General features: G+C 72.9%; 179 protein-coding genes and 1 tRNA gene (1 of these 180 running past the window's edge). 83 read left to right on the top strand and 97 right to left on the bottom strand.

Features of this window, described 5'->3' with window-relative positions; translation table 11 throughout:
• Window positions 1–92: 92 nt before the first annotated feature.
• The 4 genes from ACGF5U_RS22875 to ACGF5U_RS22860 all read right to left on the bottom strand — a co-directional run bounded on the left by ACGF5U_RS22875 (window position 93) and on the right by ACGF5U_RS22860 (window position 2,016).
• Complete coding sequence (locus tag ACGF5U_RS22875; RefSeq protein WP_392711889.1) at window positions 93–266, bottom strand: CsbD family protein; 174 nt, start codon at window positions 264–266, stop codon at window positions 93–95.
• A gap of 148 nt (window positions 267–414) precedes the next feature.
• The gene (locus ACGF5U_RS22870; RefSeq protein WP_392711940.1) at window positions 415–774 is read right to left on the bottom strand and encodes a gas vesicle protein K; all 360 of its coding nucleotides are present in this window, start codon (window positions 772–774) and stop codon (window positions 415–417) included.
• Window positions 775–910: 136 nt separating this feature from the next.
• Window positions 911–1,159, bottom strand: coding sequence for a gas vesicle protein (locus ACGF5U_RS22865; protein WP_392711887.1), 249 nt, complete (start codon window positions 1,157–1,159; stop codon window positions 911–913).
• On the bottom strand, window positions 1,156–2,016 hold the full coding sequence (locus ACGF5U_RS22860; RefSeq protein WP_392711885.1) for a GvpL/GvpF family gas vesicle protein: 861 nt from the start codon (window positions 2,014–2,016) through the stop codon (window positions 1,156–1,158). The genes ACGF5U_RS22865 and ACGF5U_RS22860 overlap by 4 nt, the downstream gene beginning before the upstream one ends.
• A gap of 701 nt (window positions 2,017–2,717) precedes the next feature.
• On the opposite strand from ACGF5U_RS22860, the gene ACGF5U_RS22855 reads away from it, so the two are divergent.
• A complete protein-coding gene (locus ACGF5U_RS22855) occupies window positions 2,718–5,405 on the top strand; it encodes a SpoIIE family protein phosphatase (protein ID WP_392711938.1) in 2,688 nt (895 codons plus the stop codon).
• A 28-nt stretch (window positions 5,406–5,433) separates the two neighbouring features.
• Here ACGF5U_RS22855 and ACGF5U_RS22850 read toward each other — a convergent pair whose 3' ends face one another.
• Window positions 5,434–6,285, bottom strand: coding sequence for a DUF427 domain-containing protein (locus tag ACGF5U_RS22850; protein ID WP_392711883.1), 852 nt, complete (start codon window positions 6,283–6,285; stop codon window positions 5,434–5,436).
• A gap of 87 nt (window positions 6,286–6,372) precedes the next feature.
• On the bottom strand, window positions 6,373–7,110 hold the full coding sequence (locus ACGF5U_RS22845; protein WP_392711937.1) for a D-Ala-D-Ala carboxypeptidase family metallohydrolase: 738 nt from the start codon (window positions 7,108–7,110) through the stop codon (window positions 6,373–6,375).
• A gap of 260 nt (window positions 7,111–7,370) precedes the next feature.
• Between ACGF5U_RS22845 and ACGF5U_RS22840 the strand changes: the two genes are divergently transcribed.
• The 3 genes from ACGF5U_RS22840 to ACGF5U_RS22830 all read left to right on the top strand — a co-directional run bounded on the left by ACGF5U_RS22840 (window position 7,371) and on the right by ACGF5U_RS22830 (window position 10,664).
• A complete protein-coding gene (locus tag ACGF5U_RS22840) occupies window positions 7,371–8,243 on the top strand; it encodes an MEDS domain-containing protein (RefSeq protein WP_392711882.1) in 873 nt (290 codons plus the stop codon).
• Window positions 8,244–8,247: 4 nt separating this feature from the next.
• Window positions 8,248–8,673 (top strand): ATP-binding protein, encoded by a 426-nt coding sequence (locus ACGF5U_RS22835; protein ID WP_392711880.1) that lies wholly within the window; start codon window positions 8,248–8,250, stop codon window positions 8,671–8,673.
• A gap of 98 nt (window positions 8,674–8,771) precedes the next feature.
• The gene (locus ACGF5U_RS22830) at window positions 8,772–10,664 is read left to right on the top strand and encodes a transglycosylase domain-containing protein (RefSeq protein WP_392711878.1); all 1,893 of its coding nucleotides are present in this window, start codon (window positions 8,772–8,774) and stop codon (window positions 10,662–10,664) included.
• Window positions 10,665–10,730: 66 nt separating this feature from the next.
• Here ACGF5U_RS22830 and ACGF5U_RS22825 read toward each other — a convergent pair whose 3' ends face one another.
• From ACGF5U_RS22825 to ACGF5U_RS22770, 12 genes are all read right to left on the bottom strand, one after another.
• Window positions 10,731–11,402, bottom strand: coding sequence for a class F sortase (locus ACGF5U_RS22825; RefSeq protein WP_392711877.1), 672 nt, complete (start codon window positions 11,400–11,402; stop codon window positions 10,731–10,733).
• Entirely contained in the window at window positions 11,399–12,241 is an 843-nt protein-coding gene (locus ACGF5U_RS22820) for a hypothetical protein (RefSeq protein WP_392711875.1), read from the bottom strand. The genes ACGF5U_RS22825 and ACGF5U_RS22820 overlap by 4 nt, the downstream gene beginning before the upstream one ends.
• Window positions 12,242–12,402: 161 nt before the next feature.
• A complete protein-coding gene (locus tag ACGF5U_RS22815; protein WP_392711873.1) occupies window positions 12,403–12,819 on the bottom strand; it encodes a hypothetical protein in 417 nt (138 codons plus the stop codon).
• Between the two features lie 116 nt (window positions 12,820–12,935).
• On the bottom strand, window positions 12,936–14,237 hold the full coding sequence (locus ACGF5U_RS22810; protein WP_392711871.1) for a sugar ABC transporter permease: 1,302 nt from the start codon (window positions 14,235–14,237) through the stop codon (window positions 12,936–12,938).
• Entirely contained in the window at window positions 14,234–15,022 is a 789-nt protein-coding gene (locus ACGF5U_RS22805) for an ATP-binding cassette domain-containing protein (RefSeq protein WP_392711869.1), read from the bottom strand. The genes ACGF5U_RS22810 and ACGF5U_RS22805 overlap by 4 nt, the downstream gene beginning before the upstream one ends.
• Window positions 15,023–15,067: 45 nt before the next feature.
• Complete coding sequence (locus ACGF5U_RS22800; RefSeq protein ID WP_392711867.1) at window positions 15,068–16,192, bottom strand: sugar ABC transporter substrate-binding protein; 1,125 nt, start codon at window positions 16,190–16,192, stop codon at window positions 15,068–15,070.
• A 5-nt stretch (window positions 16,193–16,197) separates the two neighbouring features.
• Window positions 16,198–18,657, bottom strand: a complete 2,460-nt coding sequence (locus ACGF5U_RS22795; protein ID WP_392711865.1) for a SpoIIE family protein phosphatase — start codon at window positions 18,655–18,657, stop codon at window positions 16,198–16,200.
• Between the two features lie 296 nt (window positions 18,658–18,953).
• A complete protein-coding gene (locus tag ACGF5U_RS22790) occupies window positions 18,954–19,868 on the bottom strand; it encodes an AAA family ATPase (protein WP_392711863.1) in 915 nt (304 codons plus the stop codon).
• A 3-nt stretch (window positions 19,869–19,871) separates the two neighbouring features.
• On the bottom strand, window positions 19,872–21,080 hold the full coding sequence (locus tag ACGF5U_RS22785) for an RNA ligase (protein ID WP_392711861.1): 1,209 nt from the start codon (window positions 21,078–21,080) through the stop codon (window positions 19,872–19,874).
• A gap of 153 nt (window positions 21,081–21,233) precedes the next feature.
• Window positions 21,234–21,965, bottom strand: a complete 732-nt coding sequence (locus ACGF5U_RS22780) for a GNAT family N-acetyltransferase (protein ID WP_392711860.1) — start codon at window positions 21,963–21,965, stop codon at window positions 21,234–21,236.
• A 255-nt stretch (window positions 21,966–22,220) separates the two neighbouring features.
• Entirely contained in the window at window positions 22,221–22,685 is a 465-nt protein-coding gene (locus tag ACGF5U_RS22775) for a hypothetical protein (protein WP_392711859.1), read from the bottom strand.
• Between the two features lie 65 nt (window positions 22,686–22,750).
• The gene (locus ACGF5U_RS22770; RefSeq protein ID WP_392711857.1) at window positions 22,751–23,425 is read right to left on the bottom strand and encodes a hemerythrin domain-containing protein; all 675 of its coding nucleotides are present in this window, start codon (window positions 23,423–23,425) and stop codon (window positions 22,751–22,753) included.
• A gap of 250 nt (window positions 23,426–23,675) precedes the next feature.
• Here ACGF5U_RS22770 and ACGF5U_RS22765 point away from each other — a divergent pair, with 250 nt between their 5' ends.
• Window positions 23,676–25,370, top strand: a complete 1,695-nt coding sequence (locus tag ACGF5U_RS22765) for a cytochrome bc complex cytochrome b subunit (RefSeq protein ID WP_392711855.1) — start codon at window positions 23,676–23,678, stop codon at window positions 25,368–25,370.
• 8 nt (window positions 25,371–25,378) lie between these two features.
• On the opposite strand, the gene ACGF5U_RS22760 is transcribed toward ACGF5U_RS22765, so the two are convergent.
• Both ACGF5U_RS22760 and ctaD read right to left on the bottom strand, forming a co-directional pair.
• On the bottom strand, window positions 25,379–25,768 hold the full coding sequence (locus ACGF5U_RS22760) for a cytochrome c oxidase subunit 4 (protein WP_392711853.1): 390 nt from the start codon (window positions 25,766–25,768) through the stop codon (window positions 25,379–25,381).
• Window positions 25,765–27,492 (bottom strand): cytochrome c oxidase subunit I, encoded by a 1,728-nt coding sequence (ctaD, locus tag ACGF5U_RS22755; RefSeq protein WP_392711936.1) that lies wholly within the window; start codon window positions 27,490–27,492, stop codon window positions 25,765–25,767. The genes ACGF5U_RS22760 and ctaD overlap by 4 nt, the downstream gene beginning before the upstream one ends.
• Before the next feature lie 250 nt (window positions 27,493–27,742).
• Between ctaD and ACGF5U_RS22750 the strand changes: the two genes are divergently transcribed.
• Together ACGF5U_RS22750 and ACGF5U_RS22745 are read left to right on the top strand one after the other, a co-directional pair.
• Entirely contained in the window at window positions 27,743–28,885 is a 1,143-nt protein-coding gene (locus ACGF5U_RS22750; protein WP_392711851.1) for a site-2 protease family protein, read from the top strand.
• Window positions 28,886–29,065: 180 nt separating this feature from the next.
• Window positions 29,066–29,527, top strand: coding sequence for a hypothetical protein (locus tag ACGF5U_RS22745; RefSeq protein WP_392711849.1), 462 nt, complete (start codon window positions 29,066–29,068; stop codon window positions 29,525–29,527).
• A 135-nt stretch (window positions 29,528–29,662) separates the two neighbouring features.
• On the opposite strand, the gene ACGF5U_RS22740 is transcribed toward ACGF5U_RS22745, so the two are convergent.
• The 5 genes from ACGF5U_RS22740 to ACGF5U_RS22720 all read right to left on the bottom strand — a co-directional run bounded on the left by ACGF5U_RS22740 (window position 29,663) and on the right by ACGF5U_RS22720 (window position 35,172).
• A complete protein-coding gene (locus tag ACGF5U_RS22740; RefSeq protein ID WP_392711848.1) occupies window positions 29,663–30,889 on the bottom strand; it encodes an ABC transporter ATP-binding protein in 1,227 nt (408 codons plus the stop codon).
• Window positions 30,890–30,914: 25 nt separating this feature from the next.
• Complete coding sequence (locus tag ACGF5U_RS22735; RefSeq protein ID WP_392711846.1) at window positions 30,915–31,748, bottom strand: carbohydrate ABC transporter permease; 834 nt, start codon at window positions 31,746–31,748, stop codon at window positions 30,915–30,917.
• Window positions 31,748–32,629: a carbohydrate ABC transporter permease gene (locus ACGF5U_RS22730; RefSeq protein WP_392711935.1), complete on the bottom strand. Its 882-nt coding sequence runs from the start codon at window positions 32,627–32,629 to the stop codon at window positions 31,748–31,750. Before ACGF5U_RS22730 ends, ACGF5U_RS22735 begins: the two co-directional genes overlap by 1 nt.
• A 74-nt stretch (window positions 32,630–32,703) precedes the next feature.
• Window positions 32,704–33,993, bottom strand: coding sequence for an ABC transporter substrate-binding protein (locus tag ACGF5U_RS22725; protein WP_392711844.1), 1,290 nt, complete (start codon window positions 33,991–33,993; stop codon window positions 32,704–32,706).
• A gap of 402 nt (window positions 33,994–34,395) precedes the next feature.
• Window positions 34,396–35,172, bottom strand: a complete 777-nt coding sequence (locus ACGF5U_RS22720; RefSeq protein ID WP_392711842.1) for a DUF72 domain-containing protein — start codon at window positions 35,170–35,172, stop codon at window positions 34,396–34,398.
• 150 nt (window positions 35,173–35,322) lie between these two features.
• Here ACGF5U_RS22720 and ACGF5U_RS22715 point away from each other — a divergent pair, with 150 nt between their 5' ends.
• Together ACGF5U_RS22715 and ACGF5U_RS22710 are read left to right on the top strand one after the other, a co-directional pair.
• Window positions 35,323–36,411, top strand: coding sequence for an aminoglycoside N(3)-acetyltransferase (locus ACGF5U_RS22715; protein WP_392711840.1), 1,089 nt, complete (start codon window positions 35,323–35,325; stop codon window positions 36,409–36,411).
• Between the two features lie 140 nt (window positions 36,412–36,551).
• Window positions 36,552–37,787: a phosphodiester glycosidase family protein gene (locus ACGF5U_RS22710; protein ID WP_392711838.1), complete on the top strand. Its 1,236-nt coding sequence runs from the start codon at window positions 36,552–36,554 to the stop codon at window positions 37,785–37,787.
• Window positions 37,788–37,837: 50 nt separating this feature from the next.
• On the opposite strand, the gene ACGF5U_RS22705 is transcribed toward ACGF5U_RS22710, so the two are convergent.
• The 11 genes from ACGF5U_RS22705 to ACGF5U_RS22655 all read right to left on the bottom strand — a co-directional run bounded on the left by ACGF5U_RS22705 (window position 37,838) and on the right by ACGF5U_RS22655 (window position 48,502).
• Window positions 37,838–38,032 (bottom strand): hypothetical protein, encoded by a 195-nt coding sequence (locus tag ACGF5U_RS22705; RefSeq protein ID WP_392711836.1) that lies wholly within the window; start codon window positions 38,030–38,032, stop codon window positions 37,838–37,840.
• A gap of 144 nt (window positions 38,033–38,176) precedes the next feature.
• Window positions 38,177–38,866, bottom strand: a complete 690-nt coding sequence (locus ACGF5U_RS22700) for an ABC transporter ATP-binding protein (protein ID WP_392711834.1) — start codon at window positions 38,864–38,866, stop codon at window positions 38,177–38,179.
• Complete coding sequence (locus ACGF5U_RS22695; RefSeq protein WP_392711933.1) at window positions 38,859–39,767, bottom strand: ABC transporter ATP-binding protein; 909 nt, start codon at window positions 39,765–39,767, stop codon at window positions 38,859–38,861. The genes ACGF5U_RS22700 and ACGF5U_RS22695 overlap by 8 nt, the downstream gene beginning before the upstream one ends.
• Window positions 39,768–39,808: 41 nt before the next feature.
• Window positions 39,809–40,675, bottom strand: a complete 867-nt coding sequence (locus ACGF5U_RS22690) for an ABC transporter permease (RefSeq protein WP_392711832.1) — start codon at window positions 40,673–40,675, stop codon at window positions 39,809–39,811.
• Window positions 40,668–41,660: an ABC transporter permease gene (locus ACGF5U_RS22685; protein WP_392711830.1), complete on the bottom strand. Its 993-nt coding sequence runs from the start codon at window positions 41,658–41,660 to the stop codon at window positions 40,668–40,670. Before ACGF5U_RS22685 ends, ACGF5U_RS22690 begins: the two co-directional genes overlap by 8 nt.
• Window positions 41,657–43,273, bottom strand: coding sequence for an ABC transporter substrate-binding protein (locus ACGF5U_RS22680; protein ID WP_392711828.1), 1,617 nt, complete (start codon window positions 43,271–43,273; stop codon window positions 41,657–41,659). The genes ACGF5U_RS22685 and ACGF5U_RS22680 overlap by 4 nt, the downstream gene beginning before the upstream one ends.
• Before the next feature lie 87 nt (window positions 43,274–43,360).
• The gene (locus tag ACGF5U_RS22675) at window positions 43,361–44,452 is read right to left on the bottom strand and encodes an acyl-CoA dehydrogenase family protein (protein WP_392711827.1); all 1,092 of its coding nucleotides are present in this window, start codon (window positions 44,450–44,452) and stop codon (window positions 43,361–43,363) included.
• Window positions 44,449–45,603: an acyl-CoA dehydrogenase family protein gene (locus ACGF5U_RS22670; protein ID WP_392711931.1), complete on the bottom strand. Its 1,155-nt coding sequence runs from the start codon at window positions 45,601–45,603 to the stop codon at window positions 44,449–44,451. Before ACGF5U_RS22670 ends, ACGF5U_RS22675 begins: the two co-directional genes overlap by 4 nt.
• Window positions 45,604–45,662: 59 nt before the next feature.
• Complete coding sequence (locus ACGF5U_RS22665) at window positions 45,663–46,631, bottom strand: NADPH:quinone oxidoreductase family protein (RefSeq protein WP_392711826.1); 969 nt, start codon at window positions 46,629–46,631, stop codon at window positions 45,663–45,665.
• Between the two features lie 142 nt (window positions 46,632–46,773).
• Window positions 46,774–47,541: a PIG-L deacetylase family protein gene (locus tag ACGF5U_RS22660; RefSeq protein ID WP_392711825.1), complete on the bottom strand. Its 768-nt coding sequence runs from the start codon at window positions 47,539–47,541 to the stop codon at window positions 46,774–46,776.
• Window positions 47,542–47,581: 40 nt separating this feature from the next.
• Window positions 47,582–48,502 (bottom strand): MerR family transcriptional regulator, encoded by a 921-nt coding sequence (locus ACGF5U_RS22655; protein ID WP_392711929.1) that lies wholly within the window; start codon window positions 48,500–48,502, stop codon window positions 47,582–47,584.
• 112 nt (window positions 48,503–48,614) lie between these two features.
• Here ACGF5U_RS22655 and ACGF5U_RS22650 point away from each other — a divergent pair, with 112 nt between their 5' ends.
• Window positions 48,615–50,168, top strand: a complete 1,554-nt coding sequence (locus ACGF5U_RS22650; RefSeq protein WP_392711823.1) for an alpha/beta hydrolase — start codon at window positions 48,615–48,617, stop codon at window positions 50,166–50,168.
• 92 nt (window positions 50,169–50,260) lie between these two features.
• On the opposite strand, the gene ACGF5U_RS22645 is transcribed toward ACGF5U_RS22650, so the two are convergent.
• From ACGF5U_RS22645 to ACGF5U_RS22635, 3 genes are all read right to left on the bottom strand, one after another.
• The gene (locus ACGF5U_RS22645) at window positions 50,261–51,559 is read right to left on the bottom strand and encodes an alpha/beta fold hydrolase (RefSeq protein WP_392711822.1); all 1,299 of its coding nucleotides are present in this window, start codon (window positions 51,557–51,559) and stop codon (window positions 50,261–50,263) included.
• Window positions 51,560–51,773: 214 nt separating this feature from the next.
• Complete coding sequence (locus ACGF5U_RS22640; RefSeq protein ID WP_392711821.1) at window positions 51,774–52,892, bottom strand: glycoside hydrolase family 5 protein; 1,119 nt, start codon at window positions 52,890–52,892, stop codon at window positions 51,774–51,776.
• Between the two features lie 178 nt (window positions 52,893–53,070).
• Window positions 53,071–53,838, bottom strand: coding sequence for a hypothetical protein (locus tag ACGF5U_RS22635; protein WP_392711820.1), 768 nt, complete (start codon window positions 53,836–53,838; stop codon window positions 53,071–53,073).
• Between the two features lie 181 nt (window positions 53,839–54,019).
• Here ACGF5U_RS22635 and ACGF5U_RS22630 point away from each other — a divergent pair, with 181 nt between their 5' ends.
• Together ACGF5U_RS22630 and ACGF5U_RS22625 are read left to right on the top strand one after the other, a co-directional pair.
• On the top strand, window positions 54,020–55,000 hold the full coding sequence (locus ACGF5U_RS22630) for an acetylxylan esterase (protein WP_392711819.1): 981 nt from the start codon (window positions 54,020–54,022) through the stop codon (window positions 54,998–55,000).
• Between the two features lie 91 nt (window positions 55,001–55,091).
• On the top strand, window positions 55,092–55,427 hold the full coding sequence (locus ACGF5U_RS22625; protein ID WP_392711818.1) for a hypothetical protein: 336 nt from the start codon (window positions 55,092–55,094) through the stop codon (window positions 55,425–55,427).
• 80 nt (window positions 55,428–55,507) lie between these two features.
• Here ACGF5U_RS22625 and ACGF5U_RS22620 read toward each other — a convergent pair whose 3' ends face one another.
• The 3 genes from ACGF5U_RS22620 to ACGF5U_RS22610 form a co-directional block, all read right to left on the bottom strand.
• On the bottom strand, window positions 55,508–56,011 hold the full coding sequence (locus tag ACGF5U_RS22620) for a hypothetical protein (RefSeq protein ID WP_392711817.1): 504 nt from the start codon (window positions 56,009–56,011) through the stop codon (window positions 55,508–55,510).
• Window positions 56,012–56,236: 225 nt separating this feature from the next.
• The gene (locus ACGF5U_RS22615; protein WP_392711816.1) at window positions 56,237–56,776 is read right to left on the bottom strand and encodes an EF-hand domain-containing protein; all 540 of its coding nucleotides are present in this window, start codon (window positions 56,774–56,776) and stop codon (window positions 56,237–56,239) included.
• Between the two features lie 157 nt (window positions 56,777–56,933).
• Window positions 56,934–57,431, bottom strand: a complete 498-nt coding sequence (locus tag ACGF5U_RS22610; protein WP_392711815.1) for a flavodoxin domain-containing protein — start codon at window positions 57,429–57,431, stop codon at window positions 56,934–56,936.
• Window positions 57,432–57,624: 193 nt separating this feature from the next.
• Here ACGF5U_RS22610 and ACGF5U_RS22605 point away from each other — a divergent pair, with 193 nt between their 5' ends.
• From ACGF5U_RS22605 to ACGF5U_RS22590, 4 genes are all read left to right on the top strand, one after another.
• Window positions 57,625–58,374 (top strand): SDR family NAD(P)-dependent oxidoreductase, encoded by a 750-nt coding sequence (locus ACGF5U_RS22605; protein WP_392711814.1) that lies wholly within the window; start codon window positions 57,625–57,627, stop codon window positions 58,372–58,374.
• 308 nt (window positions 58,375–58,682) lie between these two features.
• Window positions 58,683–58,907: a hypothetical protein gene (locus ACGF5U_RS22600; RefSeq protein WP_392711813.1), complete on the top strand. Its 225-nt coding sequence runs from the start codon at window positions 58,683–58,685 to the stop codon at window positions 58,905–58,907.
• 9 nt (window positions 58,908–58,916) lie between these two features.
• Window positions 58,917–59,672, top strand: a complete 756-nt coding sequence (locus ACGF5U_RS22595; RefSeq protein ID WP_392711812.1) for a PQQ-binding-like beta-propeller repeat protein — start codon at window positions 58,917–58,919, stop codon at window positions 59,670–59,672.
• A gap of 39 nt (window positions 59,673–59,711) precedes the next feature.
• Window positions 59,712–62,150, top strand: coding sequence for a WD40/YVTN/BNR-like repeat-containing protein (locus ACGF5U_RS22590; protein ID WP_392711811.1), 2,439 nt, complete (start codon window positions 59,712–59,714; stop codon window positions 62,148–62,150).
• 116 nt (window positions 62,151–62,266) lie between these two features.
• Here the strand turns inward: ACGF5U_RS22590 and ACGF5U_RS22585 are convergent, their stop codons facing one another.
• The 6 genes from ACGF5U_RS22585 to ACGF5U_RS22560 form a co-directional block, all read right to left on the bottom strand.
• Window positions 62,267–63,484, bottom strand: coding sequence for a VWA-like domain-containing protein (locus ACGF5U_RS22585; RefSeq protein WP_392711810.1), 1,218 nt, complete (start codon window positions 63,482–63,484; stop codon window positions 62,267–62,269).
• A gap of 23 nt (window positions 63,485–63,507) precedes the next feature.
• Window positions 63,508–64,710, bottom strand: a complete 1,203-nt coding sequence (locus ACGF5U_RS22580) for a sigma 54-interacting transcriptional regulator (protein ID WP_392711809.1) — start codon at window positions 64,708–64,710, stop codon at window positions 63,508–63,510.
• Window positions 64,707–66,461 carry an ankyrin repeat domain-containing protein gene (locus ACGF5U_RS22575; RefSeq protein ID WP_392711808.1) on the bottom strand — a complete coding sequence of 585 codons (1,755 nt, stop codon included), beginning with the start codon at window positions 66,459–66,461 and terminating at the stop codon, window positions 64,707–64,709. The genes ACGF5U_RS22580 and ACGF5U_RS22575 overlap by 4 nt, the downstream gene beginning before the upstream one ends.
• Window positions 66,458–67,591 carry a gala protein gene (locus tag ACGF5U_RS22570; protein WP_392711807.1) on the bottom strand — a complete coding sequence of 378 codons (1,134 nt, stop codon included), beginning with the start codon at window positions 67,589–67,591 and terminating at the stop codon, window positions 66,458–66,460. The genes ACGF5U_RS22575 and ACGF5U_RS22570 overlap by 4 nt, the downstream gene beginning before the upstream one ends.
• Window positions 67,592–67,681: 90 nt before the next feature.
• A tRNA-Cys gene (locus ACGF5U_RS22565) sits at window positions 67,682–67,757 on the bottom strand.
• A 98-nt stretch (window positions 67,758–67,855) separates the two neighbouring features.
• Window positions 67,856–68,455, bottom strand: a complete 600-nt coding sequence (locus ACGF5U_RS22560; protein WP_392711806.1) for a Type-2Aa cytolytic delta-endotoxin — start codon at window positions 68,453–68,455, stop codon at window positions 67,856–67,858.
• 146 nt (window positions 68,456–68,601) lie between these two features.
• Between ACGF5U_RS22560 and ACGF5U_RS22555 the strand changes: the two genes are divergently transcribed.
• Window positions 68,602–69,732 carry a CapA family protein gene (locus ACGF5U_RS22555; protein WP_392711805.1) on the top strand — a complete coding sequence of 377 codons (1,131 nt, stop codon included), beginning with the start codon at window positions 68,602–68,604 and terminating at the stop codon, window positions 69,730–69,732.
• A gap of 208 nt (window positions 69,733–69,940) precedes the next feature.
• Window positions 69,941–70,426: a hypothetical protein gene (locus tag ACGF5U_RS22550; protein ID WP_392818882.1), complete on the top strand. Its 486-nt coding sequence runs from the start codon at window positions 69,941–69,943 to the stop codon at window positions 70,424–70,426.
• 97 nt (window positions 70,427–70,523) lie between these two features.
• Here ACGF5U_RS22550 and ACGF5U_RS22545 read toward each other — a convergent pair whose 3' ends face one another.
• On the bottom strand, window positions 70,524–72,161 hold the full coding sequence (locus tag ACGF5U_RS22545) for an MFS transporter (RefSeq protein ID WP_392711803.1): 1,638 nt from the start codon (window positions 72,159–72,161) through the stop codon (window positions 70,524–70,526).
• Window positions 72,162–72,427: 266 nt separating this feature from the next.
• Here ACGF5U_RS22545 and ACGF5U_RS22540 point away from each other — a divergent pair, with 266 nt between their 5' ends.
• Together ACGF5U_RS22540 and ACGF5U_RS22535 are read left to right on the top strand one after the other, a co-directional pair.
• Complete coding sequence (locus tag ACGF5U_RS22540) at window positions 72,428–72,829, top strand: phosphopantetheine-binding protein (protein ID WP_392711802.1); 402 nt, start codon at window positions 72,428–72,430, stop codon at window positions 72,827–72,829.
• Window positions 72,826–74,052 (top strand): beta-ketoacyl-[acyl-carrier-protein] synthase family protein, encoded by a 1,227-nt coding sequence (locus ACGF5U_RS22535; protein WP_392711801.1) that lies wholly within the window; start codon window positions 72,826–72,828, stop codon window positions 74,050–74,052. The genes ACGF5U_RS22540 and ACGF5U_RS22535 overlap by 4 nt, the downstream gene beginning before the upstream one ends.
• 118 nt (window positions 74,053–74,170) lie before the next feature.
• Here the strand turns inward: ACGF5U_RS22535 and ACGF5U_RS22530 are convergent, their stop codons facing one another.
• Window positions 74,171–74,776, bottom strand: a complete 606-nt coding sequence (locus ACGF5U_RS22530) for a TetR/AcrR family transcriptional regulator (protein WP_392711800.1) — start codon at window positions 74,774–74,776, stop codon at window positions 74,171–74,173.
• Window positions 74,777–74,895: 119 nt separating this feature from the next.
• Here ACGF5U_RS22530 and ACGF5U_RS22525 point away from each other — a divergent pair, with 119 nt between their 5' ends.
• From ACGF5U_RS22525 to ACGF5U_RS22500, 6 genes are all read left to right on the top strand, one after another.
• Entirely contained in the window at window positions 74,896–75,165 is a 270-nt protein-coding gene (locus ACGF5U_RS22525) for a hypothetical protein (protein ID WP_392711799.1), read from the top strand.
• Window positions 75,166–75,167: 2 nt separating this feature from the next.
• The gene (locus tag ACGF5U_RS22520; RefSeq protein ID WP_392711928.1) at window positions 75,168–75,695 is read left to right on the top strand and encodes a hypothetical protein; all 528 of its coding nucleotides are present in this window, start codon (window positions 75,168–75,170) and stop codon (window positions 75,693–75,695) included.
• Between the two features lie 335 nt (window positions 75,696–76,030).
• Window positions 76,031–78,358, top strand: a complete 2,328-nt coding sequence (locus ACGF5U_RS22515; RefSeq protein ID WP_392711798.1) for a nitrate- and nitrite sensing domain-containing protein — start codon at window positions 76,031–76,033, stop codon at window positions 78,356–78,358.
• The gene (locus ACGF5U_RS22510; RefSeq protein WP_392711797.1) at window positions 78,355–78,759 is read left to right on the top strand and encodes a roadblock/LC7 domain-containing protein; all 405 of its coding nucleotides are present in this window, start codon (window positions 78,355–78,357) and stop codon (window positions 78,757–78,759) included. The genes ACGF5U_RS22515 and ACGF5U_RS22510 overlap by 4 nt, the downstream gene beginning before the upstream one ends.
• A complete protein-coding gene (locus ACGF5U_RS22505) occupies window positions 78,759–79,124 on the top strand; it encodes a DUF742 domain-containing protein (RefSeq protein ID WP_392711796.1) in 366 nt (121 codons plus the stop codon). The genes ACGF5U_RS22510 and ACGF5U_RS22505 overlap by 1 nt, the downstream gene beginning before the upstream one ends.
• On the top strand, window positions 79,111–79,701 hold the full coding sequence (locus ACGF5U_RS22500) for an ATP/GTP-binding protein (protein ID WP_392711795.1): 591 nt from the start codon (window positions 79,111–79,113) through the stop codon (window positions 79,699–79,701). Before ACGF5U_RS22505 ends, ACGF5U_RS22500 begins: the two co-directional genes overlap by 14 nt.
• Window positions 79,702–79,732: 31 nt before the next feature.
• Here ACGF5U_RS22500 and ACGF5U_RS22495 read toward each other — a convergent pair whose 3' ends face one another.
• Window positions 79,733–80,428, bottom strand: a complete 696-nt coding sequence (locus tag ACGF5U_RS22495) for a type 1 glutamine amidotransferase domain-containing protein (protein ID WP_392711794.1) — start codon at window positions 80,426–80,428, stop codon at window positions 79,733–79,735.
• A gap of 150 nt (window positions 80,429–80,578) precedes the next feature.
• Between ACGF5U_RS22495 and ACGF5U_RS22490 the strand changes: the two genes are divergently transcribed.
• On the top strand, window positions 80,579–81,535 hold the full coding sequence (locus tag ACGF5U_RS22490) for a LysR family transcriptional regulator (protein ID WP_392711793.1): 957 nt from the start codon (window positions 80,579–80,581) through the stop codon (window positions 81,533–81,535).
• Window positions 81,536–81,545: 10 nt separating this feature from the next.
• On the opposite strand, the gene ACGF5U_RS22485 is transcribed toward ACGF5U_RS22490, so the two are convergent.
• The 3 genes from ACGF5U_RS22485 to ACGF5U_RS22475 all read right to left on the bottom strand — a co-directional run bounded on the left by ACGF5U_RS22485 (window position 81,546) and on the right by ACGF5U_RS22475 (window position 82,868).
• Window positions 81,546–81,947, bottom strand: coding sequence for a DUF2267 domain-containing protein (locus tag ACGF5U_RS22485; protein WP_392711792.1), 402 nt, complete (start codon window positions 81,945–81,947; stop codon window positions 81,546–81,548).
• 14 nt (window positions 81,948–81,961) lie between these two features.
• Entirely contained in the window at window positions 81,962–82,357 is a 396-nt protein-coding gene (locus ACGF5U_RS22480; RefSeq protein WP_392711791.1) for a DUF2267 domain-containing protein, read from the bottom strand.
• A gap of 73 nt (window positions 82,358–82,430) precedes the next feature.
• On the bottom strand, window positions 82,431–82,868 hold the full coding sequence (locus ACGF5U_RS22475) for an Hsp20/alpha crystallin family protein (RefSeq protein WP_392711790.1): 438 nt from the start codon (window positions 82,866–82,868) through the stop codon (window positions 82,431–82,433).
• A 173-nt stretch (window positions 82,869–83,041) separates the two neighbouring features.
• On the opposite strand from ACGF5U_RS22475, the gene ACGF5U_RS22470 reads away from it, so the two are divergent.
• The 3 genes from ACGF5U_RS22470 (at window position 83,042) to ACGF5U_RS22460 (ending at window position 88,446) form a co-directional block, all read left to right on the top strand.
• A complete protein-coding gene (locus ACGF5U_RS22470; RefSeq protein ID WP_392711789.1) occupies window positions 83,042–83,734 on the top strand; it encodes a type III effector protein in 693 nt (230 codons plus the stop codon).
• 249 nt (window positions 83,735–83,983) lie between these two features.
• Window positions 83,984–85,849 (top strand): molecular chaperone DnaK, encoded by a 1,866-nt coding sequence (gene dnaK / locus ACGF5U_RS22465; protein ID WP_392711788.1) that lies wholly within the window; start codon window positions 83,984–83,986, stop codon window positions 85,847–85,849.
• 473 nt (window positions 85,850–86,322) lie between these two features.
• Window positions 86,323–88,446 (top strand): SpoIIE family protein phosphatase, encoded by a 2,124-nt coding sequence (locus tag ACGF5U_RS22460; RefSeq protein WP_392711787.1) that lies wholly within the window; start codon window positions 86,323–86,325, stop codon window positions 88,444–88,446.
• A 103-nt stretch (window positions 88,447–88,549) separates the two neighbouring features.
• On the opposite strand, the gene ACGF5U_RS22455 is transcribed toward ACGF5U_RS22460, so the two are convergent.
• Window positions 88,550–89,275, bottom strand: coding sequence for a spermidine synthase (locus tag ACGF5U_RS22455; RefSeq protein ID WP_392711786.1), 726 nt, complete (start codon window positions 89,273–89,275; stop codon window positions 88,550–88,552).
• Between the two features lie 35 nt (window positions 89,276–89,310).
• Entirely contained in the window at window positions 89,311–90,996 is a 1,686-nt protein-coding gene (locus ACGF5U_RS22450) for a ribonuclease J (RefSeq protein WP_392711785.1), read from the bottom strand.
• Window positions 90,997–91,265: 269 nt separating this feature from the next.
• Between ACGF5U_RS22450 and ACGF5U_RS22445 the strand changes: the two genes are divergently transcribed.
• Entirely contained in the window at window positions 91,266–92,261 is a 996-nt protein-coding gene (locus ACGF5U_RS22445; RefSeq protein WP_392711784.1) for a GerMN domain-containing protein, read from the top strand.
• On the opposite strand, the gene ACGF5U_RS22440 is transcribed toward ACGF5U_RS22445, so the two are convergent.
• Window positions 92,245–92,574: a hypothetical protein gene (locus ACGF5U_RS22440; RefSeq protein WP_392711783.1), complete on the bottom strand. Its 330-nt coding sequence runs from the start codon at window positions 92,572–92,574 to the stop codon at window positions 92,245–92,247. The genes ACGF5U_RS22445 and ACGF5U_RS22440 overlap by 17 nt on opposite strands.
• A 226-nt stretch (window positions 92,575–92,800) precedes the next feature.
• Between ACGF5U_RS22440 and ACGF5U_RS22435 the strand changes: the two genes are divergently transcribed.
• Window positions 92,801–94,582 (top strand): S8 family serine peptidase, encoded by a 1,782-nt coding sequence (locus ACGF5U_RS22435; protein ID WP_392711926.1) that lies wholly within the window; start codon window positions 92,801–92,803, stop codon window positions 94,580–94,582.
• A 116-nt stretch (window positions 94,583–94,698) separates the two neighbouring features.
• Here the strand turns inward: ACGF5U_RS22435 and ACGF5U_RS22430 are convergent, their stop codons facing one another.
• The 3 genes from ACGF5U_RS22430 to ACGF5U_RS22420 form a co-directional block, all read right to left on the bottom strand.
• Window positions 94,699–95,046 carry a hypothetical protein gene (locus ACGF5U_RS22430; RefSeq protein ID WP_392711782.1) on the bottom strand — a complete coding sequence of 116 codons (348 nt, stop codon included), beginning with the start codon at window positions 95,044–95,046 and terminating at the stop codon, window positions 94,699–94,701.
• Window positions 95,047–95,454: 408 nt separating this feature from the next.
• Window positions 95,455–96,594, bottom strand: coding sequence for an RICIN domain-containing protein (locus ACGF5U_RS22425; RefSeq protein WP_392711781.1), 1,140 nt, complete (start codon window positions 96,592–96,594; stop codon window positions 95,455–95,457).
• A gap of 3 nt (window positions 96,595–96,597) precedes the next feature.
• The gene (locus ACGF5U_RS22420) at window positions 96,598–97,632 is read right to left on the bottom strand and encodes an alpha/beta hydrolase (protein ID WP_392711925.1); all 1,035 of its coding nucleotides are present in this window, start codon (window positions 97,630–97,632) and stop codon (window positions 96,598–96,600) included.
• A 293-nt stretch (window positions 97,633–97,925) separates the two neighbouring features.
• Here ACGF5U_RS22420 and ACGF5U_RS22415 point away from each other — a divergent pair, with 293 nt between their 5' ends.
• On the top strand, window positions 97,926–98,528 hold the full coding sequence (locus tag ACGF5U_RS22415; RefSeq protein WP_392711780.1) for a TetR/AcrR family transcriptional regulator: 603 nt from the start codon (window positions 97,926–97,928) through the stop codon (window positions 98,526–98,528).
• 14 nt (window positions 98,529–98,542) lie between these two features.
• Here the strand turns inward: ACGF5U_RS22415 and ACGF5U_RS22410 are convergent, their stop codons facing one another.
• The 6 genes from ACGF5U_RS22410 to rhaI all read right to left on the bottom strand — a co-directional run bounded on the left by ACGF5U_RS22410 (window position 98,543) and on the right by rhaI (window position 106,727).
• Entirely contained in the window at window positions 98,543–99,187 is a 645-nt protein-coding gene (locus tag ACGF5U_RS22410) for a lactate utilization protein C (protein WP_392711923.1), read from the bottom strand.
• A gap of 35 nt (window positions 99,188–99,222) precedes the next feature.
• Window positions 99,223–100,692, bottom strand: coding sequence for a LutB/LldF family L-lactate oxidation iron-sulfur protein (locus ACGF5U_RS22405; protein WP_392711779.1), 1,470 nt, complete (start codon window positions 100,690–100,692; stop codon window positions 99,223–99,225).
• Window positions 100,689–101,444: a (Fe-S)-binding protein gene (locus ACGF5U_RS22400; protein ID WP_392711778.1), complete on the bottom strand. Its 756-nt coding sequence runs from the start codon at window positions 101,442–101,444 to the stop codon at window positions 100,689–100,691. The genes ACGF5U_RS22405 and ACGF5U_RS22400 overlap by 4 nt, the downstream gene beginning before the upstream one ends.
• On the bottom strand, window positions 101,435–102,964 hold the full coding sequence (locus ACGF5U_RS22395; RefSeq protein ID WP_392711777.1) for a rhamnulokinase family protein: 1,530 nt from the start codon (window positions 102,962–102,964) through the stop codon (window positions 101,435–101,437). The genes ACGF5U_RS22400 and ACGF5U_RS22395 overlap by 10 nt, the downstream gene beginning before the upstream one ends.
• 296 nt (window positions 102,965–103,260) lie before the next feature.
• Window positions 103,261–105,480, bottom strand: coding sequence for a bifunctional aldolase/short-chain dehydrogenase (locus ACGF5U_RS22390; RefSeq protein WP_392818880.1), 2,220 nt, complete (start codon window positions 105,478–105,480; stop codon window positions 103,261–103,263).
• 38 nt (window positions 105,481–105,518) lie between these two features.
• Window positions 105,519–106,727 (bottom strand): L-rhamnose isomerase, encoded by a 1,209-nt coding sequence (rhaI, locus tag ACGF5U_RS22385; RefSeq protein ID WP_392711775.1) that lies wholly within the window; start codon window positions 106,725–106,727, stop codon window positions 105,519–105,521.
• A gap of 251 nt (window positions 106,728–106,978) precedes the next feature.
• On the opposite strand from rhaI, the gene ACGF5U_RS22380 reads away from it, so the two are divergent.
• From ACGF5U_RS22380 to ACGF5U_RS22365, 4 genes are all read left to right on the top strand, one after another.
• Window positions 106,979–107,299 carry an L-rhamnose mutarotase gene (locus ACGF5U_RS22380; RefSeq protein ID WP_392711774.1) on the top strand — a complete coding sequence of 107 codons (321 nt, stop codon included), beginning with the start codon at window positions 106,979–106,981 and terminating at the stop codon, window positions 107,297–107,299.
• A gap of 127 nt (window positions 107,300–107,426) precedes the next feature.
• Entirely contained in the window at window positions 107,427–107,618 is a 192-nt protein-coding gene (locus tag ACGF5U_RS22375; RefSeq protein WP_392711773.1) for a hypothetical protein, read from the top strand.
• A complete protein-coding gene (locus ACGF5U_RS22370) occupies window positions 107,618–108,679 on the top strand; it encodes a LacI family DNA-binding transcriptional regulator (protein WP_392711772.1) in 1,062 nt (353 codons plus the stop codon). The genes ACGF5U_RS22375 and ACGF5U_RS22370 overlap by 1 nt, the downstream gene beginning before the upstream one ends.
• A 277-nt stretch (window positions 108,680–108,956) precedes the next feature.
• Complete coding sequence (locus tag ACGF5U_RS22365; RefSeq protein WP_392711771.1) at window positions 108,957–110,603, top strand: cellulase family glycosylhydrolase; 1,647 nt, start codon at window positions 108,957–108,959, stop codon at window positions 110,601–110,603.
• Window positions 110,604–110,744: 141 nt separating this feature from the next.
• Here ACGF5U_RS22365 and ACGF5U_RS22360 read toward each other — a convergent pair whose 3' ends face one another.
• Together ACGF5U_RS22360 and ACGF5U_RS22355 are read right to left on the bottom strand one after the other, a co-directional pair.
• Window positions 110,745–111,779 carry a LacI family DNA-binding transcriptional regulator gene (locus ACGF5U_RS22360; RefSeq protein WP_392711770.1) on the bottom strand — a complete coding sequence of 345 codons (1,035 nt, stop codon included), beginning with the start codon at window positions 111,777–111,779 and terminating at the stop codon, window positions 110,745–110,747.
• Window positions 111,776–114,283, bottom strand: coding sequence for a glycoside hydrolase family 2 protein (locus ACGF5U_RS22355; protein ID WP_392711769.1), 2,508 nt, complete (start codon window positions 114,281–114,283; stop codon window positions 111,776–111,778). Before ACGF5U_RS22355 ends, ACGF5U_RS22360 begins: the two co-directional genes overlap by 4 nt.
• Window positions 114,284–114,566: 283 nt before the next feature.
• On the opposite strand from ACGF5U_RS22355, the gene ACGF5U_RS22350 reads away from it, so the two are divergent.
• The 4 genes from ACGF5U_RS22350 (at window position 114,567) to ACGF5U_RS22335 (ending at window position 119,048) form a co-directional block, all read left to right on the top strand.
• Window positions 114,567–115,886 (top strand): ABC transporter substrate-binding protein, encoded by a 1,320-nt coding sequence (locus ACGF5U_RS22350; protein WP_392711768.1) that lies wholly within the window; start codon window positions 114,567–114,569, stop codon window positions 115,884–115,886.
• A 359-nt stretch (window positions 115,887–116,245) separates the two neighbouring features.
• On the top strand, window positions 116,246–117,223 hold the full coding sequence (locus ACGF5U_RS22345) for a carbohydrate ABC transporter permease (RefSeq protein ID WP_392711767.1): 978 nt from the start codon (window positions 116,246–116,248) through the stop codon (window positions 117,221–117,223).
• Window positions 117,220–118,068 carry a carbohydrate ABC transporter permease gene (locus ACGF5U_RS22340; RefSeq protein ID WP_392711766.1) on the top strand — a complete coding sequence of 283 codons (849 nt, stop codon included), beginning with the start codon at window positions 117,220–117,222 and terminating at the stop codon, window positions 118,066–118,068. Before ACGF5U_RS22345 ends, ACGF5U_RS22340 begins: the two co-directional genes overlap by 4 nt.
• 260 nt (window positions 118,069–118,328) lie before the next feature.
• On the top strand, window positions 118,329–119,048 hold the full coding sequence (locus ACGF5U_RS22335; protein WP_392711765.1) for a TetR/AcrR family transcriptional regulator: 720 nt from the start codon (window positions 118,329–118,331) through the stop codon (window positions 119,046–119,048).
• A gap of 19 nt (window positions 119,049–119,067) precedes the next feature.
• Here the strand turns inward: ACGF5U_RS22335 and polX are convergent, their stop codons facing one another.
• Window positions 119,068–120,795, bottom strand: coding sequence for a DNA polymerase/3'-5' exonuclease PolX (gene polX, locus ACGF5U_RS22330; RefSeq protein ID WP_392711764.1), 1,728 nt, complete (start codon window positions 120,793–120,795; stop codon window positions 119,068–119,070).
• Between the two features lie 187 nt (window positions 120,796–120,982).
• Here polX and ACGF5U_RS22325 point away from each other — a divergent pair, with 187 nt between their 5' ends.
• The 4 genes from ACGF5U_RS22325 (at window position 120,983) to ACGF5U_RS22310 (ending at window position 124,338) form a co-directional block, all read left to right on the top strand.
• The gene (locus ACGF5U_RS22325) at window positions 120,983–121,975 is read left to right on the top strand and encodes a MerR family transcriptional regulator (protein WP_392711763.1); all 993 of its coding nucleotides are present in this window, start codon (window positions 120,983–120,985) and stop codon (window positions 121,973–121,975) included.
• Between the two features lie 290 nt (window positions 121,976–122,265).
• Window positions 122,266–122,892 carry a DUF6230 family protein gene (locus tag ACGF5U_RS22320; protein WP_392711762.1) on the top strand — a complete coding sequence of 209 codons (627 nt, stop codon included), beginning with the start codon at window positions 122,266–122,268 and terminating at the stop codon, window positions 122,890–122,892.
• Window position 122,893: 1 nt separating this feature from the next.
• On the top strand, window positions 122,894–123,562 hold the full coding sequence (locus tag ACGF5U_RS22315; RefSeq protein WP_392711761.1) for a DUF6114 domain-containing protein: 669 nt from the start codon (window positions 122,894–122,896) through the stop codon (window positions 123,560–123,562).
• A 101-nt stretch (window positions 123,563–123,663) separates the two neighbouring features.
• Window positions 123,664–124,338 carry a hypothetical protein gene (locus ACGF5U_RS22310; protein ID WP_392711760.1) on the top strand — a complete coding sequence of 225 codons (675 nt, stop codon included), beginning with the start codon at window positions 123,664–123,666 and terminating at the stop codon, window positions 124,336–124,338.
• Between the two features lie 117 nt (window positions 124,339–124,455).
• Here the strand turns inward: ACGF5U_RS22310 and ACGF5U_RS22305 are convergent, their stop codons facing one another.
• The 11 genes from ACGF5U_RS22305 to ACGF5U_RS22255 form a co-directional block, all read right to left on the bottom strand.
• Window positions 124,456–125,286: a matrixin family metalloprotease gene (locus ACGF5U_RS22305; RefSeq protein ID WP_392711759.1), complete on the bottom strand. Its 831-nt coding sequence runs from the start codon at window positions 125,284–125,286 to the stop codon at window positions 124,456–124,458.
• A complete protein-coding gene (locus tag ACGF5U_RS22300; protein WP_392711758.1) occupies window positions 125,283–125,534 on the bottom strand; it encodes a hypothetical protein in 252 nt (83 codons plus the stop codon). The genes ACGF5U_RS22305 and ACGF5U_RS22300 overlap by 4 nt, the downstream gene beginning before the upstream one ends.
• A 206-nt stretch (window positions 125,535–125,740) precedes the next feature.
• The gene (locus ACGF5U_RS22295) at window positions 125,741–126,016 is read right to left on the bottom strand and encodes a gas vesicle protein K (protein ID WP_392711757.1); all 276 of its coding nucleotides are present in this window, start codon (window positions 126,014–126,016) and stop codon (window positions 125,741–125,743) included.
• Window positions 126,013–126,207: a gas vesicle protein gene (locus ACGF5U_RS22290; RefSeq protein WP_392711756.1), complete on the bottom strand. Its 195-nt coding sequence runs from the start codon at window positions 126,205–126,207 to the stop codon at window positions 126,013–126,015. The genes ACGF5U_RS22295 and ACGF5U_RS22290 overlap by 4 nt, the downstream gene beginning before the upstream one ends.
• Window positions 126,204–127,058: a GvpL/GvpF family gas vesicle protein gene (locus ACGF5U_RS22285; RefSeq protein WP_392711755.1), complete on the bottom strand. Its 855-nt coding sequence runs from the start codon at window positions 127,056–127,058 to the stop codon at window positions 126,204–126,206. Before ACGF5U_RS22285 ends, ACGF5U_RS22290 begins: the two co-directional genes overlap by 4 nt.
• Window positions 127,055–127,369: a gas vesicle protein gene (locus tag ACGF5U_RS22280; protein WP_392711754.1), complete on the bottom strand. Its 315-nt coding sequence runs from the start codon at window positions 127,367–127,369 to the stop codon at window positions 127,055–127,057. Before ACGF5U_RS22280 ends, ACGF5U_RS22285 begins: the two co-directional genes overlap by 4 nt.
• Window positions 127,366–127,602 (bottom strand): gas vesicle protein GvpG, encoded by a 237-nt coding sequence (locus ACGF5U_RS22275; RefSeq protein ID WP_392711753.1) that lies wholly within the window; start codon window positions 127,600–127,602, stop codon window positions 127,366–127,368. The genes ACGF5U_RS22280 and ACGF5U_RS22275 overlap by 4 nt, the downstream gene beginning before the upstream one ends.
• An 18-nt stretch (window positions 127,603–127,620) precedes the next feature.
• On the bottom strand, window positions 127,621–128,340 hold the full coding sequence (locus ACGF5U_RS22270) for a GvpL/GvpF family gas vesicle protein (protein WP_392711752.1): 720 nt from the start codon (window positions 128,338–128,340) through the stop codon (window positions 127,621–127,623).
• Window positions 128,337–128,714: a gas vesicle protein GvpJ gene (gvpJ, locus tag ACGF5U_RS22265; protein WP_392711750.1), complete on the bottom strand. Its 378-nt coding sequence runs from the start codon at window positions 128,712–128,714 to the stop codon at window positions 128,337–128,339. Before gvpJ ends, ACGF5U_RS22270 begins: the two co-directional genes overlap by 4 nt.
• Before the next feature lie 26 nt (window positions 128,715–128,740).
• Entirely contained in the window at window positions 128,741–129,004 is a 264-nt protein-coding gene (locus ACGF5U_RS22260; RefSeq protein ID WP_392711748.1) for a gas vesicle protein, read from the bottom strand.
• A gap of 51 nt (window positions 129,005–129,055) precedes the next feature.
• Entirely contained in the window at window positions 129,056–129,334 is a 279-nt protein-coding gene (locus ACGF5U_RS22255; RefSeq protein WP_392711746.1) for a GlsB/YeaQ/YmgE family stress response membrane protein, read from the bottom strand.
• Window positions 129,335–129,598: 264 nt separating this feature from the next.
• Between ACGF5U_RS22255 and ACGF5U_RS22250 the strand changes: the two genes are divergently transcribed.
• Window positions 129,599–129,856, top strand: coding sequence for a WhiB family transcriptional regulator (locus ACGF5U_RS22250; RefSeq protein WP_392711745.1), 258 nt, complete (start codon window positions 129,599–129,601; stop codon window positions 129,854–129,856).
• Between the two features lie 248 nt (window positions 129,857–130,104).
• Here ACGF5U_RS22250 and ACGF5U_RS22245 read toward each other — a convergent pair whose 3' ends face one another.
• The gene (locus ACGF5U_RS22245; protein WP_392711743.1) at window positions 130,105–130,767 is read right to left on the bottom strand and encodes a DUF2165 domain-containing protein; all 663 of its coding nucleotides are present in this window, start codon (window positions 130,765–130,767) and stop codon (window positions 130,105–130,107) included.
• An 89-nt stretch (window positions 130,768–130,856) separates the two neighbouring features.
• Here ACGF5U_RS22245 and ACGF5U_RS22240 point away from each other — a divergent pair, with 89 nt between their 5' ends.
• Window positions 130,857–132,059 (top strand): phosphatidylserine/phosphatidylglycerophosphate/cardiolipin synthase family protein, encoded by a 1,203-nt coding sequence (locus tag ACGF5U_RS22240; protein WP_392711742.1) that lies wholly within the window; start codon window positions 130,857–130,859, stop codon window positions 132,057–132,059.
• A gap of 121 nt (window positions 132,060–132,180) precedes the next feature.
• Here ACGF5U_RS22240 and ACGF5U_RS22235 read toward each other — a convergent pair whose 3' ends face one another.
• Complete coding sequence (locus ACGF5U_RS22235; RefSeq protein WP_392711740.1) at window positions 132,181–133,164, bottom strand: GlxA family transcriptional regulator; 984 nt, start codon at window positions 133,162–133,164, stop codon at window positions 132,181–132,183.
• Window positions 133,165–133,303: 139 nt separating this feature from the next.
• Between ACGF5U_RS22235 and ACGF5U_RS22230 the strand changes: the two genes are divergently transcribed.
• Complete coding sequence (locus ACGF5U_RS22230; RefSeq protein ID WP_392711739.1) at window positions 133,304–133,957, top strand: hypothetical protein; 654 nt, start codon at window positions 133,304–133,306, stop codon at window positions 133,955–133,957.
• Here the strand turns inward: ACGF5U_RS22230 and ACGF5U_RS22225 are convergent, their stop codons facing one another.
• On the bottom strand, window positions 133,958–134,380 hold the full coding sequence (locus ACGF5U_RS22225; protein ID WP_392711738.1) for a hypothetical protein: 423 nt from the start codon (window positions 134,378–134,380) through the stop codon (window positions 133,958–133,960).
• Between the two features lie 307 nt (window positions 134,381–134,687).
• Here ACGF5U_RS22225 and ACGF5U_RS22220 point away from each other — a divergent pair, with 307 nt between their 5' ends.
• The 9 genes from ACGF5U_RS22220 to ACGF5U_RS22180 all read left to right on the top strand — a co-directional run bounded on the left by ACGF5U_RS22220 (window position 134,688) and on the right by ACGF5U_RS22180 (window position 141,888).
• Window positions 134,688–135,077, top strand: coding sequence for a DUF1622 domain-containing protein (locus ACGF5U_RS22220; protein WP_392711737.1), 390 nt, complete (start codon window positions 134,688–134,690; stop codon window positions 135,075–135,077).
• A complete protein-coding gene (locus ACGF5U_RS22215) occupies window positions 135,074–135,355 on the top strand; it encodes a hypothetical protein (protein ID WP_392711735.1) in 282 nt (93 codons plus the stop codon). Before ACGF5U_RS22220 ends, ACGF5U_RS22215 begins: the two co-directional genes overlap by 4 nt.
• Window positions 135,356–135,967: 612 nt before the next feature.
• The gene (locus tag ACGF5U_RS22210) at window positions 135,968–136,378 is read left to right on the top strand and encodes a four-helix bundle copper-binding protein (protein WP_392711733.1); all 411 of its coding nucleotides are present in this window, start codon (window positions 135,968–135,970) and stop codon (window positions 136,376–136,378) included.
• Between the two features lie 492 nt (window positions 136,379–136,870).
• Window positions 136,871–137,080 carry a DUF2180 family protein gene (locus tag ACGF5U_RS22205; RefSeq protein ID WP_392711732.1) on the top strand — a complete coding sequence of 70 codons (210 nt, stop codon included), beginning with the start codon at window positions 136,871–136,873 and terminating at the stop codon, window positions 137,078–137,080.
• Between the two features lie 210 nt (window positions 137,081–137,290).
• Window positions 137,291–137,677 (top strand): VOC family protein, encoded by a 387-nt coding sequence (locus ACGF5U_RS22200; RefSeq protein ID WP_392711730.1) that lies wholly within the window; start codon window positions 137,291–137,293, stop codon window positions 137,675–137,677.
• Window positions 137,678–137,894: 217 nt separating this feature from the next.
• Window positions 137,895–138,410, top strand: coding sequence for a gluconokinase (locus ACGF5U_RS22195; protein WP_392711729.1), 516 nt, complete (start codon window positions 137,895–137,897; stop codon window positions 138,408–138,410).
• A 13-nt stretch (window positions 138,411–138,423) separates the two neighbouring features.
• Complete coding sequence (locus ACGF5U_RS22190; protein WP_392711727.1) at window positions 138,424–138,747, top strand: hypothetical protein; 324 nt, start codon at window positions 138,424–138,426, stop codon at window positions 138,745–138,747.
• A gap of 177 nt (window positions 138,748–138,924) precedes the next feature.
• On the top strand, window positions 138,925–139,893 hold the full coding sequence (locus ACGF5U_RS22185; protein ID WP_392711726.1) for an arabinan endo-1,5-alpha-L-arabinosidase: 969 nt from the start codon (window positions 138,925–138,927) through the stop codon (window positions 139,891–139,893).
• A 462-nt stretch (window positions 139,894–140,355) separates the two neighbouring features.
• A complete protein-coding gene (locus ACGF5U_RS22180) occupies window positions 140,356–141,888 on the top strand; it encodes an alpha-N-arabinofuranosidase (RefSeq protein ID WP_392711725.1) in 1,533 nt (510 codons plus the stop codon).
• A gap of 387 nt (window positions 141,889–142,275) precedes the next feature.
• On the opposite strand, the gene ACGF5U_RS22175 is transcribed toward ACGF5U_RS22180, so the two are convergent.
• Window positions 142,276–142,728, bottom strand: coding sequence for a DUF4383 domain-containing protein (locus tag ACGF5U_RS22175; protein ID WP_392711723.1), 453 nt, complete (start codon window positions 142,726–142,728; stop codon window positions 142,276–142,278).
• A 656-nt stretch (window positions 142,729–143,384) separates the two neighbouring features.
• Here ACGF5U_RS22175 and ACGF5U_RS22170 point away from each other — a divergent pair.
• Genes ACGF5U_RS22170 through ACGF5U_RS22160 form a run of 3 tightly spaced genes read left to right on the top strand, consistent with a single transcriptional unit; the run spans window position 143,385 to window position 145,095 of the window.
• Window positions 143,385–144,023 (top strand): hypothetical protein, encoded by a 639-nt coding sequence (locus ACGF5U_RS22170; protein ID WP_392711722.1) that lies wholly within the window; start codon window positions 143,385–143,387, stop codon window positions 144,021–144,023.
• Window positions 144,020–144,433, top strand: coding sequence for a phage holin family protein (locus ACGF5U_RS22165; protein ID WP_392711721.1), 414 nt, complete (start codon window positions 144,020–144,022; stop codon window positions 144,431–144,433). The genes ACGF5U_RS22170 and ACGF5U_RS22165 overlap by 4 nt, the downstream gene beginning before the upstream one ends.
• Entirely contained in the window at window positions 144,409–145,095 is a 687-nt protein-coding gene (locus ACGF5U_RS22160; RefSeq protein WP_392711720.1) for a DUF3618 domain-containing protein, read from the top strand. The genes ACGF5U_RS22165 and ACGF5U_RS22160 overlap by 25 nt, the downstream gene beginning before the upstream one ends.
• Before the next feature lie 146 nt (window positions 145,096–145,241).
• Here ACGF5U_RS22160 and ACGF5U_RS22155 read toward each other — a convergent pair whose 3' ends face one another.
• Window positions 145,242–146,459 (bottom strand): erythromycin esterase family protein, encoded by a 1,218-nt coding sequence (locus tag ACGF5U_RS22155; RefSeq protein ID WP_392711719.1) that lies wholly within the window; start codon window positions 146,457–146,459, stop codon window positions 145,242–145,244.
• Between the two features lie 68 nt (window positions 146,460–146,527).
• Here ACGF5U_RS22155 and ACGF5U_RS22150 point away from each other — a divergent pair, with 68 nt between their 5' ends.
• Window positions 146,528–147,259: a TioE family transcriptional regulator gene (locus ACGF5U_RS22150; protein WP_392711717.1), complete on the top strand. Its 732-nt coding sequence runs from the start codon at window positions 146,528–146,530 to the stop codon at window positions 147,257–147,259.
• Between the two features lie 95 nt (window positions 147,260–147,354).
• Here ACGF5U_RS22150 and ACGF5U_RS22145 read toward each other — a convergent pair whose 3' ends face one another.
• A complete protein-coding gene (locus ACGF5U_RS22145; protein WP_392711714.1) occupies window positions 147,355–148,860 on the bottom strand; it encodes a PQQ-binding-like beta-propeller repeat protein in 1,506 nt (501 codons plus the stop codon).
• Window positions 148,861–149,010: 150 nt separating this feature from the next.
• On the opposite strand from ACGF5U_RS22145, the gene ACGF5U_RS22140 reads away from it, so the two are divergent.
• The 7 genes from ACGF5U_RS22140 to ACGF5U_RS22110 all read left to right on the top strand — a co-directional run bounded on the left by ACGF5U_RS22140 (window position 149,011) and on the right by ACGF5U_RS22110 (window position 156,040).
• Window positions 149,011–149,736 carry a DUF2470 domain-containing protein gene (locus tag ACGF5U_RS22140; RefSeq protein WP_392711712.1) on the top strand — a complete coding sequence of 242 codons (726 nt, stop codon included), beginning with the start codon at window positions 149,011–149,013 and terminating at the stop codon, window positions 149,734–149,736.
• A 109-nt stretch (window positions 149,737–149,845) separates the two neighbouring features.
• Window positions 149,846–150,568 carry a siderophore-interacting protein gene (locus tag ACGF5U_RS22135; protein ID WP_392711710.1) on the top strand — a complete coding sequence of 241 codons (723 nt, stop codon included), beginning with the start codon at window positions 149,846–149,848 and terminating at the stop codon, window positions 150,566–150,568.
• A 150-nt stretch (window positions 150,569–150,718) separates the two neighbouring features.
• Window positions 150,719–151,375: an isochorismatase family protein gene (locus ACGF5U_RS22130; protein ID WP_392711707.1), complete on the top strand. Its 657-nt coding sequence runs from the start codon at window positions 150,719–150,721 to the stop codon at window positions 151,373–151,375.
• Between the two features lie 177 nt (window positions 151,376–151,552).
• Window positions 151,553–152,590: an N-acetyl-gamma-glutamyl-phosphate reductase gene (gene argC / locus ACGF5U_RS22125; protein WP_392711706.1), complete on the top strand. Its 1,038-nt coding sequence runs from the start codon at window positions 151,553–151,555 to the stop codon at window positions 152,588–152,590.
• A complete protein-coding gene (argJ, locus tag ACGF5U_RS22120; RefSeq protein WP_392711704.1) occupies window positions 152,587–153,738 on the top strand; it encodes a bifunctional glutamate N-acetyltransferase/amino-acid acetyltransferase ArgJ in 1,152 nt (383 codons plus the stop codon). Before argC ends, argJ begins: the two co-directional genes overlap by 4 nt.
• Before the next feature lie 17 nt (window positions 153,739–153,755).
• A complete protein-coding gene (gene argB / locus ACGF5U_RS22115; RefSeq protein WP_392711702.1) occupies window positions 153,756–154,865 on the top strand; it encodes an acetylglutamate kinase in 1,110 nt (369 codons plus the stop codon).
• Complete coding sequence (locus tag ACGF5U_RS22110; protein WP_392711700.1) at window positions 154,862–156,040, top strand: acetylornithine transaminase; 1,179 nt, start codon at window positions 154,862–154,864, stop codon at window positions 156,038–156,040. Before argB ends, ACGF5U_RS22110 begins: the two co-directional genes overlap by 4 nt.
• 124 nt (window positions 156,041–156,164) lie before the next feature.
• Here ACGF5U_RS22110 and ACGF5U_RS22105 read toward each other — a convergent pair whose 3' ends face one another.
• The 6 genes from ACGF5U_RS22105 to ACGF5U_RS22080 all read right to left on the bottom strand — a co-directional run bounded on the left by ACGF5U_RS22105 (window position 156,165) and on the right by ACGF5U_RS22080 (window position 162,118).
• The gene (locus tag ACGF5U_RS22105) at window positions 156,165–156,683 is read right to left on the bottom strand and encodes a GNAT family N-acetyltransferase (RefSeq protein ID WP_392711921.1); all 519 of its coding nucleotides are present in this window, start codon (window positions 156,681–156,683) and stop codon (window positions 156,165–156,167) included.
• 331 nt (window positions 156,684–157,014) lie between these two features.
• Entirely contained in the window at window positions 157,015–157,245 is a 231-nt protein-coding gene (locus ACGF5U_RS22100; RefSeq protein WP_392711698.1) for a hypothetical protein, read from the bottom strand.
• Window positions 157,242–158,822: an amidohydrolase gene (locus ACGF5U_RS22095; protein ID WP_392711696.1), complete on the bottom strand. Its 1,581-nt coding sequence runs from the start codon at window positions 158,820–158,822 to the stop codon at window positions 157,242–157,244. Before ACGF5U_RS22095 ends, ACGF5U_RS22100 begins: the two co-directional genes overlap by 4 nt.
• Before the next feature lie 34 nt (window positions 158,823–158,856).
• Entirely contained in the window at window positions 158,857–159,834 is a 978-nt protein-coding gene (locus ACGF5U_RS22090) for an ABC transporter ATP-binding protein (RefSeq protein ID WP_392711919.1), read from the bottom strand.
• A gap of 86 nt (window positions 159,835–159,920) precedes the next feature.
• Window positions 159,921–161,048: a FecCD family ABC transporter permease gene (locus ACGF5U_RS22085; protein ID WP_392711695.1), complete on the bottom strand. Its 1,128-nt coding sequence runs from the start codon at window positions 161,046–161,048 to the stop codon at window positions 159,921–159,923.
• Window positions 161,045–162,118, bottom strand: a complete 1,074-nt coding sequence (locus tag ACGF5U_RS22080) for a FecCD family ABC transporter permease (RefSeq protein WP_392818878.1) — start codon at window positions 162,116–162,118, stop codon at window positions 161,045–161,047. Before ACGF5U_RS22080 ends, ACGF5U_RS22085 begins: the two co-directional genes overlap by 4 nt.
• Window positions 162,119–162,339: 221 nt before the next feature.
• Here ACGF5U_RS22080 and ACGF5U_RS22075 point away from each other — a divergent pair, with 221 nt between their 5' ends.
• The gene (locus ACGF5U_RS22075) at window positions 162,340–164,037 is read left to right on the top strand and encodes an ABC transporter ATP-binding protein (protein WP_392711691.1); all 1,698 of its coding nucleotides are present in this window, start codon (window positions 162,340–162,342) and stop codon (window positions 164,035–164,037) included.
• A gap of 80 nt (window positions 164,038–164,117) precedes the next feature.
• Window positions 164,118–165,908 carry an ABC transporter ATP-binding protein gene (locus ACGF5U_RS22070; protein WP_392711918.1) on the top strand — a complete coding sequence of 597 codons (1,791 nt, stop codon included), beginning with the start codon at window positions 164,118–164,120 and terminating at the stop codon, window positions 165,906–165,908.
• A gap of 72 nt (window positions 165,909–165,980) precedes the next feature.
• On the opposite strand, the gene ACGF5U_RS22065 is transcribed toward ACGF5U_RS22070, so the two are convergent.
• Window positions 165,981–168,599: a beta-propeller fold lactonase family protein gene (locus ACGF5U_RS22065; protein ID WP_392711689.1), complete on the bottom strand. Its 2,619-nt coding sequence runs from the start codon at window positions 168,597–168,599 to the stop codon at window positions 165,981–165,983.
• An 81-nt stretch (window positions 168,600–168,680) separates the two neighbouring features.
• Window positions 168,681–171,317 (bottom strand): hypothetical protein, encoded by a 2,637-nt coding sequence (locus tag ACGF5U_RS22060; RefSeq protein ID WP_392711687.1) that lies wholly within the window; start codon window positions 171,315–171,317, stop codon window positions 168,681–168,683.
• 181 nt (window positions 171,318–171,498) lie between these two features.
• On the opposite strand from ACGF5U_RS22060, the gene ACGF5U_RS22055 reads away from it, so the two are divergent.
• From ACGF5U_RS22055 to ACGF5U_RS21995, 13 genes are all read left to right on the top strand, one after another.
• Window positions 171,499–172,266, top strand: coding sequence for a hypothetical protein (locus ACGF5U_RS22055; RefSeq protein ID WP_392711686.1), 768 nt, complete (start codon window positions 171,499–171,501; stop codon window positions 172,264–172,266).
• A gap of 17 nt (window positions 172,267–172,283) precedes the next feature.
• Window positions 172,284–173,489 (top strand): hypothetical protein, encoded by a 1,206-nt coding sequence (locus ACGF5U_RS22050; protein ID WP_392711685.1) that lies wholly within the window; start codon window positions 172,284–172,286, stop codon window positions 173,487–173,489.
• 31 nt (window positions 173,490–173,520) lie between these two features.
• Complete coding sequence (locus ACGF5U_RS22045) at window positions 173,521–173,976, top strand: hypothetical protein (protein ID WP_392711684.1); 456 nt, start codon at window positions 173,521–173,523, stop codon at window positions 173,974–173,976.
• A gap of 64 nt (window positions 173,977–174,040) precedes the next feature.
• On the top strand, window positions 174,041–174,346 hold the full coding sequence (locus ACGF5U_RS22040; RefSeq protein WP_392711683.1) for a hypothetical protein: 306 nt from the start codon (window positions 174,041–174,043) through the stop codon (window positions 174,344–174,346).
• Between the two features lie 3 nt (window positions 174,347–174,349).
• On the top strand, window positions 174,350–177,322 hold the full coding sequence (locus tag ACGF5U_RS22035; RefSeq protein WP_392711681.1) for a hypothetical protein: 2,973 nt from the start codon (window positions 174,350–174,352) through the stop codon (window positions 177,320–177,322).
• Window positions 177,322–178,902, top strand: a complete 1,581-nt coding sequence (locus tag ACGF5U_RS22030) for a hypothetical protein (protein WP_392711680.1) — start codon at window positions 177,322–177,324, stop codon at window positions 178,900–178,902. The genes ACGF5U_RS22035 and ACGF5U_RS22030 overlap by 1 nt, the downstream gene beginning before the upstream one ends.
• A 1-nt stretch (window position 178,903) precedes the next feature.
• Window positions 178,904–179,398 (top strand): hypothetical protein, encoded by a 495-nt coding sequence (locus ACGF5U_RS22025; protein WP_392711678.1) that lies wholly within the window; start codon window positions 178,904–178,906, stop codon window positions 179,396–179,398.
• Entirely contained in the window at window positions 179,398–179,973 is a 576-nt protein-coding gene (locus ACGF5U_RS22020) for a hypothetical protein (RefSeq protein WP_392711677.1), read from the top strand. The genes ACGF5U_RS22025 and ACGF5U_RS22020 overlap by 1 nt, the downstream gene beginning before the upstream one ends.
• Complete coding sequence (locus ACGF5U_RS22015) at window positions 179,957–181,918, top strand: hypothetical protein (protein WP_392711676.1); 1,962 nt, start codon at window positions 179,957–179,959, stop codon at window positions 181,916–181,918. The genes ACGF5U_RS22020 and ACGF5U_RS22015 overlap by 17 nt, the downstream gene beginning before the upstream one ends.
• Complete coding sequence (locus ACGF5U_RS22010) at window positions 181,918–182,388, top strand: hypothetical protein (RefSeq protein ID WP_392711675.1); 471 nt, start codon at window positions 181,918–181,920, stop codon at window positions 182,386–182,388. Before ACGF5U_RS22015 ends, ACGF5U_RS22010 begins: the two co-directional genes overlap by 1 nt.
• A complete protein-coding gene (locus ACGF5U_RS22005) occupies window positions 182,381–183,784 on the top strand; it encodes a baseplate J/gp47 family protein (protein ID WP_392711674.1) in 1,404 nt (467 codons plus the stop codon). Before ACGF5U_RS22010 ends, ACGF5U_RS22005 begins: the two co-directional genes overlap by 8 nt.
• Complete coding sequence (locus ACGF5U_RS22000; RefSeq protein WP_392711672.1) at window positions 183,781–186,087, top strand: hypothetical protein; 2,307 nt, start codon at window positions 183,781–183,783, stop codon at window positions 186,085–186,087. Before ACGF5U_RS22005 ends, ACGF5U_RS22000 begins: the two co-directional genes overlap by 4 nt.
• Before the next feature lies 1 nt (window position 186,088).
• Complete coding sequence (locus tag ACGF5U_RS21995) at window positions 186,089–186,442, top strand: hypothetical protein (RefSeq protein ID WP_392711671.1); 354 nt, start codon at window positions 186,089–186,091, stop codon at window positions 186,440–186,442.
• Window positions 186,443–186,448: 6 nt separating this feature from the next.
• Here ACGF5U_RS21995 and ACGF5U_RS21990 read toward each other — a convergent pair whose 3' ends face one another.
• From ACGF5U_RS21990 to ACGF5U_RS21980, 3 genes are all read right to left on the bottom strand, one after another.
• Window positions 186,449–187,057: a hypothetical protein gene (locus ACGF5U_RS21990; protein ID WP_392711670.1), complete on the bottom strand. Its 609-nt coding sequence runs from the start codon at window positions 187,055–187,057 to the stop codon at window positions 186,449–186,451.
• 140 nt (window positions 187,058–187,197) lie between these two features.
• Window positions 187,198–187,407 carry an MbtH family protein gene (locus ACGF5U_RS21985; protein ID WP_392711669.1) on the bottom strand — a complete coding sequence of 70 codons (210 nt, stop codon included), beginning with the start codon at window positions 187,405–187,407 and terminating at the stop codon, window positions 187,198–187,200.
• Window positions 187,404–190,089, bottom strand: the 3' end of a protein-coding gene (locus ACGF5U_RS21980; RefSeq protein ID WP_392711667.1) for an amino acid adenylation domain-containing protein. 12,902 nt of this gene lie beyond the right edge of the window; 2,686 of the gene's 15,588 nt are visible here — the last part of the coding sequence; the start codon falls outside the window, past its right edge — the gene reads right to left on this strand; the stop codon is at window positions 187,404–187,406. Before ACGF5U_RS21980 ends, ACGF5U_RS21985 begins: the two co-directional genes overlap by 4 nt.

Raw genomic sequence — 190,089 nt, 5'->3', positions numbered from 1 at the left:
TTGAGGCGTCAGACACCTCGATCAACAGCCCGGGGGCTTCGCTCGTTGCGCTTCACGGACCGTCACCCGATCGGTGGCCACATCGAAGAAGCTCAGTGCTTGAGCGTGTCCTTGGCTTTCTGCCCTGCCTGCTTGGCGTCGCCCTTGACCTGCTCAGCCCGCCCCTTGATTTCCAGGCTCTCGTTTCCGACAGCCCTGCCGGTGACCTCCTTGGCCTTTCCCTTGGTCGTCTTTCCGACATTCTTGGCCTTCTTGCCGGCACCCATATGACACCTCCTGATCGGTCGACCGCACGGCGACAGTGTCCGCCATTCACGCGGGACCGCTCATATATTCTGCTTCCCCTCTCCGGGGGAAATACTCCGAAATATCGGCTCCGGAGACATCGCGCCGCCCGGTATCCCCGCGGCGGGGTCACGGAGGCGGCAGGAGCGTGCCGAGCGGGCCCAGATCGAGGTTGAGGTCCTCCAGCGTGAGGCCGTAGTGGTCGCACAGCTCGATCATCCGGTCATGGAGGATCATCAACGTGAGACCCAGCCTCTCCTCCTGCTCCTCGGTGAGGTCGCCCTGGTCCACCCGGTGCAGGGCCTGGCGTTCCATCAACTGCCGGAGCAGCTCGACGATGGTCAGGACGAGGGTGACCAGATCCCGCTCCACCGTCTCGGGATCGCTGTGGAGGCGCCGTGCGGCGCCCCGCTCGCGGCCTGCGAGGGGCGACAGCTCCTCGGGGCGCGCCGGCAGCAGGGCGAAGGCGCGTCGGGCGGCCTCGGCCACCTCGCGGCGGCGGTCGACGTCCGTACCGGCGCCGCCGGGCCCGGGAGGGTCGGGCCGATGCCCGTCGCCGGACCTGGGGGCGCCGGGCCTGGGGCTGTCGGGCCCCGGGGGGTCGGGCCCGGAGGTGTCGGGCCCGTCAGGCGGGCGGGTCACCGCGGTCTCCCTCCCGTTCGCCGGTCGCCCCCGGGATCACCGGGGTGAGCACCCATTGATCGTCCTGGGCGGCGACGATGACGGCACGCAGGGAGATCCTCACCAGGTCGATGTCCGCGATCGACAGAACGAGATCACCGGTCAGCACGACACCCCCGCTCAGCAGCCGGTCCAGGAGGTCGATCAGGGCCACCTGCCGTCCGGCGAGCGGGCTCTCCTCGCGTGCCGTCACGGCTGCCGCACCCCTTCCGGCACCTGGGGTCCGGCGAGTGCCGCGAACGAGTAGGGCGCCCACGGCCCGGTGATCTCCACCCGCACTCCCGGCAGGTCCTCCGCCGCGCGCAGCACCCGCTGCTGGAACTCGCCGGAGCTGCGGCCGGGCACCAGGTAGGAGTCGTTGGCGACGTTCTCCCCGGCGCCCACGGCCAGCTGCCCCTGCTGCGGCCGGTGCCGCGCGTGCTCCAGGGCGAGCTCACCGGCCTCCGCCTCGATCCGGCGTACGGCCTCGGCGGCGGCCGACCAGGCCGCGCCGCGTGCCCGGTGCTGCTGGCGACGGCGGCGCAGATAGGCCCGGCCGGGATCGGACTCGTCCGCCGGACCGTCGCGCGGCGATTCGGCGCGGGTACCGGTCCCGGTGCTGGTCCCGGTGCTGCTTCCGGCGGAGCCGTCGGCTACCTCGGCGTAGACCTTCACCCCCCACTCCACGGTGTCGGCGAGCCGGTCCAGCATCCTCGCGAAGGCCGCCTCCCCGATGCGCAGCGTGTCCCTGACGCGGTCGTCGTCCAGATAGACGGTCGCCAGCCGTAGCGGGAGAACCGTGGCGTGCGGCGTGAGGGACTCGACGACCGTGTGGTGGGCGCGGGCCACGGCCTCCAGCCAGTCCAGGTCCTCCAGGCGCACCTTCAGGGCCGCTTCGGAGAAGTCGGCCTCCGGTACGGAGCTGACCACCGCGGCCACCTCACCGGCGTGTACCAGCCTCACGGGCCCGCCGGCGGCCCCGCCGACCCCGCTGAGGCCCTGGAGGGTGCCGCGCTCCAGGGCGGCGGTCGGGCGCACCACGGCGTACGCGTAGCTCAGCTGTCCGTCCATGACGTCAACTCCGCCGCTCCTCGTCCTCGGCCGGTGCGACTGAGCAGCCCTTCCGGGAGGTTCCACGATGAGCGACCCCGCACGGGCGACCACCGGCACGTCCGGGTCGCACCGATCCGTGGGCGGCGTGTCGACGCGGCATCAGTGACCCCATGCCGTCTGGCCGACTTCGCGAACCGCACGCGAAACCACGGCCGTGGGGAGTGGGGACCCCATGGCATCGCCCATCGGCCGACGACCTCCCGGCCACGCCCGCGCCTGCCGCCGGGACCGCGAACGGGCGCCGGCACCCCCGGCCCCTCCCCGGTGACCTTCGAGCAACCGCACCACCCGCTCGACGGCGACGAGTTCGCCCCCTTATCCGACGGCACCGAGGACCGACCCGACACACGCCCCCTTCGGCGACAAGGCGGCACACGTCGCTCGCGCCGAGGCCACCGCCACGACGAGGGTGGGGGCCGGGCTCCTGACCGCCGCCGACGGACGGCGAGCGGTGGAGACGGCCTGGACCGCCACGTACGTGCCCTGACCTCGTGGACCACGACGCGGCCCGGGTGGTGGCGGCCACCGCTCCCGATGTCGCAGAGTGCTAGAAATGGCACGTGATCAGACATCCCGGTCGATTCTTGGTCTCGTTGTTCCGTCAGGACCGCGACCCCGGGGCCGCACCGCGATCCCCGGGAAGGAGTTCGCGCTCACCGCTGGTGCTGCGCAGCGTGGCCGGTCAGGTGTTCGTCCTCCAGCTGGTGGTGGTCGTCGTCCTGGTGGGTGTCGCCGTGCTGGCGCTGGTCTCGCAGGCCAGGAACCAGAGCACGCAGGAGGCCCGCCAGCGGTCCCTGGCCGTGGCCGAGACGTTCGTCAACTCCTCGCCGGCAGTGCGGGAGGCCCTGAAGGGCGACGACCCGACCGCGGTGCTGCAGCCGCGCGCCGAAGCGACCCGGAAGCTGTCGGGTGTCGACTACGTCGTCGTGTTCACCCCGGCCGGGATCCGGCTCACCCATCCGGATCCGGACCTGATCGGGAAGCATGTCTTCGGCACGTACGAGGAGGGGCTGGCCGGCGAGTCCCACACGTCGACGTTCGAGGGAAGCCTCGGCCCCGCCGTGGACTCGACGGTCCCCGTCATCGACACCGACGGCAGGGTCGTCGGGCTGGTGTCCGTCGGGATCACGGTCGAGAACGTCAACGAGGCGATGGAACGCCGGCTGCCCCTGCTGCTCGGCGCCGCCGCCGTGGTGATCGTGTTCGCGGCGGGCGGGTCGGCGCTGGTCAGCCGCCGCCTGCGGCGACAGACCCATGGCCTCGGCCCGGCCGAGATGACCCGGATGTACGAGCACCACGACGCCGTCCTGCACTGCGTCCGCGAGGGCGTGCTCATCGTCGGGGGCGACGGCCGGCTGCTGCTGGCCAACGACGAGGCACGGCGGCTGCTGGACCTTCCCCCGGACGCCGAGGGCCGCCACGTCGGCGAACTCGGTCTCGAACCGCGCACCGCGGAGCTGCTGGCCTCGGGCCGGGTCGCCACCGACGAGGTGCATCCGGCCGGGGACCGGCTGCTGGCGGTCAGCCACCGGCCCACGGACCAGGACGGCGGGCCGCCGGGGAGCGTGGCGACCCTGCGGGACACCACCGAGCTGCGGGAGCTCTCCGGTCGGGTGGCGGTGGCGCGGGAGCGGCTGCGGCTGCTGTACGACGCGGGCATGGGCATCGGTACGACGCTGGACGTGCGGCGGACCGCGCAGGAGCTGGCGGAGGTCGCGGTCCCGCGGTTCGCGGACTTCGTGACGGTCGACCTGGCCGACCAGGTGCTGCGGGGCGAGGAGCCGCCGGCGGGCGCGGAGGTGCGCCGTACGGCCATCGGCGGCATCCGTACGGATCATCCGCTCTATCCGGAGGGCGAGCTGATCCGGTACCGCGCGGCGACGCCGCAGGCCCGGTGCCTGGCGGGCGGCCGGGCGGTGCTCGACGCGGACCTGAACGCGTCCTCGGGGTGGCGGGAGCAGGACCCCGCCCGTGGGGAGCGGCTTCTCGACTACGGGATCCACTCGCTCGTCACGGTGCCGCTGCGGGCGCGGGGCGTCGTGCTGGGGCTGGTCGGGTTCTGGCGGTCGGAGCGGCCCGAACCGTTCGAGGAGGACGATCTGGCGCTCGCCGAGGAGATCGTCACGCGGGCCGCCGTCTGCGTCGACAACGCCCGCCGCTACACCCGCGAGCACGCCATGGCGGTGACGCTGCAGCGCAGCCTGCTGCCGAGCCGTCTGGCGGAGCAGGACGCGCTCGACGTCGCGTACCGCTATCTGCCGGCGCCGGGCGCGGGCGGCGACTGGTTCGACGTGATCGCCCTGCCGGGCGCCCGCGTGGCGCTGGTGGTGGGCGATGTCGTCGGCCACGGGGTGCACGCCGCCGCCACCATGGGCCGGCTGCGGACCGCGGTCCACAACTTCTCCACCCTCGACCTGCCGCCCGACGAACTCCTGGCGCACCTGGACCACCTGGTCGAGGGGATCGACCAGAGCCGGGGCGTCGACGGCGAGATGGGGATCACGGGTGCCACCTGCCTGTACGCCATCTACGACCCGGCATCGGGAACGTGCAGCATGGCGCGGGCCGGGCACCCCCTCCCGGCGCTCGTCCACCCCGACGGGCGGGTGGAGTTCCCCGACGTGCCCGCCGGTCCACCGCTCGGCCTGGGCGGTCTGCCGTTCGAGACGGCCGAGTTCCGGCTGCCCGAGGGCAGTGAACTGGTGCTCTACACCAACGGGCTCGTCCAGGACCGCGACCGCGGCATCGACGTGGGCCTCGACCTCCTGAGCCGCGCCCTCGCCCATCCCGGGCGCACTCCGGACGAGACCTGCGAGGCCGTCCTCGCGGCGCTGCGGCCCGCCCGCGCCGGCGACGACGTGGTCCTCCTCGTCGCCCGTACGCGGATGCTCGACCCCGGGCAGGTCGCCGTGTGGGACGTACCGCGCGACGCCTCGGCGGTCTCCCGCGTCCGCGCGGACGTCACGCGGCAACTGGCGCGGTGGGAGCTGGACGACGTCGCGTTCACCACCGAGCTGATCCTCAGCGAGCTGGTCACCAATGCCATCCGCTACGCCAGGGAACCCATCCGGGTGCGGCTGCTGCGCGACCAGAGCCTGATCTGCGAGGTCTCCGACGCCAGCAGTACCGCACCGCACCTGAGGTACGCCGCCACGACGGACGAGGGCGGCCGGGGCCTGTTCCTCGTCGCCCAGGTCGCCGAACGCTGGGGCACCCGGTACACGGCCGAGGGGAAGGTCATCTGGAGCGAGCAGCGGCTGCGCGACGGAGCGGCGTCGGCGTCCGCCACGGCTCTGGGCGACGCGCTGATGGACCAGCTCGCCGGAGGCGACGACTCGGAATGGTGACCTCGGCCGACCGTTCCGGGGTGCGGGGTCAGGAGGCCGCGGGGGGTCGTGGCGCGTGTCCCAGGGCGCTGAAGTCGGTGACCGGGCGCTCCAGCCGGGCGCCGTCGACGGTCAGGTCGACGAACTCGTTGAAGAACGCCACCCGGCCCGTGATGTCGCGCACCGCGGGGAGGGGGTCGGGGTAGCTCCAGGCCACGTTCGGCGGGACCTGCCCGGTCCCCGTCCACGACCAGTACTCCGACGCCACGCCCTTGTACGGGCAGCGCGTGCTCTGCGCGGTCGGGGTGAGCAGGGCGAACCGGACGTCCTCGCGGGGGATGTAGTAGCGCACCGGCAGGCCGGTCTCGAACAGGAGCACGGGCGCGCGGGTGTCGGCGACGGTCGTGCCCTCGATCTCGACCCGGACGTGCCGGCTGCTGGGCAGGGCGTCGACGCGTTTGTGCGGGTCGCGCGGGTGGACGAAGACCTCGGTCTCCTCCTCGTACCAGTGGTCGAGGACGTCGCGCCCGAACCAGGCGAAGACGAGGTACCCGGCGAGGTCGGCGCCGGGGAGGGACCACGCCGCGTCCGGGATGACCTCGCCGCCCACCACGAGGTCGTAGGAGGCCGTGGCGCCCGGGTGGCGCCCGGCGGCCGGGGGGCGCGCCGCCGGGCGGAGCAGATCGGTGCGGACGTCGTCCTCGGGGAAGGCGTACAGGGGCACCGGTCGGCCGGGTTCCCAGACGAGGCGGGCGCGTCGGCTGTCCACGACGGTGGTGCCCGCCTTGGTCGCGCGCACCCATCGTTCGCCGGGCTCCCACAGGACGGCGTCGGCTGGCGGGGCCGGGCGGCGGGCGACCCGTACCGGCTCGCTGTTCCGGTGCTCGGATGACGTACCCACTGTCCGGCCTCCGTGGCTGGTCTCACCGGGCGCGGAGCTCTTCCGCCCCTCACGTCGATCCTGCGCGCCCGCCGCGCGCGGCGCACGTCAGATGCCGCAGCTTGACGCGGACCAGAAGCGGCTCGCTCGGTGATCGAGGTGGGTGTGGTCGCCGTGGCCGGGGTAGCCGGGGCCGAGGATCCCGTTGAAGCCGTGGTTGCGGGCCTGCTGGGCGAGTCGGCACAGGGAGTGGGGTCCGGCGCCGAGGTCGGCCGCGTCGCCGTAGAGGTGGCGGCTGCTGGAGGAGCCGCCGACCGCGCTGTTGCAGGCGTAGGAGCGGAAGCCGCTGGTGACCGTGATGGGCTGGTCGCCGAGCGCGTGCCGCATGGCCTCCAGCTTCCACATCGTGCGCAGGGCGTTCGCCTTGGCGGTGGACGCGCTGACGGCGCCGCCGGACCAGTCGGAGTTGCAGCGGTTGAGTTCGGCGTAGCTGAAGTGGACGGGCGTGCAGTCGTCGTCCTGGAGGGCGTACAGCTTGCTGTACGTGGCGGAGCCGGCGACGCCGTCGGCGGCGAGTCCGTAGGCGGACTGGAAGCGTTTGAGCGCCGCGGTGGTCGCGGGCCCGAACTGGCCGTCGATGTCGAGCACCGCGCCGTAGCCGGGGTAGCCGGCGATCCGGATCTGCAGCTGGGTGACGTCGGAGCCCGAGCTGCCCTGGGAGAGGGTGCGGCTCCAGGTGTAGCAGCCGTCGGCCTGGGCGGAGCCGGCGGTGGCCACGACCCCACCCACCGAGGCAGTCATGATCATGACAATAGTGAGCAGGAGTCTCGCGGCACGTCTCATCAGGGGACCTCCCGGGGTCGGTGGCGTACGCCCCGAGCCTGGCGGTACACCGTGATCGCGTCAACAGGGCCTGCGGCGAATACCGTTGACGTCGGGGACGCCACCGACGCCGCACCGGCGGACGACAGAGGGGGAACGGGCGTGCGGGATGACCCGCATGGGCGACATGCTGAAACGATCATTCGCCCATCGGCGTCGCGACGGCCCGGGACGCTCGCTACGGTGGGGGAACGAGACGGTTACCCGGGGGTGGCGAAGTGGGCGTGCGCGTCAGTGAGGAGCACCATCCCGGCACGCTGCCCGTGCAGCACATGGGCTCCGGGCACCACGCCTTCCTGTGCTACGACGGCGACACCCCCGGCTGGGACGTGCTGGCCGCCTTCGTCTGGGCCGGTCTGGCGCGTGGCGAGAAGGTCATCGTCTTCGGGCCGCCGCGACTCACCGAGGCACAGGTCAGAGCACGGCTGCAGCAGGCGCCCGGCCCGCTGGTCGCGTCCGGGTACGAGAGTGCGCAACTGGAGCTGAGCAGCATGCGGGAACTGATCCTGCCGGCGCGGCAGTTCACCGCCGACCGGCAGTGGCGGCGCATCGCCGAGGAGACCGAGGACGCCCGCGCCGAGGGCTACACCGGACTGCGCACGTACATCGACATGGGCTGGGTCGCCGACATCGGCGCCGACTTCGACACGATGATGGACCGGGAGCGCCGGGCCGGTCATCTGTTCGACGACGGCTTCTACAGCGAGATCTGCGCGTACGACCGGCGGCGGTTCCCCGAACCGGTCCTCGACGCGATGTGCCGCGCCCACCCCCAGAACCTGCTGCCGGCGCTCGGCGAACTGCGGTGCCGGCGCGACGGAGGCACGCTGGCCGTCATCGGCGAGGCCGACCTCGCGACGTTCGAGCACTTCGCGGCGGCCCTCGCGGACCTGTGCTGCCCGCCGGGCCCGGACGGGCCCGTGACCGTCGATCTGCTGCGCGTGGGGTTCCTGGGCGCCGAGTGCGCCGCGGAGCTCGTCCGCGTGCTCGGCCGGGCGCCCGCTCGCCGACCCGTACGGGTCCACTGCTCCGCGGGGCACGCACTGCTGCTGCGGCGCCTCGGCGCGGACCCGGCCGCCCTCGACGTGACGAGGTAGACCGATGACCCTGGACTCGGCCGGGGAGGCGCCCGGCATCGGTGAGACCGTGCTTCTGCGCCGCGGCTTCGGCGGCGCGGACATCCCCGAACTGCGTGTCCTGGTGGACAGCTGCGCGGCGCTGGCGGGGCTGGCGGAACCGCGGCGCGGGGAGTTCGTCGTGGCCGTGGACGCCGTGGCGGGCAACGCCGTCCGGCACGCGGGCGGACGGGGCCTGCTGGTCCTGGCCAGGACACCGAAGGAGCTGGAGTGCCGGGTCAGCGACCGGGGCCCGGGCTTCACGGAGGATGTCATCCCCCCGCTGGCTCCCGGCATCGACGGTGCCTGCCCCGGTCGTGGCCTGTGGCTGACCCGGCTGGTCACCGACCGGCTCTCGGTCGCGCCGGGCGCGGTCGGCGCGACCGTGACGTTCGCGATGCGGCTGGAGTGACGCACGGGGCCCGGCCCGCCCCCTGAACAGGTGGGAGCCGCCCCTCGTAGGAGAGGAGGCACCGGCTTCACCGTACGGAAAGGGGGCCATCATCCGTGATGCGCCACATCGATTACCCGCGGCGCGGTCGCCGGGGGCCTCTCCGGTTCCTGCCGTCATGGCGCCAGGCACTGGGCGCCGTCCTGCTCTGCTGTGCCGGGTTCGGGGGGTTCGTCGGCTACGTCTACTCGACGGTGCGCATCGCGGACGCGAACGCCACCGCACGGGCCGAGGCCACCGTCTACTACTGGGCCGACGGCACGCAGATGGTCAGTGTCGGGGCGGTCAACCGGCAGAACGTCCCGCTGTCCGACATCCCGCTCTCGCTCCAGAACGCGGTGATCGCCACCGAGAACGCCACGTTCTACACCGACCCCGGCTTCTCCGTGCGCGGGCTCGCGCGGGCGGTGGTGAACATGGCGCGGGGCGGCGAGGTCCAGGGCGGCTCCACCATCACCCAGCAGTACGTGAAGAACACGTATCTGACGCAGGAGCAGACCCTGAGCCGCAAACTCGACGAGCTCTGCCTCGCGGTCAAGCTGTCCAGGAACCTGTCCAAGCAGGAGATCCTCCAGGGCTACCTCAACACCAGCTGGTTCGGCCGCGACGCCTACGGGGTGCAGGCCGCCGCCGTGGCCTACTACGGCATGGACGCCAAGGAACTCGATCCGGCGCGCGGTGCCCTGCTCGCGGCGCTGCTGAAGGGCGGGGAGCTGTACGACCCCTCGCTCAGCGAGGCGCATCACCGCCGCGCGGAGGCGCGGTGGCGGTACGTCCTGGACCGGCAGGTGGAGCTCGGCTACATGACACGGGAGGAGCGGGCGCGGTACACCGTGTTCCCCGAGCCGCGCCCCCGTTCGGTGTCCACCAGCATGGCCGGGCAGACGGGTTACCTGGTGGACGCGGCGAACAAGTACATCCGGCAGAGGACGGGCCTCACCACCGAGGACCTGGGCCGCGGCGGCTACCGGATCCGCACCACCTTCGACCGGGGCGAGGTGGAGCGGCTGCGTGAGGCGGTGGAGCGGGTCACGGCCGGTTCCCTCGATCCCGCGCGGCGGATCGACGACCGGGACGTGCAGGTCGGGGCCGCGTCGGTGCGGCCCGGTGACGGGGCGGTCGTCGCGCTCTACGGCGGCGCCGACGCGACCCGGCACTTCACCAGCAACGCCGACACTGCCGGGGTGCCGGTGGGCTCGGCCTTCAAGCCGTTCGTCCTGGCGGCCGCCCTCCAGTACGGTGTCCGCCCGGACGGCGCCCCCTCCCCCGGTCGGTTCGCCCTGCGCAGGGCCCTGGTCCGGGACGGCGACGGCGTCTACAGCCGGCTCGGCGAGAACGTCGGCCTGGACAAGGTGCGCGATCTCGCCGTGAGCGCCGGGCTGCTACCGCTGAGCATGGCGCCGCTGGAGCCGTCGTTCCCGGTCGGCACGTCCACGCCGAGCGCCATACGGATGGCCGCCGCGTACGCCACCTTCGCCGACGACGGCCGGCGGACCGACCCGTACTCGGTCACCGCGGTCACCCACCTCGGCACCCCGGTGCGGGGCCTGGAACGGCCGCGCGGACGCCAGGTCATGGACCGGGACGTGGCCCGTGAGATGTCCCGGGTGCTGCGGGACGTCGCCGTGGACGCGGTGGACCCGGACACCCTCGGCGCTCTGGGCCTGATCGCCGCGGGCCGCACCGGTGACGACGAGCGGGTGCCGGCGGCCTGGTTCGTCGGCTACACCGAGGAACTGTCCACGGCCGTGACGCTGTTCCGCAGCGAACCCGGCGAGGACGGGCTGCTGCCCATCACGGGAGTGGGCGGATCGGGGCCGGAGCGGGCCGGCTCCCTGCCCGTACGGGTGTGGTCGGCGTATATGACGGCGAACCGGACCGGGACGGGGGCCGGGACCGGGACGGGGGCCGGAGCGCTGGCGGGCGCCGGGGCCCGCGGCGACATCGCGTAGGCGGCACGCCCGCGCACGAGAGGCCGGCGCCCATATCGGGGCGCCGGCCTCTCACCGTGTCGCGGACTACCGGGTGCCGGTGAGGCTCGCGAACACCACCACGTTGTCCGAGTAGTACCGCTCCGCCTCGTCGTACCGACCGCCGCAGGTGATCAGACGCAGACCGGCGTGGTCGATGTTCTTGTAGACCTCGACGGTGGGAAAGCGGTTCTTGGCGTACTGGGCGACACGGTCGACGGTGAACTCGGCGGTCCTGCCGTCCTCGCGGGCGACCTCGATCTTCGCGCCGGGCTTCAGCGAGGAGAGCCGGTGGAACACCGAGGGCCTGCCGTTCCAGGTGACGTGACCGGCGATGACGGCCGGCCCCTTGGCCCCGGGCGTCGGGCCGGGGACGTACCAGCCGGCCTTGGCGGGGTCACGGGGCGTCTCCATGGTGCCGTCCTTCTGCTGCCCCAGCTCCTCCAGACCGGAGGAGACGTCTATGGACGGGATCGACACCCGCAGCGGGGCGGCCTTGGCCGGCTGCTCCGCCGCTTCGCCGGGGGCCGTCGATGCGGTGGCGTCCCCGGCCTGTCCCCCTGGCTGGTCGCCGCCGCTCTGGGCGGGCTGCCGTACGGCGGGCGCCGACCCGGGCGCCGCCCCGGGTGCCGGTTCCGCTCCCGCGCACCCGGTGAGCAGCAGCAGCGCCGCCGTCGCGCAGGCGGCGGACAGCTTGCCGTACCGGTGGCCGCCCGTCACGCGGCGCTCCGGTCGGTCGGCCCGCCGACGCCGTCCGGCAGCGGCCCGGCCGTGGCGGCGGCCGTGCGCCGGCGCCCGAGGGCGAGCGCGCCCGCCACCGCGGCGACGGCGAACCCGCCCGTGCCGATGAGCAGGCCCCGCGTGTGATCGGTCCCGGCGGATCCGCCGCCGGTCTCCACGCCGCCGACGGGGAGGGAGCCGACCGCCGCGCCCTCCACCAGGCCGCAGACGGCCGGGGCGGTGGCCTCCTGCGGCAGCTTCGGGTCGAGGTCGCTCTTGCCGGCGCCGAAGTCGTACGTGCCGTCGCCGTTCCGGTCGATGCCGTGCTGCACGACGTGCAGGTCCTTGATGTGGTCCGCGACGTCCTGGGAGACGGTGATCGTACGCTCGTAGGAGACCCTGCCCTCCGCGTCCGCGACCGGCATCCGGTCGACGGCGAGTCCGCTGTCGGGGGACGTGTCGCCCTCGGTGGTGAGCGAGATGTTGATCTCGCCGTAGACGGGCAGTCCTTCGCTGGTGGTGACGATCCCGTCGCCGTCCTTGTCGGAGCTCGCGTCCGGGCAGCGGAAGTCGTGGCCGTCGGTGGAGCCGTGGATGTGCTGCGCGTGCGGCTGTCCCGGGACGAGCCCCTCGGACTCGATCTTCACGGTCAGCCGTGTGCCGTCGAGGCTGAGCATCACCGTGCCGTTGCCGCCGGAGTCGTTCAGCGGATCGAGATCGATCTGGTAGGCGGTGGCCGTCCCCTCGGCGGCGGCGGGGGAAGCGGCCGCCGCCGCGAGGGTGAGCGCGGCGGGCAGGGCGACGAGTGCGACGAGGCGCGTGGTGCGCTGGGCTATCACGATCGTTTGTTCCCTTCCGGCGGCCTCCCGAGGAGGGCCGCCGCGGTACGTGCGGACCGGTGCACCGCCGTACGGACCGGTGCACCGCTGTGCCGCCGTCGGCGCGGCCTCAGGCGTGCCGTGCCGACGGCGCGGGGGTGTGGGTCGTGCCGCGCCGCGGGTCAGGCGGAGCCGTTGCCGGCCATGGGCGCCTGGGCGTGCGGGTGGACCTGGGCCTGCGCGGCCTGGGCGCGTTGCGCGGGGTGCGGCGAGATGGAGGCGACGGCGGCCGTCTCGCCGATGTGCCCCGCGTGCGAGCGGGCCCGATCCGGGGCGGGCGTGCCGATGGCGGCCGCCGCCGGGCCGGAGCCACCGGCCGGCTTGCCGCGCGCGTCGGGCCCGTTCGCCACGGACGACCAGGTCCGGAGCCGGTGGCTGGCCGCCTCGTCGAGGGTCACGGGCGCGCCGCGCTGCTCGGCGAGCCGGCCGGCCTCCCGGCCGAGGGCGGCCACGTCGTCCCAGCGCAGGGTCAGGACGACGGCGAGTTCCGCACCGCCGTCCGGGAGTCCGCGCATCCTGGGTTCTTCGCGATCGGTCATGTCCGCTCCTGTCATGGACGCAGAGGGTGTCGCCGCACCTGGCCGGGCGCAGGTAGCCGCTAGTACGCATCTCGCGGGCGTCGTGTTCAGGACAGGCCCCGCGGAGCGTCGCGGCGTCACACCCGGCCGTGGGCCTTCTGGGCGCGCCGTGACAGCGAGTCGATGACCACGGCGACGAGGAGCACACCGCCCGTGATCATGAACTGGACGGCTCCCCGGATGCCGAGGAGGGCGACGCCGGAGGCGATCGACTGGATGACGAGGACGCCGAGCAGCGCGGACCAGACCCTGCCGCGTCCGCCGAACAGGCTGGTGCCGCCGATGACCGCCGCGGCGATGGCGTTCATCAGGAGGTTTCCGCCTCCCGACGACTGGCTGGCCGAGGTGACACGGGAGGCCAGGAAGAGGCCGCCCAGGGCGGCCATCGTGCCCGACATCATGAACACCGAGATACGGACCCGGTCGACGGCGAGGCCGGCGCGGCGGGCGGCCTCCACCCGGCCGCCCAGGGCGAAGACCATCCTGCCGTAGGCGGTGCGCCGCAGGACGTAGTCGAGGGCGACGAGCACGGCGATGAAGATCAGCAGCGCGAGCGGCAGCCCCTGGAAGCGGTTGAGCACATACGCGGCGGCGAAGACCACGACGGCCAGGGCGACCGTACGGACGGCGATCTCGCGTGGCGTGCGGAAGGGTACTCCCGCCGCCGCGCGGCGCCTCGCGTCCCGGAAGGACACCGTGAAGTAGCCGATGACGCCGAGCGCCGCCACCCCGTAGGCGACGGCGACGTAGTGGAAGTAGTAGCCGGTCAGCATGGCCACCAGGCCCTGGTCATCCAGGTTGACGGTGCCGGTCGATCCGAGGATGTACAGCATCAGGCCGTTCCAGCCCAGCAGCCCGGCGAGGGTGACCACGAACGCGGGCACGCCCACCTTCGCGAAGACGACGCCGTGGAAGAACCCGATCGCCGTTCCCATGGCCAGCGCCAGCAGGAGGGCGGGGGTCTCGGCCATGCCGTGCTGGACGTTCAGCACGGCGAACGCGGCCGCGGCCAGTCCGCTGACCGAGCCGACCGAGAGGTCGATCTCTCCCAGGAGGAGGACGAAGACGACTCCGACGGCGATCAGCCCCGTGCCCACGATGTCGACGCTCAGATTGGACAGGTTGCGGGGCGAGAGGAACTTCTCGTCCAGGGCGGCGAAGATCAGCCAGATCGACGCCAGGCTGATCAGGACGGGGAGCGAGCCGAGTTCACCCCCGCGCAGCCGGTCCCCGAGCGCCCGCGTCCAGCGCCCGCCCCGGCGCGGCCGGGCGGGCGGGGGCCGCTGTGCGGACCCGGACTGCCGCGCGGACCCGGACTGCCGCGCGGGACGGGGCTGCGGCGCGGGCGGGCGGGTGCCGGGCCTGGGTGCGTCGTTCACAGGTCGTCCTCCCACTCGCGGGTGGAGCGACGTGTCACCGCGTTGTCCGTGGCTCCGGTGATGGAGGAGATGATCTGTTCATGGGACGTGGTGGTCACGTCGAAGAAGCCGTTGTTCCGGCCGAGGCGCAGTACGGCGACCGAGTCGGCGACAGCCTTGACGTCCCCCATGTTGTGGCTGACGAGCAGGACTCCGAGCCCCTGCTCGCGCAGCCGGTCCACCAGGTTGAGTACCTGCGCCGACTGTTCGATGCCGAGCGCGGCGGTGGGCTCGTCCAGCAGCACGAGCCTCGGCTCGCCGATGAGCGAGCGGGAGACGGCGACCGTCTGCCGCTGGCCGCCGGACAGCGAGGCGACGGGCAGGCGCACGCTCGGCATGCGGATGGAGAACGTGTCCAGCAGTCCGAGGGTCCGCCGCTCCATCTCCACCTCGTCCAGGACGCCGAACCGGTGGATCTCCCGGCCGAGGAAGACGTTGCCGACGACATCGAGGTTGTCGCACAGCGCCAGGTCCTGGTAGACGGTCGCGATGCCCAGGTCCTGGGCGTCGTGCGGGCGCGTGATGTGGACCGGCCGGCCGTCCCACTCGACGGTGCCGTGATCGGCGGGGTCCACTCCGGCGATCACCTTCACCAGGGTGGACTTGCCCGCGCCGTTGTCGCCGACCAGGGCGACGACCTCGCCCGCGTGGATCTCCAGCTCGATGTCCGCGAGCGCCTGCACCGCGCCGAAGCGTTTGCGGATCCCGCGCAGCGCGAGCAGGGGTGGTGCTGACAGGTGGACCATCTGCTCCTCCTTCGCCTCGGGATCGACGCCGGGGGCGGCTCCCGCCTATCGGTGTGTCTGTGCGTCGGACGGTTCGGTGAGTCCCTCCTTCTCGCAGGCGGAGGCGAACTTCGGCGTACAGATCTGGTCGACGGTGTACAGGCCGTCCTTGACGACGGTGTCCCTGATGTTGTCGACGGTGACGGATACGGGGGTGAGCAGTACGGCCCGGACGCCGTCGGTCCCGGCGCCGGTCACCTCGCTCGTCGCGAGGGAGTCCGCCGTCTCTCCCCTGGCCAGGGCGACCGCCATCTCCGCCGTGGCGTCCGCCTCCAGCGCGAACGGCTTGTAGACGGTCATGTACTGCTCGCCCGCCACGATCCGCTGGATGGCGGCGAGTTCGGCGTCCTGCCCGGTGACCGGCGGCAGCGGCCTGATCTTGGCGGACTTGAGGGCGGAGATGATGCCCGAGGCGAGGCCGTCGTTGGCGGAGTAGACGCCGTCGATACGGTCGGCGCCCAGGGAGGCGATGGCTCCGGACATGTTGATGTGGGCGTTGAGCGGCCTCCACTCGGCCGTGTCGTACGCCTTCTCGATCCTCACCTTGCCCTGGAGGACCGACAGGGCGCCCTTCTTGAACCAGGCCGAGTTGGAGTCGGTCGGTGCGCCGTTCATCATGACGATCCGGCCGCCGTCCGCCTTGTCGCCGAGGGCCCGGAGCAGCGCCTCGCCCTGGAGCCTGCCGACCCGTTCGCCGTCGAACGAGACGTACCCGGCGATCGGTCCCTCCACGAGCCGGTCGTAGGCGATGACGTCGATGCCGGCGTCCCGTGCCTTCTCGACCGACGAGCGCAGGGACGTGGAGTCGACGGCGCCGAGGATCATCACTCCGACGCCCTGCACGATCATCGCGTCGATCTGCCGCTGCTGGACGGCCACATCGTGCTGCGCGCTCGCCGACTCCACGACGCACTCGGGACAGAGTTCACCGATCCGCTGTTCGAGGAGGGGCCGGTCGTACTTCTCCCAGCGGTCGGTGGCGCCGGGGAGCAGCACACCGATCCGCGTGCTGTCGCGCGGTACGTTCCGGCCCGCGTCCGCCACCTGGCTCGCCTTCCCGCAGGCGGCGAGGCCGGAGGCCAGGAGGAGCCCGGCCATCAGGGCGGCGGTCCTGCGCGGTCGCGTACGCACCTCGTTCACCTCCCGTCCCGTGTCGCGGCGGCCTCGGGCGCCGTCCGCCGTACCGTGATCTCGGACCACACCTGTTTGCCGCCGCTGAGCGGCACCGAGCCCCAGGACGACGACATCGCCTCGACCAGCAGGAGGCCGCGTCCGCCGGTGGCCTCCCAGTCCGTGGTCGTGGCCTTGACGGGGGTACGGGGCGAGGCGTCGTTCACGGCGATGCGCAGCCGGTCCCCGGCGAGCGTCAGATCGAGCCGCACCTCCCCCTGGGTGTGGGCGATGGCGTTGGTGACCAGCTCCGACACGACCAGCAGGGCGATGTCGACCTCGTCCCGCACTGTCCAGGAGCGCAGGGTCCGAGCGGTGAACCGGCGTGCGTGCAGGACGGCGTCGGGCAGCCGCCACACCGCCCACCGGGCGCGGATCGGGCGGACCCGCATGCCGTCGTAGCGCAGCAGGAGGACCGCCACGTCGTCGTCGCGGCGGCGCGTGGTCGCGACGAGCTCGTCGGCGACCTGCCCGGGATCGGCGGGGTCGGCGACGGCGAGGATCCGGCACACGGCACGCACCCCCTCCTCCAGGCGGAGGGACACCGATTCGACCAGCCCGTCCGTGAGCAGCAGCAGGAGCGTGCCGGGGGCGAGGCCGAGTTCGGTCATCGGGAACTCGGCCTCCGCGAGGACTCCCAGCGGCGGGCCGCCCTCGATCACCGTCTCCTCGGTGGTGCCGTCGGGCAGGCGCAGCAGCGGTGGCAGGTGGCCCGCCCGCACCACCCAGGCGATGCCCTCCTCCATGTCGAGGTCGACATAGCAGCAGGTGGCGAACAGGTCGGTCTCCATCCCGACGAGCAGCCGGTTGGCGTGGGCCACGACGACGTCCGGCGGGTGGCCCTCGACGGCGTACGCCCGGATGGCCGTACGCATCTGGCCCATGATCGTGGCGGCTCCGGCGCTGTGTCCCTGGACGTCGCCGATGACGAGTGCCACATGGCCGTCGGCGAGCGGGATGACGTCGTACCAGTCGCCGCCCACTTCGAGGCCGACCGTCGCGGGCAGGTAGCGGGCGACGGCGACCCCGCCCGGCAGTGCGGGCAGTTTGCGCGGCAGGAGGCTGCGCTGCAGCATCGTGGCGAGTTCGTGCCCGGCGTCGAGGGCGTGCGCGCGGGTCAGGGCCTGGCCCACCATGCCGGCGGTAGCGGTCAGCAGGGACCGTTCCTCGGCTCCGAACCGGTGTTCGCCGTCCCACCCCACCAGGCACACCCCGACCGTGCGGCCTTCGGCCGGCAGGGGAAGGACGGCGAGCCCTCCGGGGCCGATGCCGGCGAGGCCGGGTTCGAGGGCGGCACCCGGGGGCCAGAGGCTCACATGGCCCTCCCGTAGCGCGCCCTCAAGGGTCGGCAGGGTGTGGCACGAGGCGTCGGGCCACTCCGACCGCCACTCGGAGCGCCAGGACTCGGGCCAGGCGGCCGGCTCCGGCGGGTCGAGGAGGGTGACCACGAGACGGTCCCCCTCCAGCTCGGCGACCGCCACCCGGTCCGCGCCCAGCGGTGCCCGCAGGGAGTCGACGACCACTCTGCTCACATCGCGGATGGTCGTCGCGCCGGCCAGCGCGGCGGACAGCCGCTGCACCAGGGAGACGTCGTCCACGCTCGGGCGCAGATAGGAGGCGTCGCCGACGACGCCCAGCACCCGGGTCGGCCTGCCGTCGGCGTCGGCCTGGACGCGGCAGCGGAGCCCCAGCCAGCGCAGTTCGCCGCCCGGACGGCGCACCCGGAACGCCAGCTGCTGGTCGGCGGCCGCCTGCCCCGGCTCCACGACCGCCATCAGGGCGGGGATGTCGTCCGGCACGGCACGCTCCAGCAGGGTGGCCACGTTGCCGTCGAACTCCTCGGGGGGCACGCCGAGCAGGTCGAGTACCTGGGCGTCCACCTCCATACGTCCGGTCCTGAGCGTCAGGACGAGCGCGCCGCCGCGCAGCGGCAGCAGGGTCGGCCCCGCCCGTGGGCCCGTCTCGGTCCGTACGCTGACGCGGGCGGCGGCCGCTTCCAGTCCCGCGGCCGCCTGGTCGGCGTACAGCTCCAGCAGGGCGCGCTGGTCCTCGTCGAAGCCACCGCCCGTCCTGCGCACGACGAGGAGGCAGCCGAGCAGTCTGGCCTCGGCGCCCAGCGGGAGCGCCCCCACGGCGATCGCGGACGCCAGGGCGTCGCCGTCACCGTCCCCGGTCAGGCCGGGCACGTCGTTCGCGTCGGTCCCGCCCGTTCCGTCGCCGGGCGGCGCGCCCGCGCCCATGCCGTAGGGGGCGAGCTCGTCGGCGGTCAGCCACAGGGGCCGGCCGGCCCGGCAGGCGTCGGCGACGGGTGAGCGGCCGGTGAGCGGGTACGCGGGCGGCGGCTTGTACGGTCCGTCGGCGTTCTGGACCGTCTCGGCGAGCCGGAGCTCGCTGCCGTTCTCGGTCAGCACATAGACAGCGGCCATCCCGACCCCGCCGGAAGCAAAGATCTGCCCGGTCAAAGCCCGCACCGCCTCCGTACGCGGGAAGCCGCCAGCGTGTGCCGCTGTTCACCGTCCACTCCATGCTGCTACGTGTCGGGCGGTGCCAGCCAGTCAGGAGCCGCCCCCGCACCCGGCCGGGACGACCGGGCCCCGGCGCCGCTCACCGCACGGGACCGGCCGGTCACGCTCGGCGGCCGGGGGACGCGGGTGAGAGCACGTCGCGGCCGGCCGACCGGCCGGCCCGGGTTCCGGTGCCGCCGCCGGCCGGCGTGGCGGGGTCAGAAGGCGCCGTAGTCGACCTGCCAGGTGGGCAGGCCCATCCGGCGCCACACGGCGACGACGCGGTCGCGGTCGTCCAGGGAGACCCGTACCGCGAACCGGTGGCGTACGTGCCGGTCGAAGAGTTCGGCCTTCACCACGTCGTCGCGCCGGCCGTCGCCGGCGGCCCGCATCCACAGCTCGTCGTAGGGCACCTCGTGCCGTCGCAGCCACTCCTCGGTCTTCTCCCGGTGCTCCTCGCCCCGGCCGGAGAGCAGCACGACGACGTCGCCGTCCGCGCGGCGGAACGCGCGCAGGGCCTGCCGTACCGAGACGTTGACGAGGTCCTCGTCGCAGCGCCCGAAGTCGTACGGGCCCCGGGCGCCCCGGAGGGCGAGGGTGCCGTCGATGTCGCACATGACAGCCGACGGCAGCGCCGGGTCCGGGACGTAGGGCCGCACGGGCGGCCGGTCGTTCAGCCATGCGTCGGTGAGCCGCCAGCCGCCGCTGCGGGACCTCGCGTGCTTGTCGGCGAGCAGCCGGATGATCTCCTCGCCGACGGACCGCTCCCGCGCGCCGTCGCGCCGCACGCACTCCTCCACCGGTACGCCGGTGAAGTCGTGGACGACGAACGTGGCCTGCCCGGCCACGGCGGCCTTGAGCCGCTTGGGGATGTGGGGCGTCAGGTGCGTGTTGTCGACGACGACGTCGAAGCCGTCCCCGATGGCGGCGCGGACGGCCGCGTCCTGGATGGCCAGCACCGTCTGCTCGTGGGTGTACGACCGGCCGCGCTCGGGCGCCGGGACGTCCAGCATGGTGCGCAGGTCGTCCAGGTTGACCCGGCGCATCCGGCCGCCGGACTCCGCCTGGAGCCGACGCGCCTCCGTCGTCTTCCCCGAGGCGGGGAGTCCGGTCATGACATGGACTACGGGCACGGGTCAGTTCTCCTCATCGGTCGTGAACGGGTCGGACGCCTCCGGCCGCACGGAGCGGTAGGTGACGAGCTCGGTGGGACGTCCGTCCAGGCGCAGGAACACGGCGGCGCGGACAGTGGGGTCCGGCAGGGCCTTCGCGGCGCGGGCGAAGGCGGCCCGGTCGCCGGCGAGCGGGGCGAGGGCCCGGTACGCGGTGTCGATGGCGCGCTCGCGGTCGGCCACGTCCTTGTCGATACGGGCGATCAGCCCGCGCACCCAGGCGTCGAACTCGTCCGGCACCTGCTCCAGCAGGCCGTCCAGGGGGCGCCCGCCCGACGCGGTGATGTCCGCCGCCGAGCAGCCGAGCGCCTGGGCGACCTGCTTCGGGGGGAGGCCGGCGAAGCGCTGGATGCCGTGGCCGCGCCAGACGTCCCGTTCGGTGACGCCGGTCAGGACCTTGTGGAGCCGTACGTACTCGGACAGTTTGGCCTTCGCCCGTACGCCGGACGCGAAGCGGAGGACGAAGCCCTCCGCGTCCGTCCCGGTGGCGGCGCGGCCGCCGGGCAGCGTGTTCGACTCGGTGAGGGCCAGCAGTTCGGCGAGCGGCATCGCGGGCCAGACCGTGACGACGGAGCCGATCGGCTGCCACGCGGGGGCCGCGTCGGCGAGGGGTATCTCGGTGCCGTCCTTGGCGAACGCGGCGAGCAGCACCAGGTCCCGGCGGTCGCCGTAGTCGACGACGATCCGGTTCTGCGGGTAGAGGATCTCCGCCAGGTACGTCACACCGGGAGTGAGCGCCGAGGTGTCCTTGGCGTCGAGCAGGCGCTGGGCCCAGGTGGCCTGTGTGCTGATGAACGACCCCTTCGACGCGACCCGCCAGCCGCCGGCGTAGTGGAAGACGACCGCGAGGCTGCCGTCGACCTTGTCGTACACCTCGAACGGCTCGTCCGGCAGGGCCGGCGCGTACGGCTGACCGGACTCGTGCTCCCCCACGTTGAAGAACTTCGGCAGCGGCAGCGCGACGACCTCGCCGGTGACGTCGTCGGCGACGAGCCCGCGGCAGCGGGTGGTGACGCGGTTCCAGATCCGCTCGTACTGGCATGTCCTGGTGTACGTGTAGAGGGACAGCGGCAGCGAGGGGTGCGCCTTGCGGGTGACGTGCCCGGCTTCAAGCGCCGCCGTCAGCTCCTGCGGCGGCAGCAGCTCACGCAGCGTCAGGTACGCCTGGCTCATGGATTCCTCCCCGTTCGAATACCCGCATTCTCACCTGGGGGAATCCCTGAACGACAGCGAATAAGACGGGACCGGGCTCGCCCGCCGCCGGTCGCGTCACGCCGGTCACGTCACGTCACGCGGGTCGCGTCCCACCGGTCACGTCATGTCACGTCACGCGGGGAGCAGTTGCCCGGTGCCGCCGCCGTGCTCCTCGTACTCCCCGCCGAAGGCACGGTCGAGCAGACCGGCCGCGTGCGGGGTGCTGGACAGGCGCAGTTCGATGAAGCCGCGTACAGCGGGCCACTCCTCGTCCAGGACGGAGTAGAACGCGGTGTCGCGGACCACGCCGTCCAGACCTCGGCAGTGGGCCCGGCGCACGCCTTCGCAGACGGCCCCGAGCCGTTCGATCGCGGCACGGGAGCGGGTGTTGCGGGCGTCGGCGCGGAGCGTGACCCGCCGGACGCCCCAGGTCTCGAACGCGTGGCGGAACATGAGCAGCTTGGCCTCGGTGTTGACTCCGGTCCCGCGCGCCTCCGCGCTGATCCAGGTGTTGCCCATCTCGGCGGCGTCGGGCACGGCGGTGAGCGGCGGGCCGTCGGGGAGGCCAGTGACCGGCGGCCACACGAGCGGGCCCCGCCAGTAGTCCAGTTCCAGGAACCTGGTCGAGCCGAGCACCCGCCCGTCGGCCGCGCGCACCACCGCGAAGGCGAGCGCCCGCCCGGCGGCCTGATCGTTCAGGGCGCGGGCGATGTAGTCGTACGACGCGTCGATTCCGTCGGGTACGGGTGTGAACGCATAGGCGGAACGATCCTGCGCGCCGGCTCGCGCGAGGCCCTCGGCATGGCCCATGGCCAGCGGCTCCAGGCGCACGGTGCGCCCGGCAAGGACTACAGGTACTGGCAACGGAACCTCGCGGCTTTCACGAGCAGAGGGGTCCCCACGCCCATCGGGGGCATGGGGGTCATGGGCTACTCGCCGGGCCGGGCCGACCGCGCGACGGAGTGGCCGACGGGCAGGTGAACCGTTTCGGCACCAGATCGAGGAGGACAGTATGCAGCCCCGATCAGCCGTGCGACAGAACCCGGCGCGAACCCCGCCGCACACGGGGATGAAATGCCCGCGACGGGAGGCCGCCTGGCCCTTTCCCTCCGCCCGGGTCTACAGCTCGGAGCAGATGCGCCGGGCTTCGGCCAGGTCCTTCCTCACCCGCGCGTCGAAGTCGAAGACCTGGGCGTGGCGGTCCTGCGAACGGCGTATGGCCCGCGCGAGCGGCTGGTACGCCGCGTCCCCCGCGGCCGCCGCAGCGGAGAGCACTCCGGCCGCCGCGTACCGGTTGACGGCGATGTCGCCGTCCGGGCCCTTCGCGGCGTACCGCGACTCGTCGAAGCCGTCCAGTGCCCGGCAGGCGGCGCGGGCGTCGTCGGCCGGGCCGGGGCCGCCCGCCCGGGCGCCGGAGCCGTCGCCGCCGAGCAGCCAGGCCGCGCCCACGCCGCCGCCACCGAGCAGGAGGCCGAGCGCCATGGCACCGGCGACGAGACCCCGGCGGCCTCGGGGCCGGGGGCCGACGGGCGGAACGGGCGCGGCGGGGACGGGGGCGTTGTGGGGCTGCTGCTCTGATCGCATCCGACCGAAGATAGCGGGCCGTGCCGGAGCGCGGCCAACGGCGGCAGGAGCCGACCGGGCTTGCGCTACCGCGGGCGGCGCCGCGGCCGAGCCGCGCGGTCCGGTTCGTCCGGCACGAGGGGGCCGGTGGCCGACGCGCGGGGCGTCGGGCCCGCGGACCGCAGGCGGTCGCGGAGCCTTCCGGCGGGCCCCCGGCGGACGGCGGCCGGGCCGGGGGCGGCGGCGTGGGCCGCACGGAGCTTCCTGACCTCACGCCCGTACCGGGCGAGGACGTCCGGCGGGCACACCGCCTGGAGGCGTGGGAAGAGGCGCTGCTCCTGGTGTCGGGCGTGGTCGGTGACGCGGGTGACGAGCGACAGGAGCAGTTCGCCGTACTCCTCGCCACCGGGCTCCCGTGCCTCCAGCGCGCGCAGCGTCCGGGCGAGCGCGGCGTGTTCGGCGTAGTCGCCATACTCGGCGCGTCCGGCGCGTCCGGCGTCCGCCTGGTCGGCCCGGTCGGCCCGGTCGGCCGGGCGGCCGCCGTCGGCCGGGCGGTCGCCGTCGGCCGGCTCCTGGCGCACCACCGGGGCCAGGCACCGGCTCTCGATGTCCAGGTGCAGCGCGATCGCCCGGACCGCCCGCGCGACGAGTTCCGCGCGGCGGGCCCCAAGGGGCTCGGATGCGCGCAGGCGGTCGAAGAGCCGCTGGATCCGGCCGTGATCGGCGGTGAGTTCCTGGATGAGGTCTGGCTCGGGGTCCATGTCCGTCCGTCTTCCCTCGTCGGTGTGCCCCTTCCCTCTTCCCTGACACGCGCGTGGCGTACCGGCCGGCCGCGGCGGAACCCGATCGGCGGGGAGGGGGACGGGAGGGGGACGGGGAGGCGGACGTGCCCATGTTCTGCCTAATGCCGAGGCCCCGGCATCACCGGCCCGCATAGTGCGGGGTACGCACGCGCGTGCCGTGGCGGGTAAGCCGCCCGGACGGCCCACCGGCGGACAGGGAGCAGGGCGCATGCCGTTCCGGCAACGGAGAGCGAGGGCACGGGAAGCGACGACACCGGACGCGACGGCGGCGAAGGCGAGAAGCACGGGCCGCCGCGCCGCCTTCACCGGGTACGTCGCGCTGGACCGCCGGGCCCCCGTATCGGAGCTCGGCCGCGCCCTGATCCGCAAGGCGTTCCCCGACCACTGGTCGTTCCTGCTGGGTGAGATCGCGCTGTACAGCTTCCTGGTCCTGCTGATCACCGGGAGCTATCTGACCCTGTTCTTCGACCCGAGCATGACGGAGACCGTCTACCGGGGCGGCTACGAGCCCTTGCGGGGGCTGCGGGTGTCGAACGCCTACGCGACCTCACTCCAGCTCAGTTTCGACGTCCGGGGCGGTCTGCTCATGCGGCAGACGCACCACTGGGCGGCGCTCGTCTTCGTCGCCGCGCTGGCCGTGCACATGCTGCGGGTGTTCTTCACCGGGGCGTTCCGCCGGCCGCGTGAACTCAACTGGCTGATCGGCGTGACCCTGTTCACGCTGGCGATGCTGGAGGGGTTCGCCGGGTACTCGCTGCCGGACGACCTGCTGTCGGGCACGGGGCTGCGCACCGCCGACACGATCGTGAAGTCGATCCCGGTCGTGGGGACGTACCTCAGCTTCTTCGTGTGGGGAGGGGCGTATCCCGGTCATGTGGTGCTGCCCCGGCTGTACATCCTGCACGTGCTGTTCGTCCCCGCCGTCCTCATCGCGCTGATCACCGCCCATGTGCTGATGGTGGTCTACCTCAAGCACACCCAGTGGGCGTCCCTGGGGAAGACCAACCGCAATGTCGTGGGGCAGCCGATGTTCCCGCACTTCACGGCCAAGTCGACGGGCCTGTTCCTCATGGTCTCCGGCGTCATGGTGGTCCTCGGTGCCGTCGCGCAGATCAACCCGGTCTGGAACTACGGTCCCTACCGGCCCGACCTGATCTCGACGGACGTCCAGCCGGACTGGTACGTGGGCTTCCTCGAAGGCGCCCTGCGGCTGATGCCCCCGTGGGACACGGTCGTGGCGGGGCACACGGTGATGTGGAGCGTGTTCCTCCCGGCGGTGCTGCTGCCCGGTCTGCTGTTCCTGGGGCTCTACCTCTACCCGTACGTCGAGAGATGGGCGACCGGCGACCTGATGGAGCACCACCTGTGCGACCGGCCCAGGGACCGGCCCAACCGGACCGCTCTGGGGGTCGCCGGGATCGTGTTCTACGCCGTCCTGCTCGCGGCCGGCGGCAACGACGTGATGGCCCTGGTCTTCCGGCTGTCCCTGGAGAGCCTGACCTGGCTGTTCCGGGTGCTGGTGTTCGTCGGCCCGGTCGTCGCCTTCCTGGTGACGAGACGGGTCTGCCTCGCGCTCCAGGCGCACGACCGGCGGCTGCTGGAGGAGGGCGAGGAGACCGGAGCGGTCCGCCAGAGTCCGTACGGCGGGCTCGGCGAGGCCCGTCGGCCGCTCGGCGCCGAGCGCCGCTACCGGCTGCTGGTGCGCGAGGTGCCCGAACCGCTGGAGCGGCCGGGTCCGGGGGCGTCGCGCCGGCAGCGGCTGCGGGCCCGGCTGAGCGCCTGGTACTACCGTGACCGGGTCGAGATGCCCACGACGGCGGAGGAGCGCCTGCAGATCTCCGGCCGGCTCCTGGACCCGGCGTCGGTGCGGGCCTCCACGGCGGCGGGGGACGACGAGGAGTAGGCCGCGCCTTAGTCGTCGCGTCCCGCGTACTGGAAGACCATGCCGAGGACCCCGGCCGCCGTGACGCCGAGCCCGATGAGGAACAGCCAGAGTCCGAACACGGTGCCGACGCCGAGCAGCGCGATCCCCAGGCCGGTCAGCGGCGGGTGGGCGCTCTGCGGGGGGAAGAAGCCCAGGGCGCCGCCGCGTTCCCGGATCTCGGAGTCGCCCCGGTCCTCCGGTCTGCTCCCCCTGCGCCGGTGGTTGACGGCGCAGAAGAAGGAGACGACCGCCGCCATCAGGAAGGACACGGTGAGGGCCGCGATCCCGGCGGGTTCGCGGGCGAACCAGATGTAGGCGGTGTCGGTCACCAGGAAGAAGAGCGCGACGCCGGCGAACAGCCGGGCTTCCGTCCTCATGGGTTCCGCCTCCTCGGGGTGTCGGGGCTGGGCCTGGCTGATGTGCCAGCGGCGGCCCGGATCTGCGCCACGTCCGGGTGGTGGAGGTCGAAGGCCGGGGAGTCGGAGCGGATCCGGGGCAGGGCGTCGAAGTTGTGCCGGGGCGGCGGGCAGGAGGTCGCCCACTCCAGCGACCGGCCGAACCCCCAGGGGTCGCCGGTCTCGATCCGCGGGGCGTGTCTGGCGGTCCGCCAGACGTTGTAGAGGAACGGCAGGGTCGACAGCCCCAGCAGGAACGCGCCGGCCGACGACACCATGTTGAGGACGGTGAAGCCGTCGGCGGCGAGGTAGTCGGCGTAGCGGCGGGGCATGCCGGACTCGCCCAGCCGGTGCTGGACGAGGAAGGTGATCTGGAAGCCGGTGAACAGGGTCCAGAAGTGGATCCTGCCGAGGCGTTCGTCGAGCATCCTGCCGGTCAGCTTCGGCCACCAGAAGTAGAACCCGCCGAACATGGCGAACACGATGGTGCCGAACAGGACGTAGTGGAGATGGGCGACGATGAAGTAGGAGTCCGTGAGGTGGAAGTCCAGCGGCGGTGAGGCGATCAGAACACCGCTGAGGCCGCCCAGGAGGAAGGTCACCAGGAATCCGGCGGCCCACAGTATGGGCGTCTCGAACGACAGCGACCCCCGCCACATGGTGCAGATCCAGTTGAAGAACTTGACGCCGGTGGGCACGGCGATGAGGAACGACATGAACGAGAAGAACGGCAGCAGGACGGCTCCCGTCGCGAACATGTGATGGGCCCATACGGCCGCCGACAGCATCGTGATGGCGATCGTGGCGCCGACCATGCCGACGTAGCCGAAGAGCGGCCTGCGGCTGAACACGGGCACGATCTCGGAGACCACGCCGAAGAACGGCAGGGCGACGATGTACACCTCGGGATGGCCGAAGAACCAGAAGAGGTGCTGCCAGAGCAGCGCCCCGCCGTTGGCGGAGTCGAAGATGTGCGACCCGAACCTGCGGTCGGCCTCCAGGGCCAGCAGGGCCGCGGTCAGCACGGGGAACGCGAGCAGCGCCAGGACCGAGGTGAGTAGGATGTTCCAGGTGAAGATCGGCATCCGGAACATCGTCATGCCGGGCGCGCGCAGGCAGACGATGGTGGTGATGAAGTTGACCGCGCCGAGCGTGGTGCTCAGACCGGCGACGACCAGGCCCATCGTCCACAGGTCGCCGCCGAGGCTCGGGGTGTGCACGGCGCTGTTCAGCGGGGCGTAGGCGAACCACCCGAACGAGGCGGCTCCGCCGGGGAGCAGGTACCCGGAGAGGACGATCAGGCCCCCGAAGAGGAACAGCCAGTAGGTCAGGGCGTTGAGGCGGGGGAAGGCGACGTCGGGGGCGCCGATCTGGAGCGGCATGATGGCGTTGGCGAACCCGGCGAACATCGGTGTCGCGAACAGCAGCATCATGATCGTTCCATGGATCGTGAAGAGCTGGTTGTACTGGAAGCTGTTCATGATCTGGAGCCCAGGTCGCGCCAGCTCCGCCCGCATGAGCATCGCGAGCAGCCCCGCGATCAGGAAGAACCCGAACGCGGTGACCAGGTACATGGCGCCGATCGTCTTGTGATCGGTCGTGGTCGCGTAGGACCGGATCCGGTCACCCACGGTGAGACGGGGGTGCGCCGGCGCGGCCGTCGGACCGGTCTCGGGCGGCCCGGCGAGCGGTGGACCGGCGTCCATCCGGTCGTCGGGCCGGGGCCGGCGCGGCTGGGGCATGGGCTCCTCCGGTGTGCTGAGGCCGACGGCGGCGGCCGGGGCGCCATCGCGCGTGCTCTGTAGCCCTTCCGCCCGTCCGCCAAACAACCGCGTCCGCCAACCGGCGCTCCCCGTGGCCCGGCCGGGACGGACGAACCCGCGCCGACGGATGCGTGAGGGCGGTCCCGGCGGGAAACCCGGAGGGCGACGGGCGGGGACGAGGGAGGTGTACGCGGTGAAGGCGACGCTGTCGCTGGGGCGGCTGGCCGGTGTACGGGTCGGGGTGCACTGGAGCGTTCTGGTCATCGTCGTGCTGCTGGCCTTCGGGCTGGCCGGACGGCTCCCCGACGCGTACCCGGACCGCCCGGGCTGGGTGTACTGGCTCACCGGGCTGGCATCGGCCGTCGTCTTCCTGCTGTCGCTGCTCGCCCATGAGCTCAGCCATGCCGTCGTGGCCCGCCGCAACGGCGTGGACGTCGACGGCATCACGCTCTGGCTGCTCGGCGGGATGGCCAGGCTCAGGAGCGAGGCGCCCACACCGGGCGCCGAGGTGCGCATCGCCGGTGTGGGGCCGCTGGTCAGCCTGCTGCTCGGGGTGTTCTTCGGCCTCGTGGCATGGCTGGTCGGCGCCGTGTACGGGGCCGGGCTGCCGGTCGAGGCGCTGGCCTGGCTGGCGGGCATCAACATCCTGCTGGCCGTGTTCAACGCCCTGCCCGCCGCGCCGCTGGACGGCGGGCGGCTGCTGCGGGCGCTGGTGTGGCGCCGGACCGGTGATCCGCTGAAGGCCACGGCGGTGGCCACCGGAGCCGGCCGGGCGCTGGGCTGGCTGCTGGTCGGTGCCGGCCTGTACCTCGTGTTCTTCGGTGCCGTGTTCAGCGGTTTCTGGCTCGTGGTCATCGGCTGGTTCCTCGTCGCCATGGCCACCGCCGAGGGCGGTCAGGCGAAGACGCGGGAGCTGCTGAGCGGCATCCCCGTGCGCCAGGCCATGAGCGCGGACCCCACGGCCGTGCCCGTCGGCCTCACCGTCGCCGGGTTCCTGGCCGACCCCCGGTACCGCTACCGGCACTCGGCGTTCCCCGTGGTGGACGAGGACGACCGCCCGGTGGGCCTGATCAGTGTGAAGACGGCCGCCGCGACCGCCGAGGCGGAGCGGGGCTCGGGGCTGGCCACCGTGATGATCCCGGCGGGGGAGATCCCCACGGCCGGCCCCGACGATCCGCTGACGGCGGCCCTGCCCCGGCTGGAGTCGAGCGCGGCGCACCGGCTGCTCGTCGTCGACGGGGACGGCCGGCTGGTGGGCATCGTCACCAGCTCCGACATCAGCCGGGTCACCGCCTGGCTGGCGTCCTCGTCCACCTGGCGCAACCGGGCGTTCTGACGGCGGCGCGCGGGCGGCCGGATCGCGACGGCGGCGAGGGAGCCGCACTTGCCCCTGGCCGATGCGGCTGCGAGCATCCCACCGCGCGCTCTACGGCGGCCGGGGCAAGGGACAGAGACCCGGCCGGCCCCCCACCCGTTGGTTCTGCCCACTGGACGACCAACCAGGAGTGCTTTCCTCATGCTGCGACAGAAACTGCGGAACCTTCTGCTCGGCGCGGGCACGGCCGCCGTCACACTGGCCGCCGCCCTCGTCCCGGCCACGGCGGCCGCCGCACCGGCGGCACCGGCCGCCGACGGGTTCTGGTCCTGCACCATCCCGTCCGGCTACGCGTACACGAACACGCAGTCCACGCTGAGCTGCGGCGGCACCGGCTTCAGAACGTACTACTACGTGCAGCAGCCGACGGACGGCTTATGGGCGTGCACCACGGCGTCCGGCTTCACCTACAGCTCCACCCAGAACACGCTGTCCTGCTCCACCAGCGGCGGCTTCCGCACCCTGTACCAGCTGCGCACGCCGAGGACCGGGCTGTGGGCCTGCACCGTCCCGCCGGGCTTCACGTACACCAGCACGCAGAACACCCTGTCCTGCTCCACCAGCGGCGGATTCCAGACCCTGTACCTGCTGCGGGCCGTCTGACCGGCTCCGTGAGAAGGGGGCCGGACCGATCAGGTCCGGCCCCCGCCCCGGCGCCGGCCGCGTGAACCCGCCGTATGAACCCGCCCACGCCGTACGACCGCGCCCGCCGTACGGGGTGCTCGTCCGGGCGGGCCGTCAGTCGTCGTCCGATCCCTCGCGGAGCGTCAGGTTCACGCCGGTCCTCGGGTCGAACAGATGCAGCCGTGAGGTGTCTACCCAGATGTCGGCGCGGGCGCCCTCGCGGACGCGGGTGGCGGTGCTCAGCCGGGTGACGACCTGCCGGCCGCTGCCGCCCGTCTCGCCGGCGCCGGAGTCGGCGGCGAGTTCGGCGAGCTCGGCGAGTCCGGCCGGACCGGCAGGGCCGGAGGGGCCCGCGAGTAGTTCGCCGCCCTCCTCGGCGAAGTAGGCGTACACGTCAGAGCCGAGGGATTCCACGACGTCGACGGTCGCTGTGAAGACGGCCCCCGGTGCCCGGCCCGGCTCGACCAGTGCGGCGTCCTCGAAGGCCTCGGGGCGCAGCCCGGCGATCAGGTCACGGGGTGCGTCGGCACGCTCCAGTGCCCGTCTGATCCGGTCGTCCAGGGGCAGGTCGCCGAGCGAGGTGCGGAGTCTTCCCTCCTCGAGGCCGGCGCGCAGGAGGTTCATGGCGGGCGAGCCGATGAACCCGGCGACGAAGAGGTTGCGCGGTTCGTCGTAGAGGTGTTGCGGGCTGCCGACCTGCTGGACGACGCCGCCGCGCATGACGACCACCCGGTCCCCGAGGGTCATGGCCTCGGTCTGGTCGTGGGTGACGTACACGGTGGTGGTGCCCAGCCGCTGCTGGAGGCGGGAGATCTGGGTGCGCATCTGCACGCGCAGCTTGGCGTCGAGGTTGGACAGCGGCTCGTCCATGAGGAACGCCTTGGGGTCGCGGACGATCGCGCGGCCCATGGCGACGCGCTGGCGCTGGCCGCCGGAGAGGTTCGCCGGTTTGCGGTCGAGGTGCTCGGTGAGGTCGAGGATGCGGGCGGCCTCCTCCACCTTCGCGCGGACGGTGGCCTTGTCGGTCTTGGCGAGCCGCAGGGCGAAGCCCATGTTGTCGCGCACGCTCATGTGCGGGTAGAGGGCGTAGCTCTGGAAGACCATGGCGATGTCACGGTCCTTGGGCGCCTTGTCGTTGACGACCTGTCCGTCGATGCGGAGCGTGCCCGACGTGATGTCCTCCAGTCCGGCGATCATGTTGAGCGTGGTGGACTTCCCGCACCCGGAGGGGCCGACGAGGATGACGAACTCCCCGTCGGCGACGGTGAGGTCGACGTCCCGTACGGCCAGCGAGCCGTCGGGGTACCGCTTGGTGACGCCTTCGAGAACGATCTCGGCCACGGGTCGGTGCTCCTTGTCCGGGCGGTCAGCCCTTGACGGCTCCGGAGGTGAGTCCGGCGACGATGCGCCGCTGGAACAGCAGGACGAAGACGATGATCGGCACGGTGATCACCACGGCCGCCGCGGCGATCGAACCGGTCGGCTGCTGGAACTGGCTGCTCCCGGTGAAGAAGGCGATCGCCGCCGGGACCGTGCGGGCCGCCGTGGTGGAGGTCAGCGAGATCGCGAACAGGAAGTCGTTCCAGCAGAAGATGAACACCAGGATGGCGGTGGTGAACACGCCTGGCGCGGCCAGCGGGGCGATCACCAGCCGGAACGCCTGTGCGGGGGTGGCCCCGTCGACCTTGGCCGCCTTCTCCAGGTCCCAGGGGATCTCCCGGAAGAACGCGGACAGGGTGTAGATGGCCAGCGGCAGGGAGAAGGTCATGTACGGGATGATCAGTCCCGCCCAGGTGTCGAAGATGCCGAGGACCCGCTCGATCTCGAACAGCGGCGACACCAGCGAGATCGGCGGGAACATCGCGATCAGCAGGGACATGCCGATCAGCAGCCGTTTGCCGGGGAAGCGCAGCCTCGCCACGGCGTAGGCGGCCATCGTGCCCAGCACGACGGCGATACCGGTCGCGATCAGCGCGATACCGATGGAGTTGAGGAGCGCCCGGGTGAACTCGGCCGTCTCGAAGATGCCCCGGTAGTTGTCCAGGGTCCACTTCGCCGGGATGAACTGGCCGTCCGTCAGGGTGCTCGGGTCCTTGAACGACAGCGCGGCGATCCACCAGACGGGGAAGAGCGCGTAGGCCACCACCAGCACGTTGACGACGGCCCAGCCGGTGACCTTCCTCCCGTGTGCGCCGGCCATCAGCGTCCCGCCTCCCGCGCGCCCGGGGCGGCGGCCCCGAAGAGTCTGACGAAGGTGAAGGCGATGACGGCCACACAGAGGAAGATGAGCACCGAGACCGCCGACCCGATACCGAGGTTGAGCGCGGTGAAGAGGTTGTCGTACCCGAGGATCGACACCGACGCCGTGCCGTGTGCGCCGGACGTCAGCACGTAGATGTTGTCGAAGACCCGGAACGCGTCGAGGGTGCGGAAGAGCAGCGCCACGAGGATGGCGGGCTTCATCAGCGGCAGTGTGACCCGGAAGAACCGCTGCCCCGCACCGGCGCCGTCGACCATGGCCGCCCGCAGCGTCTCCTCGGGGACGAGGGCGAGTCCGGCCAGGAGCAGCAGCGCCATGAACGGTGTGGTCTTCCAGACCTCGGCGAGGATGATCAACCCGATGGCCGGCCACTGCTCCGTGAGGGGCGCCTCGCCCGCCGGGAGCAGGGCGGCGAGATAGCCGGTGCCCGGTGTCCAGGCGTACTGCCAGGAGAACGCCGCGACGACGGTGACGATGCCGTACGGGATGAGGATCGCGGTGCGGACCGTGCCGCGCCCGAACAGGGTGCGGTGCATGACGACGGCCAGGACGAGACCCAGGACGAGCTCGACCGCGACGGAGACGACGGTGATCAGCAGCGTCACCCAGAACGCCCGCCACCAGAACTCCGAGGAGAGCACGGCCGCGTAGTTGGCGAAGCCCACGAACCGCGCCTGGTCGGGGAAGCGGAGGTCGTGTCGCTGGAGGGAGAGGTAGACCGCGTAGGCGATGGGATAGGCGGTGACCGCGACCATCACGGCGACGGCCGGTGCGCACAGCAGCCAGCCCAGCCGCCGTTCCTGCCGGGCGCCTGCGGACAGGCGCGGGGCGGCGGCCCGACCGGGCGGCGACGGCCGGGCGCCCGAGGGGGCGGCCGTCGGCGGGGCGGGGCGGTTCACGGGATCAGCCCCTTCGACTGGAGGGCGTCGTCGATCTGCTCCTCGATGGTCCGCGCGACCCGTTCGGGGCGGATGGCGGAGGGCGGGGAGAGCGCGTGGGAGATCGCGATGGACACGTTCTGGTAGGCCGGGGTCGGCGGCCGGACGCTGGCGTTCTCCAGGGCGGCGAGGATGTCCGCGGCGAACGGGTAGTTCTCGACGAAGGCGGCGTCGTCGTAGAGCTCGCGGAGGGTGGGCGGCAGGCCGCCCTTGACGGCGGCGGTCATCTGGTTCTCGCGGTCGCGCAGGCACAGGGCCGCATCGAAGGCCAGGTCCGGGTGGCGCGAGTAGGCGGCGACGGCGAGGTTGACCCCGCCGATGGTGGGCCGCGCCGGCTCGTCGGCGTCGACCCGGGGGTACGGGGCCCAGCGGAAGTGCCGGAAGAGGTCGGGGTTGTTCGCCTTCATCGAGGGGTGGACGAACGGGTAGTTGAGTTCGAAGGCCGCCTTGCCGGACTCCATGGCCAGCCGGTTCTGGTCCTCCATCTGGTTCGACAGCGACGGATCGGCGGCCGGTGAGGTGGCGAGGTCGCGCATGATGCCGAGCGCGCGCAGGGCGGGCGGTCCGAGTGCCGCCTCCGTGGCTGCGGCGTTCAGGACGGACCCGCCGGCGCTCGCCACCAGGGTGTTGAACCAGACGGTGAGCCCCTCGTACTGGGCCCCCTGGATCTCGACGTAGTGCGGCTCGCCGCGGGCCGCGAGCTCGCGTGCCATGTCCAGCATCTCGTCCCAGGTCGTCGGCGGACGGGGCACCAGGTCGGCCCGGTACCACAGGAGCTGGGTGTTGGTGTTGTACGGGACCGCGTACAGCTCGTCCTTCCAGGTCGCTGTCTCCAGCGGCACCTCCAGGGTGCCGTCGGTGGCGCGCCGGCGCTGGTCGCCGGTCCAGGGCAGGATCCACCGTGCCTCGGCGAACTCGGGCGCCCAGGTGACGTCGAGGCCGAGGATGTCGAGGGTGTCGTCCTCGGCGGCCATGCGGCGGACGAGCTGCTGGCGCTGGCCGTCGGCGGTGCGCGGCAGCTTGTGGTAGGCGATCCGGTACCGACCGCCGGAGGCCCCGGTGCACCGCTCGGCGGCGCTCGCGAGCGCACCGGAGTCGTCGGGGAAGTGGTACCAGTTCAGTGTGGTCCCGCCGGTCTCCTCGGAGGCGCCGCAGGAGCCGAGGAGCGGGGCGAGCACGGCGAGGACGAGCAGGGCGACGAGGGCCCGCGGACCACCACCCCGCGCACGGCGGGCCGGCCCCTTCATGGACGGCAATCGGTTCACATCCCGGACTCGGCGGCGACGGGACACCCGGGTGACGCGACGGCCCCGGACCCCGCCGACCCTAGGCAGGTCGGCGGCGGCACGGCGTGGCGCGCGGGCCGTGTCGCCGCCGATGCCACCCGGATGCCACCCGACCGCCGGCCGTACGACGGTGTCCGACACGGTCCGAGCCCCTGCCGCTCGGGCCGGAGCCGCTCGGTCCGGGACCCGGCGGGGTCGGGACCCGGTGGGGGTCCGGTCGGGGCCGTGACCCGGTGGGGGTCCGGTCGGGGCCGTGACCCGGGGGCGGGGGCGGCGGGGGGCTTCGGGGCGAGGCCGAGGCGCTGGTCCGCTACGCGCTGGACGCGGGCGGGCACGACAACATCACCGTCGTGCTCGTGCCCGTCACCCCTCGCCCGCCGGGGGCCGGTCCCGAGTGCGGCGGCTCCCGCCCGGGTGGGGCGAGGTGAGCCGCCGGAACTCCATGGCGTCGAGCACGGCCGCGCCGCCGGGGTCGTTGTTGAAGTACGCGAAGACCTCCGCGTCCTCGGGCCAGGCGTCGGCGATACGCCCGGCCCACGAGCGAAGCGCTCCCCTGCCGTAGCGGGGCCAGGTGCGCGCGCGGCCCTCGTGGAAGCGCACGTACCCCCAGTCGGCGGTGCGCCACAGGGGGGTCGCGGGCCGGGAGCCCCGGTCGGTCCAGCACAGCGGCGCGCCGCGGGCCTCCAGTACCGCCCGGACCTCCGGCGTCCACCACGAGGGGTGGCGGGGTTCGACCGCGACCCGCGTTCCCGTCGGGAAGCAGGCGAGGCAGGCGTCGAGGGCGCCGGGATCCGCGCGGAGCGTGGGCGGCAGCTGGAGCAGTACGGGGCCCAGCCGGTCGCCGAGGCCCTCGGCGTGTGCCAGCAGCCTGGCGACCGGCTCCTCGGGCTCGCGCAGGCGTTTGATGTGGGTGAGGAAGCGGCTGGCCTTCACCGCCATGACGAATCCGTCCGGGGTGCGCTCGCTCCACCGGGCGAACGTCTCGCGGGCCGGCAGCCGGTAGAAGGCGTTGTTGCTCTCGACCGTGGAGAACTGCCGGGCGTACTCCTCCAGCCACAGCCGCTGGGGCAGGCCGGGCGGGTAGAGGACTCCTCGCCAGTCCCGGTACTGCCACCCCGACGTTCCGACGAGCACGGGCATACCTCGATGATGCGGCCCCGGCCCGCGCCGCGCAGAGGGACCCGCCGCACCGGTGCCGTGTCCGATCGGCCGCCGCCGTGGGTCGCGTACGCGGAACTTTGGCTTCTTCCCCCGCCTCCGGTACGGCGTGTTCCCCCCTACGATGTGCCGGTGAACCAGCAGCCGCCCCCGCCACCGGGGGGCCACACCGAGCACCGGCTCGCCGCGCAGCTCACCGCGCTGGGTGTCGAGCCAGGTGGTTTCCTCCTCGTGCACGCGTCGTTGCGGGCCTTGGGGCCGGTGGCGGGCGGCGGCCGTACGGTGGTACGTGCCCTGCTCAGGGCGCTCGGCCCGGACGGGACCCTGGTCGTGCCGACGTTCACGGCGCACAATTCGGACACCTCCCCGGCCTACCGGGAACGGGTGCGCGGCCTCGGCGACGCCGAAGTCGCCGCCGTGCGCGCGTCGATGGAGCCGTACGATCCGCTGACCATGGCGTCGACGGGCGTGGGGATCCTCCCCGAACTGGTCAGAACGGCCCCGGGCGCGCTGCGCAGCGCGCATCCCCAGACGTCGTTCGCGGCGCTGGGGGCGCACGCCGAGAAGGTCGTCGGCGACCACCGTCCGGACTGCCACCTGGGCGAGGACTCCCCGCTGGCCCGGCTGTACGACCTGCGGGCGCGGATCCTGCTGCTGGGCACCGGCTTCGACACGTGCACCGCCTTCCATCTGGGCGAGTACCGGGTGCGGCGGCCACCGCGCCGCGCCTACCGCTGTGTGGTGCGGGAGGGCGGGGTGCGGCGGTGGTGGGAGTACGAGGACGTGGACCTGACCGACGGCGACTTCGGGGCGCTCGGTGGCGACCTGGAGCGCGAGGCGGCCCCGGGGCGGGTGGTGACCGGTCCCGTGGGGTCGGCGCGGGCGCGGCTGCTGGGGGTGGTCGACGCGGTGGACCACGCGCGCGACTGGCTGGAGCGGAACCGGCCGCGGCGGCCGGGACCGCACGCGGGAGCGGCGCGTCCCGCGTGGGGCTCGCTCGCCGTCGCGGTCGGGGTCGGGACGGTCGGGGGCGGGACGGTCGGGGTCGGGGCTGCCGGTGTCGGGGCTGCCGGTGTCGGGGCTGCCGGTGTCGGGGCTGCCGGTGTCGGGAGTGCCGGTGTCGGGGCTGCCGGTGTCGGGGCGGTCGGGGTCGGGGCGGTCGGGGTCGGGGCTGCCGCCACGGCAGTCGGCGTCGCGGCCGGGGTTGCTCCGCCCGGGTGAATTCCCCGGATCCGCTTCCCCGTTGTTCCCGACCCGTCGCCGGCCGGTTCCCGTTCGGCCCGTTCGACCCGGCCCTCGCCGGGGCAACTCTCCTGAGACCTGTGTGAGTTGCTCCGACATGTGGTGGGGGGACCGTGGCCGTGAGACGGAGGCCGGGTACGGCGCTGGTCGCGCTGGTGTGGTGCGCGCTGCTCGGGGCGGGCCTGGTGGGCGCGCCGCCCGCGTCGGCGCGGGGTGGCGACGCGCCCGCCGCCGCCGAGGTGGCGACCGGTGTCCGGTACGGCTGGTTCGACGTGGCGTCGCCGCGCGGAACGGCCCGCGCCCATCTGCTCTCGGTCGATCTGAGCGACCCCCGGGTGTCGGTGGGGCTGCTGTACCCGGGGGTCGTGGCGGCACGGGGCACGCTGTCCTCGCTGGCCGACGGCGCGGCCGCGGTGGGCGGGGTCAACGGTGACTTCTTCCATCTGACGGAGACCCAGCATCCGGGTGTGGAGGCGACGGGCGCGCCGGTGGGGCCCGCCGTGGTGGACGGCCGTCCGTTGAAGGCGGCCGTGCCGAACGGTCAGCGTTTCGGTCCCGCGCTGCCGCCGGGCACGAACACCCGCCAGGTGCTGGGTGTCGACGAGGAGGGGCGGGCCCGGCTCGGTGAGCTCGTCCTCGACGGGGCGGTGACGACGCCTCAGGGCGAGGTGCCGCTCGGCGGTCTGAACCAGTACGCGCTGCCGGTCGGCTCGGTGGGGGTGTTCACCAAGGACTGGGGCGCCGCGTCCCGGGCGCGGGCCACCTGCGGCACGGACACGTCGCGGGCGGCGCCGTGCAGCGAGGAGACCTACGAGGTGACGGTCAGGGACGGCAAGGTCGTCGCGGTGGCGGGCGCACCGGGCCGGGGCGCGATCGCGGCCGGTACGGAGGTGCTGGTCGGCCGGGAGGCGGGAGCCCGGCAGCTGCGGGCGCTGGCGGTGGGCGACCGGGTGGCCGTCCGGTACAGGCTGGTGTCCGCCGGGTCCGCGGCGGGCGTGGCGTACCGGTTCGCGGTGGGCGGTTACCCGGTACTGCGGGGTGGTGCGCCGCTGCCCGGCATGGACGGGGTGACGGCGGCGGTGCGGACGGCCGCGGGGGTCGCGGACGGCGGCGACCGGTTGCTGCTGCTGGCGCTGGACGGCGGCGCGGGGTTCCGTTCGGGGCTGACGGTGGTCGAGATGGCCGAGGTGATGCGGGGCCTCGGCGCGTCGGACGCCGTCAACCTCGACGGCGGAGGTTCGTCGACGCTGGTGGCGCGGACGGGCGCGGGTGCCGGGGTGAGTGTGCTCAACCACCCCAGCGGCGGTTTCCAGCGGCCCGTGCCGAACGGGATCGGTGTGTTCGTCACGGCGTGAGGGGCCGGCCTCGTCGGGGTGCGCGGGGCCGGCCGGCCTTCAGGGCCTGGTCAGGGCTTGAGGCTGCTGACCACGTCGGCGGTCGCCGACACCCCGTTGTAGATGGTCGGCGCCAGGCTCGTACTGGCCAGGAAGAACCCGAGCAGGGCGCAGACGAGCGCGTGGGAGACCTTCAGTCCGCCGCTGCGCAGGAAGACCACCGCCAGGATCAGCAGTAGCAGCACGACGGAGACGGATACGGCCATGGGTCACCCTCCTCGGCCCGGCACCGCACCTGTTGTGCGGCATTCGGCGGCCAGTCTGGCGGAGCGACGGCGCCGTACGGCCGTACGGCGTGTCCGCCGAACGGGTAGGAATCGGCGCCGGGCCGTTACGCGGTCTCCGGCGCGTCACACGGCGGACGGCTCGTTCCCCGCACGCGGCGGGGCTGCGCACTCGTCCCAGCGGACCGTCCGGTCGCACCAGCGTTCCAGGAGGACCCGGTCGTGGCCGACGGCGAGCAGTCCGGCGCCGTGCTCGCGGCGGTAGGTCTCGACGGCGGCGACCAGCGCCGCGGTGGTCGAGGCGTCCAGCATCGCGGTCATCTCGTCGCACACCAGCCAGCGCGGCCTGAGCGCCAGCGCGCGGGCGAGGCAGGCGCGTTGCAGCTGTCCGTCGCTGACCTCGTGCGGGCGGCGGTCCGGCAGGTCGCCGGTGAGCCCGACGGCGGCGGTGAGTTCGGCGACCCGGTCGGCCACCAGGGCGCGGCGGCCGGTGGCCCGCAGCGGTTCGGCGATCAGGTCGCGCAGGGTGAGCCGGGGGTCGGCGGCCATGCGGGGCTGCTGGAAGACGACTCCGATCGCGGTGCGCAGCTCGCGCGGGGCGCGATGGCGCCAGCCGGTGACCTCCGTGCCGTCCACGGTGACGCGTCCGGCGTCGGGCCGGTGCAGCAGCGCGGCGACCCGGGCGAGCGTGGACTTGCCGCAGCCGCTGGGTCCGAGGAGGCCGACCGCCCGGCCCGGCTCCACGGTCAGGGTCGCGTCACGGACGACGGGGTCGCGGCGGTCGTAGCCGGCGGTGACGGCGTGAAGTTCAAGCACGGGCGGTCTCCTCGGCGGCGGCGGGGTGGTGGCAGGCGAGACCGTCCGTGAGGCGCGGCAGGGACCGGCAGGTGTCGGTGGCGCGGTCGCAGCGCGGCGCGAACGCGCAGCCGTCGGGGAGGGCGCCGAGTTCCGGCGGCAGTCCGGGGATCGGGGTGAAGTCCCGTTCCGGGAGGGCGGCGAGCAGGCCCCGGGCGTAGGGGTGGCGGGGGCCGGGGTCGCCGAAGAACCGGTCGGCGGGCGCGAGTTCGACGAGGCGGCCCGCGTACATGACGGCGACGCGGTCGGCGACGCGGCGGGCGGCGGCCAGGTCGTGGGTGATGAGCAGCAGGGCGTGGCCGTCGTCGGTGTGGCGGCGCAGTTCGTCCACGGTGCGCTCGACGAGGTCGCGGTCGAGTCCGGTGGTGGGCTCGTCGGCGAGGAGGAGCGGGGCGCCGCCGATGAGGGCGAGGGCGGTCGCGGCGCGCTGGGCGAGGCCGCCGGACAGCTCGTGCGGGTGGTGGTCGAGGTGGCCGGCGGGGAAGGAGGCCCGTTCGGCGGCGGCGACGGCGGCCGCGCGGACAGCCCGCCGGGGGGTGCGGGTCAGCTCGCGGAGGGTCTCCTCGATGTGGGCGCGGACGGTGCGTACGGGCGTGAGGTGGGCGGCCGGCGACTGGGGGACGAGGCCGACGCGCCGTCCCCGTACCGTACGGGCGAGGGTGCGTTCGCCGGCGGTGAGGACGTCGACGCCGTCCACGACGGCGGACCCGGCGGTCTCGGCGTTGCCGGGCAGCAGGCCGAGCAGGGCGGAGGCGAGCACGGACTTGCCGCAGCCGCTCTCGCCGACGAGGGCGAGGCACTCCCCCGCCGCCAGGTCGAACGAGGCGTCGGTGACGGCGGCGATGTGCCGTCCGCCGCGCATCCGGAACCGTACGGACAGTCCGCTCACGGACAGGACCGGGGTCACAGCGTCAGCTCCGATCGGCGGCGGGGGTTGGCGCGGTCCCGCCAGGCGCCGGCGAGTCCGGCGATGGCGAGGGTGGGGACGATCAGGAAGAGGCCGGGGAAGAGGGTCGGCCACCAGTCGCCCGCGAGCAGGGAGCCGCGGGCGGACTGGACGAGGTTGCCCAGGCTCGCCTGGTGGCTGGGGAGTCCGAGGCCGAGGAACGACAGGGCGGATTCGTGCCACATGGCGTGCGGCACCATCAGGACGGCCGCGATCCCGGCGTGTGGCGCCACCCCCGGCAGCAGGTGCCGTACGGTCACCCGCCATCGGGATGCGCCGCCGGAGACGGCCGCGTCGATGTACGGGCGGGTGCGCAGCGACAGGACCTCGGCGCGGACGATCCGGGCGGTGGACAGCCAGTGCGTGACGGCCACGGACGCGATGACCGGTCCGGTGCCGGGCCGGAACAGCGCCACCACGAAGATGCCGAGGAGCAGGTGCGGCACGGAGGAGAAGGTGTCGACGATCCGCATGACGAGCCGGTCGGTCCAGCCGCCGAGCGCGGCGGCCGTCGCGCCGACGGCCGTGCCGACGATGGTCGCGGCGAGGGCGGCGACGAGTCCGACGAGCAGCGAGACGCGCAGTCCGTGGACGCAGCGGAGCAGCAGGTCGCGGCCGACGTCGTCGGTGCCGAACGGGTGTGCCCAGGACGGCGGCCGCAGCTTCATCGACAGGTCGACGGCCTGTTGGTCGAGCTGGACGAGCGGCGGTACGAGCAGGACGGCGAGGGCCACGGCGGTGACGGTCGCGGCCGACGCGCGGACCTTGAGGGTGCGGGTGGAGCGGCGGGCGCGGCCGTGGGGTCTCCACTGCGGTTCAGCCATCGAAGCCCACTCTCGGGTCGGCGAGTCCGTACAGCAGGTCGGACAGGAGGTTGCCGATGAGCACGGCGGCGGTGGCGAGCACGGTGAGCGCGGCGAGCAGCGGGAAGTCCACGGACACGGCGGCCTGGACGGTGGCGGCGGCGATGCCGGGCCAGCTGAAGACGGTCTCCACGAGCAGGGCGCCGGTGATGAGTTCGGGTACGCGGGAGCCGACGAGGGTGAGGACGGGCAGCATGCCCGAGCGCAGGGCGTGGCCGAGGAGGACGGTGCGTTCGCCCAGGCCGCGGGCGCGGGCGCCGCGTACCGGGTCCTCGTCGAGCGCGTCGGCGACGCCTTGGCGGACGTACAGGAAGAACCAGGGCAGCTGGGTGAGGCCGAGCACGGCGGCGGGCAGGACGAGGTGCGTGGCGACCTGTGCGAAGGTGACGGTGTCGCTGGCCGTGTCGGTGAGCCCGCCGGCCGGCAGCACGTCCAGTTGCAGGGCGAAGACCCAGATGGCGAGCAGGGCGAGCCAGAAGGCGGGCGCGGCCTCCAGGACGTAGGCGGCCGAGGTGGCGCACCGGTCGAGCGGGCCGCCGCGGCGGCGGGCGGCGAGGACGCCGAGGAGGGTGCCGAGCAGGACGGCGACGGCGAACGCGGTGGCGGCGAGGAGCGTGGACCAGCCGACCCGTTCGGCGATGACGTCGGCGACGGGCTGCCGCATGACGGCCGAGTCGCCGAGGTCGCCGGTGACGGCTGAGGTGAGCCAGTGCCACCAGCGGCCGGGCAGCGGCTCGTCCACGCCGAGGTTGGCGCGCAGCTGGTCGAGGGTGGCCTCGGAGGCGGTGAGTCCGGCGGTGCCTGCGTACGCCTTGACGGGGTCGAAGGGGGAGGCCGCGGCGATGGCGAAGACGCCGAAGGTCACGGCGACGAGGACGGGTACGGCGAGCAGGGCGCGCCGTACCGTCATCCGGGCCATCGCCCCCCAGGGGAGGCGGCGGTTCACTTCTGCCGCTTCTTCGGGGTCCAGTCCTCGACGTTCCACCAGGGTCCGGAGGCCAGTCCGTGGTCGTGGGGTTCGACCTGGGTGGTGAGGCCGGTCCACTTGTCGGCGAGGACGTAGAGGTGGTCGATGTGGGTGAGGAAGGTGTAGCCGGGGTTCTGGACCAGTTCGCGCTGGACGGTGTCGTAGGCGGCCATGCGGGCGGTCTTGTCGTCGGTCTTCCGGCCTGCGTCGAGCGCCTTGTCGACGGCCGGGTTGTCGTACCAGGCCATGTTGTTGAAGCCGTCGCCGGCGAGGGTGGACTTCAGCAGCGGGTACTGGTCGAAGTCGGGGTCGGCGGGGGCGCCGCCGCCCGCGAGGACGGCGTCGTGCTTCATGCGCGGTTCGATGACCTCCCAGGTGCCGGCCTGGGTGGTGATGTCGATGCCGGCCTTCTTGGCGTCGGACGCGTAGGCGAGGGCGTGGTCCTGGCGGAGCTTGTCGCCGGAGAGGTACCAGAGCGGGAAGGCGGCGCGGACGCCGTTCTTGACGCGGATGCCGTCCTTGCCGGGCCGCCAGCCCGCGTCGTCCAGGATCTTCCGGGCGCGGGCGAGGTCGTGGGGGCGTTCGGTGCCCTTGGTGAACCAGGCGCTGCCGGTGGGGACGGGGCCGTAGGCGGGCTTGCCGGCGCCGTCGAGGATGCCGTCGACCATGGCCTGCCGGTCGACGGCGAGGTCGAGGGCGCGGCGCACGGCGGTGTCGCCGGACACGGGGTTGTGGGTGGGCAGGGTGACGGTGCGGTAGTCGTACGTCTTCGCGGCGTACGTCTTCTTCGCGGCGTCGTTCTCGAAGCCCTTGGCGAGGTTGGGCGGGAGGATCGCGCCGTCGAGGTCGCCGGAGCGCAGCCGGGTGGCGCGGACGTCGTCGTCCTTGATGATCGCCATGGTGAACCTCTTCACCTTGGGCGCGCCGCCCCAGTAGCGCGGGTTGGCCTCGAAGGTGAGCTTCTCGCCCTTGGACCAGCCGGTGAGGACGTACGGTCCGGTGCCGATGGGCCGGGTGGTGAAGGGGCCGGAGTTGACGTCCTGGCGGGCGGCCGCGTGTCGGGGGGCGATGGCGTGCACGGTCCGCTGCGCGAACGGCGCGTAGGGGTACTTGAGGGTGAAGACGACGGTGTGGTCGCCGGCCGCCCGGACGCTTTCGAGCGCGTCGAGTTCGGTCCTGGACGGGTTGTTCGTCCTCGGGTCGAGGATGGTGCGGTAGGTGAAGACGACGTCCTCGGCGGTGAACGGCTCGCCGTCGCTGAAGGTGACGCCGGTGCGCAGCTTGTACGTGTACGTCAGCCCGTCGGCGCTCACGTCGGGCAGGGCCGCCGCGAGGGCGGGCGTGAGCCTCATGCCGGCGTCGAAGGCGAGGAGCCCGTCGAAGATCTTGGAGTTGCCGTCCTTGCCGTAGCCGAGCAGCGGGCTGAGCGTCTCGGGCTCGTACGCGATGCCGACGACCGCGCTGTCCGGGGCGCCGCCGCGCTCGGCGTCGGCGCCGCCCGGGTTCGAGCAGGCCGCCGCGGTGAGGGCCAGGGTTCCGGCCAGTGTCGCGGCGGCCGCTGCGCGTATGACGCGGCCGGTTCGGGCGGTCATGCTGCCACACCCCTCATGAAGATCCACTGTTGTTGCGAACGACTCGCAATTAAACAGCATGTACAGGGGTGGGCGTTCCTTGGCTCCTTACCGGGCGGGGGCGGGCGCCGGGGCCGGGAGGTCGACGAGGGCGGCGACGGCATCCTTGTGCGCCCCCGCCGTCCCCAGCGCGATCGCGTCCGCCTTGGCGCGCTTGAGGTACAGGTGCGCCGGGTGCTCCCAGGTCATGCCGATCCCGCCGTGCAGCTGGACGCACTCCTCGGCGGCGCGTACCGCCACCTTCGAGCAGTGCGCCTGGGCCACCGCCACCGCGAGCGGCGCGTCGGCGCTTCCGCCCGCCAGCGCGTCGGCGGCGTTGCGGGCGGCGGCGCGGGCACCGGCGACCTCCAGCCAGAGCTGGGCGAGCCGGTGCTTGAGCGCCTGGAACGAGCCGAGCGGCCGGTTGAACTGATGGCGGGTGCGCAGATGGCGCACGGTCTCCTCCAGGCACCACTCGGCCAGCCCCAGCTGCTCGGATGCGAGCAGCCCGGCGCCCACGAGCAGACCGCGCCGGACGGCCGCGCGGGCGGTGTCCGCGTCCGCGAGCCGCCTTCCCCCCGCGGTGGCGGTGACGCGGGCGAGCGGGCGGGTCAGATCGAGCGGGACGAGCGGCTCGACGGTGGCGTCGGCGGCCTCGACCGCGTACAGCCCGTCGGGGCGGAGCACCAGCAGGACGTCGGCGGCCGCCGCGTCCGCGACACCCGTCACCGTGCCGTCGGACGCGGCCGGTGCGCCGGAATCCGCGCCGGTGGCCGGTCCTGTGGCGAGCGGGACGGCGAGCACCGCGACCTCGCGCCCGGTGGCGAGCTCGCCCAGCAGGTCGCCTGCTCCGGCCTCCAGCAGCGTCGCGGTCGCGACGACGGCGCTCGTGAGGTACGGCACCGGGGTCACCGCGCGGCCGAGCTCCTCCAGCACGACGGCGGCCTCCCGGTGGCTCGCGCCCTGGCCGCCGAGCTTCTCGGGGACCAGGAGACCGGCCAGGCCCATGTCACCGGCGAGGGTGCGCCACAGGTCACGGTCGCAGGGGTCGCCGTCCTCGACGCGTGCGGCGAGTGCGGCCGGGTCGGCCCGGTCGGCGAGCAGGGAGCGCACGGCCGCACGGAGATCGGTCTCGGCCTCGGAGTAGAGCAGATCGGTCATCGTGCGAGGTCCTTCCAGGCGACGTCCTTCTCGCCGCGCGGCTCGGAGGGCAGTCCGAGGACGCGTTCGGCGACGATGTTCAGCAGCACCTCGCTCGTACCGCCCTCGATCGAGTTGCCCTTGGAGCGGAGGTAGCGGTAACCGGCGTCCCGCCCGGTGAAGTCGACGTGCTCCGGGCGGCGCATCGTCCAGTCGTCGTACAACAGCCCTTCCTGGCCGAGGAGTTCCACCTCCAGACCGCTGATCTCCTGGTTGAGGCGGGCGAAGGCGAGTTTCATGCCGCTGCCCTCGGCGCCGGGCTGTCCCGCGGCGAGCTGCTGCCGCAGCCGCTCCCCCGTGAGACGGGCCACCTCGGCGTCGACCCAGAGGTCCAGCAGCCGCCGGTGAAGGTCGTGGGTGCGCAGCTCGGGCCGTTCGCGCCAGGTGCGGGAGACGGTCCCGATCATGCCGCCTTCGCGGGGGACGCGGGCGCCGCCGATGGAGACGCGTTCGTTCATGAGGGTGGTGCGGGCGACGTTCCAGCCGTCGCCGACGGCACCGAGCCGGTGGGCGTCGGGGACGCGTACGTCGGTGAGGAAGACCTCGTTGAACTCGGCCTCGCCGGTGATCTGGCGCAGCGGCCGCACCTCGACGCCCGGGTCGGTCATGTCGCACAGGAAGTAGGTGATGCCCTGGTGCTTGGGCAGGTCGGGGTCGGTGCGGGCGATCAGGATGGCCCAGCGGGCGACATGGGCGCTGGACGTCCACACCTTCTGGCCGTTGACGATCCAGTCGTCGCCGTCGCGGACGGCGCGGGTGCCGAGGGCGGCGAGGTCCGAGCCGGCGCCGGGCTCGCTGAACAGCTGGCACCACACCTCGTCGCCGACCCACAGGGGGCGCAGGAAGCGGCGCTTCTGCTCATCGGTGCCGTAGGCGAGGATCGTCGGCGCGGCCATGCCGAGGCCGATGCCGATCCGCCGGGGGTCGTTGTCGGGGGCGCCGGCCGCCTCGAGTTCGGCGTCCACGACGGCCTGGAGGGAGCGCGGCGCGCCGAGCCCGCCGAGGCCCTCCGGGTAGTGCACCCAGGCGAGTCCGGCGTCGAAGCGGGCCTTGAGGAAGCCGGTGCGGTCGGTGGTCGCGGGCGGGTGCGCGGCGAGCAGCTCGCGGGTCATGCGGCGCAGGTCGTCGGCGTCGGGCGGGGTGGCGGGCGTGGCGGCGGTCCGGTCGTCGGTCACCGGGCGGCTCCTTCCGGGAGGACCACGAGCCGGCCCGTGGTGGTGCCGTCGGCGACGCGCTGGACGGCGTGTGCCGCGTCGGCGAACGGCACGCGGTCGCTGACCAGCGGCTTGATCAGGCCCTTCGCGGCGAGCGTGGTGAGGGTGTCATGGCAGCGGATGACGGCCCGCGGGTCCTTCTGGTTGTACAGACCCCAGTGCAGGCCGAGGATCGAGTAGTTCTTGACCAGGGCGTGGTTGAGGGCGGGGGCCGGGATGTCGCCGCTCGCGAAGCCGACCACGACGATGCGCCCCTCGAAGGCGACGCACTTGGCGGACCTGGTGTAGGCGTCGCCGCCGACCGGGTCGTACACCACGTCGGCGCCTCGGCCGCCGGTGGCCTCCTTGACGGCCGCGACGATGTCGTCGGTGTGCCGGTCGACGACGGTGTCGCAGCCCAGCTCGCGGGCGACGGCGGCCTTGTCGGCGCCGCCCACGACGCCGACGACCCGCGCGCCCGCCGCCTTGCCGAGCTGGACGGCTGCGCTGCCGACACCGCCGGCGGCGGCGTGGACCAGCAGGGTCTCGCCCTCCCGCAGCGCGGCGCGCCGGTGCAGGCCGAACCAGCCGGTCTGGTAGCCGATGTGCAGGGCGGCCGCCTCGGCGTCGTCCAGCGCGTCGGGCGCGGGCAGGACCGCCGTGGCGTCGGCGACGGCGTAATCGGCGAAGCCGCCGTGCGGCAGGGCGGCCGTGGCGATCACCCGCCGGCCGTCCTCGGTCTCGGCGCAGACCTCCACGCCGGGGGTGAAGGGCAGCGGCGGGCGGACCTGGTAGTGGCCGCGGCAGAGCAGCGCGTCGGGGAAGTTGACGTTGGCGGCCCTGACCTTGAGCAGCAGCTGCCCGGGGCCGGGTACGGGCCGCTCCGCCTCTTCGCGCCGCATCACCTCGCTCGGCTCGCCGTTCTGGTGCACGCGCCATGCCTGCATTGGGGGCCTCCACGGTGGATCGGGCAACCTGGGCCGGACTCGGGCGACGGGTCGTCGGCCGGTACCGCACCGGCTCGCATACTAAGCGGTCGCTTGCTCGTCTGGGAACAGCCCGCCGCGGAATCCCGCCAGCGGGCCCCGCTCAGCGGCCGAAGACCTCGAACGTCACGGCGGGGCGGCCCCCGAAGCGCGGCGCGGCCGACTCGGCGTTACGGGTCAGGAAGGTCCGGCAGTACTCCTCCGGGTCCTGGTCGGTGAGCGCCTCGATGTACGCGCGGTGTTCGAGCAGGGACAGGACCGCGCGCTCGAGACCGGGCGTCGCGTCCACCGCGTGGGTCGGTGTCGAGGAACCCGCGACGGCGACCCAGCGCACCCCGTTCCACGGCTCGAGGCCCTGCTCGACGAGTTCGGGGAAGATCCAGCGGTTGCCCGCGTCGGCGGCGGCGTCCAGCGTCGCCCGGCCGACGGCGACATGATCGGGGGTGTTCCAGGCGACACCGCCCCAGGTGTCGCGGTGGTTGAGGGTGAGGACGAGCTCGGGGCGGTGGCGGCGGATCGCGGCCGCGATGTCCCGGCGCAGGGCGAGCCCGTACTCGATGACACCGTCGCTGTGGTCCAGGAACTCCACCGCGGACACCCCGACCACGGCCGCGCTCGCCCGCTGCTCCCGCTCCCGCAGGGGCGCGCACACGGCGGGGTCCAGCGTGTCGATGCCCGCCTCGCCCCTGGTGGCCAGGGTGTAGACGACCTCGCGCCCCGCGTCGGTCCAGGCGGCGACGGCCGCGGAGCAGCCGTATTCGAGGTCGTCGGGGTGGGCGACGACGGCCAGGGCGCGCTGCCAGTCGTCCGGCATCGGGGCGAGCTGGTCGGGGAGTTGACGGGGCGTCTGTTCGGTCGCTCGATCGTTCATGGGGCGCAGGATACGGCCCGCCGGTACGGCTCCGCCGATCTCACCCCGCGGAGTCCCGCCGCACCTGGGCGGCGAGGGCGGCGGTCAGCCAGTCGTGCGCGGCGCCCATCGTCGGCTCCGACGGGCCGTTCAGTTCGCCGACGAGCCGCCAGTACAGGTCGATACGGGGATCGTCGGCGAGCTGGGCGCTGAGCCGGCGCCGGAAGGCGGCGGTGTCGCGCACGCCTCGGGCGCGGGCGTGGGCGGAGACGAAGCAGTCGAGTGCCTCGCCCTCGTGCGGCGGCCGCCCGGCCCCGCACTCCCGTGCCGTCAGGAGGAACGCCTCCCAGAGACCGTCGTAGAGCACGGCAGGACGGCAGTTCTCGTCCGGCCGGTGGGCGGCGGGCTGGGCGGCCTCCTTGCCGGGGCGGGCGTCGGCGGTGAGGGCGTGCAGCCGGGCCAGGGCCAGCACCTGGTCCGGCCCGGGATCGTCGGGGAGCTGGGGAACGGACTGGTCGACGATGGCGCGGACCAGCCGGGCGGGGAGCCTCGGCGGCAGCCAGCCGCGCCAGAAGCGCGCGAGCGCGGCCGTGCTCGGCGGGGTGGACACGGCGCCGATCAGCCGCAGCCGCTCGGCGCGTTCCCCGGGGGCGCTGTCCCGGAGCAGTCGCAGGGCCGCCTCACGCCAGCGCAGCGCGACCAGGCGGGAACCCACCTCCCGCAGGTGCCCCTCGATGACGTCCTCCAGCGCCTCCTCACGCTCCAGGACCCGGCCGACGTCCGGGACCGGCAGGTCCAGGGTGCGCAGGGAGCGGATGAGGCGGAGCCGGTCGAGCGCCTCGGGGCCGTAGCGGCGGTGGCCGCCGGAGCTGCGCGCGGCTTCGGGCAGCAGTCCGCGATCGGAGTAGTGGCGGACGGTCTTGACGGTGACGCCCGCACGCGCGGCCAGCTCTCCGATGCTCCACATGCCGTCGTCGGACATGCCGTCGTGGGACACGACTTGAACCTCCCTCAGGGGGAGTTCCTACCGTACCGGCGAGCGGGGACGGCCCGAGCGGCCGGTCCCTGGACCACGGCGTACGAGGGAGACATCCATGACGGCGTTCATCCTGGTGTCGGAGGCCTGCACCGGCGGCTGGATATGGCGGGACGTGGCCGCCCGGCTACGGGCGGCGGGGGCCGAGGCGCACCCGGTGACACCGACCGGCATGGGCGACCGCCGGCACCTGGCCGGGCCGGACACGGACCTGCGGACGCACATCCGGGACGTGCTGGAGGTGCTCGACCGGGTGGCTGACCCCGAGGTGGTGCTCGTCGGCCACGGCTACGGCATCCACCCGGTGCTCGGCGCCGCCGATCTGCGGCCGGAGCGGATCGCCCGGATCGTCCACCTGGACGCGGGCATGCCACAGGACGGGGACACCGCCCTCGCCCTGGTCCCGGACCAGGCCCTGCGCGAACGGATCGCGCGACGGGAGGGTGCGGAAGGGGAGGGGGCGTCCGGGGCGGGAGCGGCCGGGGAGGAGGCGGGAGGGGACGACTGGCTGATCCCGCCGCCGGCGGCGGGCGAGTGGGAGCGCTGGGGCAGCACCGCCGGCGTCCCGGCGGACGCGCTGGCACGGCTCGCCCGGCTGGCGGCGCCGCAGCCCGTGGCGACGCTCACGCAGCCGCTCCGGCTGTCGGGGGCGGCCGCCGACCGGCCGGCGACCGGCGTCCTGTGCGTCGCCAACGGTCCCGGCATCGCCCTGGTCGAGGCCCTCGTTCGGCTCGGGGATCCCCGCCTCCAGGCGCTCACCGAGCCGCGCGTGACCTTCTTCGAACTCGACACCGGGCACTGGCCCATGCTGTCCGTCCCGGAGGAGCTGGCCGGCGTACTGCTCCGGGCGGCAGCCGGGGAGGGCCACCGGCTGGCCCCGGCGACGGACGAACCGCCCGCGCACCTGCGGCCGTTCGTCCTCGACGTGCCCGAGCGGCCGCGTGAGCGGGTGGGGAACGCCGATCTGTACCTGCCCGACGCCGACGAGCCCCGTCCTGCGGTGGTGTTCGTCCACGGCGGCCCGGTCCCCCGGGACGTGCGGCCGACGCCGCGCGACTGGCCGGCCTTCACCGGCTACGGCCGGTACGTGGCGAGTCTGGGCGCGGTCGGCGTGACCCTGGACCACGGGCTGCACGACATCGCCGACTACGCGCGGGCCGCCGATGACGTGGCCGCGGCGGTCGAGCGCGTACGGGCCGATCCCCGTGTCGACGGAGAACGCGTCGCGCTGTGGTACCTCTCCGCCGGCGGGCTGCTGTCGGCGGACGCCCTCGGCGCGCCGCCGCCGTGGCTGCGCTGCGTGGCGGCGTCCTATCCCATCCTCGCGCCGCTGCCGAGCTGGGGGCTCTCCGGCTCCCGGTTCCGCCCGGCGGAGGCGGTGCGGAACGCGGGGCGCCTGCCGGTCGTGCTGACCCGGGTGGGGCGTGAGTGGCCGGAGATCGCGGTGACGGTCGAGGAGTTCCTCACCGCCGCCGAGAAGTGCGGGGCCGCCGTCGAGGTGGTCGACGTGCCGCTCGGGCACCACGGGTTCGAGACCGTCGACCACACCGACGAGGCCCGCGCCGCCGTGCGGACGGCCGTACGGTCCGTGCTCGCCCACCTGCGGAGCTGAGCGGCACGGCGGGCCGATCAGCGCGCGGCGGGCCCATGCCGCTCAGGGCGCCGCGGGCCCCGTGCCGCTCAGCGCGCGGCGGCCCCGCGCCCTCAGACCTCGCCTCGGGCGAGGGCGAGGAGGCGGTCCAGGACGCGGGTGCCGCTCGCCCGGACACCGTCGTGCTCGTACTCGTCGGTCACCCACGTCCGCAGGCCCCGGACGGCGCGGGCGGTGGCGAGCGAGTGTGCGGTGTCGACGTACATGTCGTCGTGGTACACGGCGGCCGCGACCGGCACGGTGTTCGCGGCGAGGCGGTCCGCGTCGTACAGGGCGGGCCAGTCTGCGCGGGCGGCGAGCAGTTCGGCGGTCTCGCGCAGCGGGCGCAGCGCGGGGTCGGTCTCGAAGTGCCAGGGGTGGATCGTCTCCCCGGTGAAGAGGAGCGGCTCGTCGGCCGCGAGCGTCTTGGCCGCGTCGAACCCGGGGAACTCGGCGCGGACCCGTTCCGCCGCCCACGCGGTGGGCGCCTGCCCCTGGGCGTAGATGGCTTCGTGGAGCACCGCGTACAGCGGGTGGCTCGCGAACGACAGCTGGTTCGCCACGGCCTCGAGGAAGGCGTCCGCCAGGGTGTGACCGGCCGGGGTCCGGACGAAGGCGTTCTCCAGGAGGTAGTGCAACTGGTGGCTGCCGTCGCCGCCGCCGAGCAGGATGCCCAGGGACTGGAACGCCTCGGGAGTGAGGAGGTGGCCGCCCGGCAGGACCGTGCGGTGCTCGATGAGATGGGCGGCGATCCGGCGGGCGCGCTCGACGTCCTGCGGGTAACGGGCGTAGTGGGCCTCGACCTTGCGCCGGATGCGCGGGTAGGCGGCGCGGTAGACGTCGTCGGCGGTGGCGTCGAGGGAGGGCAGCCCGCCCGTGATGATCGCGGCGCTCAGCCCTTCGGGCGCGGTGGACAGGTAGTGCGTGGCGCAGAAGCCGCCGAAGCTCTGCCCGAGCACGGTCCAGGGGGCGCCGCCGGTGACCCGGCGGCGGATCAGTTCGCAGTCCCGGACGATGGAGTCGGCGCGGAAGTGGGCGAGGTAGTCCGCCTGGGCACCGGGGCCGCCGCGCAGCGGGAGCGTCTGCCGGTTGGCGGGGGTGGAGCGTCCGGTGCCGCGCTGGTCGAGGAGCAGGACCCGGAACTCCTGGACGGCGCGGCCCAGCCAGGCCTGCGCGCCGGTGAAGCGGCGGGCCGCACACCCCGGGCCGCCCTCCAGGTACACCAGCCACGGCAGGTCCGCGTCCGCCCGGCCGGTGGCGACGACCTCGCGGCCGTACAGCTCGATCTGCTCGCCGGAGGGGTCGGCGTGGTCGAGCGGAACGGTGAAGCGGTGGTCGGTGAGGACGACACCGGGCTGGTGGTAACTGGTCAAGGCTCCTCCTGTCGTGTGCGCGCCCCCGCCCGCTCGGTGGACGCTCAGTGGACCATACGGGCGGGGGCGCGGTGCGGGGAGGGAGGGGGCCGGGAGGGTGCGGTGCGGGGAGGGAGAGGGCCGGGAGGGAGGGGGGCCGGGAGGGTGCGGTGCGGGGAGGGAGAGGGCCGGGAGGGTGCGGGCCGCGCCGCTCCCGCTCCCGGCCGCTTCCGTGTCAGCTGGTGGGGAAGTCGTCCGGCGTCCTGATCCGGTCGCGCACCCACACACCGGCCGGCTTGAGCGAGGCGGTGCCGGTCCACGGTCCGTCGGCGGCGCAGGTACCGGTCTTGAAGACGGCGCCGGAACGGTGGTCGTCGGAGAAATTCCAGTTCACCCAGCTGATCTTCTTCGCCGCCATCAGGTCGAGGTAGCGCTGTGCCATGGCGAAGTCGTCGGCGCCCTCGCCGGCGTAGTTCTGCGTGCCGAACTCGGTGACGAAGACGGGCAGTCGGTCGGCGGCCCGGGAGAGCGTCGCGAGGTACGCGTCACGGTGCGAGGAGGCGTAGAAGTGGAAGGTGTACATGATGTTGGTCGCGTTCACCGGGTTCGCGACGACCTCGGACTCGTTCGCGCCTTCGGAGACGCCGAACGACGACCAGGCGCGTGTGCCGACGAGGATCGGGGTGGAGGCGTCGTTGGCCCTGATGACGGGGATGAGCTGTTCGGCGTAGCTCTTGATGCGGGACCAGCTGACGCCGCTGGGCTCGTTGGCGATCTCGTACAGCAGGTTGGTCTTGCCCCGGTGGCGCTGGGCGATCTCCGTGAAGAACGTCTTGGCGCGGCTGAGGTTGTGGTGCGGGTCGCCGGGGTCGAGCATGTGCCAGTCGACGATGGCGTACATGCCGCGCGCGGTGGCCTGTTCGATGATCGAGTGGACGAGGTCGGTGTACTTGCGCGGATCGGTCTCGTAGCCGCCTTCCTGGATGTACATGGAGACCCGCAGGACGTCGGCGTTCCAGTCGGTGGCCAGGGCGTTGAGCGACCTCGTGGTGACGCATCGGCCGTACCACTGGAGGCCGTGCGTGGACATGCCGCGCAGCTGGACGGGCTTGCCGTACCGGTTGCAGAGCCTGGTGCCGCAGACCTTCAGCCGGCCGTTGACCGCGGCCGGGGTGGCGGTGCCCACCTGGGCGGCTTCCGCCTTCCGGTCGACGTGGCTCTCGGCTTCCAGGACGGTGGGGGCGGGCGGGGCCGCCGGGGCGGTGGGGGCCATGACGAGGCCGAGGAGGAGGCCGACGGCGGCGAGGGCGCCGACGCCTCCCGGTGAACGTGTCCAGGTCCGTGCCGTTCTCATGGGGGTCTCCTTGAAGGGCGCGCACAGGGGGGTGCGACGGGCCGCGAGGCGTCGCCGCTGGACTGGAAGGAAACTTTCCTAACTAATAGAAGGGATAGCAGCCGCCCGGGACCTTCCGCAAGGTTCATGTCAATCTTCTCCGCCATCTGGCGGCTGCCGCGTGGGCACTCGGGCACGCTCAGGGAGCGCGGCGCTCCCCCGGCTGTCCGGGGCGCGGGGGCTGTCGGCGGGAGCGGTGCTCCAGGAGGGCGTGGCGGATCTCCGCGGCCACCCGCCGCACTCGTTCCGGTGTCGCGGTGCCGTCTGCGACGGCCGGCACGAAGCGGTGCTGCGGCCGTCGGCAGCGGGTGCACGCCGTACCGGTGGTGACGAGGTGACCGTCCTCGCAGCCCAGGTCGGCGCAGGGGCCCCGCGTCAGCAGTTGTTCGGCGACGGCTTGCGCGGACCACAGCCGCCGGCCGTCCTCGCCCTTCTCGTGCAGGGCGTGCGCCCAGCGGGTGTACCAGCGGCGTTCCACCCGGTCCAGCAGCTGATCGGCGGTGCGGTGGGCGAGCTCCTGGTGGACCAGCTCGTGGAGCGAGCGCGGCACCCGGTGGCCGAGGGCCTGGAGCAGCGGCTGGGGGAACGCCTGGAGGACATAGGAGACCGGGTCCTGGCCGGCCCGCTGGCGCCAGGCGCGGCACGAACAGCGCCCGTTCGCGGGGAGCGGGGCGCGGCAGCGGCCGCACAGGCCCCGGCAGGCGGAGCAGATCCCGCCGTCCAGTCCGTCCAGATGCGGGGCGGGCGCGCGCCCGCACTCGCGGCAGCATGCGGCGCAGGGTCCACAGAGCCGCTCGCCGCCCACGCCGGTCGTCCAGGACCGCTGCTGGCAGCGGCAGCACAGATCGCTGTTGCAGTACGTGTGGTGAGCGGCGCCCGAGTGACGTCCGGGGAGCGGGAAGGACACGGCGGGAGTTCTTTCGACGGCTGGCGGAACCGGTTCCCTCGACGGCCGGCGGAACCGGTCACGACGGTGATCCGTCGAGCCTAGCCGAGCGGCGCCGAGGCCGGGCCGGACTGTGGACAAGCGGGCGGCCACGGCCCGTACCGTGTCCCCGACCGTCCTTCCGTGATCAAGGTGGTGCCGCGTGTCCCTGTTCGACCTGCCCCTGGAACAACTCCGTACGTACCGCAGCGCGTCCGTGGAGCCGGACGACTTCGACGACTTCTGGGCCAAGACCCTCGCCGAGGCCCGCACCCACGACCTCGACGCCCGGTTCGAGCGGGTCGACACCGGGCTCTCCACGGTCGAGGTCTACGACGTCACCTACGCCGGGTTCGGTGGTCACCCCGTCAGGGGCTGGTTCGTCATACCGTCCGGCGCGAGCGCGCCGCTGCCGGTGGTCGTGGAGTTCGTGGGTTACGGCGGCGGGCGCGGTCTGCCGCACACCCATCTGCTGTGGGCGTCGGCGGGGTTCGCGCACTTCGTGATGGACACCCGCGGCCAGGGCAGTACGTGGGGTGGCGGCGACACCCCGGACCCGGTGGGCAGCGGTCCGGCGGTGCCGGGCTTCATGACCCGGGGCATCGAGGACCCGTCCGCGTACTACTACCGGCGGGTGTTCACCGACGCGGTACGGGCGGTGGAGGCGGCGCGCTCGCATCCGCTGACCGACGCGACGCGCACCGCCGCCGTCGGGGAGAGCCAGGGCGGCGGGATCGCCCTCGCGGTGGCCGCGCTCGTCCCCGACCTGGTGGCCGTGGCACCGGACGTGCCGTTCCTGTGCGACTTCCCGCGCGCGACGACGCTCACCGACCGCACGCCGTACCGCGAGGTGGGCGACTACCTGAAGACGCACCGCGGCAGGGCCGAGCAGACCGCGCGCACGCTCGCGTACTTCGACGGGGTGCACTTCGCGGCACGGGCCACGGCACCGGCGTTGTTCTCGACGGGTCTCGAGGACCTCACCTGCCCGCCGTCGACGGTGTTCGCGGCGTTCAACGCGTACGCGCACGAGGACAAGGAGATCGAGGTCTACGCGTTCAACGACCACGAGGGCGGTGAGGCGTTCCAGCAGGCGGTTCGGTTGCGCTGGCTCCCGGCGCGGCTGCGCCGACCGGTCGCCTGACGGCCGTCCGCCCGGGTTGCGAGCCGGTGACGATCCGGTTGCGACCCGGGCAGGCGCCGTTCCGGGGCGGCCGCGCCGCTGTTGGGAGGTCATGGACTCGTACAGCGCGCATGAACCGGCCGCGGGGCCCGTGCCGTGGCTGCTGGGCGCGTACTGGCTGGACTCCCCCCTGCGCGACGCCCTCCACGACGCGGAGTGCCGGTGGTGCGGACAACTCGGGTCCGCTCGGGCCCAGGCCCCGCCACGCGGCCCTGCCCGGCGGAGCCGGGCGGCGTGGGCGGGCGGACCATGGTTCGGCCGGTTCGGTTCCTCGGGCCGGTTCGGCTGGATCAGCCGGGCAATCACCCACGCCGGGGTGCGGCGGGCGCTGCTGGTCTTCACCGCGCTGACGACGGTCGGCGCGTTCGTCGCGGCCCTCCCGCCGTGACACGGCGAGGCGGCCGGGGAACGGTGTCCCCGGCCGCGGGTCGTACCGGCGTACGAGCCGTCAGGTGCCGTCCCGGCGACCTACATCTGCCGGTTCGACAGATAGGACGCCTTGACGGCCGTGATCTTGATGAACGACAGGTCCACGGTGCCGGACGTGTAGTCGTGGCCGCAGGTGACGTAGACGGTCCCCGCCGACGAGAAGTTGTGGACCACGTTCATCGAGAGCGGGACATAGGGCAGGCTGCTGCTGTGGCTGGCGATGGCGCGGTCGTAGTCGCCGCCGGCCCGGACGAAGCAGCGGATGGTCTGGTTGGTGGCGCCGACGGGCCGGTCCACGTTGAGCTTGGCGGAGATGGCCCAGCCGCCCGCCGGAACCGCCAGCCGGCCCACGATCACCTGGGAGTTGGCGCCGGTGCTCAGCCGGTAGTTGTTCTTCCAGCTGCTGTAGACGGCCGCCGGGTTGGTGTGCGCGCTCTGCGCCGTGCCCGCGGTCGCCGCGAGCGAGATGCCCGCGCCGGTCGCCAGGGCCAGCGCCCCGAGGAGCGCGCGGCGCGCGTGGGTGCGTGCCTTCATCGCCTTCATCTGGTCCTCCCCTTGGATGGAGGCAGCCGGTCGGCTGCTCCCGCCAGAACCGACGTTGGCGTCTCCTGGACAAGTTCCGGGGAGTCCTGGTGGTGAAGGCGCACGCGTTGTACACTTCGCCGTTTCCGCGCCCCCGTCGTCCTGCGGACTCCGGATGGCGTACGGCGGCCGTTTGCGGTAAGGGCAAGACGGCCGGGGATCCGGGCGGCTCGTGCCCGGCAGACCTCAGCGGGTGGGCTGCGGCATGTTCAGCGGCTCGTCCGTGGCGTACAGCCGTACGGCGGAGCGCATGACCTCCTCCAGCGAGATCCTGCCGTCGCCGTCGGTGTCGAGCGCCGCCGCCTTGTCGCGGGCCCGTTCAGGGGTGGCCCGCATGGCGACGAGCATCCGCTCCCACTCGCCGACCGTCACCTCCCCGTTGTCGTCGGTGTCCGCGACGTCGATGACGGCGCCCGCCCAGGGCCGCACGACACGGGAGAACCGCTTCTCGTCGCCGCGCAGGTGGTCGGTGGCCGCCCGGATGAACTCCTCCTGGGTGATCCTGCCGTCGCCGTCGGCGTCGGCCAGCTCGGCGAAGCCCGCCCAGAGCCGCCGGGCGCCGTCGAGCAGGGCCCGCCCCTTGGGTGTCGTCGGTGACTGGCCGAAGTCGGCCAGGATGGAGTGGGCCAGTTCCTCGAAGTCGGTCTCGGTCACCACGCCGTCCCCGTCGCGGTCGAACCTGTCGAAACGGTGGGCCATCTTGTCCTGGTACGCGGTCAGGCTCATGGGTGCTCTCCTCGGCAGTGCGGGTCATCGGTCCCGGCCGGTGCCGGGCACGCGCCCGGTTCAGCCGCCCACCACCCTTGCCGAGGACACGCACGGCGACCACCGGACGGCCGCGCCCGGGTGAACGCGGCCCGCCGGCGGCGGAGGAGCCTCACCCTCAGGGGGTAGCGGAGAGCTCCTCGGCGATGTGGTGCGCCCAGCCCCGGATGCGCTCCGAATTGCGGAAGTCGCCGCCCTTGCCGTGGCGGACGAACGCACGCGCCATCGGACCGGGCGTCGACTCGGTGACGCTGCCGCCGAACGTGACGTGCTCACGGGCGTGCAGCAGCTCCATCTGCTTCGCGACCGCCGGCACCGGCGGGATGTCCTGCTCGTCGGCCGAGTCGTCCAGCGGGCCGCTGCTGAACAGCCACACCGGACGGTGGCCGAGCGCCTCGGCGTTGCGCTTGGCGCAGCGCAGCGCGTCGCGACGCCAGTGCCCCGCGTAGATGGCGCTGCCGAGCACGACGGCGTCGTAGGCGTTGACGTCCACGACGTCGGCCGCGGGCACGACGGCGGTGTGGAAGCCGTCCTCGCGGAGGGACTCGGCGATCTCCTCGGCGATCTCCTCGGTGGCACCGTGCTTGCTGCCGTAGGCGACGAGTACGCGTTTCATGGTCAGCTCCTCGTGGTCGCTTGCCTCCACGATCGCTCCGGCGCGGGCCGCGCCCGCAGTGCCGGACGTCCCCCGCGGCCGGGCCGACCGGACCCTCCACCGTCCCTCGTGGACCGAACGGCCCCTGCCGCCCGGCGTGGCGCCCGCCTACGGTAAGAAGAAGGATCACCTTCCCGAGGCGAGGAGCTCTCCCATGAGCCGACTGCGGGGCAGGACCGCCCTGGTGACGGGCGGTGCGCGAGGTATCGGTGAGGCGATCGTGCGTCTCTTCGCGCACGAGGGCGCCTCCGTGGTGGTGGCGGACGTACTCGAAGCAGAGGGCGCCGCCCTGGCCGACGAGCTCGGCGACCGAGTGATGTTCCACCGTCTGGACGTCACCATGGAGGCCGACTGGTCGGCGGCGCTGACGGAAGCCGAGGCCGCCTTCGGGCCCGTCTCGGTACTGGTCAACAACGCGGGCGTCGTCGAGTTCGGCGGCATCGAGGACACGGACCCGGCGGTGTTCCGGCGCGTCCTCGACATCAACCTGTTCGGCCCCTGGCTCGGTATGCACACGGCCGTGTCCTCGCTGCGCCGGGCGGGTGACGGTGTCGTGCTCAACGTCTCGTCGACGGCCGGTCTGATGGGGTACGCCGACCTCGGCGCGTACGTGGCGAGCAAATGGGGCCTGCGCGGACTGACGAAGACCGCCGCGCTCGAACTGGCAGCGGACGGCGTACGGGTGTGCTCCATCCACCCGGGGCCCATCCGGACGCCGATGACGGCGGATTTCGACGACTCCATGACGGCGGCGCAGCCCATCCCCCGCTTCGGCACCCCCGACGAGGTCGCCCGGCTGGCCCTGTTCCTCGTCGCCGACGCCACCTACTCCACCGGCGCGGAGTTCGTGGTCGACGGCGGCGCGACCACCGGCAGCATGCTGTTGACCGAGGTGGAGCACTGAGGGTCCCCGGGAGGCACCGGGCTCCCCTGAGACGGACGCGCCCCCGGGACGGATGCGGTTCCGGGACGGACGCTCCCCCGGGCGCCCGGCCCGGGTGCGGTGCACCACCGGCCACCGACCGCCGGTGATTCCGCTCGTCGGTGGCTCGAGTTGCCGGTGGCTCGGGTTGCCGGTAGGCGGGTGCGGTGGCTCCGGTTGCCGGTAGGCGGGTGCGGAGTGACGATGGTCAGTGAGTTCTGGCTGCCGGTCTCATGTCTCCAGGAGCGCGTGTCTCATCGAACGCGCGTCTCGTAGAAAACGGGGATGACATGTTTCAGCTCATCCGCAAGGTCAGCTCACTCGATCTCGCCGCACGCCAGGCGCCCGTTCTGGTGATCTCCTTCCTCCTCGCGAGCCTGTTCTACAGGTTCGGCAGCTTCGCCCTGGAGGCGGGAGCGTTTCTGGCCACCTGGTTCGTGCTCGACGCCCTCGTCGAGGCCGCTCGCAAGGTACGCGACCGATTCCGGCCGGTCCGGTCGGAACCCGGCGTGTGAGACGGACGGATGACCGGGATCCCCCGCGGTGTGGCCGGGGAAGGGGGCCGGGTGGCCGTCGTGCACGACCGCCAGGGCACCCTGATCGCCCTCGACCTCGGCAGCGGCGCGGTGTTGTGGCGTACGGGGCGCGGACTGCGGCCGTGCGCCCTGGTGACCGGATCCGTCGTCGCCGTACGGTTCGACGCCTCGCCCGCGCTCGTGATCGTGCTGCTCGACGCGGCGGACGGGAGCCTGCGGTGGACGGCACCGCCCGTCGCGCTGCCGCCATGGGCCAGGCCCACACTGGACGACAGTCCGGGCTTCGCCCTGTCCACGGCGCCCGCCGGTGCCGGCCGCGGCGACGGGTGCGTGATCAGCTGGATGGCGCGGTCCTCCTACCTCGGGGGCGCGCCGCCGGGCCGGGGCGCGGCGGTGGCGGACCAGGAGCATGAGGCGCACGGTGCCGTACGCGTCGATCCGGGCGCGCCGTCGGTGGAGCCGCTGCCCGGTGGACCGGAGGCGCCGGAGGCTCAAGGCCAGCGGGAGGCGCCGGGAGCGGAGGCGGAACCCGACCGGGCGCCGGAGCCGGGGCCGGGGCCGGGGCCGCTCGGGGCGGACGTGCTGGACGCGTGCCTGCTGGGCGGGCGGCGGCTGGAGCTGGCCGTGCCGCCGGGCGGTGGAGGTGTCGTCCTGCGCTCGGTGGAGCCGCGTACCGACGAGGTCGTCTGGGAGGTGGTGCTGGACGAGGCGGCCGAGAGCCGCCCCCGCAAGCTTCGGCCGTGACCTCGCGGCGCACCACCTTCTCGTATCCAGGGACACATCATGACCATGTCCGACGAAGAGCTCGCCCGGGCGAAGAACATCAGCGTCGAGCAGGTGCGGCTGCTGAGGGAGAGCCGGGGAGCGACGAACGAGACGCTCGACGGGCTGTCCGACGCGGCGGTGCGGCGGGCGCTGCGGCGGCTGGACGAGACCGACCTGCCCAACGCCCGCCGTCTCTTCCGGCTCGAACAGGAGCGGGGGGACGACGGGACCGTACCCGCGCACGCCATGGGCACCGCCCTCGGCGAGGTGTGGTCGCTGCTGCGCGGGCGCGTACCGGACCGGACGACGGCGGGTGTGCCCACGGGTCTCGGCGGGACGGAGTACCGGGCCGGGCCGACACCCACGGCCGGGATGACGCTGACCGCGTGGGAGTGGCTGGGGCCGGGCAACATCGGCGGCCGTACGCGCGGCATCGTGATCGACCCGGCCCGGCCTCGGCACATGTGGGCGGCGAGCGCCGGCGGCGGCGTCTGGCACACCGGCGACGGCGGCGCGCGCTGGGATCCCGTCGACGACTTCCTCGCCAACCTGGCGTGCGCGTGCATCGCGATGGACCCGTCCGACCCGGCGACGATCTACGTGGGTACCGGCGAGGGGTTCTCCAACGCCGACGCCATCCGGGGCAACGGCGTCTTCCGGACCACGGACGCCCTCGTCTGGAGCCCGGTCCACGCGACCCAGACGCCGGACTTCCGGTTCGTGACGCGGCTGGCGGTCTCCCGGTCGGGCGAGGTCGTCCTCGCGGCCACCGGGACCGGTCTGTTCCGCTGCTCCGATCCGGCGCGGACCACCTGGACGCGGGTCCTGGCCGTCCCCCTCGGCGATGTGCGGTTCGACCCGAACGACAGCGGCCGTGCGGTCGCGGGCGCGCTGGACTCCGGCGAGGCGTGGTTCAGCCGCGACGGCGGCCGCACCTGGCACGCGGCGGCGCACGGGCCGTGGTCGGGTCGCGTCGAGCTCGCGTACGCGGTGAAGAACCCGCGGATCGTGTACGCGTCGGTGCAGATGACGAAGGGCGAGATCTGGCGGTCGGAGGACGGCGGTGAGACCTACCGGCGTCGGCGCACCCTCGGTCCGGACGGCCGAGCGGCCCCGTACCTGGGGGATCAGGGCTGGTACGACAACGCGATCTGGGCGGGTGACCCGACGGACGAGAACCTGGTGGTCGTCGGCGGTATCGATCTCTGGCGCAGCAAGGACGGCGGCGACCGGCTCGCCGAGATCAGCACCTGGTGGAGCGACGCGTCCGCGCACGCCGACCAGCACGCGATCGTGGCCCACCCCGGGTACGACGGGGTGCGCAACCGTACGGTGTTCTTCGGCAACGACGGCGGTGTCTTCAAGGCCGACGACCTGGCGGCGGTGGGCGTCGAGGCGCGTGCGCCGTTCGAACGCGGCTGGACGGAACTGGTCAACAACTACGGGGTGACCCAGTTCTACGGCGGCGCCGGCCACAGCGCCAGCGGCCGTATCGTCGGCGGGACGCAGGACAACGGCACGCTGGCCTTCGACCCGGCGCGCGGCACCGAGGGCTGGTTCGCGTTCTTCGGCGGCGACGGCGGCTGGTGCGCAGCCGACCCGACCGACCGGGACGTCTTCTACGGCGAGTACGTCCATCTGAACATCCACCGCAACACCGACGGCGGCACGACCGACGACACCGACGGTGACCGGTACATCAGCGGCCAGTTCTGGAATCCGGCGGTCGGCGTGTGGGACTGGAAGCCGGTGCCGTTCCAGATCCCGGACGCCAGGAACCGTGACGCGCTGTTCATCGCGCCGTTCGTGCTCGATCCCAACGATCCGGAGCGGCTGCTCGCGGGCGGGATGTCGCTGTGGCGGACGAACGAGGCGAAGCGCCCGAACACGTTCACGACCGGGCCGAGCTGGCACCGGGTCAAGCCCAGCGCCGGGTCGCTGATCAGCGCCCTGGCGGTGGCTCCGGGCGACTCCGACGTCATCTGGGTGGGCCATCGCAACGGGGCGGTGTTCCGCACCGGCGACGGCACGGCGGCGGAGCCGGTGTGGGATCGTGTCGGCGTGACGGGGCCGAGTCCGCTGCGGCCACGGCGGTACTGCACGTGTCTCACCGTCGACCCGGTGGACCTGGACACCGTCTACGCCTCGTTCGGCGGCTACGAGCAGGACAACCTGTGGGTGAGCCGGGACGGCGGGGCGCGCTGGACGGATCTCGCGCCCATGCTGCCCGCCGCCCCGGTGCGGGCGATCGCCGTGCATCCGCGCCGTACGGAGTTCCTCTACGTCGGCACCGAGGTCGGCCTCTTCGCCAGCGAGGACGCCGGGGCGACCTGGTCGCCGACGAACGAGGGGCCCACGAACTGCTCGGTGGACGATCTGTTCTGGATGGAGGACACCCTGGTCTGCGCGACGCACGGGCGCGGCATGTTCCGCATCGACCTGTCGGGCGTCGCATAGGGGGCGTCCGGCGGCTCTCGCCGGGGGCTCGGCGCCAGCCCGTCGGCCCGGCTGCGGGAGCGCCCGGAGGTCGCCGCCCCGGAGGGGTGACTGCGGGCGCTCGGCCGTCGGTGTGGTCACACGGTGATGCGGACCGTTTCCGCCCAGGCGGGTGGCGGGGGTGCTCCGGCGCCGATCAGGGCGGCGATGAGGCGGCAGGACGAGGAGGGTGGCCGCCGCGGCCAGGGCGTGTGCCCGTCGGTGAGGACGACGATGACGTCGGGCCGCGCGGCGGTCTCCAGGGCGGCGGCGATACCGACGCGCAGGTCGGTGCCTCCGCCGCCCGCCAGGGTGATCTGCTCGGCGGACGTGACGCGGGAGACGGCGTGCACGTCGGCGTCGCAGGCGAGGACGGTGACCCGGTTGCCGCGTACCCCCACCTCCCGCAGGACGCCGGTGATCTCGGCCATGGCGGCGGCGAGTTCGGCGTCTCCCATCGAGCCGGACGTGTCGACGACGACGGCGACCCGGGGCAGCGGACGGCGCAGGCTCGGCAGGACGACTCCGCGCAGCGCGGGCGTGCGGCGGGACGGTCTGCGGTAGGTGTAGTCGACGGCGCCGCCGGCCCACGCCGTCGCCTCCCGGACCGCGCCGGACAGCGCCTGCCGCCAGTCGACCGCGGGTTCGAGTATCTGCTCGGCCCAGCGCTGCCAGCCCGCCGGGAGGGTGCCTCGGGCGCGCTGGTGGGCGCGCATGGCCTGAGCCGTGTGCCGCCGCAGGGCCTCAGCCTCGGCCGGGCCCAGCCGGGCGGGTCCCGTGGATCCGGGGAGTTCCCAGGGCGCGGGGCGGCCGTGGGCGCCGGAGCCGCAGTCGGGCGAGCGTACGTGGAGCGGCAGTTCGGCGAGGTACGCCTCGAACAGGCCGCCCTCGGGGAGGCCGAAGAGGCGGGGTTCCATCCGGCCCTCGGGCAGGGGCAGTCCGTCGGCGAGGAGATCGTCGTTGATCTCGCAGTCCTGCGCGACGTTGACGCGGTACGGGTCGGCCTGGTCCGCGGCGGGCAGCCGGTCGGCCCTGCCGTGGTGGTCACGGAGCAGGTGGGCCGCCTCGTGCACCCAGACGGCCGCGAGCCGGTCGACGGGCGTGGCGGTCACGAAGTCCGGTGACACGTAGCAGCGCCAGTGCCGGTCGACGCCCATGGTGGGCACCTCGGTGCTGGGCACGACGGTGAGGGCGTACAGCGCCGACGCGAGGTACGGCCGGTCGCTCGCCGCGCGGAAGCGGGCGGCGAGCAGCTTCGTGGTGTCCAGGGCCTTCCGGGCGGCGTCGGGCGCGTCCTCGGCGCCGGATCGGGTCATGTCCGTACCGTCCGTCGCGGTGTTCAGGCGCCGCCGGGCAGCGCACCGGACAGCTGGAGCAGATCGAGGAACCCGTCGATGCCGGGCGGTACGGGCCAGTCGGTGTCCCGCATCGCCGCGAGGTCGGTGGCCGCCCGTGCCGCCACGTCGGGTACTCCGGCGTCGACGGCCTTGGCCAGGACCGCCCAGCCGGCCTCCCAGCGTTCGCGGGTGAGCTCGCCCTGGACGGCCGCGACCACCGCGATGAGGAACGCGAGCTGCCGGTCGCCGCGTTCGGGCAGCGCGAAGGCGTCCGGGTCGGCGAGTACCCGGTCGGGGTCCGGCAGATCGAGGTGTTCCAGGTAGGAGAGCAGTTCGATGCCGGCCCCGTCCCCGACGGCCCCGGCGAGCGCGGCGGCCAGGGCCTCGCGTCCCGCGCCGGTCGCGTATCCGGCGGCGAGCAGGCGCAGTGCCATCTCCCAGGTGCGGGGCGACGGCCACGCCCGGCCCCGGCTCTCCGCGTCGGCGGGGATGTGGTGGACGAGCCCCGGCCTGGCGGTGAGGAAACCCGAGATCGCGCCGCGGGCCCGCGCGACGGCGCCCGGTGCCTTGGCCGGGTCGACCGTCGGGACGGTCGCCTCCGGCCAGGTGCCGGCCATGCCGCGCGCCACCGTGCGGGGGTCGTGGGTCCAGTGCAGGTGGACGAACCGGTTGGCGAGCGGCGGGCTCAGGTGCCAGCCGTCGGCGGCGCTCGACGGCGGGTTGGCGGCGGCGACGACGCGTACGGCATCGGGCAGGACGAGGCTCCCGACCCGCCGTTCGAGGACGACCCGCAGCAGCGCGGCCTGCACGGCGGGCGGCGCGGAGGAGAGTTCGTCGAAGAAGAGCAGACCGTGTCCGGCGCGGGTGAGCCGGACCGCCCAGTCGGGCGGGGCCATCGGGACGCCCGTGGTGGCCGGGTCGTCGCCGACGATCGGCAGGCCCGCGAAGTCGGACGGCTCATGGACGCTGGCGATGACCGTCTCCAGCGGCAGTCCGAGGCCGCCGGCGAGCTGTTCCAGGCCGGCCGACTTGCCGATGCCCGGCTCGCCCCACAGGAGTACGGGCTGGTTGGCCGTCACCGCGAGGGCGAGCGCCTCCAGTTGCGGGCTCGCGGCGGGCTCGGTCCGGATGACGCGGAGCCGCCGGTTGAGGTCGTCGGCGGCGGCCAGCGGGCCGTGGCCGGGGGTACGGGCCGTCGTGCTCACGCGTTCTCCTCCTGTTCTTCCTCGTCCTCCTCAGGGTCCTGCTCGTACTCCCACTCGTCCCACCAGTCGGCGCCGACGCCGGGGTGCTCGCGCTGCACCCGGTCCCGGAGGAACGCCAGGTCGGACCGCCGGTACTTGCGGATGACCTGGTCGAGGGAGAGCCCCATCCCGTCGACCACGTCGATCCGCGCGCCGGCCGCCAGCAGGGCCCGAACGAGCGCGGCGGAACCCCGGTCGGCGACCGCCGTGTACAGCGGGGTCCGTCCGAGGTGGTCGCACGCCTCCAGGTCCAGGCCGGCCGCCAGCAGCCGGGGCAGCAGCGTCTCGTGGTCGATGAGGTGCAGTACGTGGAGCAGGCCGCGCCCGGAGCCGTCCCGGACCCGGGGGTCGACGCCCGCGTCCAGGAGCTCCCGGACACCGGGGGTGTCTCCGTGCTGCGCGCGCAGGAACAGCTCCTGCCGCTGGGCGCGCAGCCCCCTGGGCAGCCGGCCCCGGCCCGACGCCCACACCTCCTGGACGGCGAAGCAGCCGGCGACGGCACCGCCGAAGGCGCGCAGGGCGCGTTCGCGGCGCTGCTCCTCGTCGGTGTGCGGCATGGTGAGGACGCCGCCCCGGGACTCCATCGGATGCCAGGCGCCGCGGCACCTGACACGGACGCGCTCGGGCGGAGTGGGGCCGGGCGGTCCGGCGGGTCCGTCGGTGACGGCGAGCGCGGGGAACAGCGCGCCGGCGACCAGGGGGTGCAGCCGCGCGGGCGCGATACCGCCGGCGCGCACGAGGTCGATGTCGGGGAGCCGCTGCCAGAGGGCTGCGGGCAGGAGGGGGACGCCCGCGCAGTCCTCCCTCTCGACGATGCCGACCCGGAGCCTGCCGGTGGGGCCGGGGTCGGTGAGCTCCAGCAGGACGGAGGTACGCCAGTCTTCGGCGACGCGGAAGCGGCCGCCCGCGCCCCGCCGCATCAGGAGCCGGATCTCGGGGGCGAGCCGGGTGAGGGCGAACGCGCGTCGGCGCAGCACCTCCTCGGGATCGACCCGGTACCAGCCGTGGGTGAGGGTCGTGGTCAGGTCGATGTCGAGGTCGATTCCGGCGGCGGCGAACGCGGCCGCCGTCTCACCGTTCTCGTGCAGCAGAGTGACCCATTCGGCGTGCGCCGCCGGATCGTCGTCGCCGGGGTCCGCGGACGGCAGTTCGGCGGTGACCAGCGGGGTGCCGTCGGGGTGGCAGAACGGGGATCTGACGGCGTTTCCCCCGCTCCGCTCCCGCAGTTCGGCGGCGTGGCGGGCGTCCCACAGGTGCCGGGCGGTCGTCCAGTCCGGCCGGGCGGCGCCGGAGCCGGCGGAGCGGAGGGGTGAGCAGCGCAGGGTGAGGCGTTGCGGTCCCTGGACCATCGGCGGGGTGGTGAGGTGCAGCCAGGGGGCGTCGGCGGCGCCGGGGACGCCGTACCGGGCGAGGACGACGGTCAGGTCGGGTTCGACGGTGCTGCGCCCGCCCATGACGCGGGGCAGGTGCCAGCGCAGCAGGTCGGGCGCGAGGTGGCGGAGGTCGTCGGCCAGGGTGGCCGCGACGTCGGTGCCGTGGCATGCGGCGATGTCGGACGGGTCGAAGGCGACATCGACATGGGCGGCCGCGCAGGCGCCCCGCCAGTCACCGGCCAGGCGGCGTTCGGTGGCGCGCTCGATCATCCACCGGGGGACCGCGTAGCGGCGCACGCGGCGCCAGTCCGCCGCGACGTCGGGTGAGAGGGGGCTCACCGGTAGACACTTCCTATCGCGCGGAGGTCGGGGTGGCTGGTGGCGGCCGGCCGCAGGAGCCGGGCGAAGGACCGCTTCACCTTGCGGGGCAGGCCGGGGCCGAGCCCCACGTACTCCAGGCGGGCCGCTCCGTCGGCGGCCGCGAGCAGCGCCTTCGCCCCGCGTCCTGTGAGGCCGGTGTGGCGTAGTTCCAGCCGGCGCAGCGGGGTGCCGGGCAGGGCGGCGGCGAGTGCGGCGGCCCCGGTGTCGCCGGTGGCGTTCGGGTGGGCGCCGAGGCTGCGTTCGGAGGGCGGGCGGCCGAGGTCGAGGGCTTCGATGCCGCCCAGGGCGTCGGCCAGCGCCTGTGCGCCGGCCGGGCCGATGCCGTTGCCGCCCAGGCCGAGGCGGACGGGACGGGCGGGGTCGGCGGCCGCCGCGAGGACGGCGGCGCCGTCGTCGCCGAGGTGGTTGGCGGGCAGGTACAGCTCGCGGACGCCCGCGTCGCGGATCAGCGCGGCGAGCAGCGGCGCGGCGTCGGCGGTCAGGCCGTTGCCGCCGATGAAGAGCCGTTCCAGGGGCCGGGGCCGCCCGGTGAGGGCGTCGAGCAGGGTGCGCAACGCACCGCCGGTGATACCGGTGTTGACGAGGTCCAGGGTGCGCAGGGCGGTGTTGCGGCGGAGCATCACGGCGAGCGTCCTGGCGCCTTCGTCGCCGACCGGGTTGCGCTTGAGCCACAGGGCGCGGACGGTGTCGTCGGACGCGAGCCGGTCGGCGAGGGCCGCGACTCCTCCGGGGCCGACGCGGTTGCAGCCGAGGTAGAGGGTGTGCAGGCCGTGCCCGTCGCTGAGGGCGTCGGCCACGCTGCGGGCGCCGTCGTCGCCGATGGCGTTGGTGCCGAGGAGGAGGTGCGCCGCCCAGGGGGACGCGGCCGCGACGGGCAGCAGTCTGGCCGCTCCCGCAGGGCCGAGGCCCTGCTTGCACAGGTCGATCCGCCCGTCGGCGCGGACGGTGCCCAGCGGAAACGCCTCGTCGGTGTGGACGGGCCGCGCGGAGGCGAGCCGGTCGAGGAGCGGGTCGAGGAGCGCGGGCGCGGCGAGCGGGATGCCGGGGTGCTCGATCGCCGGGCAGCGTAGGGGCGTTGGCTGCGTCATCACCACTCCACCGGTTTCCTTCGCCGGTGCCCGGCGCTCGATGTTCTCCCGGACGACGTCCTCCAGGACGGCGTCTCCGGGACGAAGGGGTGGCAAGACCGGTCGGATTCGAACCGACGTCCTCCAGCTTGCTGCGTGGGCGCGACGACCTCTGCGCTACAGCCTTGCCGCGCGTGATCATAGCGGCTGGCCAGCCCCGGTTCGATCACATGTTCATCAAGTCCGGGGCGGGCCGGCCGGCGGGGTGTCCGGCCGGTCTCGCGGTCAGGCGACCGCGTGCTCCAGCGTCTGGCGTACGGCGATGGCGTTGACCCGCAGGGTGAACTCGGCTGTGTCCTCCGGGGACAGCGAGCGGACCTTGTCGCCGTCCAGGGCCACCGTCGCGTTGAGGCAGAGGGCGACGGCGTAGAGGTGCTCCCCGGTCTCCTCGTCCTGGAGGGCGAACAGCAGGTTGTAGTAGTAGCTCGTGCCGCCGGTCGTCTCGCCGTAGAAGGTGAGATGCGTTCCGCTCTGCCCGCCCAGGCCGACGAAGGCGTCGGTGAGGGCGTGTTCGGCCTTGTCCCAGAAGCGGGTGTTGGCGAACGGATGGGTGAGGGCCTGGCGTACGGCGTCCTTGAGCGACAGCACCATGACACTGACGGGGGCGGTCTCCCGCAGGCCCCAGCCCCGGACGATGCGGACCGTGGAGGAGTGCGGGATCGCGCTCGCGGCCCTGCTGATCTCGCCGAAGTCGAAGTCGAGGGTGGCCGGTGCGATCGCGTGCTGGAAGGTGCCCTCGATGCCCCGCGCCTGCTCCAGGCAGGACGGGTCCACCTCGAAGACCGCCTTGAACGTCGTCTTCTCGGCAGCGGGCTGGTCGACCATGGTCGCTCCTCATGGGTCGGAAGGGGTCGCGCCGCCGCGGACAGTATGACGTCCGCTCAGGGAGCCGGTCCCCCGGCCCCCGCGTACCCGCCGGTACCCTCCTGCGGTCGCTTCCGGGGCCGTGCCGGCCGATCTAGCGTGGAAGCATGCGCGGGGACGTGGTGACGCTGTTCCTCTGCGGCGACGTGATGCTCGGACGCGGAGTGGACCAGATCCTGCCCCACCCCGGTGACCCGGCCCTGTGGGAGCAGTACATCGGCGACGCGCGGTCCTACGTGGAGCTGGCCGAGCGCGTGAACGGTCCCGTGCCGTACCCGGTCGACGCGGCCTGGCCCTGGGGCGACGCGCTGGAGGTGCTCGACGCGGTGTCGCCCGACGTCCGGGTGGTGAACCTGGAGACCGGTATCACGCGGAGCGACGCGTTCGCGCCGGGCAAGGCGGTGCACTACCGGATGCACCCGGCCAACATCGACGCGCTGACGGTGGCCCGGCCCGATGCCGTCGTCCTGGCCAACAACCACGTGCTGGACTTCGGTGTGCGGGGGCTGGAGGAGACGCTCGACACGCTGGAGCTCGCCGGTCTGCGGGCGGTGGGCGCGGGACGGGACGCCCGGCGGGCCCGGCGTCCCGCGGTGGTTCCCGTGGGCGGCGGTGCGCGGGTCGTGGTCCTCTCCTTCGGCATGCCGTCCAGCGGCATCCCGGACGAGTGGGCGGCGGGCGATGGCCGTGCGGGCGTGGACTTCGTCCCGGGGCCGTCCCCGGCCGCCGCCGCGGACATCGTCGGGCGGGTACGGGAGGTGAGGCGGCCGGGCGATGTGGTGGTGGCCTCCGTGCACTGGGGTTCCAACTGGGGCTACGGCATCCCGGGCGGGCAGATCCGGTTCGCGCACGATCTGATCGACGGCGGTGTCGACGTGGTGCACGGGCACTCGTCGCACCATCCGAGGCCGCTGGAGGTGTACCGGGACAGGCTCGTCCTGTACGGCTGCGGCGATCTGATCGACGACTACGAGGGCATCAGCGGCTACGAGGAGTTCCGGGACGACCTGCGGCTGCTGTACTTCGTCTCGGTGGAGGCGGAGACCGGCCGGCTCGTCGGTCTGCGGATGGCGCCGGTACGGCCCCGGCGGATGCGCCTCGTCCACGCGTCGGACGGTGAGCGCTCCTGGCTGCGGGCCACCCTGGACCGCGTCTGCCACGGCTTCGGCGTCCGTGTCGCCCTGGCCGCCGACGGCATGCTCACGGCGGGCCGCGGGGCCGCGCCGACCGGCGCCTGAAACGGCATCGGCGGGCCGTACGGGGTGCGTCCAGAAACCGTCCGGGAATTCTCCGCCTCATTGACAGTCGAGCCCGATCCGGTGAAATCCTGTGCCCGCCAGGCACCGAAGAACCGGAGAATCGAAGGGTTCACGGCTCAACCATTTCGCCGTGCATCCTTCCCCTTTCCCGATCTCCCCTTTTCCCCGAGGACACGGAGGAATCGTGTTGAGACGCTCGTGGTTCGCCGCGCTCGCGCTGCTGATGGTCGCCCTGTTCGGGTCGGCCGCCGCCGCACCGGCGGCCGCCGCCGCCGACGGAACCGACGCCCCGGCCGCGCAGCCGGCCCAGGTCCGCCCGGATCTCAACGGGCTGCGCCTGAAGAGTGTGAACGGTCCCGCGGTGTACCTGATCTTGGACGGAAAGCGCCGCCACATCCCGAATCCGGCCACGTACGACAACCTCTTCCGGGACTGGAACGGAATCCAGTCGGTCATCGACATCAACAGCATCACCGACGGCGGACCGCTCTCCGACGGCGCCGTTCTGGGCAAGTCACCGAACGGCCCGGAGGTGTATCTCATCAGTAACGGAGTCATGCGCTGGATCACGAGTCCGGCCGCGATGGACACGTACCACTTCGCCTGGGGCAAGATCGTGAACATCTCGGCCGTGGCCCTGTACTCGATCCCGACGGGCCCCTCCATCTCCTGATCCACCGGCGGTGCCGACCCTGCCCGTGGTGATCGAGTACTCGGCCGCAGGCTCGGTACCGCCTTCGTGCGCCGCACGGCCGCCGTCGCGACCGCGCTCACCCCGCTGGTGATCCGCCGTCCTTCGCGGCGGCGAGCGGAGCCGTCGCCCGCGCCGCCGGCAGCCAGACCGCGGCGGCCAGGGCGGCAGCGGCGGTGAGGACACCGGCGCCCTGAGCCGCCGTCACCATGCCGTCCACGAACGCCGTGCGGGCCGCGTCCCCGAACGCGGCCCGCACGGCGGCCGGCGCTCCGCCCGGCGCCGCCTGCCCCGCGACCACGTCATGGGCCGAGTCCGTCGACGCGAGCCGCTCGGCCGGTGTCCCGGCGAGCAGTTCGGGCATCCGGGCGGAGTACACCGCCGACAGCACCGACCCCTGGACCGCCACGCCCAGCGCCGAACCCACCTGGCGGGTGGCGTCGTTGACGGCCGAGCCCAGGCCCGCCCGTTCCCTGGGGACGGACGCCATGACCGATTCCGTACCGGCGGCCGCAGTCAGTCCGGCTCCGAAACCGGCGACGACCTCGAACAGGGCGATGCGCCCGTACCCGGAGTCCGCCGACGCCCCGGCGAGCACCACGAAGGCCAGCGACACGGTGCCGAGACCGAGCACCACCGGCAGCCGCACCCCGAACCGGGCGATCAGCGGCACTTCGACCGCCGCTCCCACCGCGAGGGCGAGCGGCAGCGGCAGCGTCCGACACCCGGCCTCCCACGGGCTGTGGCCCAGGACCTTCTGCAGGTGCAGCGAGACGAGGAAGAACGCGCCGAACAGCGCAAGCGACAGCAGGGCGAGGACCAGCGCCGCGACCCCGATCTCGGGTCGGCGCAGCAGCGGCAGCGGCAGCATCGGCGCGCCGCAGCGCGCCTGCTGCCGGACGAAGGCGGTGAGCAGGACGGCGGCCAGGACGAACGCCGTGGTCACCGGCGTACTGAGCCAGCCTCGCGCGGGCCCTTCGATGATGGCCCAGACGAGGCAGAGCAGGCCGAGAGCCGAGAGGACCATGCCGGTGACGTCCACGGGCTCCCGGTGTCCCGCCCGGGTGGCGGGCACGAACCGGAAGGCGAGGGCGACGGCCAGCGCGGCGAGCGGCAGGTTGACCCAGAACCCCGCGCGCCAGGAGAAGTGCTCGACGAGGAAGCCGCCGACGAGCGGGCCGGTCGCGCCGCCGAGCGCGCCCACCGCCGCCCACAGGGCGATGCCCTTGCGGCGTTCCTCCGGCCGGGCGAACAGATTGCTGATGATCGACAGGGTCGCCGGCATGAGCAGGGCCGCTCCGGCGCCCATGGCGAAACGGGCGCCGATGATCTGCGCCACGCTCGACGCAACGGCTCCCACGACGGAGGCCGCCGCGCACAGCACGAGCCCGGCCACGAACGCGCGGCGGCGGCCGATCCGGTCCGTGACGGCGCCGGTCGCCAGGACCGTGCCCCCCAGCACGAGCGCGTACCCGTCGATCACCCACTGGACCTCCGCCGTGGCGGCGCGCAGCTCACGCTGGAGGTCGGGGGCGGCCACGTTGAGGATGGTCAGGTCGAGGCCCAGCAGATACAGCCCGAGGCAGACGACGGCGGCGGCCGTCCACGGGCGCGCGGGCCGACGCGCACGCGATTGCGCGGGAGGATCGGCGGGCGGGCCCTTGAACGGATCAGCGGGCGGGGAAACCGGTCCAGGACCGGAGCTTTCGAGCGTCACGTATTGTCCCAGGAAATTCTGGACGGAGATGCGTCGTGCCGTCATGGTGCGGCAGGAATTCTCTGCGGACTGTATCCCACGCCGCACAATTCCCCGATACGGCAAGCCGGGTGCTTCGAATTCCCTTATTCCCGCAGTCCGGCCGTTCTATGACGCGCTCTGCCCGGTACCGCGATGTCCTTCGCGCCGCTGGTCCGTTGGTATAACCTGCCGGACGTGATGCCGTAGGGCATGACGTCCATTCGCCTATTCGTGTGAGGTCGACGTTGACCGACATCCATGAGCGCGTGGTGACCGAACTGGTCGCCAACTTCGATGTACAAGCGGAGGAAATCCAGCCCGAAACGCGACTCGGTGCACTGGATCTGGATTCTCTCGCCCTGCTCGAACTGAGTGTCATTCTCGAGGAGAAGTACGGCCTGCGGCTCGTGGGCACCGGGGACGAGGCGGGCGTCACGCTCACCACGAACGCCACGGTGGCCGATCTCGTGGCGTTCGTCGAGCGGTCCTTCGCCGCGAGCACTCCCGACACGGAGCCGGCCGCGCGGCCGGAGACCGCCGCCGCGACCGCCCCCGCCGCGACCGCTCCCGCGACGCCGCCCGCCGCGACCGCCGGGACGGCTTCGGCGACGGCTCAGGCGACGGCTCAGGCGACGGCTCAGGCATGAGACCCGACGATGTCGTCGTGACCGGCCTGGGCATGGTCAGCCCGGCCGGTATCGGTGTCGACGCCGCGTGGCAGGGCCTGTGCGCCGGTGTGTCCACGGCACGGACCGACCCGGAACTCGACGGCATGCCGGTCGACTTCTCCTGCGCGGTGGAGGGCTTCGACGCCCGCGCCGTGCTGCCCCGGCGGGCCTCGCGGATCGGTCGCTTCGTCCAGTTCGGGGTCGCCGCCGCCCGGGAGGCCGTACGGGGCGCGGGCCTGGACCCCGGCACCTGGGACGCCGACCGGGTCGGTGTCGTGATCGGGGTCGGCGCCTCAGCGACGGAAGCCTGGCTCGACCAGGCCGAGAAGGTGTCCACGGGACGCCCGGAGACGGTCTCGCCCCTCACCCTGCTGCGCAGCATCCCGAACATGGCGTCGGGGGAGATCGCCCTCGCGCTGACGGCCAGGGGCCCGAATCTGGTGACCAGTACGGCCTGCGCGTCCGGCGCCACGGCCATCGGTGTCGCCCGGGACCTGGTCCGCTCGGGCGCGTGCGACATCGTCGTCACCGGCGGTACGGAGGCGCCGCGGGCTTCCGCGCTGACAGCGCTGTGCTTCGCCCAGCTGACGGCGCTGTCGACGCGTCGGCTCGACCCGGCCGGCGCGTCCCGCCCGTTCGATGCGGACCGTGACGGCTTCGTGCTCGGCGAGGGAGCCGGCGTCCTGGTACTGGAGCGGGCGGAGCACGCCCGTGCCCGCTCCGCCGCCCCGCTGGCGGTGCTGGCGGGGTACGGCGCCTCGTGCGACGCGTACCACGCCACCGCGCCGAGCCCCGACGGTGCGGGCACGGTCGCCGCCATGCGTGCCGCTCTGACGGATGCGGGCCTCGGTCCGGCCGACATCGGCCACGTCAACGCGCACGGAACCGGTACCCGGCTCAACGACCTGGCCGAGGCCCGCGCGCTGCGCACGGTCTTCGCGCACGATCCGCCGGTGACGGCGCCGAAGAGCGTGATCGGTCACGCCATCGGGGGCGCGGGGGCGATGGAGGCCGTCATGTCCGTGCTGTCGCTGCGGCACGGGCTGATTCCCCCGACGGCCAACTACGAACGTCCGGACCCCGACATCGATCTCGACGTCGTGAGCAAGGTACCGAGGCGGGTGCCGGGGCTGCGCGCGGTGATGAGCAACTCCTGCGGTTTCGGCGGACACAACGCGGCGCTCCTGTTCACCGGCGCGTGACCGGCGTGGGCGCGGTCTCCCGGTCCCGGCACGTGCGCCCACCCGGCCGCCCCCTGGCCACCCGGCCGCACGCCACCACCCCCGGCCGCACGTCGCCCTCCGGCCGCATGGGGCCGCCTCAGCCGCGCGGTGGCTCCCCGGCCGCGCCGGGTGGGGGGAGGAGCCCCGTCAGCGTGACGTCGACCAGCCGCCTCACCGCCGCTTCGGACCGCAGGCCACCGGCTCCGGACAGGGCGTGCAGGCAGTAGTTCGCGAGTTCGCCGGGCGCGACGTCGCCCCGCAGGCGCCCGGTCGCGGCGACCTCGGTCAGCAGGTCGCCGAACAGGTCGACGAGCCGCTGCTCCGCGCGGGCGACGTGCTCGCCTCGGTGGAGCAGGGCGCCGAGTTCGTCCGTGCCGTGGCGGCCGCGGTGGTAGGCGATCAGCGCGTACGCCGTGAGCACCGCCTCGAGGCGCTCGGCCGGCTTGCCGGGGCGGTCCTTGAGGGCCGTGAGACGGGCGAGATGACCGGCGACGCGGCGCTCGTGATGGGCGGCGAGGATCGCTTCCACGTCCGGGAAGTACTTGTAGAGCGTCGCCCGCCCGATACCGGTCCGCTCCGCCACCTGCGTCATCGTCACCGACAGCAGCCCATGCTCGGTGACGAGCGACCAGGCGGTGTCCATGATGGCCTCACGGACCGTGTGGCGATGGGCCTCGATCGTCTCGTTCCAGAGCTTGGGCACCGGGCCAGTATACGTACCGCTGTTTCCATGACAGTCTGACGTATGAGAGACACCATGTCTCGCAAAACTGCTCCATGCGCACGATGTGATCCATGTGCTCCACGCGTCGGAGGAAGCTCATGAACGACCCCGTCCCGCCGCCCGCGCCGCGCTGGGTGAAGGTGTCCGCGATCGTCGCCGGCGTCCTGATCCTGCTGGCCGTCATCGCCCTGGTCACCGGTCTCGCCGGCGACGGCCACGGCCCGGGCAGGCATCTGGGCGGACTCGGCGCCGGAGCCGGTCCGGGTTCCGCCGCAGGCATCGTCGCGAGCGCCGGCGCGGGCCTGGGCGCCAGCGCGGGTGCGGGCGCGGGTGCGGGCCTGGGCGCGGCGGCCGGCGGTCACCCGTGATCATGCCGCCCCGGCTGCGCAAGGCCGTGCTCACCGCGCACGTCGCCACGTCGGTGGGCTGGCTCGGCGCGGTGGTCGCGTACCTCGCCCTCGACATCGCCGCCGTGACGGGTGAGGACACCGACGCGGTGCGGGGTGCGTACCTCGCGATGGACGTCGTGGTCCGGTACGCCATCGTCCCCCTGGCCCTCGCGACCGTGGCCATCGGGATCGTGAACGCCCTCGGCACGTCGTGGGGCCTGTTCCGGCACTACTGGGTCGTCGTCAAACTCCTGCTGACCGTCCTCGCCGCCGGGGTGCTGCTCATGGAGGCGCGGACCGTGGCCCGGCTGGCCGACGCGGCGGCGTCGGGCGCGGACCCGCTCGCACTGCCCGGCACCCTTCCGCACTCCGTCGGCGGTCTGGCGGTGCTGCTCGTCACGACGGCCGTCTCCGTGTTCAAGCCCCGGGGGATGACTCGGTACGGATGGCGCGAAACGCAGGCGGGTTCCCGGACGAACACCCCGGTTCCACCCACCGGGACGGGATGAGCCGCCGGTTTCCGAGCCGCCGTCAGGATGCCGGGCACGGGGGCCTGTCGTACCGGTTGAGCGTCGAAAAGGCTTCTGGTCGGCAACATCACGGCGACACGTCCGGCGCGGATACCACGCGTCACCCGCTGAAGCAACCTCTCCGGTCGGGGACTTGGCTGGTTATGATCGGCACCCCCACGCGTCACCGCAGCCGGACCGGCAGTCCCCCGGCCCTTCCCCGGGCCGTGCCGCGCCGGTCACCGGCCTGTCCCCGCTTCCGCTCCCGAGGGCTGATGTCTTCCATACGACCCGAAGGCCCACGTGGCCCGTCGACACCCCGTCGGCGGCGCACCGTGCGGCTGCGAACGCTGCTCATCCTGCTGGCGATCGTTCCCACCGTGGCGATGGGCACCCAGGTCGCCGTGACCGCGGACCGGCTGCTGAAGCAGTCGGAGCATCTGCGGGCCGACGTGGCGGCCGGTGAGCGGATCGGGCTGCCCCTGTACGAGCTGATGGTCGAGATGCAGGCCGAGCGCGCGACGACCGCGGCGCGCTGGGCGGGCTTCGCCGTCTCCGAGGACGCCGTGCGCGAGCAGCGGCTGGCCACGGACCGGGCCGCGACCGAGTTCCGCCGCTCGTCGGCGGGTGTCGGGGCGAGGTCCACGGAGGCGGACCGCAGGCTCCAGGAGATCGCGGAGAGCCTCGACGACCTGGACGCGTACCGCCAGCGCGCGGACGCCCGCATCGGCAGCCCCGACAGCACGGTCGTCTACTACACCGGCGCGATCGGCCAGATGATCCGCTTCTACCAGGACGAGTTCAGCCACTCCGAGGACGGCGAGCTCACCCAGGAGAGCAGGGTCGTCGTCACCCTGTTCGCGGCGGCGGAGATGCTGGCGCAGGAGGACACGATCCTCTCGCTCGCCGGTCCCTCCAGGGAGTTGACGACCTCCCGGTTCGCCGACTTCGTCAACGCCGTCGGCGCCCACAAGCATCTGTACGACCGGTGGATCGTGCCGTATCTGCCGCCCGACGAGAGCGACCTCTACGCGGCCCTCGTCGGCTCGGACGCCTGGCAGACGAAGACCCGTATCGAGAACGCGATCGTCTCCGAACACAGGGACGCCGACTTCGGTGTGCGGCTCCCCCGGGAGGTGGACGGCTGGGGCGCCGCGCAGGACTCCTGGGGGAAGCAGCTGGACAGATTGAACGAGGACCGTACGCGAGGGCTGCTCGCGCGGGCCGACGCGCGGGCGGCGGAGCTGGAGACCGAGGTCGCCTGGCTGATCGCCGTCAGCGGCGGCGCGCTGCTGCTGGTCGTCACGGTCGTCGTGGTCACCACCCGGTCGGTGCTGCGCAGGCTGCGCGTGCTGCACGAACGTACGGTGACGGTGGCCGAGCGGACGCTGCCGGGCGTCGTGGCGGAGCTCCAGCAGGGCCGGCCCGTCGACGCCGACGCGCTGCCCCCGGTGCGCGGCGAGCGGGACGAGGTCGGACGCATCAGCGACGCGTTCGCCCGGGTCGTCGCCGTGTCCGTCGACGGTCACCGGCAGCTGGCGGCCGAGCGCCACGGCTTCGGGATGTTCGCCGCCGGTATCGCCTCGCGCACCGGGAACCTGGTCAGCCGCCAGTTGACCCTCACCGAGGACCTCCAGGACGCCTTCGGAACCGACGAGGCGCTCCTCGCCCAGTTGATGCGATCCGACCAGTTGACGGTGGGCATGCGACGCCAGATCGAGAACCTGCTCATCCTGGCCGGCGGTGAGATCCCCGACCCGCACACCGAGCCGATGCGCGTCGCCGACCTGCTGCGCGAGGCCGCCGCCGAGGTGGAGGACTTCCGCCGCATCGACCGGCAGGCCCTGGACGAGGTCAGTGTGGACGCGCGCGTGATCAGCCAGATCAGCCATCTCCTGGCGGAACTGCTGGACAACGCCACGCGGTTCTCGCCGCCGCGGTCACGGGTCGTCATCCGGGCCGAGCTGGTGGGCGACGGGCTGTCGATCGAGATCGAGGACCGGGGCCCGAGGGTCACCGCCGCCACGTACGAGGAGATGAACCGGCGCCTGCACTCGGCGCCGCCGTACTCGGTCCTCGCGGAGAACGCGCACCGGCTCGGCCTGTTCGTGGTCGGTCACCTCGCCGACCAGCTGGGGGCCACCGTCACGCTGCGCCGCTCGGTGTTCGGCGGCACGTCGGCCGTCGTGATCATCCCCCGGGAGCTGCTCGTCCCGACCGAGCGGGAACCGGAGCCGCGGGCAGCGCGCCCGGCCGCCGCCGTGGAGCCCGCCCCGGTCGCGCCGACGTCGCCTGCCGGCGCCGCCGGGGAGGCCGTCGCCGTTCCCCGGACCGAGGAGGCGGGCGTCCGCGCGGACGGCAAGCCGGAACTGGTGCTGCACGTGGCGTCCGGGCTGCCGGTCCGGCGCACGACGCACGAGCGGCCGCGGCCGGCGGGGGGCGCCGAGCCCGTCCGGCCGGTCACCGGGGGCGGCACCGGCCGCCCGGCCCTCCCGGAGCGCGTACCCCAGACCCATATGGCCGAGCAGCTCCGCGAGCCCCGCGCGGCGGCCACGCCGGCCGACCGGGACACGGCGACCCCCGAGGAGGTGGCCGACGCCTGGGCCGACTACGAACACGGGACGAAGACAGTGGAAGAAGAGCTCCGACGGGATCAGCCATGACGACGACAACGAACGACATGATCTACAGCGTCCTGGACAACAATCTGAGCCGGATCGCCGGCATCCAGGGAGCCGTGCTCCTGTCCAACGACGGGATCAAGCTCAGCGCCTACCTGCTGGACCGCCCGCAGGCGGAGCGGATCGCCGCCGCGTCCTCCGGCATCGCGGCGACCATGAAGGCGATATCCCGGGATATCGACGGCGGCCGGGTGATCCGTCAACTGGTCGAGATGGACGACCGGTACCTGTGCATCGTCGGCTGCGGCGAGGGCAGCACGCTCATCGTCGTGACGTCCCGCAAGGCGCGGCTCGGTGAGCTGGGCGGCGAGGCCGTACGGACGGCGCAGGCGCTCGGCGAGTGGCTCGGCACACCCGAGCGCACCCAGGCGCCCCCGTCGTAATGGCCGATGAGCCGCGGCGCACGGGCCGCCGCCGGGCCCGGCTGTACGCCCTGACCGATGGTCGTACAGCCGTCCCGCACACCGTCCTCACCATGGACACCACGATCACGGCGGCGGTCGCGGAGGACGCCCAGGACGGTCTGCCCACGGAGTGGCGGACCATCCTCGCCATGTGCGCGCCACCGAACGGACGTGCGGTCGCCGAGATCGCGGCGCGGATGGGGATGCGCCTGACCCCGATGACGCTGCTGCTCGGCGAACTCGCCGACCGGGGGCTGATCCGCCACCGGCCGCCGCTGGAGGGGGCCGAGACCACCAATGTCCACCTGCTCATGAGAATCAGGGACAACCTTGCCCGGATATGACACCCCTGCCCAGGAAGCGGCCCCCGTCAAGATCCTGATCGCCGGCGGCTTCGGCGTCGGCAAGACGACCCTGGTGGAGACGGTCTCGGAGATCGAACCGCTGCGTACGGAGGAGCGGCTGACGGCCGCCGGCGTCGGTGTGGACGACCTCGACGGCATCGAGTCCAAGACGGCCACCACGGTGGCGATGGACTTCGGCCGGATCACCCTCGACGACGCGGGGGTCGTGCTGTACCTGTTCGGCACGCCGGGGCAGGAGCGCTTCTGGTTCATGTGGGACGACCTGCTGAACGGGGCGCTGGGGGCGATCGTCCTGGTCGACACCCGGCGCCTGGACCGCAGCTTCCCGGCCGTCGACTTCTTCGAGAGCCGGGGGCTGCCGTTCGTGGTCGGCGCGAACTGCTTCCACGGCGAGCAGCCCTACACGGCGGAGGAGATCCGGGCGGCCCTGCATCTGCGGGACCCCGAGACGCCGATCCTGATGCTGGACGCGCGCGCCCGCGGCGACGTACGGACCGCGCTGCTCGCCCTGCTCGACACGGTCATCGCCTCGGCGCGCACGGGAACGCCGGTCTGAGGCGGGGCACGCCGACGGCGTACGGGGCGGGTCAGCCCAGCCTGCGGAGCAGTTCGGCGGCGAGCGGCGCGGAGGACGCGGGGTTCTGGCCCGTGATCAGGTTGCGGTCGGCGACGACGTACGGGGCCCAGGGCTCCCCCTCCTGGAAGTCGGCACCGGCCTCGACCAGGCGGTCCTGGAGCAGCCACGCGGCCCGGTCGGCGAGCCCGGCCTGGGTCTCCTCGGTGTTGGTGAAGCCGGTCAGCCGGTATCCGGCCACGGCGGGGGAGCCGTCTTCGCGGACCGCGGCGAGCAGCGCGGCGGAGGCGTGGCACACCACGCCGAGCGGCGTGCCGGTCTCCAGCGCCAGGGTGAGCAGCCTGCCGGAGACGGCGTCGGTGGCGAGGTCCTCCATGGGGCCGTGTCCGCCGGGGTAGAACACGGCCGCGTAGTCGGCGAGTTCGACCTCGTCCAGCTTGACCGGCCGCTGGAGCTCGTCGATCGAGGCGAGCGTCGCGGCGATCCGGTCGGCGCCGGCCTGGCCGCCGTTGGCCTCCGGGGCGAGGCTCGCCCGGTCGACGGGGGGCACGACCCCGCCCGGCGTGGCGACCACGATCTCGTGGCCGGCCGCCTTGAACGCCTCGTACGGGGCGACGGCCTCCTCGGCCCAGAAGCCGGTCGGGTGCGTGGTGCCGTCGGCGAGGGTCCAGCGGTCGGCGCCGGTCATCACGAAAAGGATCTTCGACATGGTGAGGTCTCTCCGGGTGTCGGTCGTGCGGTCGTACACGACGGTAGGCCGGTTTCCCATAGGCATCCAATGAGAAATCCAATAGCCGCTATCGGTACTCCTATGGCATGGCACGGGGGCACGCCATAGGGCACGCATAGACTCTCCGCCATGGGCCATGAGGATTCCGATGGGGCGGGGACGGCGAAGGCGCCCGGACCCCGCGCGGCGCCGCAGCTCGATCTGAACCTGCTGCGCACCTTCCTCGCCGTGTACCGGGCGGGATCCTTCACCTCGGGCGCGCAGTTGCTCGGCCTCTCACAGCCCACGGTGACCACCCAGATCCGCGCACTGGAGGGGCAGACGGGCCGACGGCTGTTCGAGCGGCTGCCGCGTGGTGTCACGCCGACACCGGTCGCGGACGAGCTCGCGGCCCGGGTCGCCGCACCGCTCGACACGCTCGCGGCGGTCACCGGATCCGGTACGGCGGGGGACGGCCGCGCCAGGCCCGTGCACCTGGCGGGCCCCGCCGAGCTGCTGTGCGTCAGGGTGCTGCCCGCGCTGGCGCCGCTGGTGGCCGACGGAGTGCGGTTGCGGGTGTCCACCGGCCTGACCGATCCGCTCCTCGAGGAGTTGCGGACGGGCGGCCACGACCTGGTCATCGCCACGGTGCGGCCGCGCGGGCGGGCGCTGACCGCCGTACCCCTGATGGACGAGGAGTTCGTCCTCGTCGCGGCGCCCGTGTGGGCGGAGCGGCTCCGGGAGGGGCCGACCGCCGATGTGCCGACGGCGCTGCACGCCGTACCTCTGATCACCTACGCCGAGGACCTGCCCATCGCCCGCCGCTACTGGCGTCATGTCTTCGGCCGACGTCTCGGCTGCCCGGCCGCCGTCACCGTTCCGGACCTGCGGGGAGCCCTGTCGGCGGTCGCCTCGGGCGCCGGCTTCACGGTCCTCCCCCGCTATCTGTGCGAGGGCGAACTCGCCTCCGGCGCCCTCGTCCCGCTGTACGAGCCGGACGACCCGCCGATCAACACCGGCTATCTCGTGCAGCGCCCCGGCGCCTCCGACAATCCCCATGTCGCCGTGGTGCGCGACCTTCTGCTGCGCGCCGGCCGCGACTGGTGAGCGCCACCGGTCAGGCGGCGGCGGGGGTGAGTTCGGCCCGGCCGAACAGCAGGGCGTAGCCACGCGGCAGGCCGGCGAGGATCCGGCGGGTCAGGTCGTCCCCGGCCCGTTCCGCGATGACGGTGAGCACCGTGCCGGTGGCCCAGCGGGCCTCGGGAACGGTGAGCGGCGCGAGGGCCCGTGCGACGGACTCCACGAACCGGGGGGCGGACACGGGTTCGGTGAGCGGTATCTGCGCGGCGACGACTTCGCCCGCCTCGGGGGGCAGGAGCCGTACCAGTTCGCAGCGCTCTTCGCCCGTGACATGGCCGCCGAGCACGGTCAGTACGGCGCGCAGGACGCGCTCAGCCTCCGTGTCGGTGGCGTAGCGGCCGGTGGTGCGGATCCGGCGCACGAGTCCGTGCCATCTCATCCTGATGTACCCCTTCAGGTCGGTCGCGGGCTGCCGAGGAGGAGGTCGTAGCCCGGGGGAAGTTGCAGCAGTACGCGTTGCGTCAGGTCGTCGCCGGCCGCGTCGGCCACGGTGCTGAGGACCGCGCCCACGTCCCACGCGGCGGTCTCCTCGGTCGCTCCGTCGATCCACGCGGCGGTCGCCCGGACGAACCGCTCGGGCGTGAGCGGCTCGGCGGCCTGCAACGGGTTGAGCAGGATCAACGCGAAGGTCTCCGGCAGCCGTGCGGCGAGCTCGGCTCTCACCTCGCCCACGAGATGGGCACCCAGGAGGGCGAGGACCACCCTGGCCGCCCGTTCCGCCTCGTGCCGTGAGGGGTACTCGCCGCGCTCCTGGACCGCGTCCAGGAACGGCTCCCATCTCATCCGCATCGCGCCGCCCCTTTCCGGCCGGCGAGGGGCGGAGGCCCTCCGCCCCTCGGTGCGTTCCACGAGCGGGTGCCGGTCAGCCCTTGATCTCCTTGCGCCCGCTCTCGCCGGCCCTGATGGCGATCTTGCGCGGCTTGGCGCGTTCGGCGATCGGGATGCGCAGGGTCAGGACACCCGCGTCGTAGTCGCCCTTGATGTTCTCGACATCGAGGGTATCGGCCAGCATGACCTGCCGCGAGAAGACGCCCAGCGGACGCTCCGACAGCTCCATCTGTACGCCTTCGGCCCTGGCCTGCGGCCTGCGCTCGGCCTTCACGGTCAGCATGTTCCGCTCGACGTCCACGTCGATCGCGTCCGACGACACACCGGGGAGGTCGAAGGCGATCACATACTCGTCGCCCTCGCGGTACGCGTCCATCGGCATCGCCGTGGGCCTCGACCACGTGCCGGTCGAGCTCAGGAAGTGCTGGGCGATCCGGTCGAGTTCCTGGAACGGGTCGGTGCGCATCAACATCGGGAAACACCTCCAGTGGCTCAGGCAGTTCAAGCCAATGCGCTTCACCTGTATCCGTTGTAACATGTCATCGGAACGATGACAACTGCGATCGTCATCGGAGCGATGACGAGTGAGGCGGAATCGTGAAGCCGGCGGATCGGCCCCCGGATCGCCCTCGGGAGGGAGGCATCGTGAGCGAAGGTGACGAGCCGGCGCGGTGGACGCCCGCACCCGCCTCCTTTCTCGCGGCGGCGGCGGCGCTGAGCGCCATCGACCGTGCCGTACGCGCGGCCCAGGGCGCCCCACCGGCCGACGCCGCCTCCGGCCAGGACGACCCCGAGCCCGAGCCGCCCGGCCCCGAACAGGCCCTGGCCGCCCTGCTGCTGCTCCGGGAGGTACGGGGACAGCTCGCCGGATGGGAGCCCGGCCTCATCGAGACGGCCCGCGCCGCGGGCGCCAGCTGGGCCGATCTGGCGGGCCCCCTGGGTGTGACCAGCCGCCAGGCCGCCGAACGGCGCTATCTGCGGCTGAGGCCGGGCGATCACGGCGCCACGGGCGAGGAGCGGATCAAGGCCACCCGGGACCGCCGTGCCGCCGACCGCACCGTGACAGCCTGGGCACGGGGCAACGCGGCCGGGCTCCGCCAGCTCGCCGGGCAGATCACCGCGCTGGACGACCTCCCCCGGGGGGCCCGGACACCGGTGCGCGACCTCGCCCGCGCCCTCGCCGACGACGACGCGGCCGGGCTCGTCGAGCCGCTCGCCGACACGGGCCCGCACCTGCGGCGCCGGCACCCGGAGCTCGCCGCCCGCGTCGCCGACGTCACGCGCCGGGCCGACGAGCTCCGCCGGGCCAGCGACGACCACCGGCGCACGATCGGCTGAGCCGAGGCGAGCCGGGCAAGGCCGTCCCCAGCCGACCCGAACCGTCCCAGGTGGACCGGGCCGGGGTGGAGGCGAGCGATCCGGGCGCGCCAGAATCGGATACAACGGGAGAAGTCAGGGCATCTTGACAGGTGGAGACGTGCGTTCTCCGCACGTCCGCTGTGGGAGTGGACCGTCCGCTGAGCGGAGTGGGAGCCGGAACGTGCGCCGGAAGGTGAGCTGAGGAGAACGCGAGCTGAGGAGAAGGCGATGGCACGCGCAGTGGGTATCGACCTCGGTACGACGAACTCGGTGGTCAGCGTCCTGGAGGGCGGTGAACCCACGGTGATCACCAACACGGAGGGGGCCCGGACCACACCCTCCGTGGTCGGATTCGCCAAGAACGGCGACGTCCTGGTGGGTGAGGTCGCGAAGCGGCAGGCCGTCACCAACGTCGACCGCACCGTACGGTCCGTGAAACGGCACATGGGCGACGCCGGCTGGCACTTCCCCGATACCGGCGACATCGACGGCCGCCGGTACACCGCCCAGGAGATCTCCGCGCGGGTGCTCCAGAAACTCAAGCGGGACGCGGAGAGCTACCTCGGGGAGGACGTGCGGGACGCCGTGGTGACCGTCCCCGCGTACTTCAACGACGCGCAGCGGACCGCCACGAAGGAGGCGGGCGAGATCGCGGGGCTCAACGTGCTGCGGATCATCAACGAGCCGACGGCCGCCGCCCTCGCGTACGGGCTCGACAAGGAGAACGACCAGACGATCCTCGTCTTCGACCTCGGCGGCGGCACCTTCGACGTGTCGCTGCTGGAGATCGGCGAGGGCGTCGTGGAGGTGAAGGCGACCAACGGCGACACGCACCTCGGCGGCGACGACTGGGACCAGCGCGTCGTCGACCACCTGGCGCAGCGGTTCAAGAACGCGTACGGCATCGACCTGTCCAAGGACAAAATGGCCACGCAGCGGCTTCGGGAGGCGGCGGAGAAGGCGAAGATCGAACTGTCGGCGACGACGGAGACCACGATCAGCCTGCCCTACCTGAGCGCCTCCGCCGAGGGCCCGCTGCACCTGGACGAGAAGCTCACCCGCGCCCAGTTCCAGCAGATGACCGCCGACCTGCTGGAACGCTGCAAGGAGCCGTTCCACAACGCCGTCAAGGACGCGCGGATCAAGGTGTCCGACATCGACCATGTGATCCTGGTGGGCGGTTCGACCCGGATGCCGGCGGTCACGGAACTCGTGAGGGAGCTGACCGGCAAGGACCCGCACAAGGGCGTGAACCCGGACGAGGTCGTCGCCATCGGCGCGTCGCTCCAGGCCGGTGTCCTGAAGGGCGAGGTCAAGGACGTCCTGCTGCTCGACGTCACCCCGCTGTCCCTCGGCATCGAGACCAAGGGCGGCATCATGACCAAGCTGATCGAGCGCAACACGACGATCCCGACGAAGCGTTCCGAGGTCTTCACGACGGCCGAGGACAACCAGCCGTCGGTGCAGATCCAGGTCTACCAGGGCGAGCGCGAGATCGCGGCGTACAACAAGAAGCTCGGCATGTTCGAGCTGACCGGTCTGCCGCCGGCCCCGCGCGGCGTCCCGCAGATCGAGGTCGCCTTCGACATCGACGCCAACGGCATCATGCACGTGACCGCGAAGGACCTGGGCACGGGCAAGGAGCAGAAGATGACCGTCACCGGCGGCTCCTCGCTGCCGAAGGACGACATCGACCGCATGGTCCGCGAGGCGGAACGCCACGCGGACGAGGACCGGCGTCGCCGGGAGGCCGCCGAGACCCGCAACCAGGGCGAGCAGCTCGCCTACCAGACGGAGAAGTTCCTCAAGGACAACGAGGACAAGGTCCCCGGTGACGTGCGGACCGAGGTCGAGACCGCGCTCACCGAGCTGAAGGAGAAGCTCAAGGGCGAGGACACCGCCGAGATCCGCACCGCCACCGAGAAGGTCGCGGCCGTCTCCCAGAAGCTCGGCCAGGCCATGTACGCCGGCGCCCAGGCGGCCCAGGCGGCCGGCGGCGCGACCGCCGGTGACAGCCGGGCGGCGGAGGCGGAGGACGAGGTGGTCGACGCCGAGATCGTCGACGACGACCGGCAGCGGGGAGGCGGCGGATAGCACCCGGTACGCCCAGGCCGACCCCGGTACGGTGCGCGTCGGCGCGCCCGCGATGATCGCGCCGCCCGCGCCGGTCGCCCCGGCCCTGCCCGCCCCGAGGCCGGACGCGGGGCCCGGAGCCCCACCCCCGCCGAAGCGGGGAGCCGTGACCCGCAACCCGGATGCCGGGCCGGGTGCGCGCCCACGTTCCCCTGGGACGGCGGCGGCAGTGGCGGCAGGCACTCCGCCGGGAGCGGCCGCTCCCGGCAGCGGCGCCGGCGAGCGGACCGCCGGTCTGCGGCGCGTGCAGCACGAACGCCGCACCGACCGACCCCGCCGACGCCCCGCCGCCGGACTCGCCGCCGGACTCTCCGGCCGACCCGCCGACCGAGTGACGCGCGCGTGCGGGGCCGGGCCTCCCGGGGCGACCATGGAGGTGTCGGACAGGCACCGCGGCTGCGGCGCTGTGGCGCGGGCTGTGGAAGGGATTCGCGGTGGACACGACCGGCTCCCCCTACCCGGGCCCCGAAGAGGCGGACGCGGGCATCGGCGGTGCGACGCCCGACCCCTCATCCCGGAGCGCCCTGCTGGACGTCCTGAACGTGGCGGCCGTGGTCCTGGACGAGCGCGGACGGATCGTGCTCTGGAGCCCGCAGGCGCGGGACGTGTTCGGTTACACCGCCGACGAGGCCCTGGGGCGCTACGCGGCGCGGCTGCTGGTCCACGAGGAGCACATCGGCGTGGTCACGGAGCTGTTCGCCGACGTCATGCGCCAGGGCCACAGCTGGGCGGGGGTGTTCCCGGTGCGCCACAAGGACGGCGGCACGCGGCTCCTGGAGTTCCGCAACATGCGCCTGCGCGGCGAGAACGGCGATCTGTACGCCCTGGGGCTGGCCACCGAGCAGTCCACCCTGCGGCGGGTGGAGCGGGATCTGGCGCTGTCCACGCGGCTGATCGCCCAGTCGCCGATCGGCCTCGCGGTGATGGACACCGAGCTGCGGTTCGTCACCGTCAACCCGGCCCTGGCCCGTATCAGCGGGGTCCCGGGCGCCCAGCACACCGGCCGCCATGTCCGCGAGGCGCTGTCCTTCCTCGACGCCGAACTGGTCGAACCCGCGATGCGGCAGGTGCTGGAGACCGGTGTTCCCCTGGTCGACCAGAACATCGTCGGCCGTACGCCCACCGACCCCGACAACGATCACGCCTGGTCGGTTTCGTACCACCGGCTGGAGGCGGGCAACGGCGCGGTGATCGGTCTGGCGATCTCGGTCGTGGACGTCACCGACCGGCACCGGGCCGCGACCGAGGCGGCGCACGCCCGGCAGCGGCTTGCCATGGTCGCCGACGCCTCGGTGCTGATCGGTACGACGCTGGACCTGGAGCAGACGGCCCGCGAACTGGCCGCCATCGTCGTTCCCGACCTTGCCGACGTGGCCGCCGTCGACGTCCTGGACACGGCGCTGCGCAGTCCGGGAGCGCCCGGCTCCCCGCCGGCGGGACCCGCCCTGTTCCGGGCGCTCGCGGTGGCGTCGGCGCAGCCCACGGAGGCCGTCCGCGCGGCGGATCCGGTCGGGGACCTCACCTCGTACGAGGCCGACAGCCTGGTCGCGCGGTGCGTCGGCACCGGCACCCCGTTCCTGGTCCCCCGGGTCATGGGGGACGATCTGCGGCACATCGCCCGCGACCGCGAGGCCGCGGGTGTGCTCGGGCGGGCGGGGGTCCATTCGTATCTGGTGGTGCCGCTGATCGCGCGGGGCAGTGTGCTGGGGGTCCTGGACCTGAAGCGGATCGGCAACCCGCTGCCGTTCGACGACGACGACCTGGTGCTGGCCGGTGAGCTGGCCAGCCGGGCGGCCGTGTCGATCGACAACGCCCGCTGGTACCAGCGGGAGCACGACACGGCCCTGACGCTGCAGCGGTCGCTGCTGCCCAGCCGCCCCCCGCCGCAGCCGGGACTCGAACTGGCCTACCGCTACCAGCCGGCGGCGGCCGCCGGTGAGGTGGGCGGCGACTGGTTCGACGTCATCCCGCTCACCGGTGACAAGACGGCCCTGGTCGTCGGCGATGTGATGGGCAGCGGCGTGACGGCCGCCGCCACCATGGGCCAGTTGCGCAACACCACCCGGGCCCTCGCCGATCTGGACCTCGACCCGGCCGACCTGCTGGGCCATGTCGACCGGAGCACCACCGGCCTCGAACAGTCGACGGCCACCTGCGTCTACGTGGTCTACGACCCGCACCGGCGGGAGTGCCGGATGTCCACGGCCGGTCATCTGCCCCCGATCCGGGTGCCCGCGGACGGTGGCAGGCCGGAGCTGCTCGACCTGCCGCCCGGCGTGCCGCTGGGCGTCGGCGGGTTCCCGTTCCACACGGCGACCGTCGAGTTGGCGCCGGGTGATCAGCTCGTGCTGTACACGGACGGGCTGGTCGAGGTCCGGGACGAGTCGATCGACGCGCGCCTGGAACGGCTGATGGGCCTCCTGGACGATCCCGGCCGGCCGCTGAACCGGACGTGCGACCAGATCCTGCACACGATGCGCGGCCTGGACCACCACGACGACGTGGCTCTCCTGATCGCCCGTGTGCAGCCGCACCCTGGCAGTGGTGGCCCTCCATGACGAACCGGCCTCGACGCGGCCGGGGCGAACGGCGGGGCGCGGTCACCACCGCGCCGGGTCCACGGGGGTTCCAGTCGTCACCCGCGCCGGATCCACGGGGGCTTCAGTCGTCACCGCGCCGGCCGGCCACGTAGACGGTGTTCGTCGCGGTGCCGCCGCCCACCGGGTTCGGGAAGGCGACCACGTGGGCCTCCGGAGCGTCGAACACCTCGGCGAGCGTGGTGTGGAAGGCGTCGTCGGGCGGGTCGTTGGACCACAGGGCGAAGACGCCGCCCGGGCGGAGGCGCTCGGCGAGGGCCCGCAGCCCCGCCGGCCGGTAGAGCGCGGCGTGCCGGGGGTGCAGCACATGGCGGGGTGAGTGGTCGACGTCCAGCAGGACGGCGTCGAAGCGACGGTACGGGTCCTCGGGGTCCAGGCCGCGCGGGTCGGCGACGAGCGTGAAGAAGTCGCCCCGGACGAGACGGCACCGGGGGTCCGTGGTGAGGCCCGCGCCGAGCGGCACGAGCCCCCGCTCGTGCCACTCGATGACCTCGCCGAGCGCCTCGACCACGACCAGGGACCGCACCCGGGGATCGTCCAGGGCCGCCCTGGCGGTGTAGCCGAGGCCGAGGCCGCCGACGGCGACGTCGAGCCCGGTGCCGGGGAGCCGCGCCAGACCGAGCCGGGTGAGCGCGATCTCCCCCGCGGTGAAGAGGCTGGACATGAGGAACTCGTCGCCGAGCTTCACCTCGTACACGTCGTCGCCCGTGGCCGGGTCGCGTCGGCGCCGCAGGCTGATGTCGCCCATGGGGGTCGGGCGCCAGTCGATCTCCTGGAAACGCACGCTCATCGTTCGCCCTTCCGCGTCCGGCGCCTCACGTCACGTCAGGCGTCGATGATGACGGGAATGACGAGCGGCTTGCGGCGGTGCGTGCGGAAGGCCCACGCGGCCACGGCCCTGGCGATGAGCTGTTCCAGCTGGTGCGCGTCCCCGACGCCTTCCTCGGCCGCCTTCGCCAGGGTCTTCTCGATCACCGGGATGACCGGTTCGAAGGTGGAGTCGTCATGGACGAAGCCCCGGGCCAGGAAGTCGGGCGCCTCGGCGAGGGCGCCGGTGTCGGCGTCCACGATGGCGACGACCGTGACCACGCCTTCGGACGCGAGGGTGAGCCGGTCCTTGAGGGACGCCTCGGTGACGCCGCCGACCTCCATGCCGTCCACGTACACGTTGCCGGCCGGCACCTTGCCGGTGATCTTCGCGTGTCCGTCGACGAGGTCGACGACGACGCCGTCCTCGGCGATGACGACCCGGTCGGGGTCGACACCGGTCCGGATGGCGAGGTCGGCGTTGGCCCGCAGGTGCTTCCACTCGCCGTGCACGGGCATCACGTTGCGGGGTTTGACGATGTTGTAGCAGTAGACGAGCTCACCGGCGCTGGCGTGTCCGGAGACGTGCACCTTGGCGTTGCCCTTGTGGACGACGTTCGCGCCCCACCGGGTCAGCCCGTTGATCACCCGGTAGATGGCGCTCTCGTTGCCCGGGATGAGGGAGCTGGCCATGAGGACGGTGTCGCCCTGGCCGATGCGGATCACATGGTCACGGTTGGCCATGCGGGACAGCGCGGCCATCGGTTCGCCCTGGGATCCCGTGCACACCAGCGTGATCTGGTGGTCCGGGAGCTTCTCCAGCTCCTTCATGCCGACGACCAGGCCGGAGGGGACCTTGAGATAGCCGAGCTCACGGGCGATGCCCATGTTGCGGACCATCGAGCGGCCCACGAAGGCGACCTTGCGGCCGTACTGGTGCGCGGCGTCCAGCACCTGCTGGATGCGGTGCACATGGCTGGCGAAGCTGGAGACGATGACCCGCCGGGGAGCGGTGCGCAACACCTGTTCGATCGCGGGGTTCAGTTCGCGTTCGGAGGTGGTGAAGCCGGGCACCTCGGCGTTGGTGGAGTCGGTGAGGAACAGGTCGACGCCCTCCTCGCCCAGCCGGGCGAAGGCGCGCAGGTCGGTGATGCGGTCGTCCAGCGGGAACTGGTCCATCTTGAAGTCACCCGTGTGGAGCACCAGCCCGGCTCCGGTACGGATCGCCACGGCGAGCCCGTCCGGGATCGAGTGGTTGACCGCGACGAACTCGCACTCGAAGGGGCCGAACCCCCGTCGGTCGCCCTCCTTCACCCGTACCGCACGCGGCCGGATGCCGTGCTCCTTGAGCTTGGCGTCCAGGAACGCCAGCGTCAGTTTCGACCCGACGACGGGAATGTCACGCCGCTCGCGCAGCAGATACGGCACGCCGCCGATATGGTCCTCGTGGCCGTGGGTCAGGACGACGGCCACGATGTCGTCCAGGCGGTCCCGGATCGAGGTGAAGTCCGGCAGGATCACGTCCACGCCGGGTTGGGTCTCCTCGGGGAACAGTACGCCGCAGTCGACGATCAGCAGCTTGCCGGCGTACTCGAAGACGGTCATGTTGCGGCCGATCTCCCCCAGACCGCCGAGGGCGACGACCCTCAGGGCGCCCTCGGGCAGCGGAGGGGCGGCGCCCAGCTCTGGATGCGGGTGACTCATACCCTGACGCTACCGGAGATTCGGGAAGTTGATCCATTTCCTGCGCCGCCGGTTCACCTTCGCGTTGCGGCCACTCACCCCGTCCGCCCCCGGTCCAGACCCCTGTCACCGGCCATGTCGCCCTCACGGCAAGGGAGTTGGCGCCATGATCGGCCCGTGTCCCGGAGCCCGCCGCTCCGCTGCTCCGATCGGCCTCGCACCAGGTCTGACCGGGCCCTTTCGCCGAAGGCCGACGAGGGTGTTTCCTGTAGGGGTCGGAGGAGGCTGCCATGGGCTCTGAGACCCACTCGACACACGCAGGATCCCGGTGGTTCCGTCCGGCGGCGCTCGCCACCGTACTGATCCTCCCGCTCGCGCTGACCGCGTGCGGGAACGGGAACGGAACCGGCGCCGGGACCGGGACCGGGACGCCGGGGGCGACGGACACCCCCCGTACGGGTAGCCCGAGCCCTGGTGACGGCACCGGCACGGCCACGCCCGGCACCCGGCCCGCACCCACCCCGTCCCCCGCTCCCCCGGCCCCGCCGACCGCCACGGGCGGCGGACAGCAGAAGCAGGTGCGGGCGGCGGTCTACTTCCTGCACGGGGAGCAGGTGTCCCCCGCCCCGCGTTCCGTGACGGCGCCCGCCACCACGGCGGGAGCCCTGCGCGCGCTGCTGGCGGGCCCCAGTGGCTTCGAGCGCGGACACGGCCGTACGACGGCCATCCCCACCGGCACGACGCTGCACTCCGTCGCGGTGCGCGACCGCGTCGCGACCGTGGACCTCTCCGGCCGGTACGACGACGGCGGCGGCTCCCTGTCGATGCGGGCACGGCTCGCCCAGGTCGTGTTCACCGCCACCCGGTTCCCGAGCATCGACAAGGTGCTGTTCGCGCTGGACGGCAAGCCGGTGCGCAGCTTCGGCGGCGAGGGCATCGAACTCAACAGGCCCGTCGGCCGGTCGGACTTCGAGGACCTGACCCCGGACATCCTGGTGGAGTCGCCGATGATCGGCGACACCATCCGTACGCCGGTCCGGGTGTGGGGCACCGCCAACACCTTCGAGGCCACGTTCCGGCTGAAGGTCACGGACGCGGCGGGCAGGACCGGAGCCGACATCTACGGGACGGCCACATCGGGCAGCGGAACACGCGGGACGTTCGACGTGACGTTCCCGTACACGGCCACCCGGTCCGGTGCCGGCGTGCTGACCTCGTACTGGGACTCCCCGGAGGACGGCCGCCCGGTGGTCTCCGACACCGTGCCGGTCACGGTGAACCGCTGACCCGCACGCGGTGACGGGCGCGGGCGCCGCGCCGCCGGTCGCGGGCTCCGTTCGGGGTTCGCCGGAGCGACGGACCGGGCCTGCCCCGCGCGGGCCGCGGCCGGCGGCTCGCGGTGGCCGCGCGTCCTCTTTCCGCCTCCTCCGCCTCGACCGCCTCGTCCTGCTCGTCCCGCTCGTCCCGCTCGTCCCGCTCGTCCCCATCCTCCGCCTCGACCGCCTCGTCCCCCTCGTCCGCCTCGACCGCCGTGACGGTCGCGGCGAGGTGCGGGCCTTCGTCCGCGCTGTCGGCGACGTGGCGTCGGCAGCGTCCCAAGTCGCCACAGAGCGGAGGAATTCCGCACCGCCTTCCCCGCCTCCCACGTAAACACCCGGTTACGCCAACCTACTTACCGGTTCGGAACGCTTCCTTCCGCGCGGTGAGTCTGAGATCTTGCGTCCACCCCACACATCACCCGGCCCGGCACGTGCCACCAGCACTCGCCGGGCCTTCGGAGGACGCATTGTTTTCCCTCATGACGAGCCGGCTGAGACACCCGGCCATGGCGGCCGCCGCCCTCGGCGCGGCCCTGGCGCTCACGGTCCCCGCGGGAGCGGCCGCTCACGCCGCACCGGCGGGTACCGCATCGCCCGTGACCGCCGCCTCGGCGCCGACCGCGACAACGGCGGGCACGGCAACGGCTGCCTGGGCACCTGGTACCCGTGCCTATCTGGTGATCACCGCGCCCGGTGACGCCTCCGCCGCGCGCACGGCGGTCCTCGCCAACGGCGGCACGGTCTTCGCGTCCTACGACGCGATCGGCGTCATCGTGGCGCACGCGACGTCGGCGTCCTTCGCCCCGGCCATGCGCGCGGTGAGCGGTGTCCAGCAGGTCGGCGCCACCCGTACGTCGGACGTCCCGGCGGACGCGTACGCCCCGGCGATCCCCGCGAGCCCGGCGCAGTCGGCGACGACGCTCACCGAGTCGAACCGCTGGGACATGACCCAGATCAAGGCCGACCAGGCCTGGGCCGTGACCACCGGTTCGGCGGCGGTCAAGGTCGGCGTCCTGGACACCGGCGTGGACGACCGGCACCAGGACATCGCGCCCAACTTCAACGCCGCCGACTCGGTGTCCTGCGCCTACGGCAAGGCGGACACCCGGGCCGGCGCCTGGCGGGACGTCGGCACGCACGGTACGCACGTCGCGGGGACGATCGCGGCGGCCAGGAACGGCAAGGGCGTCATCGGCGTCGCGCCGGGCGTGCGGATATCCTCCGTCCGCATAGCCGAGCCGGCCGGCAGCCTGTTCTTCGCGGAGAACACGATCTGCGGCTTCATGTGGGCCGGCGACCACGGCTTCAAGGTGACCAACAACAGCTATTACACCGACCCGTGGCAGTTCAACTGCCCCGAGAACGTGGACCAGGCGGCCATCATCGAGGGCGTCAGGCGCGCGCAGGAGTACGCCGAGAACAAGGGCTCCCTCCAGGTCGCCGCCGCGGGCAACGCCAACTACGACCTGGCGAACAAGACGACGGACACGTCGAGCCCGAACGACTCCACACCGGTCAGGCGCACCATCAGCAACGCGTGCCTCGACATCCCGGCCGAACTTCCCGGTGTCGTCACCGTCTCCGCGATGGGCAAGGGCGACGTCAAGGCCTCGTACTCCAACTTCGGCAACGGCGTCATCGACGTCGCGGCCCCCGGCGGGGACGGCAGCTTCGGGGTGTACTCGACGCTCCCCGGCGGCAAGTACGGCAACATGAACGGCACGTCGATGGCCTCCCCGCACGTGGCGGGCGTCGCCGCGCTGCTGGCGAGCGTCAACCCGGCGTACACCCCGGCGGACCTCCGCGCCCGGCTGGCCGCACAGGCCGGCGACACCGCCTGTCCTTCCGACGCGCGCTGCACGGGGACGAGGACGAAGAACGGCTTCTTCGGCGAGGGCCAGGTCGACGCCCTGAAGGCCGTCGGCGGCGGCGCTCCCGCCCCCGGCCCCTTCTTCGAGAACCTGACCGATGTCGCCATCAGCGACAACGCCACGGTCGAGAGCGCGATCACCGTCTCCGGTGTCACCGGCAACGCGCCGACGGCGCTCAAGGTGGGTGTGGACATCAAGCACACCTACCGCGGCGACCTCGTGATCTCGCTCGTGGCACCTGACGGGACGGTCTACCTCCTGGAGGACCTCCCCAACGGCGACAGCGCGGACAACGTGGCGAAGACGTACACGGTCGACGCGTCGAGCGAGACCGCGAACGGCACGTGGAAGCTGCGTGTGCGGGACATCGCCGCGCAGGACACGGGCAGGATCGACGCCTGGAACCTGACCTTCTGAGCCCCCGCCCGGGGGGAACCCGGTGAGACCCCCGGCCGGCCTCCCGGCAGCCGGCCAGCCCCGTCACGCCGAGCGCCGCCCGGTGTGACGGGGCTTTGGCGTCCGGCCGCGCCGGGTCACTGGTGTCCGCAGATCCAGGCCAGCACGTCATGCGCCCCGCGCGCGTAGTCCTCGGTCTCGGCGGGGCACAGGGGATCGTCGAGCACCACCGACGCGGCGTCCACCTCGGCCGTCATCGCCTGCAGCGTCGGCACCTCGCCGGTGTGCGCTCCCGTGATCGGTCCTTCGCCCCCGCGCGCCAAGGCCCACTCGTAGGCGTCCACGGCCCCGTCGATCAGTGCCGCCGGGAGGACCCGCTCCGGTGCCCCCTCGGTCAGCTCCCGGTACGCCGACTCGACCTCGGCCGTGGGGCGCACCCCTATCCGCCTCGGCGCCGCCTTCGCTCCTCCGCGAAGGGTGCTCATACGCGTACGCCTCCCTCGCTTGGATCCGGTGAGCACGACGCCCGCCCCGTCCGGACGGCGCGGCCCCGCGCCGCATGCCTCTTCGGGACGTACCGGGTACCCCCGGGACCCGACAGCATGCGGGGAAATCGCGGGTGCGTGGCGCGCCGGGCGCGGTCAGGCGGGCCGAGGCGCCACGGGGCCCGGCGGCGACCGGACGGACGAGCGACGAGCGGCCAGGCGCGGCGCGGCGAGCGGCCCAGCGGTGGCGAGTGATCCAGCGGGGCGAGTGATCCAGCGGGGCGAGCGGCCCGGCGGGGGACGCGTTCCCGCCGTACCCCCGTGACGGCAGGGACCCGTGCCCCGGGCCGGTGCGGGCAGCCGCCCGGCGGCCGGCCCGTGCGGGCCGCCGGGTGACCGCCGGTGGGGTCAGGCGCAGGTGGTGAAGGTCGGGCTGGTGTTGGCGATGTAGAGGGTCGCGCCGCCGCTGGGGTCGTCCTTGAGGGGAACCGTGACGGTGTCGTCGGCCTTCCAGGGCAGGCCGCGCGCGTCGAAGGTCCAGGTGCCGGTCACCTTCTTCGCCAGGACCGACAGAGTCACCCAGCCGTAGTGACCGGCGGGAACGGGCACCGTGACGCTGTTGCCGACGCTCGTGGAGCCCTGCCAGATGTGACCGACCTCGATGCCGGAGACGATCTGCGCCGTGAGTGCCGGGGCGGCACCCGCGCCGAGTGTGGAGGAGAAGCTGTAGCCGATGCTGCTCTGCCAGCCGGTCGTGTTGTCCACCGCGAAGGACTGGGTGATGTGCTCGCCGGTCCGGTTGTACCAGACCGCCGAGGCGCACACCGTCGGCAGCGGGGCAGCCGGGGCCTCGCTCCTCGTGGTCCAGGAGCAGGTGGAGGTGTCCTTCTGGCACCGGGAGGCGGCGTGGTCCACGGCCAGGTTCCGCGCGTCGGCGGCGGCGGTGGTGGACCACTGCTGGTTGGCGTTGCCGTGGCACTTGGACTGGCCGGTCCACGCGTCGTCGTACTGGGCGCCGAGCAGGAGGTCGATGCAGGAGTTGTCGCTCGCGTTACGGATCATGAAGGCGTTGCCGGAGCCCGCGACGGGCTGGAAGTACCACTTCTGGCTCTGCTGGCCCCTGCAGGTCTGCTGGCGCAGGGCGGGCCAGCCCAGGTCGACGCACTTGCCGGTCGCGTTGTTGACGATGGCGAAGGTCGCGTCCGCCGCGTTGAGGCTGAGGCGCCACGACTGGTGGTGTCCTGGTGCCTTGTTGGTGACGATGTAGGCGCCGTCGGAGAGCGAGCCGTTCTGCACGTCGAGTGCGCGGCCGTTGCTCAGGGACGTGAAGTCCAGGCACTGGATCGGTGAGCCGCAGTCCTGCGCGGCAGGGGGCGCGGCCGCCTCGGACGTCGTGGCCGCCGTGGGAGACGGGGCCGGGGGCACGGGCGCCGCCGTGGCCGGGGACGCGGTGATCCCCAGGGCCACGCAGCAGGTCACCAGGACGGCGGCGAGCACGCGCGGCCAGGGGAAGGAGTGTCCGGGAGAGTTCGGTAAAGCTGACGCCATGGGTCAGTTCCCTTCTCGGGGTGAGGTCGGGGCGGCGAACGCCGCCTCCAGGCGCGGCACGAAGTCCACGAGGTCCTGTGCCCAACAGCCGCTGTCGTGGCCGCCCTTGCAGGCGTCGCCCCAACCGGAGCCGTTGCCGTAGTCCACGTAGTGGTGGGGGTGGCCGAGGGCGTCCAGACGGTCCCTGAGGCGCTGAGCCGTGGACCGGACCCAGAACTCGCCGCCGGCGGGGTTGCCGTCGCCGTCTCCGGTGTAGATCGAGACGCCCATGCCGGTCAGTCGGGCCGCGTGGGCCACGGGGTCGGCGGCGTTCCAGCGCCAGTCCGCGTTGAACACCGGGTACGGCGAACCGAAGACGGCGTCGCTGGACACCGTGGGCCCGAAGTTCAGCGAGCAGCCGGAGCCGGCACCACCGCACAGGGGCGCGCCCACGTTGGTCAGTGTCGCGACGACGGCGCCGCGCATGACGGCCGAGTTCACCGACAGGTCGTTGGCGCCGGAGAACGAGGCGACCTGGCTGAACAGTTCGGGATGGTTCTCGGCGTAGTGCAGCGCGCCGAACCCGCCCATCGAGATGCCGCCGACCGCCCGCCCCTGCCGGGTCGCGAGGGTGCGGAGGTTGGCGTCGATGAACGGGATCACCTGGTTGATGTGGAAGTTCTTCCAGTTCTGCGCGCCGGCGGCGGTCTTCTGGTCGAGCCAATTGGTGTACCAGCCGCGCAGGCCCCCGTCCGGGATGACCGTGATCATGGACTGGGCCGCGGTGAGGGCGGGATAGGCGAGGTACGGGTTGACGGGGTCGTCGGAGGCGCCGTGCAGGAAGTAGAACACCGGGTAGCGCTTGTCCGGCCGGGACGCGTAGTCCTCGGGCAGCAGGATCCGGAGGTGCTGTTCCCCCGCCACCTCGGGCGTGGTCACGGTGATCACGAAGTTGGTGGCGGTTCCGGTGGGGGCGCCGACCCGGGTCAGGCCGAAGCCGTCGGCCAGCTCCGGCGGGCCGGGGGTGTCGGCGTGCGCGGAAGGCGCGACGCCGGACATCAGCAGCGCGGTGAGCAGGGCGGCGACCGCCGCCTTCACGCGCAGCGCTCGCGCACGCAGGGCCCGCACGCGCAGGACCGGCACGCCCGGGAGCCGCACGCGTTGGAGCCGGGCCGGTGGGTCTGGTCTCATAAGGGTCCTCGGGGTGGGCTGGATGCCTTGGGCCGACCCGAGTGTGTCCCCACCCCCCGCCCGATGTAGAGACGATTTTTAGAAAATTTCTCTAGATTCGGTTCTATGCTGGCCGACATGGCGGAGAAGAGGAGTCGCATCGGCCGGCCGGTGGTCCGGTGATGCCGCCCAAGCAGCAACGGGGCCGCGAGACCGTCGACCTGCTTCTGACCACCGCGCTGGAGGTGTACGGCAGAGCAGGTCAGCAGGGTTTCACCGTGAGCGCGGTCACCGCGGCGAGCGGGGTGAGCCTGGGCAGCCTGTACCACCACTTCGGCAGTTTCGACGGGCTCGCCGCGGCTCTGTACACGCGCTGCATGGAGCAGCTGTTCGACGAGATGACCGTCGCCGTCCGCCGTACGCGGACCGCTCGCAGCGGTCTGCGCGCCCTTGTCCGCGCGTACCTGCGCTTCACCGCCGAGCACCGGGACGCCGCCCTCTTCCTGCACGCCTCGGCCTACTCCGGCTATCTGGCCACCCATGCCGAGGAGATCCGCGCCGCCAAGGCCGCCAAGCTCGCGGTGATCGCCGACTGGACGCGGGTCCGAGCCGAAAGAGGCGAGATCGCGCCCATCCCCGGCCCCCTGATCGAGGTCCTGGTCATGGGCCCTGTGGCCGAAGCCGCACGCCGCTGGCTGTCCAGTACGTACGAACTGGACCTGGACCAGGCCGCCCGCGTCCTGCCCGACCGCATCTGGCGGTCCCTGCGCCCCGACGCCGACTGACCCCGTCGAGCTGCTCAGTCCTCGACGAGGACCACGTCCAGGGTGCGCGGGCCGTGCACGCCCTCGACCCGGTCCAGCTCGATGTCGCTGGTCGCCGAGGGGCCGGAGATCCAGGTGAGCGGGCGGGCCGGATCGAGGCGTTCCAGCGCCTCGGGCACCGAGTCGACGACCTGGTCCGGCACCCGTACGACGCAGATGTGGTGGTCCGGTACCAGGGTGATCCGGCGTCGGCCCTGGTCGGGGCCGCCGTCCAGGACGATCGTGCCCGTCTCCGCGATCGCCACAGCGCAGCCGGTGATCACGCTGTCCACGGCGTCCAGTTCGGCCGGCGTCATCTCCGCCCGGTCCTCGATCCGATCGGGCCCGCCGTCGGGCAGCCAGCCCTCGGGCAGCCCGCCGGGTACGACGACGGACGCCGCGCCACGCTCGGCCAGCAGGCGGCCGACCAGTTCCGGAAGCCCGGCGGCGGGGGTCCGGTGCACCGCCGCCCGGTAGTCGGCGAGGTTCTCCGCGAGGAGCGCGACCGTCTCCGCCCGGCTCCGTTCGCCGTGCCTGCGCAGATAGCCGCGCTCCACGGGGAAGTCCCTCGGCCGCTCGGCGCGCGGGACGTCCGCCAGGGCCCGGCGCACCCGGGCCAGTACGCGGTCCCTGCCGCTCATGAGCCGCGCGTTCGGGTCGCGGGTCGGGTCGGGGTTCATCGGGCACCTCCGCGTGTGCGTTGCCACCAGTCCCTGAACGACTCCTCGGGCACCTCGGGGAGCGCCCGGGTGTCGCTCCAGGCCCGTCCCGGTCCCGGCAGCCGTTTCGGGTGGAGGCGGCGGGTGCGGGCCGCCAGCCGCTGCCCGGCGCGCAGCACGCCCGGGTGGTCGAGGGTCCAGCGTGCCGCCCGCATGGCCGCGCGCTCCGCCGCGTGCCCCTTCGCGGGCCTGAGCGTGACCTTCACGCCGTGCCGGGTGACCTCACCGCCCTGCACCACCCGTTCCCGCAGGTGCACGAGCACCTCGGGGATGTCGATGGCGACGGGGCAGACCTCGTAGCAGGCGCCGCAGAGCGAGGAGGCGTACGGCAGGGAGGCGTCGATCGCGCTCTGCGTGCCGCGCAGTTGGGGACCGAGGATCGCCCCGATGGGGCCGGGGTAGACGGAGCCGTACGCGTGGCCGCCGACCCGTTCGTAGACCGGGCACACGTTGAGGCAGGCGGAGCAGCGGATGCAGCGCAGCGCCTGTCGTCCCACCTCGTCGGCGAGGGTGTCGGTGCGGCCGTTGTCCAGCAGGACGAGGTGGAACGTCCGCGGTCCGTCGTCGTCGTTCGTACCGGTCCAGGTGCTCGTGTACGGGTTCATCCGCTCGGCGGTCGACGACCGGGGCAGGAGCTGCAGGAACACCTCCAGGTCCTGCCAGGTCGGCACGGTCTTCTCGATGCCGACGACCGAGATCAGGGTCTCGGGCAGGGTGAGGCACATCCGTCCGTTGCCCTCGGACTCGACCACGACGAGGGTGCCGGTCTCCGCGACCATGAAGTTGGCGCCGGAGATCCCGACCTTGGCGCGCAGGAACTTCTCCCGCAGGTGCAGCCGGGCGGCTTCGGCGAGTTCGGCGGGGGTGTCGGTCAGTCCCTCGGGGGCGGCCCGGCCCCAGTCCCCCATGGTGCGGGCGAAGATGTCGCGGATCTCGCCGCGGTTGCGGTGGATGGCGGGCACCAGGATGTGTGAGGGGCGGTCGTCGCCGAGCTGCACGATGAGTTCCGCGAGGTCGGTCTCGTAGGCGCGGATGCCTTCGGCCTCCAGTGCCTCGTTGAGGCCGATCTCCTGGGTGGCCATCGACTTGACCTTGACGACCTCCGTCTCGCCGGTGGCCTTCACCAGGTAGGTGACGATCCGGTTGGCCTCGTCTGCGTCGGCGGCCCAGTGGACGGTGCCGCCCGCCTCGGTGACGGCCTCCTCCAACTGCACGAGGTACCGGTCGAGGTGACGGAGCGTCCGGTCCTTGACGGACTTGGCGGCCTGCCGCAGCGGCTCCCAGTCCGACAGCTCCGCCACGGCCTTGGCCCGCTTGTCGCGGATGGTGCGCGTGGCGTGCCGCAGGTTGGCGCGCAGCGTCCGGTCGCGTACGGCGTCGCGTGCCGCATCGGGGAACGCGGGCATGCCGAGATACGTACCGCTCATCGGTAGGGCTCCTCCTCGGTCGCGGCGAGGATCTCCGCGATGTGCACGGGCCGGACGGACGAGCCCTGTGCGGTGAGCGTGCCCCCGATGTGCGTGAGACACGAGTTGTCGACCGTGCACACCGCTTCGGCGCCGGTGCGTTCGATGTGGCGCACCTTGTCCGCGCCCATGGCCGCCGACACGGCGGCGTTCTTCACGGCGAAGGTGCCTCCGAAGCCGCAGCACTCCTCGGCGCCGGGCAGCTCGCGCAGTTCCAGGCCCTTGACGTGCTCCAGCAGTCTGCGGGGCCGGTCGCGCAGGCCCAGCACGCGCAGGCCGTGACAGGTGGGGTGGTAGGTGACGGTGTGCGGGAAGTACGCCCCGACATCGGTCACGCCGAGGACGTCGACCAGGAACTCGGTCAGCTCGTACGTCTTGGGCACCGACCGCGCGGCGGCCCGGGCGAGCGAGGTGCCGCGTCCCTCGGCCGCGGCCTTGGCGCCGATCCTCGGGTAGTTGTCGCGGACCATCGCGGCGCACGATCCGGACGGCGTGACCACGTACGCGTATTCGGCGAAGGCGTCGTCGAAGCGCCGTACGAGCGGCTCGGTCTCGTGCCGGTAGCCGGTGTTGAACTGCGGCTGCCCGCAGCAGCTCTGCGCCTGGGGGAAGTCCACGTCGACGCCGAGCCGTTCCAGCAGGGCGACGACGGCCCGCCCGGTGCGGGGGTAGAGCATGTCGTTGACGCAGGTGACGAAGAGGGCTACGCGCACGTCCCGTCCTCCTTCACTCGACCGGTACGGAGGCGTCCGGCGGCCGCGTCCCACGCCGTCCGGTCGCCCGCCGGATCGTAGTACCGCAGGGGCTGAGTGGCGCGCAGCAGTGCCCTCAGTTCGGCGAGTCCGCCGGTGAGGACCCCGGCGGCGCGGGCCTGGACCAGGACGTTGCCGAGCGCCGCGGCCTCCGCCGGGCCCGCCACGACCGGCATCCCGGTGGCGTCCGCCGTCAGCCGGCACAGCAGGGTGTTGTGCGCCCCGCCGCCGACGATGTGCACGGTGTCCGCCGTACGGCCCGACAGGATCTGCGCCTCCTCGATCGCCCGGCGGTGGGCCAGCGCCAGCGAGTCCAGTACGCAGCGGGTGGCCTCCACGGGCGTCCGGGGCTCCGGCTGCCCGGTCTCCGCGCAGGCCCGCGCGATGCGGTGCGGCATGTCGTCGGGCGCGAGGAAGGCCGGGTCGCCCGCGTCCACGACCGAGCGCAGCGGCGCCGCCCGTTCGGCTCCGTCGAGGAGCGCGGCGAGATCCTGTGGATCCCCCTCGGCCGCCCAGGCGCGCAGGCACTCCTGGAGGAGCCAGAGGCCCATGATGTTGCGCAGATAGCGGACGGTGCCGTCGACACCGAGCTCGTTGGTGAAGTTCGCCGCCCTGGACGCCTCGTTGAGCACGGGACGGTCGAGTTCCAGGCCGGCCAGGGACCAGGTCCCGGTGGCGATGTACGCGAAACGGTCCCCCGCCGCCGGTACGCCCACCACCGCGGACGCCGTGTCGTGCGAGCCGACGGCCGTCACGGGGACCGGTCCGGTCAGCCCGGTCTCTGCCAGCACCTCGGGCCGCAGCAGGCCCGCGGGATCGCCGGGCGCGCGCAGCGGCGGGAAGAGCCCGAGGTCGATACCGAGACGGGCGGCGACGACGGGTGACCAGTCACGGGTGCGCGGGTCGACGAGCTGTGTGGTGGAGGCGTTGGTGATCTCGGTGCCGGCCTGGCCGGTGAGCCAGTACGAGATCAGGTCCGGGATCAGCAACAGGCGCTCGGCGGCCGCGAGTCCGGGCGTCCCCCGCGCGGCGACGAGTTGGTAGACGGTGTTGAAGGGCAGGTGCTGCAGTCCGGTGGCGGCGTACAGCTCGTCGGGCGGCAGCACGGCGGCGACCTTCTCGGGTGCCCCTTCGGTACGGGTGTCCCGGTAGTGCACGGGGTTGCCGAGCAGGGTGCCGTGGGCGTCGAGCAGCCCGTGGTCCACGGCCCAGCCGTCGATGCCGACGCCCGCGAGCCGTCCGCCGGTCGCGGCCCCGGCCGCCCGCAGGCCGTCGAGCACGCCTCGGTACAGGGCGAGGATGTCCCAGTGGAGGGTGCCGCCGACGCGCACGGGGCGGTTCGGGAAGCGGTGCACCTCTTCCAGGCGCAGGGAGCGGGGTCCGACGTGGGCGACCATGACCCGTCCGCTGGAGGCACCGAGGTCGACGGCGGCGAAGGACCGGGTGCCCGGGGCGGCGGGGTCGGGGGCGGTGGGTGGCATGGGGTCCTCGGTGGGTGAGCGGATACGGAGCCGGGGCGGTCGCGGATACGGCGGCGGGGTGCCCGGGGCCCGGGCGGGGCAGGGGCCCTGCGGCCCAGGCCCCGGGCGGGGGGACGCCTGCTGCGGAGCCGGTGCGGGCCACGCGAGCGGCGGAGCAGGTGGGGGGAACGCGTGCGGGGGGAGCCGGTGCGGGGGGGGCGCCCTGCGGCGGGAGCCGGTGCGGGGGCGGAGCCGGTGCGGGGGCGGAGCCGGTGCGGGGGGCGCCCTGCGCGGGGCGTTCCCCTCCCCCGCGGGCGTCACCGCAGGAACGCCGCCGCGACGCCCGCGTCCACCGGGACGTGCAGGCCCGTCGTATGCGTCAGGTCGCCGCCGGTCAGGGCGAACACGGCGTTGGCGACGTGCTCGGGCAGCACCTCCCGCTTGAGCAGCGTCCGCTGGGCGTAGAACTCGCCGAGCTTCTCCTCCTCGACCCCGTACACGGCGGCCCGCTGGGCGCCCCATCCGGAGGCGAAGATGCCGGACCCGCGCACCACGCCGTCCGGGTTGACGCCGTTGACACGGATGCCGTTCTCGCCGAGTTCGGCCGCCAGCAGCCGGACCTGGTGGGCCTGGTCGGCCTTGGTGGCGGAGTAGGCGATGTTGTGGGGGCCCGCGAAGACGGCGTTCTTGGAGGCGATGTAGACGATGTCGCCGCCCAGGCGCTGCGCGATCATCGTACGGGCGGCCTCCCGGGACACCAGGAAGGAGCCTCGGGCCATGATGTCGTGCTGGAGGTCCCAGTCCCGGGCGGTGGTCTCCAGCAGCGGCTTGGAGAGGGAGACGCCTGCGTTGTTCACGACGAGGTCCACGCCGCCGAAGGCGAGCAGCGCCTCGCGGAAGGCCGCCTCGATCTGCGCCTCGCTGGTGACGTCGACCGTGACCGCGACGGCCTTGTCGGCTCCGCCGAGCTCATCGGCGACCGCCGACGCGGCGTTCGCGTCCAGGTCGGCGACCACGACGCACGCGCCCTCGGCGACCAGCCGGTGCGCGATGGCCTTGCCGATGCCCGAGCCGGCTCCCGTGACCAGGGCGACGCGCGTCGCCAGCGGCTTGGGCTTCGGCATGCGCCGCAGCTTGGCCTCCTCCAGCTCCCAGTACTCGATGCGGAACTTCTCCCGCTCCTCGATCGGCGCGTACGACGAGACCGCCTCGGCCCCGCGCATCACGTTGATGGCGTTGAGGTAGAACTCGCCGGCGACGCGTGCCGTCTGCTTGTCCTTGCCGAACGAGAACATGCCGACGCCGGGGACGAGGACGATCGCCGGGTCCGCACCGCGCATCGCGGGCGAGTCGGCGTCCGCGTGCCGCTCGTAGTAGGCGCGGTACTCATCCCGGTAGGCGGCGTGCAGCTCGGTGAGGCGTGCGACGGCCTCGTCCAGGGGCGCGGTGGGCGGCAGGTCGAGGACCAGGGGCCTGACCTTCGTCCGCAGGAAGTGGTCGGGGCACGAGGTGCCCAGGGCGGCGAGGCGGCGGTGCTCGGCGCGGGAGACGAAGTCCAGGACGGTGTCCGAGTCGTCGAAGTGGCCGACCTGCGGCCGGTCGGCGCAGGCGATGGCCCGTACGTGGGGCGCGAGGGCGGCGGCGCGTGCCCGGCGCTCGTCCCCGGCCAGCGGCTCGTACCCTTCCAGGACGGGGCCGAAGGGCTCGGGGCGGCCGTGCTCGGCGAGGAAGGTCTCGGCGGTCCGGATGATGTGCAGCGAGTTGGCCTCGCACTCCTCGCTGGTGGCGCCCCAGGCGGTGATGCCGTGTCCGCCGAGTACGCAGCCGATCGCCTGCGGGTTGGCCGCCTTGATCGCGGCGATGTCCAGGCCGAGCTGGAAGCCGGGCCGCCGCCAGGGCACCCAGACGACCGTGTCGCCGAAGCACTCGGCGGTCAGCTTCTCGCCGTCGGCGGCGCAGGCCAGGGCGATGCCGGAGTCCGGGTGGAGGTGGTCGACATGGGCGGCGTCCACGAGCCCGTGCATGGCGGTGTCGATGGACGGCGCCGCCCCGCCCTTGCCGTGCAGGCAGTAGTCGAACGCGGCGACCATCTCGTCCTCGCGTTCCACGCCCGGGTACACGCCGGTGAGGGCGCGGAGCCGGTCGAGCCGCAGGGCCGCGAGCCCTTCGGCGGTCAGGGTGCCGAGGTCGCCGCCGGACCCCTTGACCCACATCAGTTCGATGTCGTCGCCGGTCACCGGGTCGATGCCGGTGCCCTTGGCGGAGGTGTTGCCGCCGGCGTAGTTGGTGTTGCGCGGGTCGGAGCCCAGCCGGTGGGACCGGGCGAGGAGCGCCTCGACCGCCGTGTGCCGCGTCCCGTCCCCGGCGGGCCGGGCGGTGACCCGCACGGTCGTGTCATCGGCGTCCGTGGTGTCCATGCCCTTCGCGCCCATGCCCTTCGCGCTCTCGTCCTTCGCGACCGTGCCCTTCGCGCTCTCGTCCTTCGCGTCCGTGTCCTTCGAGCCCATGTCCTCGGCGTGCATGTCCGTGGCATTCATGTTCGTGGCATCCATGTCCTTGGCACCCATGTCGTCCTTCACGCTCCCCATCCGGCCTGGGTGCCGCCCACGCGCTCGTCGTTGATCTTCTGCGCCCAGCCGGAGCGGTGGTACGCCGCGACCGGGTCGGGGTCGATGCCCAGCTCCTCGCGCACCTCGGCGAGCAGCGGCCGGACGTCGGTGTTGTACGCGTCCATGAGGACGGCGTTGGCGGCCAGCACATCGCCGGACGCCTGGGCCGCGGCCAGCGCTTCCCGGTCCACCAGCAGGGCCTTGGCCGTGGCTTCCTGCACGTTCATCACCGAGCGGATGATCGCGGGGATCTTCGCCTCGATGTTGTGGCACTGGTCGAGCATGAAGGCCACGTCGGAGGTGAGCCCGTCCCCGACCCCTCGGTCCGGCCCGGACAGCGGCCACCCCGTTCCGCGCACGACCTCGTACATGACGCGGAACAGCTGGAACGGGTCCGCCGCCCCGACCATCAGGTCGTCGTCGGCGTAGAAGCGGGAGTTGAAGTCGAACCCGCCGAGCTTCTTCTCGCGCAACAGCGTGGCGACGATGAACTCGATGTTGGTGCCGGGCGCGTGGTGGCCGGTGTCGACGACGACCCGCGCCTTGTCGCCGAGCTTGAGGCAGTGCGCGTACGCGGTGCCCCAGTCGGGGACGTCGGTGGTGTAGAAGGCGGGCTCGAAGAACTTGTACTCGAGCAGCATCCGCTGGTCGTCGCCCAGCCGCGCGTACACGGTGGCGAGCGCTTCGGCGAGCCGGTCCTGGCGGGCGGCGATGTCGTCCTGGCCGGGGTAGTTGGTGCCGTCGGCGAACCAAAGCTTCAGGTCACGGGAGCCCGTGGCGTCCATGATGTCGACGCATGCGAGCAGGTGGTCGACGGCCTTGCGGCGCACGGCGGCGTCGGGGTGGCAGACGCTGCCGAGCCGGTAGGCGTCATCCTGGAAGGTGTTGGAGTTGATCGTGCCGAGCCGCAGCCCGCGCTCCTGTGCGTACCGGCCGAGGGCCGCGTAGTCGTCGACCTGGTCCCAGGGGATGTGCAGCGCGACGGCCGGGGTCACCCCGGTGTGTTCGTGGACGCGGGCGGCGTCGTCCAGCTTCTCGTAGGGGTCGCGCGGCACGCCGGGCTGGGCGAACACCTTGAAGCGGGTGCCCGAGTTCCCGTAGGCCCACGACGGCGTCTCAACGGTCTGGGTCTTGAGGGCTGCCTTCACGGCAGAGACGTCGGATCGGCTCGTCATCGTCAGCGCTCCTGTCGTATGCCAAGCGAGCAGCACATGAATCGTTTCACCACGGGGAAGCTAGGCCCCTGGGAGTGGGCCGTCAAGGGGCGGCATGGCGGCGGACCCACCAGAGGGGTCACAACGACGGATCTGCGCGGCGTTTCCTCCCACCCCATTGACGGAGCCGCATGGCCACGTCTAGCTTCCGTGGCACCCCATTGAAACCTTTCACGGCGTCGGGGCAGTCGCCTCCGGAGGACGAGAGACCCATGCAGCGTGTCTGCTTCCTGCTGAAGGTCCGACAGGACCGCATCGCCGAGTACCGCGAGCGGCACGCCGCCGTCTGGCCCGAGATGCTCGAAGCCCTCTCGGCCACCGGCTGGCACAACTACTCCCTCTTCCTGCGGGAGGACGGGCTCCTCGTCGGATACCTGGAGACCGAGGACTTCGCCAGGGCCCGGTCCGCCATGGCCGCCACGGACGTCAACGCCCGGTGGCAGGCCGAGATGGGCGAGTTCTTCGAGGCACTCGACGGCGAACGGCCCGACGAGTCGATGAAGCCGCTCACCGAGGTGTTCCACCTCGCCTGACCGCGCGGCCGTTCCCCGCGCGTACCGCTCGCCCGAGCTCCCCCACCACGACCACCTCCCGCATGCCCGTCCCTTGCGGGCCGCTCCCCATGCGGCAGGCCCCTCGCAGACCGCCCGGAGGAGACCCATGAGACGCCCCCTGGCCGTCGCGGCGCTCGGCGCCACCGTGCTCACCGCCACCGTGCTCACCGCCACGCCCGTGATCTGCCCGGGCCCATCCGCCGCCGCCGGCGGTATGCTGGCCGGCGGCCCGCTGCTGGAGGCCGGGCACGCCGCCTCCCACGCCGGCCGCCTGGAACGCGTGGAGGTCACTGCCTGATGGGCCGCTCGGTCGGTATCAAGGACGTCGCCCGAGCCGCCGGAGTCTCGGTCGGCACGGTGTCGAACGTCATCAACCGCCCCGCTTCCGTGACCGAGGAGACCAGGGCGCGCGTCCTGTCCACCATCGAACGGCTCGGCTACGTCCGCAGCGAGTCGGCCCGCCAGCTGCGGGCCGGCCGGAGCCGGATCATCTCGCTGCTGGTGCTGGACATGGCGAACCCGTTCTTCGTGGACGTCGCGTCGGGCGCCGAGCGGGCGGCCAGGGAGGCCGGGCTCGGGGTCATGCTGTGCAACAGCGGCCAGAGCACCGACGAGGAGTCCGAGTACCTGGGGCTCTTCAGCGAGCAGCGCGTCCGCGGCATGCTCATCACCCCGGTCGACCCGGCGGGGGCCCATCTGCGCGCGTTCCGCCGCCAGGGCATCCCGTACGTCCTCGTCGACCGGGTGGCCCCCAGCTCCGAGGGGTGCTCCGTCTCAGTCGACGACGTGACGGGCGGCGCGCTGGCGGTCCGGCACCTGATCGCCCAGGGGCACAGCGAGATCGCGTACGTCAGCGGGCCGCTGCGGCTCGCCCAGTGCGCGGACCGGCGGGACGGTGCGCTCCAGGCGCTGGCCGAGGCCGGGCTGCCCGCCGAGCGGCTCCGGTTGATCGAGACGGACCGGCTCGACGTGGCGTCGGGCCGCGACTCCGGTGCGCGCCTGCTGGGCATGTCCTCGCGTCCGACCGCGGTGTTCTGCGCCAACGACCTGCTGGCGCTGGGCATGCTGCAGGCCCTGTACGCGGCCGGGGTGAGCGTGCCCGACGACGTCGCCCTCGTCGGGTACGACGACATCGAGTTCGCCTCGGCGGCCACGGTGCCGCTGACCTCGGTACGCCAGCCCGCCTTCCAGATGGGGCGGATCGCCGCCGAGCTGCTCATCGAGGAGACCGGCGACCGGGCGGACAGCCACGAGCACCGGCAGATCGTCCTCCAGCCCGAACTGGTGGTACGGGACTCCTCCCAGGCGCGCCGCCGCCGAGGCGGCCCCTCGACCGGTCGGCGTTCCCCCGGGCGATAAACCGCTACTAAACTTAACCGGTTTGGTTCCAGCTGTTGTCCGGGGCGACTTCCGCGTCCTAGCCTCTCCTCAGTCGCCACCCCGGCCCTCCGCGGCTTTCCCGCCGGCATCCCCGTAGACCGACGGAAATCCGCGTTTCACCGCGTGCCACGACACTTTCTCGCAGGGCCGGTTCCGTCAGCACCCGCAGTGCGGGAAATGCCGCATGTCCACGGACCGCTCGTCCACGGGCGTGCGCGCCACCACGTTGGGAGCAAGGGATGAGTGGGAGCAAGGGATGAGAAGGAAACGGACCCTCGCGGCGGGCGCGCTGCTCGCCATGGCCGCCGCGCTGCTCGCCATGGCCGCCGCGCTGTCCACGGCGGCACCCTCCTCCGCGCGGGCGGCGGAGCCTGCGCCCGGGTTCCGCGTCGCCGACGGCCGGCTGCTGGACGCGAACGGCGCCGACTTCGTTATGCGCGGGGTGAACCACGCCCATACCTGGTACCCCGCCAGAACCACCCGTGCGCTGGAGGACATCAAGGCCCTGGGCGCCAACTCGGTGCGTATTGTGCTCAGTTCGGGTGACCGCTGGACGAAGAACGACACCGCCGACGTCGCCTCGGCCGTCCAGCGGTGCAAGGCCAACCGGCTGATCTGCGTCCTGGAGGTCCATGACACCACCGGCTACGGCGAGCAGGCCGGTGCGGCCCCGCTCTCCCGTGCGGTCGACTACTGGCTGGAGGTCCAGGACGCGGTCAAGGGGCAGGAGAAGTACGTCATCCTGAACCTGGGCAACGAACCGCACGGGAACTCCGGGTACGCGGCGTGGACGTCCGACACCTCGCGGGCGATCGGCCGGATGCGCGGCGCCGGTTTCACCCACACGCTCATGGTGGACGCGCCGAACTGGGGTCAGGACTGGTCCTTCACCATGCGCGACAACGCGGCCGGCGTATTCGCCGCCGACCCCCAGCGCAACACCCTGTTCTCCATCCATATGTACGGCGTGTTCGACACGGCGGCCGAGGTCCAGGATTATCTGAACCGGTTCGTGTCCAGCGGTCTGCCCCTTGTCATCGGGGAGTTCGGGGACGCGCATTCGGACGGCGACCCCGACGAGGACGCCATCATGGCCGCCGCCCAGCGCCTCGGCCTGGGCTACCTGGGCTGGTCCTGGAGCGGCAACGGGGGCGGCGTCGAGTACCTCGACATGGCGACCGGCTTCGACGCCGCCCGGCTCACCCCCTGGGGACAGCGGTTCTTCGACGGTCCCGACGGCGTCAAGCGGACGGCGCGGGAGGCGAGTGTCTACGGAGGCGGCGGGGGCGACACTCAGGCGCCGACCGCGCCCGGCACGCCGGCCGTCTCCGGTGTGAGCGCCGACAGCGTCCAGCTCACCTGGCCGCCCGCGACCGACGACACCGCGGTCACCGCCTACGACGTCGTCCGCCTCACCGGTACGCGGGAGACGCACGTCACCACGGCAACGGCCCCGAGCGCCGCGGTGACCGGCCTGACGGCGTCCACCGGCTATACCTTCGCCGTCTACGCCCGTGACGCCGCGGGCAACCGCTCGCCGCGCTCGGCGCCGGTGAGCGTGACCACGGCCGACGGCCCGGCAGCGGGTGCCTGCACGGTGACGTACCGCCTCACCGACTGGGGCTCCGGGTTCAACGCCGATGTGACCATCCGCAACACCGGAGCCACGGCGGTCAGGGGCTGGCAGCTCGACTTCGCCTTCCCCGGCGGCCAGACGGTCGTCTCGTCCTGGAACGCCAGGGTCACCCAGCAGGGCGCGCGGGTACGCGCCACGCACGAGCCCTGGACCGAGACCATCCCGGCGGGCGGCACGGTGAGCTTCGGCATCAACGGCTCCTCGACGGGCGGCAACGGGATCCCCGGCGCGTTCAGCCTCAACGGCACCGGCTGCGCCTCGGGCTGACCGGACTCCCCGCACGGGGACGCGGCCGCGGGGCCACGACCGACGGGTCGGGGCCCCGCGGCTCGCCGGGTGTCACGAGCGGTGCCGATGCGGCGGGCGGTGTGCCGCGTCGCGAGCCCGGCGGGATCCGCCGGACGCCCCCTACGCCGACCGCGGTGCGGGCGCCGTGGAGCCCCGTGGTGTGAGGGACGGCGTCGGGACCTGCAGCGAACCGCTGTGCGTCCCGCTGATCACCCCGAACAGGGCGCGCGCCACCTCCGTACCGAAGTGGTGCACGTCATGGCTCATGGCGGACAGTGTCGGATGGGTGAGCCGGCACAGCTGGGAGTCGTCCCAGGCGAGCAGGGAGAGGTCGTCGGGGACGACCAGCCCCATCTCGGCGGCGACGCCCGCCCCGGCGACGGCCATGATGTCGTTGTCGTAGACGATCGCGGTCGGCCGGTCCGCCGAGAGGAGCAGGGACCGGGTGGCCCTGGCCCCCTCCTCTCCCGAGAAGCCGGTCGAGACCTGGCGGCTCCCGGGCAGGCCGAGCTCCCGCATCGTGGTCGCGAAGGCGTCCGCCCGGATGGCGCTGTGCCCCAGACCGGCGGGTCCGCCGACGCGTGCGATACGGCGATGTCCCAGCGCAGCCAGATAGCGGACCGCCTCGGCGGCGGCGGTCGCGTCGTCCGTCCAGACCGACGGGAACGAGCCGGTGAGCGACGGGTGCCCCACCGCGACGGCCGGGAGCCCCAGGGCGTGGAGCGCGGGCACCCGTGGATCGTCCCGGTGGAAGTCCACGAGGATGGCGCCGCCGATCATCTGGCCGCGCCACCAGCTCTCGTACAGGGCGATCTCCTCGTCGAGGTCCCGCACCAGGCGCAGCAGCAGGGAGCAGGACCGCTCCACGAGGACGCTCTCGATACCGGAGATGAACTCCATGTAGAACGGTTCGAGGCCCAGCAGCCGCGCGGGGCGGCAGAGCGCCAGACCGACGATGTCGACCCGCTGGCTGGACAGGCTGCGCGCGGTCAGGTTGGGTGCCCAGCCCAGTTCCCTGGCGGCCTCGAAGATGCGCTCGCGCGTGGCCTGCGAGACGCCCGGCTTGTGGTTGAAGGCGAGCGACACCGCGCCCTTGGACACCCCGGCCCTGGCGGCGACGTCCTTGATGGTGACGCGTTCCGTGGAGCCGCTCACACCACGTCCACGCAGAACAGGGCGGCCCGTACGTCCTCGACGTCCACGGGGCCGCAGCCGCCGACCCGGATACGGGTCCGCTCGCCGGGCAGGAGCGTGCGCAGCCCCTGGTCGGCGGCGGCCCGGGGGCCGAGTCGGTCGGCCTGCAGGAGGAGCTCTCTCACCAGGGTCTGCGCGGTCACCACGACATCGACTGTATCCTCCCGCCCCGCCACCCGTTCCACGGTGACGCCGAACTTCGGGCGGGGGTGGGCGAAGTCCCTGTCGGGGACCGGGAAGTGCAGCGCGCGCAGCCCGTCCGCCCCGGAACCGGCACTCCCCCCGGCATCGACGCCTCCGGCGGCACCCGCGTCGGCGTCGGCGTCGGCGACGAGGAACTCCTTCCCGGACCGCTCGTCCGGCACGAGCCGCGGGGGTACGGGCAGCCGGACGACCGAACGGGGGCCGGCGGCCACGTCCACCATGTCCCCGTGGAGCACGGTGCCGTCCGCCTCCAGTCTGCGCAGCGCCACGGACGTCCGCCAGGGAGCGCCGGACTGGTTGACGGCGGCGAGCACGAGGCCGTCGGCGCCGGGCAGCAGGGTCAGCAGCCGGTCGGCGTACACGCGGCGCAGCTCGTGGTAGAGGGGCTTGAGCCGTCCGTCGCCGTCGATCGCGGCCCATGAGGTGACCGGCCAGCAGTCGTTGAGCTGCCAGACGACCGTGCCCGCGCAGACCGGCCAGTGCGCGCGCCAGTGCTCGATCCCGGCGGCGACGGCCCGCGCCTGGACGACCTGGGTCAGGTAGTGCCAGCGGTCGAAGTCGTCATCGGGGAGGTCGAAGTGGCGGGCGACGCCGCGGTGGAGCTTGCCGTTGCCGTCCTCGGCCTTCTGGTGGTGCAGCATGCCCGGCGAGTCCGGTGCCAGCCGCTCACCGGGCAGGGCCCGCCGGAGAGTGGCCATGGCGGGTGGCGCCTGCCAGCCGAACTCGGCGACGAAGCGCGGCACGCTCGCCCGGTAGTCGGCGTAGTCCCGCCGGTTCCACACCTCCCAGGAGTGGTGGGTGCCGTGCGCCGGGTCGTTGGGGTGGTGGTCCCACGAGCCGGACCAGGGGCTGCCGGCGGTGTACGGGCGGGTGGGGTCGAGTTCGGCGACGATCCGCGGCAGGAGGCCGAGGTAGTAGCCCTCGCCCCAGGAGTCGCCGCTGAGGGCGGGCTCCCAGCCCCAGTCGCGGAAACCCCACAGGTTCTCGTTGTTGCCGTTCCACAGGACGAGGCTGGCGTGGGGCATGAGCCTGACAACGTTGTCCCTCGCTTCGGCCTCGATCTCGCCGCGCAGGGGCTGCTCCTCGGGGTAGGCGGAGCAGGCGAAGAGGAAGTCCTGCCAGACCATCAGGCCGAGCTCGTCGCAGACGTCGTAGAAGGCGTCGTCCTCGTAGACGCCTCCGCCCCAGACGCGCACCAGGTCCACGTTGGCGGCCGCGGCCTGGGTCAGCCGGGTCCGGTAGCGCTCCGGCGTGACACGGGAGGGCAGGACGTCGTCCGGGATCCAGTTGACGCCCCGGGCGAAGGTCCGCACCCCGTTGACCACGAGGGTGAAGCCGGTGCCGTGCTCGTCGGGCGAGCGGTCCAGGACGACGGTGCGGAAGCCGATCCTGCGGTGCCATGTGTCGAGCACGCCGCCCGTGTCGTCCGTCAGCGTCAGTTCGAGGTCGTAGAGCGGCTGTTCACCGTAACCGCGCGGCCACCACAGCCGCGGCTCGGGCACCCGCAGGCGCAGGACCGCCTCGCCGCCCTCCACGACGGTCTCGGCCAGGACTCCGGCCACGGAGGCGCGCGCGACGAGCGGGTGGCCCTCACCCCGCCGGGTGCGCTCCACATCGAGGTGTACGTCCACGTGGCCGGTGCCTCGTTCGACCGTGACCAGCGGGCGGACACGGGCGATCCGGGCGGTCGACCAGCGTTCCAGCCGCACGGGCCGCCAGATGCCGGCCGTCACGAGCGTCGGCCCCCAGTCCCAGCCGAACGCGCAGGCCATCTTGCGGATGTACTGCGACGGCTGCGGGTACACGTTGGGCCGGTCCCCCGTCACGGCCCGGACGGCCTCCGCCTCCTCGTACGCGGAGGTGAAGCGGACTTCCAGCTCGCCGGTGCGCCCGGTGACGTCGAACCGGTGGGCGCGGTGCATGTTCCTGGTCCTGCCCAGCACCTCACCGGCCAGGGTGATCTCCGCGGCGGTGTCGAGGCCGTCGAAGACGAGGTCGGTGCGCTCATGGCCGCCGGCGGGGGCGTTCCCGGGGGTGGTGAGGGAGGCGGCGACGGGCGCGGCTGGCGGGAGCCGCGTGACGTAGGTCCATTCGCGGCGCCCCACCCAGGCGACCTCCGCCTCGTTGCGGTGCAGGAAGGGGTCGGGGATGACCTGGGCGGCGAGGAGGTCGGTGTGCACGCAGCCGGGGACCCGGGCCGGCAGCGACGCCCCGTCGTGGCGCAGGCTCCAGCCCTCGGTGAGGGGGATGACGTCCTTCATATGCGGCTCCCATCGCCTGACGTGCAGGACCGGTGGATGTACGACGCCGCACAACGTAGTCCGCCAGCGACCTTCTGTCCATAAACCGGTCTAGCGAAGGGTCGTCCCGGCAGCACAGACATAACTCCCTTGTAGCACCCGCCGTCTGGTCCTCACTCCGCCCTCCCCTGGTAACGATTGGGCATCGCGCGTGAAATCTCCGCTTTACCGGTTCACTACCGGCTGACATAGTGCCGACATCCCACCCGTAGACCTGGGCCGTAACCCTGAAGGAGTTGGGCACATGGGGAAGAGGAAAGCGCTCACGGGCGCGCTTCTCACCGTCGCGATGGTGACCGTCGCGGGGTGCAGTGGCGGAGGCGCGGCCTCCGGCGAGACGGCGAAGGCTCCCGCCGATCCGGGAGAGGTCTCCGGCGAGATCAAGGTCCTGACCCACCGCACCGATCTCGCCCAGAACGGCACATTGGACGCGTACGCGGCGGAGTTCAGAAAGGTCTACCCCCGGGTGAAGGTCGGGTTCGAGGCCCTCACCGACTACGAGGGGGAGGTCAGGATCAGGATGAACACCGAGAACTACGGGGACGTCCTGATGATCCCGGGCGCCGTCGCCAAGAACGACTACCCGAAGTTCTTCGCCCCGCTGGGCCCGACGGAGGAGCTGAGCGGGAAGTACCGGTTCAGCGACAAGACGGACGTCGGCGGCAAGGTCTACGGTGTCGCGCAGTTCGGCACCGTCAACGGCTTCGTCTACAACAAGGCCGTCTGGAAGAAGGCGGGTGTCGACGCCTGGCCGACCACCCCCGAGGAGTTCCTCGCGGGTCTGCGGGCGATCAGGTCCAGGACCGACGCCATCCCGTACTACACGAACTTCAAGGACGGCTGGCCGCTGACCGCCTGGAGCAACAGCATCGGTTCCGTCACCTGCGACCCCGGGGCCAACGACAGGCTGGCGGGCCCGGTGTCCCCCTGGAAGCAGGGCGCCGAACTGCGTGTGATCGACACGCTGCTCCACGACATCGTGCGCGGCGGGCTCTCCGAGAAGGATCCCAGCACCACCAACTGGGAGGCGTCGAAGGGCCTGATCGCCAAGGGCGAGATCGCCTCCATGCAGCTGGGCTCGTGGGCGATCACACAGATGCGGGACGCCGCGACGAAGGCGGGCACGAACCCGGACGACATCGGCTTCATGCCGTTCCCCGCCCAGCAGGACGGGAAGTTCTGCGCGACGCTCGTCTCGGACTACCAGCAGGCCGTCAACGCCCACTCCGGGAACAAGGCCGCGGCACGCGCCTGGATCGACTGGTTCACGGAGAAGTCCGGCTACACGCGGACGGAGGGCGCCGTGCCCGCGGTCAGGACGGCGCCCCTGCCGGAGACGCTCGCGGACTTCGTGGACAACGATGTCAGACTGGTGGAGCGCTCCGAGGCGCGGACCGGTGAGGTGAACGCGATCGACAAGGCCGCCGAAATCGGCCTGGCCGCACCGGACTACCGCCGGCAGCTGGTCGACATCGCGCGCGGCGCTCAGCGGGGCGACCTCCAGGGCTTCTTCGCCGACCTGGACAAGAGGTGGGACGAGGCGGCGAAGGCCGCCGGCTCCTGATCCGAACGGCAGCCCCCTGCCCTGCCCCTGCTCCGGCCCCGGCCCCGGCCCCGGCCCCGGCCCCGGCCGAACGGCACCGGCGGGGACGGCTGTTCCGGCGCCCGTCAGTCGCGGGCGGCACTCGGCACTCGGCAGACGAACGCGCACGAGCGGGCGCGTACGAGCGGGGAGCGGACGACCAGGCACGGACGAACGGGCGCGGACGAACCGGGAGCGGACGAACAGGCGCCTCCGAGCGGGGGCGTACCAGCGGACGCACACCGGTGAACCCGCCAGGGCCGGGGCAGGGCGTGTCGACGGTCGCGCCCCGGCGCCTCGTATCCACCCACGGCCCCACCAGCGGACGACGAAAGGCCGACATGACCGAGACGACCCACACGGCGACCGCGGCCCCGTCGCGGAACCCCGCCCCGCCGCCCGGCAGGACGGCGGGGCGCACAGCGCCCGACCGGCCGGGGAGCTCCCGGCTCCGGGGATCCCTCAGCCGGGCCACCCCGTGGCTCTTCCTGGCGGTTCCCCTGGTCCTGCTGGTCACGTTCACCTACGTCCCCGTGGCGAACATGATCTATTACAGCTTCACCGACTGGGACGGCATCAGCCCGGACCGGAACCTCACGGGCGTCGACAACTACGTCCAGATCCTGACCAGGCCCGAGCTGTTCCGGGTGTTCTTGGTCAGCCTCTACTACCTCGCGGCGTCCGCCGTGCAGATCGCGGCAGCGCTGTACTTCGCGACCGTTCTCAGTTTCCAGGTCCGCTTCCGCGACTTCTTCAAGGGAATCCTGTTCTTCCCCTACCTCATCAACGGCGTCGCGATCGGCTTCGTCTTCCTGTACTTCTTCCAGGACGGCGGAACCCTGGACTCCGTCCTGTCCCTGTTCGGCGCCGACACCGGCCACGCCTGGCTCGGCGACCCGGCGTCGGCGAACACCTCCCTCGCGGGGGTGTCCGTGTGGCGCTTCACCGGACTGAACTTCGTCCTGTTCCTCGGCGCGATCCAGTCGATCCCCGGCGAGCTCTACGAAGCGGCGCAGCTCGACGGGGCGAGCGCGTGGCAGCGGTTCCGGCACATCATCGCCCCGGGCATCAGGCCCGTACTGAGCCTGAGCGTCATCCTGGCGATCTCGGGGTCCCTCGCCGTCTTCGAGATCCCGTACATCATGACGGGCGGCGCGACCGGTACGTCCACCTTCGTCATCCAGACGGTGAAGCTCGCCTTCCAGTTCAACAAGACGGGGCTGGCCTCGGCCGCCGCGGTCGTCCTGCTCCTGATCATCCTCCTGATCACCTGGATCCAGCGCCGCCTCGTGCCCGACGAGAAAGTGGAGCTCGTATGACCGCCGCCCCGCCCTCCCGACGCCGGGCCTGGATCGGCCCGACCCTCATCTACGCCTCGCTGATCGCCGCCTCGCTCGTCGTCCTCGTCCCTCTCGTGGTCGTGTTCCTGACCTCGCTCAAGACGGCCGGCGAGGTCGCGGACGGCGGCGCGCTGTCCCTGCCCGGGAACTGGCTGAACCTCGACAACTACGCGACCGCGTTCTCGGACGGGCGGATGCTCACGGCGTTCGGGAACACCGCGTTCATCCTGCTCTTCTCGATCACCGGCACCGTCCTCATCGGCTCGATGACCGCCTACGCGATCGACCGGTTCCGCTTCAGGGCGAAGAAGCTCGTCATGGCGCTGTTCCTCATCGCCACCCTGGTGCCCGGTGTCACGACCCAGGTCGCCACGTTCCAGGTGGTTAACGGCTTCGGGCTGTTCGACACCCGGTGGGCCCCGATCCTGCTCTACACGGGCACGGACATCGTCTCGATCTACATCTTCCTGCAGTTCGTCCGGTCCATCCCGGTCTCGCTCGACGAGGCCGCCCGACTCGACGGCGCCAACGCGTTCACGATCTACCGGAAGATCATTCTTCCGCTGCTGAAGCCGGCCGTGGCCACGGTCGTCATCATCAAGGGCATCACCGTCTACAACGACTTCTACATCCCCTTCCTCTACATGCCGTCCCAGGAACTCGGCACGATCTCCACCGCCCTGTTCCGCTTCAAGGGCCCGTTCGGGGCGCACTGGGAGCACATCTCGGCGGGAGCGATCCTCGTGATCGTCCCGACGCTGGTCGTCTTCCTGTTCCTGCAGCGCTACATCTACAACGGTTTCGCGCAGGGCGCGGTGAAGTGACACCCGGAGCCGCAGCCGGGTGAGGGTGACGCCGACGGCGCCCGCCGTGGGCGGCGGGGTGACGCCACCCCCCCATGTAACTGCACGATCGTTCGTGTTTTTATTTCGGCCACGAAGGGCCTGGGGCACCACCGGATCCTGAGCGACACCGACGTCGTGCGCACCGTCCTGGACTTCGTGTCGGAGCACTGACCGCACGGTCGTCCGCCTACTCAGTACAGTGGGCGCGTGGTCCCCGGGACGACGAGCGAGGAGACGGGATGACTCCGGCACGCGGCGACAGGCACACCGCCGGCCGTACGGACGGCCGTGCCGGCAGGCGCACCGCCGACCGTACCGACGGGCGCGTCGAGCGCGGCAACCAGACCCGGCGGCTGATCCTCGAACGCAGCGTGGCCATCGCCTCCGTCGAGGGCCTGGACGGGCTGTCGCTCGGACGGCTGGCGAGCGAGCTGGACCTCAGCAAGAGCGGGGTGTTCGCCCTGTTCGGTTCCAAGGAGGACCTTCAGCTCGCCACCATCCGCGCCGCCGCCCGGATCTACGTCGACCACGTGGTGCGCCCGGCCGGCGAGCTCCCGCCGGGGCTGGGGCGGCTGTGGCATGTGTGCACGTCCTGGATCGCGTACTCCAGGGAGCGGGTCTTCCCCGGCGGCTGCTTCTTCGCCACGGTCTCGGCCGAGTACGACGCCCGCGAGGGCAGGCTCCACGACACGGTCGCCGCCGCCCGTACCGACTGGGTGGCCTTCCTGGAACAGACCGTTCGGGACGCGCGGGAGGCGGGAGAGGTCGAGGAGGCCGCGGACGTCCCGCAGCTGGTCTTCGAGATCGTCGCGCTGCTGGAGGCGGCCAACGCCGCGTCCGTCCTGCACGACGACGTCGCCTGTTACGACATGGCCGCCAGGGGCGTCCTCCGGCGCCTGCGCGACGTGGCCACGGACGCGTCGCTGCTGCCCGCCTCGCCCCAGATCCCGGCCGTCTGAGGAGGAGACCGGCTCCGGATCATCCCGGACGCCTGCCGCGCAGGAACCGGCGCAGCCTCCCCAGGGGCCAGGCGTTGATGACGTCGTCCTTCGTCAGCCAGCCGCGCTGTGCGGTGCCGACTCCGTAGCGCAGGTACGGCAGGTGCGTGACGGCGTGTGCGTCGGAGTTCACCGAGAACTTCACGCCGTACCGTTTCGCCCGCAGGATGTCCTCGTCGCACAGGTCGAGCCGGTTCGGGTGGGCGTTGATCTCGAGGGCGGTGCCGGTGCGGGCGCATGCCTCGAAGACCGCGTCGAAGTCGGCGTCGATGCCGGGGCGTCTGCCGAGCATGCGGGTGGTGGGGTGCCCGATGACGGCGACGTACGGGTTCTCGCAGGCGAGCAGCAGACGGCGGGTCAGCTGCTGCCGGCTCTGCTGGAAGTGCGAGTGCACCGAGGCCACGCAGAGGTCGAATCCGGCGAGGAACTCGTCCGGCCAGTCCAGGCCGCCCTCGGGACCGATGTTGAGTTCCGTTCCGTGCAGCAGCCGCATCCCCCGGTGCCCGCGGTCGAGTGCGCGCAGGTGCTCACGCTGCGCGAGGATCTTCTCCTCGGTCATGCGCTGCATGGCGAGGTCGGGCGCGTGGTCGGTGACCGCGTAGTAGACGTAGCCGCGCGCGGCGGCCGCGGCGACCATGTCGTCGAGCGGGGCGAGACCGTCGGTCAGGTCGGTGTGGGTGTGCAGGTCGCCCCTGATGTCGCTCTCCTCCACCAGGTCGGGGACCTCCCCGCGCAGTCCGGCGGCGATCTCGCCCCGGTCCTCGCGCAGGGTGGGCGGGATCCAGGGCAGGCCGAGGCGGGCGTAGATGTCCTCCTCCGTCTCGGAGGCGATCTTCCGGCCGCTCTCGGCGTGGAAGAGGCCGTACTCGGAGAGCTTGAGCTTGTGGCGTACGGCGATCTCGCGGGTGCGGATGTTGTGCGCCTTGGACCCGGTGAAGTACAGGAGTCCGGCTCCCCAGGAGTCGGGGGGAAGGACCCGTACGTCGATCTGGAGGCCCTTGGTGGTCCGTATCGACGTCTTCTTCGCACCGTGCGCGATGATCTCGGCGGTGTACGGGAGGCTGCCGAGGGCGTCCATGAACGGGGCCGAGCGTTCGGCGGCCACCAGGACGTCGATGTCCCCGATCGTCTCCCGCATCCGGCGCAGGGACCCGGCGTACTCGCAGCGTTCGCAGCCGGTGATCCGGGACAGCTCGGCGACGATCTGCTCCGCGGTGTCCATGGCGGAGTCCAGGAGGATGCGGTCGCCTGCCTTCCGCATCAGGGAGATGCCGTGGAGGATGTTCGCCTCGGTCTTCTCGCCGAAGCCCCTGAGGTCGCGCAGCCGTTCCTCATGGATGGCGTCGAGCAGCTGGTCCACGGAGGAGACGCCCAGCTCCTCGTAGAGGACCAGGGCCTTCTTGGGCCCGAGCATCGGAATGGAGACCAGCTCCCGTACCCCGGCGGGGATCCGCTCCCGGCGCTCCTCGATGGCGGACACATGGCCGGACCGGAGGAACTCCACGATCTTGTCCGCGATGGACCTGCCCACGTTGGGGATGTCCCGCAGCTCCTTGGCGTCCAGCTTCGACACGTCCGCGTGGTGCCCGGCGACCGCGCGGGCCGCCTTCTCGTACGCACGCGACTTGAAGGCGTCGCCGCCGGTGATCGCGATGAGGTCGGCGTACTCCTGGAGCAGGGCCCCGACCTCCTCGTTGACTCGGACCATGGTTCCAGGATGCTCCGCGCGGCCGTCGGGCACGAGGTCACGGCCGCCCGGCCAGGTGGGCCCCGCAGTGCGGCGGGAGCGCCGGTACGGGACGGTAACGGCCCGGGAGTGTCCGGCGGATCATGGTGGCATCGGAGCCGGTTGCGCTTTCCCGCATGTTCCGCCGACACGACCTAGACTCGCGCGGGTGAGCGGACGGGGCGTGGAGCCGGATGACCAGGGACGAACGGGGCCGGGGGAAGAGGGGCGGGGCCGGGGGAAGCGGTACCGGCGCGAGGAGTTGGCCCGGGCCGCCGGGGTGAAGGTGCGCAACCTCCGCTACTACCAGGAGCGGGGACTGCTGCCGCCGCCCGAGCGGGAGGGCCGGATCGCCTGGTACTCCGACGACCATGTGACCCGGCTGCGGCTCATCGACGATCTGCTGGGCCGCGGGTACACCGTGAACGGCATCGGTGAGCTGCTGCGGGCGTGGGAACAGGGCAGCGGAATCGCGGGGCTGCTCGGGCTCGAACGGGTGATGACGCGTGACTGGGTCCAGGAGGAACCGGTCACGCTGCCGCTCTCCGAACTGGCCTGGCTGGTCGGTACCGCAGGCACGGCCCAGGACACGCGGCGAGCCGAGGAGCTCGGCTACCTGCGGGTCGACGGCGACACGGTGACGCATGTCAGCCGACGCCTGCTCGACGCGACGGCGGTCCTGGTGGGCCAGGGGTTTCCGGTCGCGGAGATCCTCGACGCCGGCGCGTTCGTGCAGAGTCAGGCCGCCGCCGTCGCGGACCGGTTCGTCGCGCTCTTCCGCCGTTATGTGCTCGCGGGCCGGGACCTGGAGGAATTGACGTCCGACGACGTCCAGCGGATCACCGACGCCGTGACGGCTCTCCGGCCGCTCGCCGGGGAGGTCGTGGCGTCCGAGTTCGCCAGGGCGATGGCCGAGCGGGTGGACGCGGAGCTGGCGGTGTGGCTGCGCGGGGCGAAGGGGCCGGACGGTCCCACCGGGCCCACCCCCGTACGGCCCGGAGAGCCGACCGGGCCGGAGCAGACCAGGCCGGAGCAGACCAGGCCCGGAGAGCAGAACGCACCCGCTGAGCAGAACGCACCCGCTGAGCAGAGCGCGTCCGGGAGGCAGACCGCACCCGGGGAGCAGACCGCGCCGGGAAAGTGGACAGCGCCCGGGGAGTAGACCGAAAAACCGCCGTCCGCCAACCTTGCCAATGGCGACTGGCACTCTTACATTCAACCCGTCGGTAACACTCGCGAGTACGGTCGGCACACGCCTCACCGTCCCGCGGTCGCTCTCCGCTCACCTTCCCGCGCACCGCCTCGTTCGTCGGCCTGCCCGCGCGCAGGATCCCCCCGATGACCCGAGGTGCGCTTCGCCGTCTCCGGCGGGTCGCGCGTGTGCGAGCTCCATCGAGCACCCGTGCTCAACGGCCACCGGGTGACCGCACACTCCAAGAGAGGGGATATTTCATGAGAAAGTCTCATATCGATGATGCGGACGACATCACCGGCCGCATCGACTGGAAGCGTTTCGCGCTCCTTTCCTTACCCGCCGTCGGCCTCACCGCGGCGCTGGGAGTCGGCCTGGCGAGCGGAGCCCTCGCGGCCTCCTTCGCCGTCTCCGGCCAGCAGTTCAAGGTGTCGGCGGACAGCCTGACCGGCGAGGGGTTCGTCCAGTACGGAAGTTTCGACACCAACGCCCGCGAGGAACTCCTGCCGGTGGCCGTCACCGCGATCCGGCGGGCCGAACTGAACAACCTCTGCCAGTCGGTCGTCACGTCGCTGCCGATCGTCGGCGACATCTCCCTCAACCTGACGGCGGGCGGGAAGAGGCCGGTGGTGGCCACGGACCTCTTCGTGGACGCCACGCAGTTGTCGGGCGACGCCGACTTCAACAACATCGAGATCGGCCGGGACGCCTCCACCCTCGACAAGGGGCCCGACGGTGCGCAGGGGATGCAGGACCTGTTCGGCCAGCAGGCCGACGACGTGCGCATCACCGGTCTGAAGCAGGTGGCGTGGGCGACGAACGCGGGCACGTTCAAGCTCTCCGGCCTGAACATGAAGATCACCAAGGGCAAGAAGGAATGCTTCTGACATGCCGTCACCGGTGGACCGGCCGCCGCCGCCGAAGGGCGACCTGGCGGAACACACCTCCGCACGTCCCGCTCCCGCACCACTCCCACCGACCCGCACGCCCGCCATCGGCAGGCGCGGGCCGCGGTCCGCTTGGCGGCGCTGGCGCAGGAGCCGGCCCTTCTGGGGCGGGCTGATCACCGTCCTGGCCGGGGCGGAGATCTGCGCCATCCCGCTCGCGCCACTGAAGGTGATGCTCCATCAGGGCGTCGCGGGGGTCCCCTCCATCCTGCTTGGGCTTGTCATGATCATGCTAGGCGTCTCGGTGTGGGTGGCTCCCCAGTACCGCTCCATGGCCGGCCTCGTCACGACCTTGATCGCCGCGGCCGCGCTGGTCATGTCGAACCTGGGCGGCTTCCTGCTCGGCACCCTCCTCGGCATCGTCGGAGGCGCGATGACGTTCGCCTGGAGGCCGCACGCACCCGCACCGCCCGGCGCCGCCGACCCGACCGACCAGGCCGACCCGACCGACCCGGCCGACCAGGCCCACCAGGCCGAACCGACCCACCAGGCCGACCCGGCCGACCAGGCCCACCAGGCCCACCAGGCCGAACCGACCCACCAGGCCGAACCGGCCGAACCGGCCGAGCGGGCCGAACCGGCCCCGACTCGAACCGCCTCGGACCGCTGAAACCGGGCCGCCCATCGGCCCACGCTCCTCACAGATGACCGATTCGGGCCCCCCACACCCCGCCCGTGACACCCGTCACGCTTCCCGAAGGAGAACATCACATGGCAACCCGCAACTCAGCCGCCCGCAAAGCCCTCGCCATCGGGGCCGGCCTGACCGCGGCCGGCGCCCTGGCGCTCACCGGCACCGCGACCGCCGCCGCCCAGTCCGCCCCGGCGGCCAACGGCTCCACCACAGTCACCCCGGCCGGCCACGCCTTCAGCGCGAAGCTGAGCGGCAAGGCCACCCTCAAGGCCGGTGCGGTGACCGTGACCTGTTCCGTCTCCTCGTCGAGCGGTACGGTCCCGGCGTCGCCCGGCAACCACAACCCGGCCGGACCGGTGGTCAGCGCCATCACTCCGCCGACGTTCAGCTCCTGCACCACGAGCATGCCGGGTGTCAGCGCCACCGTCTCCACGAGCGGTTCGTGGACCGTGTCGATGCAGCACGGCTTACCGGTCGTGGCGTCGTTCGCCATCCCGGCGGGCGGGCTGGTCGTCTCCACCTCCGGCCTCGCGAGCTGCACCGTCACGGCGGCACCGACCGCTCCGGCGTCCACCAGCGGCACCTGGACCAACGGCGCGCCGTCCTCGCTGGCCTTCGCCAACGCCGCCGTACCCGTCAAGGTCGTGGGCGGGTTCGGCTGCCCGACCAGCGCGACGTCCTCGTCGTTCTCGGCCACGTACGTGGTGACCGACACGACCGACCCGGCACAGCAGATCACCGTCTCCGGCTGACCGCCACATCCGTGCGGCCGGACCCGTCACCGGGTCCGGCCGCAACGGGTCCGATCGTCACCGCGTCCGGCCGTGACGTGTCCGGCCGTCACCGCTTCCGGCCGCCGTCTCCTCCTCCTAGGCGGCGAGGAGGTGGAACGTCGACAGCGGCGGCCCGTAGACCAGTTGGGCACCGATGCGGTCCTGCTCCGAGATGGCGAGGCTGAGTGATCCGACGCCGCCGCAGAAGTAGTGCATGACCGACTGGGGGTCGTAGAGGGTGAGGTCCACGGTCCCGGACGCCGATTCGTCCGGGCAGAGCGCGGGCGCGCCGGAGCGGATGTGCTCGTGCCGGAAGCCGAGGGCATGGCCGAGTTCGTGGCGCAGGACGCCCACAGGGTCGAAGCCGGTGCTGTGGTACGAGGGATCGATGAAGATCCGTCGCCGTGAGACCGGATCGTTCGGGAAGAACGCGGCGGCGATGAACTGGCCCTGGGCGTCGATGTGCCGTACCGGGAAGGTCACCTCCGGCGGCCGGAGGGAGTCGCTCTCGTCGGCCGACGAGACGTGCTCGAACTGCACTCCGCAGGTCGCCGACCAGTCGTCGGTGGCCTTCCGCATGTTCTCCACGACGTCCCGGTACCAGCTGTCCTTCGGGAACGTCTGGCGCAGGACGCAGTACTTCAGGACCGTACCCGGGTCCCAGCGGACGATCTTTCCGTTCTGGACGATGCCGACGAGTCGCGCACCACCCTGCTGCCCGAATTCCGGGCTGATCACCTCGCCGAAGCCGCTCCGCTCCATGATCCGGGCGGCCTCGCGTTGGGCTTCCTGGGCCCGCAGCGCCTCTCGGTAGAGCTCGGCTTCGTCGGGATCGAGAAGGATGTCGCCCTCTACCCGGTAGAAGACCTGACCGTCGATGGTCATCTCCGGCCACGCCCCGCCAGGTACGCCCTGTACACCGGTCATTTCGCGTCCTCTCCCAACAGGTCGGGGCGGAACAGTCGTACCCACTCGACCACCATCTGGTCGCGATCCATGAGCTGGTCGCCCCGGGCGGCATAGAGCGACTCGCCGTCGATGTCGAGAGGCCGGAACCGTTCCATCCAGGTGGTGAAGTCCGGCAGTGACTCGACGTACTCCCGTACTCCGGGATGCCGCTCCAGCAGCACGCTCTCAGCGGTCCGCTGCCGTCCCGCGTCGTCCTCATGGGGCACTCGGTCATCGTCGTGGGGCACTCGCCGCTCCCGTGCGCATGATGTACCCGTTGTGCGGCCCCTCCGCGGGGCGCCGCACCGCGCGGTCGCGCGCGTCCCTCTCCATGGTCGGGGCCCCGTGGACCGCCGGCCATCACTGTTAGACCGTTCGGGTGACATCACGCCGGGCCGGCGCGCAGGGGCGCCGGCCCGCGTTCCGCCGTCCGTCAGAGCAGCGGCCCCAGCGGCCCCAGGTCGATGTTGAGGTCCTCAGGGGCGAGCCCGAACCTGCTCCGCAGGACCTCCATCCGGTCCTCCAGCAGCATCAGGGTCAGACCGATCCGCTCTTCCTGCTCCGACGTCAGCTCCCCGCTCTCGACACGGCGCAGCGCCTGCCGCTCCATGAGCTGCCGCAGCAGCTCGACCACCGTGAGGACCAGGCAGGCGAGGTCCCGCTCGACGGTGTCGGGATCCAGCTCGACCCGGCGGCCGCCACCGCTCACGACGCACGGCCCCACGGAGCGGGAACCCCCGCGCCCACCGAGCTGACCAGGGCCTTCAGGTCGACGCGTACGAGATCGACGTCGGCGATGCTCAGCGTCAGGTCGCCGCTGATGACGACCCCGCCGGCCAGCAGCCGGTCCAGCAGGTCGACCAGGGCCACCCGGCGGTCCCCCACATAGCCCCCGCTCACGCGTCGCCCTCCGCGATCCCGGCGAACGAGTACGGCGCCCACGGGCCCGTGAGCTCGACGCGCACGCCCTCCTGGGATGCTCCCCGCACGAGCGCCACGAACTCCTCGCCGTGCTCGCGGCCGACGAGATAGGCGGCGTTCAGGACGTTGACCGCGTCCGTGCCCGACAGGCGGGGGTCCTGTGGCGGATGGACCGCCCCGGCCTCCGCGTACGCGGAGAGGCGGTCGTGCAGGCCACGGCACATGTCCTCGGCGCGCCGCAGTCTGGCCGCACGGCCCTGACGCTCCTGGATCCGCCGGCGCAGGTACTCCCGCCCGTCGCGCGCGGTGGCCGCGGATCCCGGCTGCGGGGCGTCGGGGGTCCGGCTGCCGTCCCGGCGCGGGGTCTCCGGGGTCGGGCTGCCGTCCGGGCGGGGGGCGTCGGAGGGTCGGCGGGCGGGCGCGGGTTCCGCGTACACCTTCACGCCCCACTCCACCCGGCCGTCGAGCCGGTCCAGCGCGCGTACGAACCGGTCGTGGCCCTCCTCCATGAGCCGCCGCACCCCGCTGTCGTCGCGGCACACCGTGGCCAGCCGCAACGGCAGCGGGGAGGTGACCGTGCCGAGCGCGGCCAGCACCGCGTCGTGGGCGCGGGCGGTGGCGGCCAGCCAGTCCAGGTCCTCCATACGGGCGCGCAGCGGGCCCTCGTCGAAGTCCTCCGCCGGAACGGCGTCCACCACGGCGACCAGGTCGTGGTGGCGGAGCAGCCGGGGCGGTTCACCGGCGATGCCCTGGGCCCCGTCGGGCGGAAGACCGTCGAACGGGCGGCACACGGCGTACACGTACCGCAGGGGTGAGGTGGGGGTCGTCATGTCGTCCGCTCCTCCAACTCGGCGATGTGCCGCCGCAGTTCGTCGTTCTCCCGCGCCAGCTCGTGGTGGTGGGCGCGGGAGGAGAGCGCCGGGTCGCTCTCCCACCAGTCGATGCCCATCTCCTTGGCACGGTCGACGGAGGCGACGACGAGGCGCAGCTTGATGGTCAGCAGCTCGATGTCGAGCAGGTTGATCCTGATGTCGCCTGCGATGACGACGCCCTTGTCCAGGACACGTTCGAGGATGTCGGCGAGGTTGGCGCCGCCGCCGTCGGACGCGTACGGGGCGGGCAGGCGGCCGGGGGTGGTCATGGCTGTCGGGTGCCCTTCTCCAGTCGGGCGAGGAGCTCGTCCTCCTGGCGGTCGAACGTGGCCTCGTCGATCTCCCCCGCGTCCAGCCGCTCGGCGAGGCGGGCGAGTTCGCGGTGCACGGTGGCGGGGTCGTAGTACTGCCGCTCCGCCTCGGCGACCACCTGGCGCAGCACCCATCCGGTGCCGCGCAGGGGTGCGGCGGGCAGCAGGAGCAGCTCTGCCAGCAGGCCCATGCCGTTCTCCCCCGCCCCTCACTCCTCCGCGAAGCTGTACGGCGGGAGCGGCCCGTTCACCCGTATGACGAGGTGGCCGTGGTCCTGCCCGAGCGCGTCGACAGCGGCGGTGAACCGCCCGGCACGCCCGCGTTCGACGAGGAACGACAGGTTCACCGGCGGGCCGGTGCCCTCCGGCGCGGGGCGGCAGTCGACGGCCGCCGGTTCCAGCGCCTCCCGTACGAGCCCCGCGTCGCGCGCCTCACGGTGGCATACGGCGGCGACGACGCGCTCCCCGAGGGCGAGCCTCTCCTCGTACGTACCGCCGTCGGCGGCCCGGTTGTCCTGGCTGAGCGCCCGCAGCTCGGGGTTGTCGATGAGGACCCGGTGCAGGACGGCCTCCTCGTCGTGGAAGGCCTTCACGTTGTACTCGACCTTGTCGGCCAGGGTGTCGAGCCGTTCCAGGTAGTGCGCCTCACGGTCCCGGAGGACGGCGAGTACGGCGTCGTCGTCGGCGGAGACGCCTCCGAACCGCATCGGCAGCACGGTGCCGCCCGCTGCGGCTTCGGCGAGCACGTCCTGGTGGGCGAGCAGGTCGCGCCGCTTAGGGCGCAGGTCGTCGGGTGCGTCGCTCACCAGCGCGGCGAGCCCTCCGTGAGTGAGGACCCGGACGGGGCGGGGCGGATCTCCGACGCCTTCCGTCTTCTCCGGGAGGCCGGGGTGGCCGCCGCGCGCGATGCCGTAGACGTACGTGCTCACTTGTCGGCCTCCTTCTTCCGGGAGGATGACCGGCCGAGGCTCTCCGAGACGGACTGCGCCGCGCCCTGGAGCGCGCCCTTGGTCTTCTCGCGGGCCCCGGACTCGGTCATGTCGTCGACCAGCTCGGGCAGGCCGGGACTGTGGCGCGGTCCGGCCTCCAGGTCCAGCCGGTTGCACGCCTCGGCGAATCGCAGATAGGTGTCGACGCTGGCGACGACGACCCGTACGTCGATCTTCAGGATCTCGATGCCGACGAGCGAGACGCGCACGAACGCGTCGATGACGAGCCCGCGGTCGAGGACGAGTTCCAGGACGTCGTACAGGCCGCTGGAGCCGCCGGAGCCGCCCGTGCCTGTCCGTGTCGCGACGGTCATTGTGTGGTGCCTCCCTGATCGTGTGGTCAGCGGGCGCGGTCGTCGGCCCTGCCGCGCTGGTACCGGCGGACCCGGCGGTAGCCGGTGAGCTCGCCCTCTGAGTCGAGCTCCACCTCGTACGAGGCGAGCAGGCTCGTCGTGTCGGGCACCCGGGGCAGTTCGAGGACCTCGACGGTCAACCGCCATCCGTGCTCGTCCCGTTGGAACGAGGACACGGACTCGGCGGTCTGCCCGGTGAGTCGGGCGAGCTGCTCGCAGGCGAGGCGCAGGGTGTGGGATGCGTTGGCCATGACTGCCTCCGGGTTGCCGCGTCACCGGCGCGCAAACCTCGCGGCGGCCCGTCAGGCGTGCCGACGCGAGGACCTGGTCCCGGCGAACAGCCGGTAGACCGCGAGCAGGATGACCGATCCCACGACGGCGGCGACCCAGGTGGACAGGTCGAAGAAGCCGTCGATGGAGTCGACGCCGAACAGGACCTTGCCCAGCCAACCCCCCAGGAGCCCACCGGCGATACCGATGAGCACGGTGATGACGATGCCGCCCGGGTCACGGCCCGGCAGCAGCGCCTTGGCGATGAGACCGGCGAACAGGCCGATGAGGATCCACGCGATGATGCCCATGAGGCTCCTACCTCTCTTCCGGCGATCGGGTCATCTCACCGACTGCGCCTTCTCGGCGATTTCAAACCCGCGACGCCCCGGGGGAGTCGGCGTGGCGTCGCGGCGCCTCTACCGCAAAAGCGGTGTCCCTGTGTCGGTTTCGCGCACTTTCGTCCATGCCGACGGGCGAGGACGTTTCAATGCGGTGGCGACGGTGAGGCGCAGACGGTGCGGCGGTGTTCGTTCCGGAGCCGCGCACGACCGAGACGAGCGAAGGAGACTCCCGTGGAGGACTGGCGTCAGGCGGCCGCATGCCGCGACGAGGACCCGGACCTGTTCTTCCCCGTCGGCACCGGCGGCCCGGCCCTGATGCAGGCCGAGGAGGCGAAACGGGTCTGCGCACGCTGCCCGGTGAGGGAGCGGTGCCTGGAGTGGGCCCTCGGGACAGGGCAGGACTTCGGGGTGTGGGGCGGAACCGGGGAGAACGAGCGCCGCGCCCTGAGGCGGCGCGCGGCCCGCGCCCGCAGGAGCACCGTCGGCTGACGCCGTCGGCTGAGGAGCACCGGACGAGCACCGGACGGCCGACGCACGGACACTCGGTCGCCCGGACACTCGGGCACTCGGGCACTCGGGCACTCGGGCACTCGGGCACTCGGGCACTCGGGCACTCGGGCACTCGGGCACTCGGGCACTCGACTCAACGGCCGCTCGGCTCACTGGCCGGTCGACTCACCGGCAGGTCGACTCACCGGCCGGTCGACTCACCGGCAGGTCGGCTCAGGGCACTCGGCTCAGGATTCCCGGGTGGTGGCGGCGTCCCCGTGGAGATGGATGCCGGGGAGATGGACGACCACGAGCGTGAAGGCGGCCAGCGCGACATTGCGCGCCGCCGCGTCCAGGCCGTTCCAGTCCGAGGACTGCCACATGGCGAACCACTCCCCTCCGATGGCCATGAACCCCCCGCCGAACAGGGCGAGGACCATCAGCAGACCGACGGTGCTCGCGCGACGGGCCCGGCCGTACTCCCGACCGCGCAGACCCGCGATCCACAGCCAGGTGGCGAAGAGCAGCACGACGGCGGCGAGGGTCTCCCAGACGATGATGGCCACGTACGCGGCGTCCCGCAGCGCGGGTGACGTGATCGCACGCCACATCAGCTGCGGATCCCTGAACGTCGTGTCCATGGCCAGGACATGATGGACGAACTGCTGGTTCGTGCCGAAGTCGGTGATGTTCCCGAAGGCGACCAGCGCCATGTACAACGCCACGACACCGGTCAGCACGGTGGCCGCCACCGGCAGAGTCCCCCAGCGGAGGACGCCGTCCGAGAGCCGCGTTCCGCCGGGCGCCGGGGCGCCGCTCCCCGCACCGGCGCTCCCCGCACCGGCACCCGTCCCCTGGTCCGCCATGCGCACTCCCCGGTCGGCCGCGTCGTCGCCGTGCCGTCCCGGCACGCCAACAAGGCTTTCACCACAGGGGCGTTCCGAAACCTGACGCGGACTATCGTGCACATGATCACAGCAGCAACGATCAACATCGAGGAGTGAGAGCCATCAGACGCATATGGGCCACCGCCCTGCTCGCCGGCGCCCTCTTGGGCACCCTGCTCGTTCCGTCGGGGGTCGCCGCCGCCGCGGACACGGCAGCGGTGCCGACCACGGGCGCCGTCTTCAACAACCCCCTGGGCACCGAGGCCGAACAGAACGCGGTCAAGAACCACATCATCGGGGCCATCGACAACACCCAGAGCGGCCGTACGCTGCGGGCCGCCATGTACGCCCTGACCGACACCGGTTACAGCGACGCGCTGCGCCGCGCCCACACGCGCGGTGTCCAGGTGCGTGTCGTCCTGGACCACTCGTACTCCACGTCCGCCGCCGCGACCCAGCTCACGTCCGCGCTCGGTACCGACATGACCCGGACGTCCTGGGTGCACATCTGCCCGAAGGACCGGGCGTGCATCGCGGACGTGACGGTCGACGCGGACAAGAACCACATCAACCACAACAAGTTCTTCCTCTTCTCCCGGGTGGGCGACCCGGGAGCCGCCGAGGACGTGGTGATCCAGACCTCCGCCAACCAGACCCCCGCGAACACCACCCGGTTCTGGAACAACGCCTACACCTCGGTCGGCAACACCGAGCTGTACACGGCGTACACGGCGTACTTCAACGACCTCGCCGCCGAGCGCCGCGACGCCGACTACTTCCGGCAGGGCACCACGACGGGGAGCGAGAAGTACTACTTCTTCCCGCAGCAGAGCGGTGACCTGATCGTGAGTGTGCTCGACAACGTCTCCTGCACGGGCAGCACGACCGTCGGGTCCGCCTCCCACAAGACGGTCGTCCGCGTCGCCGCGTACGCCTTCTACCGTGCGGCGGTGGCCCAGAAGCTGCGGTCGCTGGCGGATCAGGGCTGCTGGATCGAGGTCGTCTACAACGAGACCGACGAGCTCGGTACCCTCGGGGGTCACCCCCGTATCAGGCCGTACAAGCTCCGGCTCGACAACGGCACACCGCAGGAGCAGGGCGACGACCTCTTCGTCCACTCCAAGTACCTGCTGGTGGAGGGCGTCTACGCCGGCCGTCCCGACAGCAAGTGGGTGTTCACCGGATCCCACAACCTCGACGTCTCCTCGCTCCGGGAGAACGACGAGGCCATGCTGCGGATCGCGGACGCCGGAGTCCACGACGCCTACCGCGCCAACTTCCTCGCCATGCGCGGCACGGCCACCCTGACCGGCTGACTCCCGACCCGCCCGGACGTCGTGGGGAGCCTCGGCGCCTCCCATGTCGCCTCACCTCGTCGCCTCACCTCGTCGCCTCACCCCGGCGTACCCTACGGCCGGCGACCGCCAGGGGGCGCCCCTAGGGGCGGTGGGAAGGGCGGCGGGTGTGCGCGTCCCGGTACCGCGACGGCGGGATGCCGTAGCGGCCGGTGAAGGCCTGGCGCAGGGTCTCGGCCGAGCCGAACCCGCACTTGGCTGCCACGCTCGCCAGGGGGAGCCCGGTCGACACGAGGAGCTGCGCGGCCGCCTCGGTACGGGCCTGGCGTACGAACCGGCCCGGCGTCCGGCCGAGGTGCTCCAGGAACAGACGGGTGAGATGGCGCGGGGTCACACCCGCGAGGGCCGCCAGCGCCGTCGTGCTCAGGTCGCCGGCCGGGTGCGCGGCGATGTGCTCGACGAGCCGCCGGACCACGTGGTCGCTCGGCGGTGACATCGTGGCGGTGAACATGCTCATCTGCGCCTGGTTGCCGGGGCGTTGGAGATAGGTCACGAGGTCGCGGGCGACCTGGCGGGCCAGCTCGGCCCCGTGGTCCTCCTCGATGAACGCGAGCGTGAGGTCGAGGGCGCTCGTGATGCCCGCCGCCGTGGAGACGTCGCCGTCGCGTATGTAGATGGGGCTCGCGTCGACGGTGACCTCGGGGTGGCGCGCGGCCAGCCGGGACGCGAACCGCCAGTGGGTGGTGGCGCGGTGGCCGTCCAGCAACCCGGCGGCGGCCAGCAGCGCCGCCCCCGTGCACACGGAGGCCACCCGTCGGCTCTCCCTGGCCAGTCGGCGGACGTGCCCCACGAGCCTGGGGTCCGCGGCAGCCTGCTCGAACCCCACGCCGCCGGAGACGATCAACGTGTCCAGCGGCCCGACGAGGCGCTCGATGGAATGCTGGCTGTGCAGGACGAGCCCGGTTCCGCACACGATCGGACCGCCGCCCGGCGCCGCCAGGAGCACGTCGTACGGGCGGGCGAGCGAGCCCAGCCGGTTCGCCATCTCCAGGGTGGTGGTCACACACGCGATGTCCAACAACTCGGCGGAGGCGTAGCCGATCACCGCCACTCGACGTCCCGTCATGCGCGCACCCTATGCCGGAATGACCGGTACCCCAAGGTTCGGGACATCGTCGCGGCCAGGCCCGCGCGGGTGAGCCGACCGGGCGGGAGAGTGGAGCCGACCCCGATCCGCGAGACGGCCTCACCATCGAGGAGACAGCATGACGACCGGCTTCACCCGCGACACCAGGACCGACACCGGCACCCGCACCCGCACCGACGCCTACACCGACACCGACGCCGACACCGACAGGACAGCGACAACGACGCCGACGGTGGCCACGGCCGAGGCCACGGCGGCGACCACGGCCGCCCCGGTTGCGGCCCCGGTCGGCGGCAGCGCTCCGCCGGCCCGCTCCTCCCGTTCGCCCGGCCGCGTCGGCGCTGTCGGCTCCTTCGGCGTCCTCGGCGTCCTCGGCTTCCTGGGGCACCGCTGGCCGACCTGGCTGGCGCTCGCCGTGGCGGCCGCCACGTTCCTCGACGGTGTCCCGCCGCTGGGGCGGCTGGCGGCGCTCCTCGCCATCATGCCCCTGTGCTACCTCGCGTTCGGCGCGTTCCGGAGGGAGTTGCGCGGACGGGGTGTGATCGCGCTCCAGCTCACCGGGCTGCTGGCCTTCGTCGGGCTGGCCCTGGTGGCGCTCGCCGTGGACCGGACGGCCGGCCACTACATCCTGGCGGCCGGCTGGTTCGCCCACGCGGTCTGGGACTTCGCCCACCACCGCGCCGACCGCGTGGCCCCGCGAGCCTGGTCGGAGTGGTGCTGTGTCGTCGACCTGGTCGGCGCGGTGGCGATCCTGCTGGCGGCCTGGGCCTAGCTAGTCGGTGGCCGCCCGAAGCTTCATGATCTGCTGCACGACGAGCGGGGCGGGCACCTGTCCGTCCATGCCAGAAGCGGTGGAGGAGGCGAAGCGGACGAGGACCTGGCCCTGACGGACCACGGTGTACCACGTCGGTGTGCCCCGGCCGGACGTGTGGAAGGACACCGCCTCGTCACCGACATCGATCGGGTCGAGCACCGTGACTGCGGTAGTGCCGCGCCCGTCCCCGGTGTAGCCCCGGGCGCAGTGCGGCAGCGCGGCGCGCAGCCCCGCCACGATCTTCTCGGCTTCGCCGTTCCCGAACGCGGTGAGAGCGAGCTGCGGGCCCGTGCCCAGGTGGTCGCCCCTGGTCGCCAGTGCGTAGCGCCGGACCACGGCCTGCGGAGCGGGATCGTAGGACTCCCGGAGCAGGTTCGCCACGGGCAGGCAGACGGCGGGCGTGACGTCGACGGCGGGTGCGTCGCGGAGCGGAGGCCGGCCAGGCGAGGTGGCCGGAATGAAGCGGCTGCTCTCCGCGCCGCGTCGTCCGCGCGGCCGTCAACGCGGTCGGGGGGTCGCACGTCCGTCACGGCGGGCGGACCGGCGGACCGGCGGACCGGCGGAGGGGCGGAGGGGCGGAGGGGCGGACCGGCGGAGGGGCGGACCGGCGGAGGGTACGCCGTGGACCGCGCGGGTGAGACACCTGGGCGGCGGGTGAGGGAGCCCGTGGGCGGGGTACCGGCGGGTCATGCCCCTGTCGATGGAACTCCTGCCCGAGTCCACCCTGAGCGACGTGATCGGCCTCCTCGTCCGGCTGATCGAGTCCGCCGGAGCTCTGATCATCTTCGTCGGAGCCGTGTGGGCCTTCGCCCAGTTCCTGCTGGCCGGGGCGCGCAGAGAGCGGCGGGTGTCCGGCTTCAACCGGATCCGCCTCAGCCTGGGCCGCTTCCTGGTTCTGGGACTGGAGTTCCAACTCGCCGGGGACGTCCTGCGCACGGCGGTGGCGCCGAGCTTCGCGGAGATCGGCCAACTGGCGGCCATCGCCGCTATCCGTACCGCGCTCAACTACTTCCTCGGCCGCGAGATCGCCCAGGAACGCGCCGAACTCGACGAGAAGAGCAAGGCCGCCGCCGTATGACCACCTGGCTGCACGCCGGCGCCGTGGCGGCGACCCTCGCCGGGCTTCTGAGCGCTGCCTCGGCCTATGCGGCGATCAGGCGGGTACGCGTGGCGCTGGGCGTGTTCCTGGACTTCCTCACCGCCGCCGGGCTCCTCAGGCTGGCGGACGAGCCGTCCTGGGGCAGCATCGCCGCCGCGGCGGCGGTGATCGCCATCCGCAAAGTGATCGCGGGCGGGTTCGGCCGCAGCGCGCTGAGAGGACCGGTACCTCCCCCGCGCCCGGCACCTCGCCCATGACCAGACGTATCCCCCGCCCCGACCGGCCACGCCACCAGCCGCCCGGTGGCCCGCCACCCGTACCCGACCTGCCCGGCGCGACGCGGACGGGTCCTCTTCGCGCGACCGCACGGGAGCGGCCGCTCCGTCGCCATACCACCCGGTCCCCCGGTGGAGCCGGGCGGCCACCGGCGAGGGGATGGCGGCGCATGAAACAGGCGCCGAAGGCCCCGGCCAGGGTGGCGAACACGGTGACGGAGTAGAGGGCGAGCAGCAGTTCGATCGCCTTGCCGTACCACGTCGCCGCTCCCACCGGTTCTCCACTGACCGCCATCAGTGCGGTGGCGTGGAGGGTGCGGGCGAACGACTCGGCACGGCCGTCGAACTCGTACAGCAGTTCCCCCAGGCCGACCACCACGATCACCGTGACCATGCCCAGCCACGCCACCCGGTCGCTGAGCAGGCGCCCCGCCGACCGTGAGGACCGCACGGTCGAGGAACGACTCCCGGGTGGCGGAGCCGCCGTTTGGGTCGCGGCTACGGGTGTTACCCGTGATACACGGCGACGCGCACCCCCGTGCGTCGCCGTTCATCCGCAAGGCAGCCGATCGACAGACGGGAAGACGACGGACGATGACCACAGCAGTGAAGGAAATGCTCGACTCCTACCCCGCCGACCTGGGAAGCGTGAACCGGGAGGCCATGGCCAGGTGCATCGAGGAGTGCATCGCCTGCGCGCAGGCGTGCACGGCCTGTGCGGACGCGTGTCTGGCGGAGGGCATGGTGGCCGAGCTGACCAAGTGCATCCGCACGGACATGGACTGCGCCGACATCTGCACCACGACGGCAGCGGTCCTGTCCCGGCACACCGGCTACGACGCCAACATCACCCGGGCGATGCTCCAGGCGTGCGCCACCGCCTGCAAGGCGTGCGGAGACGAGTGCGACAGCCACGCCGGGGCGCATGAGCACTGCCGGGTCTGCGCCGAGGCGTGCCGGCGGTGCGAGCAGGCGTGCAACGAGCTGCTGGCGGCGCTCGGCTGACCCGCGGCCGGTGGGCCGGGCCCGGCGCCGACGCCCGCCGGACTCGGCCTACGGACCGCGCCCGCCTGCCGCACCTCGTCCGGTGCGACGCGCCGGCCCCGCATCACGTCGGGCAGCATGCGGGCCCGGTACAGCAGGACGGTGAGCTCGGCCTTCACCAGGCGCCGGACGCGTCGGGAGCGGACCGACGCCCACGCGGTGGAGAACTGCGGCGCCACGAGGAGCACCAGGGCGGGGCCGCCTCCCGCGAGGGCCACCTGACGGCGGACCTGTACCCCCGACGACCGGGTACGCACCCGCCGAGCGGTCGACCGCTCGCCGACGACCGGCGCCGCGTCGGCGTCGGCGTCGGGGTTCGGCCGTTCCGCTGCGGATACCCGCTGACAGGGGTGGAAGCCGACCGGCCGGAGGTGGGGAGGCTGGTGACGCGGTGCGAGGGAGGCTGGTGATGGTACGAAGGGGGCTGGTGATGTGGTGCGGAGGAGGCACGTGATGCGGTGTTACGAGTGCCACGGTTCCGGAGTGGACCAGGTGGCCGAGGCGGTCTGCCGCCAGTGCGGGGTGGCCGTGTGCCGGGAGCACGCGCGCATCGACAGCCAGGAGCTGCACAGGGACCACGCGGGGCTCGGCAAGAGCACCCATGAGCTGTCGACCCGCCGGGTGGTGTGCCCGGTGTGCGAGAGGGCGGAACGCAGCGCGTAGGCCGGCCGCGCCAGTGCGCGGCCGCTCGAGCGGGCCGCGACCCCCGCGTCGTTCTCCGGCCGGTCGACCGCACCGACATCCGTGGCCGCACCGACATCCGTGGCCGGACGGAGTCGCGGTGCGCCGGACGGAGTCGCGGTGCCGAACGGAGTCTCGGTGCGCCGGACGGAGTCGCCGTGCGCCAGACGATGGACGGCTAGGCTCGCAGGCATGGTGCATGTACTGGGCAGCCGCCTTCTCCTGAGCCCCACCGACCCGGAACGTTCCCGCGACTTCTACGGCCGGATCATGGGCCTCGCCGTCTACCGCGAGTTCGGCACCGGGCCGGAGCGCGGCACGGTCTACTTCCTCGGCGGCGGCTTCCTGGAGGTCTCGGGCCGTTCGGATGCCCCTCCCTCCCCCGCGCTGCGGCTGTGGACGCAGGTCGCCGATGTCCACGCCGCGTACCAGGAGCTCAGCGAGCGGGGCGCCGAGGTGCTCCGCGCGCCGGTCCGGGAGCCGTGGGGGCTGGTCGAGATGTGGATCGCCGATCCCGACGGGGTGCGCATCGCGGTGGTCGAGGTACCGGAGGACCACCCGCTGCGCTACCGCCCCTGAGCGGCCGGATCACCGGGTGCGCCCCGCCGCCCGTGGGGTACCCGGCCAGGCCGGGACACCGCCGGTCGATGGCGCGGTGGTCGTGCGGCGGCGTGCCGGCCAGCGGCGCGGCCCCGGGACGTGATCCGGCGCGGCCCGTGCCGACGGGTCGCGCCGGATCGCGTCCGGGCCTCCGTCCGGGGGCGTCATCTCACTCCGAGCACAGGGAGGGACGGGAATGCCGGACCTTGCACAGCCTCTCGTCGTCGTCATGGGGGTCTCCGGTTCCGGGAAGACGACGATCGGCCGGTCGCTGGCCCGCACGCTGAACGTGCCGTACGCGGAGGGGGACGACCTCCACTCCCTGTCGAGCGTCGAGAAGATGGAAGCGGGCGTGCCGCTGGACGACGAGGACCGGGAGCCCTGGCTGGAGAGGATCGCCCGGTGGCTGGCCGACCACGCCGGGCGCGGCGGCGTCATCACGTGCTCCGCCCTGAAGCGGTCCTACCGTGACCGGCTCGCCGCCGTGTCCCCGCGTGTCCTCTTCGTCCACCTGCACGGCCCCGCCGAGCTCATCGCCGAGCGTCTTTCGGCCCGTCGGGGGCACTTCATGCCACCCGAGCTGCTCCGATCCCAGCTCGACGCCCTGGAACCGCTGGCTCCGGAGGAGCGCGGGACGCGGGTACCCGTCGACGGCACACCGGAGGAGACCGCCGCGCTGGCCGTCGCCGCAGTCCGCGCGGCCGAGCGGTGAACCGCCGACGGACGTGAAGACGGTGTTCTCGGCGGCGCCGGTGCGCGGACTCGCCCTCGGCGTGTGCGGCACGGAGTCCCCTTCCGGTCGGCACCTCACGGTCGACGCCGGTGCGGTCAACCGCGAGCTGGTGCTGGAGAACGACGTGGTGGTCGGCTCGGTCAACGCCGGTATGACGCACTATCAGCAGGCCGCCGAAGCGCTGGCCGCGGCGGACGTCTCCTGGCTGCGCGGTCTGATCAGCCGACGGGTGCCGCTGGATCTCTTCCGGGAGGCGTTCACCCGGCGCGACGACGACGTCAAAGTCGTGATCACCCTTGACGGGACCGCCGGTTGACGGCGAGCCGGTCGCTGTCGAGCGGTGGCGTCCGGCAACCTTCCAGCGGGGCGCGCGCGGATCCGGCCGCGCCCCCGCACCGCCGTGCTGCGCGGGCTGTTGACGCGTACCTGGTTCGCTCCTACGTTCCGTCCGAGAAGCCGATCCGTGTTCGAGGTACCGAACAGGAGCATCCTCGTGAGCCGCAAGAGAACCGCACTTCTCGCCCTCCCCGCCGCCGCCCTGCTCGCTCTCGTCCCCACCACGGCGTCGGCCTACCCGAACCCCGGCCGCGTCACCGGTTCCGTCATCACCCACGACCCCACGATGATCCGCACCCCGTCCGGCCAGTACCTGCTCTACGCCACCGGAGGCGGCATCGCCGCCAAGACGTCGTCCGACCGCACCGCCTTCACGGCGGGCGCGGACGCCTTCTCCTCGCGTCCCGGCTGGTGGTCGCGCTACTCGTCCGCCCCCGAGGCATGGGCGCCCGACATCTCGTACCACGGCGGCAAGTACCTGATGTACTACTCCGTCTCCTCGTTCGGCTCCAACACCTCCGCCATCGGGCTGGCGGGGTCCACCACCGGCCGGGCTGGCAGCTGGAGCGACTACGGCATCGTGTACACCTCCAGCTCCTCCAGCGACTACAACGCCATCGACCCGAACCTCTTCGTCGACGACGACGGCCGGTGGTGGCTGTCCTTCGGCAGCTGGTGGACCGGGATCAAGATGATCCGGATCGACCCGTCCACCGGAAAGCAGCTGCCCTCCGACACCTCCCGCCGTTCCCTCGCCTCCCGCCCGACCGGCACCAAAGCGGTCGAGGCCCCGTACATCGTCAAGCGGAACGGGTACTACTACCTCTTCGCCTCGTACGACACCTGCTGCTCCGGCGTCAGCTCCACGTACAAGGTCAAGGCCGGTCGCGCCACCAGGGTCACCGGGCCGTACTACGACAAGAACGGCGTCTCCATGATGAACAACGGCGGGACGCCGGTCCTGGAGTCGCACGGCCGCGTCATCGGCCCCGGCGGGCAGTCGGTCATGAACGACGTCGACGGCGACCTGATCGTCTACCACTACTACGACGCCAACGACAACGGCACCCCCAAACTGGGCATCAACCTCCTGGACTGGAGCAGCGGATGGCCCGTCGCCTACTGACCCCGCGGTAGGGCCGGCGGTGGCCGGGGGCTCCTCGGCGACGACACCCACCGGCTGCCGAACGCCGCCACCGGCAGGCACGCCGAGCACAGCACCCCCCGGGTACCCGAGCACAGCGCCCCCGGGTGCCCGGGCACAGGCCCGTACCCGGGGGCGCTCCTCCGTATCGCCGCTCTCCCGAGGAACCGGCCGGGCCGTGGCCGGTGAACCGCCCACCGGAACAGAGACGTTCGGCATGACGAACGCCGTTCGTTATTTCAGCGAGAGCCATTGACGGCTCCCCCTCCCGCGTCTACGGTCCCGTTCGAAGTGGCGGGCGAGTGACGGTATTTCGGACGACGAACGGCTACTCCCCTCCACCTCCCGTCGAATGAAGGAGCCGCCCTTCAGAGATACGGCGGGCCGGGTCCGACGACGGCCGGCCGTCGCCCCCTGACCCCGCACACTCCTCGGAAGGACACCATGCCCGACGGCAACGCCCGCTTCACACTCGATCCCGCCTTCACCGTGGGAGAGGTGAACCCCCGTCTCTTCGGCTCCTTCGTCGAGCACCTGGGCCGCTGCGTGTACACCGGCATCTACGAGCCCGGCCACCCGACCGCCGACGAGGCCGGGCTGCGCACCGACGTGCTGGAGCTGGTCCGCGAACTCGGCGTCACCGTGATCCGGTACCCCGGTGGCAACTTCGTCTCCGGCTACCGCTGGGAGGACTCCGTCGGCCCCGCCGACGAGCGGCCGCGCCGCCTCGACCTCGCCTGGCGGTCCACCGAGACCAACCGCTTCGGGCTGAGCGAGTTCATCGCCTTCCTGAAGAAGGCCGGCCCCGAGGCCGAGCCGATGATGGCCGTCAACCTCGGCACCCGAGGTGTGGCCGAAGCGCTCCAGCTCCAGGAGTACGCCAACCACCCGGCCGGCACCGAACTCTCGGACCGGCGCGTCGCGCACGGCGACAAGGACCCGTTCGGCATCCGCCTGTGGTGCCTCGGCAACGAGATGGACGGGCCGTGGCAGACCGGCCACAAGACGGCGGAGGAGTACGGCAGGCTCGCGGCGGAGACCGCGCGGGCGATGCGCCAGATCGACCCCGGTCTGGAGCTCGTCGCCTGCGGAAGCTCCAGCCAGGCCATGCCCACCTTCGCCGCCTGGGAGGCCGCAGTCCTCACCGAGGCGTACGACCTGGTCGACCACATCTCGCTGCACGCCTACTACGAGGAGACCGACGGGGACCGCGACTCCTTCCTCGCGTCCGCCGTCGACATGGAGTCCTTCATCGAGAACGTCGTCGCCACCTGCGACCACGTCGGTGCCCGCCTGAAGTCGAAGAAGAAGATCCAGCTCTCGTTCGACGAGTGGAACGTCTGGTACATGCGGCGCTTCCAGGCGGAGAGCGAGGCGAACCCGCTGGACTGGCCGGAGGCGCCCCGGCTGCTGGAGGACAACTACAGCGTCACCGACGCCGTCGTCGTCGGCTCGCTGCTGATCGCACTGCTGCGCCACGCCGACCGGGTCACCGTCGCCTGCCTCGCCCAGCTCGTCAACGTGATAGCCCCGATCATGACCGAGCCGGGCGGTCCCGCCTGGCGGCAGACGACGTTCTTCCCGTTCGCCCAGGCCTCCCGGTACGGACGCGGGGAAGTCCTCGACGTGCGGGCCGAGTCGCCCACGTACCGGACGGCCGCCTACGGCGAGGTGCCGCTGCTGCACGCGACCGCCGTACGCGACCCGGAGAGCGGCACCGTCACCGTCTTCGCCGTCAACCGCGGCCAGGACCGGCCGCTGCCGCTGCGCGTGGCTCTGTCCGGGCTTGACGTGGGCCGGATCGTGGAGCACAGCGTGCTCAGCGACGCCGACCCGGACGCGCGCAACACCCTGGCCGACCCGCAGCGCGTCGTGCCGCACTCCGGCCACGGCGGCCGGCTGGACGCGGGCGTCCTCGACGTCACCCTCGAACCGCTGTCATGGAACGTGATCCGCCTGGCCGCCACCGCCGCCTGACCTTCCGTCCGCCCTCCCCCTCACCAGTCGCCGCCCGCGCCCCGTCGCCCCGAGCACCGGGGCCGGGCGGCTCCGAGGTACCTGACGTGACCTCACCCGACGACCGCTCTCCCGCAGAGACGAGCTGCCAAGCACCCCTCCCTCACCCGGCGCCGGGCCCTCGCCGGCGGCGTCGGGGCCCTGGCCGGCGCCGCGGCCCCGGCGGACGCGCCCCCGAACTGGCCCTACTGCACCTGGCCAGGCTCGCCTCGCCGGATCGTGCGCGGCATCGCCCACACGGGTCTCGCCGGGCAGTGACCGCGCCCACGCCAGGGCCCCCACCCACGCCAGGGGCCGGGCGCCGCCGGGGGCCGGGCGCGCTTCCCGGGCCGCCGACGCGGGGGTGTGTCAGCGCGTCGTGCCCGCGCGGGTGCCTCGGGTGAGCAGAAGGCCGAGGCCGATCATGCCCACGCCCAAGCCGAAGTGCAGCCAGTTGTCGGCCGTGTTCACCGGCACGAAGTTGGCGGCACTGTCCAGGTCGATGATCAGCCCGTAGATCCACAGCGCCAGGTAGATCACACCACCGGCGACGAGGAACGTGCGGGCGCTGGAGGCGGCGCGGGCCATCACGACACCCGCGAGCCCGAACAGCAGATGAACGATGTTGTGCAGGATCGACACCTGGAACACGCCGAGCAGCTTGGCCTCGGAGTGGTGCTCGGCGAACTCCATCGTGTCGTAGTCCGTGGTGATACCGGGGATGAAGCCGAGGACGCCCACCAGCAGGAAGACCGCTCCCACCAGCAGTGCCGCTTGCTGCACGGGGGTGCGTGCGGCAGCCGTACGGGAATGTGTGGCCATGCCGACCTCCCTGGTCGAGCGGGGCGACCGGAAGGCCGCCGTCCGGCGTCTCACGACGCCGACTACCCCCCTCCTCCGACGATATGACCGCGTGTGGGCCGACGCGAGTCGGCTGGAGTGCGCGCACCGCACAGGTGGCTGCGTCGCAGCGGAGCAGCAGGTCCAGCGGCCCCCGGGCTCTCCCCGAAGGGGTCCAGGGAGCCGCGGGGTCCGGTGACCCAGGGTTCCGTGCGGGGCGTCCGCTCGGGCTGTCCGTCGCCGCCGAAGACGGCGTGCTGGACATCGTCGGGACCGTCGAACCGGTCGGCTGGCCGACACGCAGTCCGAGCGGGACCGCCGGGACGGGTACCGGGGCCGCCGGACCGGAACGTGCCGCCGGACCGCACCGGGCCGCACCGGACCGCTGGGGCCGCCGGGCCGCTGGGGCCGCACCGGGCCGCCGGGCCACCGGATTCCGTGGCCTTCCCCCTGACCGGCGGCCATGGGCGCGTGCCGTCGACGGACCCGGCTGGAATGGTCCGCCCGATTCTCACACTGAAGGGCGTTTTGTCCGGGCGGCATCGGTTAACCGGACGAGGACAAGGGTTAGTCCCCGGAGCGCATGAGGCGCTCCCTTCGAGGGGGCTGCACAGCACCTCTGAAGAGGGAGGAACCCCATGAGTGGTGAATCCGTGGACGCTGGTGCCGGGCGTGCGCAACAGGTCGGGCAGGCAGCGAAGGAGCAGGCGTCCGCGACCGCGGGCGAGGCCAGGCAGGCAGCCGGCGACGTGGCGGGTACCGCCGCCGAACAGGCCAAGGCCGTGACGCATGAGGCGCGCCGACAGGCGGGCAGCGCGGTCCGCGACCTGCGGGAGCGGGTCACCGGCGAGGCACAGGGCCAGACCGAGCGCCTGGCCGAGGTGGTACGGCAGTGGGCCGACGACCTGGCCGGCATGGCGCAGAACGCACCGAACGACTCTCCGGCGCGGAGCCTGGTGGCGCAGGCCGCCGACGGCGGCCACCAGGCCGCCGACTACCTGGACAAGCAAGGGGCCGGCGGGCTGGTGCAGGACCTCCAGCGGTTCGCGCGGCGCCGCCCCGCCGCTTTCCTGGCGGGCGCCGCGCTGAGCGGGCTCGTGGTCGGCAGGCTCGCCAAGGCCGGCAGCAAGGCGGGCTCGACCTCGCGGGCGGACTCGCCCGCGCGGACGGACTCGGCGCCGCGGACGGCCGCCGTACCGGGCGGGGGCGCCGAGCGGTCGCTGCCTGAGGCGGCGGCGCGGCCCGAGCTCCCCGGTTACCCGGGAGGCGCGGCATGACGTCCCTGTCACCGCGGCCCGAGCGGCGCGGGCATGACGCGTCCGTGGGCGAGTTGCTGTCCGAGGTCACATCGGACGTGCAGACGCTGTTCCGTCAGGAGGTGGAACTCGCCAAGGCCGAGATCCGTGAGGAGGCCACGAAGGCGGGCAAGGCCGCCGGGATGTTCGGCGGGGCGGGCTTCGCCGGCTACATGGTGGCGGTGTTCGTGTCCCTCGCGGCGATGTTCGGCCTCGCCAACGTGATGGACCTCGGCTGGGCCGCGCTGATCGTCACCGCCGTGTGGGCGGTCGTCGCGGCCGTCCTGTTCGTGATGGGCCGGTCCCGGATGCGGGACGTGTCACCGAAGCCGGAACAGACCGTAGAGACGTTGAAGGAGGACGCGCAATGGGCACGTCACCCGACCAGGTGAGGGCCGACATCGAGACGACGCGGGAGCGGCTGTCCGAGAACGTCGACCGGCTCGCCGACCGCACCAGTCCCAAGCGGATGGCGCACCGCCGCACGGAGCAGGTGCGCGGAGCGGTCTCGGGACTCCGCGAGCGGGTCATGGGAAGCGCCGATCACTCCCCCGGCGGCGCCGGCGCGGCGCGGGACCGAGGCCGCCAGGCCGCGCAGTCGGTCCAGGAGGGCGCCGGCCACGCGGCGGACACCGTGCGCGAGCGCGCGGGACAGGTCGGCGAGGCGGTCAGCGGCGCACCGGAGCAGGCGATGAGGCAGACCCAGGGCAACCCGCTCGCGGCCGGGCTGGTCGCCTTCGGCGCCGGACTGCTCACCGCCTCGCTCCTGCCGGTCTCCCAGGCCGAGCAGCAGGCCGCCGCCCAGGCGTCCGATCGTGCCGGCGAAGCCGTCGAGCCGCTCAAGGAGGCCGCTCTGGAGTCCGGCCGGCGTCTGAAGGAGGACGCCGCGGGCACGGCGCAACAGGCGGCGCAGGAGGTGAAGGACACCGCCGCGCAGGCGGCCAGGACCACCAGGGAACAGGCCGGTGAGCAGGCCGGGCACGTGACCGAGCAGGCTCGTGAGTCCGCCGGGCGGATGACGGACGAGGCACGCAAGCAGTCGGGCGGCACCTGACCGGTCCGCCCTTCGGCAGCCGCGGCGCGGCACCCCTCCTCGATGCGTCTCCCTCGACCGACCGTCCCCGAGGGGTGCCGGGGCCTCCGGCCCGCGACGGTCGCGAGCCGGAGGAACGTGCGGCGGTACGTCGGCCCGGGGTGGTGCTAGCTCCGCACGACGTCCTTGACGAACACGAGGCCGTCGACGGACGCCAGGTGGGCCGGGTCGAGCGGGGCGTAGCCGAACCAGGGGGATACGCGGGGCGCGGGCGGCGGGTCGCCGAGGACGGTGGCCAGGCGCCGCGCGTCGATGACCGCGCGGTCCTGCGGGAGCGCGTACAGGAGTCCTTCGACGGTGTCCGGCGGCGGTGTGTCCACCCCCTGATGGCGGATCGTGCCGAGGGCGGTGGCCAGGAAGGCGTAGTCCTCGCCGAGCCGGGCGCTCACCAGCGCACCGGCGCCCCACCACTCCAGGGGCTTGCCGCCCATCCGTGTCGTGCTCTTCTCCCGCTGGAGATGGGAGTTGTGGGCGTGGACGAGTGCCGGGCCGCGGGCGGCGACGGCGAGGAGGTTGTCGGCCATCATCCGGTCCCGTACGCCCAGCAGCCGGGTCAGGCGGGCCGGTGAGGTGTCGGCCATCCAGTGGTGGTAGCGCAGCAGACCGGTCGCGGTGCGCGCGTACAGGTGCGCGCGGTCGTGGTCGTCCCGCGATGCCACCGTGCTCAGGTGCGGCTGCTGTTCGTCGAGCAGCGCCCGCAGGTCGTCGGCGAGCAGCCGCAGTCGCCCGGCCTCGGCCGACCGCCCCACGGAGGCGGACGGGTCCCTCATGGCGGCGGGCTCGGTCCACCGGTCGTCGGCGCCGAGCAGGCGGTCGAGCGTTTCCGCGGTGCAGGGGAGCAGGTCGGCGTCCACCCGGGCCGCGAGGTAGCCGTGGAGTGCGGTGAGGGCCTGCCGGGGGCTCGCGGCGCCGGTGATCTCCAGTGGGCCGTCGAAGCCGGCGAAGCGGAGCCGCTCGGACGCGGGGCGGCCCGCGTTGTAGGCGCGCATCCAGCGCACCAGCTCGCGGTTGGCCCTGAACGCGCCCCACTCGTGGCTGATCCCGCGCTCCATGACCTCGTCCAGGGTGCCCGTGCCCGAGGTGACGTAGTCGTCCACGAGCAGGCCCGCCACGCAGTCGCTCTCGATCGCGATCGTCCGGTAGCCCTCCTCCTCGACCAGGTGCTGGAAGAGCTCGTTGCGCAGGTCGAGCAGAGTGTCCTCGCCGTGGGTGGGTTCGCCCAGGGCGAGCAGCCGGGGCCTGGTCGGGAGCAGCCTCATGACGGCGGCAGCCTCGACGGCACGGGCGGCGCCCTTGATGTCAGCGGCCTTGGTGTCGGTAGCCATGCCGTCAACGGTATCGTTGAACCTTCGGTGGAAACTTTTCCGCGATATCGCCGATGTCATGGGGTCTCATGGGGCGAAACCTTCAAAGTGGTGAACGGCTCAGGCCGATCGACCTGGCGCGTGGGCACGGTCTGTCCACGCAGGCGGTCAGGAACTACGAGGAGGCCGGCATCCTGCCGGCCGCCGGTCGCACACCGCACGGCTACCGCACCTACACCCCGCTGCACGCGCGGGCCCTGCGCGCGTTCCTCGCCCTGGTGCCAGGCCACGGCCACCGGACGGCGGCGTCGGTCATGCGGGCCGTGAACGAGGGTGCGGTCGACGAGGCGTTCCGCCTCATCGACGAGAGCCATGCCCAGCTCCTGGACGACCGCCGGACCCTCCAGGCCGTGGAGCGCGCCCTGCGCGACCTTGCGTCCACCACGGGGTCCGAGCCGGACGCGGTGTCCGGACCCGGCGGCACGTTCATCGGGCCGCTGGCGGGGAAGCTCGGCATCCGGCCCGCGACGCTGCGCGCATGGGAGCGGGCGGGGCTGGTGCGCCCGCGGCGCGATCCGCGGACCGGGTACCGCGTCTACGACGAGGGGGACGTACGGGACGCCCGGCTGGCCCATCAGCTCAGGCGGGGCGGCTACCTGTTGGAGCAGATCGCCCCGCTGATCGCCCACGTACGAGCGGCGGGCGGCCTGGAGCCGCTGGAGGCCGCCCTGTGCGACTGGCACGCCCGCCTGTCCGCACGCGGGCGGGCGATGCTGACGGGGGCGGCGGAGCTGGAGGCGTACCTCCGCGCACGCGGATGAGACGTCCGCCGCCGACCCTGCCGAGGCCGCGGACCGGGTAGCGGACCTGGCGGCCAGGACCCCGGCGGCCGAGGGCCCCGATCCGGCCACGTCCGTCAGCCCGTCGAGCAGTCCAGCAGACGCCCGTCATCGGTGCCGATGAGGAGCCGCTTCGGCCCGGCGACGGTCAGCGCGACCGGTACGACGAGCACTCCGGCCACGGTGAGAGGGCGGCGCCAGCGCACGGTGCCGTCACGGAGGTCGAGCGCCACGACCTCGCCGTCGTCGTAGGCGACGTAGGCGGTCTCGGTGTCGCAGTCGAGGTCGGTGGCTACTCTGTCGGTCCTGAAGACCCAGCGCGGCTGCCCCGTGGCCGCCTCTCGCCGTACGACGAAGGAGCCGCCGGGCTGCAGGCCGTGCCCGTGGTACACGGAGCCCGCGTGGACCAGAGACCCGTCCGCGGCTTCAGCACCCGGGCCGGCGAAGTGCGTCTCGTCCGGGGCCCAGGAGTACGGAAACAGCCGCCTGCCCTCCGCCTCCTCAGGTTCCCGCGGGCGTTCGGCAGCGGGTACGGGGTCCAGGTCGACCGCGGCGAGCCAGGCTTCACGCCGGTCGGAGCCCCGCTCCCCCTCCCTGCTCACCGTCGCCTGGAAGTAGACCCGGCTGCCACGACGGATGCGCAGCCTGCTCCGCCCTCCGTTGTGTCCGGCCGGTGCGAAGGCCGGCCGGCCGTCGGCGCAGCCGACCACCGACACCGGTGCGGACGGCTGGACATGGTCGAGCCGTCGCCCGTCCTGGAGCGACAGCCGGACGACGGATTGTGGAGACTCCTCCCCCAGGGGCCGTACCAGGCCGGCCCAAGCCGACTGCTCGTCCGTGGCGATGGCGATGTCACGGCCGCCCCGATCATCGGGAACCGTCCACAGCCGCTTCCCGGTCGGGTCCCAGCACTCCAGCCCGACCCCGTCGAGCGTCGCGAGGATCCGTCCGTCCGACAGCACCCGTACCGATCGGACGTGACGGCGCGGATCCCAGTCGGCGCTCAGTGCGGAGAGTGTCCGTCGCGCTTCCGCCCGCCCGTCGGGGCGCGGGGCCGGTACTCGTGGCCCGGCGAGTTCTCGGTCCTCGATCGACCTGGGCGGTACGGCGCTCCAGTCGGGCCGCAGCACGTGCGCCACGTGCCCCTCGGCGTGTGCGTCGTTGTCCCGCCAATCGTCGGGCGGTGCCGCCAGTACGCGTAGCCGCCGCTCGTCGAGCCATTCCAGACCGAGGATCTGGCGGCCGAGCCCGTCCTCGATCAGCGAGGTGGCCGTGCCTGTCACCAGGTCCAGCAGCAGGAGTTCCCCTTCGAAGAAGTATCCGCCGTCGTAGCGTCCTGTGCCGACGACGAGGAGGGGAAGCGTCGGGTGGAACGCCATCGCGTGGACCGGGTACCGCGACCTGAGGAGAGCACGGCAGCCCAGATCGCCGGTGCCGAAGACGCCGACGGGCGCCGCCCTGTCGAACTCGTGCGCACCTGCCACCGCCAACAGGCCGCGACGTTCGTCGGGGACGGTGATGACAGGGTCGCCGGCCTCGGCGAAGGGGCGGTCGCCGAGGATCCGGTCGATACGGGAGGTCATGCCGACAATCTTCTCAAGGCGGTGGGTCGGTGGGTGCCGGGGCTTCCCGTCGCGCGAACACGTCCCCCGCCGGGGCCTGAGGGGTCGACACCACATCCCACGGGAGTTAGGTTAGCCTTACCTCAGTTGATCGTCACCTCTGGAGCCCCCTTGACCATCGCCGCCGACACCGCCCCGGCCGAAGCGACCGCCGGGGAGCGGGTTCGCTCCGTACTGGCCCGCGCGGTCTCCCTCTCCCTCACCACCGCCGGTGAGAGCTACGACCTGATCGGTCTTCACTCCGTCGACCGGAAGGGGCGGATCACCTTGCACGCCCCGGCGGGAAGTCCGCTCGCCGGCGAGGTCTCGCGGGCGCCGCGCGGCAGCCTCGCCGCCCTGCTGGAGTTCACCGACATCGCGCCGACGCCCGTCCGCGACCGGGTGCGCGCCCGGGTGACGGTCTCCGGCTGGCTGGCACCGGCCCGCGACGGGGAAGACGAGGTCCTGCGGCTCGACATCGCGCGCGTCACGCTGGTGACGGCGGCCGGGGCGGTAGAGGTCGGCCTCGACGAGATGGCGGTCGCCGCACCGGACCCGCTCGCGGTCGAGGAGGCCGCCATGCTGACGCATCTCGCCGACGCCCACGAGAACATGCTGGCCGGCCTGCTCGACCTCGCCGGGCCCCGACTGCCCCTCGGTGCGCTCCGGGCCCTGCCTCTGGCCCTCGACCGGCACGGCATCACCCTGCGCTGCGAGTACGACGACGGCCCCCGCGACCTGCGGTTCATCTTCCCGGCGCCCGCGCGGGACGCCGCCGAGGCGGGCGAGCGCATCCGGCAGCTCCTCACCGCACCGCACACCTGCTCCCACCGGCACGGCCCGTCGGCACGGCCCTGACGCCGGGGCCGGGGACGGGAGTTCACCTCGCGCCTACCGGGCGGACTCCCCCGTACGATCCACTTAGATTAGGCTCACCTAATCGAACTGATCCGGGAGGGTCCGCATCATGGGACATGGCTGGCAGGGCGCCGTCCTCAGACTCATGCGAGGCAAGGACTTCACCTTCACGGTGCGGTCCAACGAGCGCGTCTCCGACCGCCTCCACCGCCTGTCCTTCAGCGACGGCGGCATGCTGCGGGCGACCGGGGTCCATCCCACGATGTGGGTGCGGCTCTGGTTCGAGAGCGCCGGCCGACCCCACCAGCGCGCCTACACGCTCGTGGACCCGGACCCGCCCACCGGCACCTTCGACATGGAGTTCACCCTGCACGCGGGGCGTGCCAGCGAGTGGGCCCGCACCGCCCGGCCCGGCGACACGATCGAAGCGACGGTCCAGGGTTCCGAGTTCGCCGTACCCGACCCCCGGCCGTCACGCCTCCTCGTCGTCGGCGACGCGGCATCGCGCCCCGCCATCGACTCGCTGCTGGCATCGATGCCCCAGACGCCCGCGACCGTCTGGTTCGAGACCGCGCACCCCTCCGACGCCGACCACGCACCGCACCGCGGCTCCGAGCGGCACGAGGTGATCCAGGTGCCGCGACGGGACCACGGCGGCCACCTGGTCGAGACGGTGCGCCAGGCACTGCCGCGACACATGGACGACGGCGACCGCTACGTCTGGATCGCCTGCGACACCGCGACCACGCGCACCCTGGCGTCCTTCGCGCGCAGGCAACTCGCCGTGCCGCGAGAGCGGTTGCACGCGCTCGGCTACTGGCGCGCGGCCTGACGAGTTCACGCCAGCAACCGTCAGACTTAGGTTAGGCTAAGCTAAACTTCGATCACCACGATCGGCGTCGCGTCACCACGATCACCGTCGCGTCACCACGATCACCGTCGCGTCATCGATCACCGTCGCGTCATCCGGGGAGGGACAACCATGGGCTTGCCGGTCATCGACTCCTATCCCATGCCCGAGCGTTCGGTCCTTCCTCCCTCCCACACCCCCTGGACCGTGGAACCCCGGCGGGCCGCGCTGCTGATCCACGACATGCAGAACCACTTCGTGCGGGCGTTCCCGACCGGACTGTCACCCGTCGTGGAGCTCGTCGAGAACGTCGCCGCTCTGCGCGAACTCGCCGGAACGCTCGGCATGCCGGTCGTCTTCAGCGCCGAGCCCGCCGCCCGGCGGCCCGGCCAGCGCGGGCTGATCGCCGACGTCTGGGGCCCCGGTATCGGGGCGGAGCCGGACGACGCCGCCATCATCGCGCGCCTCACGCCGCGCCCTGGCGAGCACCTGCTGCCCAATGTGCGGCCCAACGCCTTCCTCCGCAGCCATCTCGGCCGACTGCTCAGGTCGGAGGGGCGCGACCAGCTGATCGTCTGCGGCGTGTACGCGCACCTCGGCGTGCTCCTGACGGCCGCCGACGCCGTCATGAACGACATCCAGCCGTTCGTCGTCGCCGACGCCGTGGCCGACTTCTCGGCCGAGGAACACTCCATGGCCCTTCGCTGGGCCGCGCGCAGCGGCGTGGTCTGCACGACCGACGCCCTGCTGCGCGACCTGCTGCTCGGCCGAGCGCCACGAGACGCGTGACCGGGCGGCACGTACCCCCGGCACGTCCCACTCGGCACGTCCACTCGGGACGTCCCGTGCGATCCGTCCCGCGCGGCGCACCGCACGCGGACGTCCCACGCCTCACGTGACACCCGCATGAAACGTGACACCCGCATGAAACACGTCCACGCCCACGTAACAGGAAGACGGAAGAACATGACCGTACGGGTCGCGGTGGCCGGAGCCAGTGGCTACGCCGGCGGCGAGATCCTGCGCCTGCTGACCTCGCACCCCGGGGTGGAGGTCGGTGCCGTGACCGCGCACAGCAGCGCGGGCCGGACGCTCGGGGAGGTGCAGCCGCACCTGGCCGCCCTGGCCGGGCGGGTGCTGGAGGAGACGTCGGTGGCCTCCCTGCGGGGGCACGACGTGGTCTTCCTCGCCCTGCCGCACGGGCAGTCGGCGGCCTGGGCGGCCGAGTTGGACCCCGGCACGCTCATCGTCGACTGCGGCGCCGACTTCCGGCTGCGCGACGCCGCCGACTGGGAACGGTTCTACGGCTCCGAGCACGCCGGGACCTGGCCGTACGGCCTGCCCGAACTCCCCGGAGCCCGCGACGAACTGAAGGGTGCCACCCGGATCGCCGTACCCGGCTGCTACCCGACCGCCGTGACCCTGGCGCTGTTCCCGGCGTACGCGGCGGGGCTGCTGGAACCGGAGGCCGTGATCGTCGCCGCCAGCGGGACGTCGGGAGCCGGCCGGGCGCTGAAGCCGCAGCTGCTCGGCTCCGAGGCGATGGGCTCGATGAGCCCGTACGGTGTCGGCGGCGGCCACCGGCACACCCCGGAGCTCACCCAGAACCTGTCCAGGGTCGCGGGCGAACGGGTCACCGTGTCCTTCACGCCGACGCTGGCGCCCATGCCGCGCGGCATCCTGGCCACCTGCTCGGCCCGGCTACGCGCCGGGGAGGACGTACGCGCCGGGGAGGACGTACGCGCCGTCTTCGAGGCCGCCTTCGCCGACGAGCCGTTCGTCCACCTGCTGCCGCCGGGCAGGTGGCCGTCCACGGCCGCCGTGCTCGGATCCAACACCGTCCAGGTACAGGTGGCGGTGGACCCGGACGCCGGCCGCCTGGTCTGCGTGAGCGCGATCGACAACCTGACGAAGGGCACCGCCGGTGGCGCGGTGCAGAGCATGAACATCGCCCTCGGCCTGCCGGAGACGCTGGGCCTGCCCACGAACGGAGTGGCCCCGTGACCGTGACCGCTGCCCAAGGGTTCCTCGCGAGCGGCGTGGCCGCCGGCATCAAGGAATCCGGCGCCCCCGACCTCGCCCTGGTGGTGAACCGGGGGCCGTCACGCGCCGCCGCCGGGGTCTTCACCTCCAACCGGGTGCAGGCCGCACCGGTCCGCTGGTCGCGGAGGGTGCTCGCCGACGGCGAGATCGCGGCGGTCGTCCTGAACTCCGGTGGCGCCAACGCGTGTACGGGCCCGGCCGGCGCCGACGACACCCGGACGATGGCCGAGCGTACGGCGAAGGCGGTCGGCGCGGACCCGGACGACGTGGCGGTGTGCTCCACCGGACTCATCGGCGTCCCCCTGCCCATGGACCGGGTCACGGCCGGCATCGACGCCGCCGCGGGGCGGCTGTCACCCTTCGGCGGCGGCGACGCGGCCGTGGCGATCAAGACGACCGACTCGGTGCACAAGACCGCCGTGGCGTCCCGGTCCGGCTGGACGGTCGGCGGCATGGCGAAGGGCGCGGGCATGCTCGCGCCCGGCCTCGCCACCATGCTGGTGGTCCTCACCACGGACGCCGTCGTGAGCGCGCCGCTGCTCGACTCGGTCCTGCGCGAGTCCGTGCGCACCACCTTCGACCGGGTGGACTCGGACGGCTGCATGTCGACCAACGACACGGTCCTGCTGCTCTCTTCGGGCGCCTCGGGCATGACGCCCGAGCCCGCGGACCTCGCCGATGCGGTGCACGCCGTCTGCCTCGACCTGGCACGGCAGCTGATCGCGGACGCCGAGGGCGCGTCCAAGGAGATCGAGGTGGCGGTCGTCGGCGCGGCGTCGGAGGAGGACGCCGTCACCGTGGGGCGGTCGGTGGCCAGGAACAACCTCCTCAAGTGCGCCCTGCACGGCGAGGACCCGAACTGGGGACGGGTGCTGTCGGCGATCGGCACGACGGACGCCGTCTTCGACCCCGACCGCCTGGACGTGGCCATCAACGGCGTCTGGGTCTGCCGGGACGGCGCGGCCGGGGACTCCCGGGACGCGGTGGACCTGTCGGGACGGCGGATCACGATCACGGTCGATCTGCGCGTCGGCGACGCGTCGGCGGTCGTCTGGACCAACGACCTCACCGCCGAGTACGTGCACGAGAACAGCGCCTACAGCTCATGAGCGGAGTGGGAGCAGGGATGAGGAATCCCGTCGGACAGCGTGCCGGGCAGAGCGCGAAGGGGAGCGTGGGCCAGAACGTGGACGAGAGCGTGGACGCGGACTCGGGACGGAGCGGCGCGGGGCGGAGCGTGGCCACGGTGGAGCCGACCGGCGGGGACCTGCCCTGGGTGGAGGAGCTCCAGGGCCGGACCGTCGTCATCAAGTTCGGCGGCAACGCCATGGTGGACGACGCCCTCCAGCGGACGTTCGCACAGGACGTCGTGGAGCTGTGGCACGCCGGTCTGCACCCCGTCGTGGTGCACGGCGGCGGACCGCAGATCAGCGCCATGCTCGACCGGCTCGACCTGGAGGTCCGCTTCGAGGCCGGTATGCGGGTCACCACTCCCGAGACCATGGACGTGGTCCGGATGGTGCTGACGGGGCAGGTCCAGCGCGAGCTGGTCGGCGCGATCAACGCCCACGGGCCGTTCGCCGTCGGCATGTCCGGCGAGGACGCGCACACCATGACCGCCGTGCGGCGCCCCGCCTGGGTGGACGGACGGCCCGTGGACATCGGTCTCGTGGGCGACATTGTGGCCGTGGACGCGGACACCGTGCGGGCGTTGCTGGAGCAGGGCCGTATCCCGGTGCTCTCGCCCGTCGCGCGCGGCACGGACGGGCAGGTCTACAACGTCAACGCCGACCTGGCGGCGTCGGCGCTGGCCGTGGCCCTGGGCGCGGAGCGGCTGGTGATGCTCACCGACGTCGAGGGACTGTACGCGGACTGGCCGCACAGCACCGAGGTGATCGACCGGCTGACGGCCGGTGAGCTGGACGGGCTGCTGCCGGGACTGGCGAGCGGGATGCTGCCGAAGATGGAGGGGTGCCTGCGGGCGGTCCGGGCCGGTGTCCGCAAGGCCCATGTGCTCGACGGCCGGACGCCCCACGCGGTGCTGCGCGGGGTCTTCGCTGAGAAGAGCCCCGGCACCACGGTCCTCCCGGACGCCGCATCCGAGTGCGGGGCCGAGAACGGCGACAACGGCCACAACGGTCACAGCGGCGAGACCGGCGAGCACACCGACAACGCCCGGAGCACCCGGAGCACTCGAAGCACCCGGAACGCCGGGGACGAGGAGGCGAGCGCATGACCGGCCACGGCACCACGCCGCTCACGCACCGCTGGCGGGCGGTGATGATGGACACGTACGGCACTCCCCCGCTGGCGCTGGTCCGCGGCGAGGGCAGCACGGTGTGGGACGAGTCGGGGCGTGCCTACACGGACTTCACCGGCGGGATCGCGGTCAACACCCTGGGACACGCGCACCCGGCCGTCGTAGCCGCGGTCACCGCCCAGATCACGCGGCTGGGCCATGTGTCGAACCTCTTCGTCTCCGAGCCGGCCGTCGCTCTGGCGGAACGGCTGCTGGGTCTCGCGCGCCGCCCTGGGCGGGTGTTCTTCGCCAACTCCGGTGCGGAGGCCGTCGAGGCGGCCTTCAAGATCGCCCGCCGTACCGGGCGGCCGCGCGTCGTCGCGGCGGAGGGCGGCTTCCACGGGCGCACCATGGGGGCGCTGGCCCTCACCGGGCAGCCCGCGAAGCGCGACCCGTTCCTGCCGCTGCCGGGCGAGGTGACGCACGTGCCGTTCGGGGACGTCGAGGCGCTGCGCGCGGCCGTCACGGATGAGACGGCGGCGGTCTTCGTCGAGCCGACGCAGGGTGAGGCGGGTGTCGTTCCCGCGCCCGACGGGTACCTGCGGGCCGCTCGGGAGATCACCCGGGACGCCGGGAGCCTGCTCGTCCTGGACGAGGTGCAGACCGGCATCGGCCGTACCGGCCGCTGGTTCGCGCATCAGGCGGCGGAGGACGTGGACCCGGATGTGGTGACGCTGGCGAAGGGCCTCGGCGGCGGGCTGCCGATCGGGGCGGTGATGGCGTTCGGCCGGGCGGCGGCTCTGCTGGGGCCCGGGCAGCACGGCTCCACGTTCGGCGGCAACCCGGTGGCCTGCGCGGCGGGGCTCGCCGTACTGGAGACGGTCGAGGCGGAGGGGCTGCTGTCCCATGTCGTACGCATGGGTGAGCTGCTGCGGTGGGGCATCGAGCAGTCGGGGCATCCCCTGGTGCGCGAGGTACGTGGCGCGGGTCTGCTGTGGGGTGTCGCGCTCACCGCGCCGGTCGCGGAACAGGTGCGACGGGCGGCGCAGGACGCCGGGTTCCTCGTCAACGCGGCCGGCGCGTCGACCGTACGGCTGGCTCCTGCCCTGACCGTCACCGAGGTGCAGATCAAGGAGCTGGTGGCGGCGCTGCCGGGGATACTCGACCTCTGACGTACGCGGGTGACAGCGCGAAGGGCGGGTCCGGAGCCGCGCCGGCTCGGGCCCGCCCTTCGCGTCGCGTCCGCGCGGCCGCCGGGCCGCGGCTCCGTCACCGGTCCCGTCACGGTCCCGGTGGTCAGACCCCGCGCGCGAGGACGCGGGCGCCGCGGCGGGGGTCCAGGGACCTGGCCCAGGCGACGGGGGCCGCGCTCGGGCTGGTCGGAGTGAAGCCGTACCGGAGGAACAGGCGGCCGCTGCCGGTCGTCGCCGTGAACAGGTTCTCCAGCGACTGCGCGCGGGCCTTGGCCAGCGCGGCGCCCAGGAGGCGGGCGCCCATGCCGCTGCCCTGCCGGTGCCGGGCGACGCAGAAGTTGTAGAGGACACCGGCGGCCCCTCCGCCCGGTGAGGCGCCGGGGTGGACGCGGAGGGCGAGGCAGCCTTCGATGGACCCGTCGGGCGCCTCGGCGACGAGGAAGTCGGTCGCGCGGTAGGCGTAGACGCGGAAGGGCCGTTCGCGCAGCGCTCCCGAGCGTACGAACGGCTGGGAGAGGACGGCGAGGGCGGCGGCGTCGCCCGGTCCCGCGGGCCGCACGAAGAACGTGGGGATGCGGGGCGGGTGGGGGGCGCGTGGCAGCAGCGTGGCAGGGCGCGGCATGGCCGTGATCAAGGCTTTCCTTCCTCGGTCCCACCGTGCGCGGGGTGCGGCTCGTCCGCCGCGTGGCCCCCGGTCGGCGCGTGACCCCGGTGAAGCAGTCGAGCTAAGGCTAGCCTCACCTAATCGAATCGACCAAGCTGTGCGCCGCACCGGCCCCCAGCACCGCACCGGCCCCCCGCACCGCACCGGCTCGGCGCCGTCCGTCCGGCAGACGCTCCCGGGTCAGGGCGCGATGGGCGTACTCGCCGACGCGTACGGTCCACGGCCGCGCTCCGCCGCCGTGCTCCCACGGCGGGGGCAGCGGGTCCGTGCCCGCCCGCCGGGGGCGCCGCTATCCGCACGGGCGGCCCGGATACTCGTCGCTCTCCGGTACCCCCGCCTCGCGCATCCGGCGCAGCACCTCGCCCAGGTCGTGATCCTCCACCAGGGCGGGGCCGTTGAGTTCCGTGTCGAAGACCATGGTCTCCTCGCCCGCGTGCCAGATGACCCAGCGGGGCGGTGCCGCCACCGGCGGCTGCCACAGGGGTGCCAACGGTTCCAGGGTGTCCGCTCGCGTGCTCACGGCTTCTGTGCCTCCTTGGTGTCGATGCCGTCCACGAACGCCGTGACGACCTGGATGCCGCCGATCCTGGAGGGGTCGACGCGTCGCGGGTCGTCGCCCAGCACCACGAGGTCGGCGCGCTTGCCCGCTGTGAGGCTGCCCGCGCTCTCGTCCCACCGGCAGGCGTAGGCGCCGGCGACGGTGTAGGCGCGCAGGGCCTCGTCGACGGTGACGCGCTCCTCGGGGCCGATCAGCCGGCCGGAGGCCGAGGCCCGCTCGACCATGAACTGGACGGCCCGCAGCGGCGAGCCCTCGGTGACCGGCCGGTCGGAGCTGCCGACGAGTGTGACGCCGTGGTCGAGGAAGCCCCGGCCCCGGTACATCCACGGGGCCCGCTCCTCGCCCATGATCGTCGCGTAGTCGTCGCCGAAGTAGCGCAGGAAGCTGGGCTGGACCACGGCGCTGACGCCGAGGCGGGCGAAGCGCGGGAGCTGGTCGGGGCGGATCAGCCCGGCGTGCTCGACCCGGTGTCGCGCGTCGGGGCGGGGCCGCAGCCGCTGCGCCCGCTCCAGGGCGTCCAGTGCGAGGTCCGCGGCGCGGTCGCCGATGGCGTGGACGGCGAGCTGCCATCCCGCCAGGTGTCCGTCCACGATGAGGTCCGTGAGGCGCTCGGGGTCGTCCTGGAGCCGGCCGGTGTGGTCCAGGCCCTCGTACGGGGAGGTGAGCGCGGCCGTGCGCGCCATCATGCCGCCGTCGGTGTAGACCTTGAGGGCGCCGACGGACAGCCAGTCGTCGCCGAATCCGGTGCGCAGCCCGAGGTCCAGGGCGCGCGGGATGCCGTCGTCCGCGTGTGCGGCGCGCGGCCGCAGGGTGTCCCCGGCCGCCATGAGCTGGACGCGCAGCGGCAGTCGGCCCTGGTCGCGCAGGAGTTGGTAGGCGCCGAGCTCGACCGGGCTGTGGCCGAGGAGGCCGCCGCCGATTCCGGCCTCGGCGACGGCGGTGACGCCTTCGGCGAGGCAGACCCGGGCGGCGTACTCGATGGCGTCGGCGAGTTCGTGCTGCGCGTACGGCAGACGGAGCCGGCGGGCGGCGGTCATGGCGCTCTCCGCCAGGAAGCCGTTCTCGTGCGGGACACCGTCCGGGAGCTGGTCCAGGACGGCGCTGTTGACGACGCAGGCGTGCCCGGAGTCGTGCATGAGGAACACCTTGCGCCCGTGGCTGACCGTGTCCAGCTCGGCCGCGGTCAGGTGGCGGCCGAGTGCTCGCTGGTCGTACCCGGCGATGTCCACCCAGGAGCCGTCGCCGCGCGTCCTGGCCACGGCGTCCGCCACGACCGCGAGCACGTCCTCGATCCGCTCGCAGGGCGCGATGCTCGGGGTGCTCGCCTTCAGCCCGGCCCATGCCAGGTGGACATGGCTGTCGATGAACCCGGGGAGGACGGTGGCGCCCTGCAGGTCGACGACCTCGCGGGCGGGCAGGGAGGTCACGGCCTCGTCCAGGCCCACGATCCGGCCCCGCCAGATGCCCAGGTCGTGGGCGACGGGGTGGTCCGGGTCCATGGTGAGGATGTGCGCGTTCGTCAGCCTCGTGCAGAGCATATGAGGTCCGTCCTACGGAGCAGGGGAGTCCGTCCTAGCTGGTCTCGGCCATCACGGTGTCGGCGACGGCGGTGGCGGCGCCGTTCCCGGGGCTGTCGCCGTCCTCGGCGCTGTCGCCGTCCTCGGGGCTGTTCCGGGGGCTCTCGTCGGGGCTGCCCTCGCGGCTCTCCTGGGGCGCGTACCGCCGGGGCGCGGCGGGCACCATCAGCGGCGTGCCGGTCTCCGGGTCGTCGATGATCCGGCACGGCAGCCCGAACACGTCCTGGACGAGTTCGGCGGTCATCACGGTGGCCGGGTCGCCCTCGGCCGCAACGGTGCCGCCGGGCCGCATCACGATGAGGTGGGTGGCGTAGCGGCACGCCTGGTTGAGGTCGTGCAGTACGGCCACCACGGTGTGCCCCTTGCGCGCGTGCAACTCGGCGCACAGGTCGAGCACCTCGACCTGGTGCGCGATGTCCAGGTACGTGGTCGGTTCGTCGAGGAGCAGGATGGACGTCTGCTGGGCGAGGACCATGGAGAGCCAGACGCGCTGGCGCTGGCCGCCGGAGAGGTCGTCCACGGGCCGGTCGGCGAGTTCGAGTACGCCCGTCTGCCGCATGGCCTCGGTGACGGCCTCCTCGTCCTCGGCGGACCACTGCTTCAGCAGGCGCTGGTGCGGGTAGCGGCCGCGGGCCACCAGATCGCCGACGGTGATGCCGCCGGGCGCGGTCGAGGACTGCGGGAGCAGCCCGAGCCGGCGGGCGACCTCGCGGGAGCGGTACGAGGTGATGGCGGCGCCGTCGAGGTAGACCTGGCCGGTCTGCGGCTTGAGCATCCGCGCCAGCGCCTTCAGGAGCGTGGACTTGCCGCACGCGTTCGGCCCGATGATCACGGTGAACGAGTGGTCGGGGATGTCGACGCCGAGGGACGTGGCCACGGTCCGCTGGTCGTAGGAGAGCGTCAGGTCCTCGGCACGCAGGCGCGGTGCCGGGCGGTTCGCGGGGGCGGCCGGGCGGTTCGCCGGGGCGGTCATCACGGTCCTCTCGGTCGTCGCGGCGGTCCGCGTCGTGGTCGCGGCGGCCCGGGTGGGCGTCGCGGCGGTCTTCGCGGTCTCGGCGGTCATGCGCGGCTCTTTCGCGACTCGGTGATCAGCAGCCAGATGAGATACAGCCCGCCGATGGTGCCGGTCGCGGTGCCCACCGGAAGGAGCGCGGGCGCGAAGGCACGCTGCACGACGAGGTCGCTGACGGCGAGCAGTACGGCGCCCATGAGGGCGGAGGGCAGCAGCGCCGGGCCTGACGACCGGGTGAGCCTGCGGGCCAGTTGCGGCGCGGCGAGGGCGATGAACCAGATCGGGCCGGTCACCGCGGTGGCGAAGGCGGCCAGGGCGACGCTGACGACGAGCAGGGCCGTACGGGTGCGTGCCACGTCGACGCCCAGCGCCCTGGCGGTGGTGTCGCCCATCTCCACCATGGACAGCCGGCGGGCGAGGAGGAAGGCCAGGGGCAGCAGGACGGCGACGGCGAGGCCGATGGCGTTCGCGTGGACCCACAGACGGTTTCCCAGGCTGCCCAGCAGCCACGACTGGGCTTCCAGCGCCTCCTGCCAGCTCGCCCGGGTGATGAGGTAGGAGTTGACGGCGAGCAGCAGCGCGCTGACGCCGATGCCGACGACGATGAGCCGGAACCCCTGCACCCCGCGGCCGGCCATCAGGAGGTAGACCGCGGCGGCGGTGGCGAGACCGCCGACGAGCGCGCCGAACGCGATCTGGGTCATGCTGCCGTTCAGCACGACGATGACCACGAGTGCGCCGGTGGCCGACCCGTTGGTGAAGCCGATGATGTCGGGGCTGCCCAGCGAGTTGCCGGTCAGGCTCTGCAGGATCGCGCCGCTGACCGCGAGGGCCGCGCCCACGCAGAGCGCCGTCACCAGGCGGGGCATGCGCAGGGTGTTGACGATGAAGTCGGCGGCTCCGGATCCGCCGCCGAACACCGCTCGCAGCACCTCGCCGATGGACAGTTCGAAGTCGCCGGTGGTCAGCGTGACGCCCATGACCAGCAGGAGCACGGCGACCAGGACCGCCGTCACCGCGACGGCACGTCCCTGGATCCGTACGGACAGACGGCCCGACGGGGTGCGCAGGACGAGCCCGGTGATGACGCGGGGTGTCCCGGCCGCGCGGCCGGTTTCGGTGGTGGAGGTGGTGGAGGTGGTGGTGGAGGTCTCCGCCTCCCGTACGGCACTCACAGCATGACCAGCTTTCGGCGGCGGCACAGCGCGATGAACAGGGGCGCACCGATGAAGGCGGTGACGATGCCGACCTGGATCTCGCCCGGGGCGCCGAGTACCCGGCCCAGGACGTCGGAACCGATCAGCAGGACCGGTGCGAGCACCATCGAGTAGGCCAGCACCCAGCGTTGGTCGGGGCCGGCCACGAACCGGGCCACGTGCGGTACGACGAGGCCGATGAAGCCGATCGGCCCCGCGGCGGCGGTGGCCGCGCCGCACAGCAGCATGACGCCGACGGCGCCCAGGACGCGGGTCCGGTTGACGTCGACGCCCAGCGCGCGGCCCATCTGGTCGCCCATGGCGAGGGCGTTGAGCGAAGGCGCCAGCAGGAGGGCGAGGATGAGGCCGATCGTCACGAAGGGCAGGACGATGAGGACGATGTCCGTCTTCCGGCCCGACAGCGCGCCGACCGTCCAGAACCTGAACTGGTCGAAGGCGCGCGGATGGAGCAGCAGTACCGCCGAGTTGAAGGCCAGCAGTACGGCCGTCACCGCCGCTCCGGCGACGACGAGCCGGTCGGGGGTGGCGACGGCCCGTCCGGACGAGCCCAGGACGTAGACCAGTACGGAGGCGAGGGCGGCGCCCAGGAAGGCGAACCATACGTAGCCGAGGGCGCTGCCGATGCCGAGGAAGGCGATGGCCACGACGACACCGGACGAGGCGCCCAGGCTCACCCCGAGCAGTCCGGGGTCGGCGAGCGGATTACGTGTCAGCGCCTGCATCAGGGCGCCGGAGAGGCCGAGGGCCATGCCCACGAGGAGTCCGAGGACGGTCCTGGGGATCCGGTACTCGTGGATGATGATCGAGGTCTCGGATCCGTCGGGCCGCCAGAGCGCGTTCCATGTCGCCGTGAAGGGGATTCCCTTGGTGCCGACCCAGACACTGAGCAGTGCGACGAGGACCAGGGCGGCGAGCCCGAGGAGCAGGCCGAGGCCCCGCAGGGCGGACACGGTCCGGCGTCGTCCGGGCGCGGCCTGGGCCGAGTCCTGCTTCCCGGGCAGCGTCTGGGTTCCGACCGACAAAGACAACCCCCTGGCCCCCGGCGGCGATTCGCGCGTCATACGGACGATGTGCGTGCGGAACCTGGAACCGCAACTTAGGTGAGGCTAACCGAACGTGAGCATGAGGTCAACGCGCGGGCGCGGCCCGCGCCGAGCAGCCGAAGCGGTCGCCCCCCTGACAGCTGAAAGGAGGCCGGTGCTTAGAGTAGCCTTACCTAACTATCCACCCATCTTCGCGGAGGTACCTCATGCCCGACGGAGGACCGACGGGGGGCCACGTCCTCCGTGGAGCGATCAGGGGCCAACGCCGCCAGGTCACCACGGCGTCGCTGCTCGGTATGGCCCACCAGGGCTGTGAGGCCCTGGTTCCGGTCGTCATCGGCATGGTCATCGACGAGGCGGTGGCCACCGGCTCCGGCAGCGCGCTGCTGCGCTGGCTGATCGTACTCGCCGTACTCTTCCTGGTCCTGTCGACCTGTTACCGGACCGCGGCGAGGGTCACCGACGGGGCGGGGGAACTGGCAGCGCACCGCGTCAGGACCGACCTCGGCGCCCGGGTGCTCGACCCGCGCGGCGGAGCCGACAAGGGCCGGCTGCCCGGCGCGCTGACCGCCGTCGCCACCGGCGACGCCGCCCGCGTGGGAGCCGTCGCGGCGGCCCTCCCGTACACGATATCGGCGCTCGCCGGACTGGCCATCAGCGCCGTCGCGCTGCTGCGCATCTCCGTACCGCTCGGCCTGCTCATCCTGCTGGGCGTCCCGCCCCTGCTGTGGCTCGGCCACCTCATCAGCCGGCCGCTGGAACGGCGCAGCGAGGTCGAGCAGGAGCGGGCGGCCGACGCCTCGGGCGTCGCCGCCGACCTGGTGGCCGGGCTGCGCGTGCTGAAGGGCATCGGGGCGGAGGGGGCCGCGGTGTCCCGCTACCGCCGCACGAGCCGGGAATCGCTGGCCGCCGCGCTGCGCGCCGCCCGCAGCAGGGCCTGGCACGACGGCGCGATCCTCGCCCTGACCGGCATCTTCATCGCGGTCATCGGCCTCGTGGGCGCGCACCTGGCGATGCGGGGCTCGATCAGCGTGGGGGACCTCGTGGCGGCCGTCGGCCTCGCCCAGTACCTGCTGGGCCCGTTCCAGATGCTCACCTACGTCAACGGCGAGTTCGCGCAGGGCCGCGCGTCGGCGGACCGCGTCGCCGAGGTCCTCGCGTCCCCGCACGCCGTCACGGCGGGGCAGGGCGCCCTCCCGGGGCGGCCTGCCGGTCGCCTCCGGCTGCGCGGCGTCACCCACGGGCGGCTGCGCCGGGTGGACGCCGACATATCCCCGGGCAGCCTCGTCGGAGTCGTCGCGAAGGACCCGGCCGCGGCGAACGACCTCCTGCTGTGCCTGGGGCGCGAACTCGACCCCGACGAGGGCGCCGTGGAACTCGACGGCGTGCCGCTCACCGAACTCGACCCCGACACCGCCCGCCGGGCCGTCCTGGTCGCCCCTCACGACGCCACCCTGTTCGAGAGCAGCCTCCTCGACAACGTACGGGCCGGTACGGACCACCCCGACGAGCAGATCGAACGGGCCCTGGCCGCCTCGGCGGCGGACGACGTCGCGCGGGCGCTCCCCCGAGGAGCGGACACCGTGCTGGCCGAACGCGGCCGTTCGCTGTCGGGCGGCCAGCGTCAGCGGGTGGCGCTCGCCCGCGCCCTGGCCGCCGATCCCCCGGTCCTGGTTGTCCACGATCCGACGACCGCCGTCGACACGGTCACCGAATCACGGATCGCCGCCCGTCTCAGGGAACTCCGGCGCGGCCGTACGACGCTGCTCGTCACCACCAGCCCCGCCCTGCTCGCCGAGACCGACCACGTCCTCGTGGTGGACGACGGCGCGGTGACCGCGCGGGGCCGGCACGCGGAGCTGGTCGCCGCAGACGAGGCGTACCGCGCGGCGGTGCTGGCATGAGCGACACGGGCATGAGCGGCCGTGGCGCGAGGGAGAACGACAGCGGCTCCGGCGCGCGCGGGAAGGAAGAGGGAAGGGCGATGGGCGAACGTACGACGGAGGACCGTGAACTCCTCCCCACCGCGACCGGCGCCCAGACCCTGGCGGCCCTCGGAGCGCTGCTGCGTGGTCACCGGCTGCTGACCTTCGCGTCGGTCGCCGTGCTCGTCCTCGCCACGGGCGTCGGGCTGCTGACGGCCCCCCTGTTGGGCCGCATCGTGGACCTGGTGGTGGAGCAGCGGGGCGCCGGCGCTCTGACGGTGCCGATGGTGCTGCTCCTCGTCGTGGCCGTGGCCAGGGGAATCGCCACCGCGATCGGTCACTCGTTGGTCGCCCGCCTGGGTGAGACGGTTCTCGCCGGCCTCCGCGAGCGCTTCATCGCACGGGCGCTGCGGCTTCCGCTCGAACGCGTCGAGCAGGCCGGCTCGGGCGACCTGACCTCCCGGGTGACCGGTGATGTCACCATCATCGCGAAGGCGGTACGCCAGGCCCTGCCGGAATTCGCCGGAGCGCTTCTCACCATCGTCCTGACGCTCGTCGGTCTCACCGTCCTGGACTGGCGGTTCCTGCCCGCCGTGCTCCTGGCCGTGCCCGTCCACGTCCTCACGGTCCGCTGGTACATGCCGCGTGCCACGAAGATCTACGCCGCCCACCGGGTGGCGACCGGCGCGCTCCAGCACCAGCTGCTCGACAGCGTCGGAGGCGTGCGCACCGTACGGGCCTTCCGCCTCGGCGGCCGGCACACGGAGCTCCTGGAGCAGCGGTCCGGGGACGCGGTCGCCCTCGCGCTGCGCGGGATCCGGCTGGTCTCGGGGTTCTTCTCGCGGCTCAACGCGGGCGAGTTCATCGGCCTGGCGGCGGTGCTCGTCACCGGTTTCCTCCTGGTGGACGCCGGGTCGGTGAGCATCGGTACGGCGACCGCGGCAGCGCTCTACTTCCACAGCCTGTTCAATCCGATCAACGCGGCGCTCTTCCTCATCGACGACGCGCAGTCGGCGGGCGCCAGCCTCGCCCGACTGGTGGGGGTGTCGAACCTGCCCGTGGAGCCCGATCCTGCCGACGGCGGAGCCACACCGGTGGACGGCTCGGTCAAGGTGTCCGCGCTCGGCCACGCGTACGTCTCCGGCCATCCGGTCCTCGCCGATGTCGACCTGGAGGTACGGCACGGAGAACGCGTCGCCCTGGTCGGCGCGAGCGGGGCCGGGAAGACCACGCTGGCCAAGCTCATCGCGGGCGTGCACGCCCCGGAGAGCGGGTCCATCTCCCTGGGCGGGGTCGACTCCCGTGAACTGGGCCCGTCGGGCGTACGGCGCGCCGTGACCCTGATCAGTCAGGAGGTGCACGTGTTCGCCGGCCCGCTCGCCGAGGACCTGCGCCTCGCCCGGCCCGGCTCCACGGACGAGGAACTGCGCGCCGCGCTGGACCGCGTGGGCGCCCTGGGGTGGGTCGAGGCGCTGCCGGAGGGCCTCGCCACGGTCGTCGGCGAGGGCGGGCACCGGCTCACGGTCACCCAGGCCCAGCACCTGGCCCTGGCCCGGCTGGTGCTCGCCGACCCGCCGATCGCCATCCTGGACGAGGCCACCGCCGACGCGGGCAGCGCGGGCGCCCGTGTCCTGGAGACCGCCGCCGTGCGGGCGCTTCAGGGCCGTACGGGTCTGATGGTCGCTCACCGGCTCCCCCAGGCCGCCACCGCCGACCGCGTGGTCGTCCTCGACCGGGGCCGCGTCGTCGAGACCGGCACGCACGACGAACTCGTCGCGGCGGGCGGCCGCTACGCCGCGCTGTGGTCGGCATGGTCCGCCAGCCGCCGGGACGCGCCCGGGAGGCCGTGAGCGGGCGGTGCCACCGCGTCCGAGACCGGCGTGGAGGGCGGCTGTGCTGTCCGGCCGCCACCCGAGCGGCCCTCACACCTCCACGAACGTCAGAGTGTCGGAGGCCGTGTCGGCCACCCAGGCGTGGCGGCCGTCCGGGGTCAGGGCGACCCCGTGCGGCGCCCTGCCCACCGGGAAGGGGGCGCCCGCCGCCGTGAGGGTGACCGTGTCGATCGCCACCAGGCACTTCTCGGCCGGCACGGTCACCAGCAGGAGACGACCGTCCCGGCTGACGGCCAGTCCGTGCGGGGCGCCGGGCAGCGCGACGGTTTCCCGCACCTTCTGAGCGGCGGTGTCGATCACCAGGACCTCGTCCGCGCCCGCGTCGGCCACGTAGATCCGGCCGCCGTCGGGCGACACGACCAGGCCGAAGGGGGCGACACCCGCGTTGATCGGGGCACCGGTCACGGTGCTGGTGGCGGTGTCGATCACCAGTACGGTGGCCGCTCCGGAGTCGGCCACGTAGACGCGGCGGCCGTCGGGCGACACGGCCAGGCCGAAGGGGGTGACGCCGACCTGGACGGGCGGTCCTGAGACCGTGGGACCGGAGGTGTCGAGCACGTGCACGGCCGCGTTGGCGGGATCGGTCACGTACAGGCGCTGCCCGTCCGGTGTCGGCGCCACCATCCGGGGCTGACCGCCGACGACGACCGGCCGGCCCGTCACGGTCCCGGTGGCGGTGTCGATCACGGAGACCGTGCCCGACCCCGAGTCGGCCACGTAGACGCGCTTCCCGTCGGGCGACAGGGCCACGCCGTGCGGGGTCTTCCCCACCGGGACGGACCGCGGCTTCGTGTCGATCAGCGACACATGACCCGAGCCGGAGTTGGCGACGAGCAGTCGGCGGCCGTCCGCGGTCAGCGCCATCCCGGTGGGGGTACGGCCCACCGGGATCCGCCCGACCACCGCCCGGGTGGTGACGTCGACCACGCAGACGGCGCCGGAGTCCGCGGCCGTGACGTACAGCCGCCCGTCGGGGCTCACCGCGACTCCGCGGGGGCGATGACGGACCGGGATCGGATCGCCGATCGCCGTCTGCGTGTGGGTGTCGATGACCGACACGCTGTTGGAACCGGGGTCGGTGTTGGTGACGTACGCCCGGCGTCCGTCGGGGCTGACGGCCAGTGCCTCGGGGAAGCTCCCGACGGGCACGCTGGCGACCACCTCGAGTGAGGTGGTCGCCAGCACCGATACGGCGTGGGTGTTGGCACAGGCCACGTAGAGGTGTCGGCCGTCGGGAGTGACGGCCACTCCCAGGGGCCGGTCGCGCATCGGAATCGGCCGGCCCAGCGCCGCCAGCGGCTGGGTGGTGATCACGGACAGGGTGTCCGATTCCGCGTTGGTGACGTAGACGCGCAGCCCGTCAGGGGACACCGCCACTCCCTGGGGTGCCCGCTCCACCGGCAGGGTGCCGGTGACCTGGCGGGTGGCGGTGTCGATGACCGAGAGCTGGTCGCCCCCGACCGCGTACACGACCCTGCCGTCGGGGGACATGGCGAGGGAATGGGCGCCGGCCACGGTCACCGAGCCGAGGACCGTCTCGGTACGCAGGTCCAGCACGCTCACCTTCGCGGCGCCCGATTCGGCCACGTAGGCGTGCAGCCCGTCGGGGGTGACGGCCACCGCGTTCGGCCCGGCGCCGGTGGGGATCTCGACGTCACGCGCGTTCACCACGGACACCGCGTCCGATCCCCCGGCGGCGACGTAGACCTGCCGCCCGTCCGCCGACACCACGACCGACTCCGGGCGGGCGCCCACGTCGGTCGTCAGCGAGCGGGTGGGAAGGACCAGCAGGGACTGGCCCTTGAACGCCGAGGCGAACGCCGTGCGCCCGTCGTGGCTGACGGCCAGTCGGAACGGCGCGCCGGACACGCCGACGGTGCGGCTCACCGTCAGGGAGCCGGTGTCGATGATCGAGACCGTCTCCGACTGAAGGTTGGAGACGAGCGCGTGCCGGCCGTCGGGCGTCACCGCCACGTGCGAGGGGAACCCGCCGACCGGGACGGTGGCGATCACCGTCCGGGTGGCGGTGTCGATGACCGACACCGTATGGGCGTTGGCTCCCGCGGCGAAAACCCGCAGGCCGTCGGGGGACACCGTCAACCCCATGGGCGTCTTGCCGACCGGGATGGGCGTGCCGACCAGCGTGTCCGTGGTCGTGTCGATGACCGAGACCGTATTGCCGGCCGCGTCGGCCACGTAGACGCGGTGGCCCGTCGGCGCCACCGCCAGGCCGAAGGGGTGGCCGCCCGTGACGATGGTACGGATCACCGTGTCGGAACCGGTGTCGATCACGGCGACGCCCTGGGCGTCCCGCAGGGGCACGTACACGCGCCGGCCGTCGGGGCTGATGCCCGGTTCCCGCGGGCCCCCGGGGGTGGCGATCGTCCGGATGACCGTCTTCGTCAGCGTGTCGACGACGGACACGGCGCCTTCGTTGACGTCGACTGCGTACAGCCGCCTGCCATCGGGAGTGACTGCGACATGGTGCGCCGCGCAGGCGAACGTGCCCACCACCTTGCGGGCGAAAGGGTCGACCACGCAGAACGTGCCGCCCTCGCAGGGGACGTACAGGGACTTCCCGTCGGGCGACACCGTCAGGTTGCGCGGCACACGGCCGAGGTCGATGGGGGCCGGGTTGGTGTTGATCACTCTTTCAGCATGGGACCGGGCCGCCGGCGCATTCCATCCTGACGGGACGGCCATACGGGTCGCCTGTGCGGCCGTGGCCACTCACAGGTCCACCACGGACACCGTGTCGGAGGCGGCGTTGGCGACGTAGGCACGGCTGCCGTCGGGACTGAGGGCGACCCCGTGCGGGGCGCTGCCGACCGGGACGGGGACGCCGCGCACGGTGAGGGTGGCGGTGTCGATCTCGGCCAGGCGCTTGGTCGACGGGATCGTGACCAGGAGCGTGCGCCCGTCGCGGGAGAGCGCCAGTCCGTGCGGGCTGCCGGAGAGGGGCACGGAGGCGGCGACCGCGAGGGGGTCGGTGTCCAGTACGAGGACGTCGTTGGCGCCGGCGTCGGCGACGAAGAGCCGGGCCCCGTCAGAGGTGACGGCCACATCCAGCGGGGCCACTCCCGCCGTGACGGTGGCGGTGGCCGCCGCGGTGGCGGTGTCGATCACCGTGACCGTGCCGGCGGCGGAGTCCGCCACGTACAGCCGGGAGTCGTCGGGGGCGAGAGCCAGTCCCTGCGGGAAGTCACCGACCGGGATGGTGCCCGCCACCGTGCGGGTGGCGGTGTCGACCACCGTCACCGCGCCGGGCCCGGCCACGTACAGGGTGGCGTCGTCACCGGTGAGGGCCAGGCTCCTGGCCCCGCCGCCGACGGACACGGGCGGTCCGGCCGCGGCTCCGGCGACCGTGTCGACGACCGCGACGGTGCCCGATGCGGGGATGGTCACGTAGACCAGGCGCCCGTCCGATGTGGCGGCGAGGTCGAACGGATCCCCGCCGACCCGGACCCGCGTGGTGTTCGTGTCGACCACGGTGACGAGCCCGGTGTCGCGACTGGCGACGTAGGCGCGGCGCCCGTCGGGGGTGAGGGCCAGGCAGCTCGGGTCGGTGCCCGCGGGGATCGTCTCCAGCCGGGCGCGGGTCGCGGTGTCGACGACCACGACGGCGTGACCGAAGAAGGACGTGCAGTACAGCCGCTGTCCGTCCGGGCTGACCGCGAGGTCCTGGATGACGAAGGGGAACGGCGTCGGGTCGCCCACCACGGTGTGGCTGTTGGTGTCGACGACCACCACCGAGTCCGCACTCCTGTCCATGTGCGTGCAGGCGATGTACGCCCGGCGGCCCACCGGGCTCATGGCGATGAACGTGGGCAGCGCTCCCAGCGGGACGCTCGCGGTGAGCGCGCGGTTGCCACTGTCGAGCACCATCACCCTGTTCGCCGTCGCGTCGGCGACGTAGACGTGCTTCCCGTCGGGCGTCACGGCCACGTCGACCGCACCGGCGGGACCGTCCCCGAGGGGTACGGGCGAGCCGACGGCTCCCAGCGTGTCCGTGTTCAGCGCCACCAGGCCCACCGTGCCGTCGGTGACGTACAACCGCAGCCCGTCCGGGCTCACGGCCACCCCGGTCGGCTCCTGGAAGGGCACGGCCCCGGCGGGCTCGCGGGTGGCGGTGTCGATCGCCGACACCTGCCCCGCGCCGGCCACGTACAGCCGCCGGCCGTCGGGGGCGAGGGCGACGATGCCCGCAGGTCCGACGGGAACGGAGGGGACGGTGGCCGTCACCTCGTCGGTGGCGGTGTCGATGACGGACACGTCGTCGGAGGACCCGTTGGCCACATAGGCCCGCGCCCCGTCCAGGGCCACGGCCAGCGGATCCTCCCCCACCCGGACCGACGGCGGTCGCGTGCGGACGACCGAGACCGTCCCGTCCCCCGGGTTCGTCACGCAGAGCCGGCCGTCGCGGGTGAGCGTGACCGCCTCCGGACGCTTGCCCGCGCGCAGGGCGACCGTGCGGGTGTCGAAGGGCACGACGAACCTCTCGCGGAAGCCGGCGGCGTAGACGCGGTGGCCGTCGGGGGTGGCGGCGAGGTTGCCCGGTGGGCCGTCGACCAAGAGGGTCCTGGCCACCTGAAGGGTGCCGACATCGATCACGGATACGGTGTTGTCGGCCGCGTTCCCGACGTACAGGCGCCTGCCCTCACGGTCCATCAGGAGGTGCTTGGGGAACTCACCGACACGGATGGTGGAGATCACCGTCCTGCTTCCGGCATCGACGACGGACAGGGTTCCGTCCTGACCGTTGACCACGAAGATCCGCCCGCCGTCGGGCGTGACGGCCGCCGCACGGGGAACCAGCCCTACGGGGATCGGCGTCCCCTCCACGGTCTCGGTGGCCGTCCTGACCACATGGAGCACGGGGTCGACACCGCCACCGAAGTCCGTGACGTACAGGCGCGCGTCGTCCGGGGAGACGGCCAGGCCGAAGATCGACTCGCCCAGCGGGAAGCGGCGGATCACCGCGCCCGACTCCGTGTGGATCACCGCGACCTCGCTGGGGTCGGACACCGCGGCGTAGATCAGTTCTCCGGTGGACAACGCCGCCAGGTCGAACGGCACACCGGGCATCGCGAGCGAACCGGTCACCTCGTTGTCGCTGGTGTCGATCACGGTCACCGCCCGCCCCTCCCGGTTGGTGACGTACAGGCGGCTGCCGTCGGGGGCGAGCAGCATGTCGGTCGCGTCAGGGCAGTCGATCTTCTTCCGGACGGTGTGGGTCTCCGTGTCGAGTACGAATACGCACCCCGCCTCGTCGCCGCTGCAGGCGTACAGCGTCCTGCCGTCCCTGGACATGGCCACGTCGAAGGGCCGCAGGTCGAGCGGGATCGGGGCAGTGCTCGGGTTGACCATCTCCCCACCGTGGAACCCGTCGGGCCCGGCCCGCAATCGGAGCGGCGGCGCGTACCACCGCCCGGACCGACACGTTGCCCAGGACGTGTGAACTGTCCACCCGTCAGGAGTCGACTCCGGCACGCGCTGGTACCTCCTCACTGCCCCGGCGACGCGCGTTCCGGACGGAAGGGAGGGGCGCATGCGGTTCCGTGACCGCACCCTGCTGCGCCTGCTCGACTCGGCCGAGTGCGGCGCCCTGCTCAGCCCCGCGGTGGGCGACCGCCTCCTGCGCACCGCGTTCACCGCCCAGGAGGCCCGGGTCGGGCCCGTGACGACCGTGGTGACCCGTCAGGTGTCGTTGATGCCCACGTCGGCGTCGGCGCAGCCGCTCGAAGCGCAGTTGTACGACATGCACAGCAGCCGGCAGTGGCGGCTGGCGGGCCGGTGGCCGCTGGCCGGCCCCGTGGTGGACGCGGACGCCCGTCTCGATCTGACACTGCTCGCCGGCCGGGGCGGTGTGGAGACCACCGTCACCGAGGTCGTCAGGAAGGATCCCGTGGGCGGCGGTGCCCCCGACGCCCAGGGCCGGATCCCCCTCGGCCTGAGGCTCCGGATGGTCGAGGAGCCGGCGCCGGAGCTGTCGGAGACGGCCTTCAAGGTGGCGTGCGTGGCCTTCGCGGTCGACCGGCCCTTCGACGATCTCGCCGCCCGGCTGGCCGACGTCCAGGTCGGGATGGCCCGCGTCGCCGAGAGCACCGACCGGCCCCAGCCGCCCGTCGGCATGGCCGTACGGACCCCGGTCCCCGCCCTGCTGCTGTTCCCGGAGACCGCCCTCGACGACACCGACCTCCCGGGGGCGCCCGGGGGCGTGGACCCCGCGGACAGCGCGGGCGTGCGCGCGTCCCGCCTCACCGAATTCGCCACCCGGCTCCGGCACGTCGGCATCGTGCCCGTCGCGGTGCCCTGACCGCCAGGAGTGACGACATGACCGAGACCGCAGCCGAGTTCCCGTTCATCAAAGTCAGGATCAACACCAGCGGCATGCGGCCGCAGGCCCGCCGCGCCGTGGGCGACATCGCCGTCGTCGGCTCGGCCGGCGCCTTCGGCACGGCCACGGCCAACGTCCCGTTGCAGATCGGTTCCGTGTCCGAGGCCCGCGAACAGTTCGCGACACAGAACGACAAGGGCGAGTTCGTCGGCGGGCCGCTCTACCACGCCGTACGCACGGCCCTGCTCCAGGATCCCGCGCCCTCCCGCGTCTTCGCCGTCAAGACGGCGGACGAACCGGCCGCCGGAGGGGCGCCCGACAGCCCGCCGGTGCCCGGATACGCGGCGGCGCTGGCCGTGGTCGCGGCCCTGCCGGTGCAACTGGTCTGCCTGGCCGGCGAGACCGACGTCGGCCGGCTGGAAGAGCTCAAGAAGCACGTGGAGGAGGTCAGCGCGGCGGGCGGCGCCCGGATGGGTGTGGCCATGGTCGACCCGGCGCTCGTCCCCGCGAGCGGGAAGACCTTCGCCCAGGCCGCCGACGAGACCTACCGCCCCCTCAAGAGCGACACCAGCCGGATGATCCTGGTGGCCGCGCGGGTGGCGAAGCAGGAGGGCAAGCCCACGGCGGACGTCGCCGCGGCGGTGACCGGGGCCATCGCCGGTCACCCGCCCCACTCCAGCGTGCTGATGAAGCCGGTCAACGAGGTGAGGATCCCGCTGGGCTCCCAGTTCACCGGCACCGAGATCCACGCTCTGACCCAGAAGTTCATCATTCCGGTCATCGACCCCGAGCTGATCCCGGGCGAGGGCCTGTACCTCGGCTCCGGGCGTTGTTACACCACCAGGACCGAACGGCTCTACGTCGACGTCGTCCGGGTGCTCGACCACATCGAGTTCCTGCTCAAGGCGGGCCTGATCGGGTCGATCGGCGAGACCCGGATCGACCGGCTGGGCATGCAGGCGCTGCGGTCGCGTATCGACGGGATCCTCAGCCCGCTGGTCACCTCCGGTGTCATCACCGCCTTCACCATCGACATCCCGTTGCTGCCCATCCTGGAGGCGGAGGAGGCCGCCCGGACGCCCGGTCAGGTCACCACTCTCACCACGGCCCGTACGGAGCGCACCGTCGAGGTGCTGCTGTCCGTCACCTACGCCGGGGCCGTCCACTTCCTCGACGTCAACCTCGCCTTCAAGGCGGCCTGAACCGGGCTCGCACCCGTCACCGGAGGATGCCGTGACCACTCCCACCACCTGGATGAACTCGCGCCTCGCCGTCGTACTCGACGGCAGGTCCGACAAGCCGCTCACCCCCGTCGACACCTTCACGCCCACCTTCAACGTCAACGCCGAGGTGATCCACTCGCTGGAGGCCACACACGTGGGCTACATCGCCCAACCGGCCAGCTTCACCTTCCAGATGTCGGTCAAGGCCATCGGCGGATCGGCCGCCGAGCTGACCCGTCTCGCCATGACCGGCAAGGAGTTCTCCATCGGCCTCTACCAGGCCAAGGGCAGCGACACCACCGAGTGGGACTTCCAGAAGCTGCTGTTCAACAAGTGCCTGATCACTTCCGCCAACCCGTCCAACGCCGTGGTGAACGGCGCGCCGGTGGCCACCTTCACCGGCGTGGCCCGCGAGGCCGTGATGGACGACGGCGCCGAGACGAGACTTCCGCCGGTCATCGCCTGACCACGGCCGCGCCCCCACGGCACGACACGGCACGGCACGGCAACGCACCTACTGAGGAGATCCGATGACCGACGGCACAGGGCACCCGGAGGGTCCGTGGCCGGAGAGCGGCGGGGCCCGGCCGCGCGCCGCCCGTGTCCGCCGCGGAGGCATCGCGGTGGTCCGGCGGGGCGAACGGGTCGTGCCCGCCGAGGGGAGCGAGGCCGAGCTCGTCCTGGCCGAGCAGGACGCCCGGCAGGACATCCACGTGCACCTGCCGGTGACCGTGGAGGTCGTCGGGGCTCCGCACTCCCGGGTGGTGCAGGCGGCGGTGGACGAGGCGCTGCGCCGGGTGCGGCACGCCTTGCACGCCCACGCGGAGTGGAGTTGAGGCGTGCCCCTGCATGTGCACGTCCCGCTGCGCGTCCAGCTGGTGGAGCCGGTCACGGCACGCGAGCTGACGCTGCTGGAGAAGGCGGTCGGCGACGCCTGCCGCCGGGCGCTGGAGACGGCCCGCCGCGAGGTGGTGGACGTGCGCGGGAGCGGCCGACCCGTGGTGATCCACCACGAGCCCGCGGTGTTCACGGGGCTGAGCCCGGCCGAAGGGGTTCGGGAGCACGCCTCCGAGGCTGTACGGCGCGGGCTCGAGTACGCGGTGTCCGCATCGGGGCTGCTGCGTCGGCGGGGCACTCCGGCGGCGCGGACCGGCGTGCCGGCGGAAGAGCCGCTGGATCCCGTGCGCGTGGCCGAGGACGAGGCGGGGACGACGTACCGGATCCCGTCCTACGACCACTCCGGGGAGGGGGTGGCGGTCCCGTTCCTCCACCGTCAGGGCGACCGGAAGGACTGGGTGTACCTGCCGTTCGTGGGCGAGGTGCTGTCGATCGAGCAGGCTGCCACCGCCGCGTGGCTGGCGCACCTGGACCGGCACGGGGCGGTCTGGCAACCGGACGCCCACGGTCACCCGGGCTATGCCGGGCTGGTCGCCTATGAGGGCAGGGACGTCCCGGCGCTCGTCTGGATCAGCGGGGTGACCCGGATCCTGCCGGACGGATCGCTGCCGAAGGAGACCTACGACCGGACCTGCCAGACGTTCCCGTTGCTGCGCTGGCAGCAGACCGGCCCCGGCGCCCGGTCGGCGGTACCGCTGGCCGGCGGGCTGGCGCCGTACCACGACCTGGTCCGGACCGAACAGGCCGGGACGGTCGAGGCGATCGGGAGGCTGGTCCTGCGGCTGCTCGACGAGGCCCGGGAGCGGGCGGACCATCCCCTCCGCGACGCCGACGCACGGCGTGGCTACGCCGAGAAGCTGCTGGAGGAGGCACGAGGGCCCAGCGTCCTCTGCGAGGTGCGCGGGGACCGGAAGCTGTTCGCGGTGATGAAGGACACGATCCCGGCCAGGATCCGGTTCGTGACCGCCGTTCCCAGGCCCGCCGCCGCCGGAGCGCCGCCCGCGCCGGGGGCGGTCAAGGCGGGCACGCGGGCCGGACAGGGAGCCAGGCCGCGCAAGCCGTCCTGGCCGAAGGCCGTCACCGGGGAGACCCTGGGCTGCCGCGCCTACGACGGAGAGCCGGAGTGGCGGTCCCTGCCCCGTTCCGCCGACCGGCTCGGCGACGGCATCCGGCACCTGGCCCGCCTCCTGGACGTCCCCGAGTGCGCGTACGCCGGAATGTTCACGCTGAACTGCGCCCGGGTGATCTCCGCCCGCGCGCACGCCGTCGGCATGGCATCGGTGCGGAGCACCGTCACCACCCAGGTGACGGTGCGCGGTGACGGCAAGGGCAACAACGGCTACCTCCACCTGCGCCCCGGCGAGGCGCCCGAACTGGGGTTCATGCGCCGGCTGGCCGAAGCCGCGGCCGCGGTCCGCGAGCTGGCCGACGAGGTGACGCTCGTCTACCAGTTGCCCGACAACGCCCCGCGGGTACGTCCGGGCGGCGGCGGGCCCGTCTCGCACGCGGCCGGCTGGAGTCTGGGGTTCCTGAAGGAGGTCCATGCCACCCTGACCGACGGCTGCACGTATCTGTACGCCGAGACCTGCCGGGTGCTGCTGCTCCAGCAGCTGCGGTCCTCCCGTACCGCGATCGCCCAGCGCAGGGGTCCGCACGCCCGGGAGACGCTGAGGCACTTCTCGCAGGTGCTGGACGTGCTCGGTGGGAGCGTCGTGAAGCTGCAGGTACTGCTCAATGCCCTGCGGCACGCCGAACGCACGGGGGTGACGGGGTCGGTGCGCACGGTGCTGTCCGTCCGGGAGAGGCAGTACCGGCCCGGTGACCGCGAGCACCACATGCTCCTCCCGCCCCCCATCAGTCATGTCAGCGCCCGTACGCTGGCCGAACTCGCCGACAGCCGGATCGAACGCGGCGGGGCCGTGTACCTGGCCGTGCACGGCGGGCGGAACTGGACGGCCGCCGATCTGGAGGCCGGCGTCAACGCCCGGCGGGCCCTGGTCAACCAGGTCGACCCGCTCTTCTTCCAGATCGGGAACCTGGAGGAGGTCTTCACCGCCGTCCAACGGGACCCCGCCGCGGCCGACGCGTTCCTCCGGAACCTGCTCGCCCAGATGGCGAAGGCCAACCAGGAGATGACGCACAAGGCGAGTGAGCCGGAGGGCGGCGCCTTCTTCGCCCTGGAGACCTCACGCTGGATCGAGGTGGAGGGCGGTCGTGACGAGCGCGGCCTGTGGTTCCACCTGTCCGGCATCCACGCCATGGCGGACGCGGAGCTGCGGCCGCACACCGGTGCGCTGCGGGAGTACACCGACGCGGTGAACCTGGCGATCGGCCGGAAGTACCAGGCCGACACGGTCCGCAAACTGGCCGCATCCGCAGGCGTGTTGGTACTGGGTCTGCTCTGCGCTCCGCTGGGGGCCGCGGCAGCGGGGCTGATCACCGGGGCGGCGTCCGTATCGCTGGCCATCGCGGACCACCTGGACGCACAGGAGAAGGGCCGGCTCTACCAGTCCGTGATGGATCCCGAGGCACTGCAGAGCTGGCAGGAGGTGCAGGCCGAACAGCTGTCGGCCGCCATCGGGCTCGCCTTCTCCGTCTTCGACGCCTTCCAGATCGCCGGCGGCGCCAAGGCGATCGTGGGCCGCGCCGCACAGGTCTGGAAGGTGGGCCGGAGGGCCGGCAGGCAGATGGCCGTGGCGAGCGTACGACGCGGGCTGGTGGCGAACATGGCCGACGAGCTGCTGAAGCACGCGTTGGGGCAGGCCGCCACCCAGGCGATGGTGATGCAGGTGATGGACGAGGCCATGACCAGGCTGGTGGGTCCCGTCGTCCAGGAGTGGGCCCGTGAGCAGGGCGTCCAGCACGGCACCTGGGAACCGGAACCGGAACCGGGCGCAGAGGACGGGGAGGACTGATGGCCTACACGATCGACCGGCCGCAGTTGGTGCAGCAGATCCGCCAGTGCGCCCGGAACCACGCGGGGGCGAACGCGGCCGTGCGGACACTGGCGACCCTGTACGGAGCGTCCCCGTCCCAGCGCACCGTCCACCGACTGATCGAACGGATGATGCTCCGGGTCCTCGGGGTGCACGTGGACAGGCTCACCGCCACCCGGAACAGGATGGAACGGGCGCTCAACAGGCTCCTCGACGACCTCGACGCCCTGCAGGCCGAGGGCCCTCGGACCGTCCGCGACGCCTCGGCACAGGCACAGGACCTCAAGGCCCTGGTCGATGCCCTCGACGAACTCAAGACCTTCCGTGACGACCTGCTGTACATCCTCAGAACCGACGAGCACGGCCTGCGGACGATGGCACGCAACGAGCTGGAGGCCCTGCGCGGGCGGCCCCGCTCCTACGCGCCGGTCGAGAGCGCGGGGCGGCCCCCGGCCGGTCCACCACGCCCGGCCGCGGGCACCGGCACCGAGGTCGCGGGCGCCGCGGTACGGCTGTTCGAGGCGATCGAGGCCTTTCCGCCCTACCCGGTGCGGCCGGAGCGTGTCGGTGGACGCCCCTCCGCGCCGTACAAGCCGCTCACCGCCCGGCAGTACGGACGCCAGTCGCGGAAGGTGACGAGGGCGGCCAGGCGGTATGTGGCGATGTTCGAACAGGGGGCCCAGGACCCCGTCGCCGCTGCCGTGAAGTCGGTGCTGGCCGGGCAGGACAGCCTGGCGGACCGCAACCGGATGGCCATCGCGATCCTGGTGTCGCAGAAGCGCATCTGGCCGGGCCGGAGGGTGCCCACGAGCGGTCCGCACGTCAAGGCCGGTGCCTATCAGGAGAAGGTGACCGGCTCCTCGTTCGAGTGGACGGGCAAGCTGCAGCAGCCGGTGCGCACGTTCACGACGATCGGCATCGACGGGATCGTGGACGGTTTCGTCTACGACGCCAAGCACACGGATGTGGCGCTCTCGCGGTCCGGCCACCTCAAGGGCCAGGTCATGCCGGGGCCGGTGAGGAAGGAGAGCCTCCCGCAGGCGCCGGGGAGCGGCGAAGCGGCACCGGAGGCGGCCCGGGCCGGGGTGGCCGGTAAGGCCCCGCAGAGGAGGCTTCCGGAGAAGAAGGCGCCGGAGCCGAAGCAGCCGGCGGAACCGAAGGCCGCACAGAAGAAGCCCACGGAACCGAAGCCTACGGAGAAGAAACCCGCGGAGAAGAAGGACAGGCCCGCGTACGAGTCGGACGAGGTCCAGGGCGGTCTGCCGCGCCGGGATGCCGACTGGCAGCGCGACACCACGCCGGATCTGACGACCGAGATGCGGCCGCCCGAGCCGCTGACGGCACGCGAACTGATCGCCGTCTACGAGGAGAAGACGGGGATCTCGGTGACGGGCGAGATGGAGCGGCAGCTGGTGTTCGCCCAGGAGAACGGGTTGCGCGGGGTGGTGTGGGTGACCAACTCCGAAGAGCTGGGGGACGCCTTCAGGCACGTGTTCCACAGCGAGGTGAAGATCCCCAAGGGGCCGGACGTGACCATGGAGATCCGGGTGGAGAAGTGACATGAGCTCCGCGTCGAAGCTCGACGAGTTCCAGAGCCTGCCGTCGGCGATCGTCACGGACGGGCTGCTGGCGGTGCCCCTGTTCGCCGTGCAGCGCCTCGCGGTCAGCTCGCGCTACACGCTTCCCCCGATCGGCACGCCCTCGTTCCGGGCGGCCGTGGGCAACGCCAGCGAGACCGCCAGCCTCCAGGCCCTGCTGGTGGGGCCGCAGCGGTACGCCTGGAAGCAGGGGCTGGAGCTGCTGGCCGACTTCGCCAAGCGGGGCGGCGCGATCGGCCGCTTCACCGGCGGGAAGGTGTCCGGGCTCATTCTGGCCACCCGCATGTCCGTCCGGATGAACATGCACGTCACCAGCCTGGCGTTCTCCGTGTCCCCGCAACGGCTCGACACCATCGAGGTGACGCTCGAGCTCCAGCACGTGGCGCCCCCGGGCCCGGTCGACCTGCTGGTCGACGCGGGGATGCTGGCGGCCTCGACGGCGACGGAGTTCCTGTGATGACCCTGGTACTCCCGGCAGGGTTCCGTCCCCTGCCCTTCAACGCGGCGCTGGGTCTGCCCCAGCAGGTGCGCGTCCAGGTGGGGCGGCGGGCGCTGACGGTCACTCTGGTCGCGCTGACCGCCGACATCGTCGGGGCACTGACCGCCGAGCCCACGCGGACCGTCGTCGACGGGGCCGAGGAGTTCACGCCGCGCGAGGCCCCGGACGGAGAAGAGGGAAGGCCGGACGGTGAGCGGGGGAACGGGGTCCGCACCGGCCTGACCGCGTCTCCGCCGGGCGCCCTGGACACCGCCGCGGTCCGCCCGTACCTGGTCGTGCTCGAAGCGGGCCGGCTGATCGGCTCGGCGCCGGTGGTGGTCGGCCGGCCGCTGGCCTTCGGCAGCTCGGCGGGCACCGGGCTGGTGATCGAGATCCTGGTGGCCGAACTCGTCCTGGCCGCCGGGGCGCTGGTGGAGCCGGCCGAGGTGGGAAGCCGCGTCCTCGCGGGTTTCCGGGAGCACGGCGGCAGCGCTCCTCCTCCGGCACGACTCGTACGGGCGGACGAAGGGAGCCCCTATGACCTCCTTGTCTAGCGTGACCTCCGGCGCGATGTCCCTGGCCGGGGCGGTGAACGAGCCCGTCGTCGGCTTCCAGGCCGGCTGGGCGCTGATCTTCCACAAGGACGACGACGGCTTTCCCGACCGCACGGCCGAGCCGCTGTTGGTGACCCACACCGACCACCGGCTGGAGGTCAAGGTCGACGCCGACGACACACTCCGGGGGGCGACCTTCGAGATCGTCCTCGACGGGCTGCCGGACAGGGAGTACGACGCCATCGCGGCAGGCGACTACGTGCACGTGGAGATCCGGCTGGGCTGGTGGGACCTCCGACGGGGGCTCGTACGTTCGGCGGCGGCCGCGCTGGGGGCCCCGCCGCCGGGTGGACTCGACGGCGGGGACGACGGCTACCACGCGGTGCTGGAAGGCCGGGTGCTGTCGGCCGAACGCTCCCACGGCGAGTTCACCTACCGCACCCGTTTCTCCGGCATCGACGCCGCCTACCACCGGATGCGGGTGCAGAAGCCGAAGCTCGACACCGGGCAGGCGACCCGTACCGTCGTCGGCTACGCCACCGGGCTCTGCACGGAGAACAGGAAGGTGAACGTGCCCGTCCGGGGTGCGGGCACGGACATCGAGCTCGACGGAGAGCTCGACATCGGCGCCGACGGCTCCGTGGTGCAGGCGCTGCGGGAGCTCTCGCGGCTGTCCCACGGCGGTGGCAGCCGGCTCGAAGTGCCGATGTTCCTGCGTTCCGGGGAGCTGCACGTGGGGTACTGGCGCAAGCCCGTCGAGGGCGGCAGGAGCTGGGAGCTCACTCCGGCCACCGGGCTGGTGGAGAGCCGCCCCGTGGTCGAACCCGACCCGGACGCGGTGCCGGAGGGATCGCCCTTCGCCGCCCCTGCCGTGCGCCGGTTCGACCTCACCCTGCTGGGGCGTCCCGACATCGGGGTGGGTGACATGGTGCGGGCGGACCTGCCGAACCCGTCCCCCGCCTCCATGACGGGAACCCTCGCCGGCTCCGCGCTGGGGCCGCTGGGCGACGCCGTCGGGGGTGTGGCGGCGGGCTTCAAGGCCGCTGCGCCCCCGGATCTCAAGGAGTACGGGGTGATCGGCGTCCACCACCGGCTCAGCCCGGCGGAGGGTTTCGTGACCCGGCTCACCGTCGAACTCCGTTTCGAGGACGAGAAGAAGGGACTGTGCCCCCGCTCCGGCAGCAGTGACGAGGTCACCCGGCTCGCCTCGGCCCTGGCCGAGCAGCGGCGCAGGGCCGGGCTGGAGCAGCGGTCCCATGAGGTGGGGCTGGTCCGCCGGCAGGACGTCGCCCCCACGTTCCGCGACGGCCACGACGTGGCACCCCAGACCCTGGCAGTGGACGAGGGACTGACCGAGACGGCGGCGCCGAACGTCCCCTGCAAGGCGCGGCCGGCCGAGACGCCCACGCGGCTGGCCGACAAGCCCTATCTCAGCCCTTATGCCTTCGGCGGGACGGGCCTGGTCATCCCCCACTACCCCGGTATGCGCGTGGTCAGCCTGCACTACCAGGGGGAGCGGCAGAACGCCGTGGTCTCAGGGGCTCTGTGGGAGACCGGCGCGGCACCCCGCTCGCAGCTGGGCGACTGGTGGCTGAGCCTGCCCACCAATCTGGCGGGGACGGGAGACACCGGCGAGTCGGCCGGAGATCCGGCGACCGCGCCCCGCCCGGCCGGCGCGGCCAGCCACGATCTGATCGACGGGAAGGGCGGCCGGGTGATCCAGGTACGCGGCCTGACGATCAGCATCGGCGAGGCGCTGATGAAGCCGGTGGGCGAGCGCCCGGACGACGCCGAGGCCGGCAAGGTCGTGATCGAGAACGCCGCCGCCAAGGCCCGGATCTGCATCGACGACAAGGGCAACATCGAGATCAGCACGGGCGCCGACCTCACGCTGACCGCGAACAGGATCACGCTGCGGACGAACACCGTTGTGGAGGTGGTCTGATGTCACCGGACGTCTCCTCCGCCCGCGAGGGCGCCGCCCTGGAGCGGCGCGTGCTCGGCCACGGGATCGCCCTCCGTCCGGTCGGGGACGGCAGCATCGGCCACGACCTGGTGTTCACCCGCACGGAAGGCGGGCTGGATCTCGCGCTGGTCGAGGGTACGGCGAACCTGGCCCAGTGCCTGAGCGTCGCCCTGCTCACCACACCCGGGACCGATCCGTTCCATGTGGGCTTCGGCTTCGACGGACTCCGGGTGCTCACCCGGGGGCTGACGCCCCCGATGGCGCTGGAGCTGCTGCGACTGTCCGTGCTGCGCACCCTCGCGGCGGACTCCCGGGTGGCCGAGGTCGTCGAACTCACCCTGACCGAGACCGCGCCGGGCAGCCGCCGCTGGCAGGTGACGGCCATCCTGCGCACGGTTCTCGGCAACGCTCCGCACACCATGATCGGGGAGGTCACCGCCGATGCCTGAGGACGAACAGGTCACCGATCTGCACGAGCTGGTGCGGATCAGCGGCTCCGGGAAACCCTTCGGCATCACCCCCGAGGGGTTCGTGCCCAAGCCGCTGGCCCGCCTGCTGGAGGAGAAGAAGGCCGCAGCGCGGGTGCTGTTCGGCTCCGACGTCGATCTGACGGCAGGCAGTGCCCTGCGCAAGATCCTGGAGGTCGTCGCCCTGGAGGAGGCCCGCGCCTGGGTGCACCTCGGGATCGCCTACGAGGACACCCGGGTGAGCACGGCGACCGGTGACGCACTGACCCGGCTGGGAGCCGAGCTCGGCCTGCCCCGGCCGTTCCACCGGGCGAGCGGGCACGTCACCCTGCATCTCGCGGGCACCCTGCCGACCGATGTGCCGGAACTGGTACTGCCCCGCGGCACCCGGCTGCTCACCGCCGACCAGCACGACTACTTCATCGACGAGCAGGCCACGCTCACCGACACCGGCCGGCAGGCCACGGTCGCCGTCCGCGCCTTCGATCCCGGTCCCGAGCACAACGCCGACCCGACGGCGGCCGTCCCGAGGAAGATCGACGGTTTCCATCCGCTGGATCCGCGTACGGACCTCATCCGGAAGCTGTCGGCGGCCGGCCGTCCGCTGGTGGTCATCGAGCACACGACCGCCGTCAGCGGCGGTGAGATGTACTGGAGCGACTCCCGCTACCGGGAACTGCTGCTCGCCTACCCGCGCAACCTGTGGACCCCCGAGGCCGTCCGGATCGCCGTGTCCCTGGTCCCCGGTGTCCGCCAGGTGCTGGTGCAGGACCTGTACGGCGGTCTCGACATCGACAAACCGATCTTCGGCAGCTTCTCCTTCCTCGAACGGCTGTTCTCGCAGGAGCGCAGCCTCGGCAACCCGCACTTCTTCACCGTGCTCGTCGCCCCGGAGGAGGGCGCGCTGTGGGACGGCCCCGGACAGCTGGCCGAGCGGGTGGCGGCCGCGATCGACCGGGTACGGCCCATGGGCGTCGCCCCCAACGTCGACCGGGCCAGTGAGGTGTCGGTGGGCTTCACCTGCAAGATCTCCGTGGAGGGACTTCCCATCCCCGCCGGCCGGCCCGAGAGCGCCGCCGTCTCCCCCGAGGCGGCCGCGCTCAAGGGCCGCATCCTGGACCGGGTACGGCGGCACGTCCAGGCACTGGGCATGGGCGAACCCGTGCGCTACAGCGAGATCCTGTGGTCGGCCATGGAGGAACCGGGCGTCGTCGACACCCGCGCGCTCCGGCTGCGCCGCTTCCCCGCCCAGCTGCCCTTCGAGCCCGCCGACCCCCCGCGGCCGTTCCAGGAGCTGACGGCCGAGGAGGACATCGAGGTCAGCCCCAAGGAGGTCGCCCGGCTGATCGACTCACTGGTGGAGATCACGATCGTATGAGGTTCGGACCGGACACCCGACCCCTCGACGCCTCCGGACTGCGGAGCGGGCTCGCCGCCCTGCCCCCGGTGTACGCCGCGGGCGCCGGAGCGCGCACCCTCCCGCTGACCGACGGCACGCTGGCCACCGTCGGCCCGCCGCCCCCGCCTGCCACCGCCCCGCCTCCCCTCCACGAGCCGCTGCTTCTGCTGCGGCTGCGCCGGCCGCTGGCCGACGAGGCCGTGGTGGTCCAGTGCCGGCCGGAGGGAGCCGCCGAGGACCTTCCGGCGGTGGTCTTCGCCCCCTTCTCCGGAGCGGGCACCCTGCTCCCGGCCTTCCTGCCGCGGTCGGGCGGTCCGCTGAAGGTGTCGGTGCGCGTGCGGCTCGTGGTGGCCCCGCACTGCCACGTGGAGCTTCCCGCCGAGGCCGACCGCGGCCCCGAGCTGCCCCAGCGGCAGGCGGCGGAGCTGATCGAGGGCGTCCTGCTGGAAGGGCTGCTCGCCCGGCTCACCTTTCTGGCCACCCTGGAGAAGCAGCGCATCATCCGGCAGGCCAGGGAGATCGGCGCATGCCGGCATGCCGACCTCGCGTTCTCCGGAGCCCTCGACTCCCTCGGCCGGGACCTCGGCGTGCTGCGGCTGCCGGACGAGGACGACTCCCACTACCGCGACCGGCTGACGATCTTCACATCCTGGCGGCTGCCCACCCGGCCCACGGTGCTGGAGGCCCTCAACGGGCCGGGCGGGGAGAGCACGCCCAATGCCGGGTTGCCGTCCCGCGTCGGGGTCACCGCGCGGTTCCGCGTCGTGGAGGAGCAGAACCCGCTGGCGCTGGCCACCCGGCTGGTCCACGTCGGCGCGGAGGGAGCGGCCGGCCGCGCCCGCTTCCACCAGATGCTGCGCGACCTGCACCTGCTCGATCTGGACGCTTCGGTGCCCGTGGTGCTGCCGCCCGAGCGGCGCCGCCGGCTCGAGGAGGCCCGGCAGGTGCTGACCTCCCAGGTGACCCGTCCGGCCGGGCCACCGGCCGTCCGCCATCTGGCGCCCGGCCTCGCGGAGGCGCTGGCCCGTCTGGTCCGGCTGGTACGGGCGCTGGGCGACACCGGGAAGGTGACGTTGCGCCGGGCCCACGTGGAGGAGCCGGACCCCCTGCACGAACTGGGCCTGGGCGCCACCCTCGACGCTTTCGGGGAACAGCGGCTGACGGCGATGGCCGAGGCGGTGCCGGGACTTGCCGGGCAGCACACCGAACTCGCGGTTCTGGCCCGCAGCCTGGTTCCGCGCCCCTTCTCCCAGGACCCGGTCGGGCACTGGCTGGCGGCACCCTGCGGTCTGCGGACCGTCCACACGATCGGCGAGGGTGTCCTGTTCGTCTCCACCCTGCCGCTGTCGGGGCTGACCGTCGACGGACCGCCGGAGCTGGCCCCGGGCGGGTCCGCGGTGTTCCAGGCCCGTCACAGCGCCGACACGAGCACGGACGGACTCCATGTGCTGGCCGCCGAGGCGGCGCGGCGAGCCGGGGAGGTCTTCCCACGGCGGCAGTTGGGCCGGCCGCCGGCCCCGCTGACCGGTCCCGCCCTGGACACTGTGGTGCGGGCGCTGGCGGCGGCGGAGGGCACGGCCCCGCCGCCGGAGGTGGAGCCGCTGGTGACCGGGGGCCTGCTGGCCGGGCGCGGAGCCGACTTCGCCCGGGAGACGCTGGAGATCGTCGTACTCGACCAGGTCGTCGCCTATCCCTTCCCCAGGAGCCGGCTGACGGGTCTCGGCACCGGGAACACGCTGCGCGACGAGGTGGCCCGGCGGGCGCAAGCCCTGCTGGACAGCGGCTTCTACAGCGTGCAGGGGGTGTGGGACGGGCAGGGGGACCGGATGCTGCTGCTCGCGGCGGTCTGCCTGCTGCCCGGCAGGCCGCCGAAGCACGGGGAGGCACCGCCGGCGGAGTTCCGCTGGTACGCCACCGGGCTGCCGGCGTCCGCGCGGCCGCTGACGCTGAGCGCCGCCACGGGGGGCAGGACCGAGGTCACGGGCACGGCCGAGGGCCTGTCGCTGCTCGTCTGCCTGGCGCATGCGCGCCGGGGCCTGGCGGAGCCGTACGGGGTGCGGGTGGGTCTGCCCCCGGGTGTCCGACTCAACCGGGATCAGTACGACTATGTGATGAACGTACTGGAGAGCCTGTGCCCGCTGGGTATCGAGGTCGACACCGTCGAACTACGGCGCGACCACCTCGACTTCGGCGGGGAACCGGGCGGTGCCGCCGGGGCGCCGGACGCCTCCCGTACGTACCACCGCTACCGGAGGCCGCGCACCGCGGGAAGGAGCGGCTGAGATGGGCGGCAGGGCGGTGGCGGGCGAGGGAGACGTCACGGCGACGGTGGGCACGATGCCGTTCACCGGGGCGGACACCGGGACATGGACGCAGGGCACCATGACCGAGACCGCCTCCACGACCCTCAAGGCCGACGGGGCCTTCGTCCTCCACGCGGTCACCTGTGTCTTCGACTTCCAGGGCACGAACAGCGCCGGGGCCGCGGTGAAGGCCGCGTCCACAGTGACGCTGAAGGCGGAACCGTCACTCCTGCGGCCCGGCGGGCGGCCCGTGCTGCTGCACGGCGACTCGGCCGAGGACGCCTTCGGCAACAGGCTGAAGGTCGCGTCGACGCGGTCGCTACGCGTCTCCTGACGCCGCTCAGCCCAGTCGGTAGTTCACCTGGAAACCGGTGAGCACCAGCCTGTCGCCCTCTCCGGTGGCCGTGGCGACGACGTAGTAGCTCGAAGCGGGGTCGACCGCGGCGGGCCCGCCCTGCGGGGCCCTCGCCGGCGGAAACACGTTCCCGGCGGTCGTGGCGTAGGTGACCACGTTCGATTCGCCGGTTCCGTCGAACTTCCGGCGCTTGAGTTCGACGCGGACCGTGGCGACGGTGCCGCCCGCCCTGCCGAAGGCACGGAAGCTCGTGATCACGGCTCCGGGCGGCAGGGTGAGGGCCATGACCCCCTTGGCCGTGGCGGCCTCGGCGGGCTTGTCCGCCTCGCCTGGCGTCGACAGGACCCAGCCCGCGTCGTCCACCGCGGTCAGCAGCGGCGGGACCGTCAGGCTGGTCTCCACCACCTTGGTCGCGGCCAGCTGGTCGAGGGCGCGACTGACGTCACGGAAGCGGTCACGGATCGTGTCCAGGTCCGCTTCCAGCGTCTGGAACCGCACGTTGAAGCCGCTGTCACCGCCGGCCGCGACACGGTCCACCGCGTCCACCCACGGCTTGTGCTTGAACTTCCGCTCGAACGCGATGTCGAAGGGCATGCGGCACCTCCTCCAGGCCCACTCGCCACCATGGTCACCCGGTGCGCGGGGCCTGTCCAACGGAGATCTCGCGGGGCACGAGGAACCGCCGCCCGCGCGGAGAGCGGCTCTGCGCGGGCGGCGGTGCGGTGCGGTGCGGGTCAGCCCTGCTGGGCGATCAGGCTCGCGGGGCGCAGGTCGGTCCAGTGGGTCTCGACGTACGTGACACAGGCCTCGCGGGTGTCCTCGCCGAAGACGGTCCGCCACCCGGCAGGCACCTCGGCGAAGGACGGCCACAGCGAGTGCTGGTTCTCGTCGTTGACCAGGACCAGGAAACGGCCCTGCGGGTCCTCGAACGGGTTGGTGCTCATGCGTTGTCACTCCTTGTGGACATGGTGGTGAAAAGCTCCGACAGCGGCTGTTCGGGGTCGGCCGCCACGGTGCGCAGCAGGGTCTGGAGTTCGCCGGCGATGCGCCGTGCCTTGGCGCTGCCGAGCAGGTCGGTCGCGTGGATCAGCTCGCAGTGCACCGGCCCGTCTCCGCGCGGCTCGTAGAAGCTGAGGATCAGCTCCGCCCGCGTGGTGCCGGTGGGGACGGCGTGGAAGGAGCCGATGCCGCCCTCCAGCCGCCCGAGGTCCGCCTGTTCATGGTGGATCACCATGACCTGCGGGCCGTCGGCCGGCAGCCCGGTGGCCCGGACGACCTCGTCGAACGGGACGTCCTGCCGGTCCAGGGCACCGAGGGTGGTCTCCCGCACCCGGGTCAGCAGCTCCGCGAACGTCGGGTCGCCCGCCGTGTCGGTGCGCAGCACGACCGTGTTGAGGAAGCAGCCGACCAGGTCGGCGAGCTGGTCGTCGGTGCGACCGGCGACCATCGTACCGATGGGCAGGTCGGTGCCCGCGCCGTGGGCGGTGAGCAGAGCCGCCAGGGCGGAGTGCAGCACCATGAACATGCTCGTGCCGGTCGCACGGGCGAGCCGGTCCACGGCGGCGTGGAGCTCCTCGTCGAGGACGAAGCCGACGTAGTCGCCGGCCCGGCCCGCGGAGTTCGCCGACGCGTCGCGCGGGCCGTCCGCCGGGAGCGCCAGTTCGCCCGGTACGTCCTTGAGCGTCTGCCGCCAGTACGCCAGTTGCCGCCCGCCCAGGCTGTCGGGGTCGGTGAGGTCGCCCAGTACCTCGCGCGCCCAGCGGGTGTAGTCCGCGTACGTCACGGGCAGCGGCTCCCACTCGGGTGCCCGGCCGTCCGTACGGGCCGCGTACGCCGTGGTGAGGTCGCGGAACAGCGGGACCACCGACCACTCGTCCACCGCGAGGTAGTGCGAGGTCAGCAGCAGCGCCTGGCTGCCGTCGCCGTCCGTGAGCAGGTGGGCCCGCAGGGGGGCGTCCCGCTCCGGCTCCGGGGCCAGCGCGGCGAGTTCCGCGAGGCGGGCGTCCAGGTCGGCGCACGCCTCCAGGGTCGGCGACGGGTACGCGGCCGGCTGCTGGAGCACGTCGCCGTCCCGCTCCGTGAACGCCGTGCGCAGCGGCTCGTGCCGGGCCACCACGTCGGCGAGCGCGGCGGCGACCGCGTCCGCGTCCAGCCCGCCCGGGGAGCGCAGCACGAGCGCGTGGTCGAAGCCGGGGTTCCGGCGGTACGACTCCCACTGCCAGCGCTGGACGGGGGCGACGGTCAGGGGCTCGTCCCGCTCCCCGGCGGGGCGGAGCGCGGGACGGGCGGCGGCCGCGCCTTCCAGCTTCCCCGCGACACCGGCGACTGTCAGCGCGTCGAAGACGTCACGGATGCTCAGCTCGACCCCGAACTCGGCGCGGATCCGGCCCAGGAGCCGCATCGACGCCATGGAGTGACCGCCGAGCGCGAAGAAGTTGTCGTGGACTCCGACGCTCTCCAGCTTCAGGATCTCGCAGAAGAGCGCGGCGATGCGGGCCTGCGTCTCCGTCGCCGGGCGGGCGTCGCCGGTCATCGCGGACCAGTCGGGAGCGGGCAGCGCCTTGCGGTCCAGCTTGCCGTTGGGGGTGAGCGGCAGCGGGCCGTCCAGCGGCACCACGAGCGCGGGGACCATGTACTCGGGCAGCTGCCCGGCGACATGGGCGCGCAGTTCCTGCGGGTCGGGCGCCGTCCCCGCCTCGGGCACGGCGTAGCCGACCAGGCGGACGATGTCGCCGTCGCGGTCGGGCACCACGGCGGCCTGGGCGACCGACGGGTGCCCGGCGAGCGCCGCCTCGATCTCGCCCAGCTCGATGCGGAAGCCCCGCACCTTCACCTGGGTGTCGACCCGGCCGAGGAAGTCGAGGTTGCCGTCGGCCCGCCAGCGGGCCCGGTCACCGGTGCGGTACATGCGGCTGCCGGGTGCGCCGAACGGGTCGGCGACGAACCGCTCGGACGTGAGCGCCGCCTTGCCGAGGTAACCGCGCGCGAGGCCACGCCCGGCCACGTACAGCTCGCCGACGACGCCCGGAGGTACGGGCCGCAGGTGGTCGTCCAGGACGTAGCAGCGCGTGTTGGGGTCGGGCTGCCCGATGGGCACCCGGCCGGACGCGCGGCCGCCGTACTCGCGGGCGGGCCACAGGGTGGAGTTGACGGTCGCCTCGGTGAGCCCGTAGGCGCAGATCAGGTCGGCCGTGGCGCCGAACCGCTCGAACAGGTCCGGCGGCACCGTCTCGGTGCCGACGAGCACGGTCGATCCCTCGGGCAGTTCGCAGCCGGGCGGCAGCGCCGACACCAGGGACGGCGGCAGGATCATATGGGTGATCCGCTGGTCCGCGAGGAAGTCGGTGAGGGCGGGTCCCGCGACGCGCGCCTCGTCGGATATGAGGACGAGCCGTCCGCCGTGGCACAGGGCCATGGCGAGTTCGAAGACGAAGACGTCGAAGCCGATCGACGCGAACTGCAGCACCCGGCTGTCGCGTTCCAGGCCCATGCGGTCGACGGCGGTGGCGACGAGGCTGGAGATGCCCTCGTGCGGCACGACGACGCCCTTGGGGCGGCCGGTCGAACCGGACGTGTAGATCACGTACGCGGCCTGGTCCAGGGCGACCGGGCCGCCGTCGACGGCG

The organism is Streptomyces sp. NPDC047886, from assembly GCF_043204435.1.
In the GTDB taxonomy this organism is placed as follows: domain Bacteria; phylum Actinomycetota; class Actinomycetes; order Streptomycetales; family Streptomycetaceae; genus Streptomyces.
The sequence above is the reverse complement of the archived record's forward strand: the minus strand, read 5'-3'. Positions and strand labels throughout refer to the sequence as shown.

Bases quoted from the DNA above. Each gene is read 5' to 3' on its own strand.
- ACGF5U_RS22875 (WP_392711889.1), bottom strand. From the start codon at position 266: ATGGGTGCCGGCAAGAAGGCCAAGAATGTCGGAAAGACGACCAAGGGA.
- ACGF5U_RS22860 (WP_392711885.1), bottom strand. From the start codon at position 2,016: ATGGACGGACAGCTGAGCTACGCGTACGCCGTGGTGCGCCCGACCGCC.
- ACGF5U_RS22835 (WP_392711880.1), top strand. From the start codon at position 8,248: ATGACCCTGGACTCGGCCGGGGAGGCGCCCGGCATCGGTGAGACCGTG.
- ACGF5U_RS22830 (WP_392711878.1), top strand. From the start codon at position 8,772: ATGCGCCACATCGATTACCCGCGGCGCGGTCGCCGGGGGCCTCTCCGG.
- ACGF5U_RS22815 (WP_392711873.1), bottom strand. From the start codon at position 12,819: ATGACCGATCGCGAAGAACCCAGGATGCGCGGACTCCCGGACGGCGGT.
- ACGF5U_RS22805 (WP_392711869.1), bottom strand. From the start codon at position 15,022: ATGGTCCACCTGTCAGCACCACCCCTGCTCGCGCTGCGCGGGATCCGC.
- ACGF5U_RS22795 (WP_392711865.1), bottom strand. From the start codon at position 18,657: ATGGCCGCTGTCTATGTGCTGACCGAGAACGGCAGCGAGCTCCGGCTC.
- ACGF5U_RS22785 (WP_392711861.1), bottom strand. From the start codon at position 21,080: ATGAGCCAGGCGTACCTGACGCTGCGTGAGCTGCTGCCGCCGCAGGAG.
- ACGF5U_RS22775 (WP_392711859.1), bottom strand. From the start codon at position 22,685: ATGCGATCAGAGCAGCAGCCCCACAACGCCCCCGTCCCCGCCGCGCCC.
- ACGF5U_RS22770 (WP_392711857.1), bottom strand. From the start codon at position 23,425: ATGGACCCCGAGCCAGACCTCATCCAGGAACTCACCGCCGATCACGGC.
- ACGF5U_RS22765 (WP_392711855.1), top strand. From the start codon at position 23,676: ATGCCGTTCCGGCAACGGAGAGCGAGGGCACGGGAAGCGACGACACCG.
- ACGF5U_RS22760 (WP_392711853.1), bottom strand. From the start codon at position 25,768: ATGAGGACGGAAGCCCGGCTGTTCGCCGGCGTCGCGCTCTTCTTCCTG.
- ctaD (WP_392711936.1), bottom strand. From the start codon at position 27,492: ATGGACGCCGGTCCACCGCTCGCCGGGCCGCCCGAGACCGGTCCGACG.
- ACGF5U_RS22745 (WP_392711849.1), top strand. From the start codon at position 29,066: ATGCTGCGACAGAAACTGCGGAACCTTCTGCTCGGCGCGGGCACGGCC.
- ACGF5U_RS22735 (WP_392711846.1), bottom strand. From the start codon at position 31,748: ATGGCCGGCGCACACGGGAGGAAGGTCACCGGCTGGGCCGTCGTCAAC.
- ACGF5U_RS22725 (WP_392711844.1), bottom strand. From the start codon at position 33,993: ATGAAGGGGCCGGCCCGCCGTGCGCGGGGTGGTGGTCCGCGGGCCCTC.
- ACGF5U_RS22720 (WP_392711842.1), bottom strand. From the start codon at position 35,172: ATGCCCGTGCTCGTCGGAACGTCGGGGTGGCAGTACCGGGACTGGCGA.
- ACGF5U_RS22705 (WP_392711836.1), bottom strand. From the start codon at position 38,032: ATGGCCGTATCCGTCTCCGTCGTGCTGCTACTGCTGATCCTGGCGGTG.
- ACGF5U_RS22695 (WP_392711933.1), bottom strand. From the start codon at position 39,767: ATGCGCGGCGGACGGCACATCGCCGCCGTCACCGACGCCTCGTTCGAC.
- ACGF5U_RS22690 (WP_392711832.1), bottom strand. From the start codon at position 40,675: ATGGCTGAACCGCAGTGGAGACCCCACGGCCGCGCCCGCCGCTCCACC.
- ACGF5U_RS22680 (WP_392711828.1), bottom strand. From the start codon at position 43,273: ATGACCGCCCGAACCGGCCGCGTCATACGCGCAGCGGCCGCCGCGACA.
- ACGF5U_RS22675 (WP_392711827.1), bottom strand. From the start codon at position 44,452: ATGACCGATCTGCTCTACTCCGAGGCCGAGACCGATCTCCGTGCGGCC.
- ACGF5U_RS22670 (WP_392711931.1), bottom strand. From the start codon at position 45,603: ATGACCCGCGAGCTGCTCGCCGCGCACCCGCCCGCGACCACCGACCGC.
- ACGF5U_RS22665 (WP_392711826.1), bottom strand. From the start codon at position 46,631: ATGCAGGCATGGCGCGTGCACCAGAACGGCGAGCCGAGCGAGGTGATG.
- ACGF5U_RS22660 (WP_392711825.1), bottom strand. From the start codon at position 47,541: ATGAACGATCGAGCGACCGAACAGACGCCCCGTCAACTCCCCGACCAG.
- ACGF5U_RS22655 (WP_392711929.1), bottom strand. From the start codon at position 48,502: ATGTCCGACGACGGCATGTGGAGCATCGGAGAGCTGGCCGCGCGTGCG.
- ACGF5U_RS22650 (WP_392711823.1), top strand. From the start codon at position 48,615: ATGACGGCGTTCATCCTGGTGTCGGAGGCCTGCACCGGCGGCTGGATA.
- ACGF5U_RS22640 (WP_392711821.1), bottom strand. From the start codon at position 52,892: ATGAGAACGGCACGGACCTGGACACGTTCACCGGGAGGCGTCGGCGCC.
- ACGF5U_RS22625 (WP_392711818.1), top strand. From the start codon at position 55,092: ATGGACTCGTACAGCGCGCATGAACCGGCCGCGGGGCCCGTGCCGTGG.
- ACGF5U_RS22620 (WP_392711817.1), bottom strand. From the start codon at position 56,011: ATGAAGGCGATGAAGGCACGCACCCACGCGCGCCGCGCGCTCCTCGGG.
- ACGF5U_RS22615 (WP_392711816.1), bottom strand. From the start codon at position 56,776: ATGAGCCTGACCGCGTACCAGGACAAGATGGCCCACCGTTTCGACAGG.
- ACGF5U_RS22610 (WP_392711815.1), bottom strand. From the start codon at position 57,431: ATGAAACGCGTACTCGTCGCCTACGGCAGCAAGCACGGTGCCACCGAG.
- ACGF5U_RS22605 (WP_392711814.1), top strand. From the start codon at position 57,625: ATGAGCCGACTGCGGGGCAGGACCGCCCTGGTGACGGGCGGTGCGCGA.
- ACGF5U_RS22600 (WP_392711813.1), top strand. From the start codon at position 58,683: ATGTTTCAGCTCATCCGCAAGGTCAGCTCACTCGATCTCGCCGCACGC.
- ACGF5U_RS22595 (WP_392711812.1), top strand. From the start codon at position 58,917: ATGACCGGGATCCCCCGCGGTGTGGCCGGGGAAGGGGGCCGGGTGGCC.
- ACGF5U_RS22590 (WP_392711811.1), top strand. From the start codon at position 59,712: ATGACCATGTCCGACGAAGAGCTCGCCCGGGCGAAGAACATCAGCGTC.
- ACGF5U_RS22585 (WP_392711810.1), bottom strand. From the start codon at position 63,484: ATGACCCGATCCGGCGCCGAGGACGCGCCCGACGCCGCCCGGAAGGCC.
- ACGF5U_RS22570 (WP_392711807.1), bottom strand. From the start codon at position 67,591: ATGACGCAGCCAACGCCCCTACGCTGCCCGGCGATCGAGCACCCCGGC.
- ACGF5U_RS22560 (WP_392711806.1), bottom strand. From the start codon at position 68,455: ATGGTCGACCAGCCCGCTGCCGAGAAGACGACGTTCAAGGCGGTCTTC.
- ACGF5U_RS22555 (WP_392711805.1), top strand. From the start codon at position 68,602: ATGCGCGGGGACGTGGTGACGCTGTTCCTCTGCGGCGACGTGATGCTC.
- ACGF5U_RS22535 (WP_392711801.1), top strand. From the start codon at position 72,826: ATGAGACCCGACGATGTCGTCGTGACCGGCCTGGGCATGGTCAGCCCG.
- ACGF5U_RS22525 (WP_392711799.1), top strand. From the start codon at position 74,896: ATGAACGACCCCGTCCCGCCGCCCGCGCCGCGCTGGGTGAAGGTGTCC.
- ACGF5U_RS22520 (WP_392711928.1), top strand. From the start codon at position 75,168: ATGCCGCCCCGGCTGCGCAAGGCCGTGCTCACCGCGCACGTCGCCACG.
- ACGF5U_RS22510 (WP_392711797.1), top strand. From the start codon at position 78,355: ATGACGACGACAACGAACGACATGATCTACAGCGTCCTGGACAACAAT.
- ACGF5U_RS22505 (WP_392711796.1), top strand. From the start codon at position 78,759: ATGGCCGATGAGCCGCGGCGCACGGGCCGCCGCCGGGCCCGGCTGTAC.
- ACGF5U_RS22495 (WP_392711794.1), bottom strand. From the start codon at position 80,428: ATGTCGAAGATCCTTTTCGTGATGACCGGCGCCGACCGCTGGACCCTC.
- ACGF5U_RS22490 (WP_392711793.1), top strand. From the start codon at position 80,579: ATGGGCCATGAGGATTCCGATGGGGCGGGGACGGCGAAGGCGCCCGGA.
- ACGF5U_RS22485 (WP_392711792.1), bottom strand. From the start codon at position 81,947: ATGAGATGGCACGGACTCGTGCGCCGGATCCGCACCACCGGCCGCTAC.
- ACGF5U_RS22480 (WP_392711791.1), bottom strand. From the start codon at position 82,357: ATGCGGATGAGATGGGAGCCGTTCCTGGACGCGGTCCAGGAGCGCGGC.
- ACGF5U_RS22475 (WP_392711790.1), bottom strand. From the start codon at position 82,868: ATGTTGATGCGCACCGACCCGTTCCAGGAACTCGACCGGATCGCCCAG.
- dnaK (WP_392711788.1), top strand. From the start codon at position 83,984: ATGGCACGCGCAGTGGGTATCGACCTCGGTACGACGAACTCGGTGGTC.
- ACGF5U_RS22455 (WP_392711786.1), bottom strand. From the start codon at position 89,275: ATGAGCGTGCGTTTCCAGGAGATCGACTGGCGCCCGACCCCCATGGGC.
- ACGF5U_RS22450 (WP_392711785.1), bottom strand. From the start codon at position 90,996: ATGAGTCACCCGCATCCAGAGCTGGGCGCCGCCCCTCCGCTGCCCGAG.
- ACGF5U_RS22445 (WP_392711784.1), top strand. From the start codon at position 91,266: ATGGGCTCTGAGACCCACTCGACACACGCAGGATCCCGGTGGTTCCGT.
- ACGF5U_RS22435 (WP_392711926.1), top strand. From the start codon at position 92,801: ATGGCGGCCGCCGCCCTCGGCGCGGCCCTGGCGCTCACGGTCCCCGCG.
- ACGF5U_RS22430 (WP_392711782.1), bottom strand. From the start codon at position 95,046: ATGAGCACCCTTCGCGGAGGAGCGAAGGCGGCGCCGAGGCGGATAGGG.
- ACGF5U_RS22425 (WP_392711781.1), bottom strand. From the start codon at position 96,594: ATGGCGTCAGCTTTACCGAACTCTCCCGGACACTCCTTCCCCTGGCCG.
- ACGF5U_RS22420 (WP_392711925.1), bottom strand. From the start codon at position 97,632: ATGTCCGGCGTCGCGCCTTCCGCGCACGCCGACACCCCCGGCCCGCCG.
- ACGF5U_RS22415 (WP_392711780.1), top strand. From the start codon at position 97,926: ATGCCGCCCAAGCAGCAACGGGGCCGCGAGACCGTCGACCTGCTTCTG.
- ACGF5U_RS22410 (WP_392711923.1), bottom strand. From the start codon at position 99,187: ATGAGCGGCAGGGACCGCGTACTGGCCCGGGTGCGCCGGGCCCTGGCG.
- ACGF5U_RS22405 (WP_392711779.1), bottom strand. From the start codon at position 100,692: ATGAGCGGTACGTATCTCGGCATGCCCGCGTTCCCCGATGCGGCACGC.
- ACGF5U_RS22395 (WP_392711777.1), bottom strand. From the start codon at position 102,964: ATGCCACCCACCGCCCCCGACCCCGCCGCCCCGGGCACCCGGTCCTTC.
- ACGF5U_RS22390 (WP_392818880.1), bottom strand. From the start codon at position 105,480: ATGAATGCCACGGACATGCACGCCGAGGACATGGGCTCGAAGGACACG.
- rhaI (WP_392711775.1), bottom strand. From the start codon at position 106,727: ATGACGAGCCGATCCGACGTCTCTGCCGTGAAGGCAGCCCTCAAGACC.
- ACGF5U_RS22380 (WP_392711774.1), top strand. From the start codon at position 106,979: ATGCAGCGTGTCTGCTTCCTGCTGAAGGTCCGACAGGACCGCATCGCC.
- ACGF5U_RS22375 (WP_392711773.1), top strand. From the start codon at position 107,427: ATGAGACGCCCCCTGGCCGTCGCGGCGCTCGGCGCCACCGTGCTCACC.
- ACGF5U_RS22370 (WP_392711772.1), top strand. From the start codon at position 107,618: ATGGGCCGCTCGGTCGGTATCAAGGACGTCGCCCGAGCCGCCGGAGTC.
- ACGF5U_RS22365 (WP_392711771.1), top strand. From the start codon at position 108,957: ATGAGAAGGAAACGGACCCTCGCGGCGGGCGCGCTGCTCGCCATGGCC.
- ACGF5U_RS22355 (WP_392711769.1), bottom strand. From the start codon at position 114,283: ATGAAGGACGTCATCCCCCTCACCGAGGGCTGGAGCCTGCGCCACGAC.
- ACGF5U_RS22350 (WP_392711768.1), top strand. From the start codon at position 114,567: ATGGGGAAGAGGAAAGCGCTCACGGGCGCGCTTCTCACCGTCGCGATG.
- ACGF5U_RS22345 (WP_392711767.1), top strand. From the start codon at position 116,246: ATGACCGAGACGACCCACACGGCGACCGCGGCCCCGTCGCGGAACCCC.
- ACGF5U_RS22340 (WP_392711766.1), top strand. From the start codon at position 117,220: ATGACCGCCGCCCCGCCCTCCCGACGCCGGGCCTGGATCGGCCCGACC.
- ACGF5U_RS22335 (WP_392711765.1), top strand. From the start codon at position 118,329: ATGACTCCGGCACGCGGCGACAGGCACACCGCCGGCCGTACGGACGGC.
- polX (WP_392711764.1), bottom strand. From the start codon at position 120,795: ATGGTCCGAGTCAACGAGGAGGTCGGGGCCCTGCTCCAGGAGTACGCC.
- ACGF5U_RS22320 (WP_392711762.1), top strand. From the start codon at position 122,266: ATGAGAAAGTCTCATATCGATGATGCGGACGACATCACCGGCCGCATC.
- ACGF5U_RS22315 (WP_392711761.1), top strand. From the start codon at position 122,894: ATGCCGTCACCGGTGGACCGGCCGCCGCCGCCGAAGGGCGACCTGGCG.
- ACGF5U_RS22310 (WP_392711760.1), top strand. From the start codon at position 123,664: ATGGCAACCCGCAACTCAGCCGCCCGCAAAGCCCTCGCCATCGGGGCC.
- ACGF5U_RS22305 (WP_392711759.1), bottom strand. From the start codon at position 125,286: ATGACCGGTGTACAGGGCGTACCTGGCGGGGCGTGGCCGGAGATGACC.
- ACGF5U_RS22285 (WP_392711755.1), bottom strand. From the start codon at position 127,058: ATGACGACCCCCACCTCACCCCTGCGGTACGTGTACGCCGTGTGCCGC.
- ACGF5U_RS22280 (WP_392711754.1), bottom strand. From the start codon at position 127,369: ATGACCACCCCCGGCCGCCTGCCCGCCCCGTACGCGTCCGACGGCGGC.
- ACGF5U_RS22275 (WP_392711753.1), bottom strand. From the start codon at position 127,602: ATGGGCCTGCTGGCAGAGCTGCTCCTGCTGCCCGCCGCACCCCTGCGC.
- gvpJ (WP_392711750.1), bottom strand. From the start codon at position 128,714: ATGACCGTCGCGACACGGACAGGCACGGGCGGCTCCGGCGGCTCCAGC.
- ACGF5U_RS22260 (WP_392711748.1), bottom strand. From the start codon at position 129,004: ATGGCCAACGCATCCCACACCCTGCGCCTCGCCTGCGAGCAGCTCGCC.
- ACGF5U_RS22255 (WP_392711746.1), bottom strand. From the start codon at position 129,334: ATGGGCATCATCGCGTGGATCCTCATCGGCCTGTTCGCCGGTCTCATC.
- ACGF5U_RS22235 (WP_392711740.1), bottom strand. From the start codon at position 133,164: ATGACGGGACGTCGAGTGGCGGTGATCGGCTACGCCTCCGCCGAGTTG.
- ACGF5U_RS22230 (WP_392711739.1), top strand. From the start codon at position 133,304: ATGACGACCGGCTTCACCCGCGACACCAGGACCGACACCGGCACCCGC.
- ACGF5U_RS22220 (WP_392711737.1), top strand. From the start codon at position 134,688: ATGCCCCTGTCGATGGAACTCCTGCCCGAGTCCACCCTGAGCGACGTG.
- ACGF5U_RS22215 (WP_392711735.1), top strand. From the start codon at position 135,074: ATGACCACCTGGCTGCACGCCGGCGCCGTGGCGGCGACCCTCGCCGGG.
- ACGF5U_RS22210 (WP_392711733.1), top strand. From the start codon at position 135,968: ATGACCACAGCAGTGAAGGAAATGCTCGACTCCTACCCCGCCGACCTG.
- ACGF5U_RS22205 (WP_392711732.1), top strand. From the start codon at position 136,871: ATGCGGTGTTACGAGTGCCACGGTTCCGGAGTGGACCAGGTGGCCGAG.
- ACGF5U_RS22200 (WP_392711730.1), top strand. From the start codon at position 137,291: ATGGTGCATGTACTGGGCAGCCGCCTTCTCCTGAGCCCCACCGACCCG.
- ACGF5U_RS22195 (WP_392711729.1), top strand. From the start codon at position 137,895: ATGCCGGACCTTGCACAGCCTCTCGTCGTCGTCATGGGGGTCTCCGGT.
- ACGF5U_RS22180 (WP_392711725.1), top strand. From the start codon at position 140,356: ATGCCCGACGGCAACGCCCGCTTCACACTCGATCCCGCCTTCACCGTG.
- ACGF5U_RS22175 (WP_392711723.1), bottom strand. From the start codon at position 142,728: ATGGCCACACATTCCCGTACGGCTGCCGCACGCACCCCCGTGCAGCAA.
- ACGF5U_RS22170 (WP_392711722.1), top strand. From the start codon at position 143,385: ATGAGTGGTGAATCCGTGGACGCTGGTGCCGGGCGTGCGCAACAGGTC.
- ACGF5U_RS22165 (WP_392711721.1), top strand. From the start codon at position 144,020: ATGACGTCCCTGTCACCGCGGCCCGAGCGGCGCGGGCATGACGCGTCC.
- ACGF5U_RS22160 (WP_392711720.1), top strand. From the start codon at position 144,409: ATGGGCACGTCACCCGACCAGGTGAGGGCCGACATCGAGACGACGCGG.
- ACGF5U_RS22155 (WP_392711719.1), bottom strand. From the start codon at position 146,459: ATGGCTACCGACACCAAGGCCGCTGACATCAAGGGCGCCGCCCGTGCC.
- ACGF5U_RS22150 (WP_392711717.1), top strand. From the start codon at position 146,528: ATGGGGCGAAACCTTCAAAGTGGTGAACGGCTCAGGCCGATCGACCTG.
- ACGF5U_RS22145 (WP_392711714.1), bottom strand. From the start codon at position 148,860: ATGACCTCCCGTATCGACCGGATCCTCGGCGACCGCCCCTTCGCCGAG.
- ACGF5U_RS22135 (WP_392711710.1), top strand. From the start codon at position 149,846: ATGGGACATGGCTGGCAGGGCGCCGTCCTCAGACTCATGCGAGGCAAG.
- ACGF5U_RS22130 (WP_392711707.1), top strand. From the start codon at position 150,719: ATGGGCTTGCCGGTCATCGACTCCTATCCCATGCCCGAGCGTTCGGTC.
- argC (WP_392711706.1), top strand. From the start codon at position 151,553: ATGACCGTACGGGTCGCGGTGGCCGGAGCCAGTGGCTACGCCGGCGGC.
- argB (WP_392711702.1), top strand. From the start codon at position 153,756: ATGAGGAATCCCGTCGGACAGCGTGCCGGGCAGAGCGCGAAGGGGAGC.
- ACGF5U_RS22110 (WP_392711700.1), top strand. From the start codon at position 154,862: ATGACCGGCCACGGCACCACGCCGCTCACGCACCGCTGGCGGGCGGTG.
- ACGF5U_RS22105 (WP_392711921.1), bottom strand. From the start codon at position 156,683: ATGCCGCGCCCTGCCACGCTGCTGCCACGCGCCCCCCACCCGCCCCGC.
- ACGF5U_RS22095 (WP_392711696.1), bottom strand. From the start codon at position 158,822: ATGCTCTGCACGAGGCTGACGAACGCGCACATCCTCACCATGGACCCG.
- ACGF5U_RS22090 (WP_392711919.1), bottom strand. From the start codon at position 159,834: ATGACCGCCCCGGCGAACCGCCCGGCCGCCCCCGCGAACCGCCCGGCA.
- ACGF5U_RS22075 (WP_392711691.1), top strand. From the start codon at position 162,340: ATGCCCGACGGAGGACCGACGGGGGGCCACGTCCTCCGTGGAGCGATC.
- ACGF5U_RS22070 (WP_392711918.1), top strand. From the start codon at position 164,118: ATGGGCGAACGTACGACGGAGGACCGTGAACTCCTCCCCACCGCGACC.
- ACGF5U_RS22060 (WP_392711687.1), bottom strand. From the start codon at position 171,317: ATGGTCAACCCGAGCACTGCCCCGATCCCGCTCGACCTGCGGCCCTTC.
- ACGF5U_RS22055 (WP_392711686.1), top strand. From the start codon at position 171,499: ATGCGGTTCCGTGACCGCACCCTGCTGCGCCTGCTCGACTCGGCCGAG.
- ACGF5U_RS22050 (WP_392711685.1), top strand. From the start codon at position 172,284: ATGACCGAGACCGCAGCCGAGTTCCCGTTCATCAAAGTCAGGATCAAC.
- ACGF5U_RS22040 (WP_392711683.1), top strand. From the start codon at position 174,041: ATGACCGACGGCACAGGGCACCCGGAGGGTCCGTGGCCGGAGAGCGGC.
- ACGF5U_RS22030 (WP_392711680.1), top strand. From the start codon at position 177,322: ATGGCCTACACGATCGACCGGCCGCAGTTGGTGCAGCAGATCCGCCAG.
- ACGF5U_RS22025 (WP_392711678.1), top strand. From the start codon at position 178,904: ATGAGCTCCGCGTCGAAGCTCGACGAGTTCCAGAGCCTGCCGTCGGCG.
- ACGF5U_RS22020 (WP_392711677.1), top strand. From the start codon at position 179,398: ATGACCCTGGTACTCCCGGCAGGGTTCCGTCCCCTGCCCTTCAACGCG.
- ACGF5U_RS22015 (WP_392711676.1), top strand. From the start codon at position 179,957: ATGACCTCCTTGTCTAGCGTGACCTCCGGCGCGATGTCCCTGGCCGGG.
- ACGF5U_RS22010 (WP_392711675.1), top strand. From the start codon at position 181,918: ATGTCACCGGACGTCTCCTCCGCCCGCGAGGGCGCCGCCCTGGAGCGG.
- ACGF5U_RS22005 (WP_392711674.1), top strand. From the start codon at position 182,381: ATGCCTGAGGACGAACAGGTCACCGATCTGCACGAGCTGGTGCGGATC.
- ACGF5U_RS22000 (WP_392711672.1), top strand. From the start codon at position 183,781: ATGAGGTTCGGACCGGACACCCGACCCCTCGACGCCTCCGGACTGCGG.
- ACGF5U_RS21995 (WP_392711671.1), top strand. From the start codon at position 186,089: ATGGGCGGCAGGGCGGTGGCGGGCGAGGGAGACGTCACGGCGACGGTG.
- ACGF5U_RS21990 (WP_392711670.1), bottom strand. From the start codon at position 187,057: ATGCCCTTCGACATCGCGTTCGAGCGGAAGTTCAAGCACAAGCCGTGG.
- ACGF5U_RS21985 (WP_392711669.1), bottom strand. From the start codon at position 187,407: ATGAGCACCAACCCGTTCGAGGACCCGCAGGGCCGTTTCCTGGTCCTG.